The 223,262-nt window shown below is 68.4% G+C and carries 215 protein-coding genes, 2 tRNA genes and 1 pseudogene (2 of these 218 cut by a window edge); 107 read left to right on the top strand and 111 right to left on the bottom strand.

Features of this window, described 5'->3' with window-relative positions:
• Both rpiA and MKK63_RS15405 read right to left on the bottom strand, forming a co-directional pair.
• On the bottom strand, positions 1–522 hold the 5' portion of the coding sequence (gene rpiA / locus MKK63_RS15410) for a ribose-5-phosphate isomerase RpiA (protein WP_244003168.1). 192 nt of this gene lie to the left of the window's left edge; 522 of the gene's 714 nt are visible here — the first part of the coding sequence; its start codon is at positions 520–522; its stop codon lies beyond the left edge, outside the window.
• Between the two features lie 127 nt (positions 523–649).
• Positions 650–1,114: a hypothetical protein gene (locus MKK63_RS15405; protein WP_244003166.1), complete on the bottom strand. Its 465-nt coding sequence runs from the start codon at positions 1,112–1,114 to the stop codon at positions 650–652.
• A gap of 164 nt (positions 1,115–1,278) precedes the next feature.
• Between MKK63_RS15405 and gph the strand changes: the two genes are divergently transcribed.
• Entirely contained in the window at positions 1,279–1,977 is a 699-nt protein-coding gene (gene gph, locus MKK63_RS15400) for a phosphoglycolate phosphatase (RefSeq protein ID WP_244003163.1), read from the top strand.
• Between the two features lie 4 nt (positions 1,978–1,981).
• Here gph and MKK63_RS15395 read toward each other — a convergent pair whose 3' ends face one another.
• Positions 1,982–3,136: an aminotransferase class I/II-fold pyridoxal phosphate-dependent enzyme gene (locus MKK63_RS15395; protein ID WP_244003161.1), complete on the bottom strand. Its 1,155-nt coding sequence runs from the start codon at positions 3,134–3,136 to the stop codon at positions 1,982–1,984.
• Positions 3,137–3,364: 228 nt separating this feature from the next.
• On the opposite strand from MKK63_RS15395, the gene MKK63_RS15390 reads away from it, so the two are divergent.
• The 4 genes from MKK63_RS15390 to aat all read left to right on the top strand — a co-directional run bounded on the left by MKK63_RS15390 (position 3,365) and on the right by aat (position 7,064).
• Complete coding sequence (locus tag MKK63_RS15390; protein ID WP_244003159.1) at positions 3,365–4,150, top strand: DsbA family protein; 786 nt, start codon at positions 3,365–3,367, stop codon at positions 4,148–4,150.
• 148 nt (positions 4,151–4,298) lie between these two features.
• Positions 4,299–4,769 (top strand): acetyl-CoA carboxylase biotin carboxyl carrier protein, encoded by a 471-nt coding sequence (accB, locus tag MKK63_RS15385; RefSeq protein ID WP_244003157.1) that lies wholly within the window; start codon positions 4,299–4,301, stop codon positions 4,767–4,769.
• 189 nt (positions 4,770–4,958) lie between these two features.
• Positions 4,959–6,311 carry an acetyl-CoA carboxylase biotin carboxylase subunit gene (accC, locus tag MKK63_RS15380; protein WP_244003155.1) on the top strand — a complete coding sequence of 451 codons (1,353 nt, stop codon included), beginning with the start codon at positions 4,959–4,961 and terminating at the stop codon, positions 6,309–6,311.
• 69 nt (positions 6,312–6,380) lie between these two features.
• Positions 6,381–7,064: a leucyl/phenylalanyl-tRNA--protein transferase gene (gene aat / locus MKK63_RS15375; RefSeq protein ID WP_244003153.1), complete on the top strand. Its 684-nt coding sequence runs from the start codon at positions 6,381–6,383 to the stop codon at positions 7,062–7,064.
• Positions 7,065–7,182: 118 nt separating this feature from the next.
• On the opposite strand, the gene MKK63_RS15370 is transcribed toward aat, so the two are convergent.
• Together MKK63_RS15370 and MKK63_RS15365 are read right to left on the bottom strand one after the other, a co-directional pair.
• Positions 7,183–7,842, bottom strand: a complete 660-nt coding sequence (locus MKK63_RS15370; protein ID WP_244003151.1) for a DUF2155 domain-containing protein — start codon at positions 7,840–7,842, stop codon at positions 7,183–7,185.
• Positions 7,843–7,968: 126 nt separating this feature from the next.
• Positions 7,969–8,385: an NADH:ubiquinone oxidoreductase subunit NDUFA12 gene (locus MKK63_RS15365; RefSeq protein ID WP_243921347.1), complete on the bottom strand. Its 417-nt coding sequence runs from the start codon at positions 8,383–8,385 to the stop codon at positions 7,969–7,971.
• A 502-nt stretch (positions 8,386–8,887) separates the two neighbouring features.
• Between MKK63_RS15365 and MKK63_RS15360 the strand changes: the two genes are divergently transcribed.
• The 3 genes from MKK63_RS15360 to MKK63_RS15350 all read left to right on the top strand — a co-directional run bounded on the left by MKK63_RS15360 (position 8,888) and on the right by MKK63_RS15350 (position 15,152).
• Positions 8,888–12,619, top strand: coding sequence for a vitamin B12-dependent ribonucleotide reductase (locus MKK63_RS15360; RefSeq protein ID WP_244003148.1), 3,732 nt, complete (start codon positions 8,888–8,890; stop codon positions 12,617–12,619).
• A 178-nt stretch (positions 12,620–12,797) separates the two neighbouring features.
• Positions 12,798–13,871 carry a catalase family protein gene (locus MKK63_RS15355; protein WP_244003146.1) on the top strand — a complete coding sequence of 358 codons (1,074 nt, stop codon included), beginning with the start codon at positions 12,798–12,800 and terminating at the stop codon, positions 13,869–13,871.
• A gap of 78 nt (positions 13,872–13,949) precedes the next feature.
• Positions 13,950–15,152 (top strand): major royal jelly family protein, encoded by a 1,203-nt coding sequence (locus MKK63_RS15350; RefSeq protein WP_244003144.1) that lies wholly within the window; start codon positions 13,950–13,952, stop codon positions 15,150–15,152.
• A gap of 10 nt (positions 15,153–15,162) precedes the next feature.
• Here MKK63_RS15350 and MKK63_RS15345 read toward each other — a convergent pair whose 3' ends face one another.
• The gene (locus MKK63_RS15345) at positions 15,163–16,662 is read right to left on the bottom strand and encodes an alpha/beta hydrolase domain-containing protein (RefSeq protein ID WP_244003142.1); all 1,500 of its coding nucleotides are present in this window, start codon (positions 16,660–16,662) and stop codon (positions 15,163–15,165) included.
• Positions 16,663–16,901: 239 nt separating this feature from the next.
• Positions 16,902–17,597, bottom strand: a complete 696-nt coding sequence (locus MKK63_RS15340) for a VIT family protein (protein ID WP_244003141.1) — start codon at positions 17,595–17,597, stop codon at positions 16,902–16,904.
• A 1,556-nt stretch (positions 17,598–19,153) separates the two neighbouring features.
• Between MKK63_RS15340 and MKK63_RS15335 the strand changes: the two genes are divergently transcribed.
• The 7 genes from MKK63_RS15335 (at position 19,154) to MKK63_RS15305 (ending at position 27,268) form a co-directional block, all read left to right on the top strand.
• Positions 19,154–19,243: a K(+)-transporting ATPase subunit F gene (locus tag MKK63_RS15335; RefSeq protein ID WP_020091582.1), complete on the top strand. Its 90-nt coding sequence runs from the start codon at positions 19,154–19,156 to the stop codon at positions 19,241–19,243.
• Positions 19,244–19,266: 23 nt separating this feature from the next.
• Positions 19,267–20,982 (top strand): potassium-transporting ATPase subunit KdpA, encoded by a 1,716-nt coding sequence (gene kdpA, locus MKK63_RS15330; protein ID WP_244003139.1) that lies wholly within the window; start codon positions 19,267–19,269, stop codon positions 20,980–20,982.
• A 1-nt stretch (position 20,983) separates the two neighbouring features.
• Complete coding sequence (locus MKK63_RS15325) at positions 20,984–21,175, top strand: hypothetical protein (RefSeq protein WP_244003138.1); 192 nt, start codon at positions 20,984–20,986, stop codon at positions 21,173–21,175.
• 57 nt (positions 21,176–21,232) lie between these two features.
• Positions 21,233–23,338: a potassium-transporting ATPase subunit KdpB gene (kdpB, locus tag MKK63_RS15320; protein WP_244003135.1), complete on the top strand. Its 2,106-nt coding sequence runs from the start codon at positions 21,233–21,235 to the stop codon at positions 23,336–23,338.
• 22 nt (positions 23,339–23,360) lie between these two features.
• Complete coding sequence (locus MKK63_RS15315) at positions 23,361–23,978, top strand: K(+)-transporting ATPase subunit C (RefSeq protein ID WP_244003133.1); 618 nt, start codon at positions 23,361–23,363, stop codon at positions 23,976–23,978.
• A 7-nt stretch (positions 23,979–23,985) separates the two neighbouring features.
• Entirely contained in the window at positions 23,986–26,703 is a 2,718-nt protein-coding gene (locus MKK63_RS15310) for a sensor histidine kinase (RefSeq protein WP_244003131.1), read from the top strand.
• Positions 26,704–26,806: 103 nt separating this feature from the next.
• Positions 26,807–27,268 (top strand): PTS sugar transporter subunit IIA, encoded by a 462-nt coding sequence (locus tag MKK63_RS15305; protein ID WP_244003129.1) that lies wholly within the window; start codon positions 26,807–26,809, stop codon positions 27,266–27,268.
• A 19-nt stretch (positions 27,269–27,287) separates the two neighbouring features.
• On the opposite strand, the gene MKK63_RS15300 is transcribed toward MKK63_RS15305, so the two are convergent.
• Genes MKK63_RS15300 through MKK63_RS15290 form a run of 3 tightly spaced genes read right to left on the bottom strand, consistent with a single transcriptional unit; the run spans position 27,288 to position 32,187 of the window.
• A complete protein-coding gene (locus MKK63_RS15300; RefSeq protein ID WP_244003127.1) occupies positions 27,288–28,625 on the bottom strand; it encodes an NCS2 family permease in 1,338 nt (445 codons plus the stop codon).
• A complete protein-coding gene (locus MKK63_RS15295; RefSeq protein ID WP_244003125.1) occupies positions 28,622–31,366 on the bottom strand; it encodes a molybdopterin-dependent oxidoreductase in 2,745 nt (914 codons plus the stop codon). Before MKK63_RS15295 ends, MKK63_RS15300 begins: the two co-directional genes overlap by 4 nt.
• Entirely contained in the window at positions 31,357–32,187 is an 831-nt protein-coding gene (locus MKK63_RS15290; protein ID WP_244003123.1) for an FAD binding domain-containing protein, read from the bottom strand. The genes MKK63_RS15295 and MKK63_RS15290 overlap by 10 nt, the downstream gene beginning before the upstream one ends.
• Before the next feature lie 152 nt (positions 32,188–32,339).
• Here MKK63_RS15290 and pucL point away from each other — a divergent pair, with 152 nt between their 5' ends.
• The gene (pucL, locus tag MKK63_RS15285) at positions 32,340–33,182 is read left to right on the top strand and encodes a factor-independent urate hydroxylase (protein ID WP_244003121.1); all 843 of its coding nucleotides are present in this window, start codon (positions 32,340–32,342) and stop codon (positions 33,180–33,182) included.
• Positions 33,183–33,237: 55 nt separating this feature from the next.
• Here pucL and MKK63_RS15280 read toward each other — a convergent pair whose 3' ends face one another.
• A complete protein-coding gene (locus tag MKK63_RS15280; protein WP_244003119.1) occupies positions 33,238–33,957 on the bottom strand; it encodes an HWE histidine kinase domain-containing protein in 720 nt (239 codons plus the stop codon).
• Between the two features lie 502 nt (positions 33,958–34,459).
• Here MKK63_RS15280 and MKK63_RS15275 point away from each other — a divergent pair.
• From MKK63_RS15275 to MKK63_RS15265, 3 genes are all read left to right on the top strand, one after another.
• Complete coding sequence (locus MKK63_RS15275; protein ID WP_244003117.1) at positions 34,460–35,635, top strand: glycosyltransferase; 1,176 nt, start codon at positions 34,460–34,462, stop codon at positions 35,633–35,635.
• 839 nt (positions 35,636–36,474) lie between these two features.
• The gene (locus MKK63_RS15270; protein ID WP_279574667.1) at positions 36,475–38,184 is read left to right on the top strand and encodes a methyl-accepting chemotaxis protein; all 1,710 of its coding nucleotides are present in this window, start codon (positions 36,475–36,477) and stop codon (positions 38,182–38,184) included.
• Positions 38,185–38,218: 34 nt separating this feature from the next.
• On the top strand, positions 38,219–39,205 hold the full coding sequence (locus tag MKK63_RS15265) for a substrate-binding domain-containing protein (RefSeq protein WP_244003113.1): 987 nt from the start codon (positions 38,219–38,221) through the stop codon (positions 39,203–39,205).
• A 138-nt stretch (positions 39,206–39,343) separates the two neighbouring features.
• On the opposite strand, the gene gmd is transcribed toward MKK63_RS15265, so the two are convergent.
• The 7 genes from gmd to mdcA all read right to left on the bottom strand — a co-directional run bounded on the left by gmd (position 39,344) and on the right by mdcA (position 45,784).
• Positions 39,344–40,327, bottom strand: a complete 984-nt coding sequence (gene gmd, locus MKK63_RS15260; protein WP_244003111.1) for a GDP-mannose 4,6-dehydratase — start codon at positions 40,325–40,327, stop codon at positions 39,344–39,346.
• Between the two features lie 85 nt (positions 40,328–40,412).
• Positions 40,413–41,339: an acyltransferase domain-containing protein gene (locus MKK63_RS15255; RefSeq protein WP_244003109.1), complete on the bottom strand. Its 927-nt coding sequence runs from the start codon at positions 41,337–41,339 to the stop codon at positions 40,413–40,415.
• On the bottom strand, positions 41,336–41,995 hold the full coding sequence (gene mdcG / locus MKK63_RS15250) for a malonate decarboxylase holo-[acyl-carrier-protein] synthase (protein ID WP_244003107.1): 660 nt from the start codon (positions 41,993–41,995) through the stop codon (positions 41,336–41,338). Before mdcG ends, MKK63_RS15255 begins: the two co-directional genes overlap by 4 nt.
• A gap of 8 nt (positions 41,996–42,003) precedes the next feature.
• Positions 42,004–42,720: a biotin-independent malonate decarboxylase subunit gamma gene (gene mdcE, locus MKK63_RS15245; RefSeq protein ID WP_244003105.1), complete on the bottom strand. Its 717-nt coding sequence runs from the start codon at positions 42,718–42,720 to the stop codon at positions 42,004–42,006.
• Positions 42,707–43,636 carry a biotin-independent malonate decarboxylase subunit beta gene (locus tag MKK63_RS15240; RefSeq protein ID WP_244003103.1) on the bottom strand — a complete coding sequence of 310 codons (930 nt, stop codon included), beginning with the start codon at positions 43,634–43,636 and terminating at the stop codon, positions 42,707–42,709. Before MKK63_RS15240 ends, mdcE begins: the two co-directional genes overlap by 14 nt.
• A gap of 2 nt (positions 43,637–43,638) precedes the next feature.
• Entirely contained in the window at positions 43,639–43,947 is a 309-nt protein-coding gene (gene mdcC / locus MKK63_RS15235; protein ID WP_244003101.1) for a malonate decarboxylase acyl carrier protein, read from the bottom strand.
• Between the two features lie 190 nt (positions 43,948–44,137).
• Positions 44,138–45,784 (bottom strand): malonate decarboxylase subunit alpha, encoded by a 1,647-nt coding sequence (gene mdcA / locus MKK63_RS15230; protein WP_244003099.1) that lies wholly within the window; start codon positions 45,782–45,784, stop codon positions 44,138–44,140.
• 225 nt (positions 45,785–46,009) lie between these two features.
• Between mdcA and madL the strand changes: the two genes are divergently transcribed.
• The 3 genes from madL to MKK63_RS15215 all read left to right on the top strand — a co-directional run bounded on the left by madL (position 46,010) and on the right by MKK63_RS15215 (position 48,029).
• Positions 46,010–46,465 (top strand): malonate transporter subunit MadL, encoded by a 456-nt coding sequence (gene madL / locus MKK63_RS15225; protein ID WP_244003097.1) that lies wholly within the window; start codon positions 46,010–46,012, stop codon positions 46,463–46,465.
• A 17-nt stretch (positions 46,466–46,482) separates the two neighbouring features.
• Positions 46,483–47,247 (top strand): malonate transporter subunit MadM, encoded by a 765-nt coding sequence (gene madM, locus MKK63_RS15220; RefSeq protein WP_244003226.1) that lies wholly within the window; start codon positions 46,483–46,485, stop codon positions 47,245–47,247.
• Positions 47,248–47,360: 113 nt separating this feature from the next.
• Entirely contained in the window at positions 47,361–48,029 is a 669-nt protein-coding gene (locus tag MKK63_RS15215) for a GntR family transcriptional regulator (protein WP_243921019.1), read from the top strand.
• 67 nt (positions 48,030–48,096) lie between these two features.
• On the opposite strand, the gene MKK63_RS15210 is transcribed toward MKK63_RS15215, so the two are convergent.
• Together MKK63_RS15210 and MKK63_RS15205 are read right to left on the bottom strand one after the other, a co-directional pair.
• The gene (locus tag MKK63_RS15210) at positions 48,097–48,513 is read right to left on the bottom strand and encodes a cell division protein ZapA (protein ID WP_244003095.1); all 417 of its coding nucleotides are present in this window, start codon (positions 48,511–48,513) and stop codon (positions 48,097–48,099) included.
• 29 nt (positions 48,514–48,542) lie between these two features.
• Positions 48,543–48,827 carry a DUF4164 family protein gene (locus tag MKK63_RS15205; RefSeq protein ID WP_243921023.1) on the bottom strand — a complete coding sequence of 95 codons (285 nt, stop codon included), beginning with the start codon at positions 48,825–48,827 and terminating at the stop codon, positions 48,543–48,545.
• A gap of 456 nt (positions 48,828–49,283) precedes the next feature.
• Here MKK63_RS15205 and gap point away from each other — a divergent pair, with 456 nt between their 5' ends.
• The 6 genes from gap to MKK63_RS15175 all read left to right on the top strand — a co-directional run bounded on the left by gap (position 49,284) and on the right by MKK63_RS15175 (position 55,292).
• Entirely contained in the window at positions 49,284–50,288 is a 1,005-nt protein-coding gene (gene gap / locus MKK63_RS15200) for a type I glyceraldehyde-3-phosphate dehydrogenase (protein ID WP_244003093.1), read from the top strand.
• 90 nt (positions 50,289–50,378) lie between these two features.
• A complete protein-coding gene (locus MKK63_RS15195) occupies positions 50,379–50,852 on the top strand; it encodes a hypothetical protein (protein ID WP_244003091.1) in 474 nt (157 codons plus the stop codon).
• A gap of 23 nt (positions 50,853–50,875) precedes the next feature.
• Entirely contained in the window at positions 50,876–52,078 is a 1,203-nt protein-coding gene (locus tag MKK63_RS15190; RefSeq protein WP_244003089.1) for a phosphoglycerate kinase, read from the top strand.
• A gap of 436 nt (positions 52,079–52,514) precedes the next feature.
• Entirely contained in the window at positions 52,515–53,585 is a 1,071-nt protein-coding gene (fba, locus tag MKK63_RS15185) for a class II fructose-bisphosphate aldolase (protein WP_243921033.1), read from the top strand.
• 19 nt (positions 53,586–53,604) lie between these two features.
• On the top strand, positions 53,605–54,252 hold the full coding sequence (locus MKK63_RS15180) for a thiamine phosphate synthase (protein WP_244003087.1): 648 nt from the start codon (positions 53,605–53,607) through the stop codon (positions 54,250–54,252).
• Positions 54,249–55,292 (top strand): tetratricopeptide repeat protein, encoded by a 1,044-nt coding sequence (locus tag MKK63_RS15175; RefSeq protein WP_244003085.1) that lies wholly within the window; start codon positions 54,249–54,251, stop codon positions 55,290–55,292. Before MKK63_RS15180 ends, MKK63_RS15175 begins: the two co-directional genes overlap by 4 nt.
• A 4-nt stretch (positions 55,293–55,296) precedes the next feature.
• Here MKK63_RS15175 and MKK63_RS15170 read toward each other — a convergent pair whose 3' ends face one another.
• The 3 genes from MKK63_RS15170 to MKK63_RS15160 are packed head-to-tail and all read right to left on the bottom strand — an operon-like array spanning position 55,297 to position 56,586.
• Entirely contained in the window at positions 55,297–55,737 is a 441-nt protein-coding gene (locus tag MKK63_RS15170; protein WP_244003083.1) for a cupin domain-containing protein, read from the bottom strand.
• Positions 55,734–56,147: a carboxymuconolactone decarboxylase family protein gene (locus tag MKK63_RS15165; protein ID WP_244003081.1), complete on the bottom strand. Its 414-nt coding sequence runs from the start codon at positions 56,145–56,147 to the stop codon at positions 55,734–55,736. Before MKK63_RS15165 ends, MKK63_RS15170 begins: the two co-directional genes overlap by 4 nt.
• Before the next feature lie 13 nt (positions 56,148–56,160).
• The gene (locus MKK63_RS15160) at positions 56,161–56,586 is read right to left on the bottom strand and encodes a DUF779 domain-containing protein (protein WP_244003079.1); all 426 of its coding nucleotides are present in this window, start codon (positions 56,584–56,586) and stop codon (positions 56,161–56,163) included.
• Positions 56,587–56,750: 164 nt separating this feature from the next.
• Here MKK63_RS15160 and MKK63_RS15155 point away from each other — a divergent pair, with 164 nt between their 5' ends.
• The gene (locus MKK63_RS15155) at positions 56,751–57,047 is read left to right on the top strand and encodes a hypothetical protein (protein WP_244003077.1); all 297 of its coding nucleotides are present in this window, start codon (positions 56,751–56,753) and stop codon (positions 57,045–57,047) included.
• Positions 57,044–57,373: a hypothetical protein gene (locus MKK63_RS15150; RefSeq protein WP_244003075.1), complete on the top strand. Its 330-nt coding sequence runs from the start codon at positions 57,044–57,046 to the stop codon at positions 57,371–57,373. Before MKK63_RS15155 ends, MKK63_RS15150 begins: the two co-directional genes overlap by 4 nt.
• Before the next feature lie 72 nt (positions 57,374–57,445).
• Here MKK63_RS15150 and adh read toward each other — a convergent pair whose 3' ends face one another.
• From adh to MKK63_RS31705, 6 genes are all read right to left on the bottom strand, one after another.
• A complete protein-coding gene (gene adh / locus MKK63_RS15145) occupies positions 57,446–58,969 on the bottom strand; it encodes an aldehyde dehydrogenase (RefSeq protein WP_244003073.1) in 1,524 nt (507 codons plus the stop codon).
• 336 nt (positions 58,970–59,305) lie between these two features.
• Positions 59,306–59,653, bottom strand: coding sequence for a DUF3325 domain-containing protein (locus MKK63_RS15140; RefSeq protein WP_244003071.1), 348 nt, complete (start codon positions 59,651–59,653; stop codon positions 59,306–59,308).
• Entirely contained in the window at positions 59,650–61,170 is a 1,521-nt protein-coding gene (locus MKK63_RS15135; protein WP_244003069.1) for a PepSY-associated TM helix domain-containing protein, read from the bottom strand. The genes MKK63_RS15140 and MKK63_RS15135 overlap by 4 nt, the downstream gene beginning before the upstream one ends.
• Complete coding sequence (locus MKK63_RS15130; RefSeq protein ID WP_244003067.1) at positions 61,167–61,493, bottom strand: iron transporter; 327 nt, start codon at positions 61,491–61,493, stop codon at positions 61,167–61,169. Before MKK63_RS15130 ends, MKK63_RS15135 begins: the two co-directional genes overlap by 4 nt.
• A gap of 205 nt (positions 61,494–61,698) precedes the next feature.
• Complete coding sequence (locus MKK63_RS15125; protein ID WP_244003065.1) at positions 61,699–61,947, bottom strand: hypothetical protein; 249 nt, start codon at positions 61,945–61,947, stop codon at positions 61,699–61,701.
• 106 nt (positions 61,948–62,053) lie between these two features.
• A complete protein-coding gene (locus tag MKK63_RS31705; RefSeq protein WP_279574665.1) occupies positions 62,054–62,869 on the bottom strand; it encodes a cold shock domain-containing protein in 816 nt (271 codons plus the stop codon).
• Between the two features lie 312 nt (positions 62,870–63,181).
• Between MKK63_RS31705 and MKK63_RS15110 the strand changes: the two genes are divergently transcribed.
• From MKK63_RS15110 to MKK63_RS15100, 3 genes are all read left to right on the top strand, one after another.
• The gene (locus MKK63_RS15110) at positions 63,182–63,655 is read left to right on the top strand and encodes a response regulator (protein ID WP_244003062.1); all 474 of its coding nucleotides are present in this window, start codon (positions 63,182–63,184) and stop codon (positions 63,653–63,655) included.
• A 110-nt stretch (positions 63,656–63,765) separates the two neighbouring features.
• A complete protein-coding gene (locus tag MKK63_RS15105) occupies positions 63,766–64,848 on the top strand; it encodes a Ppx/GppA phosphatase family protein (protein WP_244003060.1) in 1,083 nt (360 codons plus the stop codon).
• A 25-nt stretch (positions 64,849–64,873) separates the two neighbouring features.
• Positions 64,874–65,599 (top strand): RlmE family RNA methyltransferase, encoded by a 726-nt coding sequence (locus MKK63_RS15100; protein WP_244003058.1) that lies wholly within the window; start codon positions 64,874–64,876, stop codon positions 65,597–65,599.
• A 286-nt stretch (positions 65,600–65,885) separates the two neighbouring features.
• Here the strand turns inward: MKK63_RS15100 and MKK63_RS15095 are convergent, their stop codons facing one another.
• The 5 genes from MKK63_RS15095 to MKK63_RS15075 form a co-directional block, all read right to left on the bottom strand.
• Positions 65,886–66,995, bottom strand: a complete 1,110-nt coding sequence (locus MKK63_RS15095) for a DUF4167 domain-containing protein (protein ID WP_244003057.1) — start codon at positions 66,993–66,995, stop codon at positions 65,886–65,888.
• 494 nt (positions 66,996–67,489) lie between these two features.
• A complete protein-coding gene (gene prmC / locus MKK63_RS15090) occupies positions 67,490–68,404 on the bottom strand; it encodes a peptide chain release factor N(5)-glutamine methyltransferase (RefSeq protein ID WP_244003055.1) in 915 nt (304 codons plus the stop codon).
• A gap of 7 nt (positions 68,405–68,411) precedes the next feature.
• Positions 68,412–69,497 carry a peptide chain release factor 1 gene (gene prfA, locus MKK63_RS15085; protein WP_244003053.1) on the bottom strand — a complete coding sequence of 362 codons (1,086 nt, stop codon included), beginning with the start codon at positions 69,495–69,497 and terminating at the stop codon, positions 68,412–68,414.
• Positions 69,498–69,710: 213 nt separating this feature from the next.
• Positions 69,711–71,972 carry a phosphoenolpyruvate--protein phosphotransferase gene (ptsP, locus tag MKK63_RS15080; RefSeq protein WP_244003051.1) on the bottom strand — a complete coding sequence of 754 codons (2,262 nt, stop codon included), beginning with the start codon at positions 71,970–71,972 and terminating at the stop codon, positions 69,711–69,713.
• A gap of 189 nt (positions 71,973–72,161) precedes the next feature.
• A complete protein-coding gene (locus MKK63_RS15075; protein WP_244003049.1) occupies positions 72,162–73,397 on the bottom strand; it encodes an aspartate kinase in 1,236 nt (411 codons plus the stop codon).
• Between the two features lie 189 nt (positions 73,398–73,586).
• On the opposite strand from MKK63_RS15075, the gene ubiG reads away from it, so the two are divergent.
• From ubiG to MKK63_RS15045, 6 genes are all read left to right on the top strand, one after another.
• The gene (gene ubiG / locus MKK63_RS15070; RefSeq protein ID WP_244003224.1) at positions 73,587–74,348 is read left to right on the top strand and encodes a bifunctional 2-polyprenyl-6-hydroxyphenol methylase/3-demethylubiquinol 3-O-methyltransferase UbiG; all 762 of its coding nucleotides are present in this window, start codon (positions 73,587–73,589) and stop codon (positions 74,346–74,348) included.
• A 46-nt stretch (positions 74,349–74,394) separates the two neighbouring features.
• Positions 74,395–74,964 (top strand): YbhB/YbcL family Raf kinase inhibitor-like protein, encoded by a 570-nt coding sequence (locus MKK63_RS15065; RefSeq protein ID WP_244003222.1) that lies wholly within the window; start codon positions 74,395–74,397, stop codon positions 74,962–74,964.
• A gap of 135 nt (positions 74,965–75,099) precedes the next feature.
• Entirely contained in the window at positions 75,100–75,708 is a 609-nt protein-coding gene (locus MKK63_RS15060) for a PAS domain-containing protein (protein ID WP_244003047.1), read from the top strand.
• 164 nt (positions 75,709–75,872) lie between these two features.
• A complete protein-coding gene (gene ykgO / locus MKK63_RS15055; RefSeq protein WP_003601867.1) occupies positions 75,873–75,998 on the top strand; it encodes a type B 50S ribosomal protein L36 in 126 nt (41 codons plus the stop codon).
• A gap of 124 nt (positions 75,999–76,122) precedes the next feature.
• On the top strand, positions 76,123–76,734 hold the full coding sequence (locus tag MKK63_RS15050) for a tetratricopeptide repeat protein (protein WP_244003045.1): 612 nt from the start codon (positions 76,123–76,125) through the stop codon (positions 76,732–76,734).
• 5 nt (positions 76,735–76,739) lie between these two features.
• Complete coding sequence (locus MKK63_RS15045; RefSeq protein ID WP_244003043.1) at positions 76,740–77,747, top strand: alpha/beta fold hydrolase; 1,008 nt, start codon at positions 76,740–76,742, stop codon at positions 77,745–77,747.
• Positions 77,748–77,806: 59 nt separating this feature from the next.
• Here MKK63_RS15045 and pyk read toward each other — a convergent pair whose 3' ends face one another.
• The 3 genes from pyk to MKK63_RS15030 all read right to left on the bottom strand — a co-directional run bounded on the left by pyk (position 77,807) and on the right by MKK63_RS15030 (position 81,221).
• A complete protein-coding gene (gene pyk, locus MKK63_RS15040) occupies positions 77,807–79,243 on the bottom strand; it encodes a pyruvate kinase (protein ID WP_244003041.1) in 1,437 nt (478 codons plus the stop codon).
• Between the two features lie 108 nt (positions 79,244–79,351).
• Positions 79,352–79,774, bottom strand: a complete 423-nt coding sequence (locus MKK63_RS15035; RefSeq protein WP_244003219.1) for a DUF1036 domain-containing protein — start codon at positions 79,772–79,774, stop codon at positions 79,352–79,354.
• A 127-nt stretch (positions 79,775–79,901) separates the two neighbouring features.
• Positions 79,902–81,221 (bottom strand): glycerate kinase, encoded by a 1,320-nt coding sequence (locus MKK63_RS15030; RefSeq protein ID WP_244003038.1) that lies wholly within the window; start codon positions 81,219–81,221, stop codon positions 79,902–79,904.
• Between the two features lie 178 nt (positions 81,222–81,399).
• On the opposite strand from MKK63_RS15030, the gene MKK63_RS15025 reads away from it, so the two are divergent.
• The 3 genes from MKK63_RS15025 to MKK63_RS15015 all read left to right on the top strand — a co-directional run bounded on the left by MKK63_RS15025 (position 81,400) and on the right by MKK63_RS15015 (position 82,911).
• Positions 81,400–82,164, top strand: coding sequence for an N-formylglutamate amidohydrolase (locus MKK63_RS15025; RefSeq protein WP_244003036.1), 765 nt, complete (start codon positions 81,400–81,402; stop codon positions 82,162–82,164).
• A gap of 56 nt (positions 82,165–82,220) precedes the next feature.
• A complete protein-coding gene (locus MKK63_RS15020; RefSeq protein WP_244003217.1) occupies positions 82,221–82,529 on the top strand; it encodes a DUF1244 domain-containing protein in 309 nt (102 codons plus the stop codon).
• Positions 82,530–82,632: 103 nt separating this feature from the next.
• A complete protein-coding gene (locus MKK63_RS15015) occupies positions 82,633–82,911 on the top strand; it encodes a DUF2312 domain-containing protein (protein ID WP_243921361.1) in 279 nt (92 codons plus the stop codon).
• 58 nt (positions 82,912–82,969) lie between these two features.
• Here MKK63_RS15015 and MKK63_RS15010 read toward each other — a convergent pair whose 3' ends face one another.
• Positions 82,970–84,802 carry an alkaline phosphatase family protein gene (locus MKK63_RS15010; protein ID WP_244003034.1) on the bottom strand — a complete coding sequence of 611 codons (1,833 nt, stop codon included), beginning with the start codon at positions 84,800–84,802 and terminating at the stop codon, positions 82,970–82,972.
• Positions 84,803–85,153: 351 nt separating this feature from the next.
• Positions 85,154–86,191, bottom strand: coding sequence for an aspartate-semialdehyde dehydrogenase (locus MKK63_RS15005; protein WP_243921087.1), 1,038 nt, complete (start codon positions 86,189–86,191; stop codon positions 85,154–85,156).
• A gap of 320 nt (positions 86,192–86,511) precedes the next feature.
• Between MKK63_RS15005 and MKK63_RS15000 the strand changes: the two genes are divergently transcribed.
• The 3 genes from MKK63_RS15000 to MKK63_RS14990 all read left to right on the top strand — a co-directional run bounded on the left by MKK63_RS15000 (position 86,512) and on the right by MKK63_RS14990 (position 89,688).
• The gene (locus MKK63_RS15000; RefSeq protein WP_244003032.1) at positions 86,512–87,360 is read left to right on the top strand and encodes a hypothetical protein; all 849 of its coding nucleotides are present in this window, start codon (positions 86,512–86,514) and stop codon (positions 87,358–87,360) included.
• Positions 87,361–87,496: 136 nt separating this feature from the next.
• Positions 87,497–87,913 (top strand): hypothetical protein, encoded by a 417-nt coding sequence (locus tag MKK63_RS14995; RefSeq protein WP_244003030.1) that lies wholly within the window; start codon positions 87,497–87,499, stop codon positions 87,911–87,913.
• Positions 87,914–88,068: 155 nt separating this feature from the next.
• A complete protein-coding gene (locus MKK63_RS14990; protein WP_244003027.1) occupies positions 88,069–89,688 on the top strand; it encodes a gamma-glutamyltransferase family protein in 1,620 nt (539 codons plus the stop codon).
• A gap of 4 nt (positions 89,689–89,692) precedes the next feature.
• Here the strand turns inward: MKK63_RS14990 and MKK63_RS14985 are convergent, their stop codons facing one another.
• From MKK63_RS14985 to ruvA, 7 genes are all read right to left on the bottom strand, one after another.
• Complete coding sequence (locus MKK63_RS14985) at positions 89,693–90,655, bottom strand: hypothetical protein (RefSeq protein ID WP_244003025.1); 963 nt, start codon at positions 90,653–90,655, stop codon at positions 89,693–89,695.
• 88 nt (positions 90,656–90,743) lie between these two features.
• Positions 90,744–91,418, bottom strand: coding sequence for an alpha-ketoglutarate-dependent dioxygenase AlkB (locus MKK63_RS14980; protein ID WP_244003023.1), 675 nt, complete (start codon positions 91,416–91,418; stop codon positions 90,744–90,746).
• Positions 91,419–92,054 carry a 2,3-bisphosphoglycerate-dependent phosphoglycerate mutase gene (locus tag MKK63_RS14975; RefSeq protein WP_244003021.1) on the bottom strand — a complete coding sequence of 212 codons (636 nt, stop codon included), beginning with the start codon at positions 92,052–92,054 and terminating at the stop codon, positions 91,419–91,421.
• An 11-nt stretch (positions 92,055–92,065) separates the two neighbouring features.
• Positions 92,066–92,863: a 4-hydroxy-tetrahydrodipicolinate reductase gene (dapB, locus tag MKK63_RS14970; RefSeq protein WP_244003019.1), complete on the bottom strand. Its 798-nt coding sequence runs from the start codon at positions 92,861–92,863 to the stop codon at positions 92,066–92,068.
• 327 nt (positions 92,864–93,190) lie between these two features.
• On the bottom strand, positions 93,191–93,688 hold the full coding sequence (gene bfr / locus MKK63_RS14965; RefSeq protein ID WP_244003017.1) for a bacterioferritin: 498 nt from the start codon (positions 93,686–93,688) through the stop codon (positions 93,191–93,193).
• Between the two features lie 43 nt (positions 93,689–93,731).
• Positions 93,732–94,004 carry a bacterioferritin-associated ferredoxin gene (locus MKK63_RS14960; RefSeq protein ID WP_244003215.1) on the bottom strand — a complete coding sequence of 91 codons (273 nt, stop codon included), beginning with the start codon at positions 94,002–94,004 and terminating at the stop codon, positions 93,732–93,734.
• 207 nt (positions 94,005–94,211) lie between these two features.
• Positions 94,212–94,829, bottom strand: coding sequence for a Holliday junction branch migration protein RuvA (ruvA, locus tag MKK63_RS14955; protein ID WP_244003015.1), 618 nt, complete (start codon positions 94,827–94,829; stop codon positions 94,212–94,214).
• Positions 94,830–94,976: 147 nt separating this feature from the next.
• On the opposite strand from ruvA, the gene MKK63_RS14950 reads away from it, so the two are divergent.
• The 17 genes from MKK63_RS14950 to MKK63_RS14865 all read left to right on the top strand — a co-directional run bounded on the left by MKK63_RS14950 (position 94,977) and on the right by MKK63_RS14865 (position 109,534).
• A complete protein-coding gene (locus MKK63_RS14950) occupies positions 94,977–95,606 on the top strand; it encodes a YceI family protein (protein WP_244003013.1) in 630 nt (209 codons plus the stop codon).
• Between the two features lie 163 nt (positions 95,607–95,769).
• Entirely contained in the window at positions 95,770–96,135 is a 366-nt protein-coding gene (locus MKK63_RS14945) for a hypothetical protein (RefSeq protein WP_244003011.1), read from the top strand.
• 193 nt (positions 96,136–96,328) lie between these two features.
• Positions 96,329–96,643, top strand: coding sequence for a 50S ribosomal protein L21 (rplU, locus tag MKK63_RS14940; protein ID WP_238286425.1), 315 nt, complete (start codon positions 96,329–96,331; stop codon positions 96,641–96,643).
• Between the two features lie 86 nt (positions 96,644–96,729).
• Positions 96,730–96,996, top strand: coding sequence for a 50S ribosomal protein L27 (gene rpmA, locus MKK63_RS14935; RefSeq protein WP_243921109.1), 267 nt, complete (start codon positions 96,730–96,732; stop codon positions 96,994–96,996).
• A 186-nt stretch (positions 96,997–97,182) separates the two neighbouring features.
• Positions 97,183–97,794, top strand: a complete 612-nt coding sequence (locus tag MKK63_RS14930; RefSeq protein WP_244003008.1) for a GNAT family N-acetyltransferase — start codon at positions 97,183–97,185, stop codon at positions 97,792–97,794.
• A gap of 86 nt (positions 97,795–97,880) precedes the next feature.
• Positions 97,881–98,909 (top strand): GTPase ObgE, encoded by a 1,029-nt coding sequence (gene obgE, locus MKK63_RS14925; RefSeq protein WP_244003006.1) that lies wholly within the window; start codon positions 97,881–97,883, stop codon positions 98,907–98,909.
• Between the two features lie 51 nt (positions 98,910–98,960).
• Positions 98,961–99,278 (top strand): hypothetical protein, encoded by a 318-nt coding sequence (locus MKK63_RS14920; RefSeq protein ID WP_244003005.1) that lies wholly within the window; start codon positions 98,961–98,963, stop codon positions 99,276–99,278.
• A gap of 438 nt (positions 99,279–99,716) precedes the next feature.
• Positions 99,717–100,832: a glutamate 5-kinase gene (gene proB / locus MKK63_RS14910; RefSeq protein WP_244003003.1), complete on the top strand. Its 1,116-nt coding sequence runs from the start codon at positions 99,717–99,719 to the stop codon at positions 100,830–100,832.
• A 159-nt stretch (positions 100,833–100,991) separates the two neighbouring features.
• Positions 100,992–102,290, top strand: a complete 1,299-nt coding sequence (locus MKK63_RS14905; RefSeq protein WP_244003001.1) for a glutamate-5-semialdehyde dehydrogenase — start codon at positions 100,992–100,994, stop codon at positions 102,288–102,290.
• Positions 102,291–102,342: 52 nt separating this feature from the next.
• Entirely contained in the window at positions 102,343–102,984 is a 642-nt protein-coding gene (locus MKK63_RS14900; protein ID WP_244003213.1) for a nicotinate-nucleotide adenylyltransferase, read from the top strand.
• A 60-nt stretch (positions 102,985–103,044) separates the two neighbouring features.
• Positions 103,045–103,431, top strand: coding sequence for a ribosome silencing factor (gene rsfS / locus MKK63_RS14895; protein WP_244003211.1), 387 nt, complete (start codon positions 103,045–103,047; stop codon positions 103,429–103,431).
• Between the two features lie 8 nt (positions 103,432–103,439).
• A complete protein-coding gene (gene rlmH / locus MKK63_RS14890) occupies positions 103,440–103,934 on the top strand; it encodes a 23S rRNA (pseudouridine(1915)-N(3))-methyltransferase RlmH (protein ID WP_244002999.1) in 495 nt (164 codons plus the stop codon).
• Positions 103,935–104,134: 200 nt separating this feature from the next.
• The gene (locus MKK63_RS14885; RefSeq protein WP_244002997.1) at positions 104,135–105,487 is read left to right on the top strand and encodes a murein hydrolase activator EnvC family protein; all 1,353 of its coding nucleotides are present in this window, start codon (positions 104,135–104,137) and stop codon (positions 105,485–105,487) included.
• On the top strand, positions 105,487–106,827 hold the full coding sequence (locus MKK63_RS14880) for a S41 family peptidase (protein ID WP_244002995.1): 1,341 nt from the start codon (positions 105,487–105,489) through the stop codon (positions 106,825–106,827). The genes MKK63_RS14885 and MKK63_RS14880 overlap by 1 nt, the downstream gene beginning before the upstream one ends.
• Positions 106,828–106,998: 171 nt before the next feature.
• Positions 106,999–108,234 carry a divergent polysaccharide deacetylase family protein gene (locus MKK63_RS14875; protein ID WP_244002993.1) on the top strand — a complete coding sequence of 412 codons (1,236 nt, stop codon included), beginning with the start codon at positions 106,999–107,001 and terminating at the stop codon, positions 108,232–108,234.
• Between the two features lie 95 nt (positions 108,235–108,329).
• Positions 108,330–108,881, top strand: a complete 552-nt coding sequence (locus tag MKK63_RS14870; protein WP_244002991.1) for an RNA pyrophosphohydrolase — start codon at positions 108,330–108,332, stop codon at positions 108,879–108,881.
• A gap of 23 nt (positions 108,882–108,904) precedes the next feature.
• Complete coding sequence (locus MKK63_RS14865; RefSeq protein WP_244002989.1) at positions 108,905–109,534, top strand: DUF2939 domain-containing protein; 630 nt, start codon at positions 108,905–108,907, stop codon at positions 109,532–109,534.
• Between the two features lie 47 nt (positions 109,535–109,581).
• On the opposite strand, the gene MKK63_RS14860 is transcribed toward MKK63_RS14865, so the two are convergent.
• Positions 109,582–109,938 carry a photosystem reaction center subunit H gene (locus MKK63_RS14860; RefSeq protein WP_244002987.1) on the bottom strand — a complete coding sequence of 119 codons (357 nt, stop codon included), beginning with the start codon at positions 109,936–109,938 and terminating at the stop codon, positions 109,582–109,584.
• A gap of 24 nt (positions 109,939–109,962) precedes the next feature.
• Positions 109,963–110,391, bottom strand: coding sequence for a response regulator (locus tag MKK63_RS14855; RefSeq protein ID WP_243921130.1), 429 nt, complete (start codon positions 110,389–110,391; stop codon positions 109,963–109,965).
• A gap of 207 nt (positions 110,392–110,598) precedes the next feature.
• On the opposite strand from MKK63_RS14855, the gene MKK63_RS14850 reads away from it, so the two are divergent.
• The 4 genes from MKK63_RS14850 (at position 110,599) to MKK63_RS14835 (ending at position 114,219) form a co-directional block, all read left to right on the top strand.
• Positions 110,599–111,273 carry a YoaK family protein gene (locus MKK63_RS14850; RefSeq protein ID WP_244002984.1) on the top strand — a complete coding sequence of 225 codons (675 nt, stop codon included), beginning with the start codon at positions 110,599–110,601 and terminating at the stop codon, positions 111,271–111,273.
• A complete protein-coding gene (locus MKK63_RS14845; protein WP_244002982.1) occupies positions 111,270–112,283 on the top strand; it encodes a WD40 repeat domain-containing protein in 1,014 nt (337 codons plus the stop codon). The genes MKK63_RS14850 and MKK63_RS14845 overlap by 4 nt, the downstream gene beginning before the upstream one ends.
• A 69-nt stretch (positions 112,284–112,352) precedes the next feature.
• A complete protein-coding gene (locus tag MKK63_RS14840; protein WP_244002980.1) occupies positions 112,353–112,877 on the top strand; it encodes a DUF2937 family protein in 525 nt (174 codons plus the stop codon).
• 103 nt (positions 112,878–112,980) lie between these two features.
• Positions 112,981–114,219, top strand: coding sequence for a peptide ABC transporter permease (locus tag MKK63_RS14835; protein WP_244002978.1), 1,239 nt, complete (start codon positions 112,981–112,983; stop codon positions 114,217–114,219).
• Between the two features lie 4 nt (positions 114,220–114,223).
• Here MKK63_RS14835 and MKK63_RS14830 read toward each other — a convergent pair whose 3' ends face one another.
• Both MKK63_RS14830 and MKK63_RS14825 read right to left on the bottom strand, forming a co-directional pair.
• Complete coding sequence (locus MKK63_RS14830; RefSeq protein WP_244002976.1) at positions 114,224–115,231, bottom strand: alpha/beta hydrolase; 1,008 nt, start codon at positions 115,229–115,231, stop codon at positions 114,224–114,226.
• 80 nt (positions 115,232–115,311) lie between these two features.
• Positions 115,312–116,673 (bottom strand): RsmB/NOP family class I SAM-dependent RNA methyltransferase, encoded by a 1,362-nt coding sequence (locus MKK63_RS14825; RefSeq protein ID WP_409564517.1) that lies wholly within the window; start codon positions 116,671–116,673, stop codon positions 115,312–115,314.
• A 151-nt stretch (positions 116,674–116,824) separates the two neighbouring features.
• On the opposite strand from MKK63_RS14825, the gene MKK63_RS14820 reads away from it, so the two are divergent.
• A complete protein-coding gene (locus MKK63_RS14820; protein ID WP_244002974.1) occupies positions 116,825–117,010 on the top strand; it encodes a hypothetical protein in 186 nt (61 codons plus the stop codon).
• Positions 117,011–117,021: 11 nt separating this feature from the next.
• On the opposite strand, the gene panE is transcribed toward MKK63_RS14820, so the two are convergent.
• The 3 genes from panE to MKK63_RS14805 form a co-directional block, all read right to left on the bottom strand.
• A complete protein-coding gene (gene panE / locus MKK63_RS14815) occupies positions 117,022–117,966 on the bottom strand; it encodes a 2-dehydropantoate 2-reductase (RefSeq protein ID WP_244002972.1) in 945 nt (314 codons plus the stop codon).
• Between the two features lie 7 nt (positions 117,967–117,973).
• Positions 117,974–119,467 carry an IMP dehydrogenase gene (gene guaB, locus MKK63_RS14810; protein ID WP_244002970.1) on the bottom strand — a complete coding sequence of 498 codons (1,494 nt, stop codon included), beginning with the start codon at positions 119,465–119,467 and terminating at the stop codon, positions 117,974–117,976.
• A 168-nt stretch (positions 119,468–119,635) separates the two neighbouring features.
• Positions 119,636–120,526 (bottom strand): DUF3313 domain-containing protein, encoded by an 891-nt coding sequence (locus tag MKK63_RS14805; RefSeq protein WP_244002968.1) that lies wholly within the window; start codon positions 120,524–120,526, stop codon positions 119,636–119,638.
• 217 nt (positions 120,527–120,743) lie between these two features.
• Between MKK63_RS14805 and MKK63_RS14800 the strand changes: the two genes are divergently transcribed.
• Positions 120,744–122,192 (top strand): MDR family MFS transporter, encoded by a 1,449-nt coding sequence (locus MKK63_RS14800; RefSeq protein WP_244002966.1) that lies wholly within the window; start codon positions 120,744–120,746, stop codon positions 122,190–122,192.
• Between the two features lie 15 nt (positions 122,193–122,207).
• Here the strand turns inward: MKK63_RS14800 and MKK63_RS14795 are convergent, their stop codons facing one another.
• The 4 genes from MKK63_RS14795 to MKK63_RS14780 form a co-directional block, all read right to left on the bottom strand.
• Positions 122,208–122,735, bottom strand: a complete 528-nt coding sequence (locus tag MKK63_RS14795; RefSeq protein ID WP_244002964.1) for a DoxX family protein — start codon at positions 122,733–122,735, stop codon at positions 122,208–122,210.
• A gap of 71 nt (positions 122,736–122,806) precedes the next feature.
• Positions 122,807–123,973 (bottom strand): multidrug effflux MFS transporter, encoded by a 1,167-nt coding sequence (locus MKK63_RS14790; protein ID WP_313901770.1) that lies wholly within the window; start codon positions 123,971–123,973, stop codon positions 122,807–122,809.
• Positions 123,974–124,167: 194 nt separating this feature from the next.
• On the bottom strand, positions 124,168–125,454 hold the full coding sequence (locus MKK63_RS14785; protein WP_244002960.1) for an MFS transporter: 1,287 nt from the start codon (positions 125,452–125,454) through the stop codon (positions 124,168–124,170).
• A gap of 30 nt (positions 125,455–125,484) precedes the next feature.
• Positions 125,485–125,904: a MarR family winged helix-turn-helix transcriptional regulator gene (locus tag MKK63_RS14780; protein ID WP_244002957.1), complete on the bottom strand. Its 420-nt coding sequence runs from the start codon at positions 125,902–125,904 to the stop codon at positions 125,485–125,487.
• Positions 125,905–126,153: 249 nt separating this feature from the next.
• On the opposite strand from MKK63_RS14780, the gene MKK63_RS14775 reads away from it, so the two are divergent.
• Positions 126,154–130,998 (top strand): NAD-glutamate dehydrogenase, encoded by a 4,845-nt coding sequence (locus tag MKK63_RS14775; protein ID WP_244002955.1) that lies wholly within the window; start codon positions 126,154–126,156, stop codon positions 130,996–130,998.
• A 107-nt stretch (positions 130,999–131,105) separates the two neighbouring features.
• Here the strand turns inward: MKK63_RS14775 and MKK63_RS14770 are convergent, their stop codons facing one another.
• On the bottom strand, positions 131,106–132,281 hold the full coding sequence (locus MKK63_RS14770) for an MFS transporter (protein WP_244002928.1): 1,176 nt from the start codon (positions 132,279–132,281) through the stop codon (positions 131,106–131,108).
• A gap of 230 nt (positions 132,282–132,511) precedes the next feature.
• Complete coding sequence (locus MKK63_RS14765; protein ID WP_244002926.1) at positions 132,512–133,036, bottom strand: MucR family transcriptional regulator; 525 nt, start codon at positions 133,034–133,036, stop codon at positions 132,512–132,514.
• A 282-nt stretch (positions 133,037–133,318) separates the two neighbouring features.
• Between MKK63_RS14765 and MKK63_RS14760 the strand changes: the two genes are divergently transcribed.
• Positions 133,319–135,160, top strand: a complete 1,842-nt coding sequence (locus tag MKK63_RS14760) for an outer membrane beta-barrel protein (protein WP_244002925.1) — start codon at positions 133,319–133,321, stop codon at positions 135,158–135,160.
• 6 nt (positions 135,161–135,166) lie between these two features.
• Here MKK63_RS14760 and MKK63_RS14755 read toward each other — a convergent pair whose 3' ends face one another.
• Positions 135,167–135,871 (bottom strand): SDR family NAD(P)-dependent oxidoreductase, encoded by a 705-nt coding sequence (locus MKK63_RS14755; RefSeq protein ID WP_244002922.1) that lies wholly within the window; start codon positions 135,869–135,871, stop codon positions 135,167–135,169.
• Between the two features lie 49 nt (positions 135,872–135,920).
• A complete protein-coding gene (locus MKK63_RS14750) occupies positions 135,921–136,394 on the bottom strand; it encodes a nucleoside deaminase (protein WP_244002920.1) in 474 nt (157 codons plus the stop codon).
• 141 nt (positions 136,395–136,535) lie between these two features.
• Between MKK63_RS14750 and MKK63_RS14745 the strand changes: the two genes are divergently transcribed.
• The 4 genes from MKK63_RS14745 to rsmD all read left to right on the top strand — a co-directional run bounded on the left by MKK63_RS14745 (position 136,536) and on the right by rsmD (position 139,635).
• Complete coding sequence (locus tag MKK63_RS14745) at positions 136,536–136,727, top strand: CsbD family protein (protein ID WP_243921169.1); 192 nt, start codon at positions 136,536–136,538, stop codon at positions 136,725–136,727.
• 78 nt (positions 136,728–136,805) lie between these two features.
• On the top strand, positions 136,806–136,982 hold the full coding sequence (locus tag MKK63_RS14740; RefSeq protein ID WP_244002918.1) for a DUF1328 domain-containing protein: 177 nt from the start codon (positions 136,806–136,808) through the stop codon (positions 136,980–136,982).
• Positions 136,983–137,140: 158 nt separating this feature from the next.
• Complete coding sequence (locus MKK63_RS14735) at positions 137,141–139,081, top strand: pseudouridine synthase (protein ID WP_244002916.1); 1,941 nt, start codon at positions 137,141–137,143, stop codon at positions 139,079–139,081.
• A complete protein-coding gene (rsmD, locus tag MKK63_RS14730) occupies positions 139,078–139,635 on the top strand; it encodes a 16S rRNA (guanine(966)-N(2))-methyltransferase RsmD (protein ID WP_244002914.1) in 558 nt (185 codons plus the stop codon). Before MKK63_RS14735 ends, rsmD begins: the two co-directional genes overlap by 4 nt.
• Before the next feature lie 4 nt (positions 139,636–139,639).
• Here the strand turns inward: rsmD and MKK63_RS14725 are convergent, their stop codons facing one another.
• From MKK63_RS14725 to MKK63_RS14710, 4 genes are all read right to left on the bottom strand, one after another.
• A complete protein-coding gene (locus tag MKK63_RS14725; RefSeq protein WP_279574677.1) occupies positions 139,640–139,978 on the bottom strand; it encodes a cupin domain-containing protein in 339 nt (112 codons plus the stop codon).
• Positions 139,979–140,057: 79 nt separating this feature from the next.
• Positions 140,058–140,501: a helix-turn-helix domain-containing protein gene (locus tag MKK63_RS14720; RefSeq protein WP_244002910.1), complete on the bottom strand. Its 444-nt coding sequence runs from the start codon at positions 140,499–140,501 to the stop codon at positions 140,058–140,060.
• 371 nt (positions 140,502–140,872) lie between these two features.
• A complete protein-coding gene (locus MKK63_RS14715; protein WP_244002908.1) occupies positions 140,873–141,823 on the bottom strand; it encodes an alpha/beta fold hydrolase in 951 nt (316 codons plus the stop codon).
• Positions 141,820–142,365: a phasin family protein gene (locus MKK63_RS14710; RefSeq protein WP_244002906.1), complete on the bottom strand. Its 546-nt coding sequence runs from the start codon at positions 142,363–142,365 to the stop codon at positions 141,820–141,822. The genes MKK63_RS14715 and MKK63_RS14710 overlap by 4 nt, the downstream gene beginning before the upstream one ends.
• Positions 142,366–142,565: 200 nt before the next feature.
• On the opposite strand from MKK63_RS14710, the gene MKK63_RS14705 reads away from it, so the two are divergent.
• The gene (locus MKK63_RS14705; protein WP_244002903.1) at positions 142,566–144,218 is read left to right on the top strand and encodes an AMP-binding protein; all 1,653 of its coding nucleotides are present in this window, start codon (positions 142,566–142,568) and stop codon (positions 144,216–144,218) included.
• A gap of 34 nt (positions 144,219–144,252) precedes the next feature.
• Here the strand turns inward: MKK63_RS14705 and MKK63_RS14700 are convergent, their stop codons facing one another.
• From MKK63_RS14700 to MKK63_RS14640, 13 genes are all read right to left on the bottom strand, one after another.
• Positions 144,253–144,582 (bottom strand): DUF6285 domain-containing protein, encoded by a 330-nt coding sequence (locus tag MKK63_RS14700; protein ID WP_244002901.1) that lies wholly within the window; start codon positions 144,580–144,582, stop codon positions 144,253–144,255.
• On the bottom strand, positions 144,579–145,589 hold the full coding sequence (locus MKK63_RS14695; protein WP_244002899.1) for a phosphotransferase family protein: 1,011 nt from the start codon (positions 145,587–145,589) through the stop codon (positions 144,579–144,581). Before MKK63_RS14695 ends, MKK63_RS14700 begins: the two co-directional genes overlap by 4 nt.
• Positions 145,590–145,592: 3 nt before the next feature.
• Positions 145,593–146,357 carry an SDR family NAD(P)-dependent oxidoreductase gene (locus tag MKK63_RS14690; RefSeq protein WP_244002897.1) on the bottom strand — a complete coding sequence of 255 codons (765 nt, stop codon included), beginning with the start codon at positions 146,355–146,357 and terminating at the stop codon, positions 145,593–145,595.
• 1 nt (position 146,358) lies between these two features.
• Positions 146,359–147,537 carry an acetyl-CoA C-acyltransferase family protein gene (locus MKK63_RS14685; protein WP_244002895.1) on the bottom strand — a complete coding sequence of 393 codons (1,179 nt, stop codon included), beginning with the start codon at positions 147,535–147,537 and terminating at the stop codon, positions 146,359–146,361.
• 16 nt (positions 147,538–147,553) lie between these two features.
• On the bottom strand, positions 147,554–148,759 hold the full coding sequence (locus tag MKK63_RS14680; RefSeq protein ID WP_244002893.1) for an acyl-CoA dehydrogenase family protein: 1,206 nt from the start codon (positions 148,757–148,759) through the stop codon (positions 147,554–147,556).
• Positions 148,760–148,890: 131 nt separating this feature from the next.
• Positions 148,891–149,391 (bottom strand): helix-turn-helix domain-containing protein, encoded by a 501-nt coding sequence (locus MKK63_RS14675; RefSeq protein WP_244002891.1) that lies wholly within the window; start codon positions 149,389–149,391, stop codon positions 148,891–148,893.
• A 316-nt stretch (positions 149,392–149,707) separates the two neighbouring features.
• Positions 149,708–151,663, bottom strand: coding sequence for a DNA mismatch repair endonuclease MutL (mutL, locus tag MKK63_RS14670; RefSeq protein WP_244002889.1), 1,956 nt, complete (start codon positions 151,661–151,663; stop codon positions 149,708–149,710).
• 50 nt (positions 151,664–151,713) lie between these two features.
• Positions 151,714–152,067, bottom strand: coding sequence for a hypothetical protein (locus tag MKK63_RS14665; protein ID WP_243921194.1), 354 nt, complete (start codon positions 152,065–152,067; stop codon positions 151,714–151,716).
• A 94-nt stretch (positions 152,068–152,161) separates the two neighbouring features.
• Entirely contained in the window at positions 152,162–153,148 is a 987-nt protein-coding gene (locus tag MKK63_RS14660; RefSeq protein WP_244002887.1) for a branched-chain amino acid ABC transporter permease, read from the bottom strand.
• Positions 153,149–153,170: 22 nt separating this feature from the next.
• Positions 153,171–154,058 carry a branched-chain amino acid ABC transporter permease gene (locus MKK63_RS14655; protein ID WP_243921198.1) on the bottom strand — a complete coding sequence of 296 codons (888 nt, stop codon included), beginning with the start codon at positions 154,056–154,058 and terminating at the stop codon, positions 153,171–153,173.
• Positions 154,059–154,086: 28 nt separating this feature from the next.
• Positions 154,087–155,304 carry an ABC transporter substrate-binding protein gene (locus MKK63_RS14650; protein WP_244002885.1) on the bottom strand — a complete coding sequence of 406 codons (1,218 nt, stop codon included), beginning with the start codon at positions 155,302–155,304 and terminating at the stop codon, positions 154,087–154,089.
• Between the two features lie 92 nt (positions 155,305–155,396).
• Entirely contained in the window at positions 155,397–156,140 is a 744-nt protein-coding gene (locus MKK63_RS14645; RefSeq protein WP_244002883.1) for an ABC transporter ATP-binding protein, read from the bottom strand.
• On the bottom strand, positions 156,133–156,891 hold the full coding sequence (locus MKK63_RS14640; RefSeq protein ID WP_244002881.1) for an ABC transporter ATP-binding protein: 759 nt from the start codon (positions 156,889–156,891) through the stop codon (positions 156,133–156,135). The genes MKK63_RS14645 and MKK63_RS14640 overlap by 8 nt, the downstream gene beginning before the upstream one ends.
• Before the next feature lie 215 nt (positions 156,892–157,106).
• Here MKK63_RS14640 and MKK63_RS14635 point away from each other — a divergent pair, with 215 nt between their 5' ends.
• From MKK63_RS14635 to MKK63_RS14625, 3 genes are all read left to right on the top strand, one after another.
• Positions 157,107–157,985 (top strand): 2-dehydro-3-deoxygalactonokinase, encoded by an 879-nt coding sequence (locus MKK63_RS14635; RefSeq protein ID WP_244002879.1) that lies wholly within the window; start codon positions 157,107–157,109, stop codon positions 157,983–157,985.
• Positions 157,982–158,617: a 2-dehydro-3-deoxy-6-phosphogalactonate aldolase gene (locus MKK63_RS14630; protein ID WP_244002877.1), complete on the top strand. Its 636-nt coding sequence runs from the start codon at positions 157,982–157,984 to the stop codon at positions 158,615–158,617. Before MKK63_RS14635 ends, MKK63_RS14630 begins: the two co-directional genes overlap by 4 nt.
• Before the next feature lie 99 nt (positions 158,618–158,716).
• Complete coding sequence (locus MKK63_RS14625; RefSeq protein ID WP_244002875.1) at positions 158,717–159,883, top strand: alanine racemase; 1,167 nt, start codon at positions 158,717–158,719, stop codon at positions 159,881–159,883.
• Between the two features lie 37 nt (positions 159,884–159,920).
• Here MKK63_RS14625 and MKK63_RS14620 read toward each other — a convergent pair whose 3' ends face one another.
• The 4 genes from MKK63_RS14620 to MKK63_RS14605 all read right to left on the bottom strand — a co-directional run bounded on the left by MKK63_RS14620 (position 159,921) and on the right by MKK63_RS14605 (position 162,371).
• Positions 159,921–160,094 carry a hypothetical protein gene (locus MKK63_RS14620; RefSeq protein WP_244002873.1) on the bottom strand — a complete coding sequence of 58 codons (174 nt, stop codon included), beginning with the start codon at positions 160,092–160,094 and terminating at the stop codon, positions 159,921–159,923.
• Positions 160,095–160,242: 148 nt separating this feature from the next.
• The gene (locus MKK63_RS14615; RefSeq protein WP_244002871.1) at positions 160,243–161,163 is read right to left on the bottom strand and encodes a histone deacetylase; all 921 of its coding nucleotides are present in this window, start codon (positions 161,161–161,163) and stop codon (positions 160,243–160,245) included.
• Positions 161,160–162,101: an NAD(P)/FAD-dependent oxidoreductase gene (locus MKK63_RS14610; protein WP_244002869.1), complete on the bottom strand. Its 942-nt coding sequence runs from the start codon at positions 162,099–162,101 to the stop codon at positions 161,160–161,162. Before MKK63_RS14610 ends, MKK63_RS14615 begins: the two co-directional genes overlap by 4 nt.
• A 185-nt stretch (positions 162,102–162,286) precedes the next feature.
• Positions 162,287–162,371 (bottom strand) — tRNA-Leu (locus MKK63_RS14605).
• A gap of 126 nt (positions 162,372–162,497) precedes the next feature.
• On the opposite strand from MKK63_RS14605, the gene MKK63_RS14600 reads away from it, so the two are divergent.
• Positions 162,498–163,079, top strand: a complete 582-nt coding sequence (locus tag MKK63_RS14600) for a YqaA family protein (RefSeq protein ID WP_243921218.1) — start codon at positions 162,498–162,500, stop codon at positions 163,077–163,079.
• A 2-nt stretch (positions 163,080–163,081) separates the two neighbouring features.
• Positions 163,082–163,570 (top strand): disulfide bond formation protein B, encoded by a 489-nt coding sequence (locus tag MKK63_RS14595; protein ID WP_244002866.1) that lies wholly within the window; start codon positions 163,082–163,084, stop codon positions 163,568–163,570.
• 52 nt (positions 163,571–163,622) lie between these two features.
• Here MKK63_RS14595 and MKK63_RS14590 read toward each other — a convergent pair whose 3' ends face one another.
• The 4 genes from MKK63_RS14590 to cpdR form a co-directional block, all read right to left on the bottom strand.
• Entirely contained in the window at positions 163,623–164,072 is a 450-nt protein-coding gene (locus MKK63_RS14590) for a DUF1178 family protein (RefSeq protein ID WP_244002864.1), read from the bottom strand.
• Positions 164,073–164,089: 17 nt separating this feature from the next.
• Entirely contained in the window at positions 164,090–164,947 is an 858-nt protein-coding gene (locus MKK63_RS14585) for a carbon-nitrogen hydrolase family protein (protein ID WP_244002862.1), read from the bottom strand.
• Positions 164,940–165,209: a glutaredoxin 3 gene (gene grxC, locus MKK63_RS14580; protein ID WP_244002859.1), complete on the bottom strand. Its 270-nt coding sequence runs from the start codon at positions 165,207–165,209 to the stop codon at positions 164,940–164,942. Before grxC ends, MKK63_RS14585 begins: the two co-directional genes overlap by 8 nt.
• A 122-nt stretch (positions 165,210–165,331) precedes the next feature.
• Positions 165,332–165,688, bottom strand: a complete 357-nt coding sequence (cpdR, locus tag MKK63_RS14575) for a cell cycle two-component system response regulator CpdR (protein ID WP_003603128.1) — start codon at positions 165,686–165,688, stop codon at positions 165,332–165,334.
• 206 nt (positions 165,689–165,894) lie between these two features.
• Between cpdR and MKK63_RS14570 the strand changes: the two genes are divergently transcribed.
• A complete protein-coding gene (locus tag MKK63_RS14570) occupies positions 165,895–166,797 on the top strand; it encodes an N-formylglutamate amidohydrolase (protein ID WP_244002857.1) in 903 nt (300 codons plus the stop codon).
• 270 nt (positions 166,798–167,067) lie between these two features.
• Here the strand turns inward: MKK63_RS14570 and MKK63_RS14565 are convergent, their stop codons facing one another.
• Positions 167,068–167,937, bottom strand: coding sequence for a UTP--glucose-1-phosphate uridylyltransferase (locus tag MKK63_RS14565; protein WP_244002855.1), 870 nt, complete (start codon positions 167,935–167,937; stop codon positions 167,068–167,070).
• Positions 167,938–168,268: 331 nt separating this feature from the next.
• On the opposite strand from MKK63_RS14565, the gene galE reads away from it, so the two are divergent.
• The 3 genes from galE to MKK63_RS14550 all read left to right on the top strand — a co-directional run bounded on the left by galE (position 168,269) and on the right by MKK63_RS14550 (position 171,985).
• Positions 168,269–169,261, top strand: coding sequence for a UDP-glucose 4-epimerase GalE (gene galE, locus MKK63_RS14560; RefSeq protein WP_244002853.1), 993 nt, complete (start codon positions 168,269–168,271; stop codon positions 169,259–169,261).
• Between the two features lie 5 nt (positions 169,262–169,266).
• Complete coding sequence (locus tag MKK63_RS14555; RefSeq protein WP_244002851.1) at positions 169,267–170,454, top strand: lytic murein transglycosylase; 1,188 nt, start codon at positions 169,267–169,269, stop codon at positions 170,452–170,454.
• 100 nt (positions 170,455–170,554) lie between these two features.
• Positions 170,555–171,985, top strand: coding sequence for an SGNH family hydrolase (locus MKK63_RS14550; protein WP_244002849.1), 1,431 nt, complete (start codon positions 170,555–170,557; stop codon positions 171,983–171,985).
• A 94-nt stretch (positions 171,986–172,079) separates the two neighbouring features.
• Here the strand turns inward: MKK63_RS14550 and MKK63_RS14545 are convergent, their stop codons facing one another.
• The 4 genes from MKK63_RS14545 to gltB all read right to left on the bottom strand — a co-directional run bounded on the left by MKK63_RS14545 (position 172,080) and on the right by gltB (position 178,785).
• Entirely contained in the window at positions 172,080–173,513 is a 1,434-nt protein-coding gene (locus tag MKK63_RS14545) for a glutamate synthase subunit beta (RefSeq protein WP_244002847.1), read from the bottom strand.
• Between the two features lie 82 nt (positions 173,514–173,595).
• Entirely contained in the window at positions 173,596–173,886 is a 291-nt protein-coding gene (locus MKK63_RS14540) for a BrnA antitoxin family protein (protein ID WP_244002845.1), read from the bottom strand.
• Complete coding sequence (locus tag MKK63_RS14535) at positions 173,879–174,118, bottom strand: BrnT family toxin (RefSeq protein ID WP_244002843.1); 240 nt, start codon at positions 174,116–174,118, stop codon at positions 173,879–173,881. Before MKK63_RS14535 ends, MKK63_RS14540 begins: the two co-directional genes overlap by 8 nt.
• 23 nt (positions 174,119–174,141) lie before the next feature.
• A complete protein-coding gene (gene gltB / locus MKK63_RS14530; RefSeq protein ID WP_244003208.1) occupies positions 174,142–178,785 on the bottom strand; it encodes a glutamate synthase large subunit in 4,644 nt (1,547 codons plus the stop codon).
• A gap of 619 nt (positions 178,786–179,404) precedes the next feature.
• Here gltB and MKK63_RS14525 point away from each other — a divergent pair.
• The gene (locus MKK63_RS14525; RefSeq protein ID WP_244002842.1) at positions 179,405–180,268 is read left to right on the top strand and encodes a hypothetical protein; all 864 of its coding nucleotides are present in this window, start codon (positions 179,405–179,407) and stop codon (positions 180,266–180,268) included.
• A gap of 4 nt (positions 180,269–180,272) precedes the next feature.
• On the opposite strand, the gene fdhD is transcribed toward MKK63_RS14525, so the two are convergent.
• The gene (fdhD, locus tag MKK63_RS14520; RefSeq protein ID WP_244002841.1) at positions 180,273–181,130 is read right to left on the bottom strand and encodes a formate dehydrogenase accessory sulfurtransferase FdhD; all 858 of its coding nucleotides are present in this window, start codon (positions 181,128–181,130) and stop codon (positions 180,273–180,275) included.
• Positions 181,131–181,409: 279 nt separating this feature from the next.
• Here fdhD and coxB point away from each other — a divergent pair, with 279 nt between their 5' ends.
• From coxB to MKK63_RS14470, 10 genes and pseudogenes are all read left to right on the top strand, one after another.
• Positions 181,410–182,249, top strand: coding sequence for a cytochrome c oxidase subunit II (gene coxB / locus MKK63_RS14515; protein ID WP_244002840.1), 840 nt, complete (start codon positions 181,410–181,412; stop codon positions 182,247–182,249).
• A gap of 50 nt (positions 182,250–182,299) precedes the next feature.
• Positions 182,300–183,928, top strand: a complete 1,629-nt coding sequence (gene ctaD / locus MKK63_RS14510; protein ID WP_244002839.1) for a cytochrome c oxidase subunit I — start codon at positions 182,300–182,302, stop codon at positions 183,926–183,928.
• A 214-nt stretch (positions 183,929–184,142) separates the two neighbouring features.
• Entirely contained in the window at positions 184,143–185,093 is a 951-nt protein-coding gene (locus MKK63_RS14505; protein ID WP_244002838.1) for a heme o synthase, read from the top strand.
• A gap of 5 nt (positions 185,094–185,098) precedes the next feature.
• Positions 185,099–185,263, top strand: a complete 165-nt coding sequence (locus tag MKK63_RS14500) for a hypothetical protein (protein WP_244002837.1) — start codon at positions 185,099–185,101, stop codon at positions 185,261–185,263.
• An 11-nt stretch (positions 185,264–185,274) separates the two neighbouring features.
• Positions 185,275–185,886 carry a cytochrome c oxidase assembly protein gene (locus tag MKK63_RS14495; RefSeq protein WP_244002836.1) on the top strand — a complete coding sequence of 204 codons (612 nt, stop codon included), beginning with the start codon at positions 185,275–185,277 and terminating at the stop codon, positions 185,884–185,886.
• A 169-nt stretch (positions 185,887–186,055) separates the two neighbouring features.
• The gene (locus MKK63_RS14490; protein WP_244002834.1) at positions 186,056–186,916 is read left to right on the top strand and encodes a cytochrome c oxidase subunit 3; all 861 of its coding nucleotides are present in this window, start codon (positions 186,056–186,058) and stop codon (positions 186,914–186,916) included.
• Between the two features lie 146 nt (positions 186,917–187,062).
• A complete protein-coding gene (locus MKK63_RS14485) occupies positions 187,063–187,437 on the top strand; it encodes a DUF983 domain-containing protein (protein WP_244002832.1) in 375 nt (124 codons plus the stop codon).
• A complete protein-coding gene (locus MKK63_RS14480; RefSeq protein ID WP_244002830.1) occupies positions 187,434–188,195 on the top strand; it encodes an SURF1 family protein in 762 nt (253 codons plus the stop codon). Before MKK63_RS14485 ends, MKK63_RS14480 begins: the two co-directional genes overlap by 4 nt.
• 211 nt (positions 188,196–188,406) lie before the next feature.
• Positions 188,407–189,522, top strand: a complete 1,116-nt coding sequence (gene sfnG, locus MKK63_RS14475; protein ID WP_244002828.1) for a dimethylsulfone monooxygenase SfnG — start codon at positions 188,407–188,409, stop codon at positions 189,520–189,522.
• Between the two features lie 40 nt (positions 189,523–189,562).
• Positions 189,563–190,818: pseudogene (locus tag MKK63_RS14470) on the top strand (SfnB family sulfur acquisition oxidoreductase).
• A gap of 8 nt (positions 190,819–190,826) precedes the next feature.
• Here MKK63_RS14470 and MKK63_RS14465 read toward each other — a convergent pair.
• The 3 genes from MKK63_RS14465 to MKK63_RS14455 form a co-directional block, all read right to left on the bottom strand.
• On the bottom strand, positions 190,827–191,714 hold the full coding sequence (locus tag MKK63_RS14465; protein ID WP_244002826.1) for a cation diffusion facilitator family transporter: 888 nt from the start codon (positions 191,712–191,714) through the stop codon (positions 190,827–190,829).
• A gap of 98 nt (positions 191,715–191,812) precedes the next feature.
• Complete coding sequence (locus MKK63_RS14460) at positions 191,813–192,007, bottom strand: hypothetical protein (protein WP_409564515.1); 195 nt, start codon at positions 192,005–192,007, stop codon at positions 191,813–191,815.
• Positions 192,008–192,039: 32 nt separating this feature from the next.
• Positions 192,040–192,288: a hypothetical protein gene (locus MKK63_RS14455; protein ID WP_244002822.1), complete on the bottom strand. Its 249-nt coding sequence runs from the start codon at positions 192,286–192,288 to the stop codon at positions 192,040–192,042.
• Between the two features lie 97 nt (positions 192,289–192,385).
• On the opposite strand from MKK63_RS14455, the gene queA reads away from it, so the two are divergent.
• Together queA and tgt are read left to right on the top strand one after the other, a co-directional pair.
• Positions 192,386–193,450, top strand: coding sequence for a tRNA preQ1(34) S-adenosylmethionine ribosyltransferase-isomerase QueA (gene queA / locus MKK63_RS14450; protein ID WP_244002820.1), 1,065 nt, complete (start codon positions 192,386–192,388; stop codon positions 193,448–193,450).
• Between the two features lie 7 nt (positions 193,451–193,457).
• Positions 193,458–194,594 (top strand): tRNA guanosine(34) transglycosylase Tgt, encoded by a 1,137-nt coding sequence (gene tgt, locus MKK63_RS14445; RefSeq protein WP_244002818.1) that lies wholly within the window; start codon positions 193,458–193,460, stop codon positions 194,592–194,594.
• Between the two features lie 7 nt (positions 194,595–194,601).
• On the opposite strand, the gene MKK63_RS14440 is transcribed toward tgt, so the two are convergent.
• From MKK63_RS14440 to MKK63_RS14430, 3 genes are all read right to left on the bottom strand, one after another.
• Positions 194,602–195,657, bottom strand: coding sequence for a hypothetical protein (locus MKK63_RS14440; protein ID WP_409564514.1), 1,056 nt, complete (start codon positions 195,655–195,657; stop codon positions 194,602–194,604).
• A gap of 105 nt (positions 195,658–195,762) precedes the next feature.
• Positions 195,763–195,839: transfer RNA gene (locus MKK63_RS14435), tRNA-Pro, on the bottom strand.
• 86 nt (positions 195,840–195,925) lie between these two features.
• On the bottom strand, positions 195,926–196,609 hold the full coding sequence (locus MKK63_RS14430) for a 4'-phosphopantetheinyl transferase family protein (RefSeq protein WP_244003204.1): 684 nt from the start codon (positions 196,607–196,609) through the stop codon (positions 195,926–195,928).
• A 136-nt stretch (positions 196,610–196,745) separates the two neighbouring features.
• On the opposite strand from MKK63_RS14430, the gene MKK63_RS14425 reads away from it, so the two are divergent.
• The 3 genes from MKK63_RS14425 (at position 196,746) to MKK63_RS14415 (ending at position 201,476) form a co-directional block, all read left to right on the top strand.
• Positions 196,746–198,041 (top strand): MFS transporter, encoded by a 1,296-nt coding sequence (locus MKK63_RS14425; protein WP_244002816.1) that lies wholly within the window; start codon positions 196,746–196,748, stop codon positions 198,039–198,041.
• Between the two features lie 48 nt (positions 198,042–198,089).
• A complete protein-coding gene (gene ligA / locus MKK63_RS14420) occupies positions 198,090–200,522 on the top strand; it encodes an NAD-dependent DNA ligase LigA (protein WP_244002814.1) in 2,433 nt (810 codons plus the stop codon).
• A gap of 72 nt (positions 200,523–200,594) precedes the next feature.
• Positions 200,595–201,476 carry a 3'-5' exonuclease gene (locus tag MKK63_RS14415; protein WP_244002812.1) on the top strand — a complete coding sequence of 294 codons (882 nt, stop codon included), beginning with the start codon at positions 200,595–200,597 and terminating at the stop codon, positions 201,474–201,476.
• A 6-nt stretch (positions 201,477–201,482) separates the two neighbouring features.
• Here MKK63_RS14415 and MKK63_RS14410 read toward each other — a convergent pair whose 3' ends face one another.
• Entirely contained in the window at positions 201,483–202,544 is a 1,062-nt protein-coding gene (locus MKK63_RS14410; protein WP_244002810.1) for a threonine aldolase family protein, read from the bottom strand.
• 20 nt (positions 202,545–202,564) lie between these two features.
• Positions 202,565–203,473, bottom strand: coding sequence for an amino acid ABC transporter substrate-binding protein (locus MKK63_RS14405; protein WP_244002808.1), 909 nt, complete (start codon positions 203,471–203,473; stop codon positions 202,565–202,567).
• Positions 203,474–203,589: 116 nt separating this feature from the next.
• Here MKK63_RS14405 and MKK63_RS14400 point away from each other — a divergent pair, with 116 nt between their 5' ends.
• Positions 203,590–204,534 (top strand): LysR substrate-binding domain-containing protein, encoded by a 945-nt coding sequence (locus MKK63_RS14400; RefSeq protein ID WP_244002806.1) that lies wholly within the window; start codon positions 203,590–203,592, stop codon positions 204,532–204,534.
• 2 nt (positions 204,535–204,536) lie between these two features.
• Here MKK63_RS14400 and MKK63_RS14395 read toward each other — a convergent pair whose 3' ends face one another.
• Complete coding sequence (locus MKK63_RS14395) at positions 204,537–206,738, bottom strand: 3-hydroxyacyl-CoA dehydrogenase NAD-binding domain-containing protein (RefSeq protein WP_244002804.1); 2,202 nt, start codon at positions 206,736–206,738, stop codon at positions 204,537–204,539.
• Between the two features lie 113 nt (positions 206,739–206,851).
• On the opposite strand from MKK63_RS14395, the gene MKK63_RS14390 reads away from it, so the two are divergent.
• Complete coding sequence (locus tag MKK63_RS14390) at positions 206,852–207,631, top strand: EAL domain-containing protein (protein WP_244002802.1); 780 nt, start codon at positions 206,852–206,854, stop codon at positions 207,629–207,631.
• A 30-nt stretch (positions 207,632–207,661) separates the two neighbouring features.
• On the opposite strand, the gene MKK63_RS14385 is transcribed toward MKK63_RS14390, so the two are convergent.
• The 4 genes from MKK63_RS14385 to rpsT all read right to left on the bottom strand — a co-directional run bounded on the left by MKK63_RS14385 (position 207,662) and on the right by rpsT (position 212,021).
• Positions 207,662–208,177, bottom strand: coding sequence for a hypothetical protein (locus tag MKK63_RS14385; RefSeq protein WP_243916650.1), 516 nt, complete (start codon positions 208,175–208,177; stop codon positions 207,662–207,664).
• A 119-nt stretch (positions 208,178–208,296) separates the two neighbouring features.
• Entirely contained in the window at positions 208,297–209,505 is a 1,209-nt protein-coding gene (locus MKK63_RS14380; RefSeq protein WP_244002800.1) for an acetyl-CoA C-acetyltransferase, read from the bottom strand.
• Between the two features lie 269 nt (positions 209,506–209,774).
• The gene (gene dnaA, locus MKK63_RS14375) at positions 209,775–211,268 is read right to left on the bottom strand and encodes a chromosomal replication initiator protein DnaA (protein ID WP_244003202.1); all 1,494 of its coding nucleotides are present in this window, start codon (positions 211,266–211,268) and stop codon (positions 209,775–209,777) included.
• Positions 211,269–211,754: 486 nt separating this feature from the next.
• The gene (gene rpsT, locus MKK63_RS14370) at positions 211,755–212,021 is read right to left on the bottom strand and encodes a 30S ribosomal protein S20 (RefSeq protein ID WP_243916652.1); all 267 of its coding nucleotides are present in this window, start codon (positions 212,019–212,021) and stop codon (positions 211,755–211,757) included.
• Positions 212,022–212,835: 814 nt separating this feature from the next.
• On the opposite strand from rpsT, the gene MKK63_RS14365 reads away from it, so the two are divergent.
• The 3 genes from MKK63_RS14365 (at position 212,836) to MKK63_RS14355 (ending at position 214,468) form a co-directional block, all read left to right on the top strand.
• Complete coding sequence (locus tag MKK63_RS14365; protein ID WP_244002797.1) at positions 212,836–213,393, top strand: hypothetical protein; 558 nt, start codon at positions 212,836–212,838, stop codon at positions 213,391–213,393.
• Complete coding sequence (locus MKK63_RS14360) at positions 213,390–214,094, top strand: hypothetical protein (protein WP_244002795.1); 705 nt, start codon at positions 213,390–213,392, stop codon at positions 214,092–214,094. The genes MKK63_RS14365 and MKK63_RS14360 overlap by 4 nt, the downstream gene beginning before the upstream one ends.
• Positions 214,095–214,228: 134 nt before the next feature.
• Entirely contained in the window at positions 214,229–214,468 is a 240-nt protein-coding gene (locus MKK63_RS14355; protein ID WP_244002793.1) for a hypothetical protein, read from the top strand.
• Positions 214,469–214,535: 67 nt separating this feature from the next.
• On the opposite strand, the gene ccmB is transcribed toward MKK63_RS14355, so the two are convergent.
• On the bottom strand, positions 214,536–215,210 hold the full coding sequence (gene ccmB, locus MKK63_RS14350) for a heme exporter protein CcmB (protein ID WP_279574662.1): 675 nt from the start codon (positions 215,208–215,210) through the stop codon (positions 214,536–214,538).
• Positions 215,201–215,839 (bottom strand): heme ABC exporter ATP-binding protein CcmA, encoded by a 639-nt coding sequence (gene ccmA, locus MKK63_RS14345; protein WP_244002790.1) that lies wholly within the window; start codon positions 215,837–215,839, stop codon positions 215,201–215,203. Before ccmA ends, ccmB begins: the two co-directional genes overlap by 10 nt.
• 103 nt (positions 215,840–215,942) lie before the next feature.
• Between ccmA and MKK63_RS14340 the strand changes: the two genes are divergently transcribed.
• The gene (locus tag MKK63_RS14340; RefSeq protein ID WP_244002787.1) at positions 215,943–216,128 is read left to right on the top strand and encodes a hypothetical protein; all 186 of its coding nucleotides are present in this window, start codon (positions 215,943–215,945) and stop codon (positions 216,126–216,128) included.
• Here MKK63_RS14340 and MKK63_RS14335 read toward each other — a convergent pair whose 3' ends face one another.
• On the bottom strand, positions 216,129–216,902 hold the full coding sequence (locus MKK63_RS14335; RefSeq protein WP_244002785.1) for an RNA methyltransferase: 774 nt from the start codon (positions 216,900–216,902) through the stop codon (positions 216,129–216,131).
• 194 nt (positions 216,903–217,096) lie between these two features.
• Between MKK63_RS14335 and MKK63_RS14330 the strand changes: the two genes are divergently transcribed.
• Positions 217,097–218,311, top strand: a complete 1,215-nt coding sequence (locus tag MKK63_RS14330) for an NADP-dependent isocitrate dehydrogenase (protein ID WP_244002783.1) — start codon at positions 217,097–217,099, stop codon at positions 218,309–218,311.
• Between the two features lie 672 nt (positions 218,312–218,983).
• On the opposite strand, the gene MKK63_RS14325 is transcribed toward MKK63_RS14330, so the two are convergent.
• The 3 genes from MKK63_RS14325 to MKK63_RS14315 form a co-directional block, all read right to left on the bottom strand.
• Positions 218,984–220,363: an HD-GYP domain-containing protein gene (locus tag MKK63_RS14325; protein ID WP_244002781.1), complete on the bottom strand. Its 1,380-nt coding sequence runs from the start codon at positions 220,361–220,363 to the stop codon at positions 218,984–218,986.
• Positions 220,364–220,704: 341 nt separating this feature from the next.
• Positions 220,705–221,142 (bottom strand): DUF3429 domain-containing protein, encoded by a 438-nt coding sequence (locus tag MKK63_RS14320; protein WP_244002779.1) that lies wholly within the window; start codon positions 221,140–221,142, stop codon positions 220,705–220,707.
• A gap of 139 nt (positions 221,143–221,281) precedes the next feature.
• Positions 221,282–223,262 carry the 3' portion of a hypothetical protein gene (locus tag MKK63_RS14315; protein ID WP_244002777.1) on the bottom strand. The gene runs 1,352 nt beyond the window's last position, so only the last 1,981 of its 3,333 coding nucleotides appear in the window; its start codon lies off the right edge, out of view — the gene reads right to left on this strand; the stop codon is at positions 221,282–221,284.

The following is a 223,262-nucleotide window of genomic DNA, read 5'->3' as shown; positions in this document are numbered from 1 at the left end:
GAGCAGGGGCGCGCCGTCGGGACGCTGCCGCAGCCGGACGGCGCCGGAGCAGCCGGCATCCGCGACGGCTCTCTCCACGGCCCGGTGGGTGGCGGTGAGGCCGAAGGGATTCACCTCGATCGGCAGCGGGAAGGCGCCGAGCCGGTCCACGCGCTTGGCCGCATCGGCGATCACGACCATGCGGTGGCTGGCGCAGGCGACGATCTTCTCCCGTAGGAGCGCCGCGCCGCCGCCCTTGATCAGGCGTAAGCTGCCATCCACCTCGTCGGCGCCGTCGATGGTCAGGTCGAGCTCCGGCTGCTCGTCGAGGGTGGCGAGACGGATGCCGAGGCCTTCGGCCTGGGCCCGCGTCGCTTCGGAGGTCGGCACGCCGAGGATGTCGAGACCGTCACGGACCCGCTCGCCCAGCAGCGCCACGAAGGCGGCAGCCGTGGAACCGGTGCCGAGGCCGAGCCGCATGCCGGGCTCCACGAGGTCGAGGGCGCGCGCCGCTGCGGCCCGGCGCAGATCCGGCCCGCTCACCGGGAGCGAGCCCGGTCGACAAGGTTAAGCGAGGGGGCGCACGTCATGGGCCGGACTTTCCGCGAGGATCGCGCGGCCCCTAGCACGGGACTCGGCCGACCGGAACGCCCGCTCCGACGATGCGGCGTCAAAAGCGGCCGCCTTGAGCCGGCGTGGCGCTGGCGCCGGCCCGGCCGGGGGCCGGACCGGTCAGTGGCGCGTCGGAGGCGCCGTCCGTCCCCGGCTTGCCCTGCTGGGTGCAGACGACCTGCTCCTTCTTCACCAGCACGAAGCAGATGCTCATCTCGCCGGTCCGGTAATTGACCCGGAAGACGCCGGCCTCGCGGGTGTGACGGCTCGCCACCAGCCCGTATTCCGAGGGGGTCTGCGGCCCGGCGCCCTCCCCGGCACCGAAGCAGACGGTCTGGCCGATGCCGCCGGCCGATTCCTGGAGGCCGTACTGGCAGGACGTGACCTCGCCGGTCACCTTGTCGACCCGGTACATGCGGTTCAGATCGATCTGCGGGGCCGGCACGAACTCGTAGGATGTCGCGGCGGCCGGCGCGACGGGGAGCGCCGCGCAGGCGGCCAGGAGGAGCAGAGACGGTTTCATCGTTGATTCCGGGGCGGGGACCTGCAGGCTTTCGCCGGGCTTTCGGGCGAGTCTGGGGCGCAGCGATCGATGATCCGCCGGGACGCGGCGCAGCAGGGGTGCCAGCTTGCCGATAGCAGCGCCCCCCGGTAGCGAGGCCCGTGCCAGCCAGGAGCTTCATCGCTATGTCCGCCGCTTCCACGACCCGTCCGCCCATCGCCGTGTTCGATCTCGACGGCACCCTGGCGGAGACCGCGGGGGACCTGATCGGCACGCTGAACGTGCTGATGCGGCGCGAAGGTTTGCCCGAGCTTCCGCTGTCGCAGGCCCGCGGGCTGATCGGCGCCGGTGCCAAGGCGCTGATCCGGCGCGGTTTCGAGGCGGAGGGACGTGCGCTGTCTCCGGAGGATCACGAGCGGCTGTTCGAGGCCTTCATCGCCCATTACGGCGAACACCTCGCCGACACGTCGCACCTCTTCCCGGGTGTCGTCGAGGCGCTCGATGCGCTGGAGGCCGACGGTTACCGGCTCGCAGTCTGCACCAACAAGTACGAGGGTCAGTCGGTCGAGCTGCTGCGCCTTCTCGGGATCGGCCACCGCTTCGCAGCCATCTGCGGCCGCGATACCTTCCCCCAGTTCAAGCCCGATCCGCGCCATCTCGCCGGGACGATCGAGCGCGCCGGCGGCGATCCGGCCCGTGCCGTGATGGTCGGTGATTCCCGCACGGACATCGACACCGCCAAGGCGGCCGGCATCCCGGTGGTCGCCGTGACCTTCGGCTACACCGACCGGCCGGTGACCGAGCTCGGACCCGACCGGGTGATCGAGCATTTCTCGGAGCTTCCTGCAGCAATCCGGGACTTGGCGCCGGCAAAAATCGCCTGAGGTGTCAGCCGAGCCAGCGCCGAAGCCGGGCCACGGCTTCGTGGCACTCGGCTTCCGAGCCCGCGAACGAGAACCGGACGTGGTGGCTGCCGAGATCCGGATCGAAGTCGAGGCCCGGTGTCGCCGCGACATGGGCCTCGTCGAGCATCCGCCGGCAGAAATCCGCAGCGTCGTTGGTGAGGTTCGCCACGTCCGCGTAGAGGTAGAATGCGCCGTCGGCCGGGTGCACGCGCCCGAGGCCGAGGCCCGGCAGCGCGTCGAGCAGGATGGTGCGGTTGCGCGCATAGCCGTCGCGGACGGCGTCGAGTTCTTCCGTCGCGTCGAAGGCTGCCAGCGCCCCGATCTGCGACAGGTAGGGCGCCGAGATGTAGAGATTCTGCGCCAGCCGCTCGATCGGGCGGACCAGGGTTTCCGGCACCACCATCCAGCCGACGCGCCAGCCGGTCATGCAGTGGTACTTGGAGAAGGAGTTGATCACGACCGCTTCGGGGTCGAAGCGCAAAGCCGTTTCGGTTGGCAGGCCGTAGCTGAGGCCGTGATAGATCTCGTCCGAGATCAGCGGCAGGCCGAGGCTGCGGGTCGCGGCACAGAGGTCCCGCAGGGCCGCCTCCGTGATGACGGTGCCGGATGGGTTGGCGGGGCTCATCACCAGCGCCCCGGAAACCGGTGCCCTTGCGTGGGTCTCGCGCAGGAGCGCGGCGGTCGGGGCGAACCGGTCCTCCGCGCGCAGGATCATCGGGGCGGGCACGAGGTCGAGGGCGGACAGGATGTTGCGATAGGCCGGATAGCCCGGCTGCGGCACGGCGACACGTGCGCCGGCATCGAACAGGCTCATGAAGGCCAGCACGAAGCCCGCCGATGACCCCGTGGTGATGACCACCCGCTCCGGCGGAATCGAGACGCCGTGACGCTCCGCATAGTCCCGGGCGATGCGCGCGCGTAAAGCCGGCAGACCGAGGGCTTCGGTGTAGGGGACGCGCCCGGTCGCCAAAGCATTCTGCGCCGCCGCGATCACGGCGCGCGGTGCCGGGGCCGAGGGCTGACCGACCTCCATCCGCACCACGTCGGCACCGGCGCGCACCTTGGCGGCGGCGGCGGCCATCACGTCCATGGCGAGGAACGGCTGGACGATGGCGGCGCGTCTGGAGATCGGGGTCATGGGATCCTTCTCTGTGCCGGATGCGGCAGCACGGCCGAGGCGATCCGGTCGGGCTCCGGAGGTTAGTTCGCCACCCCGGAGGCCTCAACCGCCAGGCGCGGCAGCGCTGCCCTTGCGGAACCGATCCGTGACACGCGCATCCGATTGACCCGATGCCGTGAAAACGCCAAACCCAGCGCCTACCGCTCGCGCCCAGTGCGGGCCGGCTTGCCCCGCAAGCGAGGATCCATGCCGTTCATCCGCCCCCTGCCCGCGCTGGCCCTGGCGCTCGGCCTCGTCGCCGTTCCTGCCCTCGCGCAGACTGCCGGAGCGCCCGCCGCCTCCCCGTTCACGGACGCGCAGCGCGCCGGGATCGAGGCGATCGTGAAGGACTACCTCGTCAAGCACCCCGAGGTGCTGCAGGAGGCATTGGCCGAGGCCGAGAAGCAGCAGGCCGAGACGCAGCGCCTCGCCCAGGCTGCCGCGCTTAAGGAATCCCGCGACTCGCTTCTCAACGGGCCGCACGATGTCGTGGCCGGCAATCCCTCGGGCGACGTCACGATGGTCGAGTTCTTCGATTACAATTGTGGCTACTGCCGCAAGGCCCTGGGCGACGTCCAGGCGCTGATCAAGTCCGATCCGAAGCTGCGGGTGGTGATCAAGGACTTCCCGGTGCTCGGCCCGGAATCGCTGGAGGCCAGCCAGGTTGCCGTCGCGGTGCGTCAGCAGCTGAAGGGCGATAAGCTGTTCGAGTTCCACCAGAAGCTGCTGGAAACCAAGGGCCGTGTGAACGGAGCTCGGGCCATCCAGGTCGCCAAGGATATGGGCGTCGACACCGCCAAGCTGCAGAAGGACATGGCCTCCCCCGAGGTGAAGGCGGCGCTCAGCGAGAACCGCGGCCTCGGCGACCGGCTCGGCCTGTCGGGCACGCCGGCTTTCATCATCGGCGACGAGGTGATCCCCGGCGCGGTCGGCGTCGATCCGATCCGCAAGACGATCGCCGACGTGCGTCAGTGCGGCCACGCTTCCTGCTGAGGAGACGGGCCTCTCAGTCGCCCGGAGCAAAGGCGGGTGCGGCCTTGTCGCGCCGCACCGCCTTCGTCTAAGAGCCGCCAGCCGCAGGGCCGTTTTCCACCGCCGACTCGATGGGCGGACCGACGCGCCGCGATACGAAGTAGGCCGGATGCCAAAGAACGACGCCATCGATCCCGAGCTCGTGCGCGAGCTCGCAAACCTCGTCACCGAGACGGGCCTCTCCGAGATCGAGGTCGAGAAGGGCGACCTGCGCATCCGCGTCGTGCGCCGGCTCGAGCCTGTGAGCGTTCAGGTCGCGGCGGGTGCGCCCGTGGCCGCTCTGGCTGCGCCTCCGGGACAGTCTGTGCCGTCCGCCCTGGCTCCGGCCGAGCCGCAGCGGACGCAGGCCGGGACCGTGCCCTCGCCGATGGTCGGGACCGCCTATCTGCGCGCCTCCCCCGACGCCAAGGCGTTCGTGGATGTCGGCGCGAAAGTCGAGGTCGGCGACAAGCTGTTGCTGATCGAGGCGATGAAGACCTTCAACGAGATCGTAGCGCCCCGCGCCGGCACGATCAGTGCCATCTTCGTCGAGGACGGACAGCCGGTCGAGTTCGGCGAGACCCTGCTCGTCATCAGCTAAAGCGCTCTCCGACGAGGTAAACACCGGTTCGGCGCAAGAGAGCGCGTCACAACAAGGGGTTATAGCCGTGCACGATTGCGACGCGATCGAGCACGGCTCTAGGGTGTCCGTGGGCACACCGCCGCCGCTTAACCAGAGGATAGCGCCTCCTGCGCGGTTCGGTATCGCCAGGACGCCCTAACGGGTCCGATGTTCGACAAGATCCTGATCGCGAACCGGGGTGAGATCGCCTTGCGCATCCTGCGGGCGGCGAAGGAACTCGGAATCGCCACCGTGGCGGTCCATTCCACGGCCGATGCCGACGCCATGCACGTCCGGCTCGCCGACGAGAGCGTCTGCATCGGGCCGCCGGCGGCGCGCGACAGCTACCTGAACATCCCGTCGATCATCGCGGCCTGCGAGATCACCGGGGCGGACGCGGTCCATCCCGGCTACGGCTTCCTGTCGGAGAATGCCCGCTTCGCCGATGTGCTGGCGCACCATCAGATCGGCTTCATCGGCCCCAAAGCGCAGCACATCCGCACCATGGGCGACAAGATCGAGGCCAAGCGCACGGCGCTCAAGCTCGGCATCCCCTGCGTGCCGGGCTCCGAGGGTGGCGTGGAGGATATCGATACCGCCAAGCGGGTCGCTGCCGAGATCGGCTACCCGGTCCTGGTCAAGGCGGCGGCGGGTGGCGGCGGGCGCGGCATGAAGGTCGCGCGCTCCGAGGCCGAACTGGAGCAGGCCATCGGCATGGCCAAGTCCGAGGCCAAGGCCGCCTTCGGCGACGACGCGGTCTACCTCGAGAAGTACCTCGAGAAGCCCCGGCACATCGAGGTGCAGGTCCTGGGTGACGGCCGCGGCGGTGCCGTGCACCTCGCCGAGCGCGACTGCTCGCTGCAGCGCCGCCACCAGAAGGTCTGGGAGGAAGGCGGCTCGCCCGCCCTCAACGAATCGATGCGCGCCGAGATCGGCGGTATCTGCGCCAACGCCATGAAGGAACTGGGCTACCTCGGCGCCGGGACCGTCGAGTTCCTGTACGAGGATGGCAAGTTCTACTTCATCGAGATGAACACCCGCATTCAGGTCGAGCATCCCGTGACCGAGATGATCACCGGGATCGATCTGGTGATTGAGCAGATCCAGGTCGCGTCGGGCGGCGCCTTGTCGGTCAGCCAGTCGGACATCAAGGTCGAGGGCCACGCCATCGAGTGCCGGATCAACGCCGAGCACCCGGAGACCTTCCAGCCCTCGCCGGGCGTGATCACCCATTATCACACCCCCGGCGGGCTGGGTGTCCGCGTCGATTCCGCCGCCTTCCAGGGCTACCGGATCCCGCCGAATTACGATTCGCTGATCGGCAAGCTGATCGTGCACGGCCGGACCCGCAACGAGTGCCTGATGCGCCTGCGCCGGGCGCTCGACGAGTTCGTCATCGACGGGATCGAAACGACGCTGCCCCTGTTCCGGACCCTGGTCCGCAACCCGGACGTGCAGAACGGCCTTTACGACATTCACTGGCTGGAGCATTTCCTCGAAGACGGCGGCATGAAGGTCTGACCGGGCTGCGGCGACCGCAGCAGGCGGTCCCCTCTGGTCTTCGCGTCGGACACGCGCGACATTCAGGCCATGCACGACAGCCACCGCGTGGACATCACCCCCGAGATCCTGCTGAAGGCCTACGCGGCGGGCATCTTTCCGATGGCCGAGGACGCGCAGGACCCGACCCTCTACTGGGTCGAGCCGAAGGCCCGCGGCGTCCTGCCCCTCGACGCGTTCCGCGTGCCCAAGCGCCTCGCCCGGACGGTGCGGTCCGACCAGTTCGAGGTGCGGTGCGATACGGATTTCAACGGCATCATCGACGGCTGCGCCGCCCCCCGCCGTGACAGCGAGCGGACCTGGATCAACGGCCGCATCCGGGACCTCTACGGGGCGCTGTTCGATGTCGGCCACGTCCACACGGTCGAGGTCTATGCGGGCGACGACCGGCGGCTGGTCGGCGGCCTCTATGGCGTCTCGCTCGGGGCGGCCTTCTTCGGCGAGAGCATGTTCCACGAGGTCCGCGACGCCTCGAAGGTCGCGCTGGTGCATCTGATGGGCCGCCTGCGCGCCGGGCATTACCGGCTCGCCGACACGCAGTTCGTCACCGATCACCTCGCGCAATTCGGCGCGGAGGAACTGCCGCGGCATGTCTACAAGCGCCGCCTCGCCGCGGCGCTGGAAGAGGTCGCCGACTGGAACGTCTGGCCGGGGGACGGCTCGGTGACCGGTGCGCAGGTTCTGGAGGCGTTGGGCGACCAGGGCGACGCTTAGAGCGCACTCCGCCGAAATGGACACTGGTTCGGCGCAAGAGAACGCGTCACAATAAGCGCTCAGAGCCACGCACGATTGCAACGCGATCGGTCACGGCTCTCAAGCGGGTGCGGCTCGCTCAGCGGAACAGCGCGTCGAACAAGTTCTGCGGCTGCTGCGGCGGAGGCGGCGGGGCCGGTGCCGGACCCTCGTTCGACGGGAAAAACTTGCGCGAGGGCTTCTGGCGGGGCTGAACCGGCACGCCGCGCGGCGCCTCGACATCGACCTGGCCGGCGGCGTTGATCTGCTGAGCGGTCTTGGTGCTATCCTTGCCCGCGCGCTTGGTCTTCTCCGGTTTGGCCGCGACGGCGGGAACGTCCTCCTGCTCCTTGGCCTCGGCGATCACGTCGGCGCCGCCTTTGCAGTCGACCAGCCAGACATCGTAGATCGGGTGCTCGATCGCGTGCAGCCCGGGGCTCGACGCGAACATCCAGCCGGTGAAGATCCGGCGATACTTGTTGTCGAGGGTGACCTCGTCGACCTCAAGGAAGGCCGTGGTCTTGGGGCTCTCGGTCGGCGGCCGCGTGTAGCAGACCCGCGGGGTCAGCTGCAGGGCGCCGAACTGCACCGTCTCGTCGACCGCGACCTCGAACGACACGATCCGGCCGGTGATCTTGTCGAGCCCGGAGAACACCGCGGTCGGGTTCTTGATCTTATCGGCCGCAGCCGGCCCTGCCAGAACGGCGAGCGCGAGGCTCGGGGCAAGCACCAAGCGTGCGAGGGCGATGATGCGGCTCAAGGCGCGGATCCCGAAGCGAGGGAGGCCGGCCGCGCCAACGGATGCGCGGCGGACATGGCGAGTGCCCCGCCATCAACACCGGAACGGTGGCGGCAAAAGGGCGCCTGAACCGCCCCGCGATGGCTGTTATTCGCCCGGGGTCCAGGACACGTAATCGCCGGTCGCCGCCGGGCGTTGGCCCCAGGAGAGCTGCGAGCCCTGCGGCCGGTAGGCGTTCGGCGTGCCGGTCTGGTTCTCCATGTGGGGCTGCTGCCACGCGCGAGGCTGGTAGTTCTCCTCGCTCGGCGCAACATCGACGTTGTGGCAGAGCCAGCCGCGCCAGCCGGGCGGCACCTTCGAGGCGTCGGCGTAGCCGTTATAGACCACCCACCGGCGCTCAGAGCCGACAGAGCGGTCGATCAGCGCCCCTTCCGCCTTGTAGTACTTGTTCCCGAAATCATCCTCGCCGACGAAGATGCCGGTGCGCGCGGTCTGGAGCGCGAGGGAGACGGTCTGGCCGTTCCACCACGTGAAGACGCGCAGCAAAGTGTCCTTCAGCGCCATCGCCGGTCCCGGAATCGTGTCGCGCCGCTCGGACGCTTTCCGGCGCTGTTATGGTGACCGCACGCGCGCGAGTCCAGCGCGCCGAATGATGTGTCGCTACGCGGTAGCGTCAAGGGACGGTTCCCGCCCAAGCCCTGAAATCACAGGCGCGTGACGCTGTGAATCCAAAATATTCCCGAACCGAATCTCGGAAGCCGCAACGACACTTACGCAGGCCTCAGCGGATATCCACAGGATTCTGCAAGCCGGCACAACATCTAGCGTGGAACTGAGCAGCGGAACACCACTTGTTGACGTGGGAGCCTATGAAGCGGTATTCTCGCTGTATCGGTCGCGCTCCGGAGTGGCGTGTGCAGCAGGGGCGGCCGTTCCAAGATTTCGCATGCGTGGCCGGGGTCGGCTCAACCTATGAGCGTGGCCTGCTGCGCATCCCACTATCGGGAATAGACCCCGCTTCGTGCGGGGCCGGGGCCTTCGTGTCCCGTCGGGAGAGGTGTGTTTCATGCGGTTCGAGCGTCGCTACACAACGGCCGGACAATCGCCCTACGCCAGCATCACGTTCCGCAAGGCGCTGAGCGAGATCCGCAACCCGGACGGCTCGGTGGTGTTCCGCCTCGACGGCATCGACGTGCCGGAGAGCTGGAGCCAGGTGGCGAGCGACGTGCTCGCGCAGAAGTACTTCCGCAAGGCGGGCGTGCCGGCGCGGCTGCGCAAGGTCGAGGAGAACGCGGTCCCGTCCTTCCTGTGGCGTTCGGTGCCGGACGATGCTGCCCTCGCCGCGCTGCCCGAGGACGAACGCTTCGTCTCCGAATCTTCGGCCACGCAGGTGTTCGACCGGCTCGCCGGCTGCTGGACCTATTGGGCCTGGAAGGGCGGCTACTTCTCGTCGGAGGACGACGCATCGGCGTTCATGGACGAGCTGCGCTTCATGTTCGCCCGCCAGATGGTGGCGCCGAACTCGCCGCAATGGTTCAACACCGGCCTGCATTGGGCCTACGGCATCGATGGACCGAGCCAGGGCCACTATTACTGCGACCCGCAGACCGGCGTGCTGACCAAGTCGGCCTCGGCCTACGAGCATCCGCAGCCGCATGCCTGCTTCATCCAGTCGGTTCAGGACGACCTCGTCAACGAGGGCGGCATCATGGACCTGTGGGTGCGCGAGGCGCGCCTGTTCAAGTACGGCTCCGGAACGGGCTCCAACTTCTCGATGCTGCGCGGCGAGAACGAGAAACTCGGCGGCGGCGGCAAGTCGTCCGGCCTGATGAGTTTCCTCAAGATCGGCGACCGGGCGGCCGGCGCGATCAAGTCGGGCGGCACCACGCGGCGCGCCGCCAAGATGGTCATCGTGGATATCGATCACCCCGATATCGAGTCCTTCATCGACTGGAAGGTGAAGGAGGAGCAGAAGGTCGCCGCCCTGGTGACCGGTTCGAAGGTGGTCTCCAAGCACCTGAACCTGGTGATGAAGGCTTGCACGCAATGCGAGGCCGAAGGCGACGCCTGCTTCGATCCGGAGCGCAACCCGGCGCTCAAGCGTGAGATCAAGGCCGCCCGCCGCGCCTCGGTGCCGGATTCCTACATCAAGCGCGTCGTGCAGTTCGCCCGGCAGGGCTTCACCAAGATCGACTTCCCCGTCTACGACACCGATTGGGATTCCGAAGCCTACCTCACGGTCGCCGGCCAGAACTCCAACAACTCGGTCTCGCTGACCGACGACTTCCTGCGCGCTGTCGAGGCGGATGCCGACTGGACCCTCCAGGCGCGCACCACCGGCAAGGCCACCAAGACGCTGCCGGCGCGTGAGCTGTGGGAGAAGATCGGCGAGGCTGCCTGGGCTTCGGCGGATCCGGGCCTGCACTTCAACACGACGATGAACGACTGGCACACCTGCCCGGCGGGCGGGCGGATCCGGGCCTCGAACCCGTGCTCCGAGTACATGTTCCTCGACGACACCGCCTGCAACCTCGCCTCGGCGAACCTGCTGACGCTCTATGATCGCGAGACCAAGCGCTTCGATGTCGAGGCGTTCGAGCACCTCAATCGCTTCTGGACGGTCGTGCTCGAGATCTCGGTGATGATGGCGCAGTTCCCGTCGAAGGAGATCGCGGAACTGTCCTACCGTTACCGGACGCTGGGCCTCGGCTACGCCAATATCGGCGGCCTGCTGATGACCATGGGCCTGCCCTACGATTCGGATGCGGGCCGGGCTCTGGCCGGCGCGCTCACCGCGATCATGACCGGCGTCGCCTACGCCACCTCGGCCGAGATGGCGGCCGAACTCGGCACCTTCCCGGCCTATGACGAGAATGCCGATGCGATGCTGCGGGTCATCCGCAACCATCGCCGGGCAGCCTACGGCGAAAGCGAGGGCTACGAGTTCCTGAACGTTGCTCCGGTCGGGCTCGACCACGCCAACATTCCGCAGGCGGACCTCGGCGACCATGCCCGTGCCGCCTGGGACCGGGCGCTGAAGCTCGGCGAGGAGCACGGCTACCGCAACGCCCAGGCCACCGTGATCGCGCCGACCGGCACGATCGGCCTCGTGATGGATTGCGACACCACCGGCATCGAGCCCGACTTCGCCCTGGTGAAGTTCAAGAAGCTGGCCGGCGGCGGCTACTTCAAGATCATCAACCAGGCCGCGCCGGACGCCCTGCGGGCTTTGGGCTACCGGGAATCCGAGATCGCCGAGATCGAGGCCTACGCGGTCGGCCACGGCTCGATGGGTCAGGCGCCGGGCATCAACCCGACGACTTTGCGCGCCAAGGGTTTTTCGGACGAGAAGATCGCGGCTGTTGAGAAGGGCCTGAAGTCGGCCTTCGACATCAAGTTCGTGTTCAACCGCTGGACGCTCGGCGACGACTTCCTGACGCAGGCCCTGAAGGTCCCCGCGGAAAAGCTGTCGGACCCGACCTTCGAGCTGCTCCCCTTCCTCGGCTTTTCGAAGAAGGAGATCGAGGCCGCCAACACCCATATATGCGGGGCGATGACGCTGGAGGGCGCGCCCTTCCTCAAGCTCGAGCACTACCCGGTGTTCGACTGCGCCAATCCGTGCGGCCGGATCGGCAAACGCTACCTGTCGGTCGACAGCCACATCCGCATGATGGCGGCGGCGCAGCCCTTCATCTCGGGGGCGATCTCCAAGACCATCAACATGCCGAACGACGCCACGGTGGAGGATTGCAAGGCGGCCTACCTGCTGTCCTGGCGCCTCGCCCTCAAGGCGAACGCCCTCTACCGCGACGGCTCCAAGCTGTCGCAGCCGCTCAACTCGGCCCTCATTGCGGATGAGGACGACGAGGCCGATGACGCGATCGAGGCCCTGATCCAGGCCCCGGCCGCCGCCAAGGCCGCCGCGGTGGCGGAGAAGATCGTCGAGCGGGTGATCGAGCGGGTGGAGCGGATCCGCTCCCGCGAGAAGCTGCCGACCCGCCGGAAGGGCTACACCCAGAAGGCGGTGGTGGGCGGCCACAAGGTCTACCTGCGCACCGGAGAGTACGACGACGGCCGCCTCGGCGAGATCTTCATCGACATGCACAAGGAGGGCGCGACCTTCCGGAGCCTGATGAACAACTTCGCCATCGCGATCTCGCTGGGCCTCCAGTACGGCGTGCCGCTGGAGGAATACGTGGAGGCCTTCACCTTCACGCGGTTCGAGCCGGCCGGTTTCGTGCAGGGCAACGACGCGATCAAGAACGCGACGTCGCTCCTCGACTACGTGTTCCGCGAGCTGGCGGTCTCGTATCTCGGCCGCGCCGACCTCGCCCATGTCAGCCCCGCCGAGATCGGCGGCACGGTGATCGGCGGCGGCGAGAGCGGCGACACGACCCGCGAGGGTCCCAAGCCCGCCGCGGCCTCCTCGGTCGTCTCCCGCGGCCTGCTCCGCGGCTCGGCCGACCGGCTCACCTTGATCCAGGGTGGCCCGGCCGGTGCAAGCCTGGGTGTCGGTGCGGCGAACGCCGGCCAGTCGGCTCCGGCCGGCGGGATCGTCCACGCGATCCGCGGCAGCACGGCGCTGAAGTCTGAACCGGCGGTTGCTGGCCACGCCGAGACCGTCGCCGACTCCCTGCCCTTCGCGAAGGCGGAGCGGAGCGTCGCCGACCGGCGCGCCGAGGCGAAGATGAAGGGCTATGTCGGCGAGGCCTGCCCGGAATGCGCGAACTTCACGCTGGTCCGGAACGGCACCTGCCTGAAGTGTGACACCTGCGGCGGCACCACCGGCTGCTCGTAGTCACCGGGCCTGTCCCGTAAGCACCATCGACGCGGTGTCGCTCCGGCGACGCCGCGTCGCGCTGTTTAGAAGTTCAGCGACAGTGCCCGCGGTCATTGGCGGGCAATCGTGTGTTCCGCCATCCGGAACGTCACGCAGATCCGCAAGTTCTGTTCTCGCCCAACGGCGGAGACGAACCTTGCAATCACCCGTGCGCTACAGCCCTGACGTCGAGGTGGTAAAGCCGGACGAGGGTGAGACCATCGCGGAACTGTGCCAGACCTTCGACACGATCCTGCAGCGTGTCGCCGACGATTCCGGCCATGCCGTCCGGTCCGTCCACGCGAAGGCTCACGGCATCCTCGAAGGGGTGATGCGCATCGCGGACGGCCTGCCGCCGGAGCTGGCGCAGGGGCTGTTCGCCAAGCCCGGTACGCACAGGGTCTACATGCGACTGTCGACCAATGCGGGCGACATCCTGCCCGATGCCGTCTCGCTGCCACGCGGCCTTGCCGTGAAGGTGCTCGACGCTCCCGGGGAGCGCCTGCCCGACGCAGAGGGGACGACGCAGAACTTCATCATGGTCAACGGACCCGTCTTCCAGGCGCCGGACGCCCAGAAGTTCCTTGGCAGCCTGAAGCTGCTCGCCGGCACCACCGACCAGGCCGAAGGCCTCAAGGTCGCCGCCTCCACGGTGCTGCGCGGCGTCAATAAGGCGCTGCAGGCTGTCGGCGTCGAGAGCCCGACCCTTGCCTCCCTCGGCGGCGCGCCGAACGTCGATCCCCTCGGCGAGACCTATTACAGCGTGACGCCGTTTCGCTTTGGCGACTACATCGCAAAGTTCTCGCTCCGCCCGGTCTCGTCCGGGCTGACCGAGTTGACCGGCACCGAGATCGACGCGTCCGGCCGGCCTGACGCGATCCGCGAGACCGTCCGTTCCGAAATGTCCGGCATTGAGGGCGTGTGGGAGTTCCGGGTGCAGCTCTGCCGCGACCTGGACCGCCAGCCGGTCGAGGATCCGACCGTCGCGTGGGACGAGGAGGAAGCGCCGTTTCAGCGGGTCGCGACCATCACGGTTGGACCGCAGGACAGCTGGGACGCGGCTCGGGTCCAGGCGGTCGATGAGGGGATGCGGTTCAGCGTCTGGACCGGCCTCGCGGCGCACCGGCCGCTCGGTAACATCAATCGCGCCCGCAACGCACCCTACCGGCACTCGGCTGCGTTCCGCGAGCGCTTCAACGGCTGCCCGATCCACGAGCCGGCGGCGCGCTGAGAAGGCTCGGCGCCGGATCCTGCGGGACCCCGGCCTGTCGCAGCGCGTTGGCCCGATGAATTCCCTGGAGTACGCGCCATGACGTTTTTCACCGGCTTTCGGCCCGGATTGGCCCTTTTGTTGATGTCCGGCGCGGCGCTCCTGTCGGCACCGGCCTCGGCGCAGGACAAGCCGTCCGGCCAAGCGACGCTCACCAGAGTGACGGGCTTCGATCATCAGGTCACGGGCGTCACCGCCAGCCGGGATGGGCGACTGTTCGTGAATTTCCCCCGGTGGAGCGAGGATGCCCCGGTCTCGGTCGCCGAGCTGAAGGACGGCAAGCCCGTCCCCTTCCCGGACGCGGAATGGAACGGCTGGCGCAACGCGAAGTCCGACACGGTGGACCCCAAGACGCATTTCGTCTGCGTCCAGAGTGTCGTGGCCGACCAGCAGGACCGGCTCTGGGTTGTCGACGCGGCCGCCCCCGCCATGGCCCACGTGATCAAGGACGGCCCTAAGCTCGTCGGTATCGATTTGAAGACCAACACGGTCGTGAAGACCATCCCGTTCGACACCAGCACCGTCCTGCAGGCCTCCTACATCAACGACGTCCGCATCACGCCGGACGGGAAGACCGCGTTCCTCACGGATTCCGGGGCCGAGGGCGCGCTGATCGTCGTGGATCTCGACAGCGGCTCGGCCAAGCGCGTGCTGTCCGGCCACGCCTCGACCATGCCGGACAAGAGCGTCACCGTCGAATACGACGGGGCGCCGTTGCGCCGGCCCGACGGACGCGGCGTCAACTTCGCGGCGGACGGCATCGCCCTCTCGCCTGACGGCAAGACGCTGTATTGGCAGGCGATCAAGGGCAAGACGCTCTACAGCCTGCCGACCGATGCGCTCACCGGCTGGGCCACGTCGTCCTTCGTGCCCGAGATGCTGAGCGACCGGACGCTTAGCGGAAAGATCGTCACGGTCGGCGAGAACGGCCCGGCCGACGGCCTGCTGATCGCCCGCAAGGACGGCCGGATGTACGTGACCTCGCCGCAGGACAATGCCGTGAAGGTCCGCGACCTCACGCAGAACGGATCGAGCCTCACCACCCTGGTCCAGGATTCGCGGTTGCGCTGGCCCGACACGTTCAGCGAGGGGCCGGACGGCACGATCTACGTGACGACCTCGCACATCCAGGATTCGGCCGATTACAAGCCGGGCGCGCCGATCGCCCTGCCGACCGAACTTTGGGCGATTAAGTCCGGCGCGGGCGAAGCGACGGGCTCGACCGGAGGCGTGGCGCGCTGAGGCGCCGCGCTCATCGGGGTGGTGCCGTCTCCACCGGGTTGCCGAACAACGGGGTCTCGGCGGCGGCGTTGACGATCACGGCGACATCACCCGGCAGCAGGAAGCCGTCCGCCTGCGCGGCGCGGGCGGCCACGCCGACGCGGGTCACGTAGTCCTGCTGGGACCTGTACCGCTCGGCCAGTGACGGCAGACCGGTATCGTTCGCGTCGCGCGTGCGGGCGAAGGGCTGATACGCGCCGACCAACGAACAGGTGAACGTGGTGAGCGGCGCGTTCTGGCCCCCGTAAACCCCCAGCGGCACCGCGATGTCCGGCAGCCGCACGCCGCCGATCGGATTCCCATCGGCATCCCGCTGCGGCACCTGCACGACCGCGTCCGGCAACGCCTTCGGGGCTTGCAGGACGGTCGTATCCTCCGGCGCGGGCTGGAGCGGCATCAGCCGGGTCGCAGGCGGCGGCGTGTTCCGCGCCACCCATCCGTCCAGCCGCTGCAGGGTCGCCCGGGCCACGGGCGCCCAATCGAGCCGGCCGGGCGGACGCGTGCAGCGATCCGCCTTCAGGACGGTGACGTGCGACGCCCCGGCGACATCGTACATCCGCACGTTCGCGGGCAGCGGCAGATCGGCGGTGCCGTGCCCACCGGTCCGGCCAAGCGATGCGCGCAACGAGGCGTAATCGACCGTGGCGTTGAGCAGCATCATCTTGGGCGGCACGTCCCCGCGCGCCTCGACGGTGCGGACGATCTCGCCGATGGTCAGCGGCCCGTCGTTGACGCCCGGATAGTCTGGATCGGCGAAATTCGGGGTCTTGTCGCCGCTCGAATGCGGCCCGGGGCCGGATTGCAGGATCGGCAGCACGCCCGCGCCGGAGACGAAGACGTGCATCCCGTCGAACACGCGCCGGCCCTGCGCGACGTTGAAGCCGTGCAGCAGGAACGTCTTGAGGAACCGCCCATCCTGGGACTTGCCGGTGCCGATCGTCCGGTTGATCGCGCTGGCGAGCGGGTTGCGCGTTCCCGTCGAATCGGACGCCGCATGGGCGAGGAAATCCGCGGTGTCGCGCACGATCGCGAAGCCGACGCCCTCGACGAAGCGCCGCCTCCCGTCCGGATCGGTGAAGGATGGCAGATCCGCGCCGCGGCCGAGTTCCCAGAAGACCTCCGCGACGGCATATCCGCGATCCTCTAGGAAGCCGGTGCCGGGTTCGAGGTTGCCGGACTGCATCGGGACGGTGCGCGGGCTGTTGTAGAGCGCGTTGGCGTAGGCGTTTCCGCGGTTCGGCACGTCCACCAGCAGCGCGCCGTTACCGGCAGCGGGATCGGCCGGGATGAACAGGATGACGCGCGCCGCGTACGCGACCTTGCCGTCCTGGGTGCGCTCCGCCTTGTCGAGGTCGGGAATGCCGCCGGCGTCGGGCGCGAGCTCACCGTGCACCGTTCCATCGAGCCGGACGTAATCCCCGGCCGCGAACGCGCCATAGGCTTGCCGGCCGGTGATTTCGAGCCGCGTCACCTCGGCTCGCGCAGCGCTCCCGCATAACGCGACGGCGACCAGCGTGGCAGCACCCAGACAGCGTCCCATGGCGATCCCCGTGCCGGTCCGGCCTCCTCCGAGCCGGATCCGCCCCGGACCATCGCCGTGGCCGGAAGCCTGTGCAAGCTGAGGGTGAGGCCGCACCATCACGTCCGGGTGCACATGCGGGTGCCTGTCTCCCCGGAAGCCGGGTCTCGGGTCGAGGCACGCCTGCCGCGTCAGACGGCCTTGCCAACGAGGCTGCCGATTCCGGCCGTCACCGCCATGGCGAGCGCCCCCCAGAAAGTAACACGCGCCGTGGCCCGGATCAGCGGTGCGCCGCCGGCGCGGGCGCCGAGGGCGCCGAGCACGGCCAGGAACAGCAGCGAGGCCGCCGAGACCGTGAAGACCGCGATCCGGCCGGGCGAAACAGCCGCCACGAGCAGCGGCATGGCCGCTCCCGCCGAGAACGTCGCCGCCGAGGTCAAGGCCGCCTGGACCGGTCGCGCCGCGGTAAGGTCCGAGATGCCGAGTTCATCGCGGGCATGGGCGCCGAGCGCGTCCTTCGCCATGAGCTGGTCCGCGACCTGGTGCGCCAAGGCCTCGTCGAGGCCCCGGTCGATATAGATCCGGGCGAGTTCCTCCCGCTCGGCCGCCGGGTCGTCCGCGAGCTCGCCGCGCTCCCGGTCAAGGTCGGCCCGCTCGGTGTCGGATTGCGAACTCACCGAAACGTACTCGCCCGCTGCCATCGACATCGCGCCCGCCACGAGCCCGGCGCAGCCGGCAACCAGAACTTCCCCCGGACCGGCGGCAGAGGCCGCGACACCGACGATCAGGCTGGCCGTCGAGACGAGGCCGTCATTGGCGCCGAGGACCGCGGCGCGCAGCCAGCCGATCCGGTTGATCAGGTGCCGCTCGGTATGGACGGGGCGCATCAAGGTCACGGAGGCGACGAGAGCGGGACGCAGGCCGGATCCGTATCGTCCAGATCCCGCGGCAGGATACGGCTCCCCTTCGCGCTCAGGAACCAGAGGCCGACGGTTTCGTCTCCGGGTCGCCTGGGTCGCACGAGACCGCGCGCGAGCAGGGACCGCACGGTCCGCATTTCCCAGGGCCCGGGCGACGGCAGGGCGCCGTCACGATCCAGGCGGCGCAGCATCAACTGCTGCCCGGGAGTGAGGGCGCGCCAGGCCGGAGACGGTTCGAAGTCGGACATCGCAGATTGGAACTAATCCAATCTAACGCCGGCTTGCAAGATGCACGACCGCGCGTCTCGCGGCGAAGTGATGATGCGAACGCTGTGATGGTTTGGCGTGCCCGTCAGGGCAGCACCTTTATTCGATTGCAGGAGCCACTGATCGCCGCTTGAGCAGAGAACCCGACCGAGGCGCAGGCAGCATTCGCTCGGAGAGGGATGGTGTCTCCACGGGGGGCTCTGCAATCGCTGACCGAACAGCCCCCCTTTGCGAGCTACCGAATTCACATGTCGGGTTTGGACGGGGCTGACGGGCGGCCGCCTCCCCCGTAGAAGCCCGCGGGTTCCTACATCGGGTTCGGACACACCGGTTCAGAGATCGAGCGCGGGTCCCCTCTCCCGGGCGGGAGAGGGTTGGGGTGAGGGTCGAGAAGGTTCAGGATCGCGCGCACCTTCAAGGCGCTGACAGGGTGCGCCTCTTCCGGAAAGTTCTCATCCCTCACCCGGCTTTCTGCGAAAGCAGACCTCTCCCGCACGGGAGAGGGGACCCGCGCCCTATTCGGCGACGGTGGTGTCACTGTCGTGTACCGTGCGCATTGCAATCGGGCACGGCTCTAAACCTTTGTTTTAAAGCGCTCTCTTGCGCCGAACCGGCGTCCACTTCGGCGGAGAGCGCTCGAGTGAATATCGAAGTCAGTGCGCAGAGGGGCCAGGGAGGGGCGTGGTACCGACGACACCGTGCTGCTCGTTCCTGCACCGCCCCCACAGTTATCGCATATGCAAACATTGTAGTCCGCACGGATTTTATGCGCCGCAATGTGCGTCGTGAAAATCGACTGGGCCTCGTCTTTGGCTTCTTAGGGATCGACAGTCGAAATTTGGGTCCGAACCCGGAACGGATGGAATCCGTACAGTCCATAGCCGCATGGGAGAGGGGACTCGCACACGATGCGGGCATCCGCGAGCGGACCGAACGGTGAGAATGGCGCAGCGGATGTCGATCCCGCGAGTCCTGTGACCCTCGACGGCGCCGCGTGACGCCCTCCCCGCGCCAGCCAAAACCGAAAATCCTTATGCGATCCTGAGATGGACGCACCCGGTCCTGGCTCGAACCCTAACGCGGTTTCCGGGCACTCTCCAAGACGGCCAAGGCCGGTCGCGGAGCCTCCGCGGCCGGTCCGCCGGACCGGACCCGACCACCATGCTCGACATCGTCTTCATCACCGGCGGCCTCGCCTTCTTCGCGGCCGCCGCTGGCTACGCCGCGCTCTGCGACCGGCTCTGAGCGAGGCCGCCATGACCCTCGACCTCGCCCTCGGCGCCTGCGTGACCGCCGGCCTCCTCGTCTACCTCACCTACGCCCTCGTCCGCCCCGAGCGGTTCTGAGCGGCCCCGCAGGACCCTTTCCCATGACTCTCAACGGCTGGATCCAGATCGCGCTCTACTGCGCGGTCGTTCTGGCGCTCGTGAAGCCCCTCGGGTCGTACATGACTCGCGTCTTCGCCGGTGAGCGCACCCTCCTCTCGCCCGTGCTCGGCCCCGTCGAGCGCGGGCTCTACCGCGTGTCCGGCATCGATGCCCGGCAGGAGCAGCACTGGCTCGCCTATACGGGCGCGGTCATCCTGTTTCATGTGCTGGGCTTCGCGGTGCTCTACGCGATGCTGCGGTTGCAAGCGGTCCTGCCGCTCAACCCGGCCGATCAGGCCGCGGTCGCGCCGGACCTCGCGTTCAACACGTCGACCAGCTTCATCACCAACACCAACTGGCAGTCCTACGGCGGCGAGACCACGCTCTCGTACCTGTCGCAGATGCTGGGGCTGACGCACCAGAACTTCCTGTCGGCGGCGACCGGCATGGCGGTGGCGGTGGCGCTGATCCGTGGTTTCGCGCGCGCCTCCACGGGGACGATCGGCTCATTCTGGGTCGATGTGACCCGCGCGACCCTCTACGTGCTGCTGCCGATCTGCATCCCCTACACGCTGTTCCTGGTCTGGCAGGGCATTCCGCAGACGCTCTCGCCCTCCATCGACGCCATGACCCTGGAGGGCGCCAAGCAGACGATCGCGCTGGGCCCGGTGGCGAGCCAGGTGGCGATCAAGATGCTCGGCACCAACGGCGGCGGGTTCTTCAACGTCAACGCCGCGCACCCGTTCGAGAATCCCACCGCCCTGTCGAACTTCGTCCAGATGGTCTCGATCTTCGTGATCGGCGCCGCGCTCACCAACGTGTTCGGCCGCATGGTCGGCGACGAACGCCAGGGCTGGGCGATCCTCGGTGCCATGGGCCTGCTCTTCGTGGCCGGCGTCGCCGTCACCTACTGGGCCGAGGCCAACGGCGGCTCCGTGCTCAACGGCTTCGGGCTCACCGGCGGCAACATGGAGGGCAAGGAGACCCGCTTCGGCATCGCGGCCTCCGCGCTGTTCGCGGTGATCACCACGGCGGCCTCGTGTGGTGCCGTCAACGCCATGCACGACTCGTTCACGGCGCTCGGCGGCCTGGTCCCACTGCTCAACATGCAGCTCGGCGAGATCATCATCGGCGGCGTCGGCGCCGGCCTCTACGGGATACTGATCTTCGTCATCGTGGCGATCTTCGTGGCGGGCCTGATGGTCGGCCGCACCCCCGAATACCTCGGCAAGAAGATCGAGGCGAAGGAGGTGAAGATGGCCATGCTCGGCATCCTCTGCCTGCCGCTGATGATGCTGGGCTTCACGGCGCTCGCCACGGTGTTGCCGGCGGGGCTGGCCGGTCCGGCCAATGCCGGCCCGCACGGCTTCACCGAGATCCTCTATGCCTACACGTCGGCGGCGGCCAATAACGGCTCGGCCTTCGGCGGGCTGACGGCCAACACGCTGTTCTACAACAGCACGCTCGCCATCGGCATGCTGGTCGGGCGGTTCTTCGTGAAGATCCCGGTGCTGGCCATCGCGGGCTCGCTCGCGGCCAAGAAGCGGGTACCGGCCTCGGCGGGGACGCTCCCGACCCATGGCGGCTTGTTCGTCGGGCTGCTCGTCGGCGTGATCCTGATCATCGGCGGATTGACCTTCTTCCCGTCCCTGGCACTCGGCCCCGTGGTCGAGCACCTGGCCGGGTCGGCCGGCCAGACCTTCGCGGCGGGGGGCTGAGATGCCGCGCGCCCTGCCCTCGCGCCGCATGCCGGGCCACCGGCTCATGCTGCATCGGCCACAGCCCCGGCGGAGCCAATCCCAGCCGGTGCGGACCTCGGACCTCGTGCTGGCACTCCTCGGCGTCGTGCTGCTCGGCGGCTTCGCCCTGCTGGCGGCCTACGCCCTGACCAGCGGCCTGCTGGCCCCCTGACCCCGACAGCGCCCGGCGCTTCGCGCCGGGCCTCCCGCCTCCCTCCGGACACCCCCCATGTCGCGTCAGACATCCTCCCTGTTCAGCGCCGCCCTGATCGGGCCGGCCCTCCTCGGCTCCGTGCGAAAACTCGATCCGCGGGCCATGATTCGAAACCCGGTCCTGTTCGTGGTCGAGGTCGTGGCCATCCTCACCACCGTGCTGTTCGCCCGCGATCTCGCCACCGGCGGCAGCGACCTCGCCTTCTCCGGCCAGATCATCCTGTGGCTGTGGTTCACCCTGATCTTCGCCAACTTCGCCGAGGCGCTGGCCGAGGGCCGCGGCAAGGCCCAGGCCGACAGCCTGCGGCGCACCCGCACCGAGATGACGGCCAAGCGCCTCACCGGCAGCGACCCTAAGATCCTCGGCCGGACCTTCGAGATGGTGCCCGGCACGTCCCTCAAGGTCGGCGACGTCGTACTGGTCGAGGCCGGCGACCTGATCCCCTCCGACGGCGAGGTGATCGCGGGCGTGGCCTCGGTCAACGAGGCCGCCATTACCGGCGAATCGGCGCCGGTGATCCGCGAATCCGGCGGCGACCGCTCGGCGGTGACCGGCGGCACGCAGGTGCTCTCGGATGAGATCAAGGTCCGCGTCACCGCAGCCGCGGGCTCGACCTTCGTCGATCGCATGATCGCGCTGGTCGAGGGCGCCTCGCGGCAGAAGACGCCGAACGAGATCGCCCTCAACATCCTGCTCGCCGGGCTGACCCTCGTCTTCGTCTTCGCGGTGGCCTCGATCCCGAGTTTTGCGAGTTACGCGGGCGGTTCGATTCCCGTGATCGTGCTGGTCGCCCTGTTCGTCACGCTGATCCCGACCACGATCGGCGCCCTGCTCTCGGCGATCGGCATCGCCGGCATGGATCGGCTGGTGCGGTTCAACGTGCTCGCCATGTCGGGCCGCGCCGTCGAGGCCGCCGGCGACGTCGACACCCTGCTTCTCGACAAGACCGGCACCATCACCCTCGGAAACCGCCAAGCCACCGAGTTCCGCCCGGTCCGGGGCGTCTCGGAGCAGGACTTGGCCGACGCGGCGCAGCTCGCGTCGCTCGCCGACGAGACGCCGGAGGGCCGCTCCATCGTGGTGCTCGCCAAGGAGAGATACGGCCTCCGCGCCCGCGACATGGCCGGGCTCAACGCCACCTTCGTGCCGTTCACCGCGCAGTCGCGCATGTCGGGCGTCGATCTGGACGGCGCCTCCATCCGCAAGGGTGCGGTCGATGCGATGATCGCCTCGCTCTCCGGCCAGCCGGTGCCGAGCCGCGGCTCCAATGCGGCGCTGGCCGTCCACAGCGCCGCCGAGAGCCAGGCGGCGATCGAGATCCGGGCCATCGCGGAGACGATCGCCAAGGCCGGCGGCACGCCGCTCGCGGTAGCCCGCGACGGGCAGCTGCTGGGCGTCGTCTATCTGAAGGACATCGTGAAGGGCGGCATCCGCGAGCGGTTCGCGGAGCTGCGCCGGATGGGCATCCGCACGGTGATGATCACCGGCGACAACCCGATGACCGCGGCGGCGATCGCCGCCGAGGCCGGCGTCGACGACTTTCTCGCCCAGGCCACCCCGGAGGACAAGCTGGCGCTGATCCGCAAGGAGCAGGCGGACGGCAAGCTCGTCGCCATGTGCGGCGACGGCACCAACGACGCCCCGGCCCTGGCCCAGGCTGATGTCGGCGTCGCCATGAACACCGGCACAGTGGCGGCCCGCGAGGCCGGCAACATGGTCGATCTCGACAGCGACCCGACGAAGCTCATCGAGATCGTCGGCATCGGCAAACAGCTGCTGATGACCCGCGGCGCGCTGACGACCTTCTCCATCGCCAACGACGTCGCGAAGTACTTCGCGATCATCCCGGCGATGTTCCTCGGGCTCTATCCGCAGCTTCAGGCGCTGAACGTGATGCACCTCGCCTCGCCGCAGAGCGCGATCCTCTCGGCGATCATCTTCAATGCGCTCATCATCGTCGCGCTGATTCCGCTCGCCTTGCGCGGCGTCACCTATCGGGCCGTCGGTGCGGCCGCGCTGCTCCGCCGGAACCTGCTGATCTACGGGCTTGGCGGCGTCTTCGTGCCCTTCGTCGCCATCAAGGCCATCGACCTCGCCGTCTCGGCCCTCCACCTCGCTTGAACCGGTCCCCCGGAGACCCACCATGCTCAGACAGCTTCGCGCCGCTTTGGTCCTGCTCACCGCGCTCACGGTGATCACCGGCCTCGCCTATCCCCTTGCCATGACGGGTCTCGCGGGTGCGATCTTCCCCGCCAAGGCTGCCGGCAGTCTGATCGAGCGGGGCGGCACGACCGTCGGCTCCGGCCTGATCGGGCAGAATTTCACCGGCGCCGGCTACTTCCACGGCCGCCCCTCGGCCACCACCGCGACCGATCCCGCCAACGCGTCCAAGACGGTGCCGGCGCCCTACAACGCCGCCAATTCCTCGGGCTCGAACCTCGGGCCCACCAGCGCGGCTCTGGCCGAGCGGGTGAAGGGCGACCTTGAGACGCTGAAGTCCGAGAACGCCGCCGCGCCGGTGCCGATCGATCTCGTCACGACCAGCGGGTCCGGCCTCGACCCGGACATCTCACCGGAAGCCGCCTATTTCCAGGTGCCACGTGTCGCCAAGAGCCGCAGGATCGCCGAGGATAAGTTGCGCGATCTGGTGGCATCCCATGTCGAGGGCCGCTCGCTCGGGCTCCTCGGCGAGCCGCGCGTAAACGTCCTCGCCCTGAACCTCGCCCTCGAAGGTCTCGCCCGCCCGTCAGGCGCACTATAGAGGAACCATGCCCGAGCCCGGTCGCGAGCCGAATCGCCCCTCCCCCGACGCGCTCCTCGAAGCGGCGCGCCGGGAAGAGCGGACCTGCGGACGGCTCAAAGTCTTCCTCGGCGCCGCTCCCGGCGTCGGCAAGACCTACGAGATGCTGACCATCGGGCGCGCCCGCTTGAAAGCCGGGACCGATGTGGTGATCGGCGTGGTCGAGACTCACGGCCGCGCCGAGACCGAGGCCCTGGTCGACGGCTTCGAGACGATTCCCCGTCGGCCCGTGCCGTATCACGGCGCTGTGCTGCAGGAGATGGATCTCGACGCCCTGCTCACCCGCCGGCCGGCGCTCGCGCTGGTCGACGAGCTCGCCCACACCAACGCCCCGGGCTCGCGCCATCCGAAACGCTACCAGGACGTCGAGGAACTGCTCGATGCCGGCATCGACGTCCTGACGACGCTCAATATCCAGCATGTCGAGAGCCTCAACGACGTTGTAGCCTCCATCACCCGTATCCGGGTGCGCGAGACCGTGCCGGACGGCGTCCTCGACCGGGCCGACGACATCGAGGTGGTCGATCTCAACCCCGACGACCTGATCCAGCGCCTGAAGGACGGCAAGGTCTACGTCCCGACCAACGCCGAGCGCGCTCTCAAGCACTATTTCTCCCGCGGCAACCTGACGGCCCTGCGGGAACTGGCGCTCCGGCGCACCGCCGACCGGGTCGATGACGAATTGCTGGGCCACATGCGGGCCAATGCCATCGCGGGCCCCTGGGCGGCGGGCGAGCGCGTGCTGGTCTGCGTGAATGAGGATGCCAGCTCGTCGGGCCTCGTCCGCTACGCCAAGCGCCTCGCCGATCGTCTGCACGCGCCTTGGACGGCGCTCGTGATCGAAGGCGCCCGGGCAGCGTCCCTCCGGGAGGCGGAGCGCGATCGGATCGCCGAGGCCCTCCGGTTGGCCGACCGGCTCGGGGGCGACGCCGTCACCCTGCCGGGCGGCCGGCGCATCGCCGACGACGCGCTCGACTACGCCCGCTCGGCCAACGTCAACCACATCATCGTCGGCAAGGCGAACCGGTCATGGCTGTTCGAACTCATCAACGGCTCGGTGGTCCATGACCTCGTGCGCCTGAGCGGCAACATCAGCATTCATGTGGTCCGGGGCGAGTCCGTCCCGGACGAGCGGCAGCCCCGCCGGGCGATCACGGTAGCGCCCCCGCGCTCCGGCTTCGACATTAGGCCCTACGGCATCGCCATGGCCGCCATCGCGGCCGGTCTGGGGGCGGCCATCCTGGCGCAGCCCTACGCGGGCATCGAGAACGCCGACCTGTTCCTGCTCACCGCCGTCGTGGCGGTGGCGGTGCGCTGGGGCCTCGGTCCGGCGCTGGCCGCGGTCGTGGCGGCTTCGCTCGCCTACAACTTTTTCTTCCTGCCGCCGGTCTACACCCTGACCATCGCCGATCCGACCAACGTCGCAGCCTTCCTGCTCTTCACCCTGGTGGCGGTGCTGGTCTCCAACCTCGCGGCCCGTGCCCGGCGGGTCGCCGTGGTGAGCCAGGGGCGGGCGCGGGCGACGGAGCGGCTGTTCGGCTTCTCGCGCAAGCTCGCCACCTGCGGGACTCTGGACGATGTCCTCTGGGCGACCTGCGCCCAGGTCGCGGCGATGCTGAAGGTCCGCGTCGTGCTGCTCCTGCCGGACGGCAAGGCCGTCACCGTCCGAGCCGGCTATCCACCCGAGGACATGCTGGAGGCGGCCGACGTGGCGGCGGCCCAATGGGCGTTCGACAACGACAGGCCGGCCGGCCGGGGTGCCGACACGCTACCGGGCGCGAAGCGCCTGTTCCTGCCGATGCGCACGGGGCGCGGCACGATCGGTGTGATCGGTCTCGACGCGGACGGGACCGGGCCGATCCTGACGCCGGAGGCTCGCCGCCTCCTCGACGCGCTGGCCGATATGGGGGCGCTCGCCATCGAGCGGGTCCGCCTCGTCGAGGATCTCGACCGGGCCGAGCGCGCCGCCGAGACGGACCGCCTGCGACAGGCGCTGCTCACCTCGATCAGCCACGACCTGCGCACGCCGCTGGCCTCGGTGCTGGGGGCCGCCAGCACGCTACGCGACCTCGACGCCGCCCTGGCGCCGGACGCGAAAGCGGAGCTGCTGGGCACTATCATCGAAGAAGCGGAACGACTGAACCGCTTCATCGCCAACCTGCTCGACATGACCCGTCTGGAGGCGGGAGCGGTGGCGCCGAATCTTTCGGCGCAGGATATCGGCGAGACCGTCGATACCGCGCTGCGGCGGACCCAGAAGGTCCTCGCGAAGCACCACATCGTGGTCGACGTCGCCCCCGATCTGCCAACGTTGGCGCTCGATCCGGTCCTGTTCGAACAGGTTCTCGTCAACCTCCTCGACAACGCTGCCAAATACGCGCCGGAGGGCTCGACCGTGACGCTCCGGGCGGTCCGCGAAGGGAGCGCGGTGCATCTCACAGTCCTGGACGAGGGGGATGGCCTGCCGGAGACCGATACCGAGCGGGTGTTCGACAAGTTCTATCGGGCCCGCAAGGGCGACCGGGTTCGGGCCGGGACCGGGCTGGGCCTCGCCATCGCCCGCGGTTTCGTCGAGGCGATGGGCGGCACGGTCACGGCTCTGAATCGCCGCGACCGGAGCGGGGCCTGCTTCAGCATCATCCTGCCGATACCAGCGCAGATCGCCTCGAAGGGCATCACCGCATGAGCGCGATGATAAACCTGGGGTCCGGCCGACGGGGGCCGGCGGTGCGGCGACATGCTGACGAACAGGACTCCACGATGCCTCCGAATGGACGACCTGCGCGGCCATGACCGTCGACGAGATCCTTGCGCCGGCCAACGCTCTGATCGGTCTGCGCACGTCGGGAAAGAAGCCGCTCCTCGACGATCTGGCCCGCCGGGCGGCCGGCACGCTCGGGATCGATGTTGCGGCGATCCTCCCGGCCCTGCTCCGGCGCGAGGATCTCGGGTCCACGGGGATCGGGGATGGCATCGCGCTGCCCCATGCCAGGCTGGACGCCGTCCGGCGCCCCTTCGGGATGCTGGCCCGGCTGCGCGAGCCGATCGACTTCGACGCTGTCGATGACCGGCCGGTCGATCTTGTTTTCCTGCTGCTGCTCCCCGCGGATGCGGAGGGCGAGAATCTGAACGCCCTCGCCTGCGTGGCGCGCCGCCTGCGCGACCCCGAGACCGCCGCTGCGCTGCGTCGCGCCCGGGACGGGCAGAGCCTGCATGCCGCGGCGAGCGGCCGGAGCTTCACGGAGGCGTGACGCGACGCCCCCGGGTTGATCAATGCGCCCCGCCCATCACGACGAACTTGAACAGGAAGATCGCGGCGATCACCCAGACCACCGGCTTCACCTCGCGCGCCCGGCCGGTGAACAGCTTGAGCGCCGCGTATGCGATGAAGCCGCAGGAAACTCCGGTGGCGATCGAATAGGTGAACGGCATGAGCAGCGCCGTCACGCAGGCCGGGATCGCCTCGGTGCGATCGTCCCAGTCGAGGTCGGCGAGTTCGCGCAGCATCAGGCAGGCGACGTAGAACAGCGCCGGCGCGGTCGCATAGGGTGGGACAGCAGCCGCCAGCGGGGCGAAGAACAGGCAGGCCAGGAACAGGATCGCCACCGTCACGGCAGTCAGGCCGGTGCGGCCGCCCTCCTCCACTCCGGAGGCGCTCTCGAGATAGGCGGTTGCGCTCGACGTGCCGAGCAGCGAGCCCACGAAGACCGACGCGGAATCGGCCATCAGCGCGCGGTCGAGGCGGCGCATCCGGCCCTCGGTGAGCAGTCCGGCCCGGTTGGCGACCCCCATCAGCGTGCCGGTTGCGTCGAACAGTTCGACCAGGAACAGGACTAGGATCACGTTGAGCAGCCCGCCCGACAGGGCGCCTGGAATGTCGAGTGCGAACAGCGTCGGGGTGATCGACGGCGGCAGGGAGACGATACCCTGGAAGCCGTTCCCCGCAACAGCGAAGCTCAGGGCGGTGACCGTGAGGATGCTGGAGAGCAGAGCCGCCCGCACCTTCCGGGCCGACAGGGCGGCGACCATGAGGAAGCCGATCACGGCCAGGACCGTTCCGGGTCGATGCAGGTCGCCGAGGGTTACGAACGTGGCCGGGCTCGCCGCGACGATGCCGGCATTCTTTAACGCGATGATCGCCAGGAACAGGCCGATCCCCGCCGTGATGGCGATGCGCATCGAGCGCGGGATCCCATCGACGATGATCGCGCGCAGCCCGGTCAGCGTCACGATCAGGAAGCACAAGCCGGATATGAACACGGCCCCCAGGGCAGCGGGCCAAGCGAAGCCGAGGCCCTGCACCACCACGTAGGTGAAATAGGCGTTGAGCCCCATCCCGGGCGCGAGGGCGATCGGATAATTGGCGTAGAGCCCCATGATCAGCGAACCGAGGGCTGCCGCGAGGCAAGTCGCCACGAACACGGCGCTGCGGGGCATGCCGGCATCCGCCAGGATGCTGGGGTTGACGAACACGATGTAGGCCATCGTCAGGAACGTAGTCAGGCCCGCCAGCAGCTCGGTGCGGACGTTGGTCCCGTGCTCGGAGAGCTGGAATGTTCGCTCCAGAAAATTGCCCAACGGCTCAGGGGCGATGGCATCCCGCTTCATGTCGAGGCGCCGTCCGCGTTCAGGTTGGCCGCGACGGCCCGGTAGATCCGGTCGGGCGCGAACGGTGTCGCCGTAAGGCGCGCCCCGGTCGCGTCTCGGATCGCGTTGCCGAGCGCCGCCGCGACGGGGTTGAAGGGCGATTCGCTCATGGATTTCGCGCCGAGCGGGCCGACGCTATCGTGGGTCTCGGCGAACAGGACCTGCGTATCCGGGACATCGGCGCAGGCGGGGATGTGGTAGTCGCGAAACGCCTGCGTGATCACCCGCCCCGCGCCGTCGATGCGGACATCCTCGTAGAGTGCCGCGCCGATCGCTTGCGCGACGCCGCCTTCCACTTGGCCGCGGCACTGCATCGGATTGATGACGCGCCCGGCATCGGCGGCGTGGATGCTGCGCAGGATGCGCACCTCCCCGGTCTCCGGCCGGACCGCCACCCGGAAGGCCTGGACGTTGAACGACACCGAGCGCGGGCTGCCGTCGGCGTACCCGTCCGCTGCCAGCGGTCCGATTGCGGCAAGAGCGAGCGGACCGCTAGGCGTCACAATCTTATCGCCGTCGAGCCGACAAGCCTCGACGGCCGCGCCGGACATTTCAGCCGCCTGGGCGCGGATCCGCTCCGTCAGGGCCTCGGCGGCACGCAGCACCGCCAGACCGCCGACGACGGTGCCGGTGCTGCCATAAGCACCGGTGTCGTGGCCGACCGCATCCGTATCGGCCGCGAGGATCCGCACGCGCCCAGGATCGGCGCGCAACGCGGAGGCCGCGATCTGACGATGCACCGTGCTGGTGCCGTTGCCGAACTCTGCGGTGCCGACCCGGACGGTGTAGGTAGCGTCCGCCTCCAGGCTCACCCGGGCATCGGCGAAGTGGCCGCGGGGCGGGATCGTGTCGATCATCGCCATCGCCATGCCTGTGCCGGCGCGCCAGCCCGGTTCCGGCTCCGGTCCTGGATCGGCTTGCAACGCCGCTTCCACCAGATCCAGGCACTGGTCGAGCCCGTAGCTGCCGAACACCACGTCGTGCGGCTCCAGGCTGCTCGACACCATCGGGTCGCCCGGCCTGATGGCGTTCCGGCGACGCAGGTCGAACGGATCGATGCCGAGGCGCCGGGCGACCTCGTCCAGGGCGGATTCGAGGGCGAAGGTCGTCTGGCTCAGGCCGTAGCCCCGGAAGGCGCCGGACGGGACGGTGTGGGTGTAGACGGCGCGCCCGGCAACCCGCTTGTTCGGGCAGGCGTAGGCCGCCAGCACCTCGTTGCAGCCGTGGTGGATCACCCCGCCCGCATGGTTGCCGTAGGCGCCGGTATCCGAGAGGACTTCTAGGTCGATGGCCGTGAGCGTCCCGTCCCGCCGGGCGCCGACCGTTACGGTCACCCGCATCGGGTGGCGGGTCGTGGTCGCGGTGAACTGTTCCTGCCGGGTCAGCTCCCAGCGTACCGGACGGCCGGTCCGCAGCACCGCGAGGGCGACGAGATCCTCGGTCAGCATCTCCTGCTTGCCGCCGAACCCGCCGCCGACCCGCCCGCAGACCACGCGCACCGCATCCCGTTCGAGGCCGAACAACTCGCACAGGGCATCCCGGGTCAGGAACGGCACCTGGCTGCTGGTGCGCAGCGTCAGGCGGCCGTCGGGGTCGTGCCAGCCGATGCAGCCATGGGTCTCCAGCGCTGCGTGCTGGAGACGCTGGGACAGGAAGGTGTCCGCATAGACGATGTCGGCCGCAGCGAGTCCCGCCGCGACGTCGCCGACCTCGCCATGGACCTCGGCGGCGAGGTTCGGGTGGGGCCCAAGGGGCGGCGCATCGGTGCCGGGTTCGTCGCGGGGATCGTGAACCCGCGGTGCATCGGATGCGAGCGCCAAGGCTGGATCGAGCAGAGCGGGCCGGATCTGATAGGTGACCCGCAGGGCCCGGCTTCCGGCCTCTGCGGCCGCCTCGGTCTCCGCAATCACGGCGGCCACGCGTTGGCCGACGAACCGCAGGATCGGATCGAGCACGCGGGCATCGGCGGCGTCGTCCCGGGGGTCCTGATGGCGGCCGGTGGAGAAGCGGCCGGGTGGTGCGTCCGCGTGGCTGAGGATTGCAACGACGCCGGGGATCGCGTGCGCGGCCGCCGCATCGATCGCCACCACCCGGGCATTGGCATGTGGCGAGCGCAGCACCTTGAGGTGGAGGGCGTCATCGGGTGGCATGTCGAGGGTGAAGCGCGCGCGTCCGCTGACCATCGGCAGCGCGGCCGGGGCCGGGAGGCTCTGTCCCACCGGATCGCCGCCACCATAATCCAGCGCGGCGTGGCCGATCCCCGAAATGGCGTCGCGGATCGCGCGATAGCCGGTGCAGCGGCACAGATTGCCCTTGAGCGCGGTGCCGAGATCCCGCCGCTGGCCCTGGTCGAGGGCAGCCGCGGTCATGATTATGCCGGCGGTGCAGAAGCCACACTGGAAGCCCTGCGCGGACAGGAAGGCCGCCTGCATCGGGTGGATCGTATCGGGTAAGCCGTCATCCGCGTGACAGGGGCCGGCGAGCCCCTCGATGGTGGTCACGGCCCGGCCCTCGGCACGGAAAGCCGGGATCAGGCAGCTATGGACTGGTTCGCCGTCCAGATGGACCGTGCAGGCACCGCAATCGCCAGCGTCGCAGCCTTTCTTGACGCCGAACCATCCGGCCTCGCGCAGGTAGGTTCGCAGGCACTGGCCCGGCCGCGGCGCGGCTTCGTACCGGCTCCCGTTGATCGTCAGAAGCATCCGCCGCCCCCCTGCAACGCGTCGCGGATCTCCCGGGCGAGGAGACCGGTAACGTGGCGCCGCCAGTCGGGCCGGCCGTGGACGTCGTCGTAAAAGAGCGCGTCGGGGATCGCGGCGGCAAGGGTCTGGGCCAGCGTCGCGTCGTCGGGCTGACTGTCGAAGGCGAGATGGACCGGCCGGCGGATCGCAGCCGTCACGGTGAGCGCGAGGGCACCGTGCGCGTCTTGAGTCCCGATCACCAGGGCACCGGACCGTCCGGCCGGGCTGAGACTGATGCGCCGGAACGCCGTCCGCCGACTGAGAGCCTCCGCCGGGATGTGCAGGCTGCGCAGGATCTCGCCGGGTCGCAGAGCGTTTCGCTGGGGCCCGAGCACGAAGTCCACGGCCGGCAGGTCCCGCTCGGCGCCATCGGTCGACCAGATCGCGCAGCGCGCTTCCAGCGCCACGGCCAGCGCGATCATCGGCCCGGCCGGAAGGGCGAGGCAGAGATTGCCGCCCACGGTTGCGGTGTTCCAGATCTTGAACGAGCCGAGGAGCGCGCGGCAGCACTGCGGGATTAGCGGCGCAGCGCGCCAGTGGGATGGAAGCGTGAGGCGGTCGAGCTGTGCGAAGGTGCAGGTCGCCGCGAGGGTCAGGCCATCCGGTCCGATCGTGTGCGCTGGCCAGCCGAGACCCGCGAGGTCGACGAGGCGGCGGGTTTCCGGCTGCGGTTCAGAGAACAGCCACGTTCCACCCGCGAGACAGGCATCACCCGCCTGCCACGACGGCAGCTCGGATCGGCTGCGCGGCCTCAGGACGGTCTCGATGGTGTTGAGATCCATGCAGCACGGCGTCCGGGCAAGAAGAGCATCGGGCCACGCACTATGCGTGCCGGTCCGCCGGCCCGGTCAAGTCGTGTCGGCCTGACCCCTGCTTGGATCGCACCGTGTCGCGCCTTAAGCTCGACTGCTAAGCCGATCGTCTGGAGACCACGATGCCGCTGATCACCGCGCGCTATGGAAAGGAACGCGTCCGGGTGATGCGCCTCGCCCGCGACGGCGCGCACCACGTCCCGCGCGAGCTAACGCTCTCGGTGATGTTGACCGGCGACTTCGACGCCGCCTGGACCGACGGGGACAACCGGGCCTGCATCGCCACCGACAGCGTGAAGAACATCGTCAACGTGACGGCGGCCCAGAACCCCACCCTCGACGCCGAGGCGTTCGTCACCGCGGTGGCGCGGGTGCTGATCGAAAGCTATCCGCAGGTCGCCTCGGTCTCGATCGAAGCCGAGGAGACCCGGTGGCTGCGCCACGCCGTCGAGGGCGTGGCGCATGATCACACCTTCACCCGCGACGGCAACGGCTTCGGCTATGTGGGGCTGGTCGCCGAGCGCACCGGATCGACGCTTCGCTCGGGCTTGCGCGATTTCACCTTCATGAAGACCACGCAATCCGGCTGGACCGGCTTCGTCGACGACCGGTATCGCACCCTACCCGATACGACCGACCGGATCGCCGCCACGAGCATGGACGCGACGTGGTCTTGGTCGACCAAGCCGGCCGAATATGGGATCGTGAATGCCCGAATCCTCGCCATCCTGCTCCGGGTCTTCGGAACCACGTACAGCCGCGGTGTTCAGGACAGCATGTACCGGATGGGTGAAGCTGCGCTCGCCGAGGTCCCGGAACTGGCCGAGATCGCATTCATAATGCCCAACAGGCATTATCTGCCGATCGATCTCAGGCCGTTCGGCCTGGACAACGAGGGCGCCGTCTTCCAGCCGACCGACGAGCCTTGTGGCCGCATCGAGGCGACGATCGGCCGGCGAAACTGATCGGCCGCAGAGCCAGGCGGTACCGGGAGTAGGCCGGTGTCGGCGGCAGGTCTCCTCAGTTCGGCACGCCGGTTTCGTCGGATCCGGACGCGTCGATCACGCTGCCGATCCGCTGCACGAGGGGCAGACGCATCGTGCAGCGCAAGCCATCCGGTTCAAAGGCGAGATCGATATGGGCGTTCAACTCGTAGCGTAGCATGTCGTTCAGGACCTGCATGCCGAAGCCCCGCCGCGTCGGCGGGGCGACGTCCGTGCCGCCGGTTTCCTTCCAGGTCAGAACCAGATCACTTGGCTGCATCGTATCGCGGGTGTCCACCGACCAGACGACGTTCACCTTGCCTTTTGACAGTCCGAAAACGCCGTGCTCGACGGCGTTGCTGCAAAGCTCATGCACAGCCAGGGCCATCACCTGTCCGGCCTTCGGACGGAGGCGGATAGTCGGGCCCGCCAGTTCCGCCTGATCGCCCTCGCGGATGAGATGGACCATCAACTCGTCCGAGATCAGCGAATGCATGCTGATCCCGCCGGACATGTCGAGACTGATGCGCGCGCGGGCGATCGCGTCGAGCCGGCCTTCGAGATGGGTGGCATAGCCTTCCACGCTTTCCGCTGTGTCGGCAGACAGACGCAGCACCGCACGAAGCATCGCCATGGTGTCGCGCAGACCGTGGCGCAATCCGTCAGACGCACCGCTCGCATTGAGGAGCCGTCTCAATCGCGCGTTGTCCGCCTCGAGCGCATCAACTCGCGGGTCGTGCGCGTGATCCTGTGCCATGCAGGCCCTCTCCGGGCGGAAAGCCCCGATAATGCGACTGGCGCCGAACACGCGCGTGATACCGGGGCGACCATCACGTGTTCAAAAAATGCGGTCAACCACCTGCGCTCGGATAATCAATTTCGCGCCATGAGTGGACGGTGCGACCTTTTGGAACTCGCGATCTCGCTACTCCGGCCGCGCTGCCTCACGCCTTCCACACGGCCGCTCACGAAGCGTGCGGGCGCTACAGCCCGCATCATGAAAGGCGTGCCGCGGGCTTGGTCTCGCAATGTTGATTTCGCGCGAATAGTTGACGAGAAAATTACACCATTTATATCCATGCTGATTGCCAGTTGCATCGACATTATTTTATAATGATAGCATTAAATTTTATAAGAAGATAAGCATCAATAAGGATAAACAGACAAAAATCGTGCTTTGCAAAATTTGAAATTGCGAGCTAAAGGATCCATCGAAGACTGCGGGGTAATTTAATCTTGTATAAAAAGGTTCGCGGACCATGAAGTCGTCGAAGCAGACGATCTGTCTGTCAATGATCGTCAAAAATGAGGCGCACGTTATTGGTCGATGCCTCGACTCGGTCAGACCGATCATCGATCACTGGATCATCGTCGATACCGGTTCCACCGACGGCACACAGGATGCCATCCGGACCGCCATGGCGGACATACCGGGGTGCCTTGTGGAACGCCCGTGGGTCGACTTTGCCCACAATCGGAGTGAGGCGCTCCGCTTGGCCCGCCCGCATGCGGATTACTCGCTGATCATCGACGCGGACGACGAACTGGTCGTCCCGGCGGGGTTCATTCTGCCGAAGCTGGATGCGCCGTCTTACACCTTCACGATCCTCGACCGATTCACGCGCTACCCGCGCACGCAGTTAGTCCACAACGCGTATCCCTGGCGCTATCGAGGCGTGGTGCACGAATTCCTGGATTGTCCGAAGCCGACTTGGCAGGGATCCCTGCCACTCGCGATGCGGCGCGGAGAGGACGGAGCGCGGCATTGTGATGGCGACGAAACATATAGGCGTGATGCGATTCTCTTGGAAAAGGCGCTGAAATCTGAAAAAGATCCGTTTCTGATCGCGCGCTATACGTTTTATTTGGCGCAGAGCTACCGTGACATCAGCGACTTTGAGAATTCACTTGAATATTACATGAAACGTGCAGAACTGGGCTTCTGGGATGAGGAGGTCTACATAAGCCTTCTCAGCGCGGCTTACATCATGGAGTTTCTCGGAAAATCCACCGCCGCGGTACTTGCCGTATACGACCGTGCGATCGCGACACGGCCGAGCCGGGCAGAAGCGCGGCATGGGGCCAGCCGCTTTTGCCGGAGGAAACAACAATTTGTAGCCGCGTTCCATTATGCGCAAGCTGGAATGCCGCCGAGGATGAACGGATCCGATCTCTTTGTGCAACCCTGGATCTACCAATATGGTCTGCAAGATGAATATGCGGTGAGTGCGTTCAACACCGGTCAGACGCGCCCCTGCTTATCAACATGCTTGGATATGCTGACGACTGGGGATTTGCCCGCTGATGTACGGGCCCGTATTGCGCGCTTGGCCGGTGAAGCCCTGGGTAAGATGGTCGATCCGATCTGGGGTTTTGCTAAATCATCTTATGACACGCACTTCATGCCACATTGGCAGTTTCGAACGTCGCTTTGAATATGCTTCGATTAAATTCCACAGTCCTCAAGATGGGAATCGCTGAAGGTCGCCGGCGCACCACCAGCGCCAGATCCCCTCTCGCCCCTTGCCCCGGTGCGGCTATCGGCCCTCTAACCCTCGTCTTCCAGCGGCCGCCCGTGATGTGATGAAGGTACATGCGTGGTGGATCAAAGAGGAACAGGCCGGTTGGCTGAAACGGATATGACCGTATCTTACCGTGAACGCCCGTATCGGCCAGCCAAGTGCATCGATCCAGACGGAAGCGTCAGCCGAGTCTGGAAAAATTGATGCAAAACCAGATAACTAGTGTTCACTCGCAGGAACGAAGTGAATGCGTCAGAGCACTAGTAAAATTGGCTCCGGGGATTGCTGCGATCTGCCAACGTTTTTCGAGGGGAGACACGCTTTACCGGGAGTTTGGCTATGGGTCTGCTCGCGTTAATGGTCTTCGTCTGTCCCGGAATGGGCATTGCCGGCCTGTTGTGGCTGACGCAGCGGCAAGTCCGGCCATTCTGACCAGCGTTCGACCCTCGCGATCACGAACGAGGCGGCGCAATCAAGGGCTTCGCGGGGGTTCAAATGCAACATCTCTGCTCCGCTCCTCGAAAGACTGAGGCGAATTGTTTGATAGATCTACTCTAATTCGGTCTTTGGAATTATATGATTTAATAATGAACAGTAATTTTATATAATTAATTGCACTAACTCAGTCATGGATCTTAAATTCTAAAACTAATACTCTGGAATTTTTTTACGTCGCGAGGCATTCCGATAAATTTGCTTCCCGATCAGCGTCACGATAAGCCCTGTCGGGACAAGACTTGGAATGGATTTGGATGGCGTTCCCGGAGCGCAGTCGCGCGCGACAATCTTCTATCAATCTGCGGTCGATCGTCATCGGCTCTGCGATCGCATTGTTCATGATCTCCATCGGGATCGGAACGTTCTCCGTATTCCGCATCAGTCTGATCAACGAGACCAGTCGGTCGGTTGCCGGAGAAATCCGGGCGGTGGCGATCCTCGGCACGATGAAGCAGCTCAGCCAGGAACTGCGTGCGCTCGACGTCCTGGCACACCATGCGCCATCCGATTCGGCGCGGCTGGATTATCGGGCCCGGATCGCGAAGGCACAGGAGGCGTTCTCCGGCGCCTGGAGCACCTACGCGCCTACCGTCGCGGGAACTGATGAGCAGCGCCTCGCCCATACCCTGCGCGAGGCCTGGCAACACTTCCTCGCGGTCGAGGCGGAAGCGGCGGCGCTCGACCGGGCCGGCGAACGCGAGTTGGCCGATGCGGTGTTCGACACCGCCTTGCAGAACGAGGCTGCAAGCTTCACGCAGGCAGTCGACACGGTGCTCGGCTACCGCCAGGCAAGGGCGTTCGATCAGACCGCAATGGCGGATTCGGTCGGCGACGCCTCGCGGATGGCGGTGATCGTTGCAGTCGCACTAGCGGCCTTCCTGACGCTCGGAATCGTCTGGTTCATCCTACGCCGGGTCGCAGCGCCGATCGCCAGGATGACCCGTGTCATGGAGCAGCTGGCCCAGAACGACCTCGCCGTAGCGGTGCCATCCGACGCGCGGGGCGATGAACTCGGCGCCATGGCGGGCGCGTTGCGGGTGTTCAAGGACAACATGCTGCGCACCCAAACCATGGAGGCGGAAACGGCGCAGCTTCGGGCGCAGGCGGAGGAGCAGCGCCGGACGGTGATGCACACGATGGCGGAGCGTTTCGAGGCCTCCGTCGGCGGGATCGTCGGCACGGTGACGGCGGCGGCCGTCGAGCTCCGCAGATCGGCGGACCAGATGAGCCGCGCGGCCGGGGAAACGGCGACCCAGTCGACCAGCGTAGTGGGTGCGGCGGAAAAGGCGCAATCCAATGTCCGGATGATCGCCGCGGCGGCCGACCAGCTCGGCACGTCGGTCCAAGAGATCGGACGCCAGGCCGAGAAAACCGCCGAGGTGGCCAACGGCGCCGCCACCGACGCGGCGCAGACCACGGAGCTGGTCCAAGCGCTCAATGGCGCCGCCGCCCAGATCGGCGACGTCGTCCGGATGATCGCCAAGATCGCCGCCCAGACCAATCTCCTGGCGCTCAACGCCGCCATCGAGGCGGCGCGGGCCGGCGAGGCGGGCCGGGGATTCGCGGTGGTGGCCGCCGAGGTGAAAGCCCTCGCCGGGCAGACCAAGCAGGCGACCGACGACATCACGCGGCATGTGAGCATCATCCAGGGGTCCACCGCCTCGGCCGTCGCGGCGATCACCGGCATCACCATCCGAATCGAGGACATGAGCCGGGCCGCCGCCTCGATCGCGGCGGCTGTAGAAGAGCAGGGCGCTGCCACGCAGGAGATCGTCCACAACATCTCCCAGGCAGCGCAGGGCACCGGCGAGGTCAGCACGCACATCGCCGACGTGGCCGGCACCGCCGAGAAAGCGGGCGATACGGCCGAAACGGTGCTCAGCGCGGCGAGCGCTCTGTCGCGCGACGCCGAGCGACTTGGTGCCGAGGTCGCACGCTTTCTTCAGACGATCCGCGCCGCCTGAGGCCGCGTCGGACCAACACGCCGGACCCGACATCATGAACCGATCAGGCACGGCCCGGACCATCATGGGAATCCGAGTCACTCACTCCGGCGCATGCGACCGCGCCCGGTGGTGGCTTGTAGCGCTCCTCGTCGCCCTCGCATCCGGGCTCGAGCCGGCAGCCGCGACGACCCTGGGCGTAACGATGATCCCCCCGGTCGCATTCACGCAGCTCCTGCACGATCGGATCGCGGAACACGCCAAGTCCCGCAGCGTAGCCGTGCAGTTCGCTTTTTCGCCCGAGGGCGCGGGCGAACAGCAGATCGCACAGGTCCGGTCCTTCATCGCCGCGAAGGTCGATGCGCTTCTGGTCATGCCGGTCGACGCGATGGCCAACGCCACCATCACGCGTCTGGCGCAGGAAGCCGATATTCCGCTGGTGTACTTCAACAACGGGCCGCGGGAGGATTGGTTTTCCGGGCGCGTCGCCTTCGTTCTGCCCAACGATCTGGTTGCCGGTCGGCTGCAGATGCGCAAGCTCGCCCAGATGCTGGACGGGTCCGGATCCGTTGCGATCCTGGCGGGGCATCCGACCCATTCCGGATCGGTGCTGCGCACGCAGGGCGTCAAGGCGGTGATGCGCGAGTTCCCGAACCTCCGTCTCGTCGCCGAGTCTGCAGCGGACTGGGACCGCGCCAAGGCCCGCGCCGTCGTCGCCGGATGGCTGGCGCAAGGCCTGTCCATCAATGCGATCGCCGCCAACAATGATGAGATGGCGCTCGGAGCCGCCGAAGCCGTCGAGGCGGCGGGCATTCCCGCTGGTCGCATCCTGATCGGTGGCGTCGACGCCATCCCGGACGCCATCGCGGCCATGCAGAAGAAGCGCTTGGCCGTGACCGTCCATCAGGATGCCGCGATCCAGGGCGGCAAGGCGGTGGACGATGCCCTGGCGCTAATTCGGAGCGAGCCCGTGCAGCAATACGATTGGGCGCCGTTCGAACTGGTCACTGAACGGATGTCGACCGTGCATTTCGCCCAATAGGCGACGGCAGCGCTCATCGTTTCGAAGTGAGCGCCTTCGCCTCGCGCTCCACGAGGTCGCCGATCCGCTGCAGGACCTTGCCTTGCCGCGCAGCCCCTGAGGCTGTCATGGCGGCCCATGGGACGCGGCGACAGCCGCTCAGGCGTTAGCGCTGTGACGCTTGATGTCGGCGTCCACCATCTCGGTGATCAGCGCCTCCAGGCTGGTCTGCGCCTCCCAGCCGAACGTTGCCTTCGCCTTGGTCGGATTGCCGAGCAGAACCTCGACCTCCGCAGGCCGGAACAGCGCCGGATCGATGATGAGGTGGTCGTCGATGTTCAGGCCGACATGCTTGAACGCGATCGCGCACATGTCCCGCACCGTCGTGGTCCGGCCCGTGGCGATCACGTAGTCGTCCGGCTTATCCTGCTGCAGCATGTGCCACATCGCCTGCACGTAGTCCCGGGCGTGGCCCCAGTCGCGCTTGGCGTCGATGTTGCCGAGCCGCAGTTCCTTCTGCTTGCCGAGCTTGATCCGCGCGACCGCATCCGTGACCTTGCGGGTCACGAACTCGACGCCCCGCAGCGGGCTCTCGTGGTTGAACAGGATGCCGTTCGAGGCGTGCAGCCCGAAGCTCTCGCGATAGTTGATCGTCATCCAGTGCGCGTAGAGCTTGGCCACGCCATAGGGTGAGCGCGGGTAGAACGGCGTCGTCTCGCTCTGGCGCTCCTCTTGGATCAGCCCGAACATCTCGGAGGTGGAGGCCTGATAGTAGCGCGCCTGCGGGGCGACCGAGCGCAGGCATTCGAGCATGTGCACGGCGCCGAGCCCCGTGACCTGCCCGGTCAGCAGCGGCTGCTGCCAGGAGGAGGTGACGAAGGACTGGGCGGCGAGGTTGTAGATCTCGTCGGGCTTGGCGGTCTGAACGATCCGCAGCAGGGCGGATTGGTCGAGCAGGTTGCCGTCGACCAATTCGACATCGTCGAGGATGCCCAGCCATTTCAGACGGTGATCGAACACGCCGGCATGGCTCGAGCGGCGCACGATGCCGGTGACCGCGTAGCCCTTCTCAAGGAGGAGCTGCGCCAGATACGCCCCGTCCTGGCCCGTCACCCCTGTGATCAGCGCGCGCTTGCCCGTCATATCCCCGTCCCGTCGCAACATATGCCCGGCTGCTACGACTCGTGCGGCCCGGACGTCAAGGCGAGGGCTTGCCCGCGCAACAGCCCTAAGGCCGGCTCAGCCAGTCACGGACGCCCTCGATCGTCCGGAACTCTTCCAGCGCGTGAACCCGAGCTCCCGGCACTGCGGACCGGGCCATGGTGGCGAGGGCGTGTCCCGGGCCGAGTTCCAGCACGCGGTCGGCGCCGTACTCGCGGCAGGCCTCCAGGCAGGCGGCCCAGTCGATGCTGTCTGAGATCTGCGTCGCCAGCTTGGCCAATCCGTCCTCGCTGCGGAAGACGACCGCGCCGTCGAGCCCGCTTACAAGGCGTGGCGCGCCCGGTGGCGGGCGGCACAATGTCGTCTGGCGCAGGGCCTCGCGGAACGCTTCCGAAGCGGCCGCCAGCAAGGGCGTGTGCGACGGGGTGTGGATCGGCAGGACCACCGCCCGCTGCGCTCCGCGCGCGCGCGCCGCGTCACACAGCGGCTCCAGCGCGTCCCGCGCGCCGCCAACCACGCCGCTATCCGCGGCGTTGCGAATCGCAAGATGGCATCCGTGCTCGAGCGAGAGGTGATCGAGCACGTCGAGCCCGAGGCCGCGGATGCCCGCGAGCCCGAACCCGACGCCCGAGGCAGCGTCCATGGCCTCGGCCCGCCGCGCTGCGAGCGCCAGCACGTCCTGCGGCTCGAACCGACCGGCGATCCCCCAGGCCGCGAGATCGCCGATGCTGTAGCCCGCCACGATCGTGCGGATTGTCCCGGCGGCGCCCAACGCCCGCCAGGTGGCCAGGGCTGCCACGCAGCACAGGATCTGACCGGTCCGGTTCTGGTGCAGGGCGTCGCTGCCGCTGCGCGCGAGATCACGGGGGTCGACACCGCCGAGGAGCGGCTTGGCGGCGGCGAAGATGGCCTGTGCGTCCGGATGATCGGCCGTCAGGTCGAACATGGCCGGGTTCTGGCCGCCCTGGCCGGAGAGGAGCAGCGCCAGCGTCATGCGATCACCGGATCGCGCAAGCCGGCAACGGATCTCAGGGTCACACCCTCGAGGCCCTTGGCCAGGACCGACCCATCCTCGGGAGCGTCACGCAGCTCACGCCAATGTAGGCCGGTGCCGTCCGGAAGGAGAATTTCCCCGTCGATGCGCATCGCGGCGTTCTCCGCGATCGCTTCGAGCCCGGTCAGCAGATTGATTGGAACCGGATCCGGACAGGGCCAGAGCAGATCGAGATCCGAAGTCGCATTGAGATAGGTGAGGCCGGTGACGGCCTGCCACAGCAGGCTGCCGAACGGCCGCGGCACGATGCCGTGATCGCACCCGAGCGAGAGAAGCGCCGCAATCGCCGGCCGCCAGGCCGTCGGGGCGTAATCGCTGGCCTCCGCGAGGTTTAAGGCCGCCATCGGCGTCAATGCAGCGGCCGGTAGGGCGAGACCGATCCGCCGCTTGCCGTCAGACGGCGGCATCGGCAAGCCGAGGGGCACGGTCTCTCCGGTTTCCCCCGGCATGCGACGCCGCACGATCAGCGGGCGGCCTTCTTGAGCCCAACGGTCGAGGTGCCGAAAACCGTCGAGATCGTGCCGGGTGCCGAGCCATGCGCCCCAGGCCGAAACATCGACCTGAACGAGATCGTGGCGCCGATACGTCTCAGACACAGCGGTTCTCAGCGTCGTCGGGCCTGATCGATGACCGCGCGAGCGACATCGTGCGCGACCGGGCGGCCGCCGCGCTCCGCACCGAGCCGATCACGCACATCGCCCGGCTCCAGTCCGGCGATGAGATCGCGAATCTGATTGGGGAGAGGTTTCCCCGGATCGAGGACGACGTGAACGGCGCCGGTCGCCACCATGTTGTCGAGGCCCGGCGCGAAGACGGGCGTCGTCTTCGCCATGTCGTTGAGCTTGTCCAGGGGCAGCTTGGTCACCCGCGCGACCGAGGGCAGATCCATCACGCTCGGATTGGCGCCCGGCAGAGCTGCCAGGACCCGCGTGGCGAGCGCTGTCGCGATGAAGGCTCCGGCCGCCGAGTGACCATAGATGAGCCCGATCGTCGGGTGGCCCGTGCGATCCGCCAGCAACAGCGCCTTGGCGAGGTGGGCGAGGCACTCGTTGAGCCCGAGAAGTTCGTCCCGCCGGCTCATGCGCTGGCTGTCGGAATCGACCGCCACAAGGATCGGCGCCCGGTCGCCCGCCCGGATCGCATCGAGCACCGCCCGTGACAGCCGCAGCGCCCCATCAACCCCGAGCGGCGTATCGCCGTCGATGCCGACAACGGTGATGCGCCCGTCGGCGAACGGCCCGGTGCCGCTCACCAGCCCGTCCTGGACCGTGACGTCGTGCCCGTGCGGGAACAGGGCGGTCAGGATCTCAGCGAGCGTCATGGTCGATCTCCCGGGCTCGGGCCACGGTCGCGTCGAACGCATCCGTATCCATCGCCGGCACCGCCTCCGGATCGTTGACGCCGAGCCGTCGCCAGATGTCTGTGGCGTCGCGGCAATCACCGAAGCGCGCGATCCGGTCTTCGAGCCGCGCCTGCTCGGCCTCCAGGGTGTCGAGATCGAAGGCCGGGGCCCGGCCGATCAGATCCAGGGCCGCCCGCCGGAAGGCCGAAACCGTGTCGGCGCAGAACGCGTCCGCGCCGCCGGTGAGCCGGCGATGCTTGCCGCCCATCGTCCGCCAGACGAGCGCCCGGTCGCGGGAATCGAATTCCTCCGCGCCCTTGTTGGTCTCGATCACCTCCGGCCCGGAGACTGAGATGCGCCCCCCCTCGGAGACGGCGAGCCGCGAGCAGGTGCCGGCGACGAGGCCGCCGCCGCCGTAGCAGCCGGCCCGCCCGCCGATCAGGCCAATCACCGGGATACCGGCCGCGCGGACATCCACGATCGCCCGCATGGTCTCGGCGACGGCGGTCTCTCCGGCATTGGCTTCCTGGAGGCGGACGCCACCGGTATCGAACAGGATCAGCACCACTTTCGGCTTCAGTTCCAGGGCCACCCGGAGCAGGCCGACAAGCTTGGCCCCATGGATCTCGCCGAACGCGCCGCCCATGAAGCGGCCTTCCTGGGCGGCGATCAGGACGGGCGCGCCGTCGAGGGTCGCTTCGCCGACCATGATGCCGTCGTCGAAGGCGCGGGGCAGGTCGAACAGCGGCAGGTGCGGGCTCATCCGCCGCTCGGTGGGCGGCAGAAACTCGCGGACGCTGCCCGGATCGGCGAGGGCTGCCACCCGCTGGCGGGCAGTCGCTTCGTACCAACTCAGGCTGCCGGGATCTGGGCGCGCGGAGCGATCGCCAGCCATGGTCAGGCCTCCATCAGCCGGGCACCCTGAAGCAGGCGCAGCGACACGGTATCGGGGCGGGCGCCGCCGTCGTTGATGCTGATCCGGAGGCCGCCGGGCTGCGCCCGGGCGACGAAATCGGCCACCACCGCCTCCCAGACGTCGCCGTAGCCGGCAATCGGCGTCTCGATCGCGACCTCGCAGGCATCCGGCGCAAGGACCCGCTCCAGCAGGATCTCCAGATTACCGGAGGCGACCACGCCGGTGATCGCGTTCGGCACCGAGCCGGGCAGCGGCTTCCGGGTGGTGTGGCGGAAGGTCAGGGATTCCATGGCCGGTTCCGTTGAAAAGGATCCTTGATCCCGATGGAACACCTCATCGTGAGGTGCCGGAGCGAAGTTGAGGCCTCGAAGGAGCCCTGCAGATACCACCGCGATCCCTGGAGCCCTCCTTCGAGGCCCGCTGGTGCGTGCACCTCAGGATGAGGACCGTGATTGGATCGATGTGCGTCGGTCTCACCGATTACCAGTTCCGGAACTTGGCCGGCGGCTCGTAGAGGCCACCCGACCAGTGCACCAAATCCTTGATCGATTTCGCAGCCAGCAATGCCCGATCGGCGTCGAGGGGCTCGATGCCGAGATCTTCCGGCCGGCGGATGATGCCGCGGGCGCGCAGTTCCTCGACCTTCGCTCGGTCGCGGCCGCGACCCACCGCGGTGTAGCCCGCCACGCCCCGGATCGCTTGCTCGCGCTCGTCGACATCCCGACAGAGCAGGAGGTTGGCGATGCCCTCCTCGGTGACGATGTGGGTCACGTCATCGGCGTAGATCATGACCGGCGCCAGTTCGAGGCCGATCTTCCGAGCCAGTTCCAGGGCGTCGAGCTGCTCCACGAAGGTCGGGACCAGCTTGTCGCCGAAGGTCTCGACCAGCTGCACGACGAGTTTGCGCCCGCGCATCAGGGCGGGGTCGCCGACGATCTGCCCCTCGCGCCCCGCCTTCATCCAGGCATCCGACGGGTGACGGCGGCCGTGCGGATCCGAGCCCATGTTGGGGGCGCCTCCGAACCCGGCTACGCGCGACTGCGTGATCGTCGAGGAATGACCCGACAGGTCGATCTGGAGCGTCGCGCCGATAAACATGTCGCAGGCGTACAGACCGGCGGTCTGGCAGAAGGCGCGATTCGAGCGCAGGCTTCCGTCCGCGCCGGTGAAGAAGATGTCGGGTCGCTCGCGGATGTAACGGTCCATCCCGACCTCTGAGCCGAAGCAGTGGACCTGCTTGACCCAGCCGGATTCGATCGCCGGGATCAGGGTCGGGTGCGGGTTGAGCGCCCAGTGGGTGGCGATCTTGCCCTTCAGGCCGAGCTTCTCCCCGTAGGTCGGCAGGAGCAACTCGATCGCCGCCGTCCCGAAACCGATCCCATGGTTGAGGCGGCGGATGCCGTACTCGGCGTAGATCCCTTTGATCGCCATCATGGCGATCAGGATCTGGGTCTCGGTCATCGCCGCCGGATCGCGGGTGAACAGCGGCTCGACGTAGAACGGCCTGTCGGCTTCGACCACGAAATCCACGCGATCGCCCGGGATATCGACCCGCGGAACCCTATCGACGATCTCGTTCACCTGCGCGACCACGACGCCGTTCTTGAAGGCAGTGGCCTCCACGACGGTCGGCGTGTCCTCGGTGTTGGGCCCCGTGTAGAGGTTGCCCTCCCGGTCGGCCGAAACGCCCGCGATCAGCGCCACGTTGGGCGTGAGGTCGACGAAGTACCGGGCGAACAGTTCGAGGTAGGTGTGCACCGCCCCGAGTTCGATCTGGCCGCCGTAGAGCATCTTGGCGATGCGGGCGCCCTGCGGGCCGGAATAGGAATAGTCGAGGCGCTTGGCGATGCCGGTCTCGAACACGTCGAGGTGCTCCGGCAGCACGATCCCCGACTGGACCATGTGCAGATCGTGGATCTTGCCGGGATCGCAGGCGCTGAGGCCCCGGGCCAGGCAATCAGCTTGCTTCTGGTTGTCGCCCTCGAGGCAGACACGATCCCCGGGCCGCAGGATCGCTTCGAGCAGATCGACGACGGCTACTGCCGGCACGACCTTTCCCGTAGCATGGGCGCGCCCCGCCGCGATGCGCGCGTCGCGCGCCCGCCTCTCACCGCGCCATTCGGTCATCCGCGCGCTCCCACTCGGTATGCCGAACCGAAGATAGTACGGCGTTCGGTATTTTCAAACCCATCGCCATCACAGTTTCGTATACGGGATTGTCATTCTGTCAATATCTTGCATACTTCTGGAAAGGGCGACGAGCCGAGACGGAAGGAGACGCTCCATGCCAAGCGCGTCGAGACACGTGCCGCGACTCGCCCTCCGCACGGCTGAGCCGAAGGACCAACGCCGATGATCGTGCTCGGTGTCGCCCTGCTTGCCGGCTGCACGCTGATCGGCGTGTATCTCGGCGACCTTCTGGGACTTGCGCTCGGCGTGAAGGCCAATGTCGGCGGTGTCGGCATCGCGATGATCCTGCTCATCGCGGCGCGCCTCTGGCTGTCGCGGCGGGGCCGCCTGACCAAGGGCGTGCAGTTCGGCGTCGAGTTCTGGGCCGGCATGTACATCCCGATCGTGGTCGCCATGGCGGCCCAGCAGAATGTGGTCGCGGCAATGAGCGGCGGCCCGATCGTGCTGATCGCCGCGACGGGATCGCTGGTCCTGTGCTTCGGCGCGGTGGCGCTGCTCAGTCGGATCGGCCGCCGAGACTCGGGCGACGCCGCGGTCGAGCACGGCGGATCGGTGATCGAGGGTGACGCGGAGCCGATCCCTGTCGGTCGCACCGCCTCCCTGGCCGGGAAGGAGTGAGCACCATGGATCACACGATCTGGCATGGCATCGAACATGTCTTCGTGGAGCAGAGCTTGGTCGCCGCCTTCGCAGTGGTCGGCGCGCTGATCCTCGTCTCCAACGTCGCCGCCAAGTCTCTCACCAACGGGCGGGTCCACGGTTCGGCCATCGCCATCGTGCTGGGCTTGGTGCTGGCCTATGTCGGTGGACTCTACACCGGCGGGAAGAAGGGTCTCGCCGACATCCCTGCGCTCGCCGGCATCGGCCTCATGGGCGGGGCGATGTTGCGGGACTTCGCGATCGTGGCCACGGCCTTCGAAGTCGATGTCGTCGAGGCTCGCCGCGCCGGCCTGCTCGGCGTGCTCGCCCTGGCCCTTGGAACGATCCTGCCGTTCATCGTCGGCTCTCTGACGGCTGTCGCGTTCGGATACCACGATGCGGTCTCCATCACGACGATCGGCGCGGGGGCGATCACCTACATCGTCGGACCCGTCACCGGCGCGGCCATCGGCGCGGACTCGACCGTCATGGCCCTTTCGATCGCCACCGGAGTGACCAAGGCCGTCATGGTGATGGTCGGCACGCCCCTGGTCGCGCGGCTGATCGGCCTCGACAATCCGCGCTCGGCGATGGCCTACGGCGGCCTGATGGGGACCGTGAGCGGCGTGGCGGGAGGCCTCGCGGCGACCGATCCCAAGCTGGTGCCGTACGGGGCGCTGACCGCCACCTTCCACACCGGTATCGGCTGTCTGGTCGGGCCCTCGATCCTGTTCCTGGCCGTGCGCGCCCTGGTAGGGTGACACACTTCACCACCGCGTCGCCTCGGCAAGATTCGGTGGATGATGACGGAGGACTGTGCCGTTTGCTTTGTGGACTTGAAGCCGCGTCGAGCGGATTGGTCTAAGGTTGACGAATGCACGGCGATTTTCAGAAGATCGATACGGGATTGCTCTCGGACCGGATCCGTGACGCGCTCACCGATGCCATCGCGTCTGGCGAGATTGCGGCCGGCACGGCCCTCGACGAGCAGAACCTCGCGCAGCGCTATGGTGCATCGCGCACGCCGGTGCGGGAAGCCCTGCGGCAGCTCGCGGCCTCGGGGCTCGTGGAGATCCGGCCGCGGAGAGGCGTCGTGGTCGCGCGGCTGACGCCGCAGCGCATCGCCGACATGTTCGAGACCACCGCCGAGATCGAGGCGATGTGCGCCCGGCTCGCCACCTACCGGATGACCCCGCTCGAACGGGGCCAACTGATGGAGCTACACGCGGATTCGGCGATCGCGGTCCGGGATGGGGACATCGACGCCTACGACCGCTTCAACCGCGCCTTCCACGAGGCGCTCTACACCGCGACCCACAACGGCTACATGGCCGAACAGGCGCTGGCGATCCGCGAGCGCCTGGCCGCCTTTCGCCGGACGCAGTTGCGACACGCCGACCGGATCGGCCGCTCCTATGAGGAGCACGGGGAGATCCTGACGGCGATCGCGGAGGGCGACGGCGAGACGGCGGCCCGGCGGATGCGCGCGCACATGCTGCGCGCGGCCGTGGCGCTGGGGCGGTACATCGCGGAACACGGCTGACGTCCGGGAACGGCACGCCGCTCCGGTACCCTTACCGTGCGGAGCCGGACTGGCAGGATCGACAGCCTCACAGCTCGAAGGGCGGTTTGCCCGCGATCACGTCACGACCTCCGAGCCCTGCTGCGGAGGGCGTCCCAAGTGCATCCGCCATGCGGCCCACGCGTTCGGCCGCCCGGCCGATCCCCGCCGCGGCCCGCTCGGCATCCTCCGCCCGGCCGCGCTCCGCAGCCTCGGTCGCGGCGCGCAAGTCCGAGACCTCCGCCTCGAGCCCGGCAAGCCGCCCGCGCAGTTCCGCCAGCTCGTCCGCGATCGTCAGCGCCGCCATCACCTGCAGGCGCATGTCGCCGATCTCGCCGAAACTCTTGCGCATCTCGCCGATGCGCCCGTCGAGGCTCTCGGCGAGTGCGGTGAGATGCGCCTCCTCGCCCTCCCCGCAGGCCATGCGGTAGCTGCGGCCGTCGATGGTCACATTGATCTGCGGCAAGAGCGGCTCCGGGAGGCGCGATATCCGGGTCAGGCGCGTCCGAGGACATCCTGGACGGTCTCGATCGCCCGGTCGAGGCGCTGCCCGACCTCGCCGGTCGTGGCGGTGACCTCCGCGAGCCGGGCGCTGGCCGCGTCGAGGGCGGCGGCGAGCCGCGCACGATCCTCGTCCATCAGCGCCAGCTCGGCGTCGCGGTCGTCCGGCTGAGCGGCTTTCTCCAGGCGGTACTGGACGACGGCATCCATACGGTTCACCGCTGCCTCGAGGCGGGCAAGCGCCTCGTCGATCATGCTGGGTTCGGACTCGTCGGCCATGGTCTTCCGTTTGTCGGACGCGGAAGTTTTTGATCGAATGCCGTCGGAATTCCAGCGCAAAATTGCGGATCTCACCCGGAAGGCACCACCCGGTAGATCAAGCGTCGAAATCCCTGTTTATTGGTTGGAGAATCGAAGGTCTTTGTCACCGCCACGCGTTTGACAGGTCCAAGCGCCATGCTAGACAGCCGCGCGCTCCCGAAAGGGACCGCGCACGACGCCGGGAAAGCCGGCCCGTGACAGTCCCGAGGCCGTGGCCGGAACAGGGCGCTTCGCTGGTTGCCGGCTGTGGAGCCCGGACTCTCCCGGTCCGGTTCATCACCGGTTCAAGCCCGCCCGCCCAGATCCGCGCGACCAAGCTCTGCGCGGCTTCGGGGCGGAACCTCGGGATCCGCCGCAAAACCCGCCCCGTGCGGTGACGCGCGGTCGAGGGCCGCATCAGGAAGGAATGACGCCGTGACGAAGGTTGCCATCAACGGGTTCGGACGCATCGGCCGCAACGTCCTGCGCGCGATCGCGGAAGCCGGCCGCAGCGACATCGAGGTCGTGGCGATCAACGATCTCGGCCCGGTGGAGACCAACGCCCACCTGCTCCGTTTCGACTCCGTGCACGGCCGCTTCCCCGGCGAAGTCGAGGTCGACGGTGAATTCCTGGTGGTGAACGGCAAGCGGATCAAGGTCACGGCCGTGCGCAACCCGGCCGAGCTGCCCCATCGTGACCTCGGCGTCGACATCGCGCTCGAATGCACCGGTATCTTCACCGCGAAGGACAAGGCCAAGGCCCATCTCGACGCCGGCGCCAAGCGCGTCCTCGTCTCGGCGCCAGCTGACGGCGCCGACCTGACGGTGGTCTACGGCGTGAACCACGACAAGCTCACGCGCGAGCACCTCGTCGTCTCGAACGCCTCCTGCACCACCAACTGCCTGGCGCCGGTCGCCCAGGTGCTGGACGCGGCAGTCGGCATCGAGCGCGGCTTCATGACCACGATCCACTCCTACACCAACGACCAGCCGTCGCTGGACCAGATGCACAAGGATCTTTATCGGGGCCGCGCCGCCGCGCTCTCGATGATCCCGACCTCGACCGGCGCCGCCAAGGCCGTGGGCCTCGTGCTGCCGGAGCTAAAGGGCAAGCTCGACGGGACCGCGATCCGCGTGCCGACCCCGAACGTTTCGGCGGTGGATCTCGTCTTCACGGCCAAGCGTGCCACTTCGGTCGAGGAGATCAACGAGGCCATCAAAGCCGCGGCCGCGGGCCCGCTCAAGGGCGTGCTCGGCGTGACCGACCGGCCGAACGTCTCGATCGACTTCAACCACGATCCGCACTCGTCGACCTTTCATCTCGACCAGACCAAGGTCATGGACGGCACGTTCGTGCGCATCCTGTCCTGGTACGACAACGAGTGGGGCTTCTCGAACCGCATGGCCGACACCGCCGTGGCAATGGCCAAACTTATCTGAGTCGGCTTGCGAATGGCCGCCGTCCCGTGACAGGACGGCGGCCATTCGCCCGATTGGGCGGTCTCACCACGAACCGGGAATTCGCCAGGGATGACCGACGCTCCGCAGGCCAAGTCGACCGCAGCGACCGCGACCTCACCGATCACGACCGCGCCGAATACGGTGCCGCCCGCGCCGCTTCCGGCCCCGCCGGCCGCTGGGGCACCATTGCACGCCCTTCCGACCAATCAGCTCTTCGATCAGCTCGCGCGGATCGAAGACAAATGTTCTCGGATTGAAGACAAGTACGCCCGGTCTGAAGCGCTGCTGTCGCGCGTCGAAGACAAGGTCGAGACTGCCACCAGCCGGATGAATGAATCCGCGCGGCAGACCGACCTGGCGGCCCTGCGCGCGGAGATGCGCGGGATCGCGGAGCGGACACGCCGCCTGCCCGGGACCGGCGCCCTCGTCCTCACGGCCGTGATCACCGCCATCCTGACCGTCGTTCTGATGATCGCGGTCCAGCGGCTGAATCTCGACCGGCTGCTGCCACAGCGGGCGACGATCGGGACGACCGTCCAGTAACTCACCGACCGATACAGGACCGCATGAGCGCCTTCCGCACCCTCGACGATGCCGGCTCCCTCAAGGGCAAGCGGGTTCTGATGCGCGTCGATCTCAACGTGCCCATGGAGAGCGGGCGCGTCACCGACGCGACCCGCATCGCGCGCGTGGCGCCGACGATCCGGGAAGTCGCTGACCAAGGCGCGAAGGTGATCCTGCTGGCGCATTTCGGCCGACCGAATGGCAAGCGCGAGCCCAAGGATTCCCTGGAGCCGGTGGTGCCGGCGTTGGGTGAAGCGCTCGGGCGTACGGTGGCCTTCGCACCCGACTGCGTCGGCGAGGAGGCCGCGAAGGCGGTGGCGGCGCTCAAGGACGGCGACGTACTGCTCCTTGAGAACACCCGCTTTCACGCCGGTGAGGAGAAGAATGAGGCGGCCTTCGCGGATGCGTTGGCGGCCAACGGTGATGTCTACGTCAATGAAGCGTTTTCAGCGGCCCACCGGGCCCACGCCTCCACGGAGGGGCTGGCGCACCGTCTGCCGGCCTATGCCGGCCGCGAGATGCAGGCTGAACTCGAGGCCCTGACCAAGGGTCTGGAGGCGCCGCAGCGCCCGGTGATCGCGCTGGTCGGCGGCGCCAAGGTGTCGTCCAAGATCGATCTCCTCGAGAATCTCGTCGCCAAGGTCGACATGCTGGTGATCGGCGGCGGCATGGCCAACACCTTCCTGCACGCGCAGGGCATGGCGGTCGGCAAGTCGCTCTGCGAGAAGGATCTCGCCGGGACCGCCACCCGCATCCTGGCGGCGGCCGAGAAGGCCGGCTGCCGGATCATCCTGCCGGTGGACGCGGTGGCAGCCACGGAGTTCAAGGCACAAGCACCGCACGAGACGGTGCCGGTGGATGGCGTGCCGGACACCAGCATGATCCTCGATGCCGGGCCCCGTTCCGTCGCCGAGATCAACGCCGCCATCGACGGCGCGAAGACGCTGGTCTGGAACGGTCCGCTGGGCGCCTTCGAGCTGGCCCCCTTCGACGCCGCCACGGTGGCCGCCGCCAAGCACGCGGCGTCGCGCACCAAGGCAGGCCAGCTGGTCTCGGTAGCGGGCGGCGGCGACACGGTCGCGGCCCTCAACCACGCTGGCGTGGCACAGGATTTCACCTACGTATCAACCGCTGGCGGGGCTTTCCTCGAATGGCTCGAAGGCAAGGTCCTGCCGGGCGTGGAGGCCCTTCGCGGGAAGGGGTGAGCGCAGCGCTCCGTTCTCCTCCCCGGGCGCCGCGACCCCATTTATACTCCCGGCCGTCAACAGCCGGGGGGCCGAGTCGACGAGTGACATCGTGGAGAACACGAACTTCGCGATCCGGACGCGTTTCCAGGTACGTCACGCAAGCCTGCCGGACGAGACGGTTTTGCGCTTCGACAGGCGTGGTTGGCTCGGTCTTGAGATGCGCAAGGATCGGCCAGGAATTTCGGCACGCCGGTCGGCGAGGTCGAAGAAAGTGTCGCGGCTTTGGAAAGCTCGGCCAGCCGAAATTTATCCGGTGTGAAATGCTCAGTTCTGCCTCGGAGATTGACCCAAAGCGACGCTCTCGGCAGACCGGCACGATAAGGCTCAGCTGAGCGCGCGCGACGCGACCGGCAATCGGCCAGACGACCACTCGGCAAACAGGAAGACAGTCACGATGGCACGCATCACCCTCCGACAGCTCCTGGATCACGCCGCCGAACATGAATACGGCGTGCCCGCCTTCAACCTGAACAACATGGAACAGGGGCTCGCCATCATGGCGGCCGCCGACGCCACGGATTCCCCGGTGATCCTCCAGGCGAGCCGCGGCGCCCGCGCTTATGCCAACGATGTCGTGCTGGCCAAGCTGATCGACGGCCTCGTCGAGATTTACCCGCACATCCCGGTCTGCATGCATCTCGACCACGGCAACAACGAAGCGACCTGCGCCACCGCGATCCAGTACGGCTTCACCTCGGTGATGATGGACGGCTCGCTTAAGGCAGACGGCAAGACCCCGGCCGACTACAACTACAATGTCGAGATCACCCGCAACGTCACCAAGATGGCCCATTGGGCCGGCGTCTCGGTCGAGGGTGAGCTTGGCGTGCTCGGCTCGCTGGAGAGCGGCCAGGGCGAGGCCGAGGACGGCCACGGCGCCGAGGGCACCCTGAGCCACGATCAGCTCCTGACCGACCCGGACGAGGCGGTGAAGTTCGTCGAAGCCACCAAGGTCGATGCGCTGGCGGTGGCGATGGGCACCAGCCACGGCGCCTACAAGTTCACGCGTCAGCCCGATGGTGATGTGCTTGCGATGAACGTGATCGAGGAGATCCATCGTCGCCTGCCGACGACCCACCTCGTCATGCACGGCTCCTCCTCGGTGCCGCAGGACCTGCAGGACATCATCAACCAGTATGGCGGCCAGATGAAGCCGACCTGGGGCGTGCCGGTGGAGGAGATCCAGCGCGGCATCAAGCACGGCGTGCGCAAGATCAACATCGACACCGACAACCGGATGGCGATGACCGGTCAGATCCGGAAGATTCTTACCGAGAACCCCTCGGAGTTCGACCCGCGCAAGTACCTGAAGCCGGCCATGGAGGCGATGACGAAGCTGTGCAAGCAACGCTTCGAGGAGTTCGGCACGGCCGGCAAGGGCTCGAAGCTCCGGCCGATCTCGGTCGCCGAGATGGCCAAGCGCTACGCCAGCGGCGCACTGGACCCGAAGATCGGCGCACGCTGAGAGTGATTTGGCCGTCGCGATGAGCAACAGCACGCGTCTCGCCCTGCTCGGGCCCCACGGCTTGGATGCGGCCGGCACGGAGGCGTTCGTGTCGGCCCTCCGGGCCGCCTGCGCCGCCGGTGATGTCGCAGCCGTGATCCTGCGTCTCGCCGCGACCGACGAGCGCGGGCTCACCGCGCAGGTCAAGCAGGTGGCGCCGGTGGCGCAGGATTACGGAGCGGCCCTGGTCGTCGCTTGCCCCGGCTTCACCGGCGATCTCGCTACGGTTGCGATCCGGGGCGGGGCCGACGGTATCCACGTCGACAAGCCCCGCGACTTGCAGGATCTTCGCGGTCGCCTGCGGGACGGTCGCATCCTGGGTGTCGGTGGAACGGAGACCAAGCATACCGCCATGGAGGCCGGTGAGGCGGGGGTCGACTACGTGATGTTCGGGGGGCTGTACCCGGATGGTGCGGCGCCCGATGCCGAGACCGTACTCGCGCGTGTCTCCTGGTGGGCGGAGATTTTCGAGACGCCCTGCATCGCCGTCGCCGCGAGCGCCGATGCGATCGGCCCCCTGTCGGAGACGGGCGCGGAGTTCGTCGGGCTCGAAAGCGGTCTCTGGCTGGCCGATCCGGCCGCCGTCGGGCAGGCGCAACAGGCGCTCGCGCAGGTGCCGGCGCGATGAGGCCGGATCTCCGTCCCGTGCTGGCCCTCGTCGGCGTACTGCTGGCGCCGCCGGCTTGGGCCGCCGGTCCGAGTGATCCGTCCATGAGCGCGGCATCCCCCCCGCGATCGGCGAGCGCGGTGCCCGGCCAGAAGCCCATGCCGGAGCTGCCGACCCCCTACACCCCGAACTACACCCGTGGCGCCGTCCCCCCGGCCAGCGGCCAGCCGGCGGATCTTGCCTACGGGGCGTACCAGCGCGGGCAATACGTCACGGCCTTCCGGGAGGCGACCAAGCGCATCGCGGCCAACCCCAAAGACGCCGCCGCGATGACGCTCCTGGGCGAGTTGTACAATCAGGGTCTTGGGGTGAAGCAGGACCCGGTCAAGGCTGCCGATTGGTATCGCCTCGCCGCGGCGCAGAACGATGCCGCCGCGATGTCGTCCCTCGGTCTGATGGCCCTCGACGGCCGCGGCATGGCGAAGGATCCGAAGGTCGGCCGCCGCTGGTTGGAACAGGCCACCGCGAACGGCTCACCCACCGCGGCCTACAATCTCGGATTGATCCTGATCGGGACGGGCAGCCCTTCGGACGAGGCTGCGGCCGCCGCGCAGTTCCGCAAGGCGGCGGATGCCGAGATCGGCCCGGCGCAGCACGACCTGGGCGTCCTCTACCTTCAGGGCCGTGGCGTGCCGAAGGATGCCAGCAAGGCGGCGTCCCTGTTCCGGCGCGGCGCCGACAACGGCGATCTGGCCAGCGAGATCGAGTACGCGATCCTGCTTTTCAACGGCCACGGTGTGACCAAGGACGAGCGTTCGGCGGCCCGCTACTTCCTGCACGCCGCCTCACGGGGGAATGCGATCGCGCAGAACCGGCTCGCGCGGCTCTACGCCGTCGGGCGCGGGGTGACGAAGAACCCCGTCGAAGCGGCGGCCTGGAACCTCGCCGCGGCCGGCCAGGGCCTGTCCGACGCGTGGCTGGACCAGACCCTGTCGGGCCTCTCGACGGACGAGCGGGCACGCGCCGAACGGCTCGCCAACGAGCGGGTTGAGCAGCGCTGAGGCGCTATTCGTCGGCCTTCGACCAATCGACGCCGTGTTCCAGATCCGGCAGCAGCACCACGCTCTCCTGTTCGTTCGGATCGGTCCGGGCAATCACGGCCGTGACCGGCTCGGTCCGGCTGCGGTTGTAGGGCAGGTGCGGCACGTCCGCGGCGATGTAGACGAACTCGCCGGCGCCCGCGATCGCGTGATGCTCGAGGTGCTCGCCCCAGAAGCAGCCCGATACGCCCGACAGGACGTAGATGGCGGTCTCATGCGATTCGTGCTTGTGCGCGTGGGCACGTTCGCCGGGTGGGATCTCCAGAAGTTGCATGTGCAAAGCGGCGGAGCCCACCGCTTCGGCGGAGATGGCGGGGCGGTAGAGATGCCCCTGCCTACCGCGGAACGGCGCGCTCTCACGCACAACGCGCAGACCTGCTTTCGGCGTTTCGGAACCGGAGCTCATGGACCTTCTCCGACCTTGAATGCAGCATCGACCGGGATCTGCATACCATTGACCAGCGCGTTGGTCTGGTTCGCCATGCCGACCACAGCCAGGAACTCGCCATGTTGCGCCGGGGTCAAGCCTAGCGCGCGGGCCGCGGCCGTGTGCGAGTGGATGCAGTAGGGGCAGCCATTGGCGATCGAGACCGCGATGTAGATCAATTCCTTGGTCAGCGGATCGAGCGTTCCGGGGCCCATGACGGCCTTACGACTGGTCCAGGTTCGCTCCAGCAGGGCAGGGTCGTGGGCGAGCCCGCGCCAGAAGTTGTTGATGACATCCGAGCCGCGGGTCGTCCGGATATCCGAGAAAACCGCCTGGACCCGTGGGTCAGCCTCGGCTTCGGCATCGCTCCTGAGCGTCACGGTCGCCATGGCGGGATGTCCTTCAGAGCTTGCAGGCGCCATCCAAGGCGCGATTCTCGGCGTCCGAGAATAACCGCGAGCGGATGTGGAAGCGCTTCTCGCGGCCGTTCTCCAGCGAGAACATGCCGCCGCGCCCGGGTACCACGTCCAGAATCAGGTGCGTGTGCTTCCAGACACCGAACTGCGAGCGGCTGATGAAGAAATCGGCGCCCCCAACCTTGCCGAGATGCACATCCCCATCGCCGACGATGAAATCGCCCACCGGGTAGCACATCGGCGAAGAGCCATCGCAGCAGCCGCCGGACTGGTGGAACATGACCGGGCCGTACTCGGAGCGAAGCTCTTCGATCAGTTGCAGCGCCTTCGGCGTCGCGGTGACCCGCAGCGGCGTACCATCGGCGCCGACCTGCTCGGCGGTCGTGGCCTCAATTTTCGCATCCAGGCTCATACTGTCCTCCCCGGTGTGATTGTTGATATGCGCGTGCGGTGCGCGATTTCCACATTTGCGTCATCAGAACAGCCAAGCTGGTGCCGGACCGGCCGTATCGGCGTTTCCCATTGGGAACGCGCCCCGAACGGGCGACACGGAGAGCCCCACGGGCTGATCGCACCATGACTCCTCGAACCACCGCACCCTGTCTTGCCCTCATCCTCGCCACGCTGATGGCCGGGTCGGCCAGTGCCGATCCGCTCGCGCTCCGTGTTGAGCCCCGCGCGCAGCCGCTCTTCCTCCAGCATGCCTGGCGCGTGGCGGGAAATCCGAACGTCACGCCCGACAATCCGATGGGTGTCGTCGGCTGGGACGGGCCGCCCGACGACGTACCCAGCGTCAGCGCCGATGCCGGCCCGATGCCGCCCGGCTCCATCGTCAACGCGCCCTTCGAGGGCTTCGGGTACGGCGTCTATTGAACCGCCCGTTCGTCGCCCTGCTGCTCGCCGCGCTGGCGAGCGGCCCCGCCCGCGCACGTGAAGACGTCAACGCGCCGGCACGGGAGGCCGAGCTGGGCACCTGTCTGAACCATCCCGACTGGATCGCTCCGCCCGATACCGTGATTGCCGACAAGGCCGCGTTCTGCGCCTGCTACGCCGATGGGGCGGTGAAGGCGCGGCTCTGGGAACTCGAGAAGGCCGAGGCCAATCAGGGCGAGGAGGTTCGCCGTCCAGTGGCCGATCGCACCATCAGCCTGCACGACCGGACATCGGCTGCCATCGCCGCGTCCTGCCTGAAGCGCTGAACCCCGATAGGAAAAAGCCCCGGCCGCGAGGCCGGGGCTGAAGTCGTCGCGGGGGTTAACCCGGGCTGAAGCTCAGAAGAAGCCGAGCTTCTTGGCCGAGTAGCTGACCAGCATGTTCTTGGTCTGCTGATAGTGGTCGAGCATCATCTTGTGCGTCTCGCGGCCGATGCCGGACTGCTTGTAGCCGCCGAAGGCCGCGTGGGCCGGGTAGGCGTGGTAACAGTTCGTCCAGACGCGGCCGGCCTGGATCGCCCGGCCGAAGCGGTAGGCGCGGGTTCCATCGCGGGTCCAGACGCCGGCGCCGAGGCCGTAGAGCGTGTCGTTGGCAATCGAGAGCGCCTCGGCATCGTCCTTGAAGGTCGTGACCGACAGGACTGGGCCGAAGATCTCTTCCTGGAAGATGCGCATTTTGTTGTGGCCGCGGAACACGGTCGGCTGCACGTAGAAGCCCTCGGCGAATTCACCGTCCTTGACGTTGCGCTCGCCGCCGGTGAGCAGCTGCGCGCCCTCCTGCCGGCCGATATCGATGTAGGAGAGGATCTTCTCCATCTGCTCACCCGAGGCCTGGGCACCGATCATCGTGGCCGGATCCAGCGGCGAGCCCTGGGTGATCGCCTCGACGCGCTTCACCGCCCGCTCCATGAAGCGGTCGTAGATCGATTCGTGCACGAGCGCGCGGCTCGGGCAGGTGCAGACCTCGCCCTGGTTCAGGGCGAACATCGTGAAGCCTTCGAGCGCCTTGTCGAAGAAGTCGTCATCCTCGTTGGCGACATCGGCGAAGAAGATGTTCGGCGACTTGCCGCCGAGCTCCAGCGTCACCGGAATCAGGTTCTGCGACGCGTACTGCATGATGAGGCGGCCGGTGGTCGTCTCACCCGTGAAGGCGATCTTGGCGATGCGGGGCGAGGACGCCAGCGGCTTGCCGGCCTCCAGGCCGAAGCCGTTGATCACGTTGAGGACGCCCGGCGGCAGCAGGTCGCCGACGATCTCCATCAGCACCAGCACGGAGGCCGGGGTCTGCTCGGCCGGCTTCAGGACCACGCAATTGCCGGCGGCGAGCGCGGGCGCCAGCTTCCACACGGCCATCAGAATCGGGAAGTTCCACGGGATGATCTGGCCGACGACGCCGAGCGGCTCGTGGAAGTGGTAGGCCACCGTGTCGTGGTCGATCTCGGAGAGGGACCCCTCCTGCGCCCGCACGCAGCCGGCGAAGTAGCGGAAATGGTCGATCGCCAGCGGGATGTCGGCGTTCATCGTCTCGCGGATCGGCTTGCCGTTGTCCCAAGTCTCGGCCAGGGCGATCAGATCGAGGTTCTCCTCCATCCGGTCGGCCATCTTGAGCAGGATGCGGGCGCGCTCGGCCGGGGCAGTGCGGCCCCAGGTCTCCTTAGCCGCGTGGGCGGCGTCGAGCGCTTTCTCGACGTCCTGCGAGTCCGAGCGGGCGACCTCGCAGATCACCTTGCCGGTGATCGGTGACGTGTTCTCGAAATAGCGGCCGGCCGCGGGGGCGACCCACTGGCCACCGATGAAGTTCTCGTAGCGGGCCGAGAACGGCGACTTCACCTTAGAGTCACCGAGAAATTCCGGCTTGTTCATCGCTCTGTTTCCTCCATTGGCCCCGGCCTCGCGAACCGCGGCTCTTGGGCGTTCGCAGTGCGCCGGGCGGCCGCTTGGTTGGGCCGCATCCGATTCCGCGATGATCACAGCCAATGTCTTTTGGCGCGTCGAATCAAGGTGGACTTTTGGCCAGTGCGCGAACGCAAGGATCCTACGCCTTTCCGATCGCAATCGCGAGGGGCCAATGTTCTTCGGGATCAGCGACGGTGAAATCCGGAAATTTGCGAAGCTGCACCGACGATTGCCATGCGAACATTGCAGCATCCATACGCCCGCGGACCGAACGGCGGATCAGCGCGCGTGTCGTTCCACCGATCATCGCATCAGAGCGAATGGAAGCATCAGGGTCGCGAGCGGAAGGGCCGCTACGGCGGCGGTGCGCAGCGCTGCGGGCTGATAGGCGATCAGGGCGACCACGGCGAGCGCCGAGCCGGTGAGCGAGCCGATCCATTGGACCGGGCCGAAACTCCACCCGGCCGATGCGATCGCGGCTGCGCAGGACAGCCCGAGGCCCAACCAGCCCGCCGCGCGCAGTCCCCTGAGCCGCCGCCGGGACACCGGCGTGCGGAAGACTGCCCGATGGTGACGATCCAGGCTCAAGGCCAGGGCGGAGAAACCCGAGAACGACAGCAAAAGGCTCAAGATCAAGGCCGATACGGTCACGCTTCGGCCGCCCTGTGGAGGTTCGCCCGGGACGGTTGCCGCATGGCTGCCCGCCGGCCAGCGAGCCGCGCCGCGAGAAGGAACAGCAGGCCGAGGAGCGCCATCGCGAAATCGAAGCCGAGGAACCGAAGCTCACCGACCGTCAATGAATCGCTGATCGGAATCGCCAAGAAGATCAGGGCCGGCACGGTCAGGGCCATCGTCCAAGCCCGTTTCGGTGGGTAGAGCGCGGATGCCGCGGCCGCCAGCACCCAGACCCCGAAGAAAGCGCCGACCTCCCAGTCCGCCCGCGCGTCCAGAGAGACGGGCAGCAGCCGGTTGACGAGGAAATAGGCCGCAAGACCAGCGGGCAACCCCGCGATGGTGCCGAGGTTGAGGATGCGGACGAGACGCAGGCCAAGACCCTCCGGCGCGGCATTCTTCGGCGCGCGGGCGACGGTCCAGAGCACGAGCCCCGTCGCCACCGTGGCGGCCCCCATGAGGCCGCAGACGAAGAACATGAGGCGCAGGGGCGCGGCCGCGAAATGCGCCTCGTGCAGCCCGACCATCACGGCGCCGGTCCGCGTGGCTGCGCCGGCTTCGCCGACCCGCCCGAGTTCCACGCCGGTGGACGCATCATAGGCGATCTGGGGGTGGAGATGGGCGAGGCCGGGCGGCTCCTCGAAATAAGCGGTGACCGTCGCGGCGGCGTCGCCCGGATGCGCAATCATCACGAGTTCGGGTGTCTCGCCGGCCGCCGCCATGGCCCGTGACACGATTTCGCCGAGGGGCAGCGCCGCGCCCGGACGCCCGGCCGGCGGGCGACCGGCGATCATGATGCCGGCATCGGCGTAGTAGCGCAGGATATCCCCGCGATAGGCCGTCTGCACCGCCCAGGGCATCAACATCGCCGACAGTGTGACGAGGCCCGTGTAGACGATCATCAGGTGGAACGGCAGCGCAAGGACCCCCATCACGTTGTGGGCATCGAGCCAGCCGCGCTGCGCCGAGCGGTCCCGTCGGAAGGTGAAGAAATCGGCGAAGATCCGCCGATGGGTCACGATCCCGGAGATGAGCGCGATCAGCAGAATCATCGCACAGGCCGAGACGATCCAGCGCCCCACGAGCGGCGGGAGGCTCAGCTCGTAGTGGAAACGGTAGAGGAAGTCGCCACCCTGCGTATCCCGGACCGCTGCACGTTCGCCGGATGCGGAATCGAGCAGCGCGTGATGGAACGGGCCGTTGAAACTCTGCCACCAGTAGACCTCGACGGCCGGGTTCTCGGCGTTCGGCAGCTTGATCGACCACCCAGCAGCATCCGGCATCGTCCTTTGGAGGAACGCGCCGGCGCGGGTCGCCGCAGCTGCGGGATCAGGTTTCGCCGCCGACAGTTCCGGCCGCATCCAGTGCGAGATCTCCGGCCGATAATAGCTGGCGGTGCCGGTGACGAAGATTGCGAACAGCACCCATCCGACCACGAGTCCGGACCATGTGTGCAGCCACGCCATCGACTGGCGGACACTCCTCGGCCGGCTCATGTGAAACTCCCGGTCTGGAACGCACCCGCGAGCCACAGGGTGACGGTCAGCAGCGCGGCCACGATCCCCAGAACCAGCGCGGCGCGTCCGACCGTCCGCGCGGCAAAAACCCAGATCACCACGGCCGCCATGATGGCGAAGCTCGCGATCAACGCGGCCGACACGGCCTCGGCCCTGGTGCCGGGCAGGACCACCGCAAGCAACGCGCTCGCCGAAGCAGCAATTCCGTAACCACCTGCACTTGCCAGGAGTACCCGCGCCGCCACCGCAAACCGATACGCGCGCGCCCTCCCTGAATGGGCGCCCACCGGACTGGTGCTCATAGCGCCATCTCGCGATTCCGTGATCCCATGTCCCGACCTAACCGCGGCCGGCGGAGGGACGCAACGCCTATGTTCCGGAACGATTCCAGTGAGGAATGAACGACTTGGTGCAGTTATAATTAGGACGCCGATCGTTGAGGGCGGCCTCCAACAAATCATGTCGGCGTCTGATAGAAATCAGATTACCCCGAACTGCCGGTCCGTCTCAGCGTCCAGACGGCGGAGCAGCATGGCTCGACCCGGACGAGCGCAATGCCAGCGCGGCGTCCCGCGCGCTCGGCGGCAGATCCGCGCCCGGCCTTGCCAACGGCGACGGCGATTCGCCCCCGGCCCGGTCGCGCTCATGACCCTGGGCGTAGCCAGCGTTGATCCCGGCGTAGAACCCCGTGAAATCCTCAGCCCGCGCGCTACCGGCAACGACGAGTAGGAGAGCCGAGAGCAGGATGCGACGCATGGCAAAATCGCTGGCGAACCCAGAAACGAAGCGGGCGGCGGCTCCTCTCGGAACCACCGCCCAATCATCTTCGTGCGGATCGCGGCGGCGATGCGGCCGCGAAGCCTCAATCTTCGACGTTGATGCTCTGGGCCTCGCGGCCCTTTTGCCCATCGACCACAGCCAAGGTGACCTGCTGCCCTTCGGCCAGCGACTCGAGCCCGGCGCGGGACAGAGCCGAACGGTGGACGAACACGTCCTTGCCGCCGTCATTGACCGAAACGAAGCCGAAGCCCTTGGCCGGATCGTACCACTTCACGGTGCCGTTCATCTCGACCGACGGGCCGCTGGCGACACGGCCGCCACCACCGCCGCCGTAGCCGCCACCGCCACCGCCGTAACCGCCGCCGGCGCCACCGTAGCCGCCGCCACCGCCGGGGGCACCGTAGCCACCGCCGGGGGCACCGCCGAAGCCACCGGTCCGCGGACGCAGCTCGCGCCGGGGGGCGGGTGCTGCTTCAGCTGTGGACGTGTCGACGCTGGTGACGCTGGTCACCTGCGGGCCCTTCTGACCCTGCGCCGTGGTCACCGTGAGACGGGTGCCCGGCATGAGATCGGCGTGGCCAGCCGCTTCGACGGCGCGGATGTGGAGGAAGGCATCGCCCGAGCCGTCGCCCAGCTCGACGAAGCCGAAGCCCTTCTCCTTGTTAAACCATTTTACCGTCGCATCACGCTCCGGGCCGGACGCAACCGGCGCCGCGCCACGGGCCGGACCACGGTCGAAACCACCGCCGCCGCCACCGAAGCCGCCACCACCGCCGCCGCCGCCACCGTAGCCGCCGCCGTATCCGCCGCTGGGGGGAGCCTGGTCAGGCCATCTCGGCTCGCCACTCTCGTCGAAGCCACGCTTCTGCGGCCCCCTGAAATCACGACCACGTCCCATCGAAAGCTCGCAAAAACCGTCCGCCGCCCTTGTCTCGAATACCGCGTGCGCGCCATCCCAGACAGCCCACGCCCCGCACTATCATTACCCCAGGTCGCGGTAACCAAGAATAACGCCCCAGTCCTGACGCAATCGGGCCTTGACTGCAAGGACCTTGTTGTCTCAAACGCGCCCGTTCCGTTACTTTCTTGCGGTAAACAACGCAGATGCCGCAAGCGGCCTGCGTGACCTTTCACATGTGAGAGAATGCGTTAGCGAAACGCAAACGGTGTCCAGGTAGCGTCAACATCCTGTTCCGCACTGCGACAGGCCATGATCGCGACCCCGACCTTCCCCGATCTCTCGGCCCTCGTCGTCGACGAGAGCCTCTACATCCGTCGAATCGTGCGCGACATGCTGATGCGCGTGGGCATCAAACGCGTTCTGGAGGCGCCGGACGGCGCGGAGGCGCTCGGCGTCCTCGCGGAAAGCAAGCCCGATCTCAGCATCATCGACTGGGACCTGTCGATTCTGTCCGGCGAGGAGTTCATCCGGCTGGCCCGCACACCGACGACCTCGCCCTGCCCCACCATCCCGATCATCCTGATGCTGGCCCAGCCCCGCCGGAACGTCGTGGACCGCGCGGTCGCACTCGGCGTGAACGAGATCATCGCCAAGCCCTTCTCACCCAAGACGCTCTGGTCGCGTCTCGATGAGGTGATCAACCGACCCCGCCCCTACTCGCAGGTGAAGAGCCTATTGCGACCGATCCCGCGCCGGGTCGGCATGATGAAGGTCGTCGCCTGATCACGGCCGCGATCGGACGTTGCAGTTCCCCGCCGAGCCTGTAGGGTCGTAGATCAGCTCAGGCCGAGCACAGCGCTCCTGGCCGACCCGAAGGATCGACGGCCGCGCCGATGAGGGACGAGACCGCCGCGGCCGCGCCGTCCCGAATTCAGATCGGCGCAGGGCCGCATCAGACCTCCACCCCTCTCCCGGGCCGCGAGCGCCGTCGCCCGGCCTACGCCGCGCTGGACCTCGGGACCAACAATTGCCGTCTGCTCGTGGCGGAGCCGACCTTCAGCGGCTTCCGCGTGATCGACGCGTTCTCGCGGATCGTCCGGCTCGGCGAGGGTCTCGGGACATCGGATCGGCTGAACGAGGCGGCGATCGAGCGTACCGTGGAGGCCCTGCGCATCTGCCGGACCAAGATGCAGGCCCGCGGCGTGCAGCGCGCCAAAGTGATCGCCACGGAAGCGTGCCGCCTCGCGATCAACGGTGCGGCCTTCGTCGAGCGCGTCCGGCGTGGTGTGGGCCTCGACCTCGAGATCGTCGACCGCCAGACCGAGGCCTATCTCGCGGTGACCGGCTGCGCGGCGCTGGCCGATCCGCTCGCCGAATCGGTCGTGATCTTCGATATCGGCGGGGGCTCCACCGAGATCGCGTGGCTCGACGGCGCGGCCGCCAACCCCTCCACCGACCCGACGCTGCGGATCCGGGCCTGGGATTCGTTGCCCGTCGGCGTCGTGACCCTGGCCGAACGCCATGGCGGCGCCGAGGTCACGCGGCGCATGTTCGAGGGTATGGTCGAGGAAGTGGCCGAGAAGCTCTCGCCCTTCGCGATCCGTGCGGCCGCCGCCGCAACGGCGCCGAATTTCCACCTGCTCGGCACGTCCGGCACAGTCACGACGATCGCCGCGATGCATCTGAGGCTGGTGCGTTACGAGCGGCGGCGCGTCGATGGTCTGTGGATGAACGACGCCGCCGTCACCACCGCGATCGACGATCTGCTCGACACGCGGCTGGAGCAGCGGGCCGACAATCCCTGCATCGGTCGCGACCGGGCCGACCTCGTGCTGGCCGGCTGCGCGATCCTGGAGGCGATCCGCCGGGCCTTTCCGTCCGAGCGACTGCGCATCGCCGACCGAGGCCTGCGCGAGGGCCTGTTGATGAACATGATGCGGGAGGACGGGGTCTGGAACCGGAAGTCCGTGAGATGAAGGCCTTGCCGAACAGGGGATCACGATGAGCGACCGGCGCGGCGGCGCGAGTTCCGGCGGCGGCGTGCGCGGGGAGCTGAAGCAGCGGGTCAAGACCGGCCGCGGACGGACCCTCTCGCAGAAGCGCTGGCTGGAGCGACAGCTCAACGATCCCTACGTGGCCCGGGCCAAGCGCGAGGGCTATCGCTCCCGGGCGGCCTACAAGCTGCTGGAGATCGACGAGCGCTACAAGTTGCTGCGGCCCGGTCAGAGGATCGTCGACCTCGGCGCCGCCCCGGGGGGCTGGTCGCAGGTGGCTGCCCGTATCGTGGGGGCTTCCGGCAAGATCGTCGGCATCGATCTCCTCGAGATCGAGCCGATGGCCGGCGTCGACTTCATCACCCTCGACTTTCTCGATCCCGAAGCGCCGGCCACGCTGACCGCACTGCTGGGCGGCCCGGCCGACCTCGTGATGTCCGACATGGCGGCCAACGCCACCGGCCACAAGAAGACCGATCACCTCCGCATCATCGGCCTCGCCGAGACCGCGGCCGAATTCGCCCGCGAGGTGCTGGGGCCGGGCGGCGCCTATCTCGCGAAGGTGCTGCAGGGCGGCACCGAAAGCGCGCTGCTCAGCGACCTGAAGCGTGACTTCGCCACCGTCCGCCATGTGAAGCCAGCGGCGAGCCGGGCTGATTCGAGCGAACTCTACGTCCTGGCGACCGGCTATCGCGGGACGCCGGACGGTACCCGCGCCGCCGACGAGGACTGAGAGCACAGCCGGCGGGATCTACCTGATTACCGACACAGTCCAGTGCGTGGAGGATTGGGCCGGTCGGGTCACCGGCAGCGCCAAGCTGATATACGAGGTCGACCTGCAATCGCCGGACGCGGCGTGGGACGGGAAGATCGCGCCCTTTGGTGAGATCGGCTGGTCCATCGGATTGACGCCGATCGAGACCGGTGTGCTGCCCGGGCGTGACCAGCGAATACGAAAAAAGCCGCCCCGATTGTCCGGGACGGCTCTTCCAGATCGCCGATCGCGGTCGGCTATTCTTCTACTCGGTTGTCGTGTCGTCGGACGACGTCTGCGGTCCGCCCTCCTCCGCCACGCCCTCGAAGCGCGGACGGCGGCGGCGACGCGGCTTGGCGGCCGGAGCCTCCTCGGTGGAAACTTCCGGCTCCGGCGCAGTCGGCGGCTCGGCCGCAGCGACGGGGCGAGCCGGTGCCATCAGGAATGCCGGCAGGCCTGCGGGATCCTCGGCAACGACAGGTGCAACCTCGCGCCGGCGCTCGCGCCGCGGAGCGGCCTCGCTACGCGGAGCCCGTTCCGGACGTGCGTCCGAGCGGGGTTCCTGACGCGTCTCCGTGCGCTGCTCGGCACGCACCGCCTCGCTGCGTCCGTTGTCGTAGCGCCCCTGATCGACGCGGGGATCCTGCTGGCGGTTTTCTGGACGGTTCTCTTGGAACCCCTCTTGCCGGCTGTCGGCTTGCCGATTGTCCGGGCGGTCCTGCCGGTAGTCCGGCCGGCTATACTCCTGGCGGTCCTGCCGATTGTTCTGTCGATCCTGTCGGTAGTCAGGGCGCTGATAATCCTGCCGCTGGTAGTCCTGACGTTGCTGGTCCTGGCGCGGCTGATCGTGACGTTGCTGATCGTTGCGTTGCTGGTCCTGGCGCGGCTGATCCTGCCGGCGGTAATCCTGCCGGCCGTTGTTGTCGAAGCGGCGCTGGTCGCGGTTCTGGAACCGGTCGCGATTCTGGCGCCCGTCCTGGTTCGTGTCGCTGCGGGTGTCGTAGGGCTGGGGCTGCTGTCCCGGATCGCCGTCGTCGTAGCCGTTGTAGGCGTGACCGTTCTGGGACGTGCCGTTGCCCTGGCCGTCCTCATCGCCCTCGTCCATCTCGTCGTCATCGGACCGGCTGGCGTAACCGCCCGTATTCGAGGGACGGGTCTGCTCTTGAGCACCGGACACGATCCGGAAGTAGTGCTCACCGTGCTGGAAATAGTTTTCGGCAGCGACCGGATCGCCCGCCGCCAGAGCGTCACGCGCGAGCTGTGCGTACTTGTCGGCGATGTGCTGCGGGGTGCCGCGAATTTTAACGTCGGGACCGTTGGATTCGTACGAGCGCGTCAGTGGATTCGGACCTTTCGGCCGATTCCGGCCGCGCATCCGTCGATTCTGGTTTGGTCTCATCGGTCTGTAATGACCCTCGTTCACGCAAACGACTGTCTTCGGAGGCGCCAATCGGGACTTCGTGACGCGTGCCGGTCAAGCGCACCCGGCGGCGCCGCGCGTATGATCGCTGTGCGACCTTCGCGTCTATCTGACCATCCCTCGCACCGCGTTCCCGGGCAAGGCACCGGAGACCAGCTGATTGTCAGGTTCAAGCGCTGTTAAACCGCCGCGCCGTCACGCGCGCTCTGGTTCAACGGCTTGGGGATCAGCGAACCCGTCGGCGACTAATAGGCGCCACCAACCCTAACGTTGTCCGACTTAACGAACCGTTCGCGATCTTCAAGTCAACACTAGCGTTCCCCGGCTCGGGCAACAAGCATTTTTTCGATGCATCCCCGCTCCGTCGCGGTGAGGTCCACATTTGCCTAAGAGCGCGGGTCGATAAAACCGCTGCGGCGTGGCCAAGTGCGGCGCAATCGGGCGTGGACCTATCCGCAGTCGGACGACACGTGGGGATCCCCCGGGTCTTTGGGAAGACCGAAACACAGCACACGATCATGACCCGCGAGATCGCGGGTCAGGCCACGATCCGCGAAGCCGGTCGCGACGGCGAGGTCGCGGACAGTCTCGGCCTGATCGTAGCCGATCTCCAGGGCGAGCGCTCCCCCCGGCGCGAGCAGGTTTCGGGTGCGGACACCATCGAGAATTCGTCGATAGGCGTCGAGGCCGTCCGCGCCGCCGTCGAGGGCAGCCAGGGGATCATGCGTGCGCACCTCCCGGTGCAGGGTCTGGATGACGTCGCGCGCGATGTAGGGCGGGTTCGAGACCACGAGATCGAAGCCCCCCCGGATGGCGTCGCACCAATCCGACACCGCGAAGGCCGACCGACTGCCGAAACCGTTCGCCACGATATTGTGACGGGCTATTCTGAGGGCGGGCTCCGATCGGTCGATACCGACGCCGAAGGCGGCGGGAAGCTCGCTCAGGAGCGCTGCTAGGATGCAGCCGGACCCCGTGCCGAGATCGAGGCAGCGCAGCGCTGCGCTCCGGTCCGAAAGCGCGGCAAGCGCGGCTTCGATCAGGATCTCGGTGTCCGGCCGCGGGACAAGGGTCTCGGGTCCGAGGCGGATGGGTAGGCCCCAGAACTCCCACGCGCCAAGGATACGGGCCACGGGCTCGCCGGACAGACGTCGCGTCAGCGCAGCATCCAGGGCGGCCGCCTCGTGATCGTCCAGGCACTGATCTCCTGCGACGAGAAGGTCGCACGCCTCGATCCCGAGGAGGCCCATCAGCAAGAATCGGGCATCGCCCGCTGCTTCTCCCAGGCCGCCCGCATGGAGCACGGCCGTGCTGTGCCGAAGGGCCGCGCGGCGGGACAGGCCGTGGCTCGATCCGGATGTCATGCGCCGCTCAGGCCATGCCCTCGGCGGCGAGGAGCTCCGCCTGATGCTCGGTGATCAGGGCGTCCACCACCTCGTCGAGGGCGGTGCCGGCCATCACCTCCTCCAGCTTGTAGAGAGTCAGGTTGATCCGATGGTCGGTCACCCGGCCTTGCGGGAAGTTGTAGGTGCGAATCCGCTCGCTGCGATCGCCCGAGCCGACCTGAGCCTTGCGATCGGCCGCCCGGACGGAATCCTTGGCGCTGCGCTCCGCCTCGTAGAGCCGGGCACGGAGCACCGCCATGGCGCGGGCGCGGTTCTTGTGCTGCGAACGCTCCTCCTGAACGAACACCACGATGCCGGTCGGCAGATGCGTGATGCGGATCGCCGACTCGGTCTTGTTCACGTGCTGGCCGCCCGCGCCCTGAGCGCGCATCGTGTCGATCTTCAGATCCGCGTCGTTGACGTGGATGTCGACCTCCTCGGCCTCGGGCAGCACCGCCACGGTGGCGGCGGAGGTGTGGATCCGCCCCTGCGTCTCGGTATCGGGGACGCGCTGCACCCGGTGGGCGCCGCTCTCGAATTTAAGGCGCGCGAACACGCCCCGCCCCTTAACCTCGGCGACGACTTCGCGGAAACCGCCGGCCGTGCCCTCGCTCTCCGAGATCACCTCGACGCGCCAGCCCTTCGACTCGGCATACTTCGCGTACATCCGGAACAGGTCACCGGCGAACAGGGCGGCTTCATCGCCGCCGGTGCCAGCCCGGACTTCCAAGATGGCACTTTTCTCATCGGCGGCGTCCTTGGGCAGCAGCAGGAGCTGCAGGTCGCGATGCGCCGATTCGAGGGCGGCCTGCGCCTCCGGTTTCTCCTCGGCGGCGAGCGCCCGCATCTCGGAATCCGTGCCGGGCTCATCGATCAGCGCCTCGACGCCGGACAGATTCTCCAGGGCCGCACGGTAGTGGCGGATCGCCTCCACCACGGGATCGAGGTCGGACAGCTCCCGCGAGAGCTGGACCACAATGTCCGGGTTGCCCTCGCCGGAGGCGAGCTGCGCGGTGACGATATCGTGCCGCGCCAGGATGGCGTCGAGGCGCTCGGTTGGAAAGGGGATCATCGCCCGTGTTTCTAGAGCTCTTCGCAAGGCGTCCCGGCCGGGACGCGGATCGCGTCTCGGACGCGGGGAAGCACGGTCCGCAGGGCTTGAGACCCGGCGCCCTGTCCTTCCCCCCGCCTCCCCCGTGTGGGAGCCGACACGGCGGCGTGCCGCCCGGGAACGTCGTGGCGTTGCCGTACAACTCCGGCCGAACGGTCGGCAAGAGTCGAGACCCTAGATAGGTACGCCGTGGGCGTGCGCGAAGGCTGTGAGAGCCGGGCGCAGGGAGTCGCCGTCGTGCATCCGCACCATTTCGCTGTCGATAAGCTCGGCCACTGCGCGGGCATCGAGGCTCAGCACCATCGCCTTGACCGGACCGATGGCAGCCGGCGACATCGACAGGTCGCGATAGCCAAGGCCGATCAGCGCCATCGCGTCCAGAGGGCGGCCGCCGATCTCGCCGCAGACCGTTACCGGACAGCCGGCTGCGTTCGACCGCTCGGCGATCAGCCGGAACGCCCTTAGCGCAGCGACGCTGAGCGGATCGAAGCGGTTGGCGACGCGGCGGTTCTCGCGATCCACCGCGAACAGGAACTGCATCAGGTCGTTCGAGCCCACCGACAGGAAATCCGCCTCCTTGGCGATCTCGTCGATCTGGAACAAGAGCGACGGCACCTCGATCATCGCGCCGAGGCGGCACTCGGCCGGGAGTTCGTATCCGTGGCGCTTGAGGTAGGCCTTCTCGCGCTCGACGATGCCGCGGGCGCGGACGAACTCGTCCACCGTGGCCACCATCGGAAACATGATCTTGAGCGGATCGCCGTTGGCCGCCTTTAGAAGTGCGCGAAGCTGCATCCGCAGCAAAGCCGGCCGGTCGAGGCCGATGCGGATCGCCCGCCAGCCGAGCGCGGGGTTCTCCTCCTCGAGCTTGGCCATGTAGGGCAGGATCTTGTCGCCGCCGATGTCGAGGGTGCGCACCGTCACCGGCTTGCCCTTCGAGGCGGCGAACACCTTACGGTAGAGCTCCTGCTGCTCGACCGCCGAGGGCATCCGCTGCGCCACCATGAATTGCAGCTCGGTGCGGAACAGGCCGACGCCCTCGGCGCCGGTTTCTTCGAGGTGGCTGAAGTCGACCAGGAGCCCGGCATTCAGATGCAACCCGACCCGCACCCCGTCACGGGTCTGGGCCGGCACGTCGCGCAGAGCCCTGTATTGCTCCTGCCGGCGGGCGCGCAGGCGCACCATCTCGGCATAGGCTGCCTCGACCTCTGGGCCGGGCCGGACATGGATTTCGCCGGCCACGCCGTCGACGATGATGGCATCGCCCGCGTCGCAGAGCGCGGTCGCGTTCTCCACCTCGCCCACCGCCGGGATGCCCAACGCCCGGGCGACGATGGCGACGTGGCTGGTGGGACCGCCCTCCTCCAACACGATGCCGCGCAGCGTCGAGGCCTCGTAATCGAGGAGCGCCGCCGGCCCCATCGTCCGCGCCACCAGGATGGCGTTTTCAGGCAGGACAAGGACCCCCGCCGCGCCGGGGCCGATCAGCGCCCGCAGCAATCGGTTCGCGAGGTCGTCGAGATCGTGCAGCCGCTCACGCAGGTACGGGTCGGACTGGCGCATCATTTTGGCGCGGTTGTCCGACTGGACCCGCTCGACCGCGGCCTCTGCGGTCAGGCCGGAAGCCACCGCTTCGCGCATCCGCCGGAGCCAGCCCTTGTCGTGGGCGAACATCCGGACGGTCTCCAGCACCTCGCGGGATTCCGCCGTGCCGATCCGGTCGCCGCGCTCCACCAGGGCATCGATTGCCGAGCGGACCTCCTCGATCGCGGCGTCGAGCCGGGCAACCTCGCGATCGACGTTCTCGGCAATCAGCGTCTTTACGACCACGCGGGGCTCGTGCAGCACCACGTAGCCGAGGCCGATCCCGTCGGCGAGGGCGATGCCCCGGGCCAGGACCGGGCGGCGGGCGGCCGTGCCGGCGTCGGGGGCCAAGCTCTCCAGCTCGCCGGAGGCGATCATCTCCGAGAGCACCATGGCGGTGGTCTGGAGCGCCTCGATCTCCTCCTCGGAGTAGACGCGGTAGGTCTTGTTCTGAACGGTCAGCACGCCGAGCGTGTTGCCGGCGCGGAGCAGCGGCACGCCCAGGAAGGCGTGGTAAGCCTCTTCACCGGTCTCGGGCCGGTACGAGAAGGCCGGGTGGTTCTGCGCGTCGGACAGGGAGAGCGGTTCGGCGGTGCGGGCGATCAGGCCGACGAGGCCCTCGTCGGCGCGCATGCGGGTCTCGTGGACCGCCTCGCGGTTCAAGCCCTCGGTGGCGAACAACTCTAAGGTGTTGTCATCCCGCAGCACGTAGACCGAGCAGACCTCGGCCACGACGTTGGCAGCGATCAGGACGACGATGCGGTCGAGGCGTGCCTGGGGGCTGACCGGCTCCGCCATCGCTTCGCGGAGGCGGCGCAGCAGCAGGCGCGGGCCTCCGGGCGCAGCGGGCATCTGTTCGTCGTTCCAGTGTCGATGAGCGGTCCTGGCGTCGACCACCCTGCAACCTTGGCGCCAAGCTCGGGACGGCCGGCGCCGGATGAACCGTCGCGCTCTCGCCAGACGTGCTCTGGGATCGGCGAAACGGCCCGCGACTGTTCAGGTCGCACCATGCGCCCCGATCGAAACCGCCTCGTCCCAGGCTCAGGCCTGATCCAGGCCGTATAGCGAGTGGAGCGTGCGCACGGCAAGCTCCGTGTAGGCAGCGTCGATCAACACAGAGAACTTGATCTCCGACGTGGTGATCGCGCGGATGTTGATTCCCTTCTCGGCGAGCGCCCGAAACGCTTTGGCGGCGACACCCGCATGGCTGCGCATGCCGACGCCGATCGCCGAGACCTTCACCACGTCGGTGGCGCCCTCGATCTGCGCGTAGCCGATCTGCGTCCGCGCCTCGTCGAGGATCTTCCTGGAGCGCTCGTAATCCGCGGCCGGCACCGTGAAGGTCATGTCGGTGGTCGACTGATCGCCCGACACGGTCTGGATGATCATGTCGACGTTGATGTTGGCATCGGCCAGGGGCCCGAAGATCGCGGCGGCGACGCCGGGGCTGTCCTTGACCTGACGCAGGGTGATCTGCGCCTCGTCCCGGGAGAACGCGATCCCGGTGATGATCTGCTGTTCCACGGTGTCGTCCTCGTCGCAGATGAGGGTGCCCGGACGGGCGGCGTCCGGCGGATCGAAGGAGGAGCGGACCGTGGTCGGCACCCGGTGGACCATGGCGAGTTCCACCGAGCGGACCTGCAGCACTTTGGCCCCCAGCGAGGCCATCTCCAGCATCTCCTCGAAGGTCACCCGCTCCATCCGACGGGCCTTCGGTACGATGCGCGGATCCGTGGTGTAGACCCCGTCCACATCCGTATAGATGTCACAGCGCTCGGCACCGATCGCGGCCGCCACCGCCACCGCCGAGGTGTCGGACCCACCACGGCCCAGGGTGGTGATCCGGCCGGTCTCGGCGTGGATGCCCTGGAAGCCCGCGATCACCGCGACCTCGCCCTTGGCAAAGCCTGCCTCCAGATTCTTCGGATCGATCTCGGCGATGCGGGCCGAGCCGTGCGCCTCGGAGGTCACCACCGGGATCTGCCAGCCCTGCCAGGAGCGAGCCTTCAGCCCGTCCTTCTGGAGGGCGATCGCCAGGAGGCCGGCGGTCACGAGTTCGCCCGAGGCGACCACCGCGTCGTATTCCCGGGGATCGTAGAGCGGGTTCGCGTCCTTGACCCAGTCGACCAGCTCGTTGGTCTTGCCCGACATGGCCGAGACGATCACGGCGACGTCGTAACCGGCCGCCACCTCGCGGGCGACGTGGCGCGCGACGTTGCGGATGCGGTCGACGTTGGCGACGGAGGTGCCGCCGAATTTCATCACCAGACGGGGCATGGTCTCTCGGTCGCGGGTTCCCGATGGCGACGGGGCCGGACCGACGCGGCCGGTCCGAAGGGTGCTGGGCGGGTACAAGCGGCTCGGTGAGGTGTCAACAACCGGCCAAGCATGACGCCCGCGCGCCGCAGCGACTTGGATGACGCCGTCGTGCTAAGGCCCGGCCGGACCTTCGAGGACGGGACGCACATGGACAGGGCAGCCACGGATCGCGGCAGCGGGGGCTTCGTCGATCACGGCGAGGTCGCCCGGTTCGACGCGCTTGCCGCGACGTGGTGGGATGAGTCCGGTCCGATGCGTGTGCTTCACCGGTTCAATCCGGTGCGACTCGCCTATATCCGCGACGCCCTATGCCGCCATTTTGGGCGCGACCCGCGAGCCCCCTTCCCGCTCGACGGCCTGACGATCTGCGATGTCGGCTGCGGCGGCGGCGTCCTGTCCGAGCCGTTGGCCCGGCTCGGTGCGACCGTGACGGGGCTCGATCCAGCCGAGCAGAACATCGCGGTCGCCCGGTCCCATGCCGAAGCGGCCGGCGTGCCGGTGGATTATCGCGGCGCGACGATCGAGGCGGTCGTGGCCGCCGGGGAACGGTTCGACGCCGTTCTGATCATGGAGGTGGTGGAGCACGTCTCCGACATGCCGGCCTTCGTGCGCACGGCCTGCGCGGCCGTGAAGCCGGGCGGGATGCTGTTCGCCGCAACCCTCAACCGGACGATGCGCTCCTTCGCGCTGGCGATCGTGGGCGCCGAGTACGTGCTCGGCTGGCTTCCGCGGGGCACGCATGATTGGGGGAAGTTCGTGACGCCGCACGAGCTCGGCCGGGCGATCCGGACGGGCGGCCTCTCGGTCAGCGACATGGTCGGGGTCGTCTACAACCCCCTGACCGACGGTTGGCGCACCGGCCGGGACACGGCGGTGAACTACATGGTCGCAGCCGAGCGGCGGGACTGAACCGGACGCGCCCTCCGCCGTTGGCACCGCGGCGGAGACGGTGACGATGCTCGAAAAGATACCCAGCGCTTTGGGCGAAGCCCTGTCGGGCCTCAAGGCCGGCACCGAGAAGACCGCCTTCCACGCATCCTTTCCGGACGTTCCGGCATCGCTCACCCTGAGCAGTGCGGCCTTCTCAGACGGGGCTGCGATACCGGCCCGATTCACAGCGGATGGCGAAGGCCTCTCGCCGCCCCTCGCCTGGAGCGGCCTGCCGCCCGGCACCGCATCCGTGGTGGTGCTGGTCGAAGATGCCGGCAGCCCGACGCCGCAGCCGCTGGTCCATCTGATCGTTTGGAATCTTCCCTCCGGACGCTCCAGTTTGGACGAAGGCGATGTCTCGAAGCCCAGCTCCAGTCCGGACATCCCGCTCGGTCGGAACAGTTTCCTGCAGACGGCCTGGCTCCCACCGGACCCGCCCAGCGGCCACGGCCGGCACGCCTATCTGTTTCAGATTTTTGCTCTGGCGCAGACCCTTGACCTAGATGAGAATCCTGGCCGCGGCGCTCTGCTCGACGCAATGAAAGGCCTCGTCCTGGCCAAAGGTGTACTGATCGGGACTTACACCCGCGCATGAATGTTGACGGGTGTCGAACAATTGCGGCAATGACCGCGAACAACACGTTGTGCCATGTTTAACGAGCTTCTAATATTACTCTGAGCATTCCTGAATTCGGCCAGCACCGTCGAAGCGTGATTGGGGAGCGGGCCTATGGGGGTCGACGCGCGGCCGAAGCGACGGGGCAACGAGCGCGTGGCACGCGCACTCGCGGCGTCTGACGTCGGCACCTGGGAATGGCATCTGGACGACGAGATCCTGCGATGCGACGCAGTCGCGGCTGAAATGCTCGGGGTACCCAGGGCACGAGGCGGGAGCTTCGGGTCGCTCCTCAAGCGTGTTCATCCCGAGGATCAGCCGCGGATCGAGGCGCTGATCGACGATCTTCGCCGTCAGGGCGGCCTGTTCGCGGCGCAATTCCGGACCGTTCCCGAAGCGGACGATGTCCGATGGGTCTTGGCGCGCGGGCGCTTCAATCGGGACGCCGGGGATTTCGTGCGCGAGGCGCGCGGGATCGTCATCGACGTCACCGCAAGCAGCCGTGCCGGCGTTCTCGACGAGGCTACCTTCCGCGCGACGGACGTGGAGACCGGCGGGATCGACCGTGTGGCCGAGTTGGCGCTGATGCTGTTCGAGTCGGCTGCGAACCTGGGCCAGCAGCAGTTCGATCGCCTCAAGCCGGTGCTCGACGTGTTGCTGCATGAGATCGGACGCCAGCTGGCGGAGCCGCCGCCGATCCCGCATCTGGAGAGCATTCATTGAGCGTCGTGCCCTGGCGGCGCCTTGCCTTACCGGGGGAAACCCTGATATGGCGACGCCATTCCGCGATGCGTGTGCCGTGATCGCCGGGCGTGTTCGCGCGTCCAGCCCCGCGACGACGTTCCCGACACCCCTTCCATGGACGGCCCTCCGGGCTCGAGAGACCGATGAAGATCCGCAACTCCCTCAAGTCCCTGCGTGGCCGCCACCGCGACAACCAGCTCGTGCGTCGCAAGGGCCGGGTCTACGTGATCAACAAGACCCAGAAGCGCTTCAAGGCCCGCCAGGGCTGAAGCCGATCGGATAGCCCGATCCGAGCCGGAATTCAGCAGCCGCACCCACCCGGGCGCGGCTGTTTTCGCATGCGCGGCACCGCGGCACGTTGACGGGCCTGTCGACGACGAACACTCTGGCCCCATGATGCCGACCCGCCTCCTCGCCGCTCTGGTCTGCCTCTCGGCGCTGATCGTCGTGTCGCCCGCCGCACGGGCCGCACCGGAGCCGAATCGCACGGGGCGGACGGCGCCGGAAGCGAAGCCCGCGCCCAAGCCACTGAGCCTCGACGACCTGTTCGCCCGCTTGCGCGCCAGCGAGGATCCGGTCGAGGCCAAGGGCATCGCGAAGCTGATTGAGCGGCGCCTCGCCGGCTCGGGAAGTCCCACCGCCGACCTCCTCACGGATCGCGCCCGCCAGGCCGTCACCGCCCACGAGTTTCCCCTCGCCGCGGAGCTGATGGACCGGGTCACGGCCCTTGAGCCCAACTGGTCCGAGGGCTGGAACCGGCGCGCCACGGTGTTCTGGCTCCTGACCGACAAGGACGACGCCATCGGCGATTTGAAGCGTGCCTTGGTCCTCGAACCGCGCCATTTCGAAGCCTGGGCCGCCCTCGGCCGGATCTACGAATCGCAGGACGACAAGGCCCGTGCCCTGTCGGCCTTCCGCCGGGCGAAAGCGCTCTATCCGCAGATGGACAAAATCGGTGAGGCGATCGACCGCCTCGCACCGGAGGTCGACGGCCGCGACCTGTGACGCGGATGCTCGGTCTTCTCGTCACGCTCCTGGCCCTGCCCTTCGCGGTACTGAGCCTCGTCCTCGCGATCGGCGCCCTCGTAAGCTTCGCGATCACGCTGCGGGTGAACGCCACCTATCCGCCAGCCGGCCCCTTCGTCGCGGTGACCGGCGGCCGCCTCGCCACGATTCAGGACGGGCCGGCGGACGGGCCACCGATCGTCCTGCTACATGGCGCCTCGGCCAACGCATCGGACCCGATGGAAGGGATCGGTCGACGCCTCGCCGCCCGGGGGTTCCACGTCATCGCCTTCGACCGACCGGGCTTCGGCTGGAGCGACCGGATCGCGGGCGCCGAGGCCGCTGCGCCCGCCGTGCAGGCGCGCCTGATCGCAGAAGCCCTGGCCAATATGGGTATCGGCCCAGCAATCGTATTCGGCCATTCCTGGGCCGGGTCGCTGGCTCTCGCGCTCGCCCTGGATCATCGAGAGCGGGTTTCGGCACTCGTGCTGGCGGCGCCCGTTGCGATGCCGATGCCGGACCGGGTCGCCGATCTGCCCTGGTACTGGCGGCTCGCCGTGCAGCCTTCCGTGGCGTGGCTGCTCAGCCGCACGATCGGGCCACCGCTCGCACAGCAATTCCTGCCGGAGGCGGCACGCCGGGTGTTCACGCCCCAACCGGAAAACCCCGATTACCCGAAAGCCGCCCGCGCCACCCTCGTCCTGCGGCCCGGTACGTTACTCGCGAATGTGCAGGACCTTCTCGGCCTGACGAAGGCGCTAGCGGCTCAGGCCCCACGTTATGGCGAGATCCGGATCCCGACCTTGGTCATCGCCGGCGAGGCGGATCCGATCGTGCGCAGCGCGGAGCAGGCGGTGCCGCTGGCCCGGACGATCGCGGATGCGCGGCTGGTCCTGCTGCCGGGGATCGGCCACATGCTCCAATACGTGGCGTCAGACCGCGTGACGGAGGAGATCGCCACGCTGTCTGACGAATTGGCCCATGCGGCGACGGCTGCACCCGCCGGACATTGAGGCGCTCTCTTCACGTCGCTCCGATGTCGCTTCCCCCGCGCACCGGGAATCAGGAGCGCTCACGCCTTCTCGGCGTGCTCGCGGGTTATGAAGGTGAGCCGCACGAGATTCGTGGCTCCGGGCGTGCCGAACGGAAGTCCCGCCACCACGATCACCCGATCGCCCACCGCCGCGAACCGCTCGCGCACCGCGAACTTGGCGGCGCGGAACGACATGTCGTCCACGTCGCTGGCGTCCTTGGTGACGATCGGATGGGTGCCCCAGGCGAGCGCGAGGCGGCGCGCAGTCTCGCGCCGGGGCGTCAGGGCGATTACCGTGGCGTTCGGGCGCTCGCGCGACAGGCGCAGGGCGGTCGAGCCGGAACTGGTCCAGGCCATGATGGCGTCGAGGTCGAGGGCGTCGACCATTTGATGCGCGGCCGCCGCGATCGCGTCGTTTGCGGTGTGGTCCGGCGTGGCGCTCTGGGCGCGGATGATCGACCAGTAGAGCGCGTCCCGCTCAACCTGCTCGGCAATGCGGCTCATGGTTTCCACCGCGCCGAGCGGATGCGCGCCCGAAGCGCTCTCGGCCGAGAGCATCACGGCATCGGCGCCCTCGTAGACCGCGGTGGCCACATCCGAGACTTCGGCGCGGGTCGGGACCGGCGCCGTGATCATCGATTCTAGCATCTGAGTGGCAACGACGACCGGCTTGCCGAAACGCCGGGCCCCCCGGACGATGCGCTTCTGCACGCCGGGCACCTGCTCCAGCGGCATCTCCACGCCGAGATCGCCGCGGGCGACCATCAACCCGTCAGAGATCTCGATGATCTCGTCCAGCCGGGTCAGCGCCTGCGGCTTCTCGATCTTGGCCATCACCAAAGCGCGGCCGGCACAAACTTTCTTGACCTCCGCCACGTCCTCCGGACGCTGAACGAAGGACACCGCGATCCAATCGGCACCCGCATTGAGACCCGCGTCGAGATCCGCCCGGTCCTTGTCGGTCATGGCCGGCACCGGGATCACCGTGTGGGGCAACGACACGCCTTTACGGTTGGAGATGCGGCCGCCGACCTCGACCCGGGTCACCGCCCGGTTCTCCGATGTCTCGACCACCGACAGCCGCAGCTTGCCATCGTCGAGCAGGATCGCGTGACCGGGCTCCAAGGCCTGGAGGATCTCCGGATGCGGCAGGTGGCATCGCGCGGAATCGCCGGGCGTCGGGTCGCCGTCGAGCACGAAGCTCGCACCGGCCTCGATCATGACGGCACCGTCCGAGAACGTGCCGAGCCGCAGCTTCGGCCCCTGCAGATCGACGAGAATCCCAATCGGACGCTTGGCCTCGCGCTCGATGATGCGGATCGCCTCGACCTTCTCTGGCAGCTTCTCCCGGGAGAGATGGCTCATGTTAAGGCGAAACACGTCCACACCCGCGCGGAACAGCCGTTCGATCATCTCGGGTGAATCGGAGGCCGGCCCGAGGGTGGCGACGATCTTCGTGCGGCGGGAACGTTTCAAGCGGGATCCTCCGGGCATTTCACCGCGAGCCTTCAGGCGTCGTCGGGTTATTGGGATGGATGCGGGAGCGAAATCCGCAGCGAATCATGCAGCGATAGCGCCGTCGCCCTACGGTTTGGCGGGGGTGTCCGCGCGGTTCGGATCGGTGAGCTGAACAGTCCAGCTTTTCTGCTCGCCGGTATCGACTTCGAAGAAGCCGTTGCGGTCGTAGCCCCTGGCGAGACAATCTTCGAGTCCGCGGATGGTGAACTCCGAATCGCGGGTACACATCAGCGAGCGTCCACTCCACTCGCCGCCGCGCGTGTAGTCCACCGCGAACACATAGTAGAACCGGGCCGCCAGCGCACCCTTCAGCAGGGTCTCGCAGGCCTTCGGTGCGAGGTCCCACCAGCCCTCCGTGACCCAGCCCTGCGGATCGCGGTAGCCCAGCGAGATACCGACTTTGCTGCCGGTCTGGTTGCACAGGCGCAGATCGGCCTTGGCCGGGCCCGCACCGAGGAGCGCGAACCCGAGGACCGTGAGTGCGGGCAGGAGCCGAGACGCCCGGACGCGGACGTTCAAGCCATGCCCGATCGCGCTGCAACCGTCCACGGCTCTAAGCCTTTGACTTGACGCGCACTTCAGCACCGAACCGGCGTCCACGTCGGCGGAGAACGCTCTAGTTGACGAGGATGATGCGGCAATCGTTGACATTGGTACAGGTCGGACCGGGATTCACGAGGTCGCCGAGAGCCGCGAAGAACGCGGTCGAGTCGTTCTGCTCCAGCATCGCGGCCGGGTCGAGGCCGGCGGCGCGGGCGCGATCGAGGGTCGTGGGATCGACGATACCGCCCGCCGGGTCGGTGGCGTGGCCTCGGCCTCCATCGGTGCCATCGGTATCGGCACTGATACCGGAGATGCCCGGCTCGCCTGCCAGGGCGACGGCGAGGGCCATCGCGTATTCCTGGTTTGGACCGCCATTGCCCTCACCCCGGATGGTGACGGTCAGTTCGCCCCCTGAGATCAACGCGACCCGCTGGCCGGCCGCCTTGTAGCGTTTGGCTGTGACCGCATGCTCGGCGGCGACTTCGCGGGCTTCACCCTCCAGATCGGCGCCCAGCATCACGGGCTCGTAGCCGGCCGCCCGGGCCGCCTCGGCCGCTGCGTTCAGGGCATCGATCGGGCGGGCTATGATGCGGTATTCCGCCGGGGCGAAAGCCGAATCGCCCGCCTTCGGCGTCTCGTTGTTCGGGTCGTTGAGCAGGCGCGTCGCCTCTTCCGGCAGCGGGATGTGGCGACGTTCGCAGATGGCGCGGGCGTCGGCCAGGGTGGACGGGTCCGGCACAGTCGGTCCGGACGCGATCACAGCCGGATCGTCGAACGGCACATCCGAGATCGCCAGCGTCAGGATCCGCCGTGCGTTGCGGGCCGCGAGCGCGAGGCGCCCACCCTTGATCCGGGAGATGTGCTTGCGCACCGTATTGATCTCGCCGATGGGCGCGCCGGAGCGCAGCATCGCGCGGGTGATCGCCTGCTTCTCGATCAGGGTCAGGTCACCGGCCGGGGCGATCCAGTTGGCCGAGCCGCCACCGGAGAGCAGCACCAGAACCTCGTCGTCCGGCCCGGCCTCCGTGGCGAGCCGCAGGGCCTCCTTGGTCGCCGCGATGCCGGCCTCATCGGGGACGGGGTGACCCGCCTCGACCATATGGATCCCGGGCGCGTCCTGTCCGTAGCCATGGCGCGCCACCGCGAGCCCCACGATCCGGTCGTCGCCGAGTCCGTGCTTCTGCCGGTAGAAGCGGCTCGCCACGGCGCTCATGCTGCCCGCGGCCTTGCCGGCGGCCAGGATGATCAGCCGGCCCGGGCTCGGCTCGGGCAGGTGCGGCGGCAGGGCGAGATCGGGATGGGCGGCCCGGATTGCCGCCGTGAGGAGGCTGTCGAGGAGCGCGCGCTGCGCCTGAATGGCAAGATCGGCGGCGGGCGGGACGGTCTCGGTCATGGCGTCGGACGGGCTCCTCTCTCGACCCGATCGCACGATCCCCACCCGTTTGTTGCCGGGGCGGCGGGCCCGTTTCTTGCCGTGAGCGCACGATCCTTGATAGGTGATCTGCCCGAGCCTTCGCGCCACGGCAAGCGCCTTCGGCGCCCCCGCACAGATTGGAAGACCTCGGAGCCCCGTGACCCGTCCGGAGAATGAAGCCGCCGCCCAGGTGCCGCATCCCTGCGAGATCATACCGGGCGATCCCGCCTGCGGCCTCGTCATCGTTTGCGATCATGCCTCGAATTTCGTCCCACCGGACATCGAGCTCGGCCTGCCGCCCTCCGAATTCGCCCGGCATATCGCCTATGACATCGGTGCCGCGGCGGTGACCCGGAGCCTGGCGGCGCAACTCGGCGCGCCGGCGATCCTGACGAATTTTTCGCGGCTGATCATCGATCCGAACCGCGGCCGGGCCGACCCGACGCTGGTGATGCGCCTCTCCGACGGCGCGGTGGTTCCCGGCAATGCCCGGATCGACGCAGCCGGCAAGCGGGCCCGGATTGCCCGATTCTATGCGCCGTTCGACGCGGCCATCGACGCCGCGATCAGCGCCGCCGAAACAGCGGGGCGGCCGGCTAAGATCCTGACCATGCACAGTTTTACGCCCTACTGGCGCGGCATCCCGAGGCCCTGGCAGGTCGGCATCCTGTACGATCACGACGCGCGCTTCGCCCGCCCGCTGATCGACGCGCTGGCAGCCGATCCGGCCGGGCTGACGGTCGGCGACAACCAGCCCTACGGCGGGGGCCTGCCGGGCGACACGATCGACCGCCACGCCACGGCGCGCGGGCTTCCGAACGCCCTGGTGGAGATCCGTCAGGATCTGATCACCGACGAGGCCGGTCAGGCGGAATGGGCCGCGCGCTTCGCCCGCATCCTGCGTCCGCTGATGGCGGCTTGATCCCGGCGCTTCCGATTCCGAAATTCGAGTTCGTACGCGAAGAAGGCACGCGATTGATGAATGATCTCGAAGCACGCACGCAGATTGAACTCGAAGCAGCGGTGTTTCGCCGGCTGGTGGCGCATCTGCGGACGCGCACGGACGTGCAGAACATCGATTTGATGAATCTGGCGGGCTTCTGCCGGAACTGCCTGTCCAACTGGTTGAAGGACGCCGCCGACGAGACGGGCGTGGCGCTCACCAAGGACGCAAGTCGGGAGGCGGTCTACGGCATGCCGTATGAGGAATGGAAGGCGAAGCATCAAACCGAGGCCAGCGCCTCGCAGCAGGCGGGCTTCGCGGCGAATCAGGCGAAGGGGCATTGAGCAGCCGCGAATCGGTTCAGCTTCCGGTAAGTTCGCCCCATTAACCACGGGTCAGGGCGCAACTGCGCCGTGTAGTCCGGAGAGCCCCATGAACGCCCATTCGATGCCCAGCGCCGCGCAGCGGCCCGGCGGCGACGTCTCGTCGGCCGAAGGTGTGGCCGCCGACGAGCTGAAGCAGTTCATCGAGCGGCTCGAACGGCTGGAGGAGGAGAAGGCCGGCATCATGGGCGACATCAAGGAGGTGTTCGCCGAGCTGAAGGGCCGGGGTTTCGACTCCAAGGCGGTCCGCACCATCCTGCGGATCCGCAAGCAGGATCACAGCGAGCGCCAGGAGCAGGAAGCCATTCTGGAGCTCTACATGCAGGCGCTCGGCATGGCGTAGGCCGCCGACACCGCGCCGGATCTTGGATCCGGCACGGCAACGGGCGTCGCCGGAATCGTCAATGGGCTTCGGCTGACCCCGGATGGCCTTCGTCGATCAGACCCAGCGTCCGCCCCGGATACCCGGCAGCGTCGAAATAGCGGGTCTGTCCGACCGTCTGATAGCGCAGGATCGTGGTGAGGCCGGTCGTGTCCGGCTCCGAGCGCAGGACATGCGTCTCGGCGTTCGGCGTGGCACCGTTCGCCAACGCCTCCGTGAGCACCCGCCCGACCAGCGTGCCCTTGTCGAGGATCCTCAGATCGAGGATCGAGGCGATGGTCTTGCCGAGATCGGCATTGCTCGCCGGGACCGGGCTTTCGAGACCGGCGCGGAAGCTCGGGCCGGCCGCGCCCATCACGTTGCGCGTATCGGCCCGCGAGAAGCTCCCGTGCATGCCCTGGCCCTGCTGCAGCCCGGTATCGGAGACTTCGACACCACAGGTGGTCGGATCGGCGCAGCCGGTGGAGAAGCTCCGGAAGTTGACCACGATGGCCGGCATCGGCGTCAGGGCCGAGCCGTCCAGCGCGATCGCCGAAAGGGGCAGCGTGCCCGGGATCGGGCCCAGGGCGGCGCTGACGAACAGGCCGCTGACGTAGTCCTGCCGGGACAGGGCTTCGACGACCCGCTGGGCCAGGGCATGGTCGCCGTTCGGAATGTAGACAAGGTCCGAGCCGCCATTGGCCGCCACGACCACGTCGGGCCTGGCCGGATCCGTGCCGATCAGGCCGTTCGCGCGGCTTGGGTAGTTCCCGGCACCGAGCTTGGCGCCCTTGGCGTCCGGATCGAACAGACCGAGGTCGAGCGCGTGCGCGATGTCGATGGCGACAAAGCCCGGCGGCAGCTGACGGCTCGGGACGCCCTTGTAGCTCTGGCTCGCGGAAAAACTCGTCGCGCTCTCCTTGGAGATGGTCGAGAAGCCGTGGTCCGAGGTTAGGATCACGTCGGTCGACTCCGCGAGGCCCTGGTCCTTCAATGCGGCCAGCAGCGTGGCGAGGTTGGTGTCGGCGTTGCGGATGGCGGCGAGGCTGGTCGGTCCGTTGATGCCTGGTACCAGCCGGCCGAGACTGTCGCCTTGGTTGTGCTGGGTCCCGTCCGGATCGCGTGACCAGAACACCAGCACGAACGGCGTCTTGCGCGTCTTGAACAGCGGCAGCACCGCCTTGGCGGCAACCTCGGCGAAATAGGCCTGCTGATCGACGTTGGCGGCGAGCGTCCCCGGCGCGTCGGCATTGCCGGCCGCACCGTTGGCGCCGCGGTTCGGCGCCTGGACCGGCAGGCCGGCGGTGCCGAGGCGGGCCTTGAGCTCCTCGCTCAGCGGGATCCCGGCCGGGCGGCCGGTGCTGTCGTCGATCAGGATCGTCTCCTGGCCGGATCGGGCCGTGTGATCGAAAACCAGGGACGGCCCGAGCTTGCCGATGCTCGCGGTCGACAGACCCTTGGCGTGTGCCGCCCGCAGGATCGTCTCCTCGTTCAGGTAATTGCCGGCGAAATGCTCATCGACATCGCCGAGCACCGGGTCGCTTTCCAGGAACGGCGTGAGGCTCTCGCCCGCCCCCGGCACCGGGAAGGCCGTGTAGATCGTGTTCCCGTACTGGCCGGTATCGCCGAGCATGTGCCCGGTCGCCATCGCGGTGGCATTCGGCATCGTGAAGGTCGGGAACAGGGAGTGGGTGTTGGTGAAGCGTACGCCGGCCTTCATCAGCCGGTCCATGGTCGGGGCATTGGCGGCGGTGACCATGCCGTAGCGCAGGCCGTCGGCGACGAAGAGCACGACGTTGCGGGGCTCGGCCTGTGCGTTTGACGCAGCCAGGAGCCCCAATCCGATCAGGCAGGAAGTGAGTGCGCGCTGCACGACGAATCTCCGATGGTTCTGCCGAGGGGCGTGATCGGAGGCTGTGACAGGCGCGTGACAGGGTGGCTTGGGGGCGAGCGGGTTCGCAGATCGTCCGCTGCGCCGACGATTGCGGTTGAGCCCCTTACCCCGCTTGCCGGGAGAGGGCTTCGGCGAGCCTGTCGTCGCCGAAGCGAGGCGGCAGCCGAGGGTGAGGGGGTGATTCAGGACGAGACTTTTCCGGAGCCGCCCCCTCACCTTCGCTCCGGCTTCGCCTGCGCTTCCCGCGGGGACCGCGAGGTCCGTGCGGGCCCCTCCCCGCAAGCGGGGAGAGGGGTGGCGTCGCGCTTCTCTTTGGAAAAACGAGCCGCTTCAGGCGGCGCGCTTGGACCGGTTGAGCAGCTTCCGGTTGACCAGCACCTCGGCGATCTGCACCGCGTTGAGCGCTGCGCCCTTGCGCAGGTTGTCCGAGACGCACCAGAAGTTCAGACCGTTCTCGATCGTCGCGTCCTCGCGGATGCGCGAGACGTAGGTCGCGTCCTCGCCGGCCGCCTCGTGGGGGGTCATGTAGCCGCCGTTCTCGCGCTTATCGATCACCAGCACGCCGGGGGCGGCGCGCAGGATCTCGGTGGCCTTCTCGGGCGAGAGCGGACGCTCGAACTCGACGTTCACAGCCTCGGCGTGGCCGATGAAGACCGGGACGCGGACGGCAGTGGCCGTCAGCTTGATCTTCGGGTCGAGCATCTTCTTGGTCTCGGCGACCATCTTCCACTCTTCCTTCGTGTAGCCATCCTCCATGAACACATCGATGTGGGGGATGACGTTGAAGGCGATGCGCTTGGTGAACTTGCCACCCTCCTTGATCTCGCCCGCGGTGAACACCGCGCGGGTCTGATTGAACAGCTCGTCCATCGCCTCCTTGCCGGCACCGGAGACCGACTGGTAGGTCGAGACCACGACGCGCTTGATCGTGGCCGCCTCGTGGAGCGGCTTCAAGGCGACGACCAGCTGCGCAGTCGAGCAGTTCGGGTTGGCGATGATGTTGCGCTTGGTGAAGCCCACCACCGCGTCGGCGTTCACCTCGGGCACGATCAACGGCACGTCGGCGTCGTAGCGGAACGCCGAGGAGTTATCGATCACGACGCAGCCCTGCTGGCCGATCCGCGGCGACCACTCCTTCGACGTCTCGCCGCCGGCCGACATCAGGCAGATGTCCGTGTCGGAGAAGTCGTAGGAATCGAGTGTTTTGACCTTGAGCGTCTTGTCGCCGAAGGAGACCTCCTGGCCTTGGCTGCGGCGCGAGGCCAGCGCCACGACCTCGTCGGCGGGGAAAGCCCGCTCGGCCAGGATATCGAGGATTTCGCGGCCCACGTTGCCCGTGGCGCCGACGACGGCGACCTTGTAACCCATCTCTCGTCTCCGCGCGGAAAACCCCGACCGATCCGGGTGCCACGCTCAAGCCAGACACATCGGCCGAAGGATCGTTCCGGCCGGACAGCGCCCGCCGAACGGACGCGGCCGCGGATCGCATCCTCGACGGAGGTGGGATCGACGGCCTGCCCGAGCAAGGCGCGCCCGGAACAGCGCTGTCAAGGCCGGGCCCGATGCAACGATCGATTCACCCTGACGCGGGGAAACCGGTGACGATCGTGGGATCGCCAGGGGAATTCAATCCTTTGCCCTGACGATCAAGGACGGAACACGCGGTTCTCTGTTCGCAGGGTGTCATTGTGGCTGGATCGGGGGAGGCACTGGACGGGCGCGCGCCCGCCGGTCTGATGTCGGGTCTCACGGGTTGGGTGACGCTGTCGCCGGGCGCCCTTGGCTGGCGTCTGGTGCTGGCCTCGGCCGTGATCGCCCTGCTGTGCGTCGCCGCATGGCGTCCGGGTCGCGGATCGGGTTCGCCCGGGGGCGCACCTGCTGTGGCGATCGAAGCCAAAATCGGGTTCAAGCCCAGGATGCCGGCCGCGCCGGCAGCGCCGCCGATTCCCGTCGCCCTGTTCGATCTTGCGCAGCCCGGGATCGATCCGGTGCACGTCACCGCCGGGATCGAACCGCGCACGGGTTTGCGCGAGGATGTGCTGAGCCGTGGGGATGTGGCTGCCGTCGAGGCCCCGGCGCTGCGGCTGACGCTCACGCGCGGCATGAATGCCGGCGCCGCCCCGACCCTGTTCATCCTGATGGCCCGACGCGCCGCATCCGGCCCGTCCCTCGACCGGCCGGCGCTCGCGGTGGTCCGGACCGGATCACGCGGCCGGATCCAGACCAAGTTCGGTGCGGTCGATACACTGGAGGTCACGTTCGCCAATCCTGCGCCGCGGACCTGCCTGGGATTCGTCACCCTGGAGGCCGGGTTCCGGCTCGACGGCTGGTCCTGTGCACCGCTGGGGCAGCTGCCCGAGGCTCAGGCGTTGGCCTGTACGATCGATGCGCTGAGCTTCGTCGACCTCGCCGATCCCGAGACGACGGCCGCCTTCTCGGCGACAGCGCCCGCGTCCCGATCCTGCCCCGTGACGAAGGTTGCGGAGGTCTCCGTTCCGATCACACCGACCGGGAAACGGGCGCGCAACAAAAAATAAGGCCTCAATGTGGCAAATCGCACAAGCTCAGCCATAAAGGTGGAACAACAGCTTCGCCCAAGCGTCTTATCGTGAAAGGCGTCGAACTGTTAAGCTTCGGTCGCCATACTGGTGGCACTCACACGCAAGGTTAGCCATGCGCTCGCTCAGGATCGCACTTCTCGGCGTCATCGCCGCTGCCGGCTTTGGCGCCTCTGCGCCGGCTCAAGCGCAGGACGGCTTCGTCCCCGGCCCGATCTATCGCGTCAGCCGTCCCCTTCCGATCCGGGTTCGCCCGCGCAGCTGGCTCGATGCCGGCAACGTGCCGCTGACCTCGAACGTTCCGGGCGCCGGCGGTTCGCGCAACCCGGCCCTGAACCCCTACCTGATCGCGGCGTCGAACCAGCTGACCCCGCCCTACGGCCCGACCGATCGCTTCGGCCGCGGGATCCTGCCGGATCCGATCACCAACGGGCCGTTCATCGGCGCCCGCTCGTCGGCCATCCGCAACGTCGACCTGTCCTTCGTCGACCGGCTGGACCCGACCTCGCCGCTCTACGGCCGCCCGTACTAAGGCGACCCGTCGCAACATCACGTTCTTTCAAGCGCGGGCCTTCGGGTCCGCGCTTTTCGTTTGCCACCTCGCGGCTTCGGGCCTTCACCGATACCGGTAATCCTGTATGCCAAGCGGTGCAGAAGCCGACAGGTTGCCGAGGCGGGATCCGAGCCATGAAGCCGTTCGATTGGGCGACCGGGTATCCGTCGCTGCGCATGCCGATGTTCGGGCGCAATTGCGTGGCGACCTCGCACGCCCTGGCCGCACAGGCCGGGATCCAGATGCTCCAGGCGGGCGGCAACGCCGTGGACGCCGCCATCGCGACGGCCGCCGCCAAAACCCTGACCGAGCCGTGCAGCAACGGACTGGGTTCGGACGCCTTCTGCATCCTGTGGGACGGGAAGCAGCTGCACGGCCTCAACGCCTCAGGCGGGGCACCGGCGGCCTGGACCCGGGACTACTTCCTGAACAGGTACGGACCGGCCGAGCGGCCGCCGATGCGCGGATGGGATTCGGTCACCGTTCCGGGCGCGGTCGCCGCCTGGGTCGCGCTGAGCGAGCGCTTCGGCCGCCTCCCCTTCGCCGACCTGATGCAGCCGGCGATCCGCATCGCCGAGCGCGGCTACCTCGCCCCCGTCGTCGTGCAGCAGAAATGGGCAGCCGCAGCCCGGATCGAGGCGATCACCCGTCAGCCGGGGTTCTCGGATTTCTTCCTGCCGAAGGGTCGGGCACCGGAGGTCGGCGAGCTGGTGACCTTCCCCGGCGCCGAGAAGACCCTGCGGCTGATCGGCGAGACCAAGGGTGAGGCCTTCTACCGGGGCGAGATCGCCGCGGCGATCGCCGCACATGCGCAGGCCAACGGCGGCGCCATGACGGCCGCCGACCTCGCCGCCTACAAACCCGAATGGGTCACGCCGACGGCGCAAGGCTATCGCGGCTCCACGCTCCACGAGATCCCGCCGAACGGCCAGGGCATCGCGGCGCAGATCGCCCTCGGCATCCTGGAGCATTTCGACCTCGCGGGCCTGCCCGTCGACGGGCCCGAGGCGCAGCACCTCCAGATCGAGGCGATGAAGCTCGCCTTCAGCGACACCTACCGGTACGTCGCCGATCCGCGCGGGATGGAGCTGACGTCCGAGGCGATGCTCGATCCCGCCTATCTGGCGAGCCGCGCCAAGCTGATCGACCTCGGCCGCGCCCAGGTGTTCGGCCCCGGCAAGCCGCCCGCCGGTGGCACGATCTACCTCACCGCGGCCGACGAATCCGGCATGATGGTGAGCTTCATCCAGTCGAACTTCATGGGCTTCGGCTCCGGCGTGGTGGTGCCCGGCTGGGGCATCTCGTTGCAGAATCGCGGCTACGGCTTCGTGCTCGATCCGGACAGCCCCAACGTCGTGGCGCCGGGCAAGCGGCCGTTCCATACCATCATCCCGGGCTTCCTCACGCGGGACAGGGCGCCGGTGATGAGCTTCGGCGTAATGGGCGGCAACATGCAGCCGCAGGGCCATGTCCAGACCCTGGTGCGGATGCTCGACCATGGCCAGAATCCGCAGGCCGCCTGCGACGCGCCGCGCTGGCGCGTGAGCGAGGGCCTCGACATCAACGTCGAATCCGCGATGCCATCCGCGACCGTCGACCGGCTGAAGGCGCTGGGCCACCGGATCGAGGTGATCGAGGACAGCTACCAGGATTTCGGCGCCGGCCAGTTCATCTGGCGGATGGGCGATCCGGCGACCGAAGGCTACGTGGCGGCGAGCGATCCGCGCCGCGACGGGCAGGCGGCGGTGTGGTGAGGGTCTACTTCAGCTGCACGCTGTCGATCAGCTCGCGGAACTTCGCCAGCACCCCGGTCCGCTGGTCCTCGCGGACCACGCCCAGCGCGCGCAGATAGCCATCCGGGTTGAAGCGGATCGTCTGCGAGACCACCACCGGCAGGTTGGTGGGCTGGTCGACCGCGCGGGCCACGATCTCGTGCCAGTCGACGCCGTTCGACCGGTAGCTCTGCGCCCGCTCGATCACGAAATCCTTGAGCGTCTGGTTGGACGCCAGGGCGGCGCGGGCGAAGCCGTCGCGCTGCTCGGCGGTCGGCGGCTGCTGCACCGCCTGAGCCAGGACCAGGATCGGCTGCGCCAGATTCTGCATCTGGTCCTTGGGGCCCAGGGTCAGCAGGACCGAATTTCCGGCCAGCACCCGGACGGGGCGGAAGCCCGCCATATCGCCGATCCGGAACGGCAGCGCGTCCACCTGCTCGGTCAGCGTAAGCGCGGGGCGCAGGGAGACCCCGGTCACCATCCGGCGCATGGTCTCCTCGGTCTCGGCATCGGGCAGCGCCTGGGCGATGACGAGGCCGGTCACGCCGGGGGCGCCGATCACGAGGATCCACTTCCGGATCGGCGGCGCGGAGGCGTTCGGATCCGCGGGCTGCTCGCCGGTGTAGAGCATGCCCTCGTTGTCGCCGATCTTGATCTCCTCGCGCTTCTCGACCGCGAAGCCTTGGCTCAGGAGGTTCGCGTCGGTGAAGCCGCTGACCATCTCGGCGAAGGCGTTCGGCGGCAGTTCGACCACCGATACGGTGGCGCCGCCCTCCTTGCGCTCGAAGCCCGTGAAGCGGCGCGACAGCGACATGTCGGCGGGCGGCTCGAAGCCAAAGCGGGAGCCCGGCGGGAAGACCGGCTCCCCGGCCCAGGCCGCGGTGCCGAAAATCAGATTCCCGAGGACGAGGGTCCACCCGAGACGCAACGACAGGTTCCGCACCAGCATCAGCCTTCGTGTCACCAGGGCGGCCGATCGGGCTGCGCCTCCCGCGATGCGTCGGACGCCGCGTCGCCTCTGTCAAGCGCTTGAGCAATCAGGACATTGGGAGCCCCGGTTCGCCCGCTCGGCCGATCGTCGCACGCACCCGGCGCAGCGTCAGGTTGCAGCGGCCGCCGGCCGGCAAAAACCCCGGCAGCGGATCCTCGGCCAGCAGATCGGCGGATGGATAGAGCCGGTCGATCCCGTGGAAGATCAGCCGCGCCGCGCCCCCAATCACGACGGCATCCCCGGCGAGCAGCCGGATCGAGCGGGTCGGATCGCCGCGCCGCAGCCCGCCGTAGCGGAACAAAGCGGGCGCCCCGAGCGACAGGGAGACGACTGGGGCCGCGAAATCCGCCTCGTCCTTGTCCTGGTGCAAGCCCATGCGGGCGGCCGGATCATAGAGGTTGATCAGGCAGGCCTCCGGCGGCGCGGGATACCGCGCCAGCTCATCCCAGGCCGCCAGCGCGGTCGACGGGATCGCGGGCCAGGGCCGGCCCGTCTCGGGATGCGTCGGCTGATAGCGATAGCCGTCCCGGTCCGAGATCCAGCCGAGCGGTCCGGCATTCGACATCCGCACCGAGAACGGTTTTTCGGTACGCGGCATCCGCGGGACGTAGGGCGGCGCTGCCTCGAGCACCGCTGCGACTTCGTCGGCGAGGCGGAGGCGGTCTGCCGGATCGAGGTAGCCCGGGTGGTGGATCAGGCCCGGCGCCAGTTCCGTCGCCACTCAGGCGCCGCCTTCGTCCCGGGGGAGCACGCGCTTCTCCGCGACTGTCGTGTCGGCGGCGAGCCGATAGATCAGCGGCTCGCCGGTCCTGATCTCCAGGGCGGCGACCGCGTCGCTGGCGAGCCCGTCGAGCACCATCACCAGGGCCCGTAGGGAGTTGCCGTGGGCCGCCACCAAGACCCGCTCGCCGCGCATCACCCGGGGCAGGATCGCCGCGATGTAGACGGGCAGCACCCGCGCGGCCGTGTCCTTCAGGCTCTCGCCGCCGGGCGGGCGCACGTCGTAGGCGCGGCGCCAGAGGTGGACCTGTTCGTCACCCCACCGCTTGCGGGCCTCGTCCTTGTCGAGGCCGGCGAGGTCGCCGTAATCGCGCTCGTTCAGCGCGCCGTCCCGCACCACCGGGATGCCGGCGAGGCCCATGGCGTCGAGCATGAGCGCGCAGGTGCGTTGGGCCCGCACGAGACCGGAGGTGAACGCGACGTCGAACGAAAACCCTTCCCGCTGCAACCGCCAGCCGGCAGCCTCCGCCTCCGCGACGCCGCGCTCGGTCAGTTCGGGGTCGCGCCAGCCCGTGAACAGGTTCTGGCGGTTGTATTCGCTCTGGCCGTGCCGGGTGAGCACCAAAAGGCGTTCCATGGGGCTCCCCGTCAGAGGCCGAGGACATCGGCCATGCTGTAGAGGCCCGGCGGCCTCGGGTGGGCCCACAGCGCCGCCTTGACCGCCCCCGTGGCGAAGAGCCCGCGGTCGGCGGCATGGTGGCTGATCGTCAGGCTCTCGCCCGCGCCGGCGAAGATCACGCTGTGATCCCCCACGACCGTCCCGCCCCGCAGGGTCGCGAAGCCGATATCGCCGGGCCTGCGCGCGCCGGTCTGGCCGTCCCGCGTGGAGACGCGGACCGCCTTCAACGCAACGCCGCGGCCGTCGGCGGCGGCCTCGCCCAGCATTAGCGCGGTGCCCGATGGGGCATCCACCTTCATGCGGTGATGCATCTCGCTGATCTCGATATCGAATTCGTCGCCCAGCGATTTCGCCACGCGCCGGACGAGCTCCGCCATCAGGTTGATGCCGAGCGACATGTTCCCCGACTGCACGATCCGCGCGTGATACGAGGCCGCCTTCAGCGCCTCGCGGTCGTCATCCGACAGGCCCGTGGTTCCGACCACGTGGACGATGCGGGCCTGGGCGGCCAGTTCGGCAAACTGGATGGTGGCCGCGGGCGTCGTGAAGTCGAGCACCCCGTCGGCGGCCGCGAAAGCGGCAAGCGGATCGTCGGTGACGGCGACGCCCAGCGGCGCGAGGCCGGCCAGGATCCCCGCATCCTGCCCGAGGGCGGACGAGCCGGGGCGCTCGATCGCAGCCGAGAGCATGCACCCCTCCGCCTCCGCAACGGCGCGCACCAGAATCCGTCCCATGCGCCCATCGGCGCCCACCACGACGAGCCGCATCCTGATCTGTGCCCTCATATCCCGACAGAAGGGGAGCCGGCCTTGGGGCCCCCTCCCCGCTGCCTAACGGATTCCGACGTGCCGGTCTAACACCAACATCCTGAGAAAAAGGCGCTTTTCCCCTCCCTCTTGTGGGGAGGGGCAAGGGTGGGGGTGGTGCAGAAGGCATCGTAACGACGCATCCTGCACGACCCCCACCTCCAACTCCTCCCCACAAGCTCGAGCGATCCAGGGCCGGCCCGGGATCGCCGGGGAGGAGAGAGTGCCTCGGCTCACGAAGTAGACATATCGGAGCCGGGCTCCAGCGGTGCCGGAGCCCGTTTCAAATCAATCTTTCTCGGGGGCGATCGGCTCAAGCCCGCCGATGTGGCGCTGCGCGTAGAGCGGCAGGCCGATCTGCTTGATCAGGTCGAGCTGCGTCTCGAGGAAGTCGATATGGCCTTCCTCGTCCTCGGCCAGTTCCTCGAACAGGCGCATGGACACGCGATCGTTGATCGAATCGCAGTACTGAGCCGCCTCGAGATAGAGATTGCGCGCGCCGTGCTCAGCCGCGAGGTCGCACTCGATAACCTCCGTGACGTTCTGCCCGATACGCAGGGGCTCGAGTTCCTGCAGGTTCGGGAAGCCCTCGAGGAACAGGATCCGATCGATGAACCGGTCGGCGTGGTTCATCTCCTCGATCGACTCCTTGCGCCAGAACTTGGCAAGGTCGATGTAACCCCAGTTGTTGAGCATACGGAAGTGGAGCCAGTACTGGCTGACCGCGGTCAGCTCGCTGCGCAGGCCACGATTCAGATACTCGATGACCTTGGTGTCGCCCTTCATAGCCCCCGAACTCCTTAGATTAACACAGGCGGGGGCAGTCACGTCAGGCGGCGACTCCCTCATCCGCAGTTTGGAATAAAACCAAACTGCATGCTTGAGCGCAAGACGCGGAGCAGGCATGGCTGCTGTCCGGTGCGCCGTCCTGACCCAGGGCCGTGCGCATGATATCCCGGATGGTCCGGGCGCAGCGCCCGCATTTCGGGCTGCATCCGAGGCAGGCATAGACCTGCGCGGGGGTCCGCGGACAGCCCGGACCCGGTGCCAGACAGGACCGAACGGCGCCGTCGGAGATGACATTGCAAGAACAGACGATCATGCGCCCCGCAGATCCCGCCTTTTCCGGCGTGACCCGCATGTCCGGGCCGCGCCACTCCTGTCCGCCAGATTAGAAAAGTTGAAAAGTGGCGACTTTTCAATATCTTACCGGTCTTGCCCGGACATGGCACTCAGCGGCCGATCGGTCAAGGGAATGGATCTGGCGTATGCGAATCACCCTGCGGGCGCCCGGCCCCGCGGCGTGCCGTCAGCGGGCCAGTTCCCGCAGGCCCAACCGGATCAGCACCTTGGCCTCGGCCTCCGGTCCGGCTTCCTTCAAGGCGGCGGCGATCGCGGTCGCGGCCTGGACCTGCGGGTAGCCGAGATTGACGAGCGCCGACACCGCGTCGGCGACGGGGCCGGCGGGGGCACCCGCCTCGACGGCGCCGGCCAGGGCGACGAGGGCCGGATCGAGGGGCGAGAAGGCGGGCGCCTTGTCCTTCAGCTCGGCCGTAAGCCGGGCCGCGAGCCGTGGGCCGACGCCGGGCGCGCGGCTGATCGCGCTCTTGTCCCCCGTCGCGATGGCGCCGGCCAGGGCATCGGGTTCCATGACCGAGAGCACCCCAAGAGCCACGCGGGCGCCGACGCCCTGTACGGTCTGGAGCAGGCGGAACCATTCCCGCTCGGCGTCGGACCGGAAGCCGTACAGGCGGATCATATCCTCGCGCACATGGGTCTCGATGGAGAGTTCGGCCGGCTCTCCGACCTTCGGCATGCGCTGGAGGGTCCGTGCCGAGCAATGCGCGATGTATCCGACCCCCGAAACGTCGAGGATCACGAAATCCTCGCCGAACGAATCCACGATGCCCTTGAGTTTACCGATCATTTCACGCCTGCCCGCTGCTTCGGATGGCCTACAGAAGCGCGGGCGCGTCCGCCAGACGCGCTTGAGCGGGCCGGGACTTCGTGAAATCAGGGTCGCCCCGCCGGCCGAGCTTGGCCGGCCGCGGGGTGACAAGTCTGGGGGACGACCATGCGCGCGCCACTTCTCGCCCTGCTGGGCCTGCTCGCCCTCGCGCCGGCCCGGGCGGCCGACGATCCCGCCGCGCCCGTTCCAATCGTGCCGAGCGCGGACCCCACCCAGGTGCGTCCGGGGGCCTATGTGCTCGATCCCGACCACGGCAAGATCACGTGGTCTGTCTCGCATCTCGGCTATTCGACCTATTACGGCCAGTTCGCCGGCCTGACCGGAAACCTGACCCTCGACCCGAAGAGCCCGGAGACGAGCCAGCTCTCGGTCAGCGTGCCGCTCGGCGGCGTGATCACCGGCAGCACCCGCCTGAACGAGCATCTCGCGGCGCCGGACTTCTTCGACACGACCAAGTTCCCGACGGCGAGCTTCACCGCCACCAAGGTGGAGCCGACGAGCCCGACGACGGCGCGCATCAGCGGCAACCTGACCCTGCGCGGCACCGTGCGCCCGCTGGCGATCGACGCGACCTTCAATCAGGCCGGCATTCACCCGGTGGACCAGCGCTACACGGTCGGATTCGATGGGCGGGCGGTGATCAAGCGCTCGGAGTTCGGCATCAACGCCTACCTGCCACAACTCGGAGACGAGGTGACGCTGCGGATCGAGGGCGAGTTCAAGGCGGCCCCGTAATGCCACCGGGTTCATGTTTCTCCGCGAAGGGGAGATGAACGGTTCCGCGCATCTCCTTCCCCCCGCACGGTGGGGAGCGGCAACGCTCGGCAGATTGGGACCGTTGGCTCTGTCGACCGGACCAGCATCGCAAAACCGACTTCCGGAGACCTGTACGATGCGGATGGCCTTGATTCTTCTGCCACTGGTCCTGGGTGGCCCGGCCGTCGCGCAGGTACCCGCTGCGCCCGTTCCGGCCTCGCCCCTCGACAATTATGCGGACGCCGCGACCACTACGATCATCGCCGAGCAGGCCTGTCCGGGCGTGCAGGTGAAGGCCGGCCAGCTGACGAACCTGCGCCTCGCCGCGCGGGTCAATACCGGCCAGGAACCGGTGCTTCAGGAGAAGCTGCGGACCCGCGCGAGCCAGGTCCGCCAGCAACTGGCCACCGTGGGCCGGGACGCGTGGTGCGCGAATGCGCTCCAGGCCTTCGGGCCGGACGGCTCCGTGGCGAAGGGCATCCTGGTAACCGGCGCGCGGTTCCGCTGACGCAGACCGCGCAGGCAGACGGCAAAGGATTGACACGCGGCCGCACGGCCCCTAGTGACCAAACATGGCGCGCGGCCTCTCTTCGGGGTCTGCGCGTTTCGCGTTGTCCGGGCTCAAGCCCGGCAATGACTTCAAACAAGAAGCCGGTCCAGGGGCAGCCGCCCCGGAGGCCGTTCGAGAACACGAGAGAACGATGTTCGCAGTCATCAAGACGGGCGGTAAGCAGTACCGCGTCGCCGCCAACGACACCATCACCATCGCCACCCTGGCCGGCGAGGCCGGCGAGGCCGTGACCTTCGGCGAGGTCCTCCTGTTCGCGGACGGCGCGGGCGCCACCCAGGTCGGCGCGCCGACCCTGTCGGGCATCAGCGTCACGGGCGAGATCGTGCGCCATGGCCGCGACAAGAAGGTGATCGCCTTCAAGAAGCGCCGCCGGCAGAACTCGCGCCGCAAGCGCGGCCACCGGCAGGACCACACGGTGGTCCGCATCACCGGCATCTCGGCCTAAGGCCGGCTCAACGCTGGGCGCGTCACGGTCCCCGGGGACCCGATCCGCGACCGCATCGCAGCAGATCAGAATTCGGAGCGCATCCCATGGCACACAAGAAAGCAGGCGGCTCGTCCCGCAACGGCCGCGACTCGGCCGGCCGTCGTCTCGGCGTCAAGAAGTTCGGCTCGGAAGCCGTCATTCCGGGCAACATCATCGTGCGCCAGCGCGGCACCAAATGGCATCCCGGCGCCAATGTCGGCATGGGCAAGGACCACACGCTGTTCGCGCTGGTACCGGGCCATGTCCATTTCGAGACGCGCCGCGGGCGCGACTTCGTGACCGTAGCACCGCTGGCCGAGGCCGCGGAATAACAGGCGGGCGCCCAGAGTGGCGAAGCTGGCGTCCCGCCCGGTGTCCCACACCGGACCGGCGACGTCGTAGCCCAGCCCCTGACGGGCCGGATCGGACGGAACACCGGGGAGGATGGGACGCCATCCTCCCCTTCGTCGTCTTGAGGCGGTGCCCCGGAGCCGGGCGCATCGCCCTGCGAGGGCACGATGTTCCCCGATCTGACCCGTGACGATGTCTTCCGGATCGAAACGCAGCGGCTGTGGCTGCGCTGGCCGACCGCGAAGGATGCGCCGGCCATCGTGACGCTCGCGGGCGAGCGGGCCGTGGCCGAGATGACGGCCCACATCCCACACCCGCTCGACCGCCGCGCGGTCGATGAGTTCCTCATCAAGGTCCGCGGCGCCAACAGCGCCGGAACGGGCCTGACCCTGGCCCTCGCGCGCCGCGAGAGCCCCGGCAGCCTGATCGGACTGATCGCGATCACCGAGGCCGACGGCACGCCGCATCTCGGCTACTGGCTCGGCCGGCCCTGGTGGGGGCACGGTCTGATGAGCGAGGCGGCGACAAGCCTGGTCCACGCCTTCTTCGCGTATGCTTGTGGGGAGCGGCTGACGGTCGGTGCCCTGCCGGAGGACCAAGGCGCGCGGCGGGTGATCGAGAAGGTCGGCTTCCGCTGGACCGAACGGCGCGCGACACCGAGCCCGGCGCGGGGTGGCCCGCGGCAGCTGGACTGGTTTGCCATGGAGCGCGCCGAATGGGTCCGCCACCGGGCCATGGCCGAGCCGCGTCCGGCCTCGGACCTGGCCCTGGCCTCCTGACGATCCGGATCGTCATAGGGCGGCCCCGCATATCCATATGTCGCGCGGGGCCGCTTCCGGGCGACCCGTAGCATGAGAGACGAACCGTGAAATTCCTCGACGAAGCCAAGGTGTATGTCCGCTCCGGCGACGGCGGTCCCGGCTGCGTCTCGTTCCGCCGGGAAAAATTCATCGAGTTCGGTGGCCCGAACGGCGGCGATGGCGGGCGCGGCGGCGACGTCTGGGTGGAGTGTGTCGAGGGGCTCAATACGCTCATCGACTACCGCTACCAGCAGCACTTCAAGGCCAGGAAGGGCGAGCACGGCATGGGCTCGAACTGCCACGGCGCCAACGGCGCCGACACGGTGCTGAAGGTCCCGGCCGGCACGCAGATCTTCTCCGAGGATGGCGAGACCCTGTTGGCCGACCTGACCGAGGTCGGGCAGAGGATCCAGTTGGCCAAGGGCGGCAACGGGGGATTCGGCAACGCCTATTTCACCACCTCGACGAACCGCGCCCCGAAGCACGCCAATCCCGGCCTGGAAGGCCAGGAGATGTGGATCTGGCTGCGGCTGAAGCTGATCGCCGATGCCGGCCTCGTCGGCCTGCCCAATGCCGGCAAGTCGACCTTCCTGGCGAGCGTCACGGCCGCCAAGCCGAAAATCGCCGATTATCCGTTCACGACCCTGCATCCGGGGCTCGGCGTGGTGCGCTCGGACGGGCGCGAATTCGTGCTCGCCGACATTCCCGGGCTGATCGAGGGGGCGCACGAGGGCGTCGGGCTCGGCGACCGCTTCCTCGCCCATGTCGAGCGCTGCCGGGTGCTGCTGCACCTCGTGGATGGCACGACCGAGCATGCCGGCAAGACCTACAAGCTGGTCCGCGGCGAGATCGAGGCCTACGGCAACGGGCTGGCCGAGAAGCCCGAGATCGTCGCCCTCTCCAAGGCCGATGCGCTCGATGCCGAGACGCTGAAGAGCCAGGTGGCCAAGCTGAAGCGCGCCGCCGGTCGCGCGCCCCTGGTCCTGTCCTCGGCGAGCCGCAAGGGCGTGCCCGAAGCGCTGCGGGCGCTCCAGGCCCAGATCGATGCGAGCGTCGAGGCTGATCGGGCGCCGGTTGCCGCGTGGCAGCCGTGAGTGACGCGCACAGCGGACGGGACTTAGGCTCGCCCTCGGCGTGAGGCGTGAATGAAGACCGAAGTCTTGGTCCTCGAGAGCGGTGAGGCGATCCGCCTCGCTCGTGAACGCGCAGAACGGCGCGGTGTCACGGTCGACGCGGCCGTCGTCGAGTCGCTGCGCCTCGCGCGGGCTGCTCTAGCCACGGATAAGTCGGTGCTGGAAACTGCGCCGTCCATACCGCTCGCCCCGGAGCAGCAGAAGCGCGACGACTGCCTTCTCGAACTCGCCCAGGACCTCGAACTCGCCCAAGACTTGGCGCCGTTCCGAAAGCCGGGCCCGGGATCCGATCACAGCGACATGTACGACGACAGCGGACTCCCCCTCTGAACGGCTGTCATGATCGCACGCGATACATCGGTGATTGTCCGGCTTACGCGGCAGCGAAATGCCGATCTCTTCCGCTTCTCCATAAGGGCAATGATTTCATCCACACCGACCTTCGGGCGGCTATGGCCCAATACTGAAAACGATGCGACCGCAGACACATGTCCGATGATCGGAGGCGGAATTCGCGCAATGAGCATCCCGCAGATTCAGGCGGTCCTGCAAAGCCGCTCAGCTTCGCCTCAACGGGGCGATCGTCTCCGTTCGCCACGCGGCAATTCGGGCCGGCCCTGATCCAGGCATCGAGGTCGATCGCCTCGGAATTGCCGGCGTTCCAGCTCTGAACGCTCTCAAGACCCGCGCCACAGGCGCCCGCCTGCGGCTGGTCAAGGGATGCCGCTTCGTTCAAACCGCGCCCATGCATCCGTGTTCGCCCGAATCATGATCCCGACCCTCGAAGATTTCCGCCGTGTCGTCATCAAAGTCGGGTCGGCACTCCTGGTCGACCGGACCGCCGGGCGTCTCCGGCACGCCTGGCTCGCGGCGCTGGCCGAGGACATTGCCGAGTTGCACGCGCGCGGCGTCGACGTGCTGGTCGTGTCCTCCGGCAGCATCGCGCTGGGACGCACGGTGCTGGGCCTGCCGCCCGGACCCCTGCGGCTGGAGGAGAGCCAAGGCGCGGCCTCGGTGGGGCAGATCACCCTGGCCAGGCACTGGGCCGAGGCGCTCGGCCATCACGGCATCGTGGCCGGCCAGATCCTGGTGACGCCGCAGGACACGGAGGAGCGCCGCCGCTACCTCAACGCCCGGGCGACCGTGCTGAAGCTGCTGGAAATGCGCGCCGTGCCGGTGGTCAACGAGAACGACACTGTGGCGACCTCCGAGATCCGCTACGGCGACAACGACCGCCTCGCCGCCCGCGTCGCCACGATGATCGATGCCGACGTGCTGGTCCTGTTCTCCGATATCGACGGCCTCTACACCGCACCGCCGAAGAGCGATCCGGATGCGCGCCATCTGGCTGTGGTCGAACGCATCACCCCGGAAATCGAGGCGATGGCGGGCGGGCCGGCCTCCGAGCTGTCGCGGGGCGGCATGCGCACCAAGGTCGAGGCCGCCAAGATCGCCGTGTCCGGCGGCACCCATCTGGTGATCGCGGATGGGCGCGGGAAGAACCCGCTGAAGGCCCTCCGGGAGGGCGCACGCTGCACGTGGTTCCTGTCCGGTTCGACGCCGACGGCGGCGCGCAAGACCTGGATCGCCGGCTCCCTCGAACCGCGCGGAACGCTCACGATCGATTCCGGCGCCCTGAAGGCCCTGCAGGGCGGCGCCAGCCTGCTTCCCGTCGGCGTCCGGGCGATCGAAGGCAGTTTCTCCCGCGGGGATGCCGTGGTGATCCGCGACCCCGAGGGCCGTGTCCTCGGGCGCGGTCTTGTCGCCTATGACAGTGCCGAAGCGGCCCTGATCATCGGTCATCCGAGCGCGCGCATCCCGGACTTGCTGAACTATCCCGGCCGCGCCTGGATGGTGCATCGCGATGACTTGGCATTATTCTAAGACTGTTGTGATCGATCTGCATTCAGCCCGCATGACCCCGATCAAGTATAGTTGTCCTGCGTGCCGCGGCACACTTGTCGGCGCGCGGCACGATGTGCAAATACGGCTCCCTTGCCCTGTCGCGCCGTTGAGCGGCCGTCGCCAAACGAGGACGCCAGCGTGCCCGTCCTGAACCTGAGATCGGACTTCGCCGAGGCTGAGGCCCTGCCGGAGCAGATGGCGGCGATCGGCCGGCGCGCCCGGGCCGCCGCCCGGCAGATGGCGCTGGCCTCGGCCCAGACCAAGGACATCGCCCTGAAGGCGATCGCCTCACGCCTCCGGGCCAGCGGGGACGAGATCCTGGCGGAGAACGCCCGCGACGTCGCGGCCGCGCAGAAGGCCGGGCAGACCGCAGCCCTGCTCGATCGGCTGACGCTGGATCCCGGCCGTCTGGCCGCCATGGCGGACGCGGTGGAGAAGATCGGGTCGCTGGCCGATCCGGTCGGCCGCCAGCTCGCCGCCATCGAGCGGCCGAACGGCCTGCTGATCGAGCGCATCACCGTCCCGCTCGGTGTGATCGGCGTGATCTTCGAGAGCCGGCCCAACGTCACGGCGGATGCCGGCGCGCTCTGCCTGAAAGCCGGCAATGCCGCGATCCTGCGCGCCGGTTCCGACAGCCACCGAAGCGCCATGGCGATCGCCCGGGCGATGAGTCTGGGGCTGGCCGATGCCGGCCTGCCCGCCGAGGCGATCCAGCTCGTGCCAACCCGCGACCGGACGGCAGTTGGCCTGATGCTGTCCGGCCTCGACGGATGCGTCGACGTGATCGTGCCCCGGGGCGGTCGCGGCCTCGTGGCCCGCGTCCAGCAGGAAGCGCGGGTCCCGGTCTTCGCCCATCTCGATGGGATCAACCACGTCTACGTCGCCGCCGACGCCGACCTGGACATGGCGCGGACCGTGTTGCTGAACAGCAAGATGCGCCGCATCAGCGTCTGCGGGGCCGCCGAAACCCTGCTGGTCGATCGAGCCTGCGCCGGCACGCATCTCGCGCCGCTCGTATCCGCCCTGCTGGATGCGGGCTGCGCGGTCCGCGGCGACGCCGCCACCCGCGCCGTCGACCCCCGGGTCACCGCCGCCTCCGAGGAGGACTGGCACACCGAATACCTCGACGCCGTCATCGCGGTCCGGGTGGTCGACGGGATCGGCGCGGCGATCGAGCATATCGAGACCTACGGCTCGCATCACACCGACGCGATCATCACCCAAGACGATGCCGAGGCGACGCGTTTCCTGGCCGAGGTCGATTCCGCGATCGTGACCCACAACGCCTCGACGCAGTTTGCCGACGGCGGCGAGTTCGGGTTCGGCGCCGAGATCGGGATCGCAACCGGGCGGATGCACGCCCGCGGCCCGGTCGGCGTCGAGCAACTCACGACCTTCAAGTATCGGGTGCACGGCAGCGGCCAGATCCGTCCGTGACAGCGGTTGAAGGTCCGGCGTGCGGCTGAACCTGCCGCCGAACGCCCCCGGCATGCGGATCGGCCTGTACGGCGGATCCTTCAACCCCGCCCATCTCGGTCACCGTCACGTGACCCTGATGGCGATGCGCCGTCTCGGGCTCGACCGCGTGTGGTGGCTCGTGAGCCCGGGTAATCCGCTGAAGAGCCGCAACGCCCTTCCGGCCGTCGCGGACCGGTGTGCCCTCGCCCGCCGGATCGCCCGGCATCCGCGCATCGCGGTGACCGGGTTCGAGGCGGCGCTGGGCGTCCGCTTCACCGTCCAGACGCTGCGCTTCCTCACGCGGCGCTGCCCGGGCATTCACTTCGTCTGGATCATGGGCGCCGATTCGCTCGGCAATTTCCACCGCTGGAAGGGCTTTTCGGAGATTGCGCGGCTTATGCCGATCGCGGTGATCGACCGGCCCGGCTGGACTATGACTCCGCTGAGTGCCCGGGCTTCACAGCGGCTTGCAAAAGCGCGTATCCCCGAGGAGGCCGCCTCGACGCTCGCGCTCCGCCGCCCGCCCGCCTGGACCTTCCTGCACGGGCCGCGTTCGAGCCTGTCCTCGACAGAGATCCGTAACGGTATGCGGGGACGCGACCGGGACGCGGCACCGGCGCAGTTGCAATCGCCGCCCGATGCCGCCAATTTCAGGAACGACCGCGGAGCGTGACATCGCCGCGCGGCACCACGAGGAATCAGGACGCTGCCCGAAACGAACCCCACGGAGACGATCCGCACTCCCGTTCCTGCCCCGGGTGAGCCCGGTCAGGCGCGCGCGGACGACCTCAAGGCCCTCGCCCTCGAATGCCTCGATGAGATGAAGGCTGAGGAGACGATCGCCATTGATCTCGTCGGGAAGACGTCGCTCGCCGACACGATGATCATCACGTCGGGCCGTTCGCAGCGGCACGTGGGCTCGATCGCCGATAGATTCATCCAGGAGATGAAGAACCGGGGATACGGCAATGCCCGGGTCGAAGGCATGCCCGCATGCGACTGGGTGCTGATCGATGCGGGCGACGTGCTGGTGCACGTCTTCCGGCCGGAAGTGCGCGGCTTCTACAATCTCGAGAAGATGTGGGGCGCGGATCGGCCGGTCGGCCTCGCGGTCGGTTAGGCCGTCGGTTGCGCCTCCTGCTGGCTGCGGTCGGGCGGCTCAAGGCAGGGCCCGAGCGCGAGTTGGCGTCACGATATCGCGAGCGCGCTGGTCAGTTGGGCCGCGGGCTCGGCTTCCCCGCCTGTGATAGCGTCGAGATCCCGGAATCCCGCGCGCGGCGCGCCGTCGACCGATGCGCGGAGGAGGCGACGGCGCTCGGCGCTCTGCTTCCACCCGGTGGGGTCCTGGTCGCCTATGACGAGCGCGGCCGCGCCGATCTCTCCAGCGAGACCCTCGCCGAGCGATTCGCCGGCTGGCGCGATGCGTCCCGGCCGGCGCTGATGGTGGCGATCGGCGGCCCAGACGGCCTCGATGCCTCAATTCGGACGAAGGCCGAGCTGATTCTGTCGTTCGGGGCGGCGACCTTGCCCCACGGACTCGTGCGCGTGCTCGCCCTCGAACAGATCTATCGCAGCCTGACCATCCTGGCCGGCCACCCCTATCACCGGGGCGAGGCGGGCTGACCGGCGTGGCGTGGATGGACATAGAGACCGATTGGGCACGGCGGGCGGTGGAGGCTGCGCGCCGGCTATGCACCGCCACTCCCACCCAACCCCCTCATCCTGAGGTGCCCGCATCAGCGCGCCTCGAAGGAGGACTCCAGAAGTCGCGACGTCCCCTGGAGCCCTCCTTCGAGGCCTCTGCTGCGCTTCGGCACCTCAGGATGAGGGGGTTGAATGGGAGCGACCTGAGCCGAGCCCTACCCATCCTTCTTCTTCTGGCAACCGCTTGCCTCGCTGCGCCCGTGCACGCCGAGCCGCCCTCCCCCGCGGACGCCGAGGCCACGCAGCGGGCCAACGAGGAACGCGACCGGCGCGCCGAGAACCTGAAGCGCGTGCAGGACGCGCTGGCCGCGAGCACCAGCCAGCGCGCGCAGTTCGAGACCGAGATCGCTGCGATCGGGTCCGACCGGTCCAAGCTGGATAGCGCCCTCCTCGACGCGGGCCGTCAGGCGCAGGCGACCGAGGAGCGGCTGAGCCGCCTGGAGGAGCGCCTGAAGGCCATGACCGAGAGCGAGTCGGCGATTCGGCGCTCGCTCCAGGCCCGCCGGGGCGTCGTCGCCGAGATCCTGGCCGCGCTGCAGCGCATGGGCCGGCGCCCGCCGCCCGCGGTGCTGGTGAGCCCGGAGGACATGCTCGCGGCGATCCGAACCTCGATGCTGCTCGGCGCGGTGGTGCCGGAGCTGCGCGGCGAGGTCGATACGCTCGCCGCCGATCTCGCAGAAATGATCCGCCTGCGGGGGCTGATCGCCCAGGACAAGGAAGGCCTGAGCAACGATCTCGCCGGCTGGGCGCGGGAGCGGCAGCGGCTCGAAGCCCTGGTGGCGGCCCGGCGCGCCCGTCAGGCCGAGGTCGAGAGCGGCCTCAATGCCGAGCGTCGCCGCGCCGCCGAACTGGGCACCCAGGCCAAAAGCCTGAAGGACCTGATGGACCGGACCGAGGCGGAGGCCGTTGCGGCGAAGCGCTCGGCCGAGGAGGCCAAAGCGGCGGCTGAACGCGAGGTGAAGGCGACGCAGGAGCGATTTGCCGCGGCCGGCTTCCGCGACCCTGCCCGGCTGGCACCGAAGGTGCATTTCGCCGAGGCGCGGGGCGAAGTGCCGCGGCCGGTGAGCGGGAGGCTGGCGCGGGCCTTCAATCAGCCCGACGGCAATGGCGGAACCACCCGCGGCGTGTCGTTTTCGACCCGTCCGAAGGCGACGGTCTCCTCACCGGCCGACGGTTGGGTGCAGTTTGCGGGTCCGTTCCGGTCTTATGGCCAACTCTTGATCATCAACGCGGGCGACGGCTACTATCTCCTGCTCGCGGGGATGGAACAGATCAGCGTCGAGGTCGGCCAGTTCGTGCTCGCGGGCGAGCCGGTTGGCAGCATGGGCGAGAAGGGCGCGGGCCTCAACGGGTCCGAGGGCGATCCCACCCTGTACGTCGAATTCAAGAAGGACGGCGGCTCCATCGATCCGGAGCCGTGGTGGGCAAAGAGCCCGAATAATACGGTACTTGGCGAGAAGGTTCGCGGCTGATGCGCAAGACTTCCCTGATCATGCTCGGCGCCTTCCTGGGTGCCGGCACCTCCATGGTGGCCACCCAGACCGACTTCCTGTCGGGTCCGCGAGCCGTCGCCGCCTCGGCCGAAACCTATCGCCAGCTCAGCCTGTTCGGCGACGTCTTCGAGAAGGTCCGAACCGACTACGTCGAGAAGCCGGACGAGTCGAAGATGATCGAGGCGGCCGTCAACGGCATGCTGACGTCGCTCGATCCGCATTCGAGCTACATGGACGCCAAGGCGTTCCGCGACATGCAGACCACCACCCGCGGCGAGTTCGGCGGCCTCGGCATCGAGGTCACGATGGAAGACGGCCTGATCAAGGTCGTCACGCCGATCGACGACACCCCCGCCGCCAAAGCGGGCCTGCTCGCCAACGACGTCATCACCCAGATCGACGACGATCAGGTCCAGGGGCTGACCCTGAACCAAGCGGTCGACAAGATGCGCGGCCCGGTGAACTCCGCGGTGAAGCTCAAGATCAGCCGTAAGGAGTCGAAGGAGCCGATCGACGTCACGCTCACCCGCGATGTGATCAAGATCAAGCCGGTGCGCTCCAAGGTCGAGGGCGGCGACGTCGCCTATATCCGCCTGACCCAGTTCAACGAGCAGACCTTCGACGGCATGCGCGCCGCCATCGACAAGCTCACGAGCGAGATCGGTGCCGACAAGATCAAGGGCTACGTCATCGACCTGCGCAACAACCCAGGCGGCCTGCTCGATCAGGCCGTGATGGTGTCGGATGCGTTCCTGGATCGCGGCGAGATCGTCTCGACCCGCGGCCGCAACCCGGACGAGACGCAGCGCTTCTCGGCCAAGTCCGGCGACCTGACCAAGGGCAAGCCCGTGGTGGTGCTGGTGAACGGTGGCTCGGCCTCGGCCTCCGAGATCGTGGCCGGCGCCCTGCAGGATCACAAGCGCGCGACCATCATGGGCACGCGCTCCTTCGGCAAGGGTTCGGTGCAGTCGATCATCCCGCTCGGCGGCTCCGGCGCCCTCCGGCTGACCACGGCGCGCTACTACACGCCGTCCGGCCGCTCGATCCAGGCGAAGGGCATCGAGCCCGACGTCGAGGTGCTGCAGGAGGTGCCGGACGAGCTGAAGGGCAAGGACGAGACCAAGGGCGAGGCCGGCCTGAAGGGCCACCTGAAGCAGAAGGATACCGACGAGCGGGGCGGCTCCTCCGCCTACGTCCCGCCGGATCCGGCCAAGGACAAGCAGCTCATCTCGGCCGTCGACTTCCTGCACGGCATCCAGAAGGGCGCCGCCAACGGGACGCCGAGCGCGCAGCAGCAGAAGCCAAGCCTGCCGAACTGATCTTCGAAGCCTGAAGCGACGTTTTGCCATCCCGTCCGGCTCGAAGCCGGGCGGGATTTTTCTGTTCGGGACCGGAGCTTAGAGGATCGTTAACCATACCGGTCCGCAATGGAGTCGGAGATCCGCGCCGCTCCGGCGCGGTTGGAATCGCGATTCCGCATCGAGCGCCGCTTGACCGAATCCAACGACGATATCCTCACGCGCCCCCTCGGGGTGGCGGAGGCCCAGGCGCCGGACCAGCCCAGCGGGCGGTTCGGCCGGATCGTCGCGGCCCTGCGCCGGCCGAAGGCTGCGGCTGGGGCGATCGCGGCGGCCTTCATGGCGTCCCTCGGCCTCGTCGTGGCGCTTGGCGATCCCCAGGGCGGCGAACCCCACGCGGAGGCCGTGATCGCGATCCGCGAGGCCGTGGCGCGCCCCGCGGCTCCGGTCGCTGCCGTCGAGCCGCAGGTCGCCACCACGGCGCCCGGGCAGGGGCAGCTTCAGCGCAGCGCGGAAGAGATCGAGTCGGCTTCAGGCGTCACGGTGGTGCGCCCGCTGGGCTCCGCCCCGACCGACGCGGTGGTGATCCGTGTCCCGTCCCCGACCGCACCACGTCTGGCCGCCGCCCCGGATCCCCGGATCAGCGAGACGGGCCGGCACGGGATCATGCCGAAGCTCGGCGAAGGCCGGGTGCGCGCGCTCGATGTCTACGCCCGGTCCGAGGACCCAGGAACCGGCCCCCGCATCGCCATCGTGGTAACCGGTCTCGGTGTCGGGCAGGCCGCCACGGCCGGCGCCACCGCACGCTTGCCGGCTGCCGTCAGCCTCGCCTTCCTGCCCTACGGCAGCGAGGCCGAGCGCGCCGCGGCACGAGCCCGCGACGCCGGGCATGAGGTTTTCCTTCAACTGCCGATGGAGCCGTTCGATTATCCGGACAGCGACCCCGGGCCGCAGGGGCTGCTCACCTCCCTCAAGGGACCCGAGAATGCCGATCGCCTCGCCTGGGCGCTGGCGCGCTTTCCCGGCTATGTCGGCACCGTGAACTTCATGGGATCGAAGCTGATGGCGGATGCCGCCTTCGAGCCGATCCTGCGCGAGATCGGCGCCCGGGGCCTTGGCTTCCTCGACGACGGCACCGGCCCCAAGCCCGCGACCGCCCCCGTCAACAAGACCCGCACGCCAGTCGCCCGTGCCGAGATCGTCCTCGACGCGACCCCGCGGGCTGACGCCATCGATGCCGCCCTGGCGCAGGCCGAGGCGCGTGCCCGTTCCAACGGGTTCACCCTCGTCTCGGCCAGCGGCGCTGCGCTGACGGTCGATCGAATCGCGCGCTGGGCGCGCGACCTCGATACCCGCGGGTTGCGCATCGTCCCGGCCAGCGTGGCGTTACGCGGCGCCCGCGACAAGCGCGTCTCTACGGCTGATTGAGTGCAGGCGCGCTCGACTCCCGCCAAAATGGATTTCGCGCCGGGATGGCGCCCTCCGAACCTGGGTGGCGTTGCCGCGGCCCGCGCCGCTGACCTATGGTCCGGACAATGACAACGGATCTGGATCCGGGCAGCCTGCCCTACCGCCCCTGCGTGGGCATCGCGCTGATCGCACGATCGGGCGGCGTGTTCGTCGGGCGCCGAACCAAGGATGCCGGCCCAGAGCACGTCGCCGGTCCGCATATGTGGCAGATGCCGCAGGGCGGGGTGGACCCGGGCGAGGATCCGGAGGCGGCGGCGCGCCGGGAACTTTACGAGGAGACCAATGTCCCGCCGGAGGCGATCCGCAAGCTCGCGGAGATCCCGGACTGGCTTCCGTACGATCTCCCGCCCGACGTCATGAAGCAGGCCTGGAAGGGTCGCTACCGCGGGCAGACCCAGAAATGGTTCGCCTTCGGCTTCGAGGGGCGGGAGGAGCTGATCGACGTGCTCCAGCCGGGCGGGGGTGCCCATAAGGCGGAGTTCGACGCATGGCGCTGGGCGCGGTTCGACGAACTTCGGGAGTTGATCATCCCGTTCAAGCGCCCGGTCTACGAGCGGGTGGTGGCGGCCTTCTCCGGCCTCGAGCGCTGGGCGGACGCGCGGTGACGCGGCGGCCGGGGTCCTGAGGTATGCGCTGGCTCGCGGTCCTGCTCGGGCTCGCCCTCGCGTGGCTCGCCTTCACCATGAGCCCGCTCTGGTCGCTGTACGATCTGGCGCAGGCGGTGCGCCGGCACGACACCGCCTACATCGAGAACCACGTCAACTTTCGGACGCTCCGCCTGTCTCTGGTGCGGCAGATCACGGCGGCGATGCGCACCGCGTCGGAGAGCGATCCGGACATCGAGCCGCGCGACCGTCAACGCCTCGGCGATGCTGCCTACGGGCTGGCGCTGGCCCTGTCCGAGTCGATGATCACCCCCGAGACGGTGATCGACCTGCTCGCCAACGGCTGGCCCGACAAGCTCGATCTCGAACGGCCGACCGGCTCGCGTCCGGAAGGGCTCGCGATCCACAGCTTCGGGCGCCTGCTGCCGTTCTACACGGCGATGGAAATGCGCGGCTTCCGCGCCGTGGTTGTACCGATCCCGCCCGAGGCACCCCGCGGGCAGCGCACACGCATCCGATTGCGGCTGCGTGGGCTGGCGTGGCGCTTGGTCGATATCGAGATGGCCGACATGCTGCGCGACCAGATCGCCGCGAAGCTCGGGAAGGCCCTCGCCCGGGCGAAAATCGGCGCGAGTGCCGGCGAGGAGCACTAAATGCTTCGGAAACGACCCGCGAACGGCAACGGAATGCGCGGGGGCGACTACTTCGCCTTCGAGGTGCCTGCGTCCTTCGGCTTGCGCGCCTCGGTCAGGCTTTCGGCCTTGTCCTCGTCGGTATCACCGCCCTGCTCGATGGTCTTGGCGGGATCCGCGAGAAGCGACTTGGCAACCCCGAGCAACACCTCGCATTCGCCGGGGAATTTATAGGTATCCAGCACGATCGCGGCATCGCGCAGGGTGCGCAGGTCGCGCACGAGTTGGGTGTTGGCGTCGGAGCGCAGCTCGCTCTTGGCCGCGATGGCCTCCTCGATCTGCGCGCCTTTCACGTCGCAGGCCGCTCCAGCGGGCCCCACCGAGAGCGCTGTGACAAGACCGAGTGCGGGAAGGAAGCGCCACATGGCGGAGGTCCTCGGAGATCCAGATCAGGCGTGAAGGAGCGCGGCGTTCAGCACGTCGCGGGTGAGCACCACGAGCTGGCTCGGGCGATAGGGTTTCGGCACGAAGACGGAGCCGGGGACGGCGTCGCGGGTCGCAAGTCCGTCGCGCCCCCCGGAGGTGTAGACCACCGGAAGGTCCGGGCAGAGATCACGGGCGCGGCGGGCGAGGGCAAGACCGTTCGTGTTGCGGGCCAGATCGATATCGGTGAAGAGCATGTCGACGCTCTCGCGGGCCAGGATCGCCTCGGCCTGCCAAGCATCCGCGGCGGTAAGCACCCGATAACCGGCGTCGAGGAGCGTTTCGGCAGCCAGTTCACAGACGGTCGGCTCATCCTCGACGATCAGGATGGTGGCGGCGGCCGAGTCCGGAACAAGCAGGGACGGACAGACAAGCGCGGCGGCGAACGGAACCATGACGCAACTCCCACTCACCCGGCGGGGGAACGCTGTTCCCCGACCGGATCGCAGGGGCAACGGCCCCTCTCGACACGGCGTTCACCCTGTTTCGATCGAATTGCACGGGTTTGGTGAGTGGCGCGTTAACTGCCCTTCGATACCGATGAACGAGGGCGGTGACTTGGTTAACAGGTGGTTACCGATACCCGACCAGGAAGCAGGATCGTGAACCGGATCCATCAGCTCGGGCTCGGTCTGCTGCTGACGGGGCTCGCCGGATACGTGGACGCCCTCGGTTTCGTGCGGCTCGGCGGCCTCTACACCTCGTTCATGAGCGGCAACACCACGCAGCTCGCGGTCTTCGGCGCGGCGGCCGATCCCCACCGGATGGTGTTGCCGGCGATCCTGATCTTCGCCTTCCTCACGGGCTCGGTGCTCGGCAGCGGGCTGGCGATCCTCGTGCCGCACCGCTGGACGACACCCGCGGTGCTCGCCTACGAGTCACTTCTGATCCTCGGCGGCCTCGGTCTCGGACTCGAATCGCCAGAACTCGGCCTCGCCGCCTTCTTCGTCGCCGTGGCGATGGGCTCGCAGAACGCGGTGCTCGCGCAGGTGAAGGGGTTCCGCGCCGGCACGACCTTCGTCACCGGCGCCCTGTTCAGCCTCGGCCATAAGATCGCCCAGGCGCTCACTCGAACCGGGGATCCGCTCGGCTGGGTCGGCGACGGGCTGGTCTGGCTGTCCCTGTTGCTGGGCGCCTATCTCGGGGCGCACGCCTACGGCCTGTTCGCCCTCTACGCCCTGATCGCGCCGGCGGCGCTTTCCGGCGGTCTGGCGCTTGTGACCGCGATCGTGGTCTTGCGCGCGGGCCCGCATGCCGCGAAGGTCCCCGCGGCATGAGCAGCACCTTGAGCAATCCCTCCCTGACCCAGCACGTCGCCGCGCTCGATCCCGGCGCCCACGTGATCGCGGCCCATTTCCTGAAGGATATACCGGCCCTGGCACTCAGCGACGGCGCAGTCGCGCTGGCGCGGGACGGAGGCTTGGCGCGACTCGTCGCGCATCCCGAGGCCGGCATCCTGGTGGCGGCCGGAAGCGGCGCGCGCCTCCTCACCGGCGGCGATGACGGCCGCATCGTCGAGGTCCGGGCCGATGGCACCCTAGAGCAGCTCGGCTCTGCCAGGGGCGGAGCCTGGATCGATGCCCTGGCGGTCCACCCGGACGGAGCCGTGGCGTGGTCGGCCGGGCGCCATGTCGTGGCGCGGGATGCCAGGGGCCGCGAGCGCACCTTCCAGGCGCCCTCGACAGCGCGCGGGCTCGTCTTCGCGCCCAAGGGCTACCGGCTCGGAATCGCGCACTACAACGGCGTCAGCCTCTGGTTTCCGAATCTCGAGACGCCCGCCGAGGTGATCGAGTGGAAGGGTTCGCATATCGACGTGACGTGGTCGCCGGACGGCCGGTTCGTCGTCACCACCATGCAGGAGAATGCCCTGCACGGCTGGCGGCTCCAGCCGGATCGCGGCCACATGCGGATGTCGGGCTATCCCGGCAAGGTGCGCTCGGTGGCGTGGTCGTCGGACGGGCACTGGCTCGCCACCGGCGGCGCCGAGGCAGCGATCGTCTGGCCGTTCGACTCGAAGGAGGGACCGACCGGTAAGCCCCCGCGGGAATGCGGAGTCCGCCCCGCCCGGGTGTCCCGCGTCGCGTTCCACCCGAAGGCACCGGTCCTGGCCATCGGCTACGAGGACGGGTGCATCCTCCTCGTCCGGTTCACCGATGCCGCGGAGTTGCTGGTGCGCCCGGCGGTTCCCGGGAGCGGGATCACCGCGCTGGCCTGGGACGGGCGCGGCGGCCGGTTGCTGTTCGGCTGCGGCGACGGACAGGCGGGTCTGCTGACGCTTCCCGCATGAGGGCGGCTGGAACCGCCCACGACGGCGTGCTCTTAGTCGATGGTCGATTCCACGGGCCGGAGATCTGACGTGTTCCGCGTATTCCGCACCCTCGGGCTCGCCCTCGGACTCCTCGGCGGCGCTGTCGCCGCGCAGGCGCCGGAATTCGCACAGCAATATGCCCAGAGGCTGGGTGGCGCCGCCGACGAACTTCGCCGTCAGGTGGCGGTGCTCGAATCCGACGCGCAGGCCTCCGGCACGACCCGCGACGGCGCCGTCGACCGCCTGCGCAGCAATCCCGATCAGCTCGTGGCCCGCCGCGGCGCGGCGGCGCAGGCCGACATCGTCCGGCTCGCCCGCTTAAGCGCGCAGCAACAAGCCATGGCGTCCGCGACGAGCCCGCTGGGCCGTGTCGTGGCGATGCTGCGCGACCCCGACATGCCGGTCGCCGAAGCGGCCTATCGGGACTTCAGCCCGGCGATCCCGACCAATGCCGACGGGCTGGCGGCCGGTCTGATCGGGTTCTTCGCCGCCTGGGGCGGCTGGCGTATCGTTTCGGATGTCGGCCGGCGGACGCTGCGGCGGCGTCCGCGTGAGACCGCCACCGTGGCTTGAGCGCGCGCGCGGCGCTGGGTGTGGCCCGGCGTCTACAGCGACTTGCGCGCGCCTTGCGTATCCAGCAGAGAACCGGCCGTCCCGGTCCGGCAGAAGGCGCAGGATGCCGCGCGCGTCGAACTCGACCCATGCCGATCCAGCGCTCGACGCCGCGGCACTGCTGCGACGCCTCGGCTTCTTCGGGCTGTTCGTGGTGCTCCCCGTCCTGGCGCAGGTCGCCCGGCGCGCCTCGGTGATCCTCGCGCCGATCGCCGTCATCCTGCTGATCATCGCCAGCGTCATCGACCGGCGGCAGCGGCCGGTGCGCCCAGCCGCCCTAAGGCTTCTGACCGCCCCGGCCTTCCTGGCCGCGATGCTCGTGGTGTTCTGGTCCGCCTTGTCGCTCACATGGACGCCGTTTCTCGGACCGGCCCTGGAGCGGCTGGTGAACCTCGCGGCCACCGTTGGGCTCGCATTTCTGGGTTACCTCGCCCTGCCCGACCGGATGCGCTCGGCCAATCTGTACCTGCTGCCGTTGGGCTTGGTGGCGGGCGCGATCGTGGCGATCGTCCTCGGCCTGTTCGGCGCCCATATGGGCCCCCCCGGTGCAGAAGATGACGGCGCCCTGGATCGCGGCCTCGTGCTGCTGATCCTTCTGGTCTGGCCCGCCCTGGCCTGGCTGCGGTCCCGGCGCCGCGACCGGGAAGCACTGGCCCTGGCCCTCCTCGTGGCCCTCGCGCTCACCGTCCAGCCCGACGCGACGCAGATCGCGGCCCTGGCGGTCGGCGCCGTCGCATTCGCAGTGACGAGCTATCGCCAGAAGCTCGGCGTGCAGCTGACAGCGATCGTGTCGGCCGTCCTGCTCGCGGTGGCGCCGCTGCTGCCATTCCTGGCGCGGCCGATCGGGTCCGCCGTGCTGGGGCCGCTGGCGCCAACGGTGCTGTCGCTGAAGAGCTGGCAGAAGGTGGTGACGACCGACCCTGTGCGCCTGATCACCGGCCACGGCTTCGAGACCGCGCTGCGCGGACGCCTCGTCGGTCTTCTCCCGCTGAACGCCCCGACGACCGCGCTGTTCGAGTTCTGGTACGAACTCGGGATCGTGGGCGCACTGGCCGCCGCCTTCGCGCTCTACGCGTCGATCCGCCGGGCCGGGCGCGACGGACCTGCCCTGGTCCCCGGCGCCATGGGCTGCTTCGCGGCAGCCTTCACGGTGGCGTGCCTCAGCGTCGGGCTGACCTCCATCTGGTGGCTGACGACCCTCGCCATCGCGACCGTGGTGTTCGTGGCGGTGGAGCGAGGCCAGTTCCGCACCAGCCGGCCCAAGGTCGCCAAGCTGCACCGCGTGATCGCCAGCGGCGGCTGAGCGATCAGCCCCGTATGAATCCGTGCAGGCGGATCCAGGCCAGGAACAACCCGGGCCACGCCGCCGCGGGCGTACCGGGCAGCCCAAGTCCGAATCCGTGTCCGCCGCGCTCGAACAGATGCAGCTCGGCCGGAACGCGCGCCTTCCTGAGGGCCGCGAACATCAGCAGCGGATGGTCGGCGACCGCGATCGGATCGTCGATCGCCTGCGCCAGGAAGGTCGGGGGCGTCTCGGGGCCGACCTGGAGATCGACCGAGTAGGTCTTCATCTCAAGCGCCGTCACATCGTCGCCGACGAGGATGCGCCGGGTATGGGTCCGGTCGAACGGCTTGCGCATGGTGATGACCGGATAGATCAGCCCGGCGAGCGTCGGCCGCACAGGCTGGGCGTCGATGGCATCCTCGGCCGGGTAGAGGTTCTGCGCGCTGCCGACCGCGGTCTCGCCCATCAGGTGGCCGCCGGCCGAGAAGCCCAGCACGCCGACGCGGTCCGGATCGATCCCGAACTCCGTGCCCCGCGATCGGATCAGCCGAAGCGCGCGCTGGGCGTCCTGCCGAGGCGCGTCGGGACCGGCCCCCCAGCCCTCGGCGGGTAGGCGGTAGATCAGCAGGAAGACCGTGATGCCGGCCGCATTGAGCACGCGCCCCACCGGGACGCCCTCGTTGCCGATCGCGATGTATTCGTAGCCGCCTCCGGCCGCGACGATCATCGCGGCTCCGTTGGCGTTGGCCGGTCGCATGACCAGCAGACAGGGCCGTGCCACCCGCGTGATGTCGCCGACAGAGCCCTCGACGTAGCGGTATCCGTCGGCATCCGGTCCCGGGCCGCCGCCCGGGAGATCTCCCGGCCAAAGCTCGATCACCTCAAGATCCGCGCCGGGCAGAGAGCGCGGCAGAGCCTTGACCGCCTCGTGCGGCGCGGGTTGCGGCGGCCCGTCCGTCGCGGCCGTTGCTCGGTTGAGGCCGACGAGGCTCCCGAGGCCGGCGAGCAGGAGACGGCGGTCCAGGTGCAAGGGCGACTCCTGGCGGTGGGATCGTTCGGGCCGCGGTTCCAACGCGGCTCGGCGCAATGGGGTCCCGCGACCCGCGCGACTCAGGCGTTCCGGGCGATGACTGCGACGTAGAAGCCGTCCGTTCCGGTCCGGTGCGGGCTCATCTGAATCCCGTGGGCCGTAAACCGGACCGCCTCTCGCAACGAGGCCGGGCCCGCGGCGAGGACCTCGGTCGCCGCGATCACGGTGAACCGCCCGCGCCAGCGCGACAGCAGGCCGGTAACGGCCGCATCGTTCTCGGCGGAGAGGAGCGAGCAGGTGACGTAGACGATGTGTCCGCCCGGCCTGACCAGCCGGGCCGCCCGATCGAGAACCTGGGTCTGTTCGGCCGTGCGAAGCGCGAGGCTGCCCGGACGCAGGCGCCACTTGGCATCGGGATTCCGCCGCCATGTTCCCGAGCCGGTACAGGGCGCATCGACCAGCACCCGGTCGACGGTGCCGTCGAGATCTTCCAGCACGTCGGTGCGCGCCCGTCCGCCCCGCGGCGACCGCACCTCGGCGCCGGCGCCCGACCGGCGCAGGCGTTCGTGGATCGGCGCGAGGCGGCGCGGATCGCCGTCGGTGGCGATCAGGTGAGCGCCGTTCCCGATCTCGGCCGCGAGCGCCAGGGTCTTGCCGCCGCCGCCCGCGCAGAGATCGACGATGGTCTCGCCGGCCCGCGGCGCGGCGAGCAAAGCCGCGAGCTGCGAGCCCTCGTCCTGGATCTCGTACCAGCCCTCCAGGAACTCGGCCTCGACATGGAGCGCCGGACCGCGCCCGTCCGCACCGATCGGGATCCGAAGGCCCTGGGGTGCGTGCGGCGTCGGCTCCGCACCGAAGGCCGCGAGGGCCGGCAGGATCTCGTCCCTGGAGCCGCGCAGGGTGTTGACGCGAATGTCGAGCGGCGCGCGGCGGGCGAGCGCCTTGAGCTCCGGGATCAGGTCGTCGCCGAGCGTGACCGCGAGGTCCGGCAGCACGAAGGCAGGGGCATCGCCGGCGACCTCGGGCGGCGCGTCCTGAAGCGTCGCGGTGTCGAGCCGCGCGCGCTCATCGTCGGTCAGAGGCTCCGGTGCGAAGCGCTCGCCCGAGAAGAGCGCCGCGACCGAGGCAGCGGCGAGGCCCTGCTGAAGCCGCAACGCCCCGATCAGCACCGCGCGCGGCGAATCGGAGCCCATGATCCAAGCCGCCGAGGCACGCCGCCGCAGGGCGTCGTAGACGAGACTGGCGATCCCGGCCCGGTCCCCCGAGCCGGCGAACCGATGGGCGAGGCCCCAATCCTTCAGGGCATCGGCAGCCGGCCTGCGGCGCTCGGCGATGTCGGTGAGTACCTCGATGGCGGCGGAGCAGCGGGCGGCGGGTGTCAGCGGTCTGGTCCTTTGGAATGAGTCGACGGCGTCGCGAAACGGCCACGCTTGCCCCGCGATGCCGCCATCTTACGGCCGAGCTTCAGGCGCGATCCCGGTTCAGACCACGCGACCTGCGGTCCGCCAGTGGACCGCAGCGTGTCCTATGGCATCCATCGGCGGCGGACCAGGGTGGTTCGACGCCGGTTGCGTTCCGGAAGGCCCCCAGCCCATGTCGTCGTCCGTCTCGTCCGCCGTTCGTCTCGCCCTCGCGGCCTTGGTCGCAGCGTCGCTCGCCGCCTGCGCCAGCGCCCCCGCCGCCCAGCCCGATTTCTCGCCGCCGCCGCGCCGGCCCGTCGATGCCAAGACGCAGCTCGAATACGGCAACCCGCCCGCGCCGCCGCCGGGCCGGTACTGAAAGGTGGCGGCTCAGGCCGCCTCCCGCCCCCGCCGCGCTTCGTAGGCCTTGAGGCCGGTATAGACCAGCGTAAGCAGGGGAAAGGCCGTCTCCGGCGAAAGCCGTTGACCGCGGGCGATCAGGTCGCCGATCACGTGATCGGCCTCGATCCGCCCGCCATTCTCGATGTCGCGCAGCATCGAGGCCGTGAAGGTCGATCCCGCCGCCGTGAGCTGCGCCCGCGCCCGCTCGGCCACCGTGGCCCGTGGTGCGTAATCGCTCGCGGTGGCGACGGCCGTGCATTCGGTGTGGAGCGCCGCCATCAGATCCGCGCCGCCCGGCGCCGCCACGATGTCGCCGACCGCGGCGCGCATCAGGGTTGTGGCCCCCGCAAGTGTCGCCAGGAAGACCCACTTCTCCCACATCTCCAGCAGGATCGAATCGCTGAGGCGCGGCTGGAACTTCAGCCCGCGCAAGAGGGCGTCGACCAACTCGATCCGGGCCGAGCGCGACCCGTCCCGCTCGCCATAGGTGATGCTGCACAACTCGCTCATATGGCGGATCGTGCCGTCGGGCGTCAGCGTCGCCGCGATGGCACAGGATCCGCCAAGCACACGCTCGGCCCCGAACCGGGCATCGAGCGCGTCCAGATGGGCGAGGCCATTCAGCAGGGGCAGGATCGCCGTCTCCGCGCCGACCGCGGGCGCAAGGTCAGCGATGGCGCTGTCGAGGTCGTAGGCCTTGCACGACAGAAGGATCAGGTCGAACCCACCGGCCTCGGCCAGCCGGTCGGCCGTGACGGTCGGCGGGCTCGGGATGTGCAGGTCGCCGAGCGGTGAGCGAAGGTTCAGCCCGTCCGCGGCGAGCTTTTCCGCCCGGCCGGGCCTCACGAGGAACGTCACTTCGGCACCGGATTCGGCGAGCCGCGCGCCGTAATAGCCGCCGGTCGCGCCGGCTCCGACGATCAGCGTACGCATCAAAGCCTCAAGTCCGCGACGGATAGTTCGGGCTCTCCCGCGTGATCGTCACGTCGTGGACGTGGCTCTCGCGCAGGCCGGCATTGGTGATGCGGATGAAGCGCGCCCGCTCCTGGAAGTCCGGAATGGTCGCGCCGCCGACATAGCCCATGGCGGCGCGCAGGCCGCCGGCCAGCTGGTGCAGGACGTTCCCCACCGGCCCCTTGTAGGGCACCTGACCCTCGATGCCCTCCGGCACGAGCTTGTGGGTGTCGTTGACCTCGGCCTGGAAGTAGCGGTCGGCCGAGCCACGCGCCATGGCGCCGACCGAGCCCATACCCCGGTACGACTTGTACGAGCGGCCTTGATACAAAAAGACCTCGCCGGGGGCCTCGTCGGTGCCGGCGAGCAGCGACCCGAGCATCGCCACGGAGGCGCCCGCCGCGATCGCCTTGGCGAGGTCGCCGGAATACTTGATGCCGCCATCGGCGATCACCGGGATGTCGGCCTCGCCCGCGGCTTCGACGGCCTCGATCAGGGCCGTAAGCTGGGGAACGCCGACGCCCGCCACGATCCGGGTCGTGCAGATCGAGCCCGGGCCGATACCGACCTTGATGGCGTCCGCCCCGGCATCGATCAGCGCCTGCGCGCCCTCGCGGGTGGCGACGTTGCCGGCCACGACCTGCACGGCGTTGGAGAGTTGCTTCACCCGGGCGACGGCGTCGAGCACCTTGATCGAATGGCCGTGGGCCGTATCGACCACGATCACGTCGCAGCCGGCATCGATCAGGCGTTCGGCCCGCTCGAAACCGCTGTCACCCGTGGTCGTGGCGGCGGCGACCCGGAGGCGGCCCTGCTCGTCCTTGACGGCGAACGGGTAGGTGACGCGCTTCTCGATGTCCTTGACGGTGATCAGGCCGATGCAGCGGTAGTGATCGTCGACGACCAGGAGCTTCTCGATCCGGAACTGGTGCAGCAGGCGCTTCGCCTCGTCCTGGGTCACGCCCTCGCGGACGGTGATCAGGCGGTCCCGGGTCATCAGCTCGGCGACCGGCTGGGCGGAGTTGGTGGCGAAGCGCACGTCCCGGTTGGTCAGGATGCCGACGAGCTTGCCCCGCGAGCCGTTCGGCCCCCGCTCGACCACCGGGATGCCGGAGATGCGGTTGCGCTTCATCACCTCGAAGGCGTCGGCCAGGGTCTCGTCCGGGTGGATGGTGATCGGGTTCATCACCATGCCGGATTCGTACTTCTTCACGAGCCGGACCTGCTCGGCCTGCTCCGCCGGCTCGAGGTTGCGGTGGATGACGCCCATGCCGCCATTGGCCGCCATGGCGATGGCCATGGGCGCCTCGGTCACCGTGTCCATCGCGGAGGCGAGGATCGGCAGGTTGAGCGGGATCGTGCGGGTGAGCCGGGAGGCGACGTTGACCTCGGTTGGCATCACCGAGGAGGCGGCAGGCCGCAGGAGCACGTCGTCGAAGGTCAGACCCTCGATGATCGATGCGGTATCAATACGGGCCATGCCAACTTTCCTCGGACGGCGGCGCTACGGGTTGCGCTGCGGGATCGGGTTGGCAAGTGCCAGTATCACGGGCTCCCCGATGGCGCCAATGCGCGCATGCCGCGGCGCAACGCGAAAACACGCATGGCTCACGGGTATTTTCGGGCCACCGGAGGATGCGCCGCCGGCTCAGCGTACCGCGGGCGCGCGGGCTCCCTTGTCGGTGTATTCGGGCGGCAGGCCGATGTAATCGCCGAGGATGCCGTCGATCCCGGGCGCCCGGCCGAAGGCCTCGCAGTCCGGATCGAGGGGAGCCTCGCCGAGCGTCGTGATGCGGATGCGGTCCCAGGTCGGCAAGGTGTTGGGCGCCGTGAACGGATCATCGCCGGTCGCCAGCATGTAGCCGAAATCCTGCCCGAACTCGCCCGCCAGATCGTAGGCGTCGCTCGCACGGGAGAAGCGCGGCTGGCTGGTGAAGGAATTCGCGGCCCCGCCCCACACCATGGCGGCTCGCTGCTCGCGGCGCCGGTCGAGCGCCTCGGCCTCCACGGTGAGGCTGCCGAGCCCGATCGGGATCCGCGGGATCGGGATGCGCCCGATACCCTCGGCGACGCTTAAGCCGAACTGCGAAGCGACCGTGACGCCGGCCGAGCCCGCAATGGTCGCGCCGGCCCCGAGGAGGTCCGTCGGATCGACCCGCGTCACCTGCGCCCGGACGGTGAGGTCCGCGTCGCGGCCCGACACGATGTCGTACTTCAAGGACAGGTCGTAGCAGAGCGCACGATCGGCCGCGTTGGCGATCAGGCGCCGCTCGGCTGGCGTGAGCGGGCCTGCACCGGCCACGTCGGCGTGGAACGCTGTCGGGATGATGCGTACCGTGCGCACCCGGGTGAGCGCTGGCTGGTCCACGTAGATTCGCGACGCGGAGGCGACCTGATCGCTTGCCTTCAGACGGTCGTAGCGCGTCAGCGAGCCGCGATCGTTCAGCAGAACGGTGCCGCAGGCCGCCACCATCGAGAACAGGGCGACGGCAACGGTGATCCGCGGCAGGAAGCGGACCTTGCTGGGGCTGGACGACATCGAACTCCTCGCGGCCCGTCCCGGGGACGAAACCTCTTCACAGACCGATCTCACGGCCGCGTGAAACAAACGTAGCCATTGGGCCTCGCTTGCAAAAGGTGCCGTTGCTCACCGACACAACTTCTGTGGCAAGATAGATACATTCGCGAAACACGCGGATGCGAGTTCGGCGGCGCCGTCGTGCAACCGGCACGGCGCGATGCGCGTCTGCCCTCCAATGTCCTCCCCCGCTCAAAGACCGTTCTGGATCGTCCCCCTGACGGTCGCCACCGCCCTGTTCATGGAGAACACCGATTCGACGGTGATCGCCACAGCGCTGCCCAGTATCGCGGCGAGCCTGAACGAGGATCCGATCGCCCTCAAGCTCGCCCTGACGTCCTATCTGGTCAGTCTCGCGATCTTCATCCCGGTGAGCGGCTGGATGGCCGACCGCTACGGCGCACGCACCGTCTTTCGCGCGGCTCTGGTCGTGTTCATGGCCGGCTCCCTCGCCTGTGCAGCCGCCAACGGGCTGGCGTGGTTCGTCGCCGCGCGGTTTCTTCAGGGCATGGGCGGCGCCATGATGGTGCCTGTCGGGCGCCTCGTCGTGTTACGCAGCGTGCCGAAATCGCAGCTCGTGACGGCGCTGGCCTACCTGACCTTCCCCGCCCTCGTGGGCCCCGTGCTCGGGCCGCCGGTCGGGGGCCTGATCACCACGTGGTTCGACTGGCGCTGGATTTTCTTCATCAACCTGCCGATCGGCTGCGCCGGCATCGTGCTGGCGACCCTTTACTTCGAGGATGTCCGCGAGGCTGAGCGGCCGCCCCTCGACATCCTGGGCTTCCTGCTGCTCGGCTCGGGGCTCGCCGCGCTGATGCTCGGCCTCGCCGCGATGGGGCGTCACCTGCTGCCGGCCACGGTCTCGTGGGGCTGCCTCGCGGGCGGCGCGATCCTGCTGCCGCTCTACTGGGCCCATGCAAGGCGGGTCGCCCACCCGATCGTGCGGCTCGACCTGATGGAGCGGCCGACCTTCCGGGTCGCCATACTCGGCGGCAGCCTGTTCCGGATCGGGACCGGGGCGATCCCGTTTCTGCTCCCGCTGATGTTGCAGGTCGGGTTCGGGCTCGACGCCCTGCATTCGGGGCTGATCACCTTCGCGGCGGCGGCCGGCGCGATGTTCGTGAAGACGCTGGCGCCGAAGATCCTGCGCCGCACGGGTTTTCGGACTTTGATGACATGGAACGCGCTGGTGGCGTCGGCCTTCCTGGCGGTGAACGGATTCTACACGGCGCAGACGTCGCACTGGATCATGGTGGCCCTGCTGTTCGTCGGCGGCTGCTCGCGCTCGATCCAGTTCACCTGCGTCAACGCCATCGCGTATGCCGATCTCGAATCGCGAGAGATGAGCGCGGCGACGAGTTTTGCGAGCGTCTGCCAGCAGCTCTCCTTGAGCCTCGGCGTAACGCTGGGCGCCCTGGCCCTTGAGGGGACTGCCGGCCTGCATGGCCGGACCCAGATCGAGGCGGTCGATTTCGGGCCCGCCTTCTTCGCGGTGGCGGTGATCTCGGCGGCCTCCGTCTTGGCCTTCCGCAACCTGTCGCCCGATGCGGGAGCCGAAATCTCCGGACGCCGGATGGTCGCCCAGACGCCGCCGGCCGCGACCGAGATGCAGCCGCGGCACGGTTGAGGCGCGTTCCGGCGATCAGGCCGCCGCGCGGGCGGGTGTCCTGCCGGCGGGGCGCTTCCCACCGCTCCGCGCCGCCGACGCCTTGGGGGCGGCCTTTCCGGCGGCGGGCTTGGCTTTCGGCGCTTCCGCCCCCACCCCGGCACGCCAACCCTGCCAGCTCCAGCCACCGGGGCCCGCAAGGGCATACATGAGGAATCCGCCCGCGAGGCCGAGATCGGCCAGCAGCAACGTGCGTTCGGCGACCGCCGCCGGGCCGACATAGTGCCAGAAGGCATGGAGCACGAAGGCGGTCAGCGCCGCGAAGATGGCCAGTGCCAGCCCGGTGAGCCGGGGCAGCACGCCGAGGATCAGGGCCAGCGGCCCGAAGACCTGCACCACCACCGCGCCCGTCGCGACGGCGTTGGGGAACGGCACCCCGCCGCCCGCGAGCGTCAGCGCGAAGCCCGAGACGTTGAGCGCCCGCGCGATCCCCGTGGGCAGGAGCGCGGCGGCGAGCAGCAGCCGCGCGGCGAGAAGCGTTCCGTTCTGGGCGCGGTCGAGCATCGGGGATCCGGTCGGTTGGGAGACCCCGGAAGCTTGGCCCGAGCCGCTGAAGACCCGGTTAAGCCAGACGCTCAGCCAGACACGCCGCCCCGGAACAATCGACCGCGCTCGGTCCAGACGACGACGAGGAGCGCCAGCCCGCCAAGCGCGGCATAGCCGATTCCCACCGGCAGCACAGTTCCGTCGAACGCCTGGCCGATCAGGAAGCCGCACAGGGCGCCGAGGATGGTCGTGTAGAACCCGAGGAACGAGGAGGCCGTGCCGGCGATCGCGCCCAGCGGCTCCAGCGCCAGCGCGTTGAAGTTCGGCATCGCGAAGCTGATCAGGAACTGGTTGAGCGCCAGGATCGCCAGGAACAGACCCAGCGGCGGATGCCCGTCATAGGCGAGCCCGACGCCGACCTGCATCAGACCGACCAGCGTGAAGGCGATCACGCCGGCATGCGACAGGGTCCGCATGCCGAGCCGCCGCACGGCCCGGGCGTTGATCAGCGTCGCCGTGCCCATCGCGCCGGCCACCAGCCCGAAGGCCAGGGGGAAGAGCGGACCGAGATGGTACAGGCCGGTATCGAAGACCTGCTGGGCCGAGCCGACATAGCCCATGATGCAGCCGGTCAGCAGTCCGAGCGCGGTGGTGTAGCCGATCGCGACCCGGTTCCTCAGCGTCAGGCGGATCGCCGCCCAGGTCGCGGCCGGCGAGAGCGGGCGCCGGTATTCCGGATGCAGGGTCTCCGGCATGCGCCAGGAGAACCAGACGGTCAGCCAGAAGGCCAGGACCAGCATCGACACGAAGACGTAGACCCAGGATCCGAGCGCCAGCATCATGCCGCCGATCGCCGGGGCGATCATTGGCACGATGAGGAATACCATCATGGTGAACGACATCACGCTCGCCATCTCGCGGCCGGCGAAGCGGTCGCGCACGATCGCCACCGACAGCACCCGGCCGCCGGCCGCGCCGATCCCCTGGATGATCCGGGCTGCGAGCAGCCAGCCGTAGCTCGGCGCGACCATGACGAGCCCGCAGCCGATTACGTAGATGGCGAGGCTCACCAGCAGCACCGGCCGGCGCCCGACCGCATCCGAGATCGGCCCGTACACGATCTGCGCGACGCCGAATCCGATCATGTAGACGTAGACGAGCAGCTGCAGCCGGTTCGGATCTGCGACCGCGAAGCGCGCCTCGATCGCCGGGAAGGCCGGCAGCAGGTTATCGATCGAGATCGCCGTGACCGCCATCATCAAGGCGATGATGGCGACGAACTCGGCGAAGCCCGGACCTGACCAGGGGCGCGACGGGCGCACCTCCGGGGCTGGTGACGGCACGGGCCGGACTGCGATGGTCAAGGCGGGCCTCGGGCTGCGCGGGAACGGCTCGTTCAGGGCGCCCCCATCGCGGCACGCTCATGGCAACCGAGCCCGCCCGGCGCAGTTCAGGCCGGCAGCGGGCGCAGGGCCGGCTCCTGCGGCCTGCGTCCCACGAAGGTCGCCATCAGCGCCGCCACAAGGCACAGCAGGCCGGCCGAGACGAAGGCGCCGAAATAGGTGCCGGTATCGGTCCGAACCATGCCGGCGAGCCAGGCCGCCGAGGCGGCGCCGATCTGGTGCGCGGCCGCGATCCAGCCGAACATCAGCGCGGCGTTCTCCTCACCGAACGACTTCCCGGCAAGCTGCACAGTCGGCGGTACGGTGGCGATCCAGTCGAGCCCGTAGAACACCGCAAACAGCGACAGGCCGTAGAAGCTGAGATCGAATGAGTACGGCAGGAAGATCAGCGAAAGCCCGCGCAGCCCGTAATACCACGCCAGCAGTTTGCGGGAATCGAACCTGTCGGTGAGCCAGCCCGAAGCCGTCGTGCCGATCAGGTCGCAGATGCCCATCAGAGCCAGCAGGCCTGCGGCCGTGACCTCGGCGATACCGTGGTCGATGCAGGCGGGGATCAGGTGGGTGCCGACGAGTCCGTTCGTGGAGGCGCCGCAGATGAAGAAGGTGCCGGCGAGCAGCCAGAAATCCTTCGAGCGCAGACCGATCCGCAGGCCGCGGAGCGCCCGCACAGCCGGATTCTCAGTCAGCACCGGTGTCGGCGTCACGACGGTCTCGCCGTAGCGGGGCAGGCCGAGATCGGCCGGCCGATCGCGCAGGAAGAACGCCGCCAGCGGGATCAGCGCCAGCGTCACGGCCGCGACCACCAGGGAGACCGAGCGCCAGCCCTGCCCCACCGCGAGGGAGGCGAGCACCGGCAGGAAGACCAGCTGCCCCGTGGCGCTGCTCGCCGTGAGCATTCCGATGACCAGCCCGCGCCGCTTGGCGAACCAGCGTCCGGCGACCGTCGCGCCGAGCACGTTGGCGACCATGCCTGAGCCTGAGCCGACCACGATGCCCCAGAGCAGAACCATCTGCCAGGGCGCGGTCATCAGGCTGGTGGCCGCCGTGCCGATCGCCAGGATCAGCAGCGCCGTACAGACGGCGCGCCGCAGGCCGAACCGCTCGATGATGGCCACCGCGAACGGGCCGATCATGCCGTACAAAAAGATGTTGAGCGCGATCCCGACCCCGATCGTCGCCGCGGTCCAGCCGAACTCACGCTCCCAGGGCACGATCAGCACGCTCGGCGTGGCGCGCACACCGGCACCGATGAGCAGGACCAGGAATGTCACCGCGGCGACGACCCAGGCATAGTGCAGACGTGGCGCAGGATTCTTCGCGGCAAGGGCTGACATGGTCGGGCTCCGGGGGCGAAAACGGGTCGATCAGGAAGCGGAGGCCAGGGCCTCGGCCAGGGCGGCGACGGCCCCGGGCTCGACCCGGGCGTTGATACGGGCCTGCGCGGCGCGCCAATGGGGGATCGCATCCGCGATGGCACCTTCGCCCGCCTCGGTGAGCGCGACCACGCGCTCGCGGCCATCCGCTTCGCCGGCCGTGATTCGCACGAGGCCGCGCCGTTCCAGCGGATCGAGGTTGCGGCCCATCGTAGTCCGTTCGAGCGCGGCTTCTGCGGCGAGGCGTGTCACCGAAGTCGGCCCCAGGCGCTGTAGGAGGCGCAGGATCGCGAACTGCGTCACCCGCAGCCCGACCGGTTTCAGCGCGCTGTCGTACGCCGTCGTGACGGCGCGGGTCGCACGCCGCAGGGCGGAGCAGGTGCAGGGCTCGAGCGGAGCGGCCTCGGTCATAATGCGTGCATATACACGTTTTTGCCCGGGTTCAAGCCAACCCTGACGGTTCGGGCCGATCGACACCCGGTGCCCCCATACCTGCGCGGCCTGTCATCGACACGGCGGGTCACCCTGCTATCGCTAGGGCGCGCCGCTCGGGACATCGGTCCCGCTGGTGTGCGAATCAGATCCACGGCCGTGCGCCGCTCCCGCGTCCAACGCGATCGGGGGGCCTGGGGCCGGCAGACCCGGTTCTGGAGAAGCGCGATGACACTCGAAACCGCGACGGCACTGTCCTCCTCGGAGCAGAAATCCGCCCGCACGGGGTTGATCGAGGCGGCCGCCGAGATCGTCGGGCAGCAGGGCGGGCCCGGTGGCTTCGTGCGCGACCTGCTCGGCCGCGTGACGCCGGAGGATCTGGCGCCTTATCCGGCCGGTACGCTTGCCGACCTCGCCGCCAGGGCCCGGGCATTCCTCGCCGATCCCCGTCGGTCGGGCGACCCCGCCCGGATACGCCTGAGCGATGTCGAGCTCGTGAGGGACGGCAGACGGCGCGAGGCGACCATCCTCGAAGTCATCAACGACAACCGCCCGTTCCTGCTCGATTCGACCCTGGCCGAACTCGCCGAGCGCGGCCTGTCGCCCGACCTCGTCGCGCACCCGATCCTGGGTGTCGAGCGCGATGCCGGGGGCGCCCTCGTCCGCGTCGTCGGCGAGACCACCGCGGATGACCAGGGCAGCCTCGCGCGCGAGAGCTTCATCCATATCCACCTCGACCGGATCGAGGCCGAGGCCGGCGCGCGGCTTCAGGAGGCCCTGGTGGCCGTCTACCGCGACGTGGCGCTGGCGAGCGACGACCACGACGCCATGCTGGCCCGTCTCACCGACCTCGCCGGGCAGCTCGGCCGTTCGCCCTCACCGATGCCCGAGCGCGAGACCGAGGAGGCGCGCGCATTCCTGGAATGGCTGATCGACGGCCAGTTCCTGCTGCTCGGGATGCAGCAGCACGGGATCGACGGCGAGGCCCATCCCCTGGTTCCGGGATCCAGCCTCGGCGTGCTGCGCGATCCCGGCGCCACCCCGCTGCGCCGGGGCCGGACGCCGGTCGACTACACCCCGGAGATCCTCGCCTTCCTGGACGAGCCGCAACCGCTCATCATCACCAAGGCGAGCGTGAAGTCCCGCGTCCACCGCTCGGCCTATCTCGACTATCTCGGCATCAAGCTGTTCTCCGGTGCGGGCAAGCTCTCGGGCGAGGTGCGGATCGTCGGCCTGTTCACCGCCACCGCCTACACGAGCCCCACCCGCGAGGTGCCGGTGCTGCGCCGGAAGGTCGAAGCCGTCGTCGCCCGCGCCGGGCTCGACCCGACCAGCCATGCCGGCCGCAGCCTGCTGGCGGTGCTGGAGAGCTATCCGCGCGACGAGCTGTTTCAGATCGATATCGAGCGGCTGTATCGATTCACCCTGGCCATCGCCAACCTCGCCGACCGGCCGCGGATCCGCGTGCTGTCGCGACCGGATCGCTTCGGCCGCTTCGTGTCGCTCCTCGTCTACGTCCCGAAGGACCGTTACGATTCCACGGTGCGCGCGCGGATCGGCGCTTACCTCGCCGAGGCCTATGGCGGACGGCTCAGCGCCGCCTACCCGGATTTCCCCGAAGGTCCCCTCGCCCGCACGCATTACATCGTCGGACTGCCCGATCAGGGTGCGCCCGAAATCGACCCGGCGAGCCTCGAAGCCGGTATCGGCGCCCTGGTCCGGACCTGGGGCGACGCCCTGCGGGCCGCCCTCGCAGAACGCCAGGGCGGCGACCGGGCACGCCTGCTCGCCGCGCGGTACGCGGATGCGTTCTCGGCGGCCTATCGGGACAATTTCCAGCCGGATGTCGCCGTCGACGACGTCGCGATCCTGGAGAACCTGGGCGAGGCCCAGCCGCGGGCGGTGCATCTGGGCCGTCGTAGCTCGGACGCGGACGCACAGGTGCGCCTGAAGGTTTTTTCGCGCGGGACCGCGATCGCGCTGTCTGACCGCGTGCCGGTGCTGGAGAATCTCGGCTTTCGCGTCATCAACGAGCGTACCTACCGGGTCGTGCCGACGGGCGCTGGCGAAACGGATCGGGTCTGGCTGCACGACATGCTGCTCGAGCGCGCCAGCGGCGCGCCGATCGCGCTGGCCGATCTCGAACACCCCCTCGAAGCCGCGCTGCTCGCCATCGCGGACGGAGCGGCCGAATCCGACGGCTACAACCGGCTGATCCTGGAGGCCGGCCTGGACTGGCGGGAAGCGGCTCTGCTGCGCGCGTTCGGCCGCTACCTCCGTCAGCTGCGCATCCGCTACGGTCAGGATTACCTCGCCGGCACCCTGAGCCGGCATCCCGGCATCGCCCGGTCCGTCGTGAACCTGTTCCGTGTCCGGTTCGACCCCGCCACCGACGGCGACCGGACGGCGCGGACCGCGGAGATCCGTGCTGAGATCGAAGGTGCCCTGGCCGATGTCACCAGCCTCGACGACGACCGGATCCTGCGCCGCTTCGTCAACCTCGTCGAGGCGGCGTTGCGGACCAACTTCTTCCAGAAAGGCGCGGACGGGAAGCCGCGGGAGACGATCAGCTTCAAGTTCTCCTGCGCGAAGGTGGCGGCGATGCCGCTGCCGCGACCGCTGTTCGAGATCTTCGTGTATTCACCGCGGGTCGAGGGCGTGCATCTGCGCTTCGGTTACGTGGCGCGGGGCGGCCTGCGCTGGTCCGACCGGCCGGAGGATTTCCGCACCGAGATTCTGGGCCTCGTGAAGGCCCAGCAGGTGAAGAACGCCGTGATCGTGCCGGTCGGCGCGAAGGGGGGCTTCTTCCCGAAGCGCCTGCCGCCGCCCACGGACCGCGCCGCCTGGATGCAGGAGGGCACCGAGAGCTACCGGATCTTCATCCGCACCCTGCTCGAACTCACCGACAACATCGTCGACAACGCGATCGTGCCGCCGCCCGACACGGTGCGGCACGACCCGGACGATGCCTATCTCGTGGTCGCCGCCGACAAGGGCACCGCCACCTTCTCGGACATCGCCAACGCCCTCTCGCTGGAGAAGGGCCATTGGCTCGGCGACGCCTTCGCGTCCGGCGGCAGCCAGGGCTACGACCACAAGGGCATGGGCATCACGGCCCGGGGCGCCTGGGAGGCGGTGCGCCGCCATTTCCGCGAGATCGACGTGGACGTGCAGACCGACCCGATCAAAGTGGTCGGCGTCGGCGACATGTCGGGGGACGTGTTCGGCAACGGCATGCTGCTGTCGCAGAGCCTCCGGCTGATCGCGGCCTTCGACCACCGGGACATCTTCCTCGATCCAAACCCGGACGCCGCGGCGAGTTTTGCCGAGCGGCGGCGTCTGTTCGATCTCGGCCGCTCCTCCTGGGCGGATTACGACCGGGCACTGATCTCGCAGGGCGGCGGCGTGTTCCCGCGCAGCCTGAAGACCATCCCGCTCTCGGGGGAAATCCGGACGGCCCTGGGCTTCGACCGTCCCGAGGCGACGCCCGCCGAGTTGATGCAGGCGATCCTGAAGGCGCCGGCCGACCTGCTGTGGTTCGGCGGCATCGGCACCTATGTCCGCGCGACCACCGAGACCGACGAGGATGCCGGCGACCGGGCCAACGACGCCGTGCGCATCACCGGGCCGGAGCTGCGCGCCAAGGTCGTCGGCGAGGGTGCCAATCTCGGCCTGACCCAGCGCGGGCGCATCGAGGCGGGCCGCGCGGGCGTCCGGCTCAACACCGATGCGATCGACAACTCCGCCGGCGTGAACACCTCGGATGTCGAGGTGAACATCAAGATCGCCCTGATGACGCCCGAGCGTGACGGGCGCCTCAGCTACGAGGCCCGCAACACCCTGCTGGCCACCATGACCGAGGAGGTCGGCCACCTGGTTCTGCGCAACAACGAGTTGCAGACGCTGGCGCTCTCGCTCGCCCAACGCGGCGGCCTCGGCGAGACGGGCTTCGCCATGCGGACCATGCAGGCGCTGGAGGCGGAGGGGCGCCTCGACCGGGGCGTGGAGTTCCTGCCGGACGACGCGGCGCTGACCGAGCGCCTGCGCCGGAACGAGGGGCTGACCCGGCCGGAATACGCGGTGCTGCTCGCCTACGCCAAGCTGTCGCTGCACGACGCGATCCTCGACAGCGCCGTGCCGAACGACCCGTATTTCGAGCGGGAATTGCAGCGCTACTTCCCGAAGGCGCTGCGCGAGCAGTTTCCGGACGCCGTGAAGGGGCATCGGCTGCGCCGCGAGATCATCGCCACGGCGCTCGCCAACATCATCGTCAACCGGGGCGGCCCATCCCTGGTGACCCGGCTCGTCGACGGCACCGGCGCCGACGCCGCCACCATCGCCAAGGCCTATGCGGTGACGCGGGATGCGTTCGGCCTGATGGAGCTGAACCTCGCGATCGACGGCGTGGCGGGCCGGATCTCCGGCCAGGGCCAGCTCGGCCTCTACGCAGAGGTGCAGGAACTGCTGATGAACCGGATCGTCTGGTTCATCCGCAACCTCGATCTCGCCGGCGGCCTCGCCCCGGTGGTGGCGCGCTACCGGGACGGCATCGCGGCGGTCGAGGCGGCGTTACCGAAGGCCCTCGACGCGACCGCGCGGGCGGCGATCGACGCGCGGGCCACGGAACTCGGCGGTCTCGGCATGGCGCCAGCCCAAGCCCGGCGGCTCGCCTCCCTCACGGCGCTCATCGCGGCGCCGGACATCGTACGGGTCGCCGAGACGAGCGGCCGGCCGGTCGACGAGGTGGCGGCCACGCATTTTGCCCTGGAACATGCCTTCCGCCTCGACGACCTCGCCGCGGCGGCGCGCACGGTCCCGGTGGCCGACACGTTCGACCGCGTCGCCCTGGAGCGCGCCGTGGCCGGCATCGCCGCCGCCCATCGCAAGCTGACCGCCGAAGTCGTGGCCGATCTGGGCGCGGGACCCAACGCGGTCGAGGCCTGGGCGAAGGCCCGGGGCGCGTCGCTCGCGCGGATCCGCGACGCGGTGGACGCGATCCGCACCTCCGGCCTGACGGTCTCCAAGGCCACGGTGGCGGCAAGTCTGCTCGGCGATCTCGTCCGGGCGGATTGAACGGCGCAGAGCCTGGAAGGTCGGCAGATGGACAGAAAGGGCGCCCGGTGCGGAGATGCGCGGGGAGAGGAGACCGTTCGCTATGCGCGGGCCGCCCCCCCGCGGGCTCAAACACCCTTCGCGGAGGATAAAAAAATCCGCCGGCCGGAGCGGCTCACGGCCGAGACCGTGAGGCCGAGGCCGATCAGCGAGACCGCGGCCGCGATCAGCGGCAGCTCGCCGTAATCGATCCCGAGCGTCAACGCCGTGCCGCCGATCCAGGCGCCGGTGGCGTTGCCCAGGTTGAAGGCCCCCTGATTCAACGTAGAAGCGAGATTGGGCGCGTCACTGGCGGCCTCGACGACCCAGATTTGCAACGGCGAGACTAGGGCGAAGACCAGCCCGGACCACAGAACCAGCACCGCGATGGTCGCGATCGCATGATGCGCGACGACCGTCAGAACCAGCAGCACCGTGACGATGCCCAGGAAGCTACCGATGATCGTCGCCATTTGGCCCCGGTCGGCGAAATGGCCGCCCGCGAGGTTGCCGATGGTCAGGCCGATCCCGGCGGCGAACAGCACGAGGGTCACCCCGTGGGGCGTGAATCCGCTGACGTTGGTGAGGAACGGCGTGATGTAGGTGAACACCGTGAAGAAGCTGACCGACGACAGGGTCGAGATCAGCATCGGCCGCAGGACCGGCCAGCGGCCGAGGGCCCGGAACTCGCTGATCAGGCGCCCACGTGTGCCGGGCAGCCCGGCGGGCACGCAGAGCTGGATCGCGAGGGCCGCCGCGAGCCCGATCCCGACAACCGCCCAGAAGGTCGAACGCCATCCCGCTTCCTGCCCGAGGGCCGTGCCGAGGGGAACGCCGAGGACGTTGGCGAGCGTGAGCCCGGTGAACATCAGCGCGACCGCCTGCGTGCGCTTTTCGCGCGGCACGAGATCCCGTGCCACCACGGCGCCGATGCCGAAGAACGCTCCGTGCGCGAACGCCGTGAGGATCCGCGCCGCCATGAGCAGGCCGTAAGTCGGCGCCACCGCGCAGCCGAGGTTTCCGGCCAGGAACACACCGATCAGGGCGAGCAGCGCAGTCTTGCGCGGGAGACGCGCCGTCGCGATCGCCACGACCGGAGCGCCCACGACCACACCCATCGCGTAGCCGGACACGAGATACCCCGCCTGGGGAATGGTGACGCCGAAGCTCTGCGCCACCTCCGGCAGCAGGCCCATGATCACGAATTCCGTGGTGCCGATCCCGAAGGACGCGACGGCAAGGGCGAGGATCGGCAACGGCGGCACGGCAACTCTCTCCGGCGCAGGGTGATCGCGATTGTGCGAAGCAACATGCGCAGGATGGCAGCATCGCGCCGCCTGCCTAGCCGCGATGACGCGGCGCACGGTTGCGCGCTGCGCAACCGGACTTGGACATAGAAGCGCGTCCGCGGAGGCCGCGTGCTTTCGGGTACGGAGTTCCGGGAGCGCGAAGCGCCTGAGCGGCTCTTGAACGCGCACCCGCCGGTCGAACCCGCTCACGCCGGAGTCTTCTTGCGACCCCGCGCCTTCGCTGTGTGCACAGCCGGCGCTTCCTTCGCCGCCACTTGCGCCAACTCCTTCACCGCGGCTCCACCCGCACCGTTGTACTTGCGGCGCTGCTGTCCCAGCCCGAGTGCACGCGCCAGTTCGGACCGTTGCTCGGAATAGCTGGCCGCCGTCATCGGATAGTCCCGCGGCAATCCCCACTTCGCGCGGTAGGCCTCGGGCGACAGCCCGCGAAGCGTGAGATGCCGGCGGAGCGTCTTGTAGCGCTTCCCATCTTCGAAGCTGACGATGTGATCTCGGGTAATCGATTTGCGGATCTGCGCCGGCGTCAGCTTCTCGGCCGGTCCATTCGAGCCCTGCCCAGTGGTGACAAGATGGCTCAGGGCCGTGTGGACGACGTCGATCAACCCGGGAAGTTCGGTGGAAGGCACCGAATTGTTCGACACATAAGCCGCGACGATATCGACCGCGAGCTCGATGTGCCCCGAATGTTCGCTTTCTACATTGCCAATCATGATCGACCCCTGTTCTGCCGAATATCCAGATCGTCCGAACCGAACTAGACACGATCGAAGTCTGTCAGATCCTAGCGGATTGAAATGCAAATCTCAATCGGACTGTCGTTACGCGTGTCACAGACCACGGCGGCGTTCGAATGCTGGCCGGGGCCGCCGTTGACGGCACATTAACCACGCTCCGCTAGCCTGAATTAACCATGTCGATGGCCCATTCGGCTGCCATCTGGACGATAAATTTCGGCGCTGAATAGCCGAGATATTTGTGGAGACCGGGATCAAGTGCGGACGACGCGGCCTGATCGACGGGAACGGCACGAGAAACGGCTCGCTTACGCGGCCCTGACGCTGGCGCTTGCCGCGTCGCCGACGGCGGCCCAACGCTTCGATGCGGCGAGCCCCGTGACCGGGCAGCCCGACAATCCAGGTGTTGGTCTCGAAGCGGGACCGAACGGGCTGCCGGCCTTGCAACAACGCTTGTCGAACGGGCTGTCGCGGGACGATGGCCGCGGCTCGCCGACTGGAGACGCACTGGGCGGCGATCAGACCGGCGGCGACAGCCTGCGCTCTCCCCTCTCGCCCCCGGTTCCGGCGCAGGGGCAGACCCAGCCGGGCGCATCGCAGCTCGATACCCGCGTCACGAGTGGCGGCCGGCGTACGGGGGGCTCCTCGACGGCACCGAGCAACCTGGCACCCTCGGCCCTGCTCCGATCGCGGGCCGCACCGCCGCGCCGGCTCGGTTCCGCGACCCGGAGGATCACCCAGGACATTACCCAGGTGCCGAGCCCGGCGATCAAGCTCACACCGATCATCCAGCAGCCGGTGGTCGGCGTGCCGCTGCCGCCGGCGCCGACCCAGCTTCGACCCATCCTCCCGCTGCTCGCCAACACGTCCGCCCTGGGCCTGCTGACGCCGGGCTTCATCCTGGGAACCGACCTCGCGCGGCCGATCCCCACGGATCCCGCCTACGCACCGATTGGCTACCAAGTCGGCACCTTCACGGTGCTGCCGAGCTTCGCCCAGAGCCTCGGCTACGATTCGAATCCCGACCAGACCTCCCGGCAATTCGCGCGGGGATCGGTGGCGCTGCGCACCGACGCCGCCGTCGATTTCCAGAGCAACTGGGCCTCCAGTTCGTTGCAGGGCTCCCTGCGCGGCGCCTATCTCGAAACGCCCCAGAACGAGGCCGCCAGCCGGCCGGCCGCGGACGGCGTCGTGCGCTGGCGCCTCGACGCGAATCGCGATCTGCACATCGACGCGGAGGGCCGCTTCCTGGTCGACACGCAACGGACCGGAAACCCGAACCTGCAGCTGGGTACCGCCAATCTTCAAGCCGCGTCGGCCACCACGCGTCCGCTGCTGGCGGTCTACGGCGCGTCCCTCGGTGCCACCGAGACGTTCAACCGTCTGTCCTTCACCCTGCGCGGCTCGATCGACCGCTCGGAGTTCGACAATGCCCGCCTGTCGGACGGGACGATCATCAATCAGGCCGATCGCAATCTCAACCAGTACAGCCTGCAGTTACGCACGGCGTACGAGGTCAATCCGGATTTCAGCCCGTTCGTGGATATTCTGGGCGATACGCGCGTCTACGATCTACAGCGGGACCAGAACGGGATCCGGCGCGACTCGAATGGCATCTCGTTCCTGGTCGGCGCCAGCTTCGGCCTGTTGCGCTCGCTGACCGGCGAGATCTCGGCGGGCATCCAGCATCGTGAATACGTCGATCCGACCCTGCGCACCATCGATGCACCGCTGGTCAACGCCGCCCTCGTCTGGTCGATGAGCCCGCTGACCACGGTCCGCCTCACCGCCGCCACCGGCATTACCGAGACGACGATTCCGGGCTCGAGCGGCATCCTCACGGATGTGGCGACGCTCGAAGTCCAGCACGACCTGTTCCGCAACCTGTCGATCGTTGTCGGTGGCTCGTTCCTGAAGAACACCTACCAGGGCAGCACGATCCGCGAGAATGGCGTCTCGGCAACCGCGCGGCTCGATTACCACCTGACCCGCTGGCTCACCCTGCGCGGCACGTACATCTACCAGCAGATCAACAGCACGGCGGCGGGGGCGAGCTTCAGCGACAACACCTTCCTGCTCGGCCTGCGGGTGAACCCGTAAACCTGTTCAAAACCGCTCCGTCCAGGGGCGAAGTTCCAGCTCCGTCGTCCACGCGCTCCGATCCTGACGCAGCAGATCCCGATAGGCGCGCGCGATGGCATCGGGATCGAGATGGCTGTCGGGCGCGTCCGCCGGCTCGCCGCCGCGGGCCGGATTGCGGATGGCACCGTCGATGACGATGTGCGCCACATGGATGCCCTGCGGTTGCAACTCGCGGGCGAGGCTCTGACCGAGGCCGCGCAGGGCGAACTTACCCATGGCGAAAGGCGCCGAACCGGCGAAGCCCTTCACGCTCGCCGAGGCGCCAGTCAGGAGGATCGCCCCGTGGCGATGGGGCAGCATGCGTCGCGCGGCAGCCTGCGCCACGAGGAACCCGCCATACGCGCTGACCATCAGCGCCTCGGCCACCGCGGCCGGATCCAGCTCCGCCACCGGGCCGCGCAGTCGGCTACTCGCGTTGTAGACCACGACGTCGGGCGCGCCCCCGAGGGCGGCCTCCATCTGCGCGAACAGTGCTTCGACCTGCTCCGGCCGGCTCGCGTCGCAGGCGTGGAATGCGGCGCCTGTCTCCGCGGCCAGACCGGCGAGCGTCTCGACGTTGCGCGCGGCGAGGCCGATCCGCAGCCCATCCGCCGCGAGGAGCCGGGCCAGGGACGCGCTGAGGCCGGGGCCGGCGCCGACGATCAGGGCACGGGAATAGGCTGGAACCATGACGGTGTCCTCCGGCTCGGAATGCGGCCTTGGGCGGTTATTTCGCCGATCATACCCGTTTCGACACGAAGAAGTCCCGCAGGAGCATTCCGGCCTCGCGCTCGCGAAAACCACTATAGACTTCCGGCGCGTGGTGGCAGGTCGGCTGGTTGAAGACACGCGGGCCGTGCTCGACGCCGCCGCCCTTGGGGTCCGACGCCCCGTAGTAGAGCCGCCGGATCCGCGCGAACGAGATCGCACCAGCGCACATCGGGCATGGTTCCAGGGTCACGTAGAGGTCGCAGCCAATCAGCCGCTCATCGCCGATCGCCGCGCAGGCCGCCCGGATCGCCAGGATCTCCGCATGGGCGGTGGGATCCCGCAGGGCGCGGGGGCGATTGTGGGCGACGGCGAGCACGGTCCCGTCCCGGACAACGACGGCGCCCACCGGCACTTCCCCGTCCGCCGCAGCCTGCCGGGCCGCCGCGAAAGCCTGATCGAACGCCGTGGCGATGCCCCCAGGGACCGTCGTGTCAGCCGTCATGACACCGCCCCGCCGCGCCCCGAACGAATGCGCCGGATGTCTTGATCCAGAGCAATGTTAAGCCTTGGAACATTCGCCCGACCCTGGCCGTTCTTAGCGTCTCGTGCGGCGCCGCCGCCGGCCTTTGTGAAGGACACTCCCATGAGCAGCACCACGGACAAGATCAAGGGCGCCGCCAACGAGGCTCTCGGCAAGGCCAAGCAGGGCATCGGCGACGTCACCGGAAGCGACAAGCTGAAGGCCGAGGGTGCGGCTCAGGAGCTGAAGGGCAAGACCCAGAGCACGGTCGGCGACGCCAAGGACACCGTGAAGTCGGCGACCGACAAGCTCTGATCGTCATGCGCTGATCGGAACGGCACCCGCCGCGGGCGGGTTCCCACTCTGGATCGGCCTGAACAACGCGAGGATGCCATGATCGGTTGGGCTGTCACGTTTCTCGTCGTCGCGCTCGTTGCGGCTTTGCTCGGTTTCGGCGGGATCGCCGGCACGGCCATAGAGGCCGCAAAGATCGTGTTCTTCGTCGCGATCGCCCTGTTTCTGATCTCCGCCGTATTCGGCGTGATGCGCGGTCGTTCACCCCGACTTTGATCCGCGATCGTCCAGCGGCGTACGCCGCTTTCGCGCCCGGCATCCATCACCATACGGAAAGGGCGTTCCTTCGGGGACGCCCTTTCGCGTTGGCCATCCGGCCAAGCGGTTTGAAAGACTGTCTCGCCTGCCGGTACGGGCTCTGGTAAGGCCCGGGCATGAGCGACTTGCCGAACGACGACACAGCCGGGGGTTCCGACCGCCCGGACCCCGAGCGCGCACGAGCCGAGGCTTGGAGCGCGACAACGGATGCCAATCGCGACGCCGATCCGGCTGGCGTGGTCCCGAAGCCGAGTCCGGCGAAGCCACGCGCTGATAAGTCCGTCCCTGCACCGGCGGCCGAAGAACCATCCGCCGAAGAGCCAGCCGCCCCTGAGGCTGCCGAGCAGACTCCCCCCGGGGAGCGCATCGCGAAGGCCATGGCGCGCGCCGGGATCGCGTCCCGGCGCGAGGCCGAGACGATCATCCTGGCGGGTCGGGTCAGCGTCAACGGCGAGACGCTGACCTCGCCGGCGCGCAACGTCACCGACGACGATACGATCTTGATCGACGGCGAGCCCATGCCGTTGCGCGAACGCAGCCGCCTGTGGATCTTCCACAAGCCGCGCGGCGTCGTGACCACGGCCCGCGATCCCGAAGGGCGGCAGACGGTCTTCGAAATCCTGCCCGAGGAGCTGCCCCGGGTCGTCTCGATTGGACGCCTGGACATCAACACCGAGGGGTTGCTGCTCCTCACCAACGATGGCGGCCTCGCCAAGGTCATCGCCCATCCCGAGACCGGCTGGCTCCGCCGCTACCGCGTCCGCGCCCATGGCGAGATCGATCAGGCGCAGCTCGACCGGCTCTCGAAAGGCGTCACCATCGACGAGATGGAATACGGCCCCGTCGAGGCCACGCTGGACCGGGTCCAGGGCGACAACGTGTGGCTGACGCTGGGTTTGCGGGAAGGCAAGAACCGCGAGGTCAAGCGTATCCTCGAGTATCTCGGTCTGTCGGTGAACCGATTGATTCGCCTGTCGTTCGGGCCGTTCCAGCTCGGTGATCTCGAGGTCGGCCTCGTGGAAGAGATCCGGACCCGCGTGCTGAAGGACCAACTGGGCAAGTCGTTGGCCGAACAGGCGGGCGTGGATTTCGACAGTCCGGTGCGGGAACCGATCACGCCGTTCGGTGAGTCGAAGGCCGCCGATCGCGGCGCGAAATCGGCACAGGGGCAGGGAGGCGGCGACGGCGCGCCCCGGCGCAATGCCGCCCGTCCTGCGCCCGCACCGCGCGTCGCGACGGGCGGATCCGGATCGGCTCCGCGCAAGGCCGCGTGGCGGGACGAGGACGAGTCCAAGCCGCGGGGCACGCGCATCCCCCGCCGCGGCGCCGATCCGCGCGCCTCACAGGCCGCCGCGGCCGAGCGCGGGCGCGAGAGGGTCGGCTCGATCCGGACGGGGGACCGCCGGGTCGTGGTGGAGCGTCTCGCAGCCAGCCCGGCCGAGGCCGAGCAGCCGGCAAAGGCTCGCCGTCGCTATGCCGATGACGGTCCGCCCGGTGCGCAGCGCGGGGCGGGCGCGCGCGCGCCCAGCCGGAGTGGCGGCTTCGGGCAGGAACGCGGGTCCGCCGCACCGCGCGGCGAACGGAATGGGGCATCGCGGGGCGCTGACGCACAGGGCGAACGGCCGCGCCGGCCGCCCGCGCGCGGTGCCGAGTCGGGTTGGGGCGAGGGACGGTCGGATGCGCGTCCGCCAAACAAGGCGGGCGGGCGGCAGGACCGGCCCTTCGACCGGGATGCGGCTCCGGGTGCGCCGCGCGGGAAAGCCGGCTTCGGGAGCCAGGACCGCAGGCCGGGTGGCGGCAAGCCTGCCTTCGGCGATGGAAAGCCAGCCTTTGGTGGTGGAAAGCCAGCCTTCGGCGGCGCGAAAGCCGGCGGTGCCCGGCCGGGCGGCAAGGCCGGCGGCTTTTCGGGCAAGGGCTTTGGTGGCGGCGGTGGCGGCGCCGGAGGAGGCGGTGGCCGACCCGGTGGACGTCCTGGCGGGCGGCCGGGTGGCCGCCCCGGCGGCGCACCGGGCGGGGGCAAGCCCGGAGGCGGGCGCCCACCCCGCGGCACGCGATGAGGATCGTCGGCGGCGCCTGGCGCGGCCGACGTCTCGCAGCTCCGAGCACCGAGGCCATCCGGCCGACCTCGGATCGCCTGCGGGAGGCGCTCTTCAATGTCCTGACGCATGCCTACGACGAGGCTGTCACGGGTGCCCGGGTGCTCGATCTGTTCGCCGGAACCGGCGCGCTCGCCTTCGAGGCGTTGTCACGCGGCGCGGCCTACGCGCTCCTCGTCGATGACGGGACGGAGGCGCGTGGCGTGATCCGATCGAACATCGAGGCCCTCAACGCCGAGGGCGTGACGCGTCTCTTCCGACGCGACGCGACCAAGCTCGGCCCCGCCGGGACAGCAGGACTGTTCTCGCTCGTCTTCTGCGACCCGCCCTATGGCCGCGATCTCGCGCCCCGGGCCCTGGTGAGCGCGGCGACCGGCAGCTGGCTGGCGCCAGGCGCACTCGTGGTGGTGGAGGAAGCCGAGACCGTGCGGCTCGCCTGGCCGGACGGATTCACCGAGCACGAGCGGCGCGTCTACGGCGACACGGCGGTCACGCTCGCGCAGTACGAACCCTGACGCCTTAAACTGTGAGCTGGGGGCCGAAATGGATCGCCAGCCACACGGTCGGCGAATCCGTCCGATCGATCCGATGGCGCCGGCGCGGCGCGATCAGTACCGCATCGCCAGCATCAAGCCGCCTGGATGCGGCCTCGTCGGCAAGCCGCAGGTCGGCCGAACCGGCCAGCACGACAACCCATTCGGCGTGGGGCTGATCGTAGTGAAAGCCAGGCGGATTCGCCTGCCCGGTCGATACGATGCGCTCCACCCGCAATCCAGGGGCCGTCAGCAGCACGGACACGTCTTCGTCCGTCCCGCTGGACGGCAGGTCGGCGAGCAGATGGACGATGTCTGCCGGCAGCACGCGAGATCGCCCCGTTGCGGTTCCTGCCTCGGGCATTGCCCGTTGCAGTCGCGCCGTCAACAGATGGCGACCGGTTTCAGGCGCTCGGCAGCGCGTCGCAAACCGCCACCTGCTCCGCCGCGGGAGCCGTGCGGCCCTGGCCGATACGCGCAGCCGACTTCACGAGGCTGAGAACATCGCGGCGCATCTGATCGTCGGCGATCTGGTTGTAGGCGCGGAGAAGTTCGACGGCCCCGCTGACACGCAGCAGCGACGGTCCATTCCCAGTTGCGCTCTCTGGCTCAGGCTCGAAGAAGCTCGAAACCGGGACGCCGAGCCGCTCGGCGATCGCTTGTAGACGGCCCGCCCCGACGCGATTCTTGCCGGTCTCGTACTTCTGGACCTGCTGGAAGCTCACCCCAAGGGCGCTGGCCAGCGCCGATTGGCTCAGGCCGTTCGCCGCACGCAGGAACGCGATGCGGCTGCCGACACCATGATCGATCGCCGTTGTCTGCTTCGGCTTGGGGCTGGGCTTGGGCATCTTGGGTGTCCGAACGTCGTCTCTAGTTGGCGGGTGTGCGCAACCGCAACCCGAGCCGCCGACTACAACTCAGTGCTGCGTGATCGCAGACCACAGATTCTAGCCTGCGCGCAGTAGATGCCATAGCCAAGTCCGGTGTGCAACGAAAGGTCACGCTCGCGACATCTAAGATACCAAAAATGATCGCCCGACCTCAGCGCCGACCGCGCGCGATCCTGCAGACATGAGCAGTTCGACTTATTGAACACCGATGAAACTACGTGGAACCTGCGTATGAAATATTTGCGCGGATGCGGGATACGGGCGCTCTTAATCGGCACGTGTAGAACAGCGACTATCGAATCGCGCGACTCGGCGGCATCCGCGGCAACTTAGCTGCGCGGCCTCTCCCCGCGCGGCGGTGGCCCCAGCCAGCGTATTACAATCGAGAGTTGTTGGTCGTCCAGGAGCGCGGGGGCATGGCCGCAATCCGGTATCTCGACGCGCTCCGTCAGCGGTCCGCGCCGCGTCATCTCGTCAGCCGTGGAGGCGAGGAGTAGTTCCGAGTGCTCGCCGCGCAGCAGCAGGACCGGGCACCGGATCGCGTCCCAGTCGCGCCACATGCTGACGCTGTAGACACGCCCCGGCCGGAAGGCGTCGCCGATGCCGGGGTCGTAATGCGGTCGCCAGCCGCCGTTCGGTTCTGGGAAGAAGCTGTGCTTGGCGATGTGCCGCCATTGCTCGTCGGTCAGCGGCCCGAATGCCGCGAGCACGGTGCGCAAGCGCGACTCCCCCGAAGCGAGGTTGTGGTGCAGGCGCGGCGCATCGCGCAGGCGTGAGCCGATATGGCGGATCGGTGCCCAGGGCAGGAATGGGCCGATGTCGTTGATCACCATCCGGCGGATCGGCGTGTTGGCCGCGGCGGCCAGGACCATGCCGGTCAGCCCACCCAGCGACGTGCCGACCCAATCGATCTTACCCGGGATCCGCAGATGCGCGATGAGCGACGCCATGTCGGCGGCGTATTGCGGCAGGCCGTAGAGTTCCGGGTCCTTGAGCCATCCGCTCAGGCCGCGCCCCGGGAGGTCCGGGCAGATCACGCGGTAGCCCATCTTGGCCAGGAGATAGCCCAGCGGATCGAAATCCCGGCCCTGGCGGCTCAGGCCGTGCACGCAGACGACCACGTGCGGAGAGTCCGGATCGCCCCACTCGACGTAGGCGATGCGGTGGAAGTCGTGCGGCGCGTAGGCGAGGAAGTCGCCGGTCCGGAACGGGACGTCGGCGCGGCAGAGATCGTCGAGCCGCGGCATCGAGGCCGTCAGGGCGGCCATGTCGACGGTCACGGCGTTTCGGTGCGCACGGCCGCCTCGCGGGCGAGCCGGCTCGTGGTCTGATGCAGATCGACTATCTGGTCGGTGAGCCGGCGCGCCTGTTCCTGCAGGAAGGTGACGTTGAGGGAAGCGACCTCCCGGGCATCGGCGGCCTGTGCGATGCGCTCGGCGAAATCCAGGTTGGCGCAGATGTTCGTGTCCGAGGCGACCAAGACACGGTGCCCGATCTCGCGCATCGCCGCCAGCGTATGGGCGGCGTTGTCCTCGAACGCATTGTAGAGCCGCGCCCCCGCGGCCTCCCATTGCTCGCGCATCCTGCGGGCTCCGGCCACGTTGCTCTCGCTCAACTGGTGGGCGGTCTCGCGGCTGGACCCCATCACGGAGCGCCAGCCCTGGAAGGTTTCGGACATCGACGTCTCGAAGGCGTTGAGCGCCATCTCGCCGGCTTCGGCAAAGCGCTCATAGGCCTCGCGCGCCCGCGCCACGCTGCCCTCGGCCATAGCCCGTCCCGCCTGAACGGGCACCATCGGCAGGTTGTCGTTCCCCACGGTCACCGTCCCTCCGCCGGCCCGGATCGGCCGAGTCCAGAATATGGGCATCCGCCACGGCCGACGCGCCGTCAACCATGCGTCGTGACAGAAGCCGGCTGCGGCACCGGCCCAGTGCGGATCAGCGATTGACAGCAGGAACCGGCGGGAAATCATCCCATCGCGGAGCGAACGCCACGCCCGCCGCCCGGTCAGAAGGCAAAATCATGACGGAGATCGATCCGCACCCTGCGCCGTCCGGCGGTTCCGGCCGCCATCCGTTCGAGATCGATCTCGACCGGAATCCGGCCAATCACGTGCCGCTGACGCCGGTGAGCCTCCTGGCGCGCGCAGCCTCGGCCGCCGGGGCCCGGATCGCGGTGATCGATGGCGACCGGCACCTCACCTACAGCGATCTCTATACACGCTGCCGCCGCCTCGCCTCCGGTCTCGCGGCCCATGGCGTCGCGCGCCTCGACACCGTGGCGATCCTGGCCCCGAACGTCCCGGAGATGATCGAGGCCCATTTCGCCGTCCCGATGCTCGGTGCCGTCCTCAATCCGTTGAACACGCGCCTCGACCCCGCGACCATCGCGTTCTCCCTGGCGCATGGCGGCGCCCGCGCGCTGATCGTCGAAGCCGAATTTGCAGCCCTGGCCGGGCGCGCCCTTGCGGAACTTGGGCGGCCCGTGCTGGTGGTGACGATCGGCAAGGCCGATATCGTCGGCGCCCTTCCCTACGAAGCGCTGCTCGATGAAGGCGATCCGGATTACGCCTGGGCGGGCCCCGCCGACGAGTGGCAGTCGCTCTGCCTGCTCTACACCTCCGGTACGACCGGGGATCCGAAGGGCGCGGTCTACAGCCATCGCGGCGCTTATCTTCAGGCGCTCGGCAACGCCGTCACCTTCGGGCTCACCGCCGAGAGTGTGTATCTCTGGACGCTGCCGATGTTCCATTGCAGCGGCTGGTCTTACCCCTGGGCGAGCGTCGCCGCCTGCGCGACCCAGATCTGCCTGCGCAAGGTCGAGCCGGCGGCGATCTTCCAGCTGATCGCGGCGCATGGCGTCACGCATCTCTGCGGCGCGCCGATCGTGCTCTCCATGATCGCCCATGCGCCAGCCTCGGAGCGCATCGCCTTCCCGCAGCGGGTACGGTGCGCGGTGGGCGGTGCGGCCCCGTCCTCGACGATCATCCGCACCATGGAGGAACTGGGCTTCCAGGTGCTGCACCTGTATGGCGCGACCGAAAGCTACGGCCCCGCCACCGTCTGCCTCGCGCAGCCCGACTGGGCGGACCTGACCGATGCCGAACGCTACGGCCGCATGGCGCGGCAGGGCGTGCCACTCGCGACCCTCGATGCCGCCGCGGTGGTGGATCCCGCGACCGACCGGCTGGTGCCGCAAGACGGTACGACCGTCGGCGAGATCCGGCTCCGCGGAAACACCGTGATGAAGGGCTATCTCGGCAATGCCGCTGCCACCGCGCAGGCGCTGGCCGGAGGCTGGTACCGGACCGGCGACCTTGCGGTCTGGCATCCGGACGGGTCGGTCGAGATCAAGGACCGAGCCAAGGACATCATCATCTCGGGCGGCGAGAACATTTCCAGCCTTGAAATAGAGGAGGTGCTGATGCGCCATCCCGCGGTGATGCTGGCCGCCGTGGTGGCGCGGCCCGATCCGACCTGGGGCGAGAGCCCTTGCGCGTTCCTGGAGGTGAAGCCCGGCGCGGAGCCGCCATCGGATCAGGAGCTGATTGCTTTCTGCCGGGAGCGGATGGCGCGCTTCAAGGTGCCGAAGACCGTGCTGTTCGGCCCGCTGCCGAAGACCTCCACGGGGAAGATCCAGAAGTTCGTGCTACGGGACCGCGCGCGTGAATTGTAGGAACCCGCGAAAGAGCCGCCCCTCCAGGTGAGGCTCACCCGCCCGACGCGCCGGGCTTCCAGACCTGCGCTGACACCGCCGCAACTGCCTCAAGAGCCGCATGCAGGTCCGGATCGGCATCGCGCGCGCCAGCCCGGATCGCGGCGACCAGCGTCTCGACCGGCTCGCCGGCCAGGAGATCCGCGCCGGTCGCCGACAGGCGGTCGGCCTCGGCAATCTCGCGGGACGCGATGCCGATCGCGTTGGCCACCATCAGGGCGACGTAACGGGGGCGGCCGGTGAGGCCGGGCACCACCTCCTCGGTCAGGGCCCGACGCGCGGCGTCCAGGAGGGCAGCGCCGGAGGGATCATCCCGCATGCTCATTGCCACGCCGCCGGGGCCGTCGCCCGCAGGATCGCCCGTTCGAGCTCGGGCACCATCCGGCCGGTCAGGGCCAGTTCGAGGGAGAACTCGCGGCCGGAGACGTGGCGGGCGCCCTGCTCCAGGGCGATCACCGCCCAGCGCAGATGCGCCAGCACCTCCCAATAGGCCACGCTCGCGGGGTCGATCGCCCGTCCGCCCGCCTCCGCGTAACCCCGATAGAACGCTGCGCGCGAGCCGATGCCGCCGGCCTCCAATTCGGGTCGGCCAAAGCGCCAGCAGCCGGCGCAGAACCAGCCGAGATCCTGTGCCGGATCGCCCCAACCGGCAAATTCCCAATCCAGCACGGCCGTGAGACCGTCGGCGTCGACCATGTAGTTGCCGGTTCGGAAATCCCGATGCACGAGGGTCGGCGCCGGGCATGGGGGCGCGCGAAGCTCGCCCCAGCGCAGACCCCACTCGATCGCCGGGCGGCGGGCACCGATCCCGTCGAGGCTGGCGCGCAGCCGGGCGATCTCGGCCCGCGCCGGGTCCGGGTCCGGCGCACCCAGAAAGGCCAGCGATGCGGGCAGCGCCCCGGGATCGACGGCTGCGTGGATCCGCGCGAGTTCACGGCCCAGGGCTTCCGTCAGATGCTCACGGTCGCCACCGAGGGTCAGGTCCTTGGCGATACGCGGCCCGAGCCCGACGCCCTCGACGAGCCCCATCAGCGCGAACGGCCCACCGATCACCGCCGGGTCGTCGCAGAAGCCGACAGGCTCGGGCACGCGCACGCCGGCAGCCCAAACCGTCTCCAGAACACGGAACTCCTCGGCGCGGGATCGGCTCGACGCGATCGTGGCGGGCGCATCCATGCGCAGCACGAAGGCCCGCGTCTCCCCGGAGAGTTGGCAGCGGACGAGGCGATTCTCCTGGATCGAACCGCCGCCGAGCGGCCGTGTCTCCTCGATGACGAGATCCGGGCATCCGAGATGCCCGGCGATCCAGGCGCGCAGTCGCTCCTGATCCATCCGCTACAGGCCCGAGACGAGATGGCCGCCGTCGACCGCGAGGACGCTGCCGGTCATGTAGGCGCCGGCCGCGGAGGCCAGCAGCAGGAGCGGCCCATCGAGCTCGGCCGGTTCGCCGAGCCGGCGCTGCGGCACGCGCTTGATCAGCGCCTTTCCGGGCTCGGAGTCGAAGAAGGCATCGTTGAGTTCGGTCTTGATGTAGCCGGGCGCCAGGGCGTTGACCCGGATCCCATAGCGCGCCCATTCGAGGGCGAGGCTCTTGGTGAGCTGGACGACACCGGCTTTCGAGGCGGCATAGGGCGCGAGGCCGCCGGTCACGCGCAGGCCCAAGATCGACGCGATATTGACGATGCTGCCGCCGCCGTGCCGGACCATGCGCTTTCCCGTGGCTTGAGCCACCAGCCAGACGCCCTTCAGGTTCGTGTCGAGCACCGCGTCCCACTCCGCCTCGTCGAGGTCGAGGGCGGGCTTGGTCGCAGTGACGCCGGCATTGTTGATCAGCACCCGGATCGGCCCGAACCGATCCTCGGCCTCGTCCAGCGCCTGCTCGACGCTGGCGCGATCGGTCACGTCCATGACGACGGCATGGGCGTCCCCGCCCGCCGCCGTCACGGCGGCGACCGTGTCCGCAAGGGCATCGGCCCGGCGCGCGCACAGCGTCAGCCGCGCTCCGGCGCCGGCCAACGTCCCGGCGAAGTGACGGCCGAGCCCGCTGGAGGCCCCGGTCACCAGCACGTGCTGGCCGGTCAGGTCCAACAGATCCGCCATGTCAGTGCAGCCGCTCGAAGGCCACCGCGATGCCCTGCCCGCCGCCGATGCACATGGTCGCCAGCCCGTAGCGTCCGCCGGTGCGCGCCAGCTCGTAGAGGGTCTTCACGGCGATGATCGCACCGGAGGCGCCGATCGGGTGGCCGAGCGCAATGGCGCCGCCATTCGGATTCACCCGGGCGGGGTCGAGGTCGAGGGCCCGGGAGACCGCGCAGGCCTGGGCCGCAAAGGCCTCGTTCGATTCGATCACGTCGAAATCTGCGGGCCGCAGACCTGTCCGGTCGAGCAGCCGGCGCACTGCGGGGACCGGCCCCATGCCCATCTCGGACGGATCGACGCCCGCATGGGCGTAGCCGACGATCCGGGCCAGGGGCCTCGCGCCCGAGCGCTCGGCCTCCGCCGCACTCGACAGGACGAGGGCGGCTGCGCCGTCGTTCAGACCCGAGGCATTGCCGGCGGTGACGCTGCCGGTCTTGGAGAATGCGGGGCGCAGCTTGGCGAGGTCCGCGACGCTGGTCGGTTTGGGATGCTCGTCCGTGTCGAACGCCACCGTCTCGCGCTTGCGCTGGACCGCGACGGGCAGGATCTGATCGCGGAACCGCCCCTCTTCGATCGCCCGGGCGGCGCGGGCCTGACTCTCGGCCGCGAAGGCATCCTGCTGGTCACGGGCGATGCCGTAGCGTTCGGCGATGTTCTCCGCGGTCACGCCCATATGGCCGGCGCCGAAGGGGTCGGTCAGCACGCCGATCATGTAGTCGACCAGGGTCGCATCGCCCATGCGCTGGCCGGTGCGGCCGCTCGTCAGGATGTGCGGCGAACGGCTCATACTCTCGGCGCCGCCCGCCACCGCGATCTCGGCATCGCCGAGCAGGATCGATTGCGCCGCCGACACGATCGCCTGCAGGCCGCTGCCACAGAGCCGGTTGACGGTGAGCGCCGGCACCTCCTGCGGGACACCGCCTTCGAGGGCGGCGACACGGGCGATGTAGGCATCCCGCGGCTCGGTCGGGATCACGTGGCCGAACACCACGTGGCCGACCCGCTCGGGCGCCGTGCCGGACCGCTTGAGCGCCTCCGCCACGCACAGCGCCCCAAGCGCGGAAGGCGGCGTGCCCGCAAGCGCGCCGCCGAAGGTGCCGATCGCGGTCCGCACCGCGCCTGTGATCACGACCTCGGTCATCGTCATACGCTCTACCTCACGCGCCCACCGGCCACGACCAGAAGGCATCGCCCTCGGCTTCGAGGTTGCGGTTGAGCACCATTTTGTGGACCTCGTCGGCTCCGTCCACCAGCCGCGCCTGCCGAGCGTAGCGGTAAATCCATTCGAGCGGCGTGTCGGTGGAATAGCCCCGGGCGCCGTTGATCTGGATCGCGACGTCGGCGGCCGCGTGGATCAGATTGGCCACGTGCACCTTGGCCATCGAGACTTCCTTGCGGGCGAAGCTCCCCTGGTCGAGCGCCCAGGCGGCCTTCATCACCAGCAGGCGGCCGATCTCGATCCGCATGGCGAGATCGCCCAGCATGAGCTGGATGCTCTCCCGATCGGCCAGACGGATGCCGAAGCCGTGGCGCTCGCCCGCGTAGGCCCGGGCGATCTCGACGCAGCGCTTCGACAGGCCGAGCCAGCGCATGCAATGGGTCAGGCGCGCGGGGCCAAGGCGGATCTGCGTCAGCTTCAGGCCGTCGCCCTCGTTCATCAGGACGTTCTCGGCCGGGATCTCGAGCCCGTCGAACAGGAGCTCGCAATGGCCGCCATGCTCCTCCGGCCCCATGATCGGGATGCGCCGCAGGATCTCCCAGCCGGGCTGGTCCCTATGGAACAGGAACGCGGTCAGCCCTTTTCGCGCGTCGTCCGAGGTACGGGCCATCAGGATGAAGTGGGCGGCCTCCTCGGCACCGGTGATGTACCATTTGCGACCGGTGACCACGTAGGTGTCGCCGCGCCGCTCGGCTCGGGTCTGGATCATGCCGGGATCGGAGCCACCGCCGGGATGGGGCTCGGTCATGGCGAAGGCAGACCGCACGTCGCCCGCCACGATCGGTGCGAGCCAGCGCGCTTTCTGCTCCGGGGTGGCGACCTTCTCCAGCACCATCATGTTGCCGTCGTCCGGCGCCGCCGAATTGAACACGACCGGACCGAAGATCGAGCGGTTCATCGCCTCGTAGCAGACCGCCATGCCGACCTTGTCGAGGCCGGCGCCCCCGATCTCCGGCTTCAGCTGGAGGCACCACAGCCCCTGCTCCCGCGCCAGACCGCGCAGCCGGGCGAGTTCGGGCAGCGCGATGTTGCCGTGGCCGTCATAGGCGGACGGCTCGGATTCGAGCGGCACGATATGGGAATCCACGAAGGCCGCGATCCGCGCGCGGTATTCCTCGACGCGGGGCGAGATGGTGAAATCCATGGGTCGCGGCCTCTTGCGAATGCCTGTGCTGAGCGCGGGACGTCAGTTTGATAACACTGACCAGCATTATTGCTGGGGTCATCGTCGCGAAAGCGGCGCGATGAAACATTATCGTGCCCGTCTTCGGCGGTTCATGAAGCCCCAAGCGGCTTCTCAAGAACTCGGCTTACCTGATCGGGCAGATGATCGATCACGCGCAGATACCCTGACGCCGCGGGATCCGGTTTACGTCGGCCGGTTTCCCAATTTCGAATCGCCGCAACATCAAGCCCATAGCGCCAGGCGAACTGCTCCTGTGTAAGGCCCAGGCGCTCCCGAACGGCGCGGACATCAACAGCGTCCCGGGTCACGCTTGCTGCCGCGCATCCTGCCTCGGCGAGGTCAACGGCGAGTTGGCCGGGATCTTCGACCGTGGGGAGTTCCACGACAGCCCGGCCCTTCGCAAGCATCTCCTCCAAGACCCGCTTGGCCTTAAGAAGGCTCAGGCCCCGGGCGGCGAGGACCAGCGCCGCAGTGACGACCTGGACCGGCTCATGACGTGAGGCTGTTGTCAGGGAGATCACTGCGGGCGAACCGGAGCTGACCCGGGATACGTCCTGGACGGGATCCAGACGTTCGAATCGCTCCTTCAAGGACGAGTTTATCAAAGCCGGTCTCCTCGGTTGCCCAGCGCGCCAAGCGCCTCAGATTTGCAGGTCCGCAAGCCTGAGCGCCACCCTCCGCGTGCATGTGAACGCCGAACTTTCTCAACGTCCGTCCCACATCCTTGACGGCAACCTCGGCCATCAGGTGCAGCAATCCGACCGGGGTGGTGACCGTCACCGTGATGACGTCGCCGCCGGAAAGACCGTCCTCCCGAAACGCAAAGGTGACGTCCGAGCGCGACCATAGTTTTTGGTATGCCATTGGCATAGAAGATTCAAGCTCGCTCCGCGCGAACGTTCGGCGTCACCGCCGGCCGAACAGCCGCTCGATGTCCGACAGCTTCAGGGCGATCGAGGTCGGGCGGCCGTGGTTGCACTGGCCGGAATTCGGCGTCGCCTCCATTTCGCGTAGGAGCGCGTTCATCTCCTCCGGCCTCAGGCGGCGGCCGGCGCGGACCGAGCCGTGGCAGCTCATGCGCGAGAGCACCGCGTCGAGCCGCCGGCCCAGCGCACCGCCCTCCACGGCCGCTGCGCCGCCCTCCTCGTCCCCGCTCGCTTCGAGGGCGTCCAGAATGTCGGTGACGAGATCGCGCACCGACGCCCGGATCAGTGCGGCCGGCACCTCCCGGACCAGAACGGCCCCGGGCCCGAACGCCTCAATGGTCAGCCCGAGCCGATCGAGGTCCGGCGCAGCGGCGACCAGACGGTCGGCTTCTTCGGGGCTCATCTCCACAACATCGGGGATCAGCAGCCCCTGCCGGGCGATGCCGCCCGCTGCCCGCTCGGCCTTCATCCGCTCGTAGACGAGGCGCTCGTGTGCCGCGTGCTGATCGACGATGACGAGCCCATCGCGGGTCTGGGCGAGGATGTAGGTCTCGTGAATCTGCGCCCGCGCCGCCCCGAGGGGATGGTCGATCGCCTCCGGCGCCTCTTCGAGCGTCCGGACATCCGCCTGGGGCGGGGCCGCCAAATCCGGCCCAGCGAAGGCGGCTTGGGGCGCTTCCGCGAAACCACCCGCCTCGGACAGGGTGTAGGCCGGCTCCGCGGAGCTTGGGGCCGGCGCCGGTCGCCACGCCTGTGAGCCGCGGTAGCCCGCGGGCGCTGCCACCGAGGGCGCTCCGGCTGCGAACGGGCCGGGCCGCGTGGGCTGGAACAGGCTCGGCGCGGCGAGTCCGGTATGGATCGCGAGCGCTGGCCCGGCGGGACGCAGGGCGTCGAGGGTCCGCGCCGCACCCGTGGTGGCCGAGCGGGCGCCGCCGCGGCGCAGGGCGTCGTGGATGGCGCTGACGATCAGCGCCCGTACCAGTCCCGGTTCGCGGAAGCGCACCTCGGTCTTGGCCGGATGGACGTTCACATCGACCCGTTCGGGATCGCACGTGATCACGAGACCGAGCACCGGGTGACGGTCCGAGGCCAGGGTGTCGGCATAAGCGCCCCGCACCGCCCCGAGGAGCAGCCGGTCGCGCACCGGCCGGCCGTTGACCGCGAGATGGATGTGGGTCCCAGCGCCCCGGTGGTAGGTCGGCAGGCCGATCTGGCCGGTGACCGCGAAGCCCTCGCGGGCCAGCGAGACCGGCAGGGCGTTGGCGGCGAAGTCCGGTCCCAGCACCGCGGAGAGCCGGCGCAGATCCGCCTCGGGGCCGGTCTCGGCCGGCAGGACCAGGGGCTGGGCGGCATCGGCCCGCAGGCTGAAGCGGATCCCGGGCTGCGTGACGGCGAGCCGCCGCAGGGTCTCGGCGATCGCGGCGTTCTCGGCCCGGTCGGATTTGAGGAACTTCAGCCGGGCGGGGGTTGCGGCGAACAGCTCGGTCACCTCGATCCGGGTGCCGCGCTGCGCCGGCGCCGGGCGGACCGGACCCTTCAGGCCCGCTTCGACAATCAGGCTCGCCCCCGCTTCGGCCTCCGGCGTTCGGCTGACGATGGCGAGCCGCGAGACTGCCCCGATCGAGGGCAGCGCCTCGCCGCGGAAGCCCAGCGTGTCGATCGCCGTCAGATCGCCCCCGGGGAGCTTCGATGTGGCGTGGCGTTCGACCGCGAGATCGAGGTCGTCCGGATTCATGCCGCGCCCGTCGTCGACCACGCGGATCAGCCGGCGGCCACCCGCTTCGACGGTTACCTCGATGGACCGGGCGCCGGCATCGATGGCGTTCTCGACCAGCTCCTTCACGGCCGAGGCCGGGCGCTCCACCACCTCACCCGCGGCGATGCGGTCGACGAGCACGGGGTCGAGGCGGCGGACGGAGTGGACTTGGGTGGACATCGCCGCCGACGATAGACCCTCGCCGGCTTCGATCCAATCGTCGGCGTCGCTCAGGCGCGGTGCCGCGTCCCGCCGAGGGAGATCCGGCTGGCGCCGGCGCGCGTGCCGTGGCTCGGCGCCGCGTAGGGGCGCCGGGACAGGTCGTACAGGGCATTGCCGACGACCCCGGCCGCCCGGCGCAGGGTCGCGCCCTCGCACGTCGCCGCCACCCGGACACCGACCTCATGCGTGTGGCTGCGGCCGTAGAGCCATACGGCGAGCCGGGCGCGGGTCGCCTCCGGGATCCCGTCAAGCAGGAAGGCGGTGTCTTCGTGGTCGGCTTTGATCAGGCGTCCGACGGTCTCCGGTGGGACCGGGCAGTCGTGCGCAGGATCGTCGATGCTGAGGGGACGGACCTTCGTCATGGCGGACCTGACTGCTTTGATGCGTCAGGTTCACCGGTCTTGGTTAACGAAGACTGACCAGAACCAGAAACCGACCGGCGCGCGCCGGGCCAATTTACAACGGCCGGCGCACCACACGGGCGATCAGACCTACGATCCCCTCCCGGAACAGCAGCACGCACAGCACGAAGACGCAGCCCTGGATGATCGTCACCCAGGCGCCGAACTGGGCGAGGTAGGTCTCCATGGTGACGATCACCAAAGCGCCCACGATCGGCCCGAACACGGTGCCCATGCCACCGACCAGCGTCATCAGCACCACCTCGCCCGACATCGACCAGTGCACGTCTGTGAGCGAGGCGAGCTGAAACACGATCGCCTTGGTGGAGCCGGCCAAACCAGCGAGCGTGGCTGAGAGCACGAACACCGCGAGCTTGTACTGGCTCGCCCGGTAGCCCAGCGAGATCGCCCTCGGCTCGTTGTCGCGGATCGCCTTCAGCACCTGCCCGAACGGCGAATGGATGATGCGGTAGATCAGCAGCATCCCGGCCATGAAGATCACGCAGACGAGGCCGTACATCGCCCGGTCGTCCGCGAGGCTGATCACGCCGAACAGATTGCCGCGGGGCACCGCCTGGATGCCGTCCTCGCCGCCGGTGAACTTCGCCTGCAGCGAGAAGAAGAACGCCATCTGGGCGAGCGCCAGGGTTATCATCGAGAAGTAGATGCCCTGCCGGCGGATCGCCAGCGCGCCGAAGACGAGCCCGAACAGAGCCGCCGTGGCGGTCCCGCTGAGGATCGCGAGTTCGGGCGTGAAGCCGAGCTGCTTGGCCGTGTAGGCGCAGAGGTAGCTCGCCATGCCGAAATAGGTGGCGTGTCCGAAGGAGAGCAGGCCGCCGTAGCCGAGCAGCAGGTTGAAGGCGAGCGCGAACAGCGCGAAGCACAGCACCTTCATCAGGTAGACGGGGTAGAGCACCAGCGGCGCCAGGATCAGCAGCACGGCGATGCCGACGAAGATCAGGCGGTGGAGCGCCTTGTCGTCGCGGCCGGTCGCCGGCGCGGCGGCGATCGGGACGGCGTCGATGGCGGCGGTGTCGGCCATGGGTGTCGAGCCTCTTCGCGGGTCAGGCCGTGCGCCCGAACAGGCCGGCGGGTTTGACGAGCAGCACCAGCACCATGATCACGAAGATCACGGTCGCCGACGCTTCCGGGTAGAACACCTTGGTGAGCCCCTCGACGAGGCCGAGGGCGAAGCCTGTAATCACCGAGCCGATGATCGAGCCCATGCCGCCGATCACCACCACGGCGAAGACCACGATGATGATGTCGGCGCCCATATTCGGATTCACCGAGTAGATCGGCGCGGCGAGTACGCCCGCGAAGCCCGCGAGCGCGACGCCGAATCCATAGGTCAGCGTCAGGAACAGCGGCACGTTGACTCCGAAGGCCTGGACCAGCGTCGGGTTCTCGGTGGCGGCTCGCAGATAGGCGCCGAGCTTTGTCTTCTCGATCACGAGCCACGTGGCGATGCAGACGGTGAGCGACGCCACCACCACCCAGGCCCGGTAGTTCGGCAGGAACATGAACGGCAGGCGCTGGCCGCCCGACAGTTCGGGCGGGATCGCGTAGGGCAGGCCCGAGACGCCGTACTGGTTGCGGAACAGGCCCTGGATGATCAGCGCCAGCCCGAAGGTCAGGAGCAGGCCGTAGAGGTGGTCGAGCTTGTACAGCCGGGCGATCAGCAGCCGTTCCAGCACGATCCCGAAGGCACCAACCACGAGCGGCGCCAACCCCAGCGCCCACCAATAGCCGAGCCCGACATAGGTGAGCAGCATCCAGGCCACGAACGCGCCCATCATGTAGAGCGCGCCGTGGGCGAAGTTGATGATGTTGAGGAGCCCGAAGATGATCGCGAGCCCGAGCGACAGGATCGCGTAGAACGAGCCGTTGATCAGGCCGAGCAGCAATTGCCCGAACAGGGCCTGCATCGGCACACCGAAGATCGTGGTCATGGCCGGTCTCCGCGCCCCGCTACCATGCTCAGCCCTTCACGAGGGGGCAATTGCCCTCGTTCAGCGGGCGGAAAACCTGATCGCCCGGGATGGTCTCGAGCGTCTTGTAGAGGTCCCACTCGCCTTTCGACTCGGCGGGCTTCTTGACCTCGAACAGGTACATGTCGTGGATCTTGCGCCCGTCGGCGCGGATCACGCCCTTGCCGAACAGCGGATCGTCTGTCGGCATCGCCTTCATCTTGGCGACCGTGGCCGCACCGTCGGCAGTCGATTTCGTCTCCGCCACCGCCTTCAGGTAGTGCAGCACGTCTGAGTAGACGCCGGCATGATTGGCGGTGGGCTTCGAGCCGCCCTTCATCTGCTTGGCGAAGCGGTCCGAGAAGGCGCGGGTCTTGTCGTTCAGGTCCCAGTAGAACGGCTCGGTCAGCACCAATCCCTGGGCGACCTTGGTGCCGAGCGAGTGCACGTCCGATGAGAAGACCAGCAAGCCGGCCAAAGCCTGCCCGCCCTCGGTGATGCCGAACTCGCCCGCCTGCTTGATCGAATTGATCGTGTCGGTGCCGGCATTGGCCAGCCCGATCACCTTGGCGCCCGACCCTTGCGCCTGCAGCAGGAAGGATGAGAAGTCCGAGGTCGGGAACGGCGTCTTCACCGAGCCCAGGACCTTGCCGCCGCTCTTGGTGATCACCGCGCTGGTGTCGCGCTGGAGCGTCTGGCCGAATACGTAATCGGCGGTGAGGAAGTACCACGTGGTGCCGCCGCGCTTCACCATGGCGCCGCCGGTGCCGTTGGCGAGCGCTACGGTGTCGTAGACCCAGTGGATCGTGTTCGGCGTGCATTGCGGGCCGGTGAGGTCGGCAGTGCCGGCGCCGGTGTCGATGAAGACCTTGTTCTTCTCCCTGGTGACCTGGCTGATAGCGAGCGCCACCGAGGAGGTCACCCCGTCGGTGATCATGTCGACACTGTCACGGTCGTACCATTGCCGGGCGATGGCGGCGCCGACATCCGGCTTGTTCTGGTGGTCGGCCGAGACGATCTCGACCTTCAGCCCGTGCTGATCCGGCTTGAAATCCTCGACCGCGAGCTTGGCGGCCACGACCGAGCCCTCGCCGCTGATGTCCGAATAGGCGCCCGAGCGGTCACCGAGGATGCCGATCTTCACGTTGGTCTGCGCCGTTGCGGTGCCCATCATCAGGGCGCCCGCGAGGGCGGCGAGGGTGACGGGCCGGGCGATACGTCCGAACATACGCGTTTCCATCCTCTTTCGGCGCGGCTCTATTCCGCCGGCCGGAACTCGGGGCACCGGTTCTGGCGCTTCGACAGTATTCTTGGACAGGCTTAGACGCCCAGATAGGCGTGAAGCTTGTCGATATTGGCGTCTAGCTCAGCATTGGGGATCATGTCGACCACCCGCCCCTGCTCGATCACGAAATGTCGGTCCGCCAAGGTCTGTGCGAAGCGGAAGTTCTGTTCGACCAGGATGATAGTGTATCCCTGCCCCTTCAACTGCTGGATGGTTCGGCCGATCTGCTGGACGATGACCGGCGCGAGACCTTCGGTCGGCTCGTCGAGCAGGATCAGCTTGGCGCCGGTGCGCAGGATCCGGCCGATCGCCAGCATCTGCTGCTCGCCGCCCGAGAGCTTGGTGCCCTGGCTGCCGGCCCGCTCCTTCAGGTTCGGGAACAGCGTATGGATCTCGGCGACCGTCATGCCGCCGGGCTTCACCCGCGGCGGCAGCATCAGGTTCTCGTGGACGGTCAGGCTCGCGAAGATGCCGCGCTCCTCAGGCACGTAGCCGATGCCGAGGCGGGCGATGTTGCGCGACGCCATCCGGACCGTCTCGACACCGTCGTAGACGATCGAGCCGGCGCGCTTGCCGAGGATGCCTATGATCGCCCGGAGCGTCGTGGTCTTGCCGGCGCCGTTGCGGCCGAGCAGCGTGATCACCTCTCCGGTCCGCACGTCGATGTCGATGCCGTGGAGCACGTGACTCTCGCCGTACCAGCCCTCCAGGCCGCGGACGGTGAGGAGTGCGCCGGCTGCCGCGGCGGGCGTGTATGCCTTCGCGGTCGCCTCAAGCATGTCCGGCCCCGATATAAGCCTCGATCACGCGGGAATCCTCGGAGACGGTGGCGTAATCGCCCTCGGCAAGAACCTGCCCGCGGGCCAGCACGGTGATGCGATCCGACAGGGACGCGACCACCGACAGGTTGTGCTCCACCATCAGAATGGTCCGGTCCTTCGAGACCCGACGGATGAGCTGCGCCGTGCGCTCCACGTCCTCATGGCCCATGCCGGCCATCGGCTCGTCGAGGAGCAGCATCTCGGGATCGAGGGCGAGCGTGGTGGCGATCTCCAGCGCGCGTTTGCGGCCGTAGGACAGCTCGACGGCCTGCACATCCGCGAAGTCCGACAGGCCCACGGCCTCGACCAGAGCGAGCGCCTCACCGTTCAGCGCGCGCAACACCCGCTCGGCCCGCCAGAAATCGAAGGAATCGCCGCGCCGCCGCCGTTGCAGGGCGATGCGGACGTTTTCCATCACGGTCAGGTGGGGAAAGACGGCCGAGATCTGAAACGAGCGCACGAGGCCCAGCCGGGCCACGTCGGCGGCCTTCAGGCCGGTGATGTCGCGATCCTTGTAGCGGATCGTGCCGGCGGTTGGGATCAGGAACTTGGTCAGCAGGTTGAAGCAGGTGGTCTTGCCGGCCCCGTTCGGCCCGATGAGCGCGTGGATCGTCCCGCGCTCCACCTGCAGCGCCACGCCGTTCACGGCGCGGAAGCCGCGGAATTCCATCGTCAGGCCGTCGGTCGCCAGGATCACGTCCCGTGCCAAGCACGTTCCTCCCAAGTTTTGATTCTTGTTTTGAATCTTGCCGCCATATCGCCGAAGCGCAGCGGGTCCGTCCATCGCAAACGCGCGGCGCAACGCGACAATCCCCGGCTGGTATATCGGTGTCTCGTGTCGGCGGCCGGACCGGCCGAAGCTTGACCAAGCCGAAGAGCGCTAATAACTCAGACAAATCTGCTGCTGCAGCGTGAGGAGAACGCATGGCCCGTCACGCGGCCTACATCGCGGTCGATTGGGGCACCACCAACCGGCGCGCCTACGCGGTGGCGCCGGATGGTACGGTGCTCGATTCCCTCCGGGACGATCGCGGCGTGCTGAGCCTCGCGCGGGACGCGTACCCGGCCGAGATCGCGGCGTTGCGCGCGCGCCTGGGCGCGGAACCGGTCATCGCGGTCGGCATGGTGGGATCCAGCCGCGGTTGGTGCGAGGCGTCTTACGTCGATGCGCCCGCCACGCTGGACCGGCTGGCCGAATCCTGTCGGGAGGCCGCGCCGGGCGTGCGCATCGTTCCCGGCGTCGCCCTGCGCGACGGCCGGCGACCCGACGTGATGCGGGGCGAAGAGATCCAGGTGCTGGGCGCGATCCACGCAGGCGCCGCACCGGCGACCGCCCTGTTCTGCCAGCCCGGCACACACAACAAATGGATCGAGACGATCGACGGCGCCATCACGAATTTCACCACGGTGATGACCGGCGAACTCTTCGCCCTGCTGCGAACCCACGGGATCCTCGCCGGCATGCTCGATGGGGTCGTCTCGGACGGGGCCCCGTTCCGGCGCGGCCTTCGCCGGGGGATCGCGTCCGGCAATCTCGCTGCGACCCTGTTCGAGGTCCGGGCTGGGCTGCTACTCGACCGGCTCGAGCCGTCCGAGGCGGCGGCCTATGCCAGCGGCGTGCTGATCGGCGCAGATGTCGCGACCCGGGACGACCTGAGCCGCCGACCGGTCCATCTGCTGGGCGGTGGAGCCCTGACCGAACTCTATCGTGTCGCCATCGCGGAGTTCGGCGGGACGTCCGTCATCGTGCCGGACGGATCGACCACGGCCGGTATCCACGCCCTCTGGAGCCTGAACGCATGACGGTCCCCGAACGATTCGAAGCGGCCTTCGCCGCCTGCCCGCTGGTCGCGATCCTGCGAGGTTTGACGCCGGAGGAGGCGCCCGCGGTGGGCGATGCCCTCGTGGATGCGGGCTTCACGCTGATCGAGGTGCCGCTCAACTCGCCCGATCCGCTGCGCAGCATCGCGATTCTGGCGGAGCGCTTGGCCGGGCGCGCCCTTGTCGGCGCCGGCACCGTCCTCGAACCCGCGCAGGTCGAGGCGGTCCGGGCGGCGGGCGGCAGCCTGATCGTCTCGCCCAACGTGGATGCGGCGGTGATCCGCGCGACTCGTGCTCTCGGCCTCGTCTCCCTGCCCGGATACCTGACGCCGAGCGAAGCCTTCACGGCGCTCGCGGCCGGCGCGACCGCGCTGAAGCTGTTTCCGGCGGATGTCGCCTCGTCGGCGGCTTTGCGGGCCCACCGGGCCGTGCTTCCCCCGGGGACACGTGTCCTCGCCGTCGGCGGCGTGACGCCCGAGGGCATCGCCGCATGGCGCGCGGCGAGCGCCGATGGCTTCGGCCTTGGCTCGTACCTCTACCGTCCCGGCAAGGCGGCGGCCGATGTCGCGCGCGATGCGGCGGCCTTCGTGGCGGCGGTGCGGACATCCGCCTGACGCGTTCTGCCCGGAGCGAGGTCCGCGGCCAGTCCATCTTGGACCCGCGCCGGCAAACGCCTATCAGACAGCCGTCCCTGGGCAATTGGGAGCGGCGTGATGGCGGATGAGATCGCGGTATCGGTCGAGGATGACGGGCTCGACCTCATCGAGACGCCCTGCCTCCTCCTCGACGCCGATCGGCTGAAAGCCAACGTCGCCACCCTGCGTGCGCGGCTCGATGGGCTCGGCGTGGCCCTGCGCCCGCATCTCAAGACCACCAAGTCCCGCGACGTCGCCCGGATCGCCATGGCGAGTGAGGCCGGTCCTGCGACCGTCTCCACACTTCGCGAGGCCGAGTACTTCGCCGAGGGCGGCGTCCGGGACATGATCTACGCGGTCGGGATCGCGCCGCAGAAGCTCGAACGTGTCGGCTGGATCCGGCGGCATTGGCAGACCGATCTCGCGATCATCCTCGACTCGCGCGATCAGGCGGAGGCCGTGGCGGCCTGGAGCCGTCGCACCGGCGACCGCCTCCCGGTGCTGATCGAGGTCGACGCGGATGGTCACCGCTCCGGTGTGAAACCGCAGGATTCGGAAACGCTCGTCGCGATCGGTCGCGTCCTCGCCGGGGAGGCCAGCCTGCGCGGCGTTCTGCTGCACGCCGGCGACAGCTATGGGCTGAGCGAGCCGGACGCGCTCCGGGCCGCCGCCGAGGCCGAGCGCGTAGCCGCGGTGATGGCGGCGGCATCGCTCCGGGACGCAGGCCTGCCCTGCCCGGTGGTCAGCGTCGGCTCCACCCCGACAGCGCGGTACGCCGAGACCCTGGAGGGCATCACCGAGGTTCGCGCCGGCGTCTTCATGATCGGAGACTTGTTCCAGGCCGGCGTCGGCTCCTGCACGGTGTCGGACATCGCGCTCACCGTCCTGGCTACGGTGATCGGCCACCAGCGGGAGAAGGGCTGGATCATCACCGATGCCGGCTGGATGGCGTTGTCACGCGATCGGGGTACGGCCCGGCAGGCGGTCGACCAGGGCTATGGCCTTGCATGCGATCGCACCGGCCAGCCCTATCCAGACCTGATCGTCGCCGACGCCAATCAGGAGCACGGAATCGTGGCCCTGCGGAAAGGCTCGACGGCCGTCCTGCCCGATCTTCCGGTCGGTGCGCGCCTGCGCATCCTGCCCAATCACGCCTGCGCCACGGGGGCGCAGCATGACCGCTATCACGCCATGGCGGGTGGCCGTCTCACCGGCGCGATTTGGCCGCGGATCAACGGCTGGTAGGGCTGAACGACCCGCAAATCCGCGCGACGACTCTTGTTCAGGGACGCGCGCCGGGGGCGATGGCGCCGGTAATCACCGGTTCGCCGGCCACGACGGCGATCGCCGGTTGCGCCCGTTGCCGGTCGAGCTTGTCGGCCGATACGAGGGCGGCAGCGATCAGGGCTGCCACCGCCAGCGTCGCCTTCAGCACGTCCCAGACCCGCGCGAGCATGGACCCAACCTCAACGGCGACCGATTGCGGAGTGCGGATGTGTGGCGCAGCCCATCCGCAGTTCTGGCAACTTGTGCTGCGAGGCTTGCGCAAACCTTACCACGTCACCGGATCAGCGCGCTTCGTCCAACACTGATGCGGCAGTGCATCATCGGCCGTGCGACGCGCCTGAGGCCTCGGCGGCCAGGGCTTCGAAGACGAGGGCGTGGCGCTTGGCCAGGGCCTCGACATCCGTCGCGTAGCCGCCACCGATCACCGCGACGATGGGAATTCTCCGGGCTCGGGCCTGAGCCACGACAAACCGGTCCCGGGCCAGCAGGCCATCGTCGGTCAGGCAGAGCCGGCCCAGCCGGTCATCCTCATGCGGGTCGACGCCGGCATTGTAGAAGACGAGATCCGGCTGGAACGCATCGAGCAATTGCGGCAGGCGGGCGCTCAGCACGGCGAGGTACGCTTCGTCACCGAGCCGGTCCGGCAGGCCGATATCCAGGTCGCCGGCGATCTTCTGGGACGGGTAGTTGTTCTCACAGTGAATGGAGAGCGTGAACAGGTCGGGGCACAGGGCTAGGCAATCGGCCGTGCCGTCCCCCTGATGGACGTCGAGGTCGACCACCAGGGCGCGCCGCACCTGCCCCTCGGCCTGAAGCGTCCGGGCCGCCACCGCCACGTCGTTGAGCACGCAGAAGCCGGCCCCCTGCTGCCGGCGGGCGTGGTGGCTACCGCCCGCGGCGCTGCCCGCGAGCCCCTCCGCAAGCGCCAGCCGTGCGGCCAGCAAGGTCCCGCCCACGGAGCTGCGCGAGCGCCGGACGATTGCGGCATCAACCGGAAGCCCGATCGCCTTCTCGATGTTCCGGGACACGGAGCAGGTAAGGACCGCCTCCACGTAAGCCGGATCGTGGGCCCGGAGCAGGATCTCCGCGCTGGCCGGCTCGGGCGTCACGAAGCCCAACGGCGCGAGCCCCCTGGCGATCAGCGTCTCGGCCAGCAATCCGTATTTCCGCATCGGGAAGCGGTGACCGGCGGGCAGGCTGGCCTCGTAGGCAGGATGGAAGGCAATCGGCGGAATCATGCCCCGGCGCCGAGATCGGCCAGGATGGCCCCGGCCAGCGCCGATCCGCTGTCATAGGCCGCCTCGATCCGCGCCCCGAGGCACCAGTCGCCGGCCGCGCCGAGCCGCAGGACCGGATCGTAAAGGTTGCGCATTCCCAGCCGGCGCTCGACCTGGGCGTAGCGCCAGCGGTGGGCCTCAACATAAGTCGGACGCAAGGCCGTGCCGAGATGACGCTCGGCCGCCTGGAGCAGCGTGGCGATGATCGCCTCCTTCGGCTCCTCGAGATGATCGCGCGACCAATCCGCCGTCGCGTGGATCGTCAGCCGGTCGCCGATGGCGCGGTTAGGCTTCGACCCGTCCGCCGCGATCAACCCGATCGGATCCGCCCGCGGTTCGATCAGAGCCTCGATCATCGCACCCTCTGCGGCGACCATCAGCGACCAGCACGGGGCGTAGGCCGCGCGCTCGACGCCCGGAAGGGCGTATCCGGATGCGTCCAGCAGGCCTTTCACCTGCGGTGCTGGGAAGGTGATCGCCACAGCGTCGAACGGACCATGGATCGCGTCCGCGGCGGCCTCGACCTGCCATGTCGTTCCGCTCCGGCGGATCCGCGCGACCGTCGTCTCGCTCGCGACGGGAATCCCGGCCAGGAGATCCCTCACCGGCGCGGTCATATCGGGCACGCCCACGTGACGGCCGCCACCCGCCCAGGGCGCCGCGATGCCACGTCGCTCCCAATCTTCGAGTTGTGCTTCGAAGGCGGGCCCGTGCGCCCGCATGAACTGAGCACCGTGGTCGAATTGCAACGACCCGTGCCGACGGGTCGCCATTCGTCCGCCGATGGCGCGTCCCTTGTCGAACACTTGCACGCTCAGTCCGGCCTCCGCCAGCCTGCATGCCGCCGCGGCTCCGGCCATGCCGGCCCCCAGGATCGCCACGCTTCGACGGTCGCTCACGGCCCTGCCCTGTCTGCGGAGCGGCTTGGCTGGCCGCGTCTCAATCCAGATAGGGCAGCCCCGATCGGGGACAGCGCGACGCGGCGTCCCTGACAGACTGACCGGGCCGGACCCGATCCATCGCACCTGCCAGTTGGGGCGTCCCAGCGACAGAATGCGCGAAGAGGAGCGGACGCTCGGCCGACTGGTGCGGGTAGAGGGAATCGAACCCCCACGCCTTGCGGCTGGCGATTTTGAGTCGCCCGCGTCTACCAATTCCGCCATACCCGCGTGCACGGCGCTCTTCGCACAGGTCCCCTGTGCCGGCCAAGCGTATTTTTCGCGCGCGCCGGCGATCTGGCCAAGGCGTGGCACCTATGCTCAAAGGGCAGCCGTTTACTCAGTTCGGGAGATCGAATGCTCCGCCGGCTCTATGCGTGGATCCTGGCCCTCAGCGTCAGGCCCTCCGCGCCCTACGCGCTCGGCGCCGTGGCTTTCGCCGAAAGTTCGTTCTTCCCCGTGCCGCCGGACGCGATGCTGGTACCGATGGCGGTCAGCCGACCTGACCGGGTCTGGCTCTACGCCACCATCGCGACCGTCGCGTCGGTCCTGGGCGGCCTCGTCGGCTACGCGATCGGCGCCCTGCTGTTCGATTCTGTCGGGGAATGGCTGATCCGCCTCTACGGCCTGCAGAATTCGGCCGCGACCTTCCAGGATTCCTACGCCCGGTACGGGCATTGGGTGATCCTGCTGAAGGGACTGACGCCGATCCCCTACAAGCTCGTCACGATCACGTCGGGCTTCGCCCATTACTCTTTGTTCTGGTTCTTCGTCCTGTCGGTCATCACCCGTGGCGCCCGGTTCTTCATCCTGGCCGGGCTGCTCGGTCGCTACGGTGTCCAGATCCGCGGCGTCCTCGATCGGCATCTCAACGCGGTCGTGGCGATCTCGGTCGCGCTGATCGTCCTCGGGTTCCTGCTGTTCAAGGTGATCCTGTAGCCATGAATACGGCGGCCGCGCTTCGTCTCAAAACCGCCGGCCTGTGGCTGGCGATCCTATCCGCCGCGACCCTCGCGGCCGTGCTGGTGATGCAGTACGGATACGGTTATGCGCCCTGCAAGCTGTGCCTGACCGAGCGCCTGCCGTATTACGCGGCCTTGCCGCTCGGTCTCATCGCGCTGTTCGCCCCGGAACGCCTCGCGCGGATCGCCCTCGGGCTCGCCGCCCTCGGCCTGCTCTACAGTGCCGGCATCGGCGTCTACCACGCGGGCGCCGAATGGGGCTTCTGGCCGGGGCCGACCGATTGCGGCGGGGGAACGGGTGCCAACCCGGGCCAGGTCGGCGACTTCCTGAACGCCCTGCAGACCACCAAGGTGGTGGATTGCTCGGTGGCGGCTTTGCGGGTGCTCGGGGTTTCGCTGGCGGGCTGGAATGCTCTTGTGGCGTTCCTGCTGGCCTCCCTGGCGGGAACCGCCGCGGTGCGGCGCTGAACGGATCGAAGTCGCGGTCGTCGATCCGGGTCTTGTCCGTCGGGCCGATGTCCTAGTTGCGATCGTCCGGCAGGATCGGAATCGCGGCGACTTCGATCCCCTCATCGATCAGGGCACGCGCCTCGGCGGGACTGGCCTCACCGTAGATCGAGCGGCCCTCCGCCTCGCCGTAATGGATCTTGCGCGCCTCCTCGGGGAAGCGAGGGCCGACATGCTCGGAATTCGACACGACGTGTTCGCGCAGGGCCTTCAACATCGCCCGGACCTGCCGCTCAGGCTCGGCGATCAGGGCCACGGGAGCCTCGGCCTGCGCCGGACGCACGACCGGTCCCCGGTCGGTACGCGCGATACTCGGCACCATCAGGGCCTTGCCGACCGCGCTGCTGTCGCAGACCGGGCAGGCCACGAGGCCGCGCGCCACTTGGGTGTCGAAGGAATCGGAGGACGGGAACCAGCTCTCGAAGCCGTGTCCGGCCTCGCAGACGAGACTGTACCGGATCATTCTTTTTCTTTGGGTGTCTATTGTACCGCTTCGACCGGCCGGCCGACCCGTTCGACGGTGAACGCGCGCCCGTGCTTCAGCGACGGGATTCGCGCCCGGGCATCGGAGACCTGCGCAAGGTCGATCTCCGCCAGGATAAGGCCGGGCTCGTCCCCGCCCGCGTCGGCGAGGATGCGTCCCCAGGGATCGACGATGAGCGAATGGCCGAAGGTCTCGCGCCCATCCTCGTGGACGCCGCCCTGCGCCGCCGAGATCACGAAGGCACCGGTCTCGATCGCCCGCGCCCGCTGCAAGACGTGCCAGTGCGCCGCACCCGTCTGACGGGTGAAACAGGCCGGCGCGGTCAGCACCTCGGCCCCCGCCTCCGCGAGGGCACGGTACAGGCCAGGGAAGCGGATGTCGTAGCAGATCGTCAGGCCGATCGTGGCCAGCGACGTTTCGGCGACCACCGCACAGGCGCCGCCCGTATACGTCGCTGATTCGCGCCAGCGCTCACCGCTGGGCAGATCGACATCGAACAGATGCAGCTTGTCGTAGGCTGCGACGATCGCGCCCTCCGCGTCGATCAGGTAGGCGCGGTTGGCGATCCTGTCGCCGGACCGCACCGCGATAGAGCCGACCTGCACCACCGTACCGGTCTCCCGCGCGGCCTGACGCAAGGCTGCCAGCGTCGGATCCCGATCCTCGGTGGTGACGTTCGCGAACAGGCGCTCGCGGCTCCGCTCCACCAGGGACGTCATCTCCGGCGTCTGCACGTAGGCCGCGCCCCGGGCGGCTGCATCGCGCACGCCCGCGACAGCCGCGTCGCGGTTCGTGCCCGGGTCGCGGCCCGAGCGCATCTGGACGCAGGCCACCGTGAATCGGGCCTCACGCATCGGCGGTGTCTTTCAGGAGCGGATCGAGCTTGCCGGCCCGGTCGAGGGCATAGAGGTCATCGCAACCGCCGACATGCGTGGCGCCCACGAAGATCTGGGGCACGCTGGTCCGGCCGCCGGCCTTGCCGACCATGGTGGCGCGGGCGCCCTGAATGCGCTCGACATCGATCTCCTGAAAGGAGACGCCTTTCTGCTTCAGCAGGCTCTTGGCCGCCGAACAATAGGGACACCACGCCGTGGTGTAGATGGTGACCGGCTGCATGGCGTTCGAAGTCCCGCGCGTGACCACCCGACATATAGGTGAGCGCGGGCCGAATTGCCTATGTCCGCTCGGTCACAGGCTTAATCCGTCTCGACCGGACATCCGGCCGATCCGGGTATCCGTCAGGCCGCCAGAAGCTTCTCGACCTCGTTGACGAGGTCGCGCAGATGGAATGGCTTCGACAGGACCTTCGCATCCTTCGGCGCCTTGGAATCGGGGTTCAGCGCCACGGCCGCGAAGCCGGTGATGAACATGACCTTGATGTCGGGATCGAGTTCGGTGGCGCGCCGCGCCAGCTCGATGCCGTCCATCTCGGGCATCACGATATCGGTCAGCAGCAGCTCGAACGGCTCCTCGCGCAGTCGGTTGTAGGCCGAGAGCCCGTTGTCGAAGGACAGGACGTCGTAGCCCGCATTCTGCAACGCCTTGGCCAGAAACCGGCGCATGTCGTTGTCGTCTTCCGCCAGCAGGATTTTCATCGGCCGGATCCGAGCCTTCGTATCGTGGTGTTGATCCCATAAAGGGACGGGATGGTAAACAAGGTGTTAGGATTGTCGGCGAACGACACGCCGCCCGTGTCGCCGATTGCAAGTGCGACCGACGGCGCGGAGTGGACAGGCGAGCGAACGCGCACCACAGTGCGGATCTGCCGTGCTCCTTCCACCGCCGGGTTGTCCACGCATCGATGAGCGCTTCCGAATCGGTCAAGCCAGACGCCTTCGGATTTGCGCCGCCCTATGCAGTGGACGAACCCGCGGCGCATACCCTGCCCTTCGTCTTCAATACCGGTCATTCCGGGGCCGTCTACCCCCCGCATTTCATCGCAGCGTCGCGCCTCGACGCCCTGGCCCTGCGCCGGTCGGAGGACGCACATGTCGAGCGCCTGTTCGCGCCCGTGGTCGAACTCGGTGCGCCGCTGCTGCGGGCCAATTTTCCGCGCGCCTTCCTGGATGTGAATCGCGAGCCGTTCGAGCTCGACCCGCGGATGTTCGACGGGCGGCTGCCGCCCTTCGCCAACACCCGCTCGATGCGCGTTGCGGGCGGGCTGGGGACGGTTCCGCGCGTCGTCGCCGACGGTCAGGAGATCTACGCCCGGCGGCTCCCGGTCGAGGAGGCGACGGCGCGGATCGAGGGGCTGTACAAGCCGTATCACCGGCTGCTGCGCAGCCTGCTCCAGCGCACCGCCAAGCACCACGGTCATTGCGTGCTGATCGACTGCCATTCCATGCCGTCATCGAGCCTGGGGCGCGACGCGGAGATGAAGGCCGACGTCGTGCTCGGAGACCGCTTCGGCACGGCCTGCGCGCCCGCGCTCATCGACCGGTTCGAAGCTGCCTTCCGCGCCCGGGGCTTTCGCGTGGTGCGCAACAAGCCCTACGCGGGCGGCTTCATCACCGAGCATTACGGCGAGCCGAACCTCGGGCGTCATGCACTGCAGATCGAGCTCAATCGCGCGCTCTACATGAACGAGAACAGCCTCGCGACGCATGCAGGGTTTCAAGGGCTGTCGGATTCACTGCGGGCCATCATCACGGTTGTCGCGTCCGATCTCGGTGATCTGACGCCCCGCCGGATGGCAGCCGAATAACGCGCTCCCTCGGCAGTGCGAGGATCCATCAGCACGACGGCCAGCGGTAAACAAAAAAGGCCACTCCCGAAGGAGCGGCCCGAAGTCTAGGGAGGAAACGCCCAAGAAGGGCTGCGAGACCGCGACGCCATCGCGATCTCGCAACGCACAAAATAAAGTGCGGCGCACAAGACGCAAGGATTAAATCGCGGAGTGGGCCGCATCCGGCGCATACCTGCCTCCCGCGATGGACCAGGAACCGGATCGCGGGAGAGCTGGTACCGGGCTCGGTCAGCCGTGTTCCTTGAGGAGCTTGGCGATCTCGGCCTTGAGCGGATCCGCCAAGTCCTTACGCTCCAGGGCATAGGCGAGGTTCGCAACCAAGAAGCCGAGCTTGGATCCGGTGTCGTAGGTCCGGCCCTCGTAACGCATGCCGAAGAAATCCTGCGTCCCCATCAGGTCGATCATGGCATCCGTGAGCTGGATCTCGCCGCCCGCGCCCTTCTTGCCGTGCTCAAGAATGCCGAAGATCTCAGGCTGCAGGATATAGCGCCCGGAGATGATGTAATTCGATGGCGCGGTGCCCTGCTTGGGCTTCTCGACCATGCCGGTGATCCGGAAGGACTGGCCGAAAGTCTCGCCGACGCTGACGATCCCGTACTGATGCGTCTCCTCAGGGGGGACTTCCTCGACCGCGATGACGTTGCCGCCGTGGCGCTCGTAGGTCGCCAGCATCTGTTGCATGCAGCCCCGGCTCAGCATGTCCGGCAGCAGCACCGCGAAGGGTTCGTCGCCAATGATCTCGCGGGCGCACCACACCGCGTGGCCCAACCCGAGGGGCGCCTGCTGGCGGGTGAAGCTCGTTTGCCCCGCCTTCGGCAGATCCTTCTTGAGATCCTCGTAGGCGGCCGTCTTGCCGCGCTCCTGAAGGGTGCGATCGAGTTCGTAGGCAATATCGAAATGGTCTTCGATGACCGCCTTGCCGCGTCCGGTCACGAAGACGAAATGTTCGATGCCGGCTTCCCGGGCCTCATCGACGACGTGCTGAACGACCGGCCGGTCGACGACCGTAAGCATTTCCTTCGGGACCGCCTTGGTCGCTGGCAGGAAGCGCGTGCCCAGGCCTGCGACGGGCAGGACGGCCTTGCGGATCGGTTTCATCGATCGGTAACCCCAAGGACTGAATGAAACGACGTGAACAACGATAAAGAACGTCTGGCTGGACGCGCCCCAGGCCGGAGCGGGCCCACGGTTCCGGCGGGCGCCGCAGTGAGACAGGCTAATGCGGCGCGTCGCAAGACCCCAATGTGGATAGTATGGGGCAGTGTGCCGTAAATATAGCGTCTGCAACCACGTAAGCAGGCTTAAAGGGCTCTCCGCCAAAGAGGACGCCGGTTCGGCGCAAGAGCGCGTCAAAATAGAGGTTTAGAGCCGCTCGTGATTGCAATGCGATCGGGCACGGCCCTAATGGCGGCGGCATCGAGGGGGTGACATGGCGGTCCTAGTAACGGGCGGTGCCGGATATATCGGCAGCCACATGGTTTTGGCGCTGCTCGACGCCGGCCACGAGGAGGTCGTGGTTCTCGACGATCTCTCGACCGGCTTCGACTGGGCCGTGCCGGAAGGCGTCAAGCTCGTGGTGGGCGACGTGGCGGACCAAGCTCTCGTCACGCAGACCATCCTGCAGCATCGGATCGACGCGCTGGCCCATTTCGCGGCCAAGATCGTGGTCCCGGAATCCGTGTCGGACCCGCTCGGCTACTACCTCGCCAACACCGTGAAGACCCGTTCGCTGATCGAGGCCGCGGTCCGCGCCGGCGTACGCCACGTGATCTTCTCCTCGACGGCGGCAGTCTACGGCGAACCGGAGGTCGTGCCGGTCCCCGAGGATCTGCCGCTGAAGCCGATCAACCCCTATGGCCGCTCGAAGCTGATGAGCGAGTGGATGATCGCTGACGCGGCGGCGGCCCACGACTTCACCTACGTGATCCTGCGCTACTTCAACGTCGCGGGCGCCGACCCCCAGGGCCGGTCCGGGCAGTCGACGCCGAACGCCACCCATCTGATTAAAGTCGCCACGCAGGCGGCGCTCGGTCAGCGCGAGCGGCTCGACGTCTACGGCACCGACTACCCGACGCCGGACGGCTCGTGCCTGCGCGACTACATCCAGGTCTCGGACCTCGCCGAGGCGCACCGGGTTGCGCTCGATCATCTGCGCTCGGGCGGCGATAGCCTGACGCTGAATTGCGGTTACGGGCGTGGCTACTCCGTGCTCGACGTCATCGAGGTGGTGAAGCGGATTTCCGGTCGCGACTTCACGGTGCGGCTGTGTCCCCGGCGGCCCGGCGATCCGGCCCAGATCGTGGCCGAGGCGGGGCTGATCCGGGACCGGCTGGGCTGGCGTCCGCAGCACGACGATCTCGACGCCATCGTGGGTCAGGCGCTCGCCTGGGAGGATCGCCTCGCCAAGCGCAACCGGATCTGACCGGGATGCTGTCGCGGAGGGCGTTACTCGCGGCCGGCCTGTGCGTTCCCGGAGTAGCGCGGGCGAAGGACAAGGCGGGCGCCGACAGTGCGTTCCATTCCTTCGTCGACGCCCTGCGCCCCGACGCGGCCGCGAGGGGCGTGACAGCCCAGACCTTCGACGCGGCCTTTCGCGGAATCGCGGCTCCGGATGCCGCGATCCTGGCGCGGACGCGTCGCCAAAGCGAGTTCGTCCGGCCGGTCTGGGACTATCTGGTCGGTGCGGCCTCGGCCGGACGGATCGCCCAGGGCCGTGCGCGGGCCGCCGCGCTGGCTTCGACCCTCCGAGGAATCGAAGCGCGGTACGGCGTGCCGGGCCCGGCGGTGCTGTCGATCTGGGGCATTGAATCGGATTTCGGCGCCAGTGCGGGGGATGTCCCGACCATCCGTGCCCTCGCGACCCTGGCGCAGGCGGGCCACCGGGGCACATTGTTCCGCGATGAGCTGCTGGCGGCACTCACCATCCTGCAGCGAGGAGACATCACCCCGGCGGGGATGAGCGGAAGCTGGGCGGGGGCCATGGGTCAGGTCCAGTTCCTGCCCTCCACCTATCTGGCGCACGCGGTCGATTTCGATGGCGACGGCCATCGCGACATCTGGACCAGCGCGCCCGACGCGCTCGCCTCCATCGCGGCCTATCTCAAGGATCTCGGCTGGGATCCGGCCCTGTCCTGGGGATACGAGGTGCGCCTGCCGGAGGGCTTCGATCTGACGCGCTACACCGACGACCTCTCGGTCTTCGCGGAGCGGGGCGTCCGACGCACGGATGGCAGTCCGCTGCCGGCACGGGGGCGTGCCAGCCTGTTCCTGCCGGGCGGGCTGGGAGCGCCGGTTTTTCTGATCACCGACAATTTCGAGGTGATCCGGGGCTACAACACCTCTGATTCCTACGCGCTGGCGGTGGGCCATCTCGCTGATCGCCTCGGGGGCGGTCCGCCGCTGGCCGTGTCCTGGCCTGCGGCGCCGGGCCTCGACGGGTCGGGATTGCGCGCGCTTCAGGCCGGCCTCGCCTCAGCGGGCTTCTATGATGGTCCGGCCGATGGCCGTGCCGGGCCCAAGCTCCGCGAGGCGGTGCGGCGCTATCAGATCAGCGTGGGCCTGCCCGCGGACGGCTACGCGACCGGTGCCCTTCTCGCCCGCGTCGCCGGTCGATGAACACGCCGGCTCCGCTCGCGGAGCACATTTAGACCCGGCAAGCACTTCGCCCTATAGTGCGCCTGTTTCGGACGGCTCCGTTCGTTGTGAAGAGTGCGGGATGCGCATGAACGTCGCTGGTCGCTGCGGCTCAAGACGGCCGGTGCATCTGGGTCTGGCTACAGCGCTCTGGCTCGGTGCCCTTCCGCTGCTCGGCGGGGCGGCCGCCTTCGCGCAATGGGGCGATGGCTATCAGCAGCCCGGCAATGACACCTACTATGAGGCGCCCCCACGCCGTCGCCCCCGGGACGCCTATTACCGGGATGACGGAGGCTATGGGCGCCAGCCCCGCGCCGCGCCGCCGCAGGAGGCGCCGCGCCAGTTCTACTGGCCCTGGGAGGACCGGCCGCAACCCGTCGCGCCCCCGCCCGAGCGGACCTACCGGGCCCCGCGTCCCCGGAACAGCTACAGTCCCGCCGAGGCCCAGCGGCCAATGCCCGCGATCAAACGCCGGGTACGCCCCGCCCGGGCTCCGACGCCACCGAAGCCCGCCATCGCCAAGACCGAGCCTCATGTGCAGATCGCCGTGTTCGGTGATTCCCTGGCGGATCATCTCGCGAAAGGCCTCGACGACGTCTTCGAGGACAACGCCGATGTCGCGGTGATCGACCGCGCCAAGGGCGACAGCGGGCTCGTGCGCCAGGACGTGGTCGACTGGCCGAAGGTGGCCCAGGACTACCTTCAGACGAACCCGAAGGTCCGCTACGCCCTGGTGATGCTGGGCGCCAACGACAGGCAGCCGATCCGAGACGGCGAAGAGACCGTCGATCCCCTGACCGACCGCTGGCGTACCCTGTATCGGGCGCGGGTCGACGCGCTCATCAAGGTGTTCACCGACCGGAAGCTGCCGCTGGTCTGGGTCGGGCTGCCGCCCGTGCAGAGCGAGTCGCTGAGCCGCGATTTGGCCGCGATCAACGACATCGTGCGCGACAGCGTGACCAAGGCCGGCGCGACCTATGTCGATATCTGGCCGGGCTTCGTGGACGACCGGGACCGTTACGCCGCCTCCGGGCCCGACCCCGAAGGGCAGATCGCCAAGCTCCGCACCGCCGACGGCGTTCATTTCACGAAGGCCGGCGGCCGCAAGCTCGCGCATTTCGCCGATGTCGAACTCAAGCGCCTGATGGGAACGACGCCCGCGCCGGCCGATCAACCGTCCGCATCCGTGGCCCCGAGCGGCGCACCGGCGGTCGCCGCTCCGAGCCTCGACGGGACCGGGCCGTCGACCGACACAGCGGCGATCGATCGGCAGATCACCGCGATGCTGCCGAGCCTACCGGAACCCCCCGGTGTCCCGGCGCTGCCGGTGAAGCCCACGGCCGGGCCCGTCATCCCGCTAAGCCGGACGGAAGTGTCGCCCGGCGGCTCGCTGCTGAGCGGGCGCCCGCGGGATACGGACAATCTCGGGACCGTCGAGCGGACGCTGCTGCGCGGGAACGCCCCGATGCCGCAGCCCGGTCGGGCCGACGATTTTCGCTGGCCCCCAGGCTGAAGCCGTCACCGGCCTAAGATACTTCGCACTCACACCAGCGGCCTCGACGAACAGCGCTCCTCCCCTGTCGGAAAGGGGGAGGAGCGGCGCGGTTCTATCGTGGCAGAACGCTCGAGCCCATCAGCATCTCGTCAATGGCGCGGGCCGCCTGTCGACCCTCACGGATCGCCCAGACCACGAGCGACTGACCCCGGCGCATGTCGCCGGCCGCCCAGATCTTCGCGTCGGAGGTACGATAATCCTCCTCGTTCGCCTCGACGTTGCCGCGCTTGTCGACACCGATGCCGGACTGCTCCAGCAGTCCCTTCTGGACCGAGCCCGCAAAGCCGATCGCCATGAAGACGAGGTCGGCCGGCAGAACGAATTCCGAGCCTTCGATCGGCTGGCGCTTGGCATCGACCCGTGCGCACACGACGCCCGTGAGCCGGCCCTTCTTGTTGCCTTCGAGCCGGAGCGTCGCCGCCTGGAACTCGCGCTCCGCGCCCTCGGCCTGGCTGGAGGAGGTGCGCATCTTGGTCGGCCAGTAGGGCCACACGGTCAGCTTGTCCTCGCGCTCGGGTGGCCGCGGGCGGATGTCGAGCTGGGTGACCGAGAGGGCGCCCTGGCGGAACGCCGTGCCGACGCAGTCGGAGGCCGTGTCGCCGCCGCCGATCACCACCACGTTCTTGCCGCTGGCCAAGATCGGCTGCTCGCCGTTGCCGCGCATCGGCTCGTTGTTCACCCGCCGATTGGACTGGACGAGGAAGGGCATCGCGTAGTGCACGCCCTCCAGCTCCTGGCCGGGCAGCTGCGGATTGCGCGGATCCTCGGCACCACCGCAGAACATCACGGCATCGAACTCGGCCTTCAACTCGTCCACCGGCTTCGTCACGCCGATGTTCTGGTTGTAGTGGAAGACGACGCCTTCGGCCTCCATCTGGCGCACGCGCCGGTCGATGTGGCGCTTCTCCATCTTGAAGTCCGGGATCCCGTAGCGGAGCAAGCCGCCGGCCTTCGGCTCGCGCTCGAACACGTGGACGTCGTGCCCGACCCGGGCGAGCTGCTGCGCCGCCGCCATGCCGGCCGGGCCCGAGCCCACCACCGCCACGCGCTTGCCGCTGCGGATCTGCGCCGGCTCGGGCTTCACCCAGCCCATGTTCCAGGCCCGGTCGGCGATCGCCTGCTCGATCGTCTTGATGGCGACCGGCTGGTTCTCGAGGTTCAGCGTGCAGGCCTCCTCGCAGGGCGCGGGGCAGACGCGGCCGGTGAATTCCGGGAAATTGTTGGTGGAGTGCAGGTTGCGCGAGGCCTCCTCCCAATCCGACTGGAACACGAGGTCGTTCCAGTCCGGAATCTGGTTGTGGACCGGGCAGCCGGTCGGCCCGTGGCAGAACGGGATGCCGCAATCCATGCAGCGCGCGGCCTGCTTGGTCAGGTCGTGCTCGTCGAGCGGCAGCGTGAACTCACGGAAATGCCGGACCCGGTCGGCGGCGAGCTGATACTTCTGCTCCTGCCGGTCGAATTCGAGGAAGCCTGTGATCTTGCCCATCGTGCTCGTCTCTTTATGCCCCTGTCGCGACGGGACCAGTCACCATCAAGACGAGTGGGACATCCGCTCGCCTAGAGACCACTCACATCCGTTCCGGATGTTCGGTTAGCCATTGCTGCAGAGCTGCTTCGATCCGGATCTGCCAATCGGCCCCCTGAACGCGAAACGACTCGACCAGTGCAGTCGGAAGAACAACGGTTTCGGTTTCACCCGCCCGTCGCCCGCGATGGATGAGCGTTCCACCGGAACGGACATCCGCTTCGGAGAACCAGCGCTCGTCCAACTCGGGAGCGTCGTCCGGATCCCAGCCGATCTCATCGGGGGAGCTGGGCCGACCCGAATCGTGCGCCGTATCGCGCTTGCTCTCACTCATTGGCTTTCCTCAAGCTGATGATCCGCCGATCGCCGGCCCGCTCCGTCCAAACCGTCACGACGAGGCGGTCATCGAGATAACCGACTGTTATCCAACGGGTCTCACCATAGTCGCCCCGCGTATCTTGGCCGGTCACCTCCGTTCCATCGAAGATCTCGGCGCACCGCTCGAAATCAAGACCGCGCTCGCGAAGTGTGCGAGCGCGCTTCTCGGTATTGTACGTGATGCGCACGAAAGCCCGAAAGTTCGCGCCCCCTACTCCGCCGCCACCGGCATCCGCGCCATCTCCATTTCGCGCAGGGCCCGGCGATACTCCACAGGCATCACCTTCACGAACCTGGTGCGATAGCTCGACCAGTCGTCCAGGATCGCCTTGGCGCGCGGGCTGCCCGTGTATTTAAGGTGGTTCTTGATGAGCTGCGTCAGCCGCTCCTCGTCATGGCCCGACATGTCAGCCAGGATATCGACCCGCCCCTTGGTCTCCAGGTCGCCGTCCTGGTGGAAGCGGCGCATCAGGTCGTCCTCCTCCTCGACGGGTTCCAGATCGACCATGGACAGGTTGCAGCGCGCCGAGAACGAGCCGTCCTCGTCGAGCACGTAGGCGATGCCGCCCGACATGCCGGCCGCGAAGTTGCGCCCGGTCTCACCGATCGACACGACCACGCCGCCGGTCATGTATTCGCAGCCATGGTCGCCCATGCCCTCGACCACCGTGATCGCGCCGGAGTTGCGCACTGCGAAGCGCTCGCCCGCCGAGCCACGGATGTAGCACTCGCCCGCGACAGCCCCGTACAGCACGGTGTTACCGACCATGATGGTCCGGTCAGCAGGCGAGCGAAGCGCGTCGCTCGGTCGGATGATCAGCTTGCCGCCCGACAGACCCTTGCCGACATAATCGTTGCCGTGGCCGGTCAGCTCGATGGTCACGCCGGCAGCCACCCAGGCGCCGAAGCTCTGGCCGGCGGTGCCGGTGAGCTTCACCACGATGGTGTCGTCCGGCAGGCCCTCGTGGCCGTGCGCCTTGGCCACCATGCCGGACAGCATCGCCCCCGCGGCCCGGTCCGAGTTGCGGATCGTGTCGGTGACGACCACCGGCTCGCCGGTCTCGATGGCGTGCTGGGCCCCTTCGATCAGGCGCCGGTCAAGGACGGTGTCGACCGGGTGATACTGCCGCTCGACGTGGCGGATCGCCGTGCCCTCGGCGACCTTCGGCCGGTGGAACAGCTTGGTGAAGTTCAGCCCGCGCGCTTTCCAGTGGGCGATGGCCTCGACCTTGTCGAGCAGGTCGGAGCGGCCGACCGCCTCCTCCAGCTTCGTAAAGCCGAGCGACGCCAGGATCTCCCGCACCTCCTCCGCCACGAAGAAGAAGTAGTTGACCACGTGCTCGGGCGTGCCCTTGAAGCGCTTGCGCAGCACCGGATCCTGGGTCGCGACGCCGACCGGGCAGGTGTTCAGGTGGCACTTGCGCATCATGATGCAGCCGGCCGCGATCAGCGGCGCAGTCGAGAAGCCCATCTGGTCGGCGCCGAGCAGCGCCGCGATGATCACATCCCGCCCGGTACGGATACCGCCATCGGCCTGGAGGGCGACGCGCCCGCGCAGACCGTTGAGCACCAGCGTCTGCTGGGTCTCCGCGAGCCCAGTCTCCCACGGACCGCCGGCGTGCTTGAGCGAGGTCAGCGGTGCCGCGCCGGTGCCGCCGTCGTACCCTGAGATCGTGATGTGGTCGGCCCGCGCCTTGGCGACGCCGGCCGCGACGGTGCCGACGCCGACCTCGGAGACGAGCTTCACCGACACGTCCGCCGACGGATTCACGTTCTTCAGGTCGAAGATCAGCTGAGCCAGATCTTCGATCGAGTAGATGTCGTGGTGCGGCGGCGGCGAGATCAGGCCGACGCCCGGGGTGGCGTAGCGGACCTTGGCGATCTTGGCGTCGACCTTGTGGCCGGGCAGCTGACCGCCCTCGCCGGGCTTTGCCCCCTGCGCGACCTTGATCTGCATCATGTCGGAATTAACGAGGTATTCCGTCGTGACGCCGAACCGGCCGGAGGCCACCTGCTTGATCGCCGACCGGCGCGAGCGCCCGTCGGGCAGCGGCTTGAACCGCTCGACCTCCTCGCCGCCCTCACCCGAATTCGAGCGACCGCCGAAGGAGTTCAGCGCGATAGCCAGCGTCTCGTGCGCCTCCTTGGATATAGAGCCGTACGACATGGCGCCGGTGGCGAAGCGCTTCACGATCTCGGAGGCCGGTTCGACTGATTCGAGCGGGACCGGCTCGCGACCGATCTCGGAGGCCGACTTGAGGCGGAACAGCCCACGCAGAGTCTTGAGCTGGTTCTCCTGCCGGTTCACCAGTTGCGCGTATTCCCGGTAGCGCTCCGGCACGTTGAGGCGCACCGCGTGCTGCAGCGTGGCCACCGTGTCGGGCGTCCAGGTGTGGGCCTCGCCGCGCAGGCGGTAAGCGTACTCGCCACCGACATCCAGAGCGTTGCGGTAGACGGGCGCGTCACCGAAGGCATCGCGGTGACGGCGGACCGTTTCCTCGGCCACCTCGGCCATGCCGACGCCCTCGATGGTCGTCGCCGTGCCGAAGAAGTCCCGGCCCACGAAAGTCGAGTTCAGGCCGATCGCGTCGAAGATCTGCGCGCCGCAATAGGATTGATAGGTCGAGATGCCCATCTTGGACATCACTTTCAAAAGGCCCTTATCGATCGCCTTGATGTAGCGATAGATGATCTCGTCGTCGGAGAGATCCGGGGGGAACTCGTCCTTCATGTCGAGCAGCGTCTCGAAGGCGAGGTACGGGTTGATCGCCTCGGCACCGTAGCCCGCCAGGCACGCGAAGTGATGCACTTCGCGCGGCTCGCCCGATTCGACCACGAGGCCGACCGAGGTCCGCAGGCCCTTGCGGATCAGGTAGTTGTGCACGGACGCGGTAGCCAGCAGCGCCGGTATCGGAATCCGGTCCGGTCCGACCGCCCGGTCGGTGAGCACGATGATGTTGTAGCCGCCGCGTACCGCCGCCTCGGCCCGGTCGCAGAGCCGGTCGAGGGCACCGTCCATGGCCTGCGCGCCCATTTCGGCCGGGTAGGTCACGTCCAGGGTCTTGGTGTCGAACCGGTCCTCGAAATGACCGATCGAGCGGATCTTCTCCAGGTCGCCGTTGGTCAGGATCGGCTGGCGGACCTCCAGGCGCTTGCGCCGGGACGCGCCCTCCATGTCGAGCAGGTTCGGCCGCGGCCCGATGAACGAGACGAGGCTCATCACGGCCTCCTCGCGGATCGGATCGATCGGCGGGTTCGTCACCTGCGCGAAGTTCTGCTTGAAATAGGTGTAGAGCAGCTTGGACTTCTCGGAGAGCGCCGAGAGCGGCGTATCCGTGCCCATGGAACCGACCGCCTCCTGGCCTGTGACGGCCATGGGCTGCATCAGCAGCTTGAGGTCTTCCTGGGTGTAGCCGAAGGCCTGCTGGCGATCGAGCAGGTTCACGTCGCCGCGCGACTCGCGGGGCTGCACCGGGCGCAAATCCTCCAGAACGATCTGGGTGTTCTTCACCCATTCGGCATAGGGGTGTGCGGCGGCGAGCTCGCCCTTGATCTCTTCGTCGGAGACGATGCGGCCCTTCTGGAGGTCGATCAGCAGCATCCGGCCCGGCTGAAGGCGCCAGGACTGCACGATCCTCTCGTCCGGTATCGGCAGGGTGCCCATTTCGGATGCGAGCACCACCAGCCCGTCGTCGGTGACGATGTAGCGAGCCGGGCGCAGGCCGTTGCGGTCCAGCGTCGCGCCGATCTGACGCCCGTCGGTGAACGCCACGGCGGCCGGGCCGTCCCACGGCTCCATCAGGGCGGCGTGGTATTCGTAGAAGGCGCGCCGCTCCTCGCTCATCAGAGGATTGCCGGCCCACGCCTCCGGGATCAGCATCATCATCGCGTGGGCGAGCGGGTAGCCGCCCTGCACGAGGAACTCGAGGGCATTGTCGAAGCAGGCGGTGTCGGACTGACCCTCGTACGAGATCGGCCAGAGCTTCGAGATGTCGTTGCCGAACAGGTCGGAATCGACGCTCGCCTGACGGGCCGCCATCCAGTTGACGTTGCCGCGCAGGGTGTTGATCTCGCCGTTATGGGCAACCATCCGGTAGGGGTGCGACAGCCGCCAGGTCGGGAAGGTGTTGGTGGCGAAGCGCTGGTGCACGAGCGCGATCGCCGAGACGAAGCGCTCGTCCTTCAGGTCAAGGAAGTAGCCGCCGAGCTGCGTGACTAGCACCATGCCCTTGTAGACGATGGTCCGGGTCGAGACCGAGACCGGGTAGAACTCCTTCACCCGCGGATCGTCGAGGGCGTAGACCCTGTTGGAGATCCCCTTACGCGCGACGTAGACCCTGCGCTCGAACGCGTCCTGATCGGTCACCGATGCGGGCCGGCCGATGAAGGCCTGACGGTGGTGGGGCTCGGTGGCCTTCACGGCGACGCCGAGATCCTCCGAATCGACCGGCACGTCGCGCCAGCCGAGCAGCGGCAGGCCTTCGGACGCGAGGACCGATTCGACGATCTCCTGAATGATCGCCCGCGGCTCCTCGGCCTTGGGCATGAAGAACTGGCCGATCGCGTAGGCGCCGGCCGGCGGCAGCTCGAAGCCGAGGCGCGAGCATTCCTCGGAAAAGAAGCCGTGCGGGATCTGCGTGAGGATGCCGCAACCGTCGCCCATCTTCGGATCGGCACCGACAGCACCCCGGTGATCGAGGTTCTCGAGGATGTTCAGACCCTGCTGGACGATCGCGTGGGTCCGGCGATCGTGCATGTCGGCGATGAAGCCGACGCCGCAGGCGTCGCGCTCGTTGGCCGGATCGTAGGCGCCCTGGGCTTTCGGCAGCGCGGGATCGCGCACGATGAGCGGCATCGTGCCACCGCGCGGGGCGGCAGCCTGGAGCGCGGAAGCGGCAAACGCGTCGACGGGCCTGCGCTGTGACATGCTTCGATTCGTCCTTCCCTCGACACCGTCCGCTCATGAGCGCCCGCTCATGAACCTGCGAGCATGTTTCGTGCCCGCAAGCCGTCGGCGCCAGCCATTCCGACCACATGCCGCAGGCCGTCCGGCCGGTCCGCAGGGACACGTCCTTCGGCTCGCGTTCATCGAGGACCCGGACCGCTCGGGGAGCGGTGCGCTGGCGCGCCCGTATCCGTCTGCCGAAATGCCTCGCCCGCACGCGAGACGGCGACGGCCGGTGCACGGCCAATGGGACAGTTGTGCTGTCCTATGTCGCGAAATTGCCAGATTGAAATGCTTTCAGCAAGTGACCGCCGCCCAGCCCTCCAACAGGCATTCGGTCGCCTGTCGAAGAGTCGCGTCCCGCTTCCGCAATCTCGCCCGAATCGGGTTGTCTACCCGCGGTGCCGAGCACAAGCGGCATGCGGGGCAACGACCCTGCCGGCATGGTCGAGGTCCGGGTCCTACCGGCCCGGACCATGCCGGAACCGGATACTCTGCCGGGTCTCCAGCACGGGAACGCACCAGAGTGATGATGACGAGCAGGACGTCCGCGCGCCTTCGGACCACGATGAGCCGGGCGCTCTGCGCCTCACTCCTGTGCGGCGGCGCGCTGCTGGGCCTCTGCCGCGGGGCCAGCGCCCAGTTCGCCTTCGAGGAGGAGATCGTGCCCCCGCGGGTGGTGGCGTGGCGCCTCGCCGACCAGGGTTTCACCGGTCTGAGCCGTCCGCGCTTCAACGGGCGCGTCTACGTCGTCGAAGCCGTGAACCCGGCGGGCATGCCGATGCGGCTGTTCGTGGATCCGGGATCGGGCGGGATCGTCGGGCGCCAGCGCCTCGGCGCGCCTTACGCGTATGCGCGGCTGGAGCGGCCTGCCCCGGGTTTCGGCTGGACCGAGGAGGATGCCGGACCCCGGCGCGCGCTTCGCGCCGTACCGGAAGCGGACGCCCCAACCCTGCGTCTCGATCGACGCACGACCGCGCGGCCTGAGGGCAACCCCGACGGCATCAATCGCGACAGCGCCGGGCGAAGCCCGCCGCCGCGCAGGCTTGCGCGCGCCGCACCGGCACGGAACCCCGAGCTTCGTGCAACGAATCGGACCTCGCCCGAAGCGCCGGCCCCGAAGATCGCCCCGGCCGAGGCGACCAAGGTCGAACCGAAGACCGAACAGGTACCCGAGACCAGGGCCGCGGCGATCGACAAGGCACCGTCCGCCAGTCCTGTACCGCGGCCCGACGACGCGGCCAAACCCGCCGCCCCCGCCGTGGCGGATGCGACCAAACCGGCCGTCAAGGACTGGAAGGATCCGCCGACCGAGAAGAAGCCCGTCCGGGTGATCGGCGGCGCCACCATCGTTCCGGGCCCATCCGAGAAGGAGCCGGCGGCGGCTCAATAACGTCTTATGCCGTTACGAGCCGCTCCGCCCCTGTGAAGACCGTCACCGTGTCGGCGCGTGCGATGGCGCAGAGCGTGATTCCGTGCGCTCGGGCCCGATCGAGCGCCAGGGACGTCGGTGCCGAGATCGCCACGATCACGGCCGCACCGAGACGCGCGGCCTTTTCGACCATCTCGAACGAGCAGCGGCTCGTGATCACGAGAAATCCCTGGTCCGCCTGGGTTCCGGCCCGCATCAGGGCGCCGATCAGTTTGTCCAGCGCGTTGTGACGTCCGACATCCTCCCGCACGGCCAGAAGCTCACCGTCGAGACTCGCCCAGGCGGCCGCATGGACCGCCCGAGTCTCGGCCCCGAGACGCTGTGCGGCGTCGAGGCCCGCGAGTGCCCGGGCGATCGCCGGAAGCCGGATCTGGAGAGACGGGACGGCATGCATCTCCGCCCGGGGCAACTCCGCTAGATCCTCGATGCCACAGACGCCACATCCGGTGCGTCCGCTGATCGCGCGCTTGCGGGCGAGATGCTCGCGCAGCCGCCCCGGGGCCAGATCGATGTGGAGCCGCACGCCGTCCGGCCCGGCCTCGGCCCGCGTTCCGCGGATCTCTTCGACACCCTCCACGATCCCTTCGGTGAAGCTGAAGCCGTAGGCGAAATCCTCAAGATCGGACGGCGTCGCCATCATCACCGCATGCGGCACACTGCCGTACACCAGGTTGATCGGTGTCTCGACCGCGAGCGCCCGGTTGCCGGGCAACGTCCGGTCGCCGGACTGCGTCGCATCGCCCGTGTAGGCAACAACCTGCATCGGAACCTTCACCGAGCAGGGCGGCAGGCCAGTGGGGTGAGTCCCGGTCTCGGTCGACATGCAGCGCTCCGATGGCGTCGCCCCTACGTATCGATCACCGTTCGCGACGCAATGGTGCGGCGGCAAACCGGCGCGCGATCGCGGCGGGCCCCTCGCAAACAGCTGGAAAGCGCGCGATGCGACGCTTGTGCGGTTGCGCCATGGCGGCCCTTGTGGTCTGAAGCCCCGGTCGGATAATGCCGGGTGACACAACCGGCGCTCCGTCACGTTGGCACAATCCCACTCGCAGTTGGGTGGGGCCGACGGGACCCAGGCAGCCAGGGGAGCCACGAGAGGCAGATGCGGACGGTGCGGACGATCAACCGGTCACTCTGGAGCCTCGCCACGCTCGGCGCCCTGCTCTTCCCGACAGCGCATGCTCAGGCTGGTGGCTTCGGCCAGCCGATCCCGTGGGAGATGAGCCGGCAGATCCCGGTCACCGAGAACGCCCGGGACATCCTGAACTTCGAGATCGGCCTGCACTGGCTTTCGGTGGCCATTTCGGTCTTCGTTCTGGGCTTGATCCTGTGGTGCGTGTTCCGCTTCGGCGAGAAGCGCAACCCGACACCCTCGCGCACGACCCACAACACCGCCATCGAGGTCGCCTGGACGATCGTTCCGGTGCTGATCCTGGTCGCGGTGGCGATTCCGTCTTTCCGCTTGCTGCGCACGCAGCTCTCCGATCCGAAGGCCGACATGATCGTGAAGGTCATCGGCCATGCGTGGTACTGGTCCTACGAGTACCCGCAGACCGAGGCCGGCGGCGGCTTCACCTTCGATGCCAACATCGACGAGGACAAGCAGCCCCGCCTGCTGCAGACTGACAACGAGATGGTGGTCCCGGTCGGCAAGATCGTGAAGATCCAGGTCACCGCCGCGGACGTGCTGCATTCCTGGGCGATGCCGTCCTTCGGCTTCAAGATCGACGCCGTGCCCGGCCGCCTGAACCAGATGTGGTTCAAGGCCGACAAGGAAGGCACCTTCCACGGCCAATGCTCCGAGTTGTGCGGCCAGCGGCACGCCTACATGCCGATCGTCGTCCGTGTGGTCAGCGAGCAGGCTTACGCCGACTGGCTGAAGGAGGCGAAGACCAAGTACGCCCAAATCGACAACGGCACGAGCTTCGCCGAGGCGCGCTGAGCCCCGGCTGACCGAACCGCACCCATCCGATTCACAAGGCACCCGAATCCATGGCTACAGCCGCAGCCCATGCCGAGGCCCACGAGGTCCACGACCACAAACCCTCGTTCTTCGCCCGGTGGTTCCTGTCGACGAACCACAAGGACATCGGCACCCTCTACCTGCTCTTCGCCTTCTGCGCCGGTATGATCGGCGCCTTCCTCTCCTTCGGCATCCGGATGGAGATGGAGCAGCCTGGCCTGCAGTACTTCTCGAACCCGGCGACCTACAACGTATTCGTCACGGGTCACGGCCTCATCATGGTGTTCTTCATGGTGATGCCGGCGCTGATCGGCGGCTTCGGCAACTGGTTCGTGCCCCTCATGATCGGTGCGCCCGATATGGCGTTCCCGCGCATGAACAACATCTCGTTCTGGTTGACGGTTGCGGGCTTCTGCTCGCTGCTGTGCTCACTCTTCGTCGAGGGTGCACCGGGAGCCTCGGGCGCCGGCACCGGCTGGACCGTCTATCCGCCGCTCTCGACCGCCGGACATCCTGGCCCGGCCGTTGACTTCGCCATCTTCGCCCTGCACCTTTCCGGCGCGGGCTCGATCCTCGGCGCGATCAACTTCATCACCACCATCCTGAACATGCGCGCGCCGGGCATGACGCTGCACAAGATGCCGCTCTTCGCCTGGGCCGAGTTGGTCACCGCCTTCCTGCTGCTGCTCTCGCTGCCGGTTCTGGCGGGCGCCATCACGATGCTGCTGACCGACCGCAACTTCGGCACGACGTTCTTCGATCCGGCCGGCGGCGGCGACCCGATCCTGTACCAGCACCTGTTCTGGTTCTTCGGTCACCCCGAAGTCTACATCATGATCCTGCCGGCCTTCGGCATCGTCTCGCACATCATCGCCACCTTCTCGCGCAAGCCTGTCTTCGGCTACCTCGCGATGGCCTACGCCATGGTGGCGATCGGCGTGGTCGGCTTCGTCGTGTGGGCCCACCACATGTACACGGTCGGCCTGTCGCTCCAGACGCAGTCCTACTTCGTGTTCGCCACGATGGTGATCGCGGTGCCGACCGGCGTGAAGATCTTCTCGTGGATCGCCACGATGTGGGGCGGCTCCATCCGCTTCACCGCAGCGATGCACTGGGCGGTGGGCTTCATCTTCCTGTTCACGGTCGGCGGTGTCACCGGCGTCGTGCTCGCCAACTCGGCAGTCGATAAGTACCTTCACGACACGTACTACGTGGTCGCGCACTTCCACTACGTGCTGTCCCTGGGTGCGGTGTTCGTCATCTTCGCTGGTGTCTACTACTGGTTCCCGAAGATGACCGGCCGCATCATCCCGGAATGGGCCGGCAAGCTGCACTTCTGGCTGGCCTTCATCGGTGCGAACGTCCTGTTCTTCCCGATGCACTTCCTCGGCCTCGCCGGCATGCCGCGTCGCTACGCCGACTATCCGGAGGCCTTCGCGGGCTGGCACAAGGTCTCGACCTACGGTGGCCACATCTTCGGCCTCGGCATGTTCGTGTTCGTGATCGGCGTGGTCATGGCCTTCCGCTCGAAGGAGCGCGCCGCGGACAATCCGTGGGGCGAAGGCGCTACCACGTTGGAGTGGACGCTCACCTCTCCTCCGCCCTTCCACCAGTTCGAGACGCTGCCCCGCATCGTCGACGAGCCGGGCGTGCACTGATAGACACCCGCGAGGGCCGCGTATGCGGCCCTCGCCCTTCCCCGGAGGCCGGTTCACCGGCCTCCCGGCAAGGGCGAGCGTCGAGGGCGATCCGCACGGGCCGTGGGACTAATCCCGGGCCCCGCTCACGTAACCCCTTGGAATACGTCGAATTCGAAACTCGACTCGGCCGTGACGCGCGTGGCCGGGCGCCGGCACAGCAGCGGCAGACGCGATGACGAGCTTGACGAACACCATCGGACGGGACGGCCCGGCCCCAGCCCTGTCGACGGCTGGCGGAGATGTCCCGGACTACTTTGCGCTTCTGAAGCCGCGGGTGATGGTCCTCGTGATCTTCACCGCCCTTGTCGGCATGGTCGTGTCGCAGGGTCATGTGCAGCCGGCGATCGGCGCGATCTCGCTGCTCGCCATTGCGGTGGGTGCGGGCGCCTCCGGCTGTCTCAACATGTGGTGGGATGCGGACATCGACGCCGTGATGACCCGCACCGCCACGCGGCCGATCCCGGCCGGTCGGATCTCGTCCGAAGAGGCCCTCGGCTTCGGGCTGTTTCTCTCCGTCGCTTCGGTGCTGGTGCTGGGCCTCGCCGCCAACCTTCTGGCGGCGGCCCTGCTTGCCTTTACGATCGTGTTCTACGCGGTGGTTTATTCGATGTGGCTGAAGCGGGCGACCGCGCAGAACATCGTGATCGGCGGCGCAGCGGGCGCCCTCCCCCCGGTCATCGGCCAAGCCGTGGTATCCGGTTCGGTCGGGATCGAATCGCTGGTCCTGTTTGCGATCATCTTCATCTGGACGCCGCCGCACTTCTGGGCGCTGGCCCTGATCAAGGCGGACGAGTACGCCCGGGCCGGCATTCCGATGATGCCGAACGTTGCGGGTCCCGCGTCCACCCGCCGCCAAATCGTCGGGTATTCCCTGCTTCTGGCCCCCCTCAGTCTCGCACCGGTCGCCTTCGGGTTCGGCGGCCTGCTCTACGCCGTGATCGGTCTCGTGGGCGGTCTCGGCATGGTTGCCTTCAGCATCCGTGTGCTGCGCAATCGCGAGGGTGAAGCCGAGCGGCGTGCGGCCCTCGGCATGTTCGGGTTCTCGATCCTCTATCTCTTCGCGTTGTTCTCCGCGTTGCTGGCCGAGCAGAGCTTCGGCCTGTTCCGGCCGGTCCTGGGCTGAGCGCCATGCCGGAACCGGAGCGCCAGTACCGTCCGCTCACCCCTGAGGAGGAAGCCCGCCGCCGGAAGCGCTCGGTGGCGATCGCCCTGGCGCTGGGAGCCTGGGTCCTGCTGTTCTTCGTCCTGACGATCGTCAAGCTCGGTCCGCAGATCCTCAGCCGGCCGCTCTGAGGAGACCCGCCATGGCCGCACCTCATCAGAACCCGAGCCGCGGTGCCAACCGCACGGCGCTGGCCTGCGCGGGCCTCGCGGTCGGCATGGTCGGCCTCGCCTTCGCGTCGGTCCCGCTCTACGACGCATTCTGCAAGGCTACCGGCTATGACGGCACGCCTCGTCAGGGGCCGGCGCTCGCTGCCACCGCGGCCCGGGCCGACGACAGTATGGTGGTCCATTTCGACACCAACGTCGCGCCGGGCCTGCCCTGGAAGTTCGCTGCCGAGACGAACAGCGTCGAGGCCAAGCTCGGCGAAACCAAAACGGTGTTCTTTCGCGTGCAGAACACCGGGACGAAACCCGCGACCGGGGTTGCGACCTTCAACGTCCAGCCCGGCCTGATGGGCGGCTACTTCGTGAAGATCGCCTGCTTCTGCTTCAATGCCCAGACGCTGCAGCCGGGCGAGACCCTCGACGTGCCGGTGGTCTTCTACGTCGATCCGGCGGTGCGCGACGATTCGAACACCGCGCATCTCAGCGAGATGACGCTGTCCTACACCTACTTCGCCAGCAAGAATGGTGAACCGGTGACCGCTGCGGCGGCGATACCGGCGCCACCCGGGACGAAGCGGGAATTCTGATCGCGGACGCGTGACAACACGGGCCCGCACCGACTAAACGTGCAGACAAGCTTGGGTGTGGTTTGTGCCGTGTCCGGCCAAAAGCAGACCGCGACAAGAGCAAACAGCAAGCAGCGTCAGGCCGGATGCCGGAAACGGCGCAGGGCGGCGGGTGAGGAGCGACGGGATAATGGCCGAGGCGCACGCCAAGAATCACGACTTTCACATCCTGAGCCCGAGTCCGTGGCCGCTGATCGGTGCCTTCTCGGGTTTCCTGATGGCGTTCGGCGCCGTCTTCTGGATGAAGAGCCTGCAGATCGGCACGCTGACGCCGGGCCCCTACATCTTCGGTGCCGGCGCGATCGGCGTTCTCTACACCATGTACTCGTGGTGGAAGGACGTGGCCCACGAGGCGAATTCCGGTGACCACACCCGGGTCGTCCAGCTTCACCACCGCTACGGCATGATGATGTTCATCGCCTCCGAGGTGATGTTCTTCGTCGCGTGGTTCTGGGCCTACTTCGAGGCGGCGCTCTACACCGCAGACCCGATCCAGGTGTCGCGCGTGGAATTCACCGGCGGCGTCTGGCCGCCCAAGGGGATAGAGGCGTTCGACCCCTGGCACCTGCCGCTGCTCAACACCCTGATCCTGTTGACTTCGGGCACCACCGTGACCTGGGCGCACCACGCGCTCCTCGAGGGTGATCGCAAGGGCCTGAAGTACGGCCTGTGGTTGACCATCATCCTCGGCGTGCTGTTCACCGCCTGCCAGGCGTACGAGTACAGCCACGCCGAGTTCGGCTTCGCGGGCAGCATCTACTCGTCGACCTTCTTCATGGCGACGGGCTTCCACGGCGCCCACGTGATCATCGGCACGATCTTCCTCGCCGTCTGCCTGTTCCGCGCCTATGCGGGCCAGTTCACGACGCGCCAACATCTCGGTTTCGAGTTCGCCGCCTGGTACTGGCACTTCGTCGACGTGGTGTGGCTGTTCCTCTTCGCTGCGATCTACGTGTGGGGCTCGGGCGTCTTCCACGGCGCCGCTCACTGAGATCTATCCCGCCACCGCATGGCGGACCTGCGAAGGGCGGCTCCGGCCGCCCTTTTTCATGTGCGGACACCGCGAATCCCCATATCGTTGCGGACACCTCCGATGCGGCATGGTCGCCGGCATACGGGTGAGTCTGGAGTCTGCCTGTGGATCACCGAATTTACGCGCCGCTGCCGCCGGTTCCCACGGGTTTACGCGGCCGGTGCCCGCGCTGCGGCGAGGGTCATCTGTTCAAGGGTTACTTGACCCTGCGGCCCTCCTGCGAGTCTTGCGGGCTCGATTACTCGCATTTCGACTCGGCCGACGGCCCGGCCTTCTTCGTCATGTCGATCGTCGGCGTGGTCGTGGTCGGCCTCGCCCTGTGGCTTGAGATCACCTACGAGCCGCCGATCTGGGTCCACGCGTTGGTCGCCGTCACGATGTCGGTCGGCCTCAGCCTGATCCTCGTCCGGCCGCTCAAGGGCATGCTGATCGCCCTCCAGTACAGCAACAAGGCCGAGCAGGGGCGCTTCGAACCGTGAAAGCCGTTGTTGCCAGAGGCGCCTGGCGCGATCTCGTCGCGCCCGGCATTGCCGCTTTGATTGCGCTGGCGATCCTCATCGGCCTCGGAACGTGGCAGATCGAGCGCAAGACCTGGAAAGAGGATCTGATCACCCGCATCGTGCGGCAAACCCAGGCGGCGCCGGTGGCACCGTCGGCGGCCGCGGAGTGGGATCCTGCCCGGGACGAATTCCGCCACGTGCTCGTTACCGGCCGCTTCCTCAACGACAAGGAGACGCTGGTGCACGGGCTCGCCGCCGGCGAGACGCCGGGCCGGGCTCTGCAAGGCTATTATGTGCTGACGCCGTTCGTGCGCGACGGCGGCGGCATGGTGCTGATCAATCGCGGCTTCGTCCCCACGGAGCTCAAGGCCCAATCGGATCGGCGGGACGGTCTGATCGACGGGCCCACCACAGTGACCGGTATCCTACGCGCCAGCGAGCCGCGCGGCCTGTTCGTGCCGGAGCCGGACCCGGCGCGGGGTGAATGGTTCAACCGGGACATCGGCGGAATCGCGGCCGCACGCGGTCTCTCGGACGTCGCGCCCTATCTGATTGAGGCCGATGCGGCCCCCGGCCAGACCACATGGCCCCGCGGTGGTCAGCTTCGAGTGGATCTGCCCAACAACCACCTGCAATACGCCTTCACGTGGTTCAGCCTCGCGGCCTGCCTGATCGCGGTCTATTCCGTGTTCGCTTGGCGCCGCCTTCACGAACCGGACATGCGGCAAGAGGCCTAGCATAAACCCGCTCCGCTGAGGCTCATTCGAAGAAAAGCCTCATCGAGGAAGCGTTCAAAACGGTAACCCGTTCCTTTGACCTGCGGCCGTTTCACCGGAATACTTGCGCTCGACTTGATCGATCGGCCGCTCTCTGGATCTTGTATTCAGTTTGCGGCGATCCCTCGAAATGGACACGGCGCAGGGCGCCGCGCGGTCCAGGGAGCGCCGAATGACCAGCCATCACATCGCGGAAGCGGAGCCTGCGCCGATCCGTTTCGCCTACTGGGTGCCCAACGTCTCGGGTGGCCTCGTGATCAGCACGATCCCGCAACGGACGAGCTGGGACGCTGACTACAACCGGACGCTGGCACAGATCGCTGAGGAAGCCGGCTTCGACTACGCGCTGACGCAGATCCGGTTCACCGCCGGCTATGGCGCCGAATACCAGCACGAGTCGGTGGCGTTCAGCCATGCGCTGCTGGCGGCCACCACCAAGCTCAAGGTGATCGCCGCGATCCTGCCCGGCCCTTGGAACCCGACGCTCGCCGCGAAGCAGATCGCCACGATCGCACAACTCACCGACAATCGCGTTGCGGTGAACATCGTGTCGGGCTGGTTCTCGGGCGAGTTCCGGGCGATCGGCGAGCCTTGGCTGGACCATGACGAGCGTTACCGCCGCTCCGAGGAATTCATCCGCAGCCTGCGCGGGATCTGGACCCAGGACAACTTCACCTTCCGCGGGGATTTCTATCGGTACAGCGACTACACGCTGAAGCCGAAGCCGGGTCAGCCGCTGCCGGAGATCTTCCAGGGCGGCTCGTCGCGGGCAGCGCGCGACATGGCGGCCCGGGTGTCCGACTGGTACTTCACCAACGGCAACACGCCCGACAACATCCGCGCGCAGGTCGACGATATCCGCGCGAAGGCGGCGCAGAGCGGCAACGATCCGCGCATCGGCGTCAACGCCTTCGTGATCGCCCGCGAGACCGAGGAAGAGGCCCGCGCCGTTCTTCAGGAGATCATCGACCACGCCGACGCCGATGCCGTGAAGGCCTTCGGCCACGAGGCGAAGAATGCCGGCAAGGCCTCACCGGAGGGCGAGGGCAATTGGGCGAAATCGAGCTTCGAGGATCTGGTCCAGTACAACGACGGTTTTCGGACCAACCTGATCGGTACACCCGATCAGATCGCCGAGCGGATCCTCGCTCTCAAGGATGCCGGTGCGGATCTCGCGCTCCTGGCCTTCCTGCATTTCCAGGAGGAGGTCGCGTATTTCGGTACGCACGTGATCCCGCGGGTGCGCGCCCTGGAGGCCGCCCGCGCCCAGCGCGCCGAAGCGGCCTGACCGTCCAGCGTCCTCCTCCCCGATCCATCAGGAGCGTGCCATGACCATCGCCGTCGATGCACGAACCTCGAACCGCAGGGCGCGCGGGGCGCGCCCGGTCCGGAACGCCCCCCGACCCAGGCTCACGTCATCGGCGGCGACCCGGAGGCGCTCGACATCGCCCACCGGCTGGCAGCCGCGTTCCGTGTCGGCGCCTCGGAGCGGGATCGCGCCGCCGTGCGGCCGCTCGCCGAGCTCGACGCCTTCTCGCAGAGCGGCCTGTGGTCGATCAACGTGCCGCGGGCCTATGGCGGGCCTGAAATGTCCTACCGGACCCTGGCGCAGGTCATCGCCATCATCGCGGCGGCGGACCCCGCCATCGCGCAGATCGCGCAGAACCATCTCGGCATCATCGCGGCGATCCGGACCGTGTCGGACGACGCGCAGAAACGGCTGCTGTTCGGGGAGGTGCTGCGTGGTACTCGGTTCGGCAACGCCTTCTCGGAGCGTGGCACCAAGCGGGCGGCCGAGTTCGACACGCGCTTCACCGACGACGGCGACCACGTCGTGGTGCGCGGCCAGAAGTTCTACGCGACCGGCGCGCTGCTCGCGCATCTCGTTCCGATCGTCGCCCTCGATGGGCAGGGCCGGGCTTGGTACGCCATCGCCGAGCGCGACGCGCCGGGCCTGACGATCATCGACGATTGGTCGAGCTTCGGCCAGCGCGGCACCGCGAGCGGCACCGTGCTGATCGAGGATGTCCGGGTACCAAAAACGCATCTGGTCCCGGCTTGGAAGGGTTACGACGCACCCACCGCGGACGGCGCCGTATTCCAGATCATCCAGGCGGCAATCGATGCCGGCATAGGCCGGGAGGCGCTGGACGACACGATCCGGTTCGTCCGCGAGAAGGCCAGGCCTTGGATCGACAGCGGTCTGGAGCGCGCAAGTGACGATCCCTACACGATCCAGGCGATCGGCGACCTGACCCTCCGCCAACACGCCGCGGAGGCGCTGCTCGATCGGGCGGGGCTCATCCTCGACGAGGCCGTGGCCAAGCCGGATGCGCAGCGCGTGGCGGCGGCGCAACTCGCGGTCGCCGAGGCGAAGGTGCTGACCACCGAGGTCGCCCTGGCGGCCTCCAACAAGCTGTTCGAGTTGTCGGGCACCCGCTCGACCCTGGCGGCGGAGAATCTCGACCGACACTGGCGGAACGCGCGGACCCACACGCTCCATGACCCCGTACGGTGGAAGTACGCCATCATCGGCAACCACGCGCTGAACGGCGTCGCCCCGCCGCTCCACGCCTGGAGCTGAGCGCCGGATCAGAGCACCGGCACGCCGCGGGCCTTGGCCAGCTCGCCGGGCTCGACATGGATCGTCACCACCGCTCCGGGGATGGTCGTCTCCAAGGCGTTCTCCAGCCGGTCGCAGATCACGTGCGAAGCCTCGACGCTCATGGCGCCGGGGACCACGAGGTGGAAATCGATGAACGTGGCCTGCCCGGCCGCGCGCGTGCGAACGTCGTGCGCCTCCAGCGCCCCTTCGCCGTGCTCCGAGATCAGCGTCCGGATCTGAGTCACCATCTCATGCGGGGCCGCGCGATCCATCAGGCCGTCGACCGATTCCCGCACCATGCGGAAGCCGGACCAGAGGATGTTCAGCGCCACCAGCCCGGCCACCATCGGATCGAGGATGGGATAACCGGTCACTAGAACAGCTCCGACACCGATCAGGACGCCGCAGGAGGTGACGACGTCAGCAAAGATGTGGCGCGCATCGGCGATCAGGGCCGGCGAGCGCCACCGCTGACCCCAGCGCATCAGCGCCATGGCCCAGGCCGCGTTGATGATGCCGGCCCCGAAATTGATCGCCACGCCGATGGCAGGGGCATCGAGGGGCTTGGGCGCCAGCACGCCGTAAAACGATTCGCGCAGGATCATGAGCGCCGCCACGATGATCAGGGCGCCCTCGATCACCGCGGAGAAGAACTCGGCCTTGTGGTGGCCGTAGGGATGATCCTCGTCGGCCGGACGCGCCGCGACGCGCAGCGCCACGAAGGCGCCGATGGCGGCGACCACGTTGATGATGCTCTCGAGGGCGTCCGAATACAGCGCGAGGCTGCCGGTGAGCCAAGCGGCGTAGAACTTCAGGGCCGTGACGGCGAGGCCGATGCCCGCGCTGAGGAGGGCAGCTTTCTGGGTACGGTCCATGAGTCGGCGCCGAGTTGGGGTGGCCGCGCCTATACGGCATCACCCTTGTCCCAGGCCACGGCAAAGGTTCGACGCTTCCGAAAAGGTCTTAGCTTTGGCTAAGTCTCGATCGGTTCAGGTGCGTTCCCGCGTGCGGCCTCGCGCCGGCGGCTCGTCGCTGCCTTGGCGCGGGCAGTGTCCGCCTTCCGCAGCAACCGGCGGCGTTGCCATGCGAAGCGTGCGGCAGCGGCCAGGGATTCCAGGCGCGCCGCCTCACGCTCCCAATAGCCGAGCAGCTGACCGTCCAGGGTCACGCGCCGGTTCCGGCCGGGCAGAGCCACGGCGCCTATTCCCGCTTGGCGGGCGGCTCGCCCGTCTCGGTTACGACCAGCGCATCGGGTTCCCCGCGGAAGCTGCCCAGGCCGGAATCCGAGACGGGCACCGTCGGGCTGCCGAAGGGCTGGCTCGGATACGCATCCTCGAATTTCGACCGGGCCTCGTCGGGGCTCTGGGCCTTCAGCACGATCTCGGGCTTTCCCGGCAGCGGCCATCGCGGGTCGGCTTCGTCACGGGGGCGAACGGCGTACCAGGGCATCGATGGTCATCTCGCGTCTCGGTGACGCGGAAAACGGGCACGATCCCCGAGGGTTCCGCGGTTGAAACCGCCTGCGGTTCGGTGCACGCAGCCCGGAATGCGCGTGGACCTGTTCGATTTCGACCTGCCGGAGACCAGCATCGCCCTGCGCCCGGCCGAGCCGCGGGATGCCGGGCGGCTGCTTGTCGTGCAGCCGGGGATGGCTTTGGCCGACCGGACCGTACGCGATCTGCCCGGCACCCTGCGGACCGGCGATGCTTTGGTGTTCAACGACACGCGGGTGATCCCGGCCCGCCTCCACGGCGTACGCACGCGGCCGGGCGCGCCCGGTCAGCGTACGGAGGCGATGCTGCATCTGCGCGAGGGACCCGCGCGCTGGCGCGCCTTCGGCCGTCCGGCCAAGCGGGTCGCCCCCGGCGACACGCTGCGATTCGGCGCATTAACCGCCACCGTGGCCGAGAAGGGCGAGGCCGGCGAGATCGTGCTCGATTTCGACCGGGCGGGGCCTGAGCTCGACGCCGCCATCGTGGCCGAGGGCGCCCTGCCGCTGCCCCCCTACATCGCCGGCAAGCGCGCCGCCGACGCGCGGGACGCCACCGACTACCAGACGATCTACGCCCGGAACCCCGGCGCCGTCGCGGCGCCAACGGCGGGCCTGCATTTCTCGGAAGGCCTGCTCGCGGATCTCGACGCGGCCGGGCTGCGGCGCCACCACGTCACGCTGCATGTCGGAGCGGGCACGTTCCTTCCGGTGAAGGCCGAGGATACGGAAGGCCATCGGATGCACGCGGAAATCGGCATCCTCGACGCGGATACCGCCACCGCGCTCAACGCGACCCGCGCCGCGGGCGGCCGGATCGTCGCGATCGGGACCACCGCCCTGCGCCTGCTGGAGAGCGCCGCGCGCCCGGACGGAACGCTCGCAGCCTTCTCGGGCCCGACCGATATCTTCATCACGCCGGGCTACCGCTTCCGGGCGGTGGACGCGCTCGTGACGAACTTCCATCTGCCGCGCTCGACCCTGTTCATGCTGGTCTCGGCCTTCTCGGGCCTCGACACGATGCGCGCCGCCTACGCGCACGCGATCGAGGCCAGCTACCGGTTCTATTCCTACGGCGACGCCAGCCTGCTCTTCCCGGGCACGGGCGCGGACCTGCCATGAGCCAGCGATGACCGATCCACTCCCCTTCGGCTTCAGCCTGCAGGCGCAGGACGGCACCGCCCGCACAGGCGCGATCACGACGCATCGCGGCGCGATCCGGACGCCGGCCTTCATGCCGGTCGGCACAGCCGCCACCGTCAAGGCGATGTATCCCGGCCAGGTCCGCGACCTCGGCGCGGACGTGGTGCTCGGCAACACCTATCACCTGATGCTGCGCCCCGGTCCCGAACGGATGGCGCGGATCGGCGGACTGCATCGCTTCATGAACTGGGACCGGCCGATCCTGACCGATTCCGGCGGCTTCCAGGTGATGTCGCTCTCCGCCTTGCGGAAGATCGACGAGCAGGGCGTGACCTTCCGCTCGCATATCGACGGCACGGCGCACCACATGAGCCCGGAGCGCTCGATCGAGATCCAGGGACTGCTCGGCTCCGACATCCAGATGCAGCTCGACGAATGCGTGCGCCTGCCGGCCGACCATGCGGCGATCGAGAAGGCGATGCAGCTGTCCCTGCGCTGGGCCGAGCGCTGCCGAATCGCCTTCGGCGAGCAGACCGAGCGGGCCCTGTTCGGCATCGTGCAGGGGGGCGACATCCCGGCCCTTCGGATCGAGAGCGCCCGCGCCTTGGCGGACCTCGACCTGAAGGGCTACGCGGTCGGCGGCCTCGCGGTCGGCGAGCCGCAGGCGGTGATGTTCGCGATGATCGAGACCGTGGAGCCGCACCTGCCCGCCGCGAAACCGCGCTACCTGATGGGTGTCGGCACGCCCGACGACATCCTCGGCGCGGTGGCCCGCGGCATCGACATGTTCGACTGCGTGATGCCGACCCGCGCCGGCCGCCACGGCCTCGCCTATACGCGCCATGGCCGGGTCAACCTGCGCAACGCCCGCCACGCCGAGGACACGGCCCCCCTGGACGAGGCCTCGATCTGCCCGGCGACGCGGGATTATTCGCGCGCCTATCTGCATCATCTGGTCCGGTCGAACGAGATCCTGGGGATGATGCTGCTGACCTGGAACAATCTCGCCTACTATCAGGATTTGATGGCAGGCGCCCGGGCGGCGATCCGGGACGGTCGATACGCCGAGTATTGCAGCGAAACCCGCGCGGGCTGGGCGCGGTCCGAGCGCGCCGCCGCGTGAGGCCGGATCAGGGGTGGGCCAGCACCCGGTAGGTGCCGCCCGGATCGTCGGCGCCGGTCGCCACCGCTGCCTTCAGGTCCGCGACGATCCGCTCCGCGACCGGCAGGCGGTAATGCAGCGCGTCCCAATAATTCGCGTCCCGGTTGGTGAGCGGCGACGGAAAACGGAAATCCACCACCGTGGCGCCGTGGCCGGCGCCGATCGCGGCGACCCGGCTCTTGCAGGCCGCCTCGCGCCGACCCGCCGCCGTCCCGGGGGCTCCCTGCGCGGCGGCGTGGACCGGCATGAAGACGAGGAGCTTCACCGCATCGGACGGCACGCGGTCCAGGAGATGATCGAGGCGGCCGAGCGCCGGTATGGGCGCATCGACCGGATCGATAGCGGCCGCCGGGTCGGCAGCACCCGCGCGGATATGGGCACGCGCGCGCTCCGGGTCGTAGCGGTCCTCCGGCGGCGTGAAGACCGCGTAGCCGTCCCGACGAATCCGAGGTCGGGCCAGACCGGCCCACGCGAGCCCGGCCTGTGCCGCCACGGCGACCGCGCGCAGGTTCACCTGTCGCAGCACGCCCCACGGCGCGCCGTCCGCATAGAGCCAGTCCGGGAAGGCGTTGGCCGTGCGGGCGGGGGGATCGGCCGAACACCACGTCCCATCGAGCCCGAACAGGACCGCACGCACGGCATGATGCGCGATGAAAAGTTCGGCGAGGCGGATCTGCTCGTCCGGCGTCGCGGCGTTCACGGCGAGGTTCGCGAACCGGGCGCCGAAGGCCTCGTCGAGGGCGTTCGGATCGAGCAGGCGGGCCGTCGAGGTGCCGAAGACCGCGGCGTCGAACCGGCCGCCGCGGGCGATCTGCGGGTATGAGAGCCGCTGGTTGGCGTCCATGATCGGACCCGGCGGATGCCCCGGTGCGGCGCGCAGGCCGTAGGGATCCATCAGGGCCACGAATGCCACGACTGCGATGCCGATGAAGGCCGTGGCGGCGATCAGGCTGCGTGCGAAGCCAAACCAAGCTTCAGCGGCGAACACTCCGTGAGGGGGCCGTTCCGGCAATCGCGATGCCATGTCCGGCGTTCTCGCTCTAACACCGGCCGGAAGGTCAAGCGCCACGACTTATGATATCGTGCGCGAGGCGGCTGTGCCGAAAAGAAGCTGAGTCTCGGGAATTCTTGGTCGGAGTGGCAGGATTTGAACCTGCGACCCCCACGTCCCGAACGTGGTGCGCTACCAGACTGCGCTACACTCCGAAGGCCGTCCCGCGCATCGCTGACCGGGCCGACGAGCGGGTGTATAGCCGTGCCTTGGCTGGGCCGCAAGCCGGGTTTGTGCTGTTTCAACAGAGCCGGTCGGGCCAATCTGTCGGGAGCCTCCGGGGCTGGATCGTCGCGTCAACGGCCCGCACCGCGACGGTGGCGGCATAGCCGGCACCGGCATCGATCGCCGCGAGGGTCCACCCTGCCGGGTCCCGCAGCAGGCGCGGAGCAGCCGGCGGCAGGGTCACGCTGAAACGGTCGAGGGGTAGGGACAGACCGGTCCCCAGCGCCTTCACCACCGCTTCCTTGCGGGTCCACAGGCCGAAGAAGGCCGCCTCGATAGCCTCAGCCGGCAAGCTCGCGAGGGACGCCGCCTCGTCGGGCGCGAAATGCGTCCGGGCGATCCGCACCGCGTCCGGAATCGCTCGCATCAGTTCGAGATCGACGCCGATGTCGGCCGGGCCCGCGAGACCGATCAAGGCGCGGGCCCCCGAATGCGACAGGTTGAACTCCAACGGGCTTCCGGCCGGCTCCGCGAGGTGCGGCTTGCCAGCCGCCTTCGCGGCGAGGCGGATCTCGGACGGGGCACAGCCGCGCGCGTCCGCCAGGATGAGCCTGAGGGCCGCGTGGCTTACAGTGAAACGCGCGCGATCCTCCGGCCGCAGGAACCGGTCGCCGCGGTCGCGCTCTGAGCGGTCGAGCACCTGCGCGCATCGTTCGAGCCGGTCCGGCGATACGGCGAGATCGACCAGCCACACATCCACCGCGCTCAAGCGACGCCTCGCGGCCGCCGGACGCAGAAGTTAAGGTCGCGCGATGGTGAGGGCACGGGGGCGCATCCGGTGACGACGGCATGAGGAGCTTCGCGCCCCAGCGCGCTGTGGGCAAGGTGCCGCGCGCTTGAGCGACCCGGCCGCGTTTCCCGTCCGCCCGTCCCTGCATGAGCCGCTGAACCTCAGCGGCCGCCGCACCCGCTACGGCGTATTCTTCGCCACCTACCTCTATCAGGGGCTGATCGCGGGGTTCTCGCTCACGGCGTTGGCCAATCATCTCACCGCCAAGGGCGTTTCGGCGGCGGAGATCGGCTTCCACTTCGCCCTCGCGGGCCTGCCCTGGACCCTTCAACCCATCCTGTGGGGCCCGGTGGTCGACCGCACCGGCGATTCCCGGATGGGCCGGCGCCGGGTCTTCGCGGTTGCGGCGGTCCTTGGCTGCCACGCCGCCCTCGCGCTGCTGCTGTGGGGCGCCGAGGATCGGGTCGGCGGACTCGGCCTGATCTTCCTGGCCCACAGCCTGTGCGCCTCGCTCCTCGACACCGCCTGTGATCGGATGATCATGGACCACGTGCCGTCCGCCGAACTCGGCCGGGTGAGCGGCTGCACCCGCGCGGGCTTCGTGGCCGGAAGCAGCCTCAGCGCGGCCGTCTTCGGGTGGATGCTGACGACCGACGGTTTGGCCATCAGCGCACGCTGGCTCCTCGTGGCCGCCATCGTGGCGAGCCTGCCGATCCTGCTTGTCCGCGAGGGGCCCACGGATGCGCTCGCCACCCCAGGGCGGCGCGGATTGGCGCCGCGACGGGTGCCGTTCCGCCGATTCCTGCGTCGCCTGATCGTGAGCCTGCAGCGCCCGCGGGCCCTGCGGCTTCTCGCCCTGTGCTTCGGTCTCGACGGCGCGCTCGGGCTGTTCGAACTGCCCTTTTCGGTGGACCTGCTCCAGCGTCAGGCGTGGGATCCAGCCGTCCTGTCCCGCCTCCAGGCCGGTCTGGCGCTGGCGAGCGGAACAGCCGGCGCGCTGGCGGTCGGCTTCTGGTCTGACAGGTCCGGCCCGGTCCGGCCGCTGCGCATCCTCCTGCTCGCCAGCGCCGGCACGTTCCTGCTGGCCGGCGCCCTGATCACGTCGGACCTCGTCGGCGCGGCCGGGCCGGTGATCCTCGCGCTGACCAACATGCTGCCCGGCCTGCTGATCGTGGCGCTGATGCCGGCCCTGCTCCAGGCCAGCCAGGGACGCCCGGGAGCGGCGACGCAACTCGAGGTCTACATGGCGGCGATGAATCTCGGTTCCGTCGCCGGAACCGCGCTGGCCGGGTGGTTCGCGCCGGTTCTGCCGCTGGCTGCGGTGGCTGTGTTCGTCGCCGTGGTCTTTCTTGGAGCATTCCGGGTCGCAGGCCGTGCCGATCTGCTCGTCGCCCACCGGTGAGGGAAAACGGCGACTCCCGACGCGCCGCCGATGCGCTAGAACCCCACCATGGCCGCCGCGAAAATCGACACGCCCGATCTCGACCTGACCGCCGAGGAGGCCCGCGACGAGCACGCGCGGGTTTCGGAGGCGATCCTCGACGCCGACCGGCTCTACTACCAGGAGGACGCGCCCGAGATCTCGGACGCGGACTACGACCGCCTGCGCCGACGCCTGGAGACGCTGGAGACCCGCTTCCCGGATCTCGTCGGCACGGGCGCCGCCAGCACGTCGGTGGGCGCCAAGCCCTCGGAGAAATTCGTCAAGGTGCGGCACGCCGTGCCGATGCTCTCGCTGGGCAACGCCTTCGACGATGCCGAAGTGGCCGAGTTCGTGGTCCGGGTGCGCCGCTTCCTCGGCTGGCCCGAGGATGCACCGCTCGCCTTCACGGCCGAGCCGAAGATCGACGGGCTGTCTCTGTCGCTCCGCTACGTGCAGGGGCGCCTCGACACCGCGGCCACGCGCGGCGACGGCGAGGTCGGCGAGAACGTCACCGCCAATGCGCGGACCGTACAGGACATCCCAGAGACGCTGGCCGGCTCGGACTGGCCGGAGATCTGCGAGGTGCGCGGCGAAGTCTACCTGTCGCACGCCGATTTCGCCGCCATCAACGCCCGGCAGGAGGCGGCCGGCAAGGCGCTGTTCGCCAACCCGCGCAACGCCGCCGCCGGGAGCCTGCGGCAGCTCGATCCCGCGATCACCGCGTCCCGGCCGCTTCGATTCTTCGCCTATGCCTGGGGCGAACTCTCAGCGCCGATCGCCGAGACGCAGACCGGCGCCCTCGAGCGTTTCGCGGCCTGGGGCCTGCCGGTGAACCCGCTGACGCGGACCTTCACCGACCGCGACGCGATGCTCGCCCATTACCGGCAGATCGAGGCGGACCGGGCCGGGCTCGGCTACGATATCGACGGCGTGGTTTACAAGGTCGACGACCTGGCGTTGCAGAAGCGGCTCGGCTTCGTCTCGCGCTCCCCGCGCTGGGCGCTCGCCCACAAGTTCGCCGCTCAGGAGGCGACGACGGTGGTGGACGACATCGTCATTAATGTCGGCCGCACCGGCTCGCTGAACCCTCTGGCGAAGCTGCAGCCGGTGACGGTGGGTGGTGTGGTTGTGTCCAACGCGACCCTGCACAACGAGGGCTACGTGAAGGGCGTCGGCGCCGATGGCGAGCCGATCCGCGACGGTCGCGATATCCGCGTCGGCGACACGGTGACGGTGGTCCGGGCCGGCGACGTCATCCCAAAGGTGATGGATGTCGATCTCACCAAGCGCCCGGCGGATTCGCGGCCTTTCGAATTTCCGGAAACCTGCCCGGCCTGCGGCAGCCGGGCCGTGCGCGCGGTCAACCCGCGCACCGGCCGCCCCGACGCGATCCGCCGTTGCACCGGCGGCTTGATCTGCCCGGCGCAAGGGGTGGAGCGGCTGAAGCACTTCGTCTCGCGCAACGGGTTCGACATCGAAGGATTCGGCGAGACCTACATCGAGGTTCTGTTCGAGGCGGGCCTCGTGCGCCAGCCGGCCGATCTGTTCCGGCTCGACTTCGACAAGCTCAAAGCGGCGGTCGTGGCGCGGCGCGAGGCGCTGTCGGCCGAGCGGCGCGCCGAATCCGGAGCGGCCGAACCGCCCAAGAAGGCCGCCAAGAAGAAGGGCGAGGAAGACGACAAGGCGATCAAGAACCTGCTCGCCGGCGTCGAAGGCCGTCGCCAGGTGCCGATGAACCGCCTGCTCTTCGCCCTCGGGATCCCGCAGATCGGCGAGGCGACCGCCAAGGCGCTGGCCAAACGCTTTACCGACATGCCGACACTCATCGCGGCGATCCGCGAGGCCGCTGCGGCGCAGCCCGGGCCCGACTGGATCGAACTGACGGCGGTGCCCCGGGTCGGTGGGACGACCCGCGACCGGCTGCTCGACCTGGGCCTTCCGAAGGACGAGGCCACGCCAGGCCAGGAGCGGGCGCGCCTCAGCACCGTCCAGCGCGAAAACCTCATCGCCCATTACGGCGATGCCGAAGCGGTGCGCGCAGCGATCACCAAGGCTGCGGCGCAGCGCCCCGGAGATGCCTACCGCCTGTTCGCCGATGATGGCGAGATCGGGCCGGTGGCGACCGATGCGCTGCTCCTGTTCTTCTCCGAGCCTCACAACGCCGATGCCGTCGCGGCCCTGCTCGACGAGGTGGATGTCGAGGCGATGGAGCAGGCGGCCTCGGCTTCGGCCTTCGCGGGCAAGACCGTCGTGTTCACCGGCACGCTGGAGAAGATGACCCGCAATGAGGCCAAGGCCGTGGCCGAGCGCCTCGGCGCAAAGGTGTCGGGCTCGGTCTCGGCGAAGACCGATCTTGTGGTGGCCGGCCCCGGGGCGGGCTCCAAGCTGAAGGACGCGCAGAAGCATGGCGTGCGCGTCGTCTCGGAGGACGATTGGCTCGGGATGGTGTCGCAGGGTTGATGCCGGAGTCCGGGCGGCCTAGACCTCCTGGGGAACAGCCCGAGAACTCCCGCCCGGCATGGTTGCCCCCCGATGACGGTCCTGGCCCTCGACTTCGAGACGGCCAACGAGCGGCGCGACAGCGCCTGCGCGGTGGGTCTCGCCTGGATCGCGGACGGCCGGGTCGTGCGCCGGGAAAGCCACCTGATCCGCCCGCCCGAGATGCGCTTCTCGCCCGGCAACATCCGGGTTCACGGTATCCTGCCGTCCAACGTCGCCGACGCGCCGGATTTCGCCACCGCGATGGCACCGTATCTGGACGACCTGCGGCGCGGGCTCATCCTGGCGCATAACGCGAGCTTCGATATCGGCGTCCTGCGGGCCGGGCTGGTGCGCGCCGGCCTGCCGGTGCCGGATCTGTCCTATCTCTGTACCGTTCAGGTGGCGCGCCGCGTATTCCCAGGGCCGGAGGGCTGCGGGCTCGGCAAGGTGGCGCGGCGTCTGGGCATCCGTTTCGAGCATCACGATGCCGGCGAGGACGCCTATGCCTGCGCGGAGATCGCGCTGGCGGCGATGCGCGAGCGGAACGCCGCCGACGTTCACGCGCTGGCCGCTTTGCTCGGCCTGCCGATCGCGCGGGCGGTCGGCGGACCTGCCGTGCCCCGACGGCCCCTCGGGGCGCCCCCTGGGGCGATCAGCGGGCGCGCGATGGCGGCCTTCCCGCAGGCGCCGACAGCCCTCCGCTTCGCGATGCGGGGATCCACCGGCAACCGGTACGACGTGCGTCTTGAGGAGCGGCCCGGCGGCCCGCTGCTGCGCTGCACCTGCTCGGCCGGCCGCTTCGGGGTGCGCTGCCGCCACGTGAAGGCGCTCGAGGTCGGCGACATCACCGACCTGCTCTCCGACAACGCCGCCGATGTCGTGCTGCTCGCCCGCATGCTCGGCGCGAAGGCGCGAATCGCGGGCGCGGCCTGAGGCGAATCACGCTGCGTCGAGGCAGACCCGGAAGGCCGCGACGGCGCGCTCGATATCGGCGACCGTGATGTGCCGGTGCGTGACGAGGCGCAGCCGCGTCGAGCCCAGGGGCCGGGTGCGGGTTCCCGCCGCATCGAGCGCCTCGACCCAGTGGGCGCTGTCGCGGCCGGTTCGCGCCAAATCGACCTGTACGATGTTGGTTTGCGGCACACTCGCAGACAGGCGTGGCCCCAGCGCGTTCAGCCCGTCGCTGAGCTGCCGGGCCCGCGCGTGATCCTCGTCCAGCTGCGCACCCATGGCGGTGATCGCCTCAAGACCCGCCGCCGCCACGATTCCCACCTGTCGCTGGGTTCCGCCGATCATCTTGCGGAGGCGCCGGGCCGTCGCGATGACCGGGGCGTCGCCGGCCAGCACCGCACCCATCGGCGCGCTCAAACCCTTCGACAGGCAGAGCGAGACCGTATCGACATGCGCGGTGAGATCAGCCGGCGGGACACCGAGATGGATCGCGGCGTTGAACAGGCGCGCTCCGTCGAGATGGACCGGGATGCCGCGCTTGCGGGCGATGTCGGCCAATGCCGCCATGTGGGCGGGCGGCAGCACCGTTCCGCCGGCCGCGTTGTGCGAGGTCTCGACCGCGATCATCGCGGTGCGGAGCGGACTCGCCGAAGGGTGCAGCGCCGCCTCCAGACGGTCGAGATCCATGGCGCCATCTGAGCCCTGGATCCCGAGCAGGAAGGTCCCCGTGAGGGTCGCGGCCCCGCGCTCGGTGTTGAGCATGTGGGCCTGCGCTTCGAGCAGCACCTGCTCGCTGCGCTGAACCTGCGCCAGGATCGCCAGGAGGTTGCCCATCGTGCAGCTCGGCACGAACAGGCCGGCGGCCTTGCCCAGCATCGCAGCCGCTGTCTCCTCCAGCGCCCGCGCGGTCGGGTCGGCGTCGAGCCCGTCATCGCCCAGCGGCGCCGAGCGCATACGCGCGTACATGGCTTCGGTCGGCCGGGTGACCGTATCGCTGCGCAGGTCCACAGTGTCGGACGCTTCGGCTGCCGCGTTCATGTCGGTGTGCATCTGAATACCTTCCGGGCGGCCTATCGATAGGCGGCCTCGTCACCGGAATCGGTCGGGTTGGCCAGGGCGCGCTTCAGCACGTCGCTCATCGGCAGCTCAAGGTTGATGCCCCTCGGCGGGATCGGCTGCTCGAAATAGCGGCTGTAGAGACGCGCCACGGTGCCGTCCTGGATCAGCTCGACCACGGCCTTGTCGACGGCCGCCTTGAAGGCCGGATCGTCCTTCGGCTCCAGAATGCCGTAGGGCGCGAATTCCAGCCCCTGGGTGCCGATCTTGTAATCGCCCGGCCGCTTGGCGCCCGCCACCGTGGCATGTGCCAGGGCATCGTCGTTGATCGTCCCCACGGCGCGGCCGGTCTCCAACAGCAGAAAGACTTCCGCGGTGTCCTTGGCGGGCATCACCTGAATGTCGAGCTTGTCGCGGACGTTGATCCGCGTCGCGACGCGCTGGGTCTCACCGCCCGCCTGGGCCGAGATCGCCTTGCCACGGAACGAGGCGATGTCGTTCACGTCGACCGGCGAGTCCTTCCTGGCCGTCAGCACCACCTGCGCCACGAAGGTGGTCGGCGCGAACGCGATCAGCTTGTGCCGCTCCGGCAGGTTGCTGGCGGTGCCGCATTCGAGATCGATCGTGCCGTTGTTGATCAGCGGGATCCGCGTCGCCGACATCACCGGCACGTGGCGGATGTCGAGCTTGGGCAGGTCCAGCGCCGCCTTGAGCTTCTGCGCGACGTGCTCGCATATCTCCAGCGAATAGCCGACCGGCTTGGCATCCTTGTCGAGGAAGCCGAAGGGCGGCGACGCGTCCGGGAAGCCGAGGCTGATCTGGCCGGTGGCGCGGAGCTTGTCGAGGCGCCCCTCCGCAATCGACGGCGCGGCGAGCCCGGCCCAGCACAATGCGGCCCCAATGAGCGAAAGCGTCCTCGACACGATCCAATCCCCCTGATTATGCCAGACTCTGCGTCTCAAACTTTGCCGGCTGATCCTAGGGGCGGCGGCGCGCCGGCGTCCAATGTCGATTTCCAGCCCCAGCATACGGATCTGATATGGCCGCACGGCGCATGACCTTCCGGCACATCGAGGCGTTCCGGGCGGTGATGGTCACGGGGTCCATGACCGAGGCGAGCCGGCGGCTCCACACGTCGCAACCGCAGGTGAGCCGCTTGATCGCGCAGCTCGAGGCGATCACCGGTCTGCCGCTGTTCGACCGCAGCGGCAGCCGCGTCATACCCTCCCTGGACGGCACGCGCTTCCACGCCGAGGTGGAGCGGGCCTTCGTGGGCCTCACCAGCCTGGAGGCGGCGGCCACGCGGATCCGCGCCTTCGGTGCCGAACGGTTGCGCGTCGCCGCGATGCCCCGGCTGGCCGGGGGCCTCCTGGCGCGGGCCGTGGTGCGCTTCCGGGTTGCGCATCCGGACGTGATCGTGGCGATCCATTCCGGCGACGACGAGACCGTGGACCACTGGATCGCCACCGGCTTCTGCGACGCCGCACTCACGATGCTCTACGGCGACGTTCCGGAGGGCAGACTCGATCATGTCGAGACCCGGGCCTGCGTGGCGGTGCTACCCCAGGACCACCCGCTTGCGGACCGCGCCGCGCTCGGACCGGAGGATTTTCGCGGCGTGCCCTTCGTCGCCACCTCACTCGGCAGCGCCCTGCGCGTTCGGACCGAGGCGGTCTTCGACGCGGCGGGCATTCCGCTGACCATCACCGCCGAGGCCGGTCTCGGCGCCTCGATCTGCACCCTCGTCTCGGCTGGGCTGGGCGTCAGCGTGATGAATCCGCTGGCCGCCCACGAGGAGGCGAAGGTCTCACCGATCGCGATCCGGCCCTTCACCCCCGCGCTGCCGGTGCATTTCGCGCTGCTGTTCCCGCCCGATCACGCGCGGGGACGCTTGATGCGGGCCTTCGGCGCCTGCGCCCGGGCGGTCCTGCTGGAGGAACTCGCCGTGCTGCCGGACGCCGTTCCTCGGCGTCCGGCTAGCTGATCTCAGGCTGCGCGCTTCTGGGCCTCCCCGTAGAAGGTGCCGCCGCGCTCGGCCATCGCGGCGAGGGTGTCGGGCACGGCAAAGCGTGGGCCATGCTCGGCCTCCAGCGACCGGGCCAGATCGACAAAGGTCGCCGCACCCATGAAGTCGATGTAGGACAGCGCGCCCCCGGTGAACGGTGCGAAGCCGAAGCCCAGGATCGACCCGACATCCGCCTCGCGCGGGTCCGTGACGACGCCCTCACCGACGGTGCGGGCAGCCTCCAGGGCCTGGACCACGAGAAGCCGCTGCTTCAACTCGTTGAAATCGACCGCTTCGGGATCAAGCCGGTTCGGCTGCAGGTTCTTCAGACCGGGCCAGAGGCGCTTCGGCCCACCCTCGGGATAATCGTAGAAGCCCTTGCTGTTTTTCCGGCCAAGGCGGCCCTGCTTCTCCACCAGCTCCGACAGAATCGCCTTCTGCGCCGGATCGACGGCGCCGGCTCCGACCTGCGCCTCGGTGGCCTTGGCGATCTTGAGCACGAGATCGAGGGCGACCTCGTCGTTGAGCGAGAGGGGTCCGACCGGCATGCCCGCCTGGCGGCCGGCGCTCTCGATCATGGCCGGCGGTACGCCCTCGGCCAGCATCTTGTGGCCTTCGAGGATGTAGGCACCGACGCAGCGGTTGGCGAAGAAGCCGCGGGCGTCGTTGACGACGATCGGGGTCTTCTTGATCAGCCGCACGTAGTCGAGGGCCGTAGCAAGCGCCCGGTCGCCGGTCGCCTCGCCCTTGATGATCTCGACCAGCATCATTTTCTCGACCGGCGAGAAGAAGTGGATGCCCACGAACTGGTCGGGCCGCTGTGCGCTCATGGCGAGCCCGGTGATCGGCAGCGTCGATGTGTTGGAGGCGAAGATGGCGTCCGGGCGGATCACCGCCTCGACCTTCCGGATCACCTCGGCCTTCACCTTCGGATCCTCGAACACCGCCTCGATCACGAGGTCGCAATCCGCCAGTTCGGCATAATCGGAGGTGGCCTGGATGCGGCCGAGCAGCGCATCGCGATCGGCGGTCTTGGCGCGGCCCTTGTTGATCTGGCCGGTGATCAGCGTGTGGGCGTAGGCCTTGCCCTTCTCGGCGGCTTCGACCGACTGGTCGACCAGAACCACGTCGATTCCAGCCTGGGCGGTGACATAGGCGACGCCCGCGCCCATGAAGCCGGCGCCGATCACGCCGACCTTGCTCAGGGTGCTGGCCGGCACGTCCTTCGGACGGCGCGCGCCCTTGTTCAGCTCGCCCATGGAGATGAACAGCGTGCGGATCATCGCCGCCGCTTCCTTGCTGCGCAGGATATGCGCGAAGTACCGGCTCTCCACCCGCAGGGCGAGATCCATCGGCAGTTGCAGACCCTCGTACACCGAGGCCAGGATCGCCTTGGCGGCGGGGTAGTTGTCGTGGGTCTCGCGCCGGTAGATCGCGTTGGCCGGCGGCCAGATCATCATGCCGGCGGGCGAGTAGACCTTGCCGGACGGCGCCTTGAACTTCGGCACGTCCCAGGGCGCCACCGCCGATCCACCCTCGCGGATCCAGGCCTTCGCGCGCTCCACGATCTCGGCCTGCGGCGCCACCGCGTGGACCAGCCCCATGCCCTTGGCCATCGGCGCGCGGATCTGCTCACCCTTGAACAGCATCTGGAGGGCGTCGCCCGTCTGCATCAGACGCGCCACGCGCTGCGTGCCGCCGCCGCCCGGGAACAGACCGACCTTGATCTCCGGCAGGCCGACCCGCGTCTTCGCGTCGTCCGATGCGACCCGGTGGTGGCATGACAGGGCCAACTCGAAGGCGCCGCCGAGGCACAGACCGTGGATCGCGGCCGCGAAGGGCTTGCCGCAGGTCTCCAGCCTCCGGAACAGCAGCGACAGGCGCCGGGACGCCTCGAAGAAATGGCGCATCGCCACCTCCTCGCCCTGCTCGGCTTTGAGCTTCTCATAGGCGAGGCCCAGGCCCTGGAGCATGGTCAGGTCGGCGCCGCCAGAGAAGTTGTCCTTGCCGGTGGCAATGACGCAGCCTTTGATGGCGGCATCGGAGACGACCTGCTCGATGATCTGCTCAAGCTGATCCATCACGCCCTCGGTGATGACGTTCATCGACCGGCCAGGCATGTCCCAGGTCGCCAGGGCGATGCCGTCGGCATCGGTCTCGAACCGGAAATCGGTCAGCGTCATGGTGCCGTCCTCCCAGGACAATGTCGGAAAGATACCGAGGCAATTACGTTAAGGTTGTATAGAGTACGAACGGGCACGGTCCGCCGGTCGGGGGGCACCGACGGAAGCCAGTCATGACGAAGGAAACCGGGTGCCGCGCCTGCCGCGCCGGCACCACCCTCGATTTCGATTTCACGATGGCCTTCCAGCCGATCGTCGACATCAGCACGGGATCGGTCTGGGCCTACGAGGCCCTGGTGCGGGGCCCGAACGGGGAGCCGGCGCCGACAATCCTCAGCCGCGTCACCGACGAGAACCGCTACCAGTTCGACCAAGCCGCCCGAGTCCGGGCGATCGAACTCGCCGGCCGGCTCTTCCCGCGGGAGAGCGACACGCGGCTCTCGATCAACTTCATGCCGAACGCCGTCTACGAGCCGGTCGCGTGCATCCGCGCATCCCTGGAGGCGGCGCGGCGCGTCGACTTCGCGCATCAGCGCCTCATGTTCGAGTTTACCGAGCAGGAGCGGTTCCGCGATATCGCCCATCTGCAGCGCATCGTTGCCGCCTATCGCAAGCAGGGCTTCCTGACCGCGCTCGACGATTTCGGCGCCGGTTTCGCGGGGTTGAGCCTGCTGGCGAATTTTCGGCCCGACCTGATCAAGATCGACATGGATCTGGTCCGCGGCATCGACACCGATGCCGGGCGCCACGCCATCGTGTCCGGCGTCGTCGCGATCGCCCGGGCGCTCGACGTGACGGTTCTTGCAGAAGGCATCGAGACCGCGGCGGAACGCGAGGCCCTGCGCGCCCTCGGGATCGACCTGATGCAGGGCTACCACTTCGCCAAGCCGATGCTGGAGGCCTTGCCCCCGGTCACCGGCTTCGCGCCCATGACTGCCGCGCGCGCGGCCTAGGGCCAGCCGGGGGCGCGCGGCAGGCATCGCTTACTTCGGAGCCGGGACGGGCGCCGCAGCGGGCGGCATCGGCGGCATTGGCGGCGCGCCGGCCTTCGGTGCGTTGTCTGTGGCCGAGGCCACCGCCAGCATGTTCAACAGCTTGGTGACCGAATTCTGCGAGATCGCCGTCGCAGCGGAATTCGGATCGGCGTTCATGGTCTGGAACTTGAGGTAGGTCGGATCGGAATAGATCTCGTCGAGATGCTTCAGCTCGGCGAGGCTGAACTTCTCCGCGTATTCCTTCGACAGTCCCTCAACCATGATCTTGCGCTGCTTCTCGAACTCGTCGTTGAGTTCCTTGCGCACGGATTCCGCCCGAGCCTCCGGCATCGGCGCGACGGTCTTTTCCAGCGCGACGTTGAAGCCGGTCTGCAGGTTCTTGATCAGGGTTTTGTTCACCAGGGTCGTGGCCGTGGCGACGCGGTCCGCTGCCTCATCGGCGTGGGCAGCGAGCGGCAGGCTAAGAGTGACGCCAAGGCACAGCGTCGCGATCAGGCGGTTCAAGGGCTTGTCTCCCATGGTCTTATCGTCCAGCCCGGATGCGGGCTGAACGTCGCCCGCGCCTCTAGCAGCGTTCCCGATCTTTGGGGAGCGGCGCAACACCGCGTCCGGACATGGACCCGTCAAACCCGCTCGATGATCGTCGCGGTGCCCATGCCGGCGCCGATGCACAGCGTGATCAGCGCCCGCTCCTTGCCGGTGCGCTCCAGCTCGTCGAGGGCCGTGCCGAGGATCATCGCGCCGGTCGCGCCGAGCGGATGACCGAGCGCGATCGCGCCGCCGTTGACGTTCACGGCCTCCGGATCGAGGTCGAAGGCCTGGCAGAAGCGCAGGACCACCGCCGCGAAAGCCTCGTTCACCTCGAACAGGTCGATGTCCGACACGCTCATCCCGGCCCTGGAGAGGACCTTCCGGGTGACGTCGACCGGGCCGGTGAGCATCAGGGCGGGGTCGGAGCCGATATTGGCAAACGCCCGGATGCGTGCGCGCGGACGCAGGCCCGCCGCCTCGCCGGCCGCTTTCGAGCCCACCAGCACGGCCGCCGCGCCGTCCACGATGCCGGAGGAATTGCCGGCGTGGTGGACGTGGTCGACCACCTCGACATCGGGATGCGCGTCGGTCGCCACGGCGTCGAACCCGCCCATCTGGCCCATCTGCACGAAGGAGGCCTTCAGCGCGGCGAGCGACTGCATGTCGGTGCCGGGGCGCATGTGCTCGTCGCGGTCCAGCAGGGTGATGCCGTTCACGTCGCGCACCGGGACCACGGAGCCGTCGAACAGCCCCTCCCCCCAGGACTTCGCCGCCCGCTCCTGGGAGCGGACCGCGTAGGCGTCGCAATCGTCCCGGGTGAAGCCGTACTTGGTGGCGATCAGGTCGGCCGAGACACCCTGGGGCATGAAGTAGGATTTGATCGCGATCGCCGGATCCACCGGCCAGGCACCGCCCGACGCGCCGATGCCGATGCGGCTCATCGATTCGACACCGCCGCCCACCGCCATCGCGTGCTGGCCGCTCATGACCTGCGCGGCCGCGAAGTTCACGGCGTCGAGGCCGGAGGCGCAGAACCGGTTGATCTGTACACCGGGCACATGGGCGCCGTAATCGGCCACGAGGGCCGCCGCCCGGGCGATGTCGCCGCCCGCCTCGCCCACCGGATCGACGCAGCCCAGAATCACGTCGTCCACGAGGTGGGTATCGAGCCCGGTGCGATCCTTGAGGGCACGCAGGGCCGTCTCGGCGAGGCGCAACGCGGTGACTTCGTGCAGGGAGCCATCCGCCTTGCCGCGCCCGCGGGGCGTGCGCACATGGTCGTAGATGAAGGCGTCCGTCATCAGCACTCCCCGGGGTGTCGGTCCTCGCCTCGCGGCGACGCGGCCTTACAGGGCCGTCTCGGTTCGCACCAGTGTGCCACGGCGGGCGCGCCCTCGGCCAGCCCCAATCGTTGGGAGCCGGCGGAGGACGCGTGACAGGGCAGGGAATGTTTTGGTTCTTTTCGAGGCACCGCGCCGATTTGACGATAGCGGGCCGCGCACTTGGAGCCTACGGATTCGTCTGTCGCGCTCCCCGGCCAGTACAGACCCGGCCGGGGAGCGAAGAGCAGCTAGTCCTGCAGCATCCGCTTCAGCAGCTCGACTTCATCGCCGAGCACCGTGTCTTCGCCGATCAGCTTCTCGATCTTGCGGACGGCGTGCAGCACCGTGGTGTGATCGCGTCCGCCGAAGCGCCGGCCGATCTCCGGCAGCGAGCGCAGGGTCAGCACCTTCGAGAGGTACATGGCGATCTGGCGCGGCTTGACCACGGCGGCGGTACGGCGCTCCGACAGGATGTCCGAGCGCGAGACGTTGTAGCGCGAGGCCACCAGCTTCTGGATGTCCTCGATCTTGATCCGCTTCGGCTCGCGGTTCTTCACGAGATCGCGGATCGCGCTCTCGGCGGTCTCCATCGTCACCGCTGTGCCGGTCAGCGTGGCATGCGCCAGCAGGCGGTTCACCGCGCCCTCAAGGTCGCGGCCGTTGGCGGTGATCGCCCGGGCCACGTAGGACGCCACCTGCGGCGAGACATCGAAGCCCGGATGCGAGGCCCGCACGGCGGCGAGCCGGGCCGACAGGATCGAGACCCGCAGGGCTTCGTCGAGGGCGGTGATCTCGACCACGAGGCCGCCGCCGAGGCGCGAGCGGACCCGCTCGTCGAGCGCCTCCAGCTCGGTCGGCGGCCGGTCGGAAGCCACCACGACCTGCCGGCCGGCATCGATCAGAGCGTTGATCGTGTGGCCGAACTCGGCCTGGATCGACTTGCCCTGGATGAACTGGACATCGTCGAGGATCAGCAGGTCGATGCCGCGCAGCCGCTCCTTGTAGACGAGCGCCGACTGCGTCTTCAGGGCGTTGACGAAGCCGTACATGAACCGGTCGGCGGTCAGGTAGATCACCCGGCGCCCAGCCTCCCGGGCGGCATGGCCGATCCCGTGCAGCAGGTGCGTCTTGCCGAGGCCCACGCCGGCATGGAGGTAGAGCGGGTTGTAGAGCGCCCCCTCCCCCTGATGGTTGGCAACCCGCTCGGCAGCGGCATGCGCCAGAGCGTTGGAGCGGCCGATCACGAAGCTCGCGAAGGTCAGCCGCGCGTCGAGCGGCGTGCCGCTCAGGTCACCACCGGACTCCGCGGCTTGGCGGGGCTCCGGCGCTACTGCGGCGACCGGAACCGAAGCGCCGGCCGCATGCAGCCGGGCGAGCGGGCCGCTGGCGGGATTCGCCTTGGGCGCCCCCGTGGTGACCGTCCGGACCGGCGCGCCGGTGCCGCGCACGCCAACCTCGATCCGCGCGATCTCCTCGACCTCGGCCTTGAAGGTGCCGAGCACGCGGTCGAGGTAGTGCGACTCGATCCAGCTCTTGAGAAAGCGGGTCGGCACCGTGAGGCGGGCCGTACCGCCGGCGACCGCCTCCAGTTCGAGACGAGCGAACCAGCTCGCGAAGACATCCTCGCCGAGCTCGGCGCGCAGCCGGCGCTTCACGCGCGCCCAGGCGGATCCGTAATCCATCGTACCGCCGCTGTTGCGGCCACCCTCGTCGTCGCTCGCCACTGTTCCGTCGACACGCATCATTGGCTCTCCCGACGCCGCCCCCGGTCTCCCGCGGGCCGCGCCTACGCACGATTTACGCTCTTCGAGTCCCGCCAGGACGGGCGGGACAGAGTCCCTCGAACGGAGTCAAGCCCATTGCGAGGAACTTTTGCCGATTGAGAGAGCCTATCAACAATTACCTACGGTTCCTTTAACAGTGGGACTTGTGGGGATGGCGCAGATTCCCACTTCGAAGTCTTCCGCCCGACGCGGAACGAGCCGGCTAGAGTCTTGGCAAATTGGACTGATTCGCCGAAATCCCGAATCGGCGACGTTTTGCTTGATCGGTGTCAGTCTTTGTTAAGCTACACGTGGCGCCGAGACTCTGCAATGTCACCGAGTCTTGAACAGGGTTAATGCTTTCCAAGCAGCCGACATCGGTTTCAGACCGCCGGCCGTGATGCAGGCATGAAAAAAGCCCGGCTCGTGGAGCCGGGCTTCAAACCGTCTGAAGATGCGGGTGGTTCAGGCGGCCAGCGCCTTCACCCGGGCGGCCAGGCGCGAGACCTTCCGCGAGGCGTTGTTCTTATGGACAATGCCGTGCTGGGCAGCGCGCATCATCTCCGGCTCGGCCTCGCGGAGGGCGGTGAGCGCGTCCTGCTGGTTGCCGGTGGCGATCGCCTCCTCGACCTTGCGGACGAAGGTGCGCATGCGCGAGCGGCGCGAGCGGTTGATCGCCGTGCGCTTGGCGATCTTGCGGGTCATCTTCTTGGCCGAAGCGGTATTGGCCATCTAAGTCCTCGTTCTCTTCGTCGGGCGATGCCGACGGGCCGGCCCTGCCGGAAATCGGTCGTCGCGTCAGGTTGTCTGGCGATAGCCGAGACGCAGCGCGCGCGAAAGCGCGGCCCCTCGGCGAAGCGGTCTCTATAGTGAGAGGGTCGCCCGGCGTCAACGCGGAACAGTTGGACACTGCTCGATGGCGACACGCCCTAAATCTTGACATTTTTCCTATGTTGCTGTTTTGTTCTCATGCCGCCGCGGCAGGGCGGTGTGGCGGGGCACGACGATCATGCGTGAAGAGTCTCAAGCGCACAGCGAGTCGATCGTTCTGCGCAACATTCTTGCCGGCCTCGCACTGGAGACCAAGCTGATCCGCCTCCAGCGGGAGCTCCAATTCCGAGGTTGGGAGACGCAGCCGCGCGCACCATCGGGACAACCGAACGGCGGCGAATGGGTGCAAGGCCCCAGCGGCGGACAAATGGGCCTCGCTCCACGAGGATCGGCCCGAGGGGACGTCCCCCCAGGACCCGCCCCCGCTCACGGAGAGCACGACGCTGCAGGATGGGACGCGCGTCCTGTCGGTCCGGATCCATGCAGGGCGACACCCCTTCGACGAACAGCACACCGTCACGGCGCCGGATGGCGAGAGCCGGATCTTCGAGACATCTGAGGCAACGCAGACGATCCTGGACGGTCAGACGGGTGATGTGCTGTCGCGCAGTACCTTCACCGCGACAGACCTCGTTTCGGAGCCCCTCGTACAGCCAGCCTTCCTGCCGGCTGTTCCGCTGGCGATCGCGAAGGTGCGCTCGCCGCTGTTGAGGCCGTGCGGACGCTTGAACTCGCGCTGTCGCTGCTGGCGGTCCTGTCCGCTCAGGACGACGGGTTTGGAACGGTTTTAGGCCTGACCGCACACGAATTCGATCCCGCCACTGGCGCACAACCGGCCCTGACACCCTGGGTCGGAAAACTCAATCAGCAGGCTCTCAACGGTGCATGCCCGCGCAACGGAGAAGTCTTAGCCATCGTCAACGATGTTACGAAGTCAGTCCGCGCGTCAGGGAATTATCGAGACGCGACGGATTTTGGCAACAGGGTACATATTGGAGTCGCAAGACGCGTAAATTCTCAGGAAGATCCTGATTTTAAGGCAGAAATTCTGCTCGATCCGATGGGAGGAAAGGCAAACCCCTACAAGCCAGGCAACGTCCGGCTGGATCTTTTGGAAAATGTGAGGGCGACGCAGACTGTTTGTGTCTATGATCATAAAACCGGGATTGCGGAAATCTCGATGGCGCGGGCAATGCAACTCGCCGCTAGCGCCACAAGAAATTACCCTTACCTTAAGCGAATCATCATCATCCAAGTGAAGCCACAAACATGAGCTCAGCTCCACAAATCAAGAGGCTGGCCAAACCTCTGCTCCAAAACCACGACAACCTTATCATGGTCACCGGCAATATTACGGTTTATCTCCCCGTCAATCATTGGTGCCGTTATATTCGCATTCACAACAGACCAAAAAGAGGGTATTTCACAGTCGACTGGTGGATAGATACTCGGTTCGAACCGGGACACTATGCATTCATCAGTCGGAGCGGAGCGTATGCGCTGATAGGTCGATCACTTCAATACAAGCCCAAGGGGCAAACCGGGCTGTTCGAATGGGATGATCCCACCATGCCGGGCGACTTCATCAATCAAGTCGAAGCCAGGATCCTGCCTGTGTTCTCCTCCCTCGACACGTTGGAGAAAACGATAACCCATCTTCGCTCACATCAAAACAATTCCTTCGCCGAGTATCCGCCCTGGAAGACCCTGATGCATGTCGCCCTCGGCGAAATTCCGGCCGCGCAGGCCGAATGGCAATCCGTCATGCACAAGTATGTGCCGCGCACGGCCGTTTCAGATGCTTCGGGCGATTACGTCTACGACCAGTGGTGTCTGTTAACCGAACCGCTGATGGCTGGCGACCGCGCGGCGCTGGCGCGGTTGCTGCACGACTGGGAGGCCACCAACATCAGCGGCACGAAACTTGAGCCTTATTGGCGTTCAACGCCGTTTCCGCTGGAACGCACCGCTTGAGGTATAGTCGGTTGAATCGGCGACTATACCGCCCTAGATCAAGTTGCCCAGACGGTTTTTGTGATTCTGAGACACAAGAATGAGACATCGATTGGGCTATATGTAATCAAAATTTTTAGCGATAAGCTTGAGATATGGAAAACGTCACGATTTTTGATGTCCTGAAGATGCTGGAGGAAGCTAAAATTTCCTTCCGGCTCGCGCGGGATCGGCCAGATACGGTCAGGGTCGACGCAACGCTTTGTGGATTGCGCCTCGAAATCGAGTGCTTTGACGACAACCATGTCGAGGTATCGACCTTCCGAGGGACGGAAGACATCGATGGCGATTACGGCCATCTGTTGAAATTACTGGCCGAGAACCCGATGGATTAGACCCGGCCATGCGCCATCGCGGTCTTCGGCACACCATCGGCAGCGCATAGCGCTCAAGCATTAAGCCTCACTCCGGCCACCGCAAAGCCGCCGCCGCGGCCAGCGTTCCGACCACGGCGGCGATCAGTGTCAGCGCGGCCAACACGGCCAGCGGCACGAGGAACGGCACCGTCCCCCCGCTCGCCGCCTGGGCGGCCGAGACGCCGAAGATCAGCGTCGGGATCATCAGCGGCAGCACCAGCACGGCCAGGATCAGCCCGCCCCGCCGGATCGAGGCCGTCAGCGCCGCGCCGACCGCGCCGATGAAGCTGAGCGCCGGCGTCCCGGCGAGCAGGGTCAGGGCGGTGGCGCTCATGGCGGTGCCGTCGAGGGCGACCAGCAGACCGAAGAGCGGCGCGGCCAGCGCGAGCGGCAGGCCGGTGGTCAGCCAGTGCGCCATCACCTTGCCGAGCACCACCAGCTCGAGCGGCACCGGCGCGGCGGTCATCAGATCGAGGGAGCCGTCCTCCTCGTCGGCCTGGAACAGGCGGTCGAGGCCGATCAGCGTCGCCAGCACCGCGGCGAGCCACAGGATCGCCGGGCCGATCCGCGACAGCAGGTTTAGATCGGGCCCGAGGGCGAACGGCACCAGGGCGACGATCATCAGGAAGAAGACCAGCGACAGCGCACCGGACCCGCCGACGCGGCCGGACAGGCGCAGGTCGCGGGCGATGAGGGCGAGGACCGCGCGGATCACGCCCATTCCTCCATCACGTCGGCCATAGGGGCCGCAGCGGCGGTCTCGATGCGCAGTTCGGCGGCGCCCGCGAGCCCGAGCGCTTGGTGTGTCGCCGCGATCACGAGGCCGCCTTCGGCGCGGTGTGCCGCCATCAGCGCGGCGAGCACCGCCTGCGAGGCCGTATCGAGGGCCGCCGTCGGTTCATCGAGCAGCCAGAGCGGGCGGGCGCAGACGAGAAGCCGCGCGAGCGCCACCCTCCGCCTCTGGCCCGCCGACAGATAGGCGACCGGCAAATCATGCGCATGGCCGAGGCCGAGACGCTCCAGGGCATCGCCGGCCGAGAGGCGCGGTGCCCCGAGAAGACGTTGGGCGAACAGCAGGTTCTCCCCCGCGGTCAGCGAACTCTTCAGCCCATCGCGATGGCCGACCGCGTGCAGGCATTCCGGCAGGCTCGCCTCGCCGACATCGGCGATCGCGATCTGCCCGGCGTCCGGCCGCAGCCGGCCGGTCAGGATGGCCAGCAGGCTCGACTTCCCGGCCCCGTTCCGCCCGGTCACCGCGAGCGCATCGCCGGGCCCGAGGGCGAAGGACAGGTTGGCAAAGATGCGGCGGCCGGAGCGGCGGCAGGCCAGATTGTCCACGCTGAGCCGCACCCGATACCCCACCCCGTCCCGTACCGCCCTCCATGCCCGATTGCGCCGCGTAACGGAACCGCACCGCCCAGCTGAGCTTTCGTTCCGAAACGGAGGATTGCCTATGACCGAGGCGAGAAACCCGAGCGAGACGGACGTCGCCACGACACCCGATGCGGTGGCCGGCCGCGCCAAGGTCGAGGCGCGCCTGGCCGCCTGTACGCAGGAGGAGCAGGCGGCCTTCTGGGAGGCGGTTGGGCGCTGCTTCGGCGGGGGCAAACCGCCGGAGATGAAGCTGGCCACCGAGTAGTCAGGCGCCCTTGCGGGTCAGCGCCCGCAGGGCGCCGCGAAAGGTGCGCACGTCCTGCTCGGTGAGCGCCATGCGGTGGAGCATGTCGCGCATGTTGCGGGCGATGATGTCGCGCTTTTCCGGCGGATAGAAGCCGGCCATGTCGAGGGCGGCCTCCAGGCTGCCGAACAGCGCGAGCAAGGCCTCGCGGGTCGCCGGCGGGGTGAGCAGTTCGCCCGAAAACGGCAGCCGCGCCCGGCCGCTCGCCTGACGCCACGCATAGCCGACGAGCAGTACCGCCTGCGCGAGGTTGAGCGAGGGGAAATCCGGCGAGACCGGGAAGGTCACGATGGCGTCGGCGAGCGACACCTCGTCGTTGGTGAGCCCGGCCCGCTCGCGGCCGAACATCACCGCAGTGCGCTGCCCGACCCGGCCGACGATCTCGCCCATCGCCTCTTCGGGCGCGAAGACGCGCTTCATCTGCCCGCGCTCGCGCGCCGTGGTGGCCAGCACGTAGTGGCAATCGGCAATCGCCTCGGCGACGCTGCCGAAGAGCGTCGCGCGGTCGAGGACATGCGTCGCGCCCGAGGCCGCCTCGCGCACGCCCTTCTTGGGCCAGCCGTTCTTCGGATTGACCAGGCGCAGCTCCGACAGGCCGAAATTTGCCATGGCGCGGGCGGTCATGCCGATATTCTCGGCGAGTTGCGGCTCGACCAGGATCACCGCAGGGGCGAGCCCCGGCGGAAGTTCGGTGACCTTTCCTGGGGCGTCGCCCTGTGCGTCTCGGCTCGTCATGCGGGCGATCTGACATAGCCGGCCCTCGCCCGTCGAGGCCCGGGTGACGAAGCGGCCCGGATGACAGCGCGCGCCTTCCGTCGCCGGAAGGGCCGCGCTATGTCGCGGAGCGAATTCCAGCCCGGGCCGCCCGGGCGCACGACCGCACGGCCTTTGCATGCCGTGGGCGGGCACAACGCGGAAGGCATCTGTCCATGGCGAAGATCAAGGTAGCGAACCCCGTTGTCGAGCTCGACGGCGACGAGATGACCCGGATCATCTGGGCCGAGATCAAGAACAAGCTGATCCATCCCTATCTCGACGTCGATCTCGAATATTACGATCTCGGCGTCGAGCACCGCGACGCCACGGGCGACAAGGTGACCGTCGATGCCGCCGAGGCGATCAAGCGCCACGGCGTCGGCGTGAAGTGCGCCACCATCACCCCCGACGAGCAGCGGGTGCAGGAATTCAACCTGAAGGAGATGTGGCGCTCGCCCAACGGCACGATCCGCAACATCCTGGGCGGCGTGATTTTCCGCGAGCCGATCATCTGCAAGAACGTGCCGCGCCTCGTCCCCGGCTGGACCCAGCCTTTCGTGATCGGCCGCCATGCCTACGGCGACCAGTACCGCGCCACGGACTTCAAGGTGCCCGGCAAGGGCCGCCTGACGATCAAGTTCGAGGGCGATGATGGCACGGTGATCGAGAAGGAGGTCTTCAAGTTCCCCGACGCCGGCGTCGCCATGTCGATGTATAACCTCGACCAGTCGATCATCGACTTCGCCCGGGCCTCGCTCAACTACGGATTGGCGCGCAAGTACCCGGTCTATCTCTCGACCAAGAACACCATCCTCAAGGCCTATGACGGCCGGTTCAAGGATCTGTTCCAGAAGGTCTACGAGGAGGAATTCGAGGCGAAGTTCAAGCCCCTCGGCATCACCTACGAGCACCGCCTGATCGACGACATGGTCGCCTCCTGCTTGAAGTGGTCGGGCGGCTACGTCTGGGCCTGCAAGAATTACGACGGCGACGTGCAGTCCGACACGGCCGCGCAGGGCTTTGGTTCGCTTGGCTTGATGACCTCGGTGCTGATGACGCCCGACGGCCAGACCGTGGAAGCCGAGGCCGCCCACGGCACCGTCACCCGCCACTACCGCGAGCACCAGAAGGGCCGCGAGACCTCAACCAACTCGATTGCGTCGATCTTCGCCTGGACCCGTGGCCTATCGCACCGCGCCAAACTCGACGGCAACGACGATCTGGCGAAGTTCTCGGCGACGCTCGAGAAGGTCTGCGTTGACACGGTCGAGGCCGGCTTCATGACCAAGGATCTGGCGCTGCTCGTCGGGCCCGAGCAGAAGTGGCTCTCGACGACCGGGTTCCTCGACAAGGTCGATCAGAACCTGAAGACCGCCATGGGTGTGTGAGGCACGCATTTTGGATCGCAACGCGGCGGGCATCCCTACGGGGCCCGCCGTTTCGTTTGTCGCATCTGCTTTAAATTGAGAACCATCTTTTGGGACGCGATCCTATGAACTGCGAAGCAGTCGCGCGCTGAGTCGGGACGAGTATTCCGTTCGGTCTCTTCGAACTATGTGCAATCCGGTTGTTCGGTCGTCATGCGATGACGGATACGATCGCCAGAGCGTCGGCAATCCGGCGGCCAGTCCTAACCCGGGCCAACTTCGCCTCTGTCCTCAGTTGAGGCGGTCTACAAAAAACCGACCTTTGAGGTGTCCCAACCCATACAAAGACAGGTTTTTGCATCTAGAAGGTGCAGATCAAGTTGCATCAAATGCGATCGGAATTGCTATCAGCATCTATTGGCGAATGGTGCACGCTCCCATAAGGCGCCGGTGAGAGCTTCAATAGCGATCCAGGCTTGCCGCCCGACAGAAGCCCAGGATGCTCAGCGCATGTTCTCCCGTCTTTTCACCGCGCTCTGCCTTCGGGTCCTGCGTTCGCCGGCCTGCGGATGGGTGGTGCGGACGGTCGTCGTCCTGGCGTCGCGGGAAGCATCACCCCACGGCAAGGCTGCCCATGGCGGTGCTGGCAACATGGCCCCAGTTCGATAGTCGACAGGTCGGCCGGGGCGTGGTTCAGGCCGCGCGGGCGAGATCACCCTCGATGGCGGCGAGCGCCCGCTCCAGCGCCCCGAAGCAGTCTGGATCGAACGCCGCTCCAAGGTCCGCGCGCATGATGCCAAGCGCCTTCTCAAGCGACATCGCTGCGCGGTAGGGCCGGTCTGCGGTCAGCGCGTCGAAGACATCGGCGACCGAAACGATGCGGGTTTCGGGCCCGATCGCACCGCCGCTTATCCCACGTGGATAGCCCTTACCGTCCAGCCGCTCATGGTGACCACCCCCGATGCTGGCCATTTCGTGGAAGACCGCGACGCGCGCCAGTATCGTCTCGGAGAGAGACGCGTGGTTGCGCATATCACGCCATTCCGCCTCGTCCAGCTTGCCGTTCTTGTCGAGGATCGCGTTCGAGACCCCGAGCTTACCGACATCGTGAAGCAGCGCAGCCCGCTTGAGCCATCGGCGTCGTTCCGGCGGGTAACCGAGTTCAGCAGCGATCATATCGGCGTAGACCGCGACGCGCTCGGAGTGGCCAGAGGTGAACGGACTCTTGGCATCGATGATCTGTGCAAAAGCACGGGCGATGTCATCGAGGTAATCGTCGTCCACCACGATCGGGCTGGTCGGCGCAAGCGCTAACACCGCCGCCTCGACCTCAGCCGAGGCCAGGGTGTTCCAGAATCCGGGCTCGGAAGCGATTGCCTCGAAACAGGCGACGACCTGAGGATCGAACCATGTGCCCGAGCGCGCTCGCACCTCGGCAATCGCGGCCGCGGGGCCGGCTGCGGTGTGGAACACGTCCACCACCTGGGCGAGAAGCGCCACGCGTGCGTAGAGCGGAATCGCGGAGCCGGCGAGACGGTCTGGCCGCCCGCTGCCGTTCCAATGTTCGTCCAGGGCGTGGATGGCTTCGCAGACGCTGGCCGGGAAGCGAAGCTGACGGGCGATCTGCGCGCCGCGCTGGCAACGGGTCTGGATGAGGTCGTCGGCGATCGTGCCGCCGTTCTGCAGGATGTTGAGCACGGCCCGGAAGCGTTCAGCGAGGCCCGCCTTCAAACCTGTGTGAGAAAACACGAAGCCGAGCACCTTGGGCAGGCTATCGCTCACCGTCTTGAAGTCACGCTTGAAGCTGAGATCATCGGAGAGATAAAGTTCACAGATGCGCGCGGCGTTGCTGGAACACCCGAGGTCTTTCAACATCACCGTGTGATAGAGTTCCCAGAGTTGCAGGTCCGGCAGGCCTAGCGCTCGGCCGATGTGGAAGCCGATCCATGTCGCGCGCACGCAATGGCCGACGGGCTGACCCTCCGTAAGGTCGAGGGCGTGGCTCAGGGCGCCGAGAACTTCCGAGAGCTGGATCGTCCTGGCTTCGACCGCGCTGCCTGACACGATCCGCATCGTTCTGGTCCAGTCTTAAGTCTTATAGGCGTCTATAGGCAACGATAATGCCAGCAGAGCCTCACCAAAACGTTGCGCGTAGTCCTATCGTATTCGGCTAAAACGCGGGCCATGGCGCGGCTGCGCGGGCGTTGGCCTTGGGCTTTCTTGGGAACGAGGCGCTCGACGCGGTCGATGCGTCCCGTCACGGGTTGGCGTGATGCTCGGTCGACGTCGGCTCTGATGCATCAGCCACCCGGAGAGGGCCGGCACAATCCACCCGACACAGACCATCGCCCGCACCGGCTGTGCGTTCTCAGGTCCGACCAGTCCGCGATCGATGCGGCCCGCGAAGCTGAATCTCAGGCCGCCACCAGCAATGCCGCGCCGGCGACACCTGACAAGAGCAGCCGCAACCGCCCGAGCCAGAGCGGCACGAGGCCGCGGCGGTGCAGATCCTGGTCGATCAGGCCCCAGGCGAGCACGAGGACGCCGAGGATGCGCAGGTCCCAGGGTGCCGGCGCAGCCATCGCGGCCCAGGCCACCAGGGACGGGATGATCGCCACGAGGTAATCGGCATTGCCGGCATTGCGCGCAGCGGCGGCGCCCCACCGGATGCCGCCGAGGAACGAAGCGATCACCGCCCCGTAGGCCGACAGAATGGTGCGCGGCGCCAAACCGAGGCTGCTCAGGCCGCCGTCGCTGCCCGAAACCGCCAGGGCCGCAAATCCCAGGAACGGAATGAGACCCGCCACGCCGAGTACGACGGCGCCGATCGGGACGGTGTTCCGGCGCGCCATCCATCCTCCGAGCAGCGGCATGGGCTGGCGACCGACGCGTTCCAACCGCGGTCCGACGCCGCCCCGGTCGGAGCGTTCCTGCATCGCGGGAGCGCGGTCAAGCTCGGATTGTCCGAGGCCGCGCTCCGGCTGATCTGCGCTAGGACCGCTTCGGAGCGGCCGTCAACGCGACGGAACTGGGTGCAGGAGCGCCGAGCAGTGACATCGGGGCAGTGGCACTTGTTTTGACGCTCGGCGGGTCGTTGACGGCCGCGTCAATCTTTCGCGGCTTGAACGATCCCGCGAGGGACTTCGCGCTGGCGAGTTCGGCGGTGCTCAGCTTGTTGGCCACGTCGTCGCGCTTCTTGGCCGCGTCCTCGTCGCCCTGGGCGGCAGCGGCGGCGAACCACGCGTAGGATTGCACCAGATCCTGCGTCAGGCCCATGCCGCGGGCGTACAGGACGCCGAGGTTGTACTGGCTGTCGCGGACACCGTACTCGGCACCCTGACGGAACCAGGAGGCCGCGGAGGCGAAATCCGGCTTCCCGTTGGCGGCGGGGTTCTCGGCGAAGATCACCGCGAGATTGTGCATCGACCGGGCATGGCCCTGCTCGGCGGCGCGGCCGTACCAGAGCTTGGCCTTGTCAAGGTCGCGGACCACGCCGGCGCCCTTCTCGTACTGGCCGGCGATCTTGTACTGCGCCGGCGCGTAGCCCGCCGAGGCCAGCTTTTCAAAGAGCTTGGCGGCCACGGCGAGGTCGCGGGGCATGCCGCGGCCGTCGGCTTCCCGGGTGGCAAGATCCCAGACCGCCGAGCCGTCGCCGTCGAGGGCGGCGGCCTTCATCTTGGCGAGTCCTGGCGGCACGCCGCCGAGTTCGGCCTGCAGGGTGTTCATCCCCGAAACCTGCGGCAGGGCGGCTTTCGCGGCGGTCGCACGCGCCTCGGTGGGAACCGGATTCGGGAGGGCCTGGGTGGTCGTCGGATCGGTCACGGGTGGCTTGGCACCCGGAGCATCCTTCCAAGCTTCGGCTCCAGCAACCTTGGTGGTCTCCTTCGGGACGTCCTTCAACGCTTCCTTGACGACTGCGCCGGTCTCGGATCCCGCCGCAGCCTTCGCGGGTTCGCCGGCCGCCTCGCTGGCAACGGGACCGGCCTGGCTGGCGGCGACGACCGGGCGGGGCTCGTCCGGGGCGCGCAGCTTGACCGCCTGAAGGGCTCCGAGCGCCAAAACGATCGCGGCGAGCCCGAGCAGCAGCGGCCGACGCCGACGGTCGATCTCGCTCCGCAACCGGCCGAGGCGGCCCGGTTCGCCCATCGCCGGCGCGGTCGCGGGCTTCGCGGCACGGGAATCCCGGCGGTCGATCGGCGCCTCGGCGGCCAGTTCCGCCTGCGCGGCCTGCGCAGCGCGGCGTGCGGCTGCAATGAAGCTGGTCTTGATATCGCTTTCCGACCCGGGCTCGGCATCCAGCCGGACGCGGACCGATTCGGTCTGCGGAGCCTTGGCCGACCGGCGGCTCGCCGGATCGCGGCTCCCGCGGGGCGCCCGGATCGGCCGCCCGCTTCCCGGCTCGAGAAGGTCGTCGGCGATCAACGGGGTGTCGGCCCCGGCCATCCGGACGGCCGTGTTCAGATCCGCGGCGGCAAGCGCCACCTCCGGGCTTGTCGAGGACATCAGGCGATCGTCGAGGGACGGAACCCGCGGCTCCGCCGTCTCGGTGGGGCCGAGCCGGACGAGGAGGCGTTCGAGGGCCGTCTGGACGCCCTCCAGTGTGGCGCCCAGGCGCGCGTCTGAAGCCGCCTGCCGCGCCTGCATGTCGGCGAGGCTCGCGCGCAGGAGGCCGATCTCGCCAGAATCCGCTGCGATCCCCGAACCGCTCAGGGTCTGCGCAACCGCGTTGCGGGCGGCGCGTTCGACCACGGCCTCGCTCGGGGCCGCGTCCCGGAGGGCGGCCACCTGCGCGAGCAGATCGCCCATCGTGCGCTCGAGCCCGGCCAGGGCCGGATCGCCGCCCTTGGGCGCATCCAGCCGGTCGGCCAGGGTCATGACCTGCTTCTCGAGGGCGTCGAGGCCCTCGTGCTCGCCGGCTTCGTCCACCTTCTCGGCCAGCGTGTGGAGCATGGCCTGGATGGAGGCCATCTCG

This window comes from Methylobacterium sp. J-088 (assembly GCF_022829295.1).
GTDB lineage: Bacteria > Pseudomonadota > Alphaproteobacteria > Rhizobiales > Beijerinckiaceae > Methylobacterium.
Note: the sequence above shows the minus strand (reverse complement) of the source record. Positions and strands in the feature narration are given on the sequence as shown.

What these genes read in the sequence shown, in the direction of transcription:
- MKK63_RS15405 (WP_244003166.1), bottom strand. Translation starts at nt 1,114, where the DNA reads ATGAAACCGTCTCTGCTCCTCCTGGCCGCCTGCGCGGCGCTCCCCGTC.
- gph (WP_244003163.1), top strand. Translation starts at nt 1,279, where the DNA reads ATGTCCGCCGCTTCCACGACCCGTCCGCCCATCGCCGTGTTCGATCTC.
- MKK63_RS15395 (WP_244003161.1), bottom strand. Translation starts at nt 3,136, where the DNA reads ATGACCCCGATCTCCAGACGCGCCGCCATCGTCCAGCCGTTCCTCGCC.
- MKK63_RS15390 (WP_244003159.1), top strand. Translation starts at nt 3,365, where the DNA reads ATGCCGTTCATCCGCCCCCTGCCCGCGCTGGCCCTGGCGCTCGGCCTC.
- accB (WP_244003157.1), top strand. Translation starts at nt 4,299, where the DNA reads ATGCCAAAGAACGACGCCATCGATCCCGAGCTCGTGCGCGAGCTCGCA.
- accC (WP_244003155.1), top strand. Translation starts at nt 4,959, where the DNA reads ATGTTCGACAAGATCCTGATCGCGAACCGGGGTGAGATCGCCTTGCGC.
- aat (WP_244003153.1), top strand. Translation starts at nt 6,381, where the DNA reads ATGCACGACAGCCACCGCGTGGACATCACCCCCGAGATCCTGCTGAAG.
- MKK63_RS15365 (WP_243921347.1), bottom strand. Translation starts at nt 8,385, where the DNA reads ATGGCGCTGAAGGACACTTTGCTGCGCGTCTTCACGTGGTGGAACGGC.
- MKK63_RS15360 (WP_244003148.1), top strand. Translation starts at nt 8,888, where the DNA reads ATGCGGTTCGAGCGTCGCTACACAACGGCCGGACAATCGCCCTACGCC.
- MKK63_RS15350 (WP_244003144.1), top strand. Translation starts at nt 13,950, where the DNA reads ATGACGTTTTTCACCGGCTTTCGGCCCGGATTGGCCCTTTTGTTGATG.
- MKK63_RS15340 (WP_244003141.1), bottom strand. Translation starts at nt 17,597, where the DNA reads ATGCGCCCCGTCCATACCGAGCGGCACCTGATCAACCGGATCGGCTGG.
- MKK63_RS15335 (WP_020091582.1), top strand. Translation starts at nt 19,154, where the DNA reads ATGACCCTCGACCTCGCCCTCGGCGCCTGCGTGACCGCCGGCCTCCTC.
- kdpA (WP_244003139.1), top strand. Translation starts at nt 19,267, where the DNA reads ATGACTCTCAACGGCTGGATCCAGATCGCGCTCTACTGCGCGGTCGTT.
- MKK63_RS15325 (WP_244003138.1), top strand. Translation starts at nt 20,984, where the DNA reads ATGCCGCGCGCCCTGCCCTCGCGCCGCATGCCGGGCCACCGGCTCATG.
- kdpB (WP_244003135.1), top strand. Translation starts at nt 21,233, where the DNA reads ATGTCGCGTCAGACATCCTCCCTGTTCAGCGCCGCCCTGATCGGGCCG.
- MKK63_RS15315 (WP_244003133.1), top strand. Translation starts at nt 23,361, where the DNA reads ATGCTCAGACAGCTTCGCGCCGCTTTGGTCCTGCTCACCGCGCTCACG.
- MKK63_RS15310 (WP_244003131.1), top strand. Translation starts at nt 23,986, where the DNA reads ATGCCCGAGCCCGGTCGCGAGCCGAATCGCCCCTCCCCCGACGCGCTC.
- MKK63_RS15305 (WP_244003129.1), top strand. Translation starts at nt 26,807, where the DNA reads ATGACCGTCGACGAGATCCTTGCGCCGGCCAACGCTCTGATCGGTCTG.
- MKK63_RS15300 (WP_244003127.1), bottom strand. Translation starts at nt 28,625, where the DNA reads ATGAAGCGGGATGCCATCGCCCCTGAGCCGTTGGGCAATTTTCTGGAG.
- MKK63_RS15295 (WP_244003125.1), bottom strand. Translation starts at nt 31,366, where the DNA reads ATGCTTCTGACGATCAACGGGAGCCGGTACGAAGCCGCGCCGCGGCCG.
- MKK63_RS15290 (WP_244003123.1), bottom strand. Translation starts at nt 32,187, where the DNA reads ATGGATCTCAACACCATCGAGACCGTCCTGAGGCCGCGCAGCCGATCC.
- pucL (WP_244003121.1), top strand. Translation starts at nt 32,340, where the DNA reads ATGCCGCTGATCACCGCGCGCTATGGAAAGGAACGCGTCCGGGTGATG.
- MKK63_RS15280 (WP_244003119.1), bottom strand. Translation starts at nt 33,957, where the DNA reads ATGGCACAGGATCACGCGCACGACCCGCGAGTTGATGCGCTCGAGGCG.
- MKK63_RS15275 (WP_244003117.1), top strand. Translation starts at nt 34,460, where the DNA reads ATGAAGTCGTCGAAGCAGACGATCTGTCTGTCAATGATCGTCAAAAAT.
- MKK63_RS15270 (WP_279574667.1), top strand. Translation starts at nt 36,475, where the DNA reads ATGGCGTTCCCGGAGCGCAGTCGCGCGCGACAATCTTCTATCAATCTG.
- MKK63_RS15265 (WP_244003113.1), top strand. Translation starts at nt 38,219, where the DNA reads ATGAACCGATCAGGCACGGCCCGGACCATCATGGGAATCCGAGTCACT.
- gmd (WP_244003111.1), bottom strand. Translation starts at nt 40,327, where the DNA reads ATGACGGGCAAGCGCGCGCTGATCACAGGGGTGACGGGCCAGGACGGG.
- MKK63_RS15255 (WP_244003109.1), bottom strand. Translation starts at nt 41,339, where the DNA reads ATGACGCTGGCGCTGCTCCTCTCCGGCCAGGGCGGCCAGAACCCGGCC.
- mdcE (WP_244003105.1), bottom strand. Translation starts at nt 42,720, where the DNA reads ATGACGCTCGCTGAGATCCTGACCGCCCTGTTCCCGCACGGGCACGAC.
- MKK63_RS15240 (WP_244003103.1), bottom strand. Translation starts at nt 43,636, where the DNA reads ATGGCTGGCGATCGCTCCGCGCGCCCAGATCCCGGCAGCCTGAGTTGG.
- mdcC (WP_244003101.1), bottom strand. Translation starts at nt 43,947, where the DNA reads ATGGAATCCCTGACCTTCCGCCACACCACCCGGAAGCCGCTGCCCGGC.
- mdcA (WP_244003099.1), bottom strand. Translation starts at nt 45,784, where the DNA reads ATGACCGAATGGCGCGGTGAGAGGCGGGCGCGCGACGCGCGCATCGCG.
- madL (WP_244003097.1), top strand. Translation starts at nt 46,010, where the DNA reads ATGATCGTGCTCGGTGTCGCCCTGCTTGCCGGCTGCACGCTGATCGGC.
- MKK63_RS15215 (WP_243921019.1), top strand. Translation starts at nt 47,361, where the DNA reads ATGCACGGCGATTTTCAGAAGATCGATACGGGATTGCTCTCGGACCGG.
- MKK63_RS15205 (WP_243921023.1), bottom strand. Translation starts at nt 48,827, where the DNA reads ATGGCCGACGAGTCCGAACCCAGCATGATCGACGAGGCGCTTGCCCGC.
- MKK63_RS15195 (WP_244003091.1), top strand. Translation starts at nt 50,379, where the DNA reads ATGACCGACGCTCCGCAGGCCAAGTCGACCGCAGCGACCGCGACCTCA.
- MKK63_RS15190 (WP_244003089.1), top strand. Translation starts at nt 50,876, where the DNA reads ATGAGCGCCTTCCGCACCCTCGACGATGCCGGCTCCCTCAAGGGCAAG.
- fba (WP_243921033.1), top strand. Translation starts at nt 52,515, where the DNA reads ATGGCACGCATCACCCTCCGACAGCTCCTGGATCACGCCGCCGAACAT.
- MKK63_RS15180 (WP_244003087.1), top strand. Translation starts at nt 53,605, where the DNA reads ATGAGCAACAGCACGCGTCTCGCCCTGCTCGGGCCCCACGGCTTGGAT.
- MKK63_RS15175 (WP_244003085.1), top strand. Translation starts at nt 54,249, where the DNA reads ATGAGGCCGGATCTCCGTCCCGTGCTGGCCCTCGTCGGCGTACTGCTG.
- MKK63_RS15170 (WP_244003083.1), bottom strand. Translation starts at nt 55,737, where the DNA reads ATGAGCTCCGGTTCCGAAACGCCGAAAGCAGGTCTGCGCGTTGTGCGT.
- MKK63_RS15165 (WP_244003081.1), bottom strand. Translation starts at nt 56,147, where the DNA reads ATGGCGACCGTGACGCTCAGGAGCGATGCCGAAGCCGAGGCTGACCCA.
- MKK63_RS15160 (WP_244003079.1), bottom strand. Translation starts at nt 56,586, where the DNA reads ATGAGCCTGGATGCGAAAATTGAGGCCACGACCGCCGAGCAGGTCGGC.
- MKK63_RS15155 (WP_244003077.1), top strand. Translation starts at nt 56,751, where the DNA reads ATGACTCCTCGAACCACCGCACCCTGTCTTGCCCTCATCCTCGCCACG.
- adh (WP_244003073.1), bottom strand. Translation starts at nt 58,969, where the DNA reads ATGAACAAGCCGGAATTTCTCGGTGACTCTAAGGTGAAGTCGCCGTTC.
- MKK63_RS15135 (WP_244003069.1), bottom strand. Translation starts at nt 61,170, where the DNA reads ATGAGCCGGCCGAGGAGTGTCCGCCAGTCGATGGCGTGGCTGCACACA.
- MKK63_RS15130 (WP_244003067.1), bottom strand. Translation starts at nt 61,493, where the DNA reads ATGAGCACCAGTCCGGTGGGCGCCCATTCAGGGAGGGCGCGCGCGTAT.
- MKK63_RS15125 (WP_244003065.1), bottom strand. Translation starts at nt 61,947, where the DNA reads ATGCGTCGCATCCTGCTCTCGGCTCTCCTACTCGTCGTTGCCGGTAGC.
- MKK63_RS31705 (WP_279574665.1), bottom strand. Translation starts at nt 62,869, where the DNA reads ATGGGACGTGGTCGTGATTTCAGGGGGCCGCAGAAGCGTGGCTTCGAC.
- MKK63_RS15110 (WP_244003062.1), top strand. Translation starts at nt 63,182, where the DNA reads ATGATCGCGACCCCGACCTTCCCCGATCTCTCGGCCCTCGTCGTCGAC.
- MKK63_RS15105 (WP_244003060.1), top strand. Translation starts at nt 63,766, where the DNA reads ATGAGGGACGAGACCGCCGCGGCCGCGCCGTCCCGAATTCAGATCGGC.
- MKK63_RS15100 (WP_244003058.1), top strand. Translation starts at nt 64,874, where the DNA reads ATGAGCGACCGGCGCGGCGGCGCGAGTTCCGGCGGCGGCGTGCGCGGG.
- MKK63_RS15095 (WP_244003057.1), bottom strand. Translation starts at nt 66,995, where the DNA reads ATGCGCGGCCGGAATCGGCCGAAAGGTCCGAATCCACTGACGCGCTCG.
- prmC (WP_244003055.1), bottom strand. Translation starts at nt 68,404, where the DNA reads ATGACATCCGGATCGAGCCACGGCCTGTCCCGCCGCGCGGCCCTTCGG.
- prfA (WP_244003053.1), bottom strand. Translation starts at nt 69,497, where the DNA reads ATGATCCCCTTTCCAACCGAGCGCCTCGACGCCATCCTGGCGCGGCAC.
- ptsP (WP_244003051.1), bottom strand. Translation starts at nt 71,972, where the DNA reads ATGCCCGCTGCGCCCGGAGGCCCGCGCCTGCTGCTGCGCCGCCTCCGC.
- MKK63_RS15075 (WP_244003049.1), bottom strand. Translation starts at nt 73,397, where the DNA reads ATGCCCCGTCTGGTGATGAAATTCGGCGGCACCTCCGTCGCCAACGTC.
- ubiG (WP_244003224.1), top strand. Translation starts at nt 73,587, where the DNA reads ATGGACAGGGCAGCCACGGATCGCGGCAGCGGGGGCTTCGTCGATCAC.
- MKK63_RS15065 (WP_244003222.1), top strand. Translation starts at nt 74,395, where the DNA reads ATGCTCGAAAAGATACCCAGCGCTTTGGGCGAAGCCCTGTCGGGCCTC.
- MKK63_RS15060 (WP_244003047.1), top strand. Translation starts at nt 75,100, where the DNA reads ATGGGGGTCGACGCGCGGCCGAAGCGACGGGGCAACGAGCGCGTGGCA.
- ykgO (WP_003601867.1), top strand. Translation starts at nt 75,873, where the DNA reads ATGAAGATCCGCAACTCCCTCAAGTCCCTGCGTGGCCGCCACCGCGAC.
- MKK63_RS15050 (WP_244003045.1), top strand. Translation starts at nt 76,123, where the DNA reads ATGATGCCGACCCGCCTCCTCGCCGCTCTGGTCTGCCTCTCGGCGCTG.
- MKK63_RS15045 (WP_244003043.1), top strand. Translation starts at nt 76,740, where the DNA reads ATGCTCGGTCTTCTCGTCACGCTCCTGGCCCTGCCCTTCGCGGTACTG.
- MKK63_RS15030 (WP_244003038.1), bottom strand. Translation starts at nt 81,221, where the DNA reads ATGACCGAGACCGTCCCGCCCGCCGCCGATCTTGCCATTCAGGCGCAG.
- MKK63_RS15020 (WP_244003217.1), top strand. Translation starts at nt 82,221, where the DNA reads ATGAATGATCTCGAAGCACGCACGCAGATTGAACTCGAAGCAGCGGTG.
- MKK63_RS15015 (WP_243921361.1), top strand. Translation starts at nt 82,633, where the DNA reads ATGCCCAGCGCCGCGCAGCGGCCCGGCGGCGACGTCTCGTCGGCCGAA.
- MKK63_RS15005 (WP_243921087.1), bottom strand. Translation starts at nt 86,191, where the DNA reads ATGGGTTACAAGGTCGCCGTCGTCGGCGCCACGGGCAACGTGGGCCGC.
- MKK63_RS14995 (WP_244003030.1), top strand. Translation starts at nt 87,497, where the DNA reads ATGCGCTCGCTCAGGATCGCACTTCTCGGCGTCATCGCCGCTGCCGGC.
- MKK63_RS14990 (WP_244003027.1), top strand. Translation starts at nt 88,069, where the DNA reads ATGAAGCCGTTCGATTGGGCGACCGGGTATCCGTCGCTGCGCATGCCG.
- MKK63_RS14985 (WP_244003025.1), bottom strand. Translation starts at nt 90,655, where the DNA reads ATGCTGGTGCGGAACCTGTCGTTGCGTCTCGGGTGGACCCTCGTCCTC.
- MKK63_RS14975 (WP_244003021.1), bottom strand. Translation starts at nt 92,054, where the DNA reads ATGGAACGCCTTTTGGTGCTCACCCGGCACGGCCAGAGCGAATACAAC.
- dapB (WP_244003019.1), bottom strand. Translation starts at nt 92,863, where the DNA reads ATGCGGCTCGTCGTGGTGGGCGCCGATGGGCGCATGGGACGGATTCTG.
- bfr (WP_244003017.1), bottom strand. Translation starts at nt 93,688, where the DNA reads ATGAAGGGCGACACCAAGGTCATCGAGTATCTGAATCGTGGCCTGCGC.
- MKK63_RS14960 (WP_244003215.1), bottom strand. Translation starts at nt 94,004, where the DNA reads ATGATCGTCTGTTCTTGCAATGTCATCTCCGACGGCGCCGTTCGGTCC.
- ruvA (WP_244003015.1), bottom strand. Translation starts at nt 94,829, where the DNA reads ATGATCGGTAAACTCAAGGGCATCGTGGATTCGTTCGGCGAGGATTTC.
- MKK63_RS14950 (WP_244003013.1), top strand. Translation starts at nt 94,977, where the DNA reads ATGCGCGCGCCACTTCTCGCCCTGCTGGGCCTGCTCGCCCTCGCGCCG.
- MKK63_RS14945 (WP_244003011.1), top strand. Translation starts at nt 95,770, where the DNA reads ATGGCCTTGATTCTTCTGCCACTGGTCCTGGGTGGCCCGGCCGTCGCG.
- rplU (WP_238286425.1), top strand. Translation starts at nt 96,329, where the DNA reads ATGTTCGCAGTCATCAAGACGGGCGGTAAGCAGTACCGCGTCGCCGCC.
- rpmA (WP_243921109.1), top strand. Translation starts at nt 96,730, where the DNA reads ATGGCACACAAGAAAGCAGGCGGCTCGTCCCGCAACGGCCGCGACTCG.
- MKK63_RS14930 (WP_244003008.1), top strand. Translation starts at nt 97,183, where the DNA reads ATGTTCCCCGATCTGACCCGTGACGATGTCTTCCGGATCGAAACGCAG.
- MKK63_RS14920 (WP_244003005.1), top strand. Translation starts at nt 98,961, where the DNA reads ATGAAGACCGAAGTCTTGGTCCTCGAGAGCGGTGAGGCGATCCGCCTC.
- proB (WP_244003003.1), top strand. Translation starts at nt 99,717, where the DNA reads ATGATCCCGACCCTCGAAGATTTCCGCCGTGTCGTCATCAAAGTCGGG.
- MKK63_RS14900 (WP_244003213.1), top strand. Translation starts at nt 102,343, where the DNA reads ATGCGGATCGGCCTGTACGGCGGATCCTTCAACCCCGCCCATCTCGGT.
- MKK63_RS14885 (WP_244002997.1), top strand. Translation starts at nt 104,135, where the DNA reads ATGAGGGGGTTGAATGGGAGCGACCTGAGCCGAGCCCTACCCATCCTT.
- MKK63_RS14880 (WP_244002995.1), top strand. Translation starts at nt 105,487, where the DNA reads ATGCGCAAGACTTCCCTGATCATGCTCGGCGCCTTCCTGGGTGCCGGC.
- MKK63_RS14870 (WP_244002991.1), top strand. Translation starts at nt 108,330, where the DNA reads ATGGTCCGGACAATGACAACGGATCTGGATCCGGGCAGCCTGCCCTAC.
- MKK63_RS14865 (WP_244002989.1), top strand. Translation starts at nt 108,905, where the DNA reads ATGCGCTGGCTCGCGGTCCTGCTCGGGCTCGCCCTCGCGTGGCTCGCC.
- MKK63_RS14860 (WP_244002987.1), bottom strand. Translation starts at nt 109,938, where the DNA reads ATGTGGCGCTTCCTTCCCGCACTCGGTCTTGTCACAGCGCTCTCGGTG.
- MKK63_RS14855 (WP_243921130.1), bottom strand. Translation starts at nt 110,391, where the DNA reads ATGGTTCCGTTCGCCGCCGCGCTTGTCTGTCCGTCCCTGCTTGTTCCG.
- MKK63_RS14845 (WP_244002982.1), top strand. Translation starts at nt 111,270, where the DNA reads ATGAGCAGCACCTTGAGCAATCCCTCCCTGACCCAGCACGTCGCCGCG.
- MKK63_RS14835 (WP_244002978.1), top strand. Translation starts at nt 112,981, where the DNA reads ATGCCGCGCGCGTCGAACTCGACCCATGCCGATCCAGCGCTCGACGCC.
- MKK63_RS14820 (WP_244002974.1), top strand. Translation starts at nt 116,825, where the DNA reads ATGTCGTCGTCCGTCTCGTCCGCCGTTCGTCTCGCCCTCGCGGCCTTG.
- panE (WP_244002972.1), bottom strand. Translation starts at nt 117,966, where the DNA reads ATGCGTACGCTGATCGTCGGAGCCGGCGCGACCGGCGGCTATTACGGC.
- guaB (WP_244002970.1), bottom strand. Translation starts at nt 119,467, where the DNA reads ATGGCCCGTATTGATACCGCATCGATCATCGAGGGTCTGACCTTCGAC.
- MKK63_RS14805 (WP_244002968.1), bottom strand. Translation starts at nt 120,526, where the DNA reads ATGTCGTCCAGCCCCAGCAAGGTCCGCTTCCTGCCGCGGATCACCGTT.
- MKK63_RS14800 (WP_244002966.1), top strand. Translation starts at nt 120,744, where the DNA reads ATGTCCTCCCCCGCTCAAAGACCGTTCTGGATCGTCCCCCTGACGGTC.
- MKK63_RS14795 (WP_244002964.1), bottom strand. Translation starts at nt 122,735, where the DNA reads ATGCTCGACCGCGCCCAGAACGGAACGCTTCTCGCCGCGCGGCTGCTG.
- MKK63_RS14790 (WP_313901770.1), bottom strand. Translation starts at nt 123,973, where the DNA reads ATGGCGGTCACGGCGATCTCGATCGATAACCTGCTGCCGGCCTTCCCG.
- MKK63_RS14785 (WP_244002960.1), bottom strand. Translation starts at nt 125,454, where the DNA reads ATGTCAGCCCTTGCCGCGAAGAATCCTGCGCCACGTCTGCACTATGCC.
- MKK63_RS14780 (WP_244002957.1), bottom strand. Translation starts at nt 125,904, where the DNA reads ATGACCGAGGCCGCTCCGCTCGAGCCCTGCACCTGCTCCGCCCTGCGG.
- MKK63_RS14775 (WP_244002955.1), top strand. Translation starts at nt 126,154, where the DNA reads ATGACACTCGAAACCGCGACGGCACTGTCCTCCTCGGAGCAGAAATCC.
- MKK63_RS14765 (WP_244002926.1), bottom strand. Translation starts at nt 133,036, where the DNA reads ATGATTGGCAATGTAGAAAGCGAACATTCGGGGCACATCGAGCTCGCG.
- MKK63_RS14755 (WP_244002922.1), bottom strand. Translation starts at nt 135,871, where the DNA reads ATGGTTCCAGCCTATTCCCGTGCCCTGATCGTCGGCGCCGGCCCCGGC.
- MKK63_RS14750 (WP_244002920.1), bottom strand. Translation starts at nt 136,394, where the DNA reads ATGACGGCTGACACGACGGTCCCTGGGGGCATCGCCACGGCGTTCGAT.
- MKK63_RS14745 (WP_243921169.1), top strand. Translation starts at nt 136,536, where the DNA reads ATGAGCAGCACCACGGACAAGATCAAGGGCGCCGCCAACGAGGCTCTC.
- MKK63_RS14740 (WP_244002918.1), top strand. Translation starts at nt 136,806, where the DNA reads ATGATCGGTTGGGCTGTCACGTTTCTCGTCGTCGCGCTCGTTGCGGCT.
- MKK63_RS14735 (WP_244002916.1), top strand. Translation starts at nt 137,141, where the DNA reads ATGAGCGACTTGCCGAACGACGACACAGCCGGGGGTTCCGACCGCCCG.
- rsmD (WP_244002914.1), top strand. Translation starts at nt 139,078, where the DNA reads ATGAGGATCGTCGGCGGCGCCTGGCGCGGCCGACGTCTCGCAGCTCCG.
- MKK63_RS14720 (WP_244002910.1), bottom strand. Translation starts at nt 140,501, where the DNA reads ATGCCCAAGCCCAGCCCCAAGCCGAAGCAGACAACGGCGATCGATCAT.
- MKK63_RS14705 (WP_244002903.1), top strand. Translation starts at nt 142,566, where the DNA reads ATGACGGAGATCGATCCGCACCCTGCGCCGTCCGGCGGTTCCGGCCGC.
- MKK63_RS14700 (WP_244002901.1), bottom strand. Translation starts at nt 144,582, where the DNA reads ATGAGCATGCGGGATGATCCCTCCGGCGCTGCCCTCCTGGACGCCGCG.
- MKK63_RS14695 (WP_244002899.1), bottom strand. Translation starts at nt 145,589, where the DNA reads ATGGATCAGGAGCGACTGCGCGCCTGGATCGCCGGGCATCTCGGATGC.
- MKK63_RS14690 (WP_244002897.1), bottom strand. Translation starts at nt 146,357, where the DNA reads ATGGCGGATCTGTTGGACCTGACCGGCCAGCACGTGCTGGTGACCGGG.
- MKK63_RS14685 (WP_244002895.1), bottom strand. Translation starts at nt 147,537, where the DNA reads ATGACCGAGGTCGTGATCACAGGCGCGGTGCGGACCGCGATCGGCACC.
- MKK63_RS14680 (WP_244002893.1), bottom strand. Translation starts at nt 148,759, where the DNA reads ATGGATTTCACCATCTCGCCCCGCGTCGAGGAATACCGCGCGCGGATC.
- mutL (WP_244002889.1), bottom strand. Translation starts at nt 151,663, where the DNA reads ATGTCCACCCAAGTCCACTCCGTCCGCCGCCTCGACCCCGTGCTCGTC.
- MKK63_RS14665 (WP_243921194.1), bottom strand. Translation starts at nt 152,067, where the DNA reads ATGACGAAGGTCCGTCCCCTCAGCATCGACGATCCTGCGCACGACTGC.
- MKK63_RS14660 (WP_244002887.1), bottom strand. Translation starts at nt 153,148, where the DNA reads ATGGCCGACACCGCCGCCATCGACGCCGTCCCGATCGCCGCCGCGCCG.
- MKK63_RS14655 (WP_243921198.1), bottom strand. Translation starts at nt 154,058, where the DNA reads ATGACCACGATCTTCGGTGTGCCGATGCAGGCCCTGTTCGGGCAATTG.
- MKK63_RS14650 (WP_244002885.1), bottom strand. Translation starts at nt 155,304, where the DNA reads ATGTTCGGACGTATCGCCCGGCCCGTCACCCTCGCCGCCCTCGCGGGC.
- MKK63_RS14645 (WP_244002883.1), bottom strand. Translation starts at nt 156,140, where the DNA reads ATGCTTGAGGCGACCGCGAAGGCATACACGCCCGCCGCGGCAGCCGGC.
- MKK63_RS14635 (WP_244002879.1), top strand. Translation starts at nt 157,107, where the DNA reads ATGGCCCGTCACGCGGCCTACATCGCGGTCGATTGGGGCACCACCAAC.
- MKK63_RS14630 (WP_244002877.1), top strand. Translation starts at nt 157,982, where the DNA reads ATGACGGTCCCCGAACGATTCGAAGCGGCCTTCGCCGCCTGCCCGCTG.
- MKK63_RS14625 (WP_244002875.1), top strand. Translation starts at nt 158,717, where the DNA reads ATGGCGGATGAGATCGCGGTATCGGTCGAGGATGACGGGCTCGACCTC.
- MKK63_RS14620 (WP_244002873.1), bottom strand. Translation starts at nt 160,094, where the DNA reads ATGCTCGCGCGGGTCTGGGACGTGCTGAAGGCGACGCTGGCGGTGGCA.
- MKK63_RS14615 (WP_244002871.1), bottom strand. Translation starts at nt 161,163, where the DNA reads ATGATTCCGCCGATTGCCTTCCATCCTGCCTACGAGGCCAGCCTGCCC.
- MKK63_RS14600 (WP_243921218.1), top strand. Translation starts at nt 162,498, where the DNA reads ATGCTCCGCCGGCTCTATGCGTGGATCCTGGCCCTCAGCGTCAGGCCC.
- MKK63_RS14595 (WP_244002866.1), top strand. Translation starts at nt 163,082, where the DNA reads ATGAATACGGCGGCCGCGCTTCGTCTCAAAACCGCCGGCCTGTGGCTG.
- MKK63_RS14590 (WP_244002864.1), bottom strand. Translation starts at nt 164,072, where the DNA reads ATGATCCGGTACAGTCTCGTCTGCGAGGCCGGACACGGCTTCGAGAGC.
- MKK63_RS14585 (WP_244002862.1), bottom strand. Translation starts at nt 164,947, where the DNA reads ATGCGTGAGGCCCGATTCACGGTGGCCTGCGTCCAGATGCGCTCGGGC.
- grxC (WP_244002859.1), bottom strand. Translation starts at nt 165,209, where the DNA reads ATGCAGCCGGTCACCATCTACACCACGGCGTGGTGTCCCTATTGTTCG.
- cpdR (WP_003603128.1), bottom strand. Translation starts at nt 165,688, where the DNA reads ATGAAAATCCTGCTGGCGGAAGACGACAACGACATGCGCCGGTTTCTG.
- MKK63_RS14570 (WP_244002857.1), top strand. Translation starts at nt 165,895, where the DNA reads ATGAGCGCTTCCGAATCGGTCAAGCCAGACGCCTTCGGATTTGCGCCG.
- MKK63_RS14565 (WP_244002855.1), bottom strand. Translation starts at nt 167,937, where the DNA reads ATGAAACCGATCCGCAAGGCCGTCCTGCCCGTCGCAGGCCTGGGCACG.
- galE (WP_244002853.1), top strand. Translation starts at nt 168,269, where the DNA reads ATGGCGGTCCTAGTAACGGGCGGTGCCGGATATATCGGCAGCCACATG.
- MKK63_RS14555 (WP_244002851.1), top strand. Translation starts at nt 169,267, where the DNA reads ATGCTGTCGCGGAGGGCGTTACTCGCGGCCGGCCTGTGCGTTCCCGGA.
- MKK63_RS14550 (WP_244002849.1), top strand. Translation starts at nt 170,555, where the DNA reads ATGCGCATGAACGTCGCTGGTCGCTGCGGCTCAAGACGGCCGGTGCAT.
- MKK63_RS14545 (WP_244002847.1), bottom strand. Translation starts at nt 173,513, where the DNA reads ATGGGCAAGATCACAGGCTTCCTCGAATTCGACCGGCAGGAGCAGAAG.
- MKK63_RS14540 (WP_244002845.1), bottom strand. Translation starts at nt 173,886, where the DNA reads ATGAGTGAGAGCAAGCGCGATACGGCGCACGATTCGGGTCGGCCCAGC.
- gltB (WP_244003208.1), bottom strand. Translation starts at nt 178,785, where the DNA reads ATGCCGCTCATCGTGCGCGATCCCGCGCTGCCGAAAGCCCAGGGCGCC.
- MKK63_RS14525 (WP_244002842.1), top strand. Translation starts at nt 179,405, where the DNA reads ATGATGACGAGCAGGACGTCCGCGCGCCTTCGGACCACGATGAGCCGG.
- fdhD (WP_244002841.1), bottom strand. Translation starts at nt 181,130, where the DNA reads ATGTCGACCGAGACCGGGACTCACCCCACTGGCCTGCCGCCCTGCTCG.
- coxB (WP_244002840.1), top strand. Translation starts at nt 181,410, where the DNA reads ATGCGGACGGTGCGGACGATCAACCGGTCACTCTGGAGCCTCGCCACG.
- ctaD (WP_244002839.1), top strand. Translation starts at nt 182,300, where the DNA reads ATGGCTACAGCCGCAGCCCATGCCGAGGCCCACGAGGTCCACGACCAC.
- MKK63_RS14505 (WP_244002838.1), top strand. Translation starts at nt 184,143, where the DNA reads ATGACGAGCTTGACGAACACCATCGGACGGGACGGCCCGGCCCCAGCC.
- MKK63_RS14500 (WP_244002837.1), top strand. Translation starts at nt 185,099, where the DNA reads ATGCCGGAACCGGAGCGCCAGTACCGTCCGCTCACCCCTGAGGAGGAA.
- MKK63_RS14495 (WP_244002836.1), top strand. Translation starts at nt 185,275, where the DNA reads ATGGCCGCACCTCATCAGAACCCGAGCCGCGGTGCCAACCGCACGGCG.
- MKK63_RS14490 (WP_244002834.1), top strand. Translation starts at nt 186,056, where the DNA reads ATGGCCGAGGCGCACGCCAAGAATCACGACTTTCACATCCTGAGCCCG.
- sfnG (WP_244002828.1), top strand. Translation starts at nt 188,407, where the DNA reads ATGACCAGCCATCACATCGCGGAAGCGGAGCCTGCGCCGATCCGTTTC.
- MKK63_RS14465 (WP_244002826.1), bottom strand. Translation starts at nt 191,714, where the DNA reads ATGGACCGTACCCAGAAAGCTGCCCTCCTCAGCGCGGGCATCGGCCTC.
- MKK63_RS14455 (WP_244002822.1), bottom strand. Translation starts at nt 192,288, where the DNA reads ATGCCCTGGTACGCCGTTCGCCCCCGTGACGAAGCCGACCCGCGATGG.
- queA (WP_244002820.1), top strand. Translation starts at nt 192,386, where the DNA reads ATGCGCGTGGACCTGTTCGATTTCGACCTGCCGGAGACCAGCATCGCC.
- tgt (WP_244002818.1), top strand. Translation starts at nt 193,458, where the DNA reads ATGACCGATCCACTCCCCTTCGGCTTCAGCCTGCAGGCGCAGGACGGC.
- MKK63_RS14440 (WP_409564514.1), bottom strand. Translation starts at nt 195,657, where the DNA reads ATGGCATCGCGATTGCCGGAACGGCCCCCTCACGGAGTGTTCGCCGCT.
- ligA (WP_244002814.1), top strand. Translation starts at nt 198,090, where the DNA reads ATGGCCGCCGCGAAAATCGACACGCCCGATCTCGACCTGACCGCCGAG.
- MKK63_RS14415 (WP_244002812.1), top strand. Translation starts at nt 200,595, where the DNA reads ATGACGGTCCTGGCCCTCGACTTCGAGACGGCCAACGAGCGGCGCGAC.
- MKK63_RS14410 (WP_244002810.1), bottom strand. Translation starts at nt 202,544, where the DNA reads ATGCACACCGACATGAACGCGGCAGCCGAAGCGTCCGACACTGTGGAC.
- MKK63_RS14400 (WP_244002806.1), top strand. Translation starts at nt 203,590, where the DNA reads ATGGCCGCACGGCGCATGACCTTCCGGCACATCGAGGCGTTCCGGGCG.
- MKK63_RS14395 (WP_244002804.1), bottom strand. Translation starts at nt 206,738, where the DNA reads ATGACGCTGACCGATTTCCGGTTCGAGACCGATGCCGACGGCATCGCC.
- MKK63_RS14390 (WP_244002802.1), top strand. Translation starts at nt 206,852, where the DNA reads ATGACGAAGGAAACCGGGTGCCGCGCCTGCCGCGCCGGCACCACCCTC.
- MKK63_RS14380 (WP_244002800.1), bottom strand. Translation starts at nt 209,505, where the DNA reads ATGACGGACGCCTTCATCTACGACCATGTGCGCACGCCCCGCGGGCGC.
- dnaA (WP_244003202.1), bottom strand. Translation starts at nt 211,268, where the DNA reads ATGCGTGTCGACGGAACAGTGGCGAGCGACGACGAGGGTGGCCGCAAC.
- rpsT (WP_243916652.1), bottom strand. Translation starts at nt 212,021, where the DNA reads ATGGCCAATACCGCTTCGGCCAAGAAGATGACCCGCAAGATCGCCAAG.
- MKK63_RS14360 (WP_244002795.1), top strand. Translation starts at nt 213,390, where the DNA reads ATGAGCTCAGCTCCACAAATCAAGAGGCTGGCCAAACCTCTGCTCCAA.
- MKK63_RS14355 (WP_244002793.1), top strand. Translation starts at nt 214,229, where the DNA reads ATGGAAAACGTCACGATTTTTGATGTCCTGAAGATGCTGGAGGAAGCT.
- ccmB (WP_279574662.1), bottom strand. Translation starts at nt 215,210, where the DNA reads ATGGGCGTGATCCGCGCGGTCCTCGCCCTCATCGCCCGCGACCTGCGC.
- MKK63_RS14340 (WP_244002787.1), top strand. Translation starts at nt 215,943, where the DNA reads ATGACCGAGGCGAGAAACCCGAGCGAGACGGACGTCGCCACGACACCC.
- MKK63_RS14335 (WP_244002785.1), bottom strand. Translation starts at nt 216,902, where the DNA reads ATGACGAGCCGAGACGCACAGGGCGACGCCCCAGGAAAGGTCACCGAA.
- MKK63_RS14330 (WP_244002783.1), top strand. Translation starts at nt 217,097, where the DNA reads ATGGCGAAGATCAAGGTAGCGAACCCCGTTGTCGAGCTCGACGGCGAC.
- MKK63_RS14325 (WP_244002781.1), bottom strand. Translation starts at nt 220,363, where the DNA reads ATGCGGATCGTGTCAGGCAGCGCGGTCGAAGCCAGGACGATCCAGCTC.
- MKK63_RS14320 (WP_244002779.1), bottom strand. Translation starts at nt 221,142, where the DNA reads ATGGCGCGCCGGAACACCGTCCCGATCGGCGCCGTCGTACTCGGCGTG.